168 protein-coding genes, 16 tRNA genes, 1 rRNA gene, 2 pseudogenes, 1 riboswitch and 1 other annotated feature are annotated in these 196,653 nt (G+C 38.1%); of the genes and pseudogenes, 33 read left to right on the top strand and 154 right to left on the bottom strand.

The features are described 5' to 3' along the window. From ACPWSO_RS08510 to ACPWSO_RS08490, 5 genes are all read right to left on the bottom strand, one after another. Positions 1 to 3,419 (bottom strand): M6 family metalloprotease domain-containing protein (locus tag ACPWSO_RS08510; RefSeq protein WP_426082489.1); only part of this gene is annotated, 3,419 nt, incomplete at its 3' end. 276 nt (positions 3,420 to 3,695) lie between these two features. Next, positions 3,696 to 5,180: a flotillin family protein gene (locus tag ACPWSO_RS08505; protein WP_426082488.1), complete on the bottom strand. Its 1,485-nt coding sequence runs from the start codon at positions 5,178 to 5,180 to the stop codon at positions 3,696 to 3,698. 201 nt (positions 5,181 to 5,381) lie between these two features. Then, positions 5,382 to 5,906, bottom strand: coding sequence for an NfeD family protein (locus ACPWSO_RS08500; protein WP_426082487.1), 525 nt, complete (start codon positions 5,904 to 5,906; stop codon positions 5,382 to 5,384). Positions 5,907 to 6,189: 283 nt separating this feature from the next. Then, positions 6,190 to 9,615 carry an FtsX-like permease family protein gene (locus ACPWSO_RS08495; protein ID WP_426082486.1) on the bottom strand — a complete coding sequence of 1,142 codons (3,426 nt, stop codon included), beginning with the start codon at positions 9,613 to 9,615 and terminating at the stop codon, positions 6,190 to 6,192. Between the two features lie 9 nt (positions 9,616 to 9,624). Beyond that, a complete protein-coding gene (locus ACPWSO_RS08490; RefSeq protein ID WP_426082485.1) occupies positions 9,625 to 10,326 on the bottom strand; it encodes an ABC transporter ATP-binding protein in 702 nt (233 codons plus the stop codon). 152 nt (positions 10,327 to 10,478) lie between these two features. Between ACPWSO_RS08490 and ACPWSO_RS08485 the strand changes: the two genes are divergently transcribed. Both ACPWSO_RS08485 and ACPWSO_RS08480 read left to right on the top strand, forming a co-directional pair. After that, positions 10,479 to 11,162, top strand: coding sequence for a DNA/RNA non-specific endonuclease (locus ACPWSO_RS08485; RefSeq protein WP_426082483.1), 684 nt, complete (start codon positions 10,479 to 10,481; stop codon positions 11,160 to 11,162). 9 nt (positions 11,163 to 11,171) lie between these two features. Then, a complete protein-coding gene (locus ACPWSO_RS08480; RefSeq protein ID WP_426082482.1) occupies positions 11,172 to 11,579 on the top strand; it encodes a hypothetical protein in 408 nt (135 codons plus the stop codon). A 116-nt stretch (positions 11,580 to 11,695) separates the two neighbouring features. Here ACPWSO_RS08480 and ACPWSO_RS08475 read toward each other — a convergent pair whose 3' ends face one another. From ACPWSO_RS08475 to ACPWSO_RS08465, 3 genes are all read right to left on the bottom strand, one after another. Then, positions 11,696 to 12,055 carry an acylphosphatase gene (locus tag ACPWSO_RS08475; RefSeq protein WP_426082481.1) on the bottom strand — a complete coding sequence of 120 codons (360 nt, stop codon included), beginning with the start codon at positions 12,053 to 12,055 and terminating at the stop codon, positions 11,696 to 11,698. Positions 12,056 to 12,340: 285 nt separating this feature from the next. Continuing rightward, the gene (gene nagA / locus ACPWSO_RS08470; protein ID WP_426082480.1) at positions 12,341 to 13,492 is read right to left on the bottom strand and encodes an N-acetylglucosamine-6-phosphate deacetylase; all 1,152 of its coding nucleotides are present in this window, start codon (positions 13,490 to 13,492) and stop codon (positions 12,341 to 12,343) included. 77 nt (positions 13,493 to 13,569) lie between these two features. Next, positions 13,570 to 14,397 (bottom strand): helix-turn-helix domain-containing protein, encoded by an 828-nt coding sequence (locus ACPWSO_RS08465; protein WP_426082479.1) that lies wholly within the window; start codon positions 14,395 to 14,397, stop codon positions 13,570 to 13,572. A 192-nt stretch (positions 14,398 to 14,589) separates the two neighbouring features. Here ACPWSO_RS08465 and ACPWSO_RS08460 point away from each other — a divergent pair, with 192 nt between their 5' ends. Continuing rightward, positions 14,590 to 14,772, top strand: coding sequence for a hypothetical protein (locus ACPWSO_RS08460; RefSeq protein WP_426082478.1), 183 nt, complete (start codon positions 14,590 to 14,592; stop codon positions 14,770 to 14,772). Positions 14,773 to 15,209: 437 nt separating this feature from the next. Here ACPWSO_RS08460 and ACPWSO_RS08455 read toward each other — a convergent pair whose 3' ends face one another. Both ACPWSO_RS08455 and ACPWSO_RS08450 read right to left on the bottom strand, forming a co-directional pair. Next, positions 15,210 to 16,427, bottom strand: coding sequence for a pyridoxal phosphate-dependent aminotransferase (locus ACPWSO_RS08455; protein WP_426082477.1), 1,218 nt, complete (start codon positions 16,425 to 16,427; stop codon positions 15,210 to 15,212). 166 nt (positions 16,428 to 16,593) lie between these two features. Beyond that, the gene (locus ACPWSO_RS08450) at positions 16,594 to 16,899 is read right to left on the bottom strand and encodes a hypothetical protein (protein ID WP_426082476.1); all 306 of its coding nucleotides are present in this window, start codon (positions 16,897 to 16,899) and stop codon (positions 16,594 to 16,596) included. Positions 16,900 to 17,132: 233 nt separating this feature from the next. Here ACPWSO_RS08450 and ACPWSO_RS08445 point away from each other — a divergent pair, with 233 nt between their 5' ends. Beyond that, positions 17,133 to 17,576 (top strand): PH domain-containing protein, encoded by a 444-nt coding sequence (locus ACPWSO_RS08445; RefSeq protein WP_426082475.1) that lies wholly within the window; start codon positions 17,133 to 17,135, stop codon positions 17,574 to 17,576. 103 nt (positions 17,577 to 17,679) lie between these two features. On the opposite strand, the gene ACPWSO_RS08440 is transcribed toward ACPWSO_RS08445, so the two are convergent. Continuing rightward, positions 17,680 to 17,763 (bottom strand) — tRNA-Leu (locus ACPWSO_RS08440). A gap of 282 nt (positions 17,764 to 18,045) precedes the next feature. Between ACPWSO_RS08440 and ACPWSO_RS08435 the strand changes: the two genes are divergently transcribed. After that, on the top strand, positions 18,046 to 18,567 hold the full coding sequence (locus ACPWSO_RS08435; RefSeq protein WP_426082474.1) for a GNAT family N-acetyltransferase: 522 nt from the start codon (positions 18,046 to 18,048) through the stop codon (positions 18,565 to 18,567). Positions 18,568 to 18,673: 106 nt separating this feature from the next. Then, a complete protein-coding gene (locus ACPWSO_RS08430; protein ID WP_426082473.1) occupies positions 18,674 to 19,012 on the top strand; it encodes a hypothetical protein in 339 nt (112 codons plus the stop codon). A 128-nt stretch (positions 19,013 to 19,140) separates the two neighbouring features. On the opposite strand, the gene ACPWSO_RS08425 is transcribed toward ACPWSO_RS08430, so the two are convergent. Continuing rightward, positions 19,141 to 19,281: a hypothetical protein gene (locus tag ACPWSO_RS08425; RefSeq protein ID WP_426082471.1), complete on the bottom strand. Its 141-nt coding sequence runs from the start codon at positions 19,279 to 19,281 to the stop codon at positions 19,141 to 19,143. Positions 19,282 to 19,730: 449 nt separating this feature from the next. Next, the gene (locus tag ACPWSO_RS08420; RefSeq protein ID WP_426082470.1) at positions 19,731 to 20,111 is read right to left on the bottom strand and encodes a hypothetical protein; all 381 of its coding nucleotides are present in this window, start codon (positions 20,109 to 20,111) and stop codon (positions 19,731 to 19,733) included. A gap of 564 nt (positions 20,112 to 20,675) precedes the next feature. Between ACPWSO_RS08420 and ACPWSO_RS08415 the strand changes: the two genes are divergently transcribed. Continuing rightward, positions 20,676 to 21,407, top strand: coding sequence for a hypothetical protein (locus tag ACPWSO_RS08415; protein ID WP_426082468.1), 732 nt, complete (start codon positions 20,676 to 20,678; stop codon positions 21,405 to 21,407). A gap of 110 nt (positions 21,408 to 21,517) precedes the next feature. On the opposite strand, the gene ACPWSO_RS08410 is transcribed toward ACPWSO_RS08415, so the two are convergent. Beyond that, positions 21,518 to 21,600 (bottom strand) — tRNA-Leu (locus ACPWSO_RS08410). Positions 21,601 to 21,809: 209 nt separating this feature from the next. Between ACPWSO_RS08410 and ACPWSO_RS08405 the strand changes: the two genes are divergently transcribed. Further along, positions 21,810 to 22,073 (top strand): hypothetical protein, encoded by a 264-nt coding sequence (locus ACPWSO_RS08405; protein WP_426082467.1) that lies wholly within the window; start codon positions 21,810 to 21,812, stop codon positions 22,071 to 22,073. Between the two features lie 173 nt (positions 22,074 to 22,246). Here the strand turns inward: ACPWSO_RS08405 and ACPWSO_RS08400 are convergent, their stop codons facing one another. From ACPWSO_RS08400 to ptcA, 5 genes are all read right to left on the bottom strand, one after another. After that, the gene (locus ACPWSO_RS08400) at positions 22,247 to 22,792 is read right to left on the bottom strand and encodes a hypothetical protein (RefSeq protein ID WP_426082466.1); all 546 of its coding nucleotides are present in this window, start codon (positions 22,790 to 22,792) and stop codon (positions 22,247 to 22,249) included. A 402-nt stretch (positions 22,793 to 23,194) separates the two neighbouring features. After that, on the bottom strand, positions 23,195 to 24,133 hold the full coding sequence (gene arcC, locus ACPWSO_RS08395; RefSeq protein ID WP_426082465.1) for a carbamate kinase: 939 nt from the start codon (positions 24,131 to 24,133) through the stop codon (positions 23,195 to 23,197). 18 nt (positions 24,134 to 24,151) lie between these two features. Further along, complete coding sequence (gene aguA / locus ACPWSO_RS08390; protein WP_426082464.1) at positions 24,152 to 25,249, bottom strand: agmatine deiminase; 1,098 nt, start codon at positions 25,247 to 25,249, stop codon at positions 24,152 to 24,154. A 20-nt stretch (positions 25,250 to 25,269) separates the two neighbouring features. Then, the gene (locus tag ACPWSO_RS08385; RefSeq protein WP_426082463.1) at positions 25,270 to 26,631 is read right to left on the bottom strand and encodes an APC family permease; all 1,362 of its coding nucleotides are present in this window, start codon (positions 26,629 to 26,631) and stop codon (positions 25,270 to 25,272) included. A gap of 130 nt (positions 26,632 to 26,761) precedes the next feature. After that, entirely contained in the window at positions 26,762 to 27,781 is a 1,020-nt protein-coding gene (gene ptcA / locus ACPWSO_RS08380; RefSeq protein WP_426082462.1) for a putrescine carbamoyltransferase, read from the bottom strand. 346 nt (positions 27,782 to 28,127) lie between these two features. Here ptcA and ACPWSO_RS08375 point away from each other — a divergent pair, with 346 nt between their 5' ends. Both ACPWSO_RS08375 and ACPWSO_RS08370 read left to right on the top strand, forming a co-directional pair. Then, the gene (locus ACPWSO_RS08375; protein ID WP_426082461.1) at positions 28,128 to 29,117 is read left to right on the top strand and encodes a response regulator transcription factor; all 990 of its coding nucleotides are present in this window, start codon (positions 28,128 to 28,130) and stop codon (positions 29,115 to 29,117) included. A gap of 296 nt (positions 29,118 to 29,413) precedes the next feature. Further along, complete coding sequence (locus ACPWSO_RS08370) at positions 29,414 to 30,322, top strand: oligosaccharide biosynthesis protein Alg14 (protein ID WP_426082460.1); 909 nt, start codon at positions 29,414 to 29,416, stop codon at positions 30,320 to 30,322. Positions 30,323 to 30,561: 239 nt separating this feature from the next. On the opposite strand, the gene ACPWSO_RS08365 is transcribed toward ACPWSO_RS08370, so the two are convergent. The 5 genes from ACPWSO_RS08365 to ACPWSO_RS08345 all read right to left on the bottom strand — a co-directional run bounded on the left by ACPWSO_RS08365 (position 30,562) and on the right by ACPWSO_RS08345 (position 35,302). Further along, on the bottom strand, positions 30,562 to 31,038 hold the full coding sequence (locus tag ACPWSO_RS08365; protein ID WP_426082459.1) for a SprT family protein: 477 nt from the start codon (positions 31,036 to 31,038) through the stop codon (positions 30,562 to 30,564). Then, a complete protein-coding gene (locus tag ACPWSO_RS08360; RefSeq protein ID WP_426082458.1) occupies positions 31,035 to 33,224 on the bottom strand; it encodes a Tex family protein in 2,190 nt (729 codons plus the stop codon). Before ACPWSO_RS08360 ends, ACPWSO_RS08365 begins: the two co-directional genes overlap by 4 nt. A 203-nt stretch (positions 33,225 to 33,427) precedes the next feature. Further along, positions 33,428 to 34,162: a metallophosphoesterase gene (locus ACPWSO_RS08355; protein WP_426082457.1), complete on the bottom strand. Its 735-nt coding sequence runs from the start codon at positions 34,160 to 34,162 to the stop codon at positions 33,428 to 33,430. A gap of 297 nt (positions 34,163 to 34,459) precedes the next feature. Then, complete coding sequence (locus ACPWSO_RS08350) at positions 34,460 to 34,867, bottom strand: EVE domain-containing protein (RefSeq protein WP_426082456.1); 408 nt, start codon at positions 34,865 to 34,867, stop codon at positions 34,460 to 34,462. A 12-nt stretch (positions 34,868 to 34,879) separates the two neighbouring features. Further along, positions 34,880 to 35,302 carry a pyridoxamine 5'-phosphate oxidase family protein gene (locus tag ACPWSO_RS08345; protein ID WP_426082455.1) on the bottom strand — a complete coding sequence of 141 codons (423 nt, stop codon included), beginning with the start codon at positions 35,300 to 35,302 and terminating at the stop codon, positions 34,880 to 34,882. Between the two features lie 251 nt (positions 35,303 to 35,553). On the opposite strand from ACPWSO_RS08345, the gene ACPWSO_RS08340 reads away from it, so the two are divergent. Further along, positions 35,554 to 36,489, top strand: a complete 936-nt coding sequence (locus ACPWSO_RS08340; RefSeq protein ID WP_426082454.1) for a helix-turn-helix transcriptional regulator — start codon at positions 35,554 to 35,556, stop codon at positions 36,487 to 36,489. Between the two features lie 117 nt (positions 36,490 to 36,606). Here ACPWSO_RS08340 and dnaJ read toward each other — a convergent pair whose 3' ends face one another. The 7 genes from dnaJ to ACPWSO_RS08305 form a co-directional block, all read right to left on the bottom strand. Further along, entirely contained in the window at positions 36,607 to 37,773 is a 1,167-nt protein-coding gene (dnaJ, locus tag ACPWSO_RS08335) for a molecular chaperone DnaJ (RefSeq protein WP_426082453.1), read from the bottom strand. Between the two features lie 402 nt (positions 37,774 to 38,175). Beyond that, positions 38,176 to 40,005: a molecular chaperone DnaK gene (gene dnaK / locus ACPWSO_RS08330; RefSeq protein WP_426082452.1), complete on the bottom strand. Its 1,830-nt coding sequence runs from the start codon at positions 40,003 to 40,005 to the stop codon at positions 38,176 to 38,178. 54 nt (positions 40,006 to 40,059) lie between these two features. Next, positions 40,060 to 40,584: a nucleotide exchange factor GrpE gene (grpE, locus tag ACPWSO_RS08325; RefSeq protein WP_426082450.1), complete on the bottom strand. Its 525-nt coding sequence runs from the start codon at positions 40,582 to 40,584 to the stop codon at positions 40,060 to 40,062. A 61-nt stretch (positions 40,585 to 40,645) separates the two neighbouring features. Then, positions 40,646 to 41,689 carry a heat-inducible transcriptional repressor HrcA gene (hrcA, locus tag ACPWSO_RS08320; RefSeq protein ID WP_426082449.1) on the bottom strand — a complete coding sequence of 348 codons (1,044 nt, stop codon included), beginning with the start codon at positions 41,687 to 41,689 and terminating at the stop codon, positions 40,646 to 40,648. 154 nt (positions 41,690 to 41,843) lie between these two features. Continuing rightward, complete coding sequence (gene hemW / locus ACPWSO_RS08315) at positions 41,844 to 43,013, bottom strand: radical SAM family heme chaperone HemW (RefSeq protein WP_426082498.1); 1,170 nt, start codon at positions 43,011 to 43,013, stop codon at positions 41,844 to 41,846. A gap of 295 nt (positions 43,014 to 43,308) precedes the next feature. Next, entirely contained in the window at positions 43,309 to 43,494 is a 186-nt protein-coding gene (locus tag ACPWSO_RS08310; protein WP_426082448.1) for a helix-turn-helix transcriptional regulator, read from the bottom strand. A 6-nt stretch (positions 43,495 to 43,500) separates the two neighbouring features. Further along, complete coding sequence (locus ACPWSO_RS08305; protein ID WP_426082447.1) at positions 43,501 to 43,857, bottom strand: winged helix-turn-helix transcriptional regulator; 357 nt, start codon at positions 43,855 to 43,857, stop codon at positions 43,501 to 43,503. Between the two features lie 130 nt (positions 43,858 to 43,987). On the opposite strand from ACPWSO_RS08305, the gene ACPWSO_RS08300 reads away from it, so the two are divergent. Both ACPWSO_RS08300 and ACPWSO_RS08295 read left to right on the top strand, forming a co-directional pair. Beyond that, positions 43,988 to 44,827 (top strand): aldo/keto reductase, encoded by an 840-nt coding sequence (locus ACPWSO_RS08300; protein WP_426082446.1) that lies wholly within the window; start codon positions 43,988 to 43,990, stop codon positions 44,825 to 44,827. A gap of 14 nt (positions 44,828 to 44,841) precedes the next feature. After that, positions 44,842 to 45,636: an SDR family NAD(P)-dependent oxidoreductase gene (locus ACPWSO_RS08295; protein ID WP_426082445.1), complete on the top strand. Its 795-nt coding sequence runs from the start codon at positions 44,842 to 44,844 to the stop codon at positions 45,634 to 45,636. Positions 45,637 to 45,915: 279 nt separating this feature from the next. Here the strand turns inward: ACPWSO_RS08295 and ribF are convergent, their stop codons facing one another. The 4 genes from ribF to ACPWSO_RS08275 form a co-directional block, all read right to left on the bottom strand. Then, complete coding sequence (ribF, locus tag ACPWSO_RS08290) at positions 45,916 to 46,863, bottom strand: riboflavin biosynthesis protein RibF (protein WP_426082444.1); 948 nt, start codon at positions 46,861 to 46,863, stop codon at positions 45,916 to 45,918. A gap of 18 nt (positions 46,864 to 46,881) precedes the next feature. Next, on the bottom strand, positions 46,882 to 47,802 hold the full coding sequence (truB, locus tag ACPWSO_RS08285; RefSeq protein WP_426082443.1) for a tRNA pseudouridine(55) synthase TruB: 921 nt from the start codon (positions 47,800 to 47,802) through the stop codon (positions 46,882 to 46,884). A 280-nt stretch (positions 47,803 to 48,082) separates the two neighbouring features. Next, positions 48,083 to 49,393 carry a DEAD/DEAH box helicase gene (locus tag ACPWSO_RS08280; protein WP_426082496.1) on the bottom strand — a complete coding sequence of 437 codons (1,311 nt, stop codon included), beginning with the start codon at positions 49,391 to 49,393 and terminating at the stop codon, positions 48,083 to 48,085. A 90-nt stretch (positions 49,394 to 49,483) separates the two neighbouring features. Continuing rightward, the gene (locus ACPWSO_RS08275; RefSeq protein ID WP_426082442.1) at positions 49,484 to 50,671 is read right to left on the bottom strand and encodes a VanZ family protein; all 1,188 of its coding nucleotides are present in this window, start codon (positions 50,669 to 50,671) and stop codon (positions 49,484 to 49,486) included. 355 nt (positions 50,672 to 51,026) lie between these two features. On the opposite strand from ACPWSO_RS08275, the gene ACPWSO_RS08270 reads away from it, so the two are divergent. Further along, positions 51,027 to 51,362, top strand: a complete 336-nt coding sequence (locus ACPWSO_RS08270) for a hypothetical protein (protein ID WP_426082440.1) — start codon at positions 51,027 to 51,029, stop codon at positions 51,360 to 51,362. Between the two features lie 127 nt (positions 51,363 to 51,489). Here the strand turns inward: ACPWSO_RS08270 and ACPWSO_RS08265 are convergent, their stop codons facing one another. The 10 genes from ACPWSO_RS08265 to ACPWSO_RS08220 form a co-directional block, all read right to left on the bottom strand. Then, positions 51,490 to 52,698 (bottom strand): esterase/lipase family protein, encoded by a 1,209-nt coding sequence (locus ACPWSO_RS08265; protein ID WP_426082438.1) that lies wholly within the window; start codon positions 52,696 to 52,698, stop codon positions 51,490 to 51,492. Between the two features lie 310 nt (positions 52,699 to 53,008). Continuing rightward, positions 53,009 to 53,350 carry a zinc ribbon domain-containing protein YjdM gene (locus ACPWSO_RS08260; RefSeq protein WP_426082437.1) on the bottom strand — a complete coding sequence of 114 codons (342 nt, stop codon included), beginning with the start codon at positions 53,348 to 53,350 and terminating at the stop codon, positions 53,009 to 53,011. Positions 53,351 to 53,584: 234 nt separating this feature from the next. Next, positions 53,585 to 54,535: a DHH family phosphoesterase gene (locus tag ACPWSO_RS08255; RefSeq protein ID WP_426082435.1), complete on the bottom strand. Its 951-nt coding sequence runs from the start codon at positions 54,533 to 54,535 to the stop codon at positions 53,585 to 53,587. Positions 54,536 to 54,548: 13 nt separating this feature from the next. Next, positions 54,549 to 55,883 (bottom strand): DRTGG domain-containing protein, encoded by a 1,335-nt coding sequence (locus tag ACPWSO_RS08250; protein WP_426082433.1) that lies wholly within the window; start codon positions 55,881 to 55,883, stop codon positions 54,549 to 54,551. Positions 55,884 to 55,893: 10 nt separating this feature from the next. Beyond that, on the bottom strand, positions 55,894 to 56,574 hold the full coding sequence (locus tag ACPWSO_RS08245; protein WP_426082432.1) for a metal-dependent hydrolase: 681 nt from the start codon (positions 56,572 to 56,574) through the stop codon (positions 55,894 to 55,896). 423 nt (positions 56,575 to 56,997) lie between these two features. Beyond that, on the bottom strand, positions 56,998 to 57,651 hold the full coding sequence (locus ACPWSO_RS08240) for a peptidoglycan amidohydrolase family protein (RefSeq protein ID WP_426082430.1): 654 nt from the start codon (positions 57,649 to 57,651) through the stop codon (positions 56,998 to 57,000). After that, positions 57,641 to 57,886, bottom strand: a complete 246-nt coding sequence (locus ACPWSO_RS08235; protein ID WP_426082429.1) for a phage holin — start codon at positions 57,884 to 57,886, stop codon at positions 57,641 to 57,643. Before ACPWSO_RS08235 ends, ACPWSO_RS08240 begins: the two co-directional genes overlap by 11 nt. Before the next feature lie 2 nt (positions 57,887 to 57,888). Next, positions 57,889 to 58,218, bottom strand: coding sequence for a hypothetical protein (locus ACPWSO_RS08230; RefSeq protein WP_426082428.1), 330 nt, complete (start codon positions 58,216 to 58,218; stop codon positions 57,889 to 57,891). A gap of 129 nt (positions 58,219 to 58,347) precedes the next feature. Then, positions 58,348 to 58,764 carry an ArpU family phage packaging/lysis transcriptional regulator gene (locus ACPWSO_RS08225; RefSeq protein WP_426082427.1) on the bottom strand — a complete coding sequence of 139 codons (417 nt, stop codon included), beginning with the start codon at positions 58,762 to 58,764 and terminating at the stop codon, positions 58,348 to 58,350. 15 nt (positions 58,765 to 58,779) lie between these two features. Next, complete coding sequence (locus ACPWSO_RS08220) at positions 58,780 to 59,079, bottom strand: hypothetical protein (RefSeq protein ID WP_426082426.1); 300 nt, start codon at positions 59,077 to 59,079, stop codon at positions 58,780 to 58,782. A gap of 263 nt (positions 59,080 to 59,342) precedes the next feature. Here ACPWSO_RS08220 and ACPWSO_RS08215 point away from each other — a divergent pair, with 263 nt between their 5' ends. From ACPWSO_RS08215 to ACPWSO_RS08200, 4 genes are all read left to right on the top strand, one after another. Beyond that, the gene (locus ACPWSO_RS08215; protein WP_426082425.1) at positions 59,343 to 59,705 is read left to right on the top strand and encodes a helix-turn-helix domain-containing protein; all 363 of its coding nucleotides are present in this window, start codon (positions 59,343 to 59,345) and stop codon (positions 59,703 to 59,705) included. 16 nt (positions 59,706 to 59,721) lie between these two features. Beyond that, entirely contained in the window at positions 59,722 to 60,402 is a 681-nt protein-coding gene (locus ACPWSO_RS08210; protein WP_426082424.1) for an ImmA/IrrE family metallo-endopeptidase, read from the top strand. A 392-nt stretch (positions 60,403 to 60,794) separates the two neighbouring features. After that, positions 60,795 to 61,925: a hypothetical protein gene (locus tag ACPWSO_RS08205; protein WP_426082423.1), complete on the top strand. Its 1,131-nt coding sequence runs from the start codon at positions 60,795 to 60,797 to the stop codon at positions 61,923 to 61,925. 1,078 nt (positions 61,926 to 63,003) lie between these two features. Next, the gene (locus tag ACPWSO_RS08200) at positions 63,004 to 63,204 is read left to right on the top strand and encodes a cold-shock protein (protein WP_086275065.1); all 201 of its coding nucleotides are present in this window, start codon (positions 63,004 to 63,006) and stop codon (positions 63,202 to 63,204) included. A 103-nt stretch (positions 63,205 to 63,307) separates the two neighbouring features. Here the strand turns inward: ACPWSO_RS08200 and icd are convergent, their stop codons facing one another. The 4 genes from icd to ACPWSO_RS08180 form a co-directional block, all read right to left on the bottom strand. Continuing rightward, positions 63,308 to 64,564: an NADP-dependent isocitrate dehydrogenase gene (gene icd, locus ACPWSO_RS08195; protein WP_426082494.1), complete on the bottom strand. Its 1,257-nt coding sequence runs from the start codon at positions 64,562 to 64,564 to the stop codon at positions 63,308 to 63,310. 17 nt (positions 64,565 to 64,581) lie between these two features. Beyond that, positions 64,582 to 65,724, bottom strand: a complete 1,143-nt coding sequence (locus tag ACPWSO_RS08190; RefSeq protein WP_426082422.1) for a citrate/2-methylcitrate synthase — start codon at positions 65,722 to 65,724, stop codon at positions 64,582 to 64,584. A gap of 22 nt (positions 65,725 to 65,746) precedes the next feature. Beyond that, entirely contained in the window at positions 65,747 to 68,464 is a 2,718-nt protein-coding gene (acnA, locus tag ACPWSO_RS08185; protein ID WP_426082421.1) for an aconitate hydratase AcnA, read from the bottom strand. A 461-nt stretch (positions 68,465 to 68,925) separates the two neighbouring features. Then, positions 68,926 to 69,306 (bottom strand): PH domain-containing protein, encoded by a 381-nt coding sequence (locus tag ACPWSO_RS08180; protein ID WP_426082420.1) that lies wholly within the window; start codon positions 69,304 to 69,306, stop codon positions 68,926 to 68,928. Positions 69,307 to 69,492: 186 nt separating this feature from the next. On the opposite strand from ACPWSO_RS08180, the gene ACPWSO_RS08175 reads away from it, so the two are divergent. Then, positions 69,493 to 70,695, top strand: coding sequence for a YdcF family protein (locus tag ACPWSO_RS08175; RefSeq protein ID WP_426082419.1), 1,203 nt, complete (start codon positions 69,493 to 69,495; stop codon positions 70,693 to 70,695). A 685-nt stretch (positions 70,696 to 71,380) separates the two neighbouring features. Here ACPWSO_RS08175 and ACPWSO_RS08170 read toward each other — a convergent pair. Then, a complete protein-coding gene (locus tag ACPWSO_RS08170; RefSeq protein ID WP_426082418.1) occupies positions 71,381 to 72,592 on the bottom strand; it encodes a serine/threonine protein kinase in 1,212 nt (403 codons plus the stop codon). Between the two features lie 117 nt (positions 72,593 to 72,709). Between ACPWSO_RS08170 and ACPWSO_RS08165 the strand changes: the two genes are divergently transcribed. Beyond that, positions 72,710 to 73,138 (top strand): XRE family transcriptional regulator, encoded by a 429-nt coding sequence (locus ACPWSO_RS08165; protein WP_426082417.1) that lies wholly within the window; start codon positions 72,710 to 72,712, stop codon positions 73,136 to 73,138. Between the two features lie 277 nt (positions 73,139 to 73,415). Here ACPWSO_RS08165 and lpdA read toward each other — a convergent pair whose 3' ends face one another. The 13 genes from lpdA to ACPWSO_RS08100 form a co-directional block, all read right to left on the bottom strand. Further along, complete coding sequence (gene lpdA, locus ACPWSO_RS08160) at positions 73,416 to 74,822, bottom strand: dihydrolipoyl dehydrogenase (protein WP_426082416.1); 1,407 nt, start codon at positions 74,820 to 74,822, stop codon at positions 73,416 to 73,418. A 7-nt stretch (positions 74,823 to 74,829) separates the two neighbouring features. Beyond that, entirely contained in the window at positions 74,830 to 76,470 is a 1,641-nt protein-coding gene (locus tag ACPWSO_RS08155) for a dihydrolipoyllysine-residue acetyltransferase (protein WP_426082414.1), read from the bottom strand. Positions 76,471 to 76,496: 26 nt separating this feature from the next. Beyond that, entirely contained in the window at positions 76,497 to 77,474 is a 978-nt protein-coding gene (locus ACPWSO_RS08150) for an alpha-ketoacid dehydrogenase subunit beta (protein ID WP_426082413.1), read from the bottom strand. Between the two features lie 2 nt (positions 77,475 to 77,476). After that, positions 77,477 to 78,586: a pyruvate dehydrogenase (acetyl-transferring) E1 component subunit alpha gene (pdhA, locus tag ACPWSO_RS08145; protein ID WP_426082412.1), complete on the bottom strand. Its 1,110-nt coding sequence runs from the start codon at positions 78,584 to 78,586 to the stop codon at positions 77,477 to 77,479. A gap of 675 nt (positions 78,587 to 79,261) precedes the next feature. Next, positions 79,262 to 81,874 (bottom strand): magnesium-translocating P-type ATPase, encoded by a 2,613-nt coding sequence (mgtA, locus tag ACPWSO_RS08140; protein ID WP_426082411.1) that lies wholly within the window; start codon positions 81,872 to 81,874, stop codon positions 79,262 to 79,264. Positions 81,875 to 82,327: 453 nt separating this feature from the next. Continuing rightward, positions 82,328 to 82,496, bottom strand: a riboswitch (M-box (ykoK) riboswitch). Between the two features lie 291 nt (positions 82,497 to 82,787). Then, positions 82,788 to 83,726 carry a thioredoxin-disulfide reductase gene (gene trxB / locus ACPWSO_RS08135; protein WP_426082410.1) on the bottom strand — a complete coding sequence of 313 codons (939 nt, stop codon included), beginning with the start codon at positions 83,724 to 83,726 and terminating at the stop codon, positions 82,788 to 82,790. 265 nt (positions 83,727 to 83,991) lie between these two features. Further along, positions 83,992 to 84,447 (bottom strand): hypothetical protein, encoded by a 456-nt coding sequence (locus tag ACPWSO_RS08130; protein ID WP_426082409.1) that lies wholly within the window; start codon positions 84,445 to 84,447, stop codon positions 83,992 to 83,994. 118 nt (positions 84,448 to 84,565) lie between these two features. Further along, complete coding sequence (locus ACPWSO_RS08125) at positions 84,566 to 85,090, bottom strand: GNAT family N-acetyltransferase (protein WP_426082408.1); 525 nt, start codon at positions 85,088 to 85,090, stop codon at positions 84,566 to 84,568. An 83-nt stretch (positions 85,091 to 85,173) separates the two neighbouring features. After that, entirely contained in the window at positions 85,174 to 86,955 is a 1,782-nt protein-coding gene (locus ACPWSO_RS08120) for an ABC transporter ATP-binding protein (protein WP_426082407.1), read from the bottom strand. Next, positions 86,955 to 88,706, bottom strand: a complete 1,752-nt coding sequence (locus tag ACPWSO_RS08115; RefSeq protein ID WP_426082406.1) for an ABC transporter ATP-binding protein — start codon at positions 88,704 to 88,706, stop codon at positions 86,955 to 86,957. Before ACPWSO_RS08115 ends, ACPWSO_RS08120 begins: the two co-directional genes overlap by 1 nt. Positions 88,707 to 88,866: 160 nt before the next feature. Then, on the bottom strand, positions 88,867 to 89,088 hold the full coding sequence (locus ACPWSO_RS08110) for a YneF family protein (protein WP_086348183.1): 222 nt from the start codon (positions 89,086 to 89,088) through the stop codon (positions 88,867 to 88,869). Positions 89,089 to 89,292: 204 nt separating this feature from the next. Beyond that, on the bottom strand, positions 89,293 to 90,186 hold the full coding sequence (locus ACPWSO_RS08105) for a deoxyribonuclease IV (protein WP_426082405.1): 894 nt from the start codon (positions 90,184 to 90,186) through the stop codon (positions 89,293 to 89,295). Between the two features lie 214 nt (positions 90,187 to 90,400). Continuing rightward, a complete protein-coding gene (locus tag ACPWSO_RS08100; RefSeq protein WP_426082404.1) occupies positions 90,401 to 91,078 on the bottom strand; it encodes a YdeI/OmpD-associated family protein in 678 nt (225 codons plus the stop codon). Positions 91,079 to 91,480: 402 nt separating this feature from the next. Here ACPWSO_RS08100 and ACPWSO_RS08095 point away from each other — a divergent pair, with 402 nt between their 5' ends. Then, on the top strand, positions 91,481 to 91,828 hold the full coding sequence (locus ACPWSO_RS08095) for an iron chaperone (RefSeq protein WP_426082403.1): 348 nt from the start codon (positions 91,481 to 91,483) through the stop codon (positions 91,826 to 91,828). 454 nt (positions 91,829 to 92,282) lie between these two features. Here the strand turns inward: ACPWSO_RS08095 and tyrS are convergent, their stop codons facing one another. Beyond that, positions 92,283 to 93,545 (bottom strand): tyrosine--tRNA ligase, encoded by a 1,263-nt coding sequence (gene tyrS, locus ACPWSO_RS08090; RefSeq protein WP_426082401.1) that lies wholly within the window; start codon positions 93,543 to 93,545, stop codon positions 92,283 to 92,285. A 207-nt stretch (positions 93,546 to 93,752) separates the two neighbouring features. On the opposite strand from tyrS, the gene ACPWSO_RS08085 reads away from it, so the two are divergent. Next, positions 93,753 to 96,302 carry a transglycosylase domain-containing protein gene (locus tag ACPWSO_RS08085; protein ID WP_426082400.1) on the top strand — a complete coding sequence of 850 codons (2,550 nt, stop codon included), beginning with the start codon at positions 93,753 to 93,755 and terminating at the stop codon, positions 96,300 to 96,302. Between the two features lie 190 nt (positions 96,303 to 96,492). On the opposite strand, the gene ccpA is transcribed toward ACPWSO_RS08085, so the two are convergent. Then, a complete protein-coding gene (gene ccpA / locus ACPWSO_RS08080) occupies positions 96,493 to 97,494 on the bottom strand; it encodes a catabolite control protein A (RefSeq protein ID WP_426082399.1) in 1,002 nt (333 codons plus the stop codon). A 359-nt stretch (positions 97,495 to 97,853) separates the two neighbouring features. Between ccpA and ACPWSO_RS08075 the strand changes: the two genes are divergently transcribed. Beyond that, on the top strand, positions 97,854 to 98,957 hold the full coding sequence (locus ACPWSO_RS08075) for a M24 family metallopeptidase (RefSeq protein ID WP_426082398.1): 1,104 nt from the start codon (positions 97,854 to 97,856) through the stop codon (positions 98,955 to 98,957). 110 nt (positions 98,958 to 99,067) lie between these two features. Here ACPWSO_RS08075 and ACPWSO_RS08070 read toward each other — a convergent pair whose 3' ends face one another. From ACPWSO_RS08070 to hprK, 6 genes are all read right to left on the bottom strand, one after another. Next, positions 99,068 to 99,646, bottom strand: coding sequence for a YtxH domain-containing protein (locus ACPWSO_RS08070; protein ID WP_426082397.1), 579 nt, complete (start codon positions 99,644 to 99,646; stop codon positions 99,068 to 99,070). 30 nt (positions 99,647 to 99,676) lie between these two features. Beyond that, positions 99,677 to 100,093, bottom strand: a complete 417-nt coding sequence (locus tag ACPWSO_RS08065; RefSeq protein WP_426082396.1) for a DUF948 domain-containing protein — start codon at positions 100,091 to 100,093, stop codon at positions 99,677 to 99,679. Positions 100,094 to 100,334: 241 nt separating this feature from the next. Beyond that, a complete protein-coding gene (galU, locus tag ACPWSO_RS08060) occupies positions 100,335 to 101,258 on the bottom strand; it encodes a UTP--glucose-1-phosphate uridylyltransferase GalU (RefSeq protein WP_426082395.1) in 924 nt (307 codons plus the stop codon). A gap of 17 nt (positions 101,259 to 101,275) precedes the next feature. Beyond that, complete coding sequence (locus ACPWSO_RS08055; protein ID WP_426082394.1) at positions 101,276 to 102,289, bottom strand: NAD(P)H-dependent glycerol-3-phosphate dehydrogenase; 1,014 nt, start codon at positions 102,287 to 102,289, stop codon at positions 101,276 to 101,278. Between the two features lie 40 nt (positions 102,290 to 102,329). Further along, a complete protein-coding gene (gene lgt / locus ACPWSO_RS08050) occupies positions 102,330 to 103,169 on the bottom strand; it encodes a prolipoprotein diacylglyceryl transferase (protein WP_426082393.1) in 840 nt (279 codons plus the stop codon). An 11-nt stretch (positions 103,170 to 103,180) separates the two neighbouring features. Then, the gene (gene hprK / locus ACPWSO_RS08045) at positions 103,181 to 104,116 is read right to left on the bottom strand and encodes an HPr(Ser) kinase/phosphatase (RefSeq protein ID WP_426082392.1); all 936 of its coding nucleotides are present in this window, start codon (positions 104,114 to 104,116) and stop codon (positions 103,181 to 103,183) included. Positions 104,117 to 104,275: 159 nt separating this feature from the next. On the opposite strand from hprK, the gene ACPWSO_RS08040 reads away from it, so the two are divergent. Beyond that, a complete protein-coding gene (locus ACPWSO_RS08040) occupies positions 104,276 to 105,244 on the top strand; it encodes a GIY-YIG nuclease family protein (RefSeq protein ID WP_426082391.1) in 969 nt (322 codons plus the stop codon). A gap of 29 nt (positions 105,245 to 105,273) precedes the next feature. On the opposite strand, the gene ACPWSO_RS08035 is transcribed toward ACPWSO_RS08040, so the two are convergent. The 18 genes from ACPWSO_RS08035 to ACPWSO_RS07950 all read right to left on the bottom strand — a co-directional run bounded on the left by ACPWSO_RS08035 (position 105,274) and on the right by ACPWSO_RS07950 (position 123,873). Continuing rightward, on the bottom strand, positions 105,274 to 105,633 hold the full coding sequence (locus ACPWSO_RS08035) for a phage holin family protein (RefSeq protein WP_426082390.1): 360 nt from the start codon (positions 105,631 to 105,633) through the stop codon (positions 105,274 to 105,276). Beyond that, positions 105,633 to 105,944: a PspC domain-containing protein gene (locus ACPWSO_RS08030; protein WP_426082389.1), complete on the bottom strand. Its 312-nt coding sequence runs from the start codon at positions 105,942 to 105,944 to the stop codon at positions 105,633 to 105,635. Before ACPWSO_RS08030 ends, ACPWSO_RS08035 begins: the two co-directional genes overlap by 1 nt. 95 nt (positions 105,945 to 106,039) lie before the next feature. Next, positions 106,040 to 107,653 (bottom strand): daptomycin-sensing surface protein LiaX, encoded by a 1,614-nt coding sequence (gene liaX, locus ACPWSO_RS08025; RefSeq protein WP_426082388.1) that lies wholly within the window; start codon positions 107,651 to 107,653, stop codon positions 106,040 to 106,042. Between the two features lie 544 nt (positions 107,654 to 108,197). Continuing rightward, positions 108,198 to 108,869 (bottom strand): phosphate signaling complex protein PhoU, encoded by a 672-nt coding sequence (gene phoU / locus ACPWSO_RS08020; protein ID WP_426082387.1) that lies wholly within the window; start codon positions 108,867 to 108,869, stop codon positions 108,198 to 108,200. 23 nt (positions 108,870 to 108,892) lie between these two features. Continuing rightward, positions 108,893 to 109,651 (bottom strand): phosphate ABC transporter ATP-binding protein PstB, encoded by a 759-nt coding sequence (gene pstB, locus ACPWSO_RS08015; protein ID WP_426082386.1) that lies wholly within the window; start codon positions 109,649 to 109,651, stop codon positions 108,893 to 108,895. A 10-nt stretch (positions 109,652 to 109,661) separates the two neighbouring features. Continuing rightward, positions 109,662 to 110,471: a phosphate ABC transporter ATP-binding protein PstB gene (gene pstB, locus ACPWSO_RS08010; protein WP_426082385.1), complete on the bottom strand. Its 810-nt coding sequence runs from the start codon at positions 110,469 to 110,471 to the stop codon at positions 109,662 to 109,664. A gap of 16 nt (positions 110,472 to 110,487) precedes the next feature. Then, positions 110,488 to 111,372: a phosphate ABC transporter permease PstA gene (gene pstA / locus ACPWSO_RS08005; protein WP_426082383.1), complete on the bottom strand. Its 885-nt coding sequence runs from the start codon at positions 111,370 to 111,372 to the stop codon at positions 110,488 to 110,490. Continuing rightward, entirely contained in the window at positions 111,372 to 112,292 is a 921-nt protein-coding gene (gene pstC, locus ACPWSO_RS08000; RefSeq protein ID WP_426082381.1) for a phosphate ABC transporter permease subunit PstC, read from the bottom strand. The genes pstA and pstC overlap by 1 nt, the downstream gene beginning before the upstream one ends. 117 nt (positions 112,293 to 112,409) lie before the next feature. After that, positions 112,410 to 113,264, bottom strand: a complete 855-nt coding sequence (locus ACPWSO_RS07995) for a phosphate ABC transporter substrate-binding protein PstS (protein WP_426082380.1) — start codon at positions 113,262 to 113,264, stop codon at positions 112,410 to 112,412. Positions 113,265 to 113,442: 178 nt separating this feature from the next. Beyond that, a complete protein-coding gene (gene cls, locus ACPWSO_RS07990) occupies positions 113,443 to 114,891 on the bottom strand; it encodes a cardiolipin synthase (protein ID WP_426082379.1) in 1,449 nt (482 codons plus the stop codon). A 118-nt stretch (positions 114,892 to 115,009) separates the two neighbouring features. Beyond that, the gene (gene ftsX / locus ACPWSO_RS07985) at positions 115,010 to 115,894 is read right to left on the bottom strand and encodes a permease-like cell division protein FtsX (RefSeq protein ID WP_426082378.1); all 885 of its coding nucleotides are present in this window, start codon (positions 115,892 to 115,894) and stop codon (positions 115,010 to 115,012) included. Then, positions 115,887 to 116,573, bottom strand: coding sequence for a cell division ATP-binding protein FtsE (gene ftsE / locus ACPWSO_RS07980; protein WP_426082377.1), 687 nt, complete (start codon positions 116,571 to 116,573; stop codon positions 115,887 to 115,889). The genes ftsX and ftsE overlap by 8 nt, the downstream gene beginning before the upstream one ends. A gap of 106 nt (positions 116,574 to 116,679) precedes the next feature. Continuing rightward, positions 116,680 to 117,781 (bottom strand): peptide chain release factor 2 gene (prfB, locus tag ACPWSO_RS07975; protein ID WP_426082376.1). Its coding sequence is split into 2 segments (ribosomal slippage): positions 116,680 to 117,708 and positions 117,710 to 117,781, totalling 1,101 coding nucleotides; the frame shifts between segments, so codons are not numbered across the junction. Positions 117,782 to 118,011: 230 nt separating this feature from the next. Further along, a complete protein-coding gene (gene secA / locus ACPWSO_RS07970) occupies positions 118,012 to 120,540 on the bottom strand; it encodes a preprotein translocase subunit SecA (protein ID WP_426082375.1) in 2,529 nt (842 codons plus the stop codon). A 232-nt stretch (positions 120,541 to 120,772) separates the two neighbouring features. Next, entirely contained in the window at positions 120,773 to 121,324 is a 552-nt protein-coding gene (hpf, locus tag ACPWSO_RS07965; RefSeq protein ID WP_426082374.1) for a ribosome hibernation-promoting factor, HPF/YfiA family, read from the bottom strand. A gap of 140 nt (positions 121,325 to 121,464) precedes the next feature. Further along, positions 121,465 to 122,154 (bottom strand): ComF family protein, encoded by a 690-nt coding sequence (locus ACPWSO_RS07960; RefSeq protein WP_426082373.1) that lies wholly within the window; start codon positions 122,152 to 122,154, stop codon positions 121,465 to 121,467. Beyond that, entirely contained in the window at positions 122,135 to 123,466 is a 1,332-nt protein-coding gene (locus tag ACPWSO_RS07955) for a DEAD/DEAH box helicase (RefSeq protein WP_426082372.1), read from the bottom strand. The genes ACPWSO_RS07960 and ACPWSO_RS07955 overlap by 20 nt, the downstream gene beginning before the upstream one ends. A 119-nt stretch (positions 123,467 to 123,585) precedes the next feature. Further along, the gene (locus ACPWSO_RS07950; RefSeq protein WP_426082370.1) at positions 123,586 to 123,873 is read right to left on the bottom strand and encodes a DUF7662 domain-containing protein; all 288 of its coding nucleotides are present in this window, start codon (positions 123,871 to 123,873) and stop codon (positions 123,586 to 123,588) included. 140 nt (positions 123,874 to 124,013) lie between these two features. Between ACPWSO_RS07950 and ACPWSO_RS07945 the strand changes: the two genes are divergently transcribed. Then, positions 124,014 to 124,655, top strand: coding sequence for a YigZ family protein (locus tag ACPWSO_RS07945; RefSeq protein ID WP_426082369.1), 642 nt, complete (start codon positions 124,014 to 124,016; stop codon positions 124,653 to 124,655). Between the two features lie 104 nt (positions 124,656 to 124,759). Here the strand turns inward: ACPWSO_RS07945 and ACPWSO_RS07940 are convergent, their stop codons facing one another. The 3 genes from ACPWSO_RS07940 to ACPWSO_RS07930 all read right to left on the bottom strand — a co-directional run bounded on the left by ACPWSO_RS07940 (position 124,760) and on the right by ACPWSO_RS07930 (position 130,741). After that, complete coding sequence (locus ACPWSO_RS07940; protein WP_426082368.1) at positions 124,760 to 125,233, bottom strand: GNAT family N-acetyltransferase; 474 nt, start codon at positions 125,231 to 125,233, stop codon at positions 124,760 to 124,762. 124 nt (positions 125,234 to 125,357) lie between these two features. Further along, positions 125,358 to 126,065 carry a GntR family transcriptional regulator gene (locus tag ACPWSO_RS07935; RefSeq protein WP_426082367.1) on the bottom strand — a complete coding sequence of 236 codons (708 nt, stop codon included), beginning with the start codon at positions 126,063 to 126,065 and terminating at the stop codon, positions 125,358 to 125,360. A 425-nt stretch (positions 126,066 to 126,490) separates the two neighbouring features. Then, the gene (locus ACPWSO_RS07930; protein WP_426082365.1) at positions 126,491 to 130,741 is read right to left on the bottom strand and encodes an acyl-CoA dehydratase activase-related protein; all 4,251 of its coding nucleotides are present in this window, start codon (positions 130,739 to 130,741) and stop codon (positions 126,491 to 126,493) included. Between the two features lie 193 nt (positions 130,742 to 130,934). Here ACPWSO_RS07930 and ACPWSO_RS07925 point away from each other — a divergent pair, with 193 nt between their 5' ends. Next, positions 130,935 to 131,540: a TetR/AcrR family transcriptional regulator gene (locus tag ACPWSO_RS07925; protein ID WP_426082364.1), complete on the top strand. Its 606-nt coding sequence runs from the start codon at positions 130,935 to 130,937 to the stop codon at positions 131,538 to 131,540. Between the two features lie 597 nt (positions 131,541 to 132,137). On the opposite strand, the gene ACPWSO_RS07920 is transcribed toward ACPWSO_RS07925, so the two are convergent. The 15 genes from ACPWSO_RS07920 to yidD form a co-directional block, all read right to left on the bottom strand. Continuing rightward, a complete protein-coding gene (locus ACPWSO_RS07920) occupies positions 132,138 to 132,290 on the bottom strand; it encodes a hypothetical protein (protein ID WP_426082362.1) in 153 nt (50 codons plus the stop codon). Positions 132,291 to 132,381: 91 nt separating this feature from the next. Next, positions 132,382 to 132,453: transfer RNA gene (locus ACPWSO_RS07915), tRNA-Gln, on the bottom strand. 9 nt (positions 132,454 to 132,462) lie between these two features. Continuing rightward, positions 132,463 to 132,543: transfer RNA gene (locus ACPWSO_RS07910), tRNA-Tyr, on the bottom strand. Between the two features lie 83 nt (positions 132,544 to 132,626). After that, positions 132,627 to 132,860: a DUF2969 domain-containing protein gene (locus ACPWSO_RS07905; RefSeq protein ID WP_426082361.1), complete on the bottom strand. Its 234-nt coding sequence runs from the start codon at positions 132,858 to 132,860 to the stop codon at positions 132,627 to 132,629. A 79-nt stretch (positions 132,861 to 132,939) separates the two neighbouring features. Continuing rightward, positions 132,940 to 133,794, bottom strand: coding sequence for a hypothetical protein (locus ACPWSO_RS07900; protein WP_426082360.1), 855 nt, complete (start codon positions 133,792 to 133,794; stop codon positions 132,940 to 132,942). Positions 133,795 to 133,813: 19 nt separating this feature from the next. Then, entirely contained in the window at positions 133,814 to 134,461 is a 648-nt protein-coding gene (locus ACPWSO_RS07895) for a class D sortase (RefSeq protein ID WP_426082359.1), read from the bottom strand. Positions 134,462 to 134,498: 37 nt separating this feature from the next. Next, a complete protein-coding gene (locus ACPWSO_RS07890; RefSeq protein ID WP_426082357.1) occupies positions 134,499 to 135,089 on the bottom strand; it encodes a hypothetical protein in 591 nt (196 codons plus the stop codon). Positions 135,090 to 135,277: 188 nt separating this feature from the next. Next, positions 135,278 to 135,934: a CBS and ACT domain-containing protein gene (locus ACPWSO_RS07885; protein WP_426082355.1), complete on the bottom strand. Its 657-nt coding sequence runs from the start codon at positions 135,932 to 135,934 to the stop codon at positions 135,278 to 135,280. Between the two features lie 3 nt (positions 135,935 to 135,937). Then, on the bottom strand, positions 135,938 to 136,639 hold the full coding sequence (locus ACPWSO_RS07880) for an ABC transporter ATP-binding protein (RefSeq protein WP_426082354.1): 702 nt from the start codon (positions 136,637 to 136,639) through the stop codon (positions 135,938 to 135,940). Further along, positions 136,639 to 137,415, bottom strand: a complete 777-nt coding sequence (locus ACPWSO_RS07875) for an ABC transporter ATP-binding protein (RefSeq protein ID WP_426082353.1) — start codon at positions 137,413 to 137,415, stop codon at positions 136,639 to 136,641. Before ACPWSO_RS07875 ends, ACPWSO_RS07880 begins: the two co-directional genes overlap by 1 nt. After that, positions 137,396 to 138,364, bottom strand: coding sequence for a branched-chain amino acid ABC transporter permease (locus ACPWSO_RS07870; RefSeq protein ID WP_426082352.1), 969 nt, complete (start codon positions 138,362 to 138,364; stop codon positions 137,396 to 137,398). The genes ACPWSO_RS07875 and ACPWSO_RS07870 overlap by 20 nt, the downstream gene beginning before the upstream one ends. Before the next feature lie 9 nt (positions 138,365 to 138,373). After that, entirely contained in the window at positions 138,374 to 139,252 is an 879-nt protein-coding gene (locus ACPWSO_RS07865) for a branched-chain amino acid ABC transporter permease (protein ID WP_426082493.1), read from the bottom strand. A gap of 310 nt (positions 139,253 to 139,562) precedes the next feature. Next, positions 139,563 to 140,732 carry an ABC transporter substrate-binding protein gene (locus tag ACPWSO_RS07860; protein ID WP_426082351.1) on the bottom strand — a complete coding sequence of 390 codons (1,170 nt, stop codon included), beginning with the start codon at positions 140,730 to 140,732 and terminating at the stop codon, positions 139,563 to 139,565. A gap of 392 nt (positions 140,733 to 141,124) precedes the next feature. Beyond that, a complete protein-coding gene (locus ACPWSO_RS07855; protein ID WP_426082350.1) occupies positions 141,125 to 142,003 on the bottom strand; it encodes an ROK family protein in 879 nt (292 codons plus the stop codon). A 25-nt stretch (positions 142,004 to 142,028) separates the two neighbouring features. Next, positions 142,029 to 142,310 (bottom strand): membrane protein insertion efficiency factor YidD, encoded by a 282-nt coding sequence (gene yidD / locus ACPWSO_RS07850; RefSeq protein ID WP_426082349.1) that lies wholly within the window; start codon positions 142,308 to 142,310, stop codon positions 142,029 to 142,031. 359 nt (positions 142,311 to 142,669) lie between these two features. Here yidD and ACPWSO_RS07845 point away from each other — a divergent pair, with 359 nt between their 5' ends. Continuing rightward, positions 142,670 to 142,801 carry an SPJ_0845 family protein gene (locus ACPWSO_RS07845; protein ID WP_426082347.1) on the top strand — a complete coding sequence of 44 codons (132 nt, stop codon included), beginning with the start codon at positions 142,670 to 142,672 and terminating at the stop codon, positions 142,799 to 142,801. A gap of 26 nt (positions 142,802 to 142,827) precedes the next feature. Here ACPWSO_RS07845 and yihA read toward each other — a convergent pair whose 3' ends face one another. Further along, complete coding sequence (gene yihA, locus ACPWSO_RS07840) at positions 142,828 to 143,409, bottom strand: ribosome biogenesis GTP-binding protein YihA/YsxC (RefSeq protein WP_426082346.1); 582 nt, start codon at positions 143,407 to 143,409, stop codon at positions 142,828 to 142,830. Between the two features lie 128 nt (positions 143,410 to 143,537). Next, positions 143,538 to 144,788: an ATP-dependent Clp protease ATP-binding subunit ClpX gene (gene clpX, locus ACPWSO_RS07835; protein ID WP_426082344.1), complete on the bottom strand. Its 1,251-nt coding sequence runs from the start codon at positions 144,786 to 144,788 to the stop codon at positions 143,538 to 143,540. A gap of 188 nt (positions 144,789 to 144,976) precedes the next feature. On the opposite strand from clpX, the gene ACPWSO_RS07830 reads away from it, so the two are divergent. Then, on the top strand, positions 144,977 to 146,005 hold the full coding sequence (locus tag ACPWSO_RS07830) for a lactonase family protein (protein ID WP_426082343.1): 1,029 nt from the start codon (positions 144,977 to 144,979) through the stop codon (positions 146,003 to 146,005). 657 nt (positions 146,006 to 146,662) lie between these two features. Here ACPWSO_RS07830 and ACPWSO_RS07825 read toward each other — a convergent pair. The 4 genes from ACPWSO_RS07825 to ACPWSO_RS07810 all read right to left on the bottom strand — a co-directional run bounded on the left by ACPWSO_RS07825 (position 146,663) and on the right by ACPWSO_RS07810 (position 150,099). Further along, complete coding sequence (locus ACPWSO_RS07825; protein ID WP_426082341.1) at positions 146,663 to 146,830, bottom strand: hypothetical protein; 168 nt, start codon at positions 146,828 to 146,830, stop codon at positions 146,663 to 146,665. 72 nt (positions 146,831 to 146,902) lie between these two features. Beyond that, entirely contained in the window at positions 146,903 to 147,730 is an 828-nt protein-coding gene (locus ACPWSO_RS07820) for a prenyltransferase (RefSeq protein ID WP_426082340.1), read from the bottom strand. Between the two features lie 72 nt (positions 147,731 to 147,802). Beyond that, positions 147,803 to 148,888 carry a threonine aldolase family protein gene (locus ACPWSO_RS07815; RefSeq protein WP_426082339.1) on the bottom strand — a complete coding sequence of 362 codons (1,086 nt, stop codon included), beginning with the start codon at positions 148,886 to 148,888 and terminating at the stop codon, positions 147,803 to 147,805. Between the two features lie 377 nt (positions 148,889 to 149,265). Then, the gene (locus ACPWSO_RS07810) at positions 149,266 to 150,099 is read right to left on the bottom strand and encodes a Cof-type HAD-IIB family hydrolase (protein WP_426082338.1); all 834 of its coding nucleotides are present in this window, start codon (positions 150,097 to 150,099) and stop codon (positions 149,266 to 149,268) included. 322 nt (positions 150,100 to 150,421) lie between these two features. Between ACPWSO_RS07810 and ACPWSO_RS07805 the strand changes: the two genes are divergently transcribed. After that, the gene (locus tag ACPWSO_RS07805) at positions 150,422 to 151,429 is read left to right on the top strand and encodes an ROK family protein (RefSeq protein ID WP_426082337.1); all 1,008 of its coding nucleotides are present in this window, start codon (positions 150,422 to 150,424) and stop codon (positions 151,427 to 151,429) included. A gap of 402 nt (positions 151,430 to 151,831) precedes the next feature. Here the strand turns inward: ACPWSO_RS07805 and ACPWSO_RS07800 are convergent, their stop codons facing one another. The 5 genes from ACPWSO_RS07800 to fdrA are packed head-to-tail and all read right to left on the bottom strand — an operon-like array spanning position 151,832 to position 159,134. Further along, complete coding sequence (locus tag ACPWSO_RS07800) at positions 151,832 to 153,070, bottom strand: dicarboxylate/amino acid:cation symporter (protein WP_426082336.1); 1,239 nt, start codon at positions 153,068 to 153,070, stop codon at positions 151,832 to 151,834. A gap of 11 nt (positions 153,071 to 153,081) precedes the next feature. Beyond that, complete coding sequence (arcC, locus tag ACPWSO_RS07795; RefSeq protein WP_426082335.1) at positions 153,082 to 154,017, bottom strand: carbamate kinase; 936 nt, start codon at positions 154,015 to 154,017, stop codon at positions 153,082 to 153,084. Positions 154,018 to 154,038: 21 nt separating this feature from the next. Beyond that, on the bottom strand, positions 154,039 to 155,280 hold the full coding sequence (locus ACPWSO_RS07790) for an MFS transporter (protein ID WP_426082334.1): 1,242 nt from the start codon (positions 155,278 to 155,280) through the stop codon (positions 154,039 to 154,041). 16 nt (positions 155,281 to 155,296) lie between these two features. After that, entirely contained in the window at positions 155,297 to 156,136 is an 840-nt protein-coding gene (locus ACPWSO_RS07785) for a DUF2877 domain-containing protein (protein WP_426082333.1), read from the bottom strand. Next, positions 156,123 to 159,134 (bottom strand): acyl-CoA synthetase FdrA, encoded by a 3,012-nt coding sequence (gene fdrA, locus ACPWSO_RS07780; protein ID WP_426082332.1) that lies wholly within the window; start codon positions 159,132 to 159,134, stop codon positions 156,123 to 156,125. The genes ACPWSO_RS07785 and fdrA overlap by 14 nt, the downstream gene beginning before the upstream one ends. Before the next feature lie 113 nt (positions 159,135 to 159,247). Between fdrA and ACPWSO_RS07775 the strand changes: the two genes are divergently transcribed. Beyond that, positions 159,248 to 160,828 (top strand): PucR family transcriptional regulator, encoded by a 1,581-nt coding sequence (locus tag ACPWSO_RS07775; protein WP_426082331.1) that lies wholly within the window; start codon positions 159,248 to 159,250, stop codon positions 160,826 to 160,828. Beyond that, positions 160,821 to 161,633: an alpha/beta hydrolase gene (locus ACPWSO_RS07770; protein WP_426082330.1), complete on the top strand. Its 813-nt coding sequence runs from the start codon at positions 160,821 to 160,823 to the stop codon at positions 161,631 to 161,633. The genes ACPWSO_RS07775 and ACPWSO_RS07770 overlap by 8 nt, the downstream gene beginning before the upstream one ends. 66 nt (positions 161,634 to 161,699) lie before the next feature. Here ACPWSO_RS07770 and ACPWSO_RS07765 read toward each other — a convergent pair whose 3' ends face one another. From ACPWSO_RS07765 to ACPWSO_RS07745, 5 genes are all read right to left on the bottom strand, one after another. Further along, a complete protein-coding gene (locus tag ACPWSO_RS07765) occupies positions 161,700 to 162,980 on the bottom strand; it encodes an MFS transporter (protein ID WP_426082329.1) in 1,281 nt (426 codons plus the stop codon). Between the two features lie 724 nt (positions 162,981 to 163,704). Then, entirely contained in the window at positions 163,705 to 166,074 is a 2,370-nt protein-coding gene (locus ACPWSO_RS07760; protein WP_426082328.1) for a transglutaminase domain-containing protein, read from the bottom strand. Positions 166,075 to 166,136: 62 nt separating this feature from the next. Continuing rightward, complete coding sequence (locus ACPWSO_RS07755) at positions 166,137 to 166,742, bottom strand: hypothetical protein (protein WP_426082327.1); 606 nt, start codon at positions 166,740 to 166,742, stop codon at positions 166,137 to 166,139. Next, positions 166,739 to 167,239: an RNA polymerase sigma factor gene (locus ACPWSO_RS07750; protein ID WP_426082325.1), complete on the bottom strand. Its 501-nt coding sequence runs from the start codon at positions 167,237 to 167,239 to the stop codon at positions 166,739 to 166,741. The genes ACPWSO_RS07755 and ACPWSO_RS07750 overlap by 4 nt, the downstream gene beginning before the upstream one ends. A 474-nt stretch (positions 167,240 to 167,713) precedes the next feature. Next, positions 167,714 to 168,511 (bottom strand): ankyrin repeat domain-containing protein, encoded by a 798-nt coding sequence (locus ACPWSO_RS07745; protein ID WP_426082324.1) that lies wholly within the window; start codon positions 168,509 to 168,511, stop codon positions 167,714 to 167,716. A 556-nt stretch (positions 168,512 to 169,067) separates the two neighbouring features. Between ACPWSO_RS07745 and ACPWSO_RS07740 the strand changes: the two genes are divergently transcribed. After that, a complete protein-coding gene (locus ACPWSO_RS07740) occupies positions 169,068 to 169,595 on the top strand; it encodes a GNAT family N-acetyltransferase (protein ID WP_426082323.1) in 528 nt (175 codons plus the stop codon). A gap of 148 nt (positions 169,596 to 169,743) precedes the next feature. Here ACPWSO_RS07740 and ACPWSO_RS07735 read toward each other — a convergent pair whose 3' ends face one another. The 17 genes from ACPWSO_RS07735 to ACPWSO_RS07655 all read right to left on the bottom strand — a co-directional run bounded on the left by ACPWSO_RS07735 (position 169,744) and on the right by ACPWSO_RS07655 (position 192,761). After that, entirely contained in the window at positions 169,744 to 173,376 is a 3,633-nt protein-coding gene (locus ACPWSO_RS07735) for an Ig-like domain-containing protein (RefSeq protein ID WP_426082322.1), read from the bottom strand. A gap of 230 nt (positions 173,377 to 173,606) precedes the next feature. Then, positions 173,607 to 174,347, bottom strand: a complete 741-nt coding sequence (locus tag ACPWSO_RS07730; protein WP_426082321.1) for a cyclase family protein — start codon at positions 174,345 to 174,347, stop codon at positions 173,607 to 173,609. A gap of 13 nt (positions 174,348 to 174,360) precedes the next feature. Further along, the gene (locus tag ACPWSO_RS07725; protein WP_426082320.1) at positions 174,361 to 175,467 is read right to left on the bottom strand and encodes a 5-methyltetrahydropteroyltriglutamate--homocysteine S-methyltransferase; all 1,107 of its coding nucleotides are present in this window, start codon (positions 175,465 to 175,467) and stop codon (positions 174,361 to 174,363) included. Between the two features lie 73 nt (positions 175,468 to 175,540). Next, positions 175,541 to 175,787 (bottom strand) — a binding site (T-box leader). An 80-nt stretch (positions 175,788 to 175,867) separates the two neighbouring features. Continuing rightward, positions 175,868 to 176,329 (bottom strand): phage tail protein, encoded by a 462-nt coding sequence (locus tag ACPWSO_RS07720; protein ID WP_426082319.1) that lies wholly within the window; start codon positions 176,327 to 176,329, stop codon positions 175,868 to 175,870. A 371-nt stretch (positions 176,330 to 176,700) separates the two neighbouring features. Beyond that, positions 176,701 to 177,051, bottom strand: coding sequence for a DUF2200 domain-containing protein (locus tag ACPWSO_RS07715; RefSeq protein WP_426082318.1), 351 nt, complete (start codon positions 177,049 to 177,051; stop codon positions 176,701 to 176,703). 495 nt (positions 177,052 to 177,546) lie between these two features. Further along, the gene (locus ACPWSO_RS07710; RefSeq protein WP_426082491.1) at positions 177,547 to 179,370 is read right to left on the bottom strand and encodes an ABC transporter ATP-binding protein; all 1,824 of its coding nucleotides are present in this window, start codon (positions 179,368 to 179,370) and stop codon (positions 177,547 to 177,549) included. Positions 179,371 to 179,411: 41 nt separating this feature from the next. Next, the gene (locus tag ACPWSO_RS07705) at positions 179,412 to 181,139 is read right to left on the bottom strand and encodes an ABC transporter ATP-binding protein (protein WP_426082317.1); all 1,728 of its coding nucleotides are present in this window, start codon (positions 181,137 to 181,139) and stop codon (positions 179,412 to 179,414) included. A gap of 714 nt (positions 181,140 to 181,853) precedes the next feature. Next, positions 181,854 to 182,531, bottom strand: coding sequence for a signal peptidase I (lepB, locus tag ACPWSO_RS07700; protein WP_426082316.1), 678 nt, complete (start codon positions 182,529 to 182,531; stop codon positions 181,854 to 181,856). Positions 182,532 to 182,541: 10 nt separating this feature from the next. After that, a complete protein-coding gene (locus tag ACPWSO_RS07695) occupies positions 182,542 to 183,216 on the bottom strand; it encodes a hypothetical protein (protein WP_426082315.1) in 675 nt (224 codons plus the stop codon). A 33-nt stretch (positions 183,217 to 183,249) separates the two neighbouring features. Then, positions 183,250 to 184,329: a DUF916 and DUF3324 domain-containing protein gene (locus ACPWSO_RS07690; RefSeq protein ID WP_426082314.1), complete on the bottom strand. Its 1,080-nt coding sequence runs from the start codon at positions 184,327 to 184,329 to the stop codon at positions 183,250 to 183,252. Between the two features lie 171 nt (positions 184,330 to 184,500). Beyond that, a complete protein-coding gene (locus tag ACPWSO_RS07685) occupies positions 184,501 to 185,316 on the bottom strand; it encodes a WxL domain-containing protein (RefSeq protein ID WP_426082313.1) in 816 nt (271 codons plus the stop codon). A 34-nt stretch (positions 185,317 to 185,350) separates the two neighbouring features. Continuing rightward, positions 185,351 to 186,172 (bottom strand): WxL domain-containing protein, encoded by an 822-nt coding sequence (locus tag ACPWSO_RS07680; protein WP_426082312.1) that lies wholly within the window; start codon positions 186,170 to 186,172, stop codon positions 185,351 to 185,353. Beyond that, on the bottom strand, positions 186,172 to 186,528 hold the full coding sequence (locus ACPWSO_RS07675) for an LPXTG cell wall anchor domain-containing protein (RefSeq protein ID WP_426082311.1): 357 nt from the start codon (positions 186,526 to 186,528) through the stop codon (positions 186,172 to 186,174). Before ACPWSO_RS07675 ends, ACPWSO_RS07680 begins: the two co-directional genes overlap by 1 nt. Positions 186,529 to 186,545: 17 nt before the next feature. Then, complete coding sequence (locus ACPWSO_RS07670) at positions 186,546 to 188,960, bottom strand: hypothetical protein (protein ID WP_426082310.1); 2,415 nt, start codon at positions 188,958 to 188,960, stop codon at positions 186,546 to 186,548. Positions 188,961 to 189,112: 152 nt separating this feature from the next. Next, the gene (locus ACPWSO_RS07665; RefSeq protein WP_426082490.1) at positions 189,113 to 190,408 is read right to left on the bottom strand and encodes a pectate lyase-like adhesive domain-containing protein; all 1,296 of its coding nucleotides are present in this window, start codon (positions 190,406 to 190,408) and stop codon (positions 189,113 to 189,115) included. Between the two features lie 132 nt (positions 190,409 to 190,540). Continuing rightward, positions 190,541 to 191,269 (bottom strand): winged helix-turn-helix domain-containing protein, encoded by a 729-nt coding sequence (locus tag ACPWSO_RS07660; protein ID WP_426082309.1) that lies wholly within the window; start codon positions 191,267 to 191,269, stop codon positions 190,541 to 190,543. Positions 191,270 to 191,648: 379 nt separating this feature from the next. Then, positions 191,649 to 192,761 (bottom strand): tyrosine-type recombinase/integrase, encoded by a 1,113-nt coding sequence (locus ACPWSO_RS07655; protein WP_426082308.1) that lies wholly within the window; start codon positions 192,759 to 192,761, stop codon positions 191,649 to 191,651. A 1,043-nt stretch (positions 192,762 to 193,804) separates the two neighbouring features. On the opposite strand from ACPWSO_RS07655, the pseudogene ACPWSO_RS07650 reads away from it, so the two are divergent. Next, positions 193,805 to 194,971, top strand: a pseudogene (locus ACPWSO_RS07650) (transposase). A gap of 19 nt (positions 194,972 to 194,990) precedes the next feature. Here the strand turns inward: ACPWSO_RS07650 and ACPWSO_RS07645 are convergent. The 14 genes and pseudogenes from ACPWSO_RS07645 to rrf form a co-directional block, all read right to left on the bottom strand. Next, positions 194,991 to 195,068, bottom strand: a pseudogene (locus ACPWSO_RS07645) (IS200/IS605 family transposase); the annotation flags it as partial. A gap of 170 nt (positions 195,069 to 195,238) precedes the next feature. Further along, positions 195,239 to 195,322: transfer RNA gene (locus ACPWSO_RS07640), tRNA-Leu, on the bottom strand. A gap of 18 nt (positions 195,323 to 195,340) precedes the next feature. Further along, a tRNA-Cys gene (locus ACPWSO_RS07635) sits at positions 195,341 to 195,411 on the bottom strand. 9 nt (positions 195,412 to 195,420) lie between these two features. After that, a tRNA-Gln gene (locus tag ACPWSO_RS07630) sits at positions 195,421 to 195,492 on the bottom strand. 29 nt (positions 195,493 to 195,521) lie between these two features. Continuing rightward, positions 195,522 to 195,594, bottom strand: a tRNA-His gene (locus tag ACPWSO_RS07625). 27 nt (positions 195,595 to 195,621) lie between these two features. After that, positions 195,622 to 195,695: transfer RNA gene (locus tag ACPWSO_RS07620), tRNA-Trp, on the bottom strand. Between the two features lie 3 nt (positions 195,696 to 195,698). Beyond that, positions 195,699 to 195,779, bottom strand: a tRNA-Tyr gene (locus ACPWSO_RS07615). Positions 195,780 to 195,783: 4 nt separating this feature from the next. Beyond that, positions 195,784 to 195,856: transfer RNA gene (locus tag ACPWSO_RS07610), tRNA-Phe, on the bottom strand. Positions 195,857 to 195,878: 22 nt separating this feature from the next. Beyond that, positions 195,879 to 195,951, bottom strand: a tRNA-Asp gene (locus ACPWSO_RS07605). A 6-nt stretch (positions 195,952 to 195,957) separates the two neighbouring features. Next, a tRNA-Val gene (locus ACPWSO_RS07600) sits at positions 195,958 to 196,030 on the bottom strand. Positions 196,031 to 196,046: 16 nt separating this feature from the next. Next, positions 196,047 to 196,118 (bottom strand) — tRNA-Glu (locus tag ACPWSO_RS07595). A 10-nt stretch (positions 196,119 to 196,128) separates the two neighbouring features. Further along, positions 196,129 to 196,217: transfer RNA gene (locus ACPWSO_RS07590), tRNA-Ser, on the bottom strand. A gap of 53 nt (positions 196,218 to 196,270) precedes the next feature. After that, positions 196,271 to 196,344, bottom strand: a tRNA-Asn gene (locus ACPWSO_RS07585). Between the two features lie 6 nt (positions 196,345 to 196,350). Next, a 5S ribosomal RNA gene (gene rrf, locus ACPWSO_RS07580) occupies positions 196,351 to 196,466 on the bottom strand. Positions 196,467 to 196,653 lie beyond the last annotated feature (187 nt).

The following is a 196,653-nucleotide window of genomic DNA, read 5'->3' as shown; positions in this document are numbered from 1 at the left end:
AAAGTATAATCAATACGTGCTTTTATTGTTTCATTTAAATTGATTTTGGTTGCCGTATCGGTAGTATTCCCATGGTCATCCTTAATCGTAAATTCATGTGTTGAGCTAAGACGTGTCACTGGGTCTGTCACAGTCAGCTTCACTTTGTTGTTCATGCTTTTCGCTGTCAGGATACCATCTGCTGAGATTTCAGCGTCTCCAGTTACACTATATTCCGGCTTGCTCACTAGACCGTTGAATACCTTAGTATATTCTGAAAGATTGATTGTTTCTCCTACTGACAATTCTGGAATATCCTTAATTTCCGGATGCTTCATTTCTTCTTCCGTCAATGCCCACGTTCTAAACTCATATTCTCCAATCTGACGTTTTAACACATTATAATCCATCACAAAACGAACTTTATCCATTGGTATATAGCGATTATCATTAATTTTACTAATAATAGAGTAATATTTCCCTTCATACTGGAAATGCTTGAACCAGTCACTTGTCTGCACACCATTTACTGTTGGCAGCACACTCGAAGGTGTACCTGTCGGCGATTCTATAATTACTGCGTTTAGCTTCTCCGCCTCTGAAATTTCAAAAACATCATTATCGAAAGTATAATCAATACGTGCTTTTATTGTTTCATTTAAATTGATTTTGGTTGCCGTATCGGTAGTATTCCCATGGTCATCCTTAATCGTAAATTCATGTGTTGAGCTAAGACGTGTCACTGGGTCTGTCACAGTCAGCTTCACTTTGTTGTTCATGCTTTTCGCTGTCAGGATACCATCTGCTGAGATTTCAGCGTCTCCAGTTACACTATATTCCGGCTTGCTCACTAGACCGTTGAATACCTTAGTATATTCTGAAAGATTGATTGTTTCTCCTACTGACAATTCTGGAATATCTTTAATTTCCGGATGCTTCATTTCTTCTTCCGTCAATGCCCACGTTCTAAACTCATATTCTCCAATCTGACGTTTTAACACATTGTAATCCATCACAAAACGAACTTTATCCATTGGTATATAGCGATTATTATTAATTTTACTAATAACAGAGTAATATTTCCCTTCATACTGGAAATGCTTGAACCAGTCGCTTGTCTGCACACCATTTACTGTTGGCAGCACACTCCAAGGTGTACCTGTCGGCGATTCTATAATTACTGCGTTTAGCTTCTCCGCCTCTGAAATTTCGAAAACATCATCATCGAAAGTATAATCAATACGTGCTTTTATCGTTTCATTTAAATTGATTTTGGTTGCTGTATCAGTGGTATTCCCATGATCGTCACCTATCAATAAAGTGATTTCTTTAACAATTTTCTTGTCCTTACTAGTAATCTTGAGCGTTGTCTTTCCTTTTTCAAGTCCAGTGATTTTTCCATTTCTATCAACCTTGGCCAATTTTTGATCCTGAATTGTCCAAACCAGTTCATCTAAATAAGCATTTTCCGGCTGTAAGGTAATTGGTGCTTGCTTCGTCTCATTTACATCAACAAATAAAACATTTTCATTTACAATAATATCTTCTAAAACTACAGGGATTCTTGTCACTGTCAATATAAAAGAAGCTTCTTTTCCACCATCTTCACTTTTCACAGTAATCGTTGTCTGTCCTGCCTTTACTCCAGTAACTTTTCCCTCTTTATCAACAACTGCAATTGTCTCATCTGCACTTTCCCATTTCAAGTTTTTGTTTGATGCATTCTCTGGAATGATTGATGGATTGGCTTCAAAAGACTCTCCTGCTTCAATGGTTTTTTCTGAAAAATCAAAAGAAACACTTTCAACAGGACGATGCTTACTAATTTTAACCTTCATTGAAGTTGCTGGCGCATCCAATACCTCAATTGAAAACTCACCATAGTTTCCATTAGAAAGCTTCGTTGAAGGATTGGTTGTTTTTGTAACCGAGTTTGCTTGCGTTTTTTTATGGATTCCTGTTCCAATGTAATAAAATGGATCCCCATACCAGGGATTGTTTGCATCCATCTTAGAAGCACCCGTAATATTTTGTTCTGCCTCAAGCAGTGTTACCAGCTGCTCACCAACACTAACGTTTTGTCCATATCGTTTATCTACACGGTAAACAGCAATGCCGCCAGAGTGAAAGAACATAGATTGATACCCCTTATCAAAGCCTTCAAACTGTCTATTTTCAATCAGAAAATACTCCCAAGAATTCTCTGTATTCACTCTTAAAATATTGGGACTGTCCACTTTATTTAAAAGTGTCCGCAGCTCATAAATACCCTCTGGATTTTCATCTAAATCCACAACCTGAACCGGCATTCCCAGTTGTTCTTTAGAATAAGCATCCAGTCCAGCTGGTGTTGTTCCAGAGACCTCTCCACGCTCAGCATTCCAACTTCCACCGGCCATTAACGAGGTTGCTCCTAGCCCTTTACCAGACCCTGTTGTATTATACAAATCCGGCAACCCTAAATCATGCCCAAATTCATGAGCAATTACTCCAATTGAAGCAATTTTATTATTGTTGCTGCCGCCAAAATCCATTTTTTCGCCAAAGGTGGTATAATACTTTATTTCCTTTCCATCAAGTTTAGGCAGGTAATAAAATTGATATTTATGTCCTCGAACACCTGGTATAGTCATATTGGTCTGTTTGGAAGCTTCATAACCAGCATAAATAGTCATTACATGAAGCTCATCTTGTTCTAGATAATTTGGTTTTTCACGGTTCCTAGTGTCATACTGGGCAAAATCTACATACTCATCTGCTTTTTCTAGTGCTTCCTTCATTATTTCTCTACTTAAAGTTGCACTGATATTTATCCCTGTATTTGGGTGCTTACGATTCAATTTAACTTTTACAATCCCGTCATTCGCCCCATAGCTATCTATAGCTGGTTTAATATCAATTTGCCCTTCCGTCTGTTCTTGATAATAGGTACGCATTGATTTCCCTGATTCACTAAAGATTTTATTTTCCCATTCTGCTTCAGTTGTGGAAAGAGACACATCATCAAACTCTACAAGAATCACCAATAGATTCTGATCTTTACTCCACTTCATCTGAGAGCGCAGTTTACTTGTTGTATCTGATAAAAAGTCCTGACTTTGAACGCTGCTTTCTACAATTTCAGCTTCTGTCAATGCATTCATAGGGCGATTATCGATACCATATTTAAATAAGCTTGATGCTCCTTTATTATAAGAGTCAGTTGTTTCATAATACCAATAATTATCCGACCCTCTCTTGACGATTGCTCCATCGTCAGTAAGATAGTAACTATTAAACTCATCTCCTCTAATCGTTACCTCAAACCTCGATCCATTCGGCTGCTCAATTGTTTGTCTTTCATTTGCAACAGAAACAGCCTGAGCCTCCATGCCAATCATCAAACTTGATGCCAGCAATAGCCCCCCTAAACAACTAAAAAACCTTTTTCTTTTTTTCATTTAACAAACTCCTTTAACTAAAATGTATATTCATTATATATTACTAGTTATTTTATTACATTAGTTTTTCAAAAAAAATTTGAAATAATAAGGAATGGTTTTTCAGTCAATAAATATTTTTATTAAAACAAAACAAGGTCGGGATAATTTCGTCTCGACCTTGTTTTCTTATTATTTTATAACTATAGTACCGTTATATTAAACCTTATATTGTCTATTTGTTTTTCTTAATTTGAATCGTTTCCTTTTGAAACCTAAACAATCGAAAATGATAGATTACTGTGAATGCTTGTCTGTATCTTTTGGTTCTCCATAAACATTGACACTACTGTGGGTTCCTTTTTTAGTAAAGTTCTCAATAAGTTCCTTTACATCTAAGCCAGTTGTTTCTTTCAATGTTTCCTGCGTTCCAGCTAGCAAGTTCGTTGCATAATTAGTAATACGGTTAGCTCCGGAGTTTTCACCGCCGGCTCCTGTGTCAACTACTGAAATCTTATCAATATTTCCTAAAGGCTGTGCAGCTTCCTTCATCAGGTCAGGCAGCATTTCCAGTACCATACTTAAAACAGCAGCCTCGCCATATTGTTTAAAGGCATCCGCAATTTTTTCTTTTGCTTCTGCTTCTGCCGCGCCACGGGCTAGTGTTGCTTCTGCCTGCGCTTGACCAGCAAGACGTGTCTGATTTGCCTCGGCTTCTGCTAATGATTCAATTCTAAAACGTTCTGCCTCTGCCTCGGCTACCTCTCTTGCTTTTTGTGCAAGTGCTTCCTGCTCTTTTGCATAACGGTCAGCATCAGCTTTTTTCTTCACTTCAGAATCGTATTGTTTCTCGCGGCGAGTAATTTCCTTTTCTTCCAGCTCGATTTGCTTTTGACGCTCAATGACCTTAACTTCCATTTCTTGAGCAATAACTTCTTGTTGTGCCCGGGCACTTTCCAAGTTATAGGCTTGATCGGCTTTGGCTTTAGCAATATCCTGTTCTTCTTTATAGGTTGCCAACTTCAATTCTTTCTCTTTTGAGGCTTCCGCGATTTCTGCCTGTCTTTGCAGCTCAGCCTGCTGAGATTCTTTTTCGGCCTCTGCCTTTTTAATCCGTGTTTCTTTCCATGCTTCAGCTTCAGCAATATCCGCATCGCGTTTTACTTGAGCAATTCGAGGTTTACCTAGAGAATCCAGATATCCGTTTTTATCACGAACTTCTTTAATTGTGAAGGATACAATGATTAAACCCATCTTAGCCAAATCGACACTTGCAACTTCCTGAACACTTTGACTAAACTTATCTCTGTTTTGATATATTTCTTCGACGGTCATTGAACCAAGAATTGAGCGTAAATGTCCTTCAAGGACTTCTCTTGCTTCATTTTCCAGTTCTTCCCGTGTTTTACCTAAAAACTGTTCGGCTGCTGTTGCAATTTCTTCAACTGATGAGCCGATTTTAATAATCGATGTCCCATCACACATAACGGGAACCCCTTGTTCCGTATAAACCTCTGGTGTGGAAACATCCAGCTTGCTTGATAATAGACTAATCCGGTTGGAACGCTGAAATACTGGAAGTACAAAAGCTCCGCCGCCGCGGACAATCTTAATTTTATTACCTCGGTCATCGGCATGAACATTTTTTGTTCCTAAATAGCTTCCGCTAATGATTAGCGCCTCATCCGGCTTAGCTGTCTGATACTTCGATACAAATATAATCAGTACCATCAATAAGACAAAAGCAGCTAAAGCAACTGGTATCAAAATCCCAAAACTCATATTTTTTCTCTCCTCTTTCACTAAAATACTAATTGTTTCATTTCATCTGCTTATCTGAAACCTGACCTAACAATTCAGTATCAAATAAGTATTCCTTTTTCAACTCATTTTCACACTCGTTTGCAAATAAACTTTTTATTTATCAAACAGAGAAAAATAGTTGCTGTAGAGGTCTTTTGCTTCATCTCGCGAGTTTCCCGTTTAAATCTTAATGCTGTTCTCGTAAGGAACAACGTAGCAAACACGATTCGTTACTTCTATGATTAGTACCTTGGCACCCTTTTCAATGACTGCTTCCTGCGGACTATAGAGAGCTGCCGGTCTACTCATCGATCCAGTTACACTTTGCAATTGAATCTCGCCCATACCTGAAATTGGGATGGGGGTAATGACCACTGCAACCTGTCCTTCCATGTCCTTCTCTGAAATTGAAATCGTCGACTCAGCATTTCGCATTGGTGCAAACAGATAAAAATTCATCAGAAAAACAAGCACCATTGAGACAGCTGCACCACCTGCAAAGATCAGAATATGACTCCAATCAGTCAAGTATTCTCCTAAATAGCCGAACAGAGAGGTGAACGCCAGCCATGGAATAATCAGCATCGGATCAACTGGTCCGTCAAAATCGAAAATATCTCCGATCAATAGTAAAATCACTGCAAGCCCCGCACAAATGATCAGAACATATAAATAAATCGTCTGAAGCGGTATCCCCTGTATCACTTTCTCACTCCCTTTCCTGTCCGATGTTATCTATATTCTACCAATGTTTATTCAAAAATAACAGGATAATATTGATGATTCCAAGCATTAATATGATTTTTCCCTTTGTATTTTCTTTTATAAAAGGGAGGGAATCTATAAAATCAGTTACATTTAATAACAAATGAATCATAATCAAAAAATAATTCCTTCATATCTTAAATAAGAGAATAAAAACAGACAGAAGAGTAAAATCAAGTCTTCTGTCTGCAAAACATTAATTTTTTATTAAGAAAAAATGAAATTATTCATTGGACTTCAAGGCATCAATCATGTCGATTTTTTTCAATTTTACGTGCATCAGTATCATAACTAGTAAGGTAAAGAAGGCTGTAATTAACGCAGAATATGCATAACTTTCCCAATGAATCGTTGGTGAAAACATCAGCATGTCAACCTCTACTGTTTCTAGAACATACCGATGGACAATTTTACCCAGCAGCGAGCCAAACAGAATACCTAGCAGTGTTAAAATGATATTTTCCCGATACACATACATAGTTACTTCCTGATCATAGAAACCTAACACCTTTACTGTTGAAAGCTCTCTAATCCGTTCAGAAACATTGATGTTTGTCAGATTATACAAAACAATGAATGCCAGTAAGCCTGACACAATAATTAGCACCCAGACAACAACAGTCAGACTGCCTACTGTATCATTGAGCGCCTTACTTGATGTAGAAAGAAAGGTAACATTTAGCACACCAGGAAGCGCCAGCAGCTGGCTGCCGATAGTTTCTTCAGCCTTTTTCGAAGGCTGCTTATCGAATAAGAGAAAGTCTGTATTATAATCTGGTTCCTTCCCTATAATTTGTCGATAAAGAGTAGGAGTTAGGTAAGCAAAATGACCCGTATAGTTTTCAGCAATACCAGTAATTTTAAACTGGAACTTTTGATTATCTGCATTTTTTAAAGTGAGGTCATCACCAATCTTATAACCAAATAATTTAGACAGTTTTTCATTAATGATAACACCGTCATCTGTAAGTGCATATTTTTCCCCTGTTTGCCGATTTGCAAATGTGATAAATTGTTCTACCTCTGTTGGTTTCTCAGGAACATAAATCATCACATCTTGAGCCGCTTGCCGCCCTCTATGGCTGGTTTCCAGCGTCTCAACATGAAGAGGCATTGCCTCTTTCAAGTTACTGGAATTTTTTAGTTCTTTTTGATATGCTTGCTCTTCTTCAGTAGAATGATTCTCTGCTTTAGTAACAACTGCCTGATAATGCCAGACCTTATTATATTGAACCGCCACAATATCTGAAATTGAATCTCTTAAACCAAAGCCAGTAATAATCAAAGACATACAGCCGGCAATTCCTAAAACAGTCATTAACATGCGTTGTTTGTATCGGAAAAGATTTCTTGCTGTTACTTTTTGAATAAAACTTAGCCGTTTCCAAATCGGCGTTACACGTTCTAACAGAATCCGTTTTCCAGCTTTTGGTGCCTTCGGCCTTAACAGAACAGCGGGTGAGCTAAATAAATCCATCCGCAAGACAAGCATGGATGCGCCAACTGTACATAAAACAGCCAATAATAAGGCAAAAACACTATATCCTAGATACCAAGGTGTCACAAAATCTGGAATATTGTACAGCTGACCGTATGCATCGAATATGATTACTGGAAACAAATAATAACCTACTGCCAATCCCAATACCGCTCCACACAGGCTGGCAACAACACCATAAAGAAGAAATTTAAAAGCAATTTCACCATCACGATAGCCTAGAGCTTTTAAGCTGCCAATCTCTGTTCGTTTTTCTTCCACCATTCTTGTCATGGTTGTTAGACTTACAAGCGCAGCAATCAAAAAGAAAAAGATTGGAAAGACAACTGCTAATGAAGAAATACGATTTGCATTTTCTTTAAATTCCTTATAACCGGGATTGTCTTCACGGCTAAAGTAATAATAAGTGGCCTCCGGCAGCTCTTCCAGCTCCTGCTTCTTTTCTTCCAATGTCTGCTTTGCCTCAAGCAGTTTTGGTTCATTTTCCTTTTTTTGCTTTTCAAATTCAGCAGCTGCTTCATTGTATTCAGCTTCTCCCGACACTAACTGCCGCTGCGCTTCATCCAGTTGTGCTTGCCCCTCACTCCGAGCCTGCTCAAGCTGTGCTCGTCCGGCGGCAGCCTGAGCTTTCCCAGCTGATAGCTGATATTCCGCCTGTTGAAGCTGTTCTTCTCCGGCAGCAAGCTGCTGCTGGCCGTCATTGTATCGGGCAAGCTGCTGATTCAGTAATCCGATTTGCCCATCTATTGTCTGCAGACCAGCTATTGCCTGATTCAATTGTTCCTGAATGCCAGCTATAACAGGATTAACTGCTGCTACAAACAAACCTATATTTTCCTTCACAGGATTAGCAATCAGCTGTTGCAAAGCTGCTGAAACTGATTCATTCGCCTGCAGCTGAGCTAAAGTACTCTGCCAGCCAGCGGCCTGTTGGGCAACGGCTGCTGCAAAATACTCATCAGCAGTCAGCTGCAGCCCTGTTACCGCAGCTGTCAACGTTTGATACCCATCAAATTGCTGCTGCAAAACTGCAGATGTACTGCTCAGCTCAGCTCTTTGAGCCTGTAGCTGTACCAGTGCCGTCTGCCCTGCTGCAATCTGCGGTGCAAGCTCATTCAACTCTGCTTTTTTCTGTTCTAAAAGTATTTTTTGATTGCTTAGTTCTGCTTCTGATTGATCTATTTGAATCTGACTTGCTGTCAATTCATTCTCAGCTGCCGTCATTCGATTTAAAAACTCAGCTTGAGAGGTCTCAAACGCTGTTTTTCCAGCTTCCAGCTCAGCTTTGCTGCTAGCCAATTGACTTTGAGCATCCGCTAAGCTTTTCTCTCCATCTTGAATCTCCTGTTCAGCCTTTATCAGCTCTGAAGCTGCTGCTTCTTTCACTTCTTCTCTACGTTCCTGCGGACGGTCTTTCATCTGTTCTTTCAGACTTTTTACTTCTTTATCTCTAATTTTGTCGTAGCCTTCAGAGTAGCTGGCTTCATTTTTCAGCTTGTCAAAAGTGTAAAGAATCTCAGTATACACAGTACTTTCCATATCCGCTTCTGGAATTACCGCAAAATAGTCCAGTGTTCCCTTGCCCACCGTGGTATTTCCTCTGCTGATATTTTCAATATACTCTGGTGAACGGATAAATCCTACAATGGTAAACTCTCTAGTTTTCAGCTGATTATCTTTGTCATCGCTATCGGATACAATAAGCCGCTCATTTAGCTTGTAATTGCCTCTTTCAACCACTAAACTATCCAAGGCAATTTCACCGCTTTTTTCAGGCATTCGTCCTTCTGTTACAACATACTCAATAAGTTCATCTTTAGCTTCAAGATTTTTTCCAATAAACTTTATTCCTACATTTTTGTCTGAAACAAGCACATCTGCTGTGTGCCTAGGCAGAACTTGAGCAGTGGCAGCATTTTGAACTGCTTGAACATCCTTATCGGATAAACCTAAAGAAGAAACGATTTTCCCGTCTGACAGCTTTTGTTTTGAAAAGTAGTTATCAGCAGTTTGTGTCATATCCGGACCAGTCGCTTTTAAGCCGACAAACACCATCACACCTAGAAAAATAATGCCCATGATAGATAAAAAACGAGTTTTTGACTGCCTGATTTCCCGCAAACCAGTTTTAATTAACGCACTTTTTTTCATTTTAAAGACCTACCATTCTATCTCAGCGACAGATACCGGCTGTTCATTGACAACCATGCTGCGGACCTTCGCATCATTGATCCGGATTACCCGGTCAGCCATGGGAGCCAGTGATGAATTATGAGTAATAATCACCACAGTCGTTCCCGTATTTCTTGCAGTATCCTGTAAAATACTTAGAATTTGTTTTCCTGTTTCATAATCCAAGGCTCCTGTTGGTTCATCACAAAGGAGCAGCTTGGGTTTTTTGGCAATGGCGCGGGCTATGGTTACCCGCTGCTGTTCTCCTCCGGATAGCTGCGCCGGAAAATTATCTAAACGCTCACCTAAGCCAACAGACTGCAGAACTTCTACAGGATCTAATGCATCAGCGACAATCTGCGAGGCTAACTCAACATTTTCTTTGGCAGTCAAATTAGGAACCAGATTATAAAATTGAAACACAAAACCGACATCGTTCCTGCGATAGGTTGTCAGTTCTTTACTACTAAATTTAGAAATATCTGTCCCATCAATGATAATTTGCCCCTCATCGCAGAAATCCATACCTCCCAATATATTTAGAACAGTTGATTTACCAGCACCGCTAGGTCCTAAAATAACGGCTACTTCTCCTTTTTCAACGGAGAACGTGATGCCGTCATTTGCAGCAATCGTTGTATCCCCCATATGGTATCTTTTATACTCATTGATTACATCTATATAAGCCATCTACACTCTCCCTTTCTCAATAAAAGTTTATCATAATTAGCTTCTGATTACTTTTATTATCCTTCAATTAAAATTTGAAAAATTCTTTTGCTTTCATTTCTTTTTCTCGTATAATGGAAAAATGAGCGTAATTGCTATAAAGGAGATTATTTATGAGTAAAAAAAAGAAAAGCAGTTCATCCGTTAAAGTTCCGCCAATGGTTTTAGTGGCTGGAGTATTAATTATCCTTGTTCTAGGTGCATTGGGTGTTCAGGTTCCATCCCAGGTTCAGGAATTTTTTGGCTTAGAGTCAACACCTGTTGAACAAAATTTGCCCGCTTCAACTCCGAATCAGGAATCTACTAATCCTGGTCCTGAAGAATTGGGAACAGCAGCCTTTTCTTCCGCTGAAACAAAGGATAGCAAAAAGGGCTGGATTACTTACCACGAGTTGGATTCTCTAGGGCGTGCAACTGGAGCAGATGCCTTATTGAAACCAAATATGGTAAATACTGGGACTACTGCCAATCAGGATGTACGTCCCCCGGGCTTCATTTCTGGTAAAGCACCTTATGATCATTCCCGCGGGCACCTAATTGGACGACAATTAGGCGGTTCTGGTGATGACAGCCGCAATCTTACGACACTTTATCAAACGCCTGTAAATTCGCCCTATATGACAAAATACGAAAACCAGATACGTAAAGCCTTGGATGACGGAGAGACCATTCGTTACCGGGTAACGCCAATTTATGAAGGTTCAGATTTGCTTTGCAAAGAAATAGAGATGGAAGCAAAAGGAATAAAAAGTAATACTGCAATTAACTTTCGTGTAAAAATTTTGAATGAAAAGTAGGTGGATACAATGAACTTTCATGAAATTCGAGATACTTTGACAACACAGGATCCACATTCCTTTTTATCTGCTGCTAAAATGTTTTCTGAGCAGGAAGAGGACCCGTTTTTTCTTTTTCAGGACAACGCTGAAGAAACCTTTGAGGAAAATGTAAACTTTCTTTCTTCGGAAGAAACCTTATCTTCCGAAGACCTTGATTACTGGAAAGAGCACGATTTCACTATTGTTTGTCAAACTATTGATGGAGATTATATTGGTGGAAATACAGATGAAACCTTTGTTATTCCCAGCTCCCTTTACAAACTGGACATAGAAATCTATCCTTTATTTTTAGCAGATTTCTTTACTGCTTACGAGGAAGGGAAAATCGAATCTAATATCTTACCGCCTCACTCACCAGATAACAATAAAGACTAAAAAAGGGTTGTGTACTGAAAACCAGTACACGACCCTTTTTTTCCTGATTGCTCTATTGTAGAAATCCAGAGAAAAAGTTTATTCACAAAAATATCATGTAGTCTTTTTCAACACAGTTAGACAATCTCGAATAGCTGAGGAGAATCTGCTTTAATGAACAGTGTTGTATGTGTTACCTTAGAAATTTTCATACGTTTTCTACTTTTCATGTACTCTATTAAGAACGTGATTTTCTTTTGTGGTCCTTGTATTTCCATTTCAACATCACCATTTTCTCTATTCTTGACCCAGCCGAAAAGCTCTAAACGCTCCGCCATCAGTTTCGCCTGAAAACGAAACCCAACGTTTTGAACCTTTCCAGAAAACACCAGTTTTTCACGAATCTGCCCACTCTCCGTAAAATCAGGAATTTTTGCTCTATTGACCTGAGTAATAATATATTGATGCTTCAGTCTGCTCAGCAAACTCTGTCCCATACGCCAGCCTCCCTGTCGGTTTTACTAGTATTGTACTATAAAAACCGACTTGCACTAAACAAAAAATTTTGAGTATCCCCTTAACTTTCTTCATGAACAAAATAAAGGATCTGGGACAATAAATGTCTCCAGACCCTAAAATCGATTAAACCGTATTTCAAAGATTCTCTAAGCTTCGACGATTGAAGTAACACGTGAATCACAGACAAGCTGCAGGTACCTAACCCTTTGTCTCAATCCACAACACTTCTGTTACAATCCCTCGGCTCTTTACTCTAATTGAGATTACTCTGCCCGGTAACGTTCTACACCGTCTAGATATGTTGCTTCTAATTCCATTGAAGGATTTAATACGATAAAGTCTGCTTCACGTCCGCTGGCAATCATACCGCAACGGTCATCAATTTTACAGCTGACAGCTGGCACAAGTGTTGCCATCATTACTGCTTGTTCAGGTGTTGCAATCTCCCAGTCAACAACATTCTTAATCGCTTCTTTCAGCTTAAGAATACTTCCTGCCAGATTTCCTGACTCCAGGCGAGCTGTTCCATCTTTTACAACCACAGGAAATTCACCTAAGTTATAATTGCCGTCAGGCATACCGCCAGCCATCATACAGTCTGTAATTAACGCAACATGATCATGACCAGCTTTTTCCATCAAAATATCCGCTGCATTTGGATGAACGTGGTGTCCATCACAAATCAGCTCAGAAAAGACATGTTTCAGCGACATCAGCGCACCCACCATCCCAGGTTCACGATGATTCAATCCTCTCATTCCATTGTAGGCATGAACAAAAACGCTAGCACCAGACTCCACTGCATCTGTAGCCTGCTCTAAAGTAGCGTCGCTATGTCCCAAGGCTACCACAACACCCTCATCTGTCACAGCTTTGACAAATTCTTTTACTCCTTTACGTTCAGGAGCTAAAGCAATTTTTTTAATCAAACCGCCTGATGCTTCCTGCCATTCATTAAAAACAGCTAAATCCGGATCACCAAAGTAACTTGGGTTTTGAGCCCCTTTATGTTCTTCAGTAAAGAAGGGACCTTCAAAATAAATGCCTTGAATTTTCGCACCAGATACCTCTTGATGAACCTTGCCAATTGTTTCAGCAACATCCTTCAAACGTTCTTTACTGGAAGTTAAAGTTGTTGGCAAAAATGAAGTAACCCCACAAGAAAGCAGTCCTTCCGACATCACTTTGATGCCCTCTGCATCGTTGTCCATTACATCATGATTCATAAACCCATGAATATGAGTATCGACAAGGCCTGGCGCTATCCATTTACCTTCTTCATTAATCACTTTGGCATCCTTTTCAGGAAGTTCTTTGTAGAAATCTCCAAAAAGTCCGTCGGTTATTTCCAGATAACCAGGACCCTTGACATCGCTTTTTAAAAAGAATTTTTCAGCATAAATAAATGTTTTCATTGTTATCCTTCTTTCTAATATTATCTTATGTTTAAGTTACTCTTAATAGCACCAGAAGTCAAGAATGGTGTAGACCTTTATAGTTTTAAATGAATGACTTGATTCAGCTGCTCAGCCAAATGTCTATATTTTTCAGCTTCATTATGCTGATTACTCAGATAGAGCAGCTCGCTTTTCAAATTGAACAGCTCTTCAAGGTAGTAGTAGCTGTTCTTTTTCCGCGCCCAGCCAATCCCTTGATTAATATAAATTTGAGCTTCTTCATAGCGTTCCTCTTGTAAAAGAAAATAAGCATAGTTAAAAAATATTTTCGTTAGCTCAGCATTGATCCGCTCGTAAGGCAAATCATGAAAATAATAGATACTTAGTTTTAGATATTTTTCCGCAGCTTCTTTTTTTCCCATCACCCCATAAGTGCTGCCCAAGCAGCTGATAATCTGAATTTCAAAATCTGAAAGATTGTTCTTATTTGACTGGTACGTATAAGAAAGCCCTTTTCTTAAATCCATTACTGCTTTTTCGTAATGATTATGCAGATAAAATTCGCAGCTGCCTAAATAATAATAATAGCGCTGCCAATCTGTATCAAGATAGATTCGCTCCTCCAGCTTCATATCGCAAATAAAGAACATCAGCTTACTATATTCTTTATGACGAAAATAATCTGCCATTTTTTCGAACAGCTGAGTTAACATTTGAACTTCTTCCGAACGAAAGTGCATAATCTGATCCATAGTAACCCCTAAACGCTGACAAATCTGCTGCATCACAACAACGTTCGGCAGTTCTTCATTGTTCTCTATTCTGCTGAGCACACTTTGAGAACAAATATCCTCAGATAACATCTTCTGCGTCAGCTTTCTTTTTTTACGTATTTCCTTAATAACACTTCCAAAAGAATTCATTATTTCTCCCCTGTAAAATGCTTTCTTAATAAATAAATATTCAAACCATTAAAATATATTATATTTAGTAAAATATGCGAATTCGCATTTTGAATTTATTGTACTTTATTGCATAATAAACTGCAAGAATATACTTCACTCACTTCACCAACTGTCAACATCACTTTATTTTTCGAATAAGGAGTGTTATTTATGACACAAGAAAAGAAGGTAAGTTTTAATTGGGAAAAAGGCAGTCATGTCGGTTATATCGAAAAGGAGTATGAGAATTCCTATCTAATCGTTGTTAACGACCCCAGCTCTGATATGGAAGAAAAATACACTAATCGTATGGTCATCAGTAAAAAACAGTGCACCTTGATTGAATGCAGCTGACCAGATAACAGACACAGTATTATTAAATAAAGTGCTCGGCAAATCTTTCAGACACTCCCGTCTGAAAGATTTGTTTTTTATTTAATAACCATAAGTTATTTTTTCAGCCTAATTATTAGATTCTCTCTTATCTCACACTTCTGCACAATCTTTGCTTTTTAACAATCCACTCAATCGAAATTCCCCAATAAATCGGTAGTATCAACAAAGCTTGAATCATCTGTATATCCAACTGTTACCAACTTTTGTAGTATCCAGTAACTAAAAAAATTTCAGCTAATCCAGCATTGCATATTTTTTAGCCTTCCTTTGTTAACAAGAGGCATAAAATCAAAGGTAGGTCAATCCACCCAAAAAAGCATATGCTTTTAGAGTTTTCAATAGATTAGAAAAAAACAAACAGTCTGGAATTAGGTATTATTCCAGACTTTTATTAATTATTTTTGTCTATAGGTACTTAAAAATTCTTCCATTTTTTCCGTTGTATATTTTAAATCTTCCATTTTAGGTAAATAAACTATCCGGAAATGATCAGGCTGCTGCCAATTGAATCCGCCCCCATGAACTAAAAGAATATGGTGTTCATGAAGAAAATCCAAAACAAATTTTTCATCATCATAGATATTAAAACGAGCAGTATCAATCTTAGGAAAAATATAGAATGCTGCTTTAGGCTTCACAACTGAAAGACCGGGAATTGCATTGATTGCATTATAAATGTACTCTCGCTGCTCATAGATCCGTCCGCCAGGAAGAAGGAGTTCATCAACACTTTGATAGCCTCCAAGGGCTGTTTGAATGATTTGCTGAGACAGCACATTCGAACACAATCTCATTGAAGAAAGCATATTCAGCCCTTCAATGTATCCCTGTACTCGTGACTTATCGCCGCTCAGTACCATCCATCCACATCTAAAGCCTGCTACACGATGAGACTTAGACAAGCCGTTTAATGTGACCACAAACAAATCCGGCGCAAGCGTTGCGATTGGGATATGAATCAGCCCATCCATCACCAGACGATCATAAATTTCATCAGAAAAAATAATTAAATCATTTTCTCTTGCGACTTTAACAATTTCCTCCAACAATTCTTTAGGGTAAAGTGCACCTGTAGGATTATTGGGATTAATAACAACAATCGCTTTTGTATTTGCTGTAATTTTAGCTTTAATATCATCGATATCAGGATACCATTCTGCCTGCTCATCACAGATATAGTGAACAGGATGTCCGCCAGCCAGTGAAACAGATGCTGTCCACAACGGATAGTCCGGCGTCGGTACCAGTACTTCATCTCCATTATCAAGTAATCCCTGCATACACATAGTAATCAGTTCACTGACACCATTTCCTGTATAAATATCATTGATTGTAACATTGGGAAACTGTTTCAGCTGACAATATTGTTCAATCGCTTTTCTAGCAGAAAAAATCCCCTTTGAATCAGAATATCCTTCAGAGTTACGGACATTCATAATCATATCTCTGACCACTTCATTTGGCGCATCAAAGCCAAACGGGGCGGGATTTCCAGTATTTAACTTCAAGATATTGATGCCTTCCTCCTGCATTCTATCAGCTTCTTCTAAAACAGGACCACGGACATCGTAACTTACATTTTCAAGTTTCTTTGATTTGTCAAAATTTCTCATACTGAATCCCTCATTTTCAAAATTTATACTTTTAAAATTACGCCAGTCTCTCAAAAAAAGCAACGATATTTTCTGAATTTTAGCTATTTTTTTATTTCATCAATAATTATGTTAGAAATATATCATTAAAGAGCCTTTTTCCACGTGTTTACTCAGCAAAAAAATTTCACTTGTTGAAAAAAACTGGTGAAATTCGCTTTATCTTTTTAAGAAAAGGCGCTCCTCTTATGCAAAAGCCTAAATGAAACAATTGTTTACATTTTCTGCAGCGAAAAAAATGACTGACCGTATATTGTGTTTCGGCCATAAGTATCTCTTCAGTCTTCTCTAAAGGACAATTCCCGCCTCCATAAGAAAGTTTTTTCTCCTTAACAAGTTCACGGCAAAGCAGCAACGCATTCCCTTGATTTGACTCCCCATGCCCTTCAAATAATGGTACCTCTTTACACACTTTACATTTTCCAAAAATCATCTTTTCCTCCTAACAAATATACACTAAAAATGAATCAATCTATGAATTCAGGCTGCTGGTTCAATATATCCCTTAAATAACCAATAAAGGAATAAACAATCGCTCTAGCCTCTATTTCTTTTAGTAGTTTTATGGTTTAATTTATTATAGACAGTAACAATTGATTTGTGGTAAAAAAGCAGTTGTCATTGTATTGGTATAGAATAAACTATAGCATAAAGCGAGGAATAAAAATGGTGAAATTTGGTTTTGGTACTATTGTACAAGGAGCACTAGGTAATTATTCTGAAAAAACACCAAAGGAATTAACGAATGAATATCGTGGTTACTTATTCGATGGCGAGGAAATTGTTATGGGCTATCAGCTGGTACGCGATGCGTTGATTTTTACGAATTATCGAATTATTTTTGTTGATAAGCAAGGAGCTACAGGTAAGAAGACCTCTTTCAAATCTGTTCATATGGAATCCATTATCGATGTGGAAATGGAGACTGCCGGCTTCGGTGTGGATGACAGTGAAATTGTCGTTACCTATCTAACAAATGTTAATCAGCGGTCAAACAATGAAAGCCATGCAAAACATAAATTTGAATTTCCTAAGAAGACAGATATTCTCCCTCTTTACCAATATCTTGGGAACATCTCTATGGAGAACCGCCGTCGAATCAATGGGTAATTATACAGGTAAAAAAACAGAGAAAAGCATGATTGCTTTTCTCTGTTTTTTCTTCTTTTCCATGACAAAATAAAAAAGCAGAAGAAATTTCTGCTTTTAAGGATGCGGTCAAGAAGACTCGAACTTCCACGGTATTTCTACCACTAGCGCCTGAAGCTAGCGCGTCTGCCAATTCCGCCATGACCGCATTTAATATAACAAAACGTCTCAAACCCGACTAATTTATAATAATGTTTTATATAAATTTTGTCAAGCATCTTCTACAATAACCTTTGGACTGCTTCCTTTTCTGAAATAACCATCTATATCAACTATTAGCGGGGCTAGAGTTGGTAATAAGAGACTGCTCATTTTCGCTTTTTTCATTCACAAATATGCACATTTATAGCTCCTTAGCGAAACTTTTCATGGTAAACTATTAGTTGTATGATTACATAATCAAAATTTTTTCGAAGGAGTGGATGAAGCGATGGAAATAATGGAAACAGAAAGACTGCAGCTTTTTGAATGGTCGGAAGATACACTTTATGGTCTGCAAAGCTTCCTTCAGGATGCTGAAGTTATGTATGCCTATGAACATAGTTTTTCGGATCAGGAGGTACGCAGCTGGTTAGAATGGAATCTTTCTAACTATAAGGAGCTAGGTTATGGCTTATGGGGCTTAAAAGAAAAAGCATCTGGAACAATTATCGGGGAATGTGGTTTAACTCATCAAGAAATCGCCGGCACGTCTTACTTGGAAATTGGTTATCACCTCAGAAAGGATTTTTGGCATAAAGGCTATGCAGCTGAAGCGGCTGAATACTGTAAAAACTATGCCTTTGAAAAACTTAGAGCCCCCTCAGTTGTATCCATTATACGAGATACCAATCTGTCTTCTATGCGGGTAGCCATCCGAAACGGAATGCTTCCAACTGAGCGTTTCGTTAAGCATTATCAAGGCATTGACATGCCTCACTATCTTTTTGAGGTAAAAAACAACCGGATATAAAGTCTAGAACTTTAACCAGCATTAACAAGATTACAAATTAAATTTTTCTTACTTTAATTGATTCTAGGCTGATTTTTACTTCGCTAATACAATTTAAGGAGTACGTATGATAGATTTTATGTTGAGTATTTCATTTAGTATAACCATAGGCTTAATTGTTGGCTTTATCTGGGGAATCTATTCAAAAATTCTTCGTCCAAATCAAAGAGAATTGAATCGAGCCAGCTTTCTAACACAAAAAATGAAAGATTATAGTACCATCATTAATTTATTTACCTTTCTACTTTTAGGAATTGGACTGGTTTGGACATTCTATTTTATGTTTATTGGAATTATTGATCCTTCTCAAACTGAGTATGCAACAAATGTTTCTCAGTTAATTGTCTCTGTTTTAACTGTATTTTCCATTATCATTGCCTTCTATCAATTTTTAAAAGGGCAATAATAAAAGAAACAAGAGCAGCTTGAATGAAATGTAGTGCCTCAAAAAGTCAAACTTTTAGGGGCACTACAAAATGATACTTATTTCTTTTATCTAACTCGATTTTAAAAATAGTTAATTATAAATACAATCTATCTAAAAATCCGTTTATTCCTAACCATCTCTGCATTCATCGTATCAAAACCGAGAATAATTGGCTGCTGACATTTCAGTACCTGCTGTTGGCGCTCGATAACTTCATTAAATTCCTCGTAATTTCTCAGTTCCTCCAAGCAGAATACCCCTTTTAAAATAACACTTTCAAAAGTATCCATTTTAAAACAGTGTACACATCCCTTAGGATTTCTACAAACATGGTTAATAATTGGATCCTTTGATTCCAAATAAAACTTTAAGGAATAATAGCTAGTTTTAACAATAGGAGCAGAACATATTTTGCTATGTGGAAATCCGGCATCTCCATTCACCGTCAGTGCAATTACATCACAGTCATTTATTAGTTGTTCAATCTTAGTTCCTATATCTATTCCCCTCTTATAGTAGAATATATCCACTATAATGAAAAATCATCTCCTCTATAAACAAAAGACACTTTTATTTAAAGAAAGCTAATCAACCAAGTTATCCCGTAAAATTTTGTTGATTTATATTCAGACAAAAAAGAATAAATTTAAAAACATATATGTTTTTTTTTTAGTTTAAAGTAAAAGCTCAAATCTGTTTACAAATCCTTAGACAACATTTTTAAGGCAATAACCGAAAGAATTACTCCTACAACAAAGCTGATAAAATGAATAACTACTCCTGAATAATCGATAAAACCGCTCCGGTACAAGCTTACTAAATTTCCAACAATCAATGGATTAATTATATATGGTCTCCTTGATAAATCTTTAATGAATTTATTTTTTCCAAGCTTTACATAGTCGAAAATCACCATTCTATACCAAGCATAGAAGTCGGCAGAAGAACTCTGCATAATAAAATCAGCAGGAAAACGTACGATAAGAAAGATTAGCCCCGTTACTATTGTACTTAAGAAAAGCACAATTAGCAGCCAAAAGCTTTTTGTACGTTTATGAAACAGCCAGGCTAAATCCATAAGCAATACATTACCTATCTGGTGAGACAATTTGAAATGGTAAAAGGAATACATAAACAGTCAATAAAACTCTTTATCAGCAATAAATTTTTCAGAATTGAAGACTAAAGCTTCATTCGCTAAGCCATTAGTCAGATAATCCAATACAAAAATGATACACATAGAAAAAAGAAAGAATACAAAATAGATATTTATTAGCTCTTCCCTGTTCAACTTCTCCGCTCTCCGTTGGTTATCAAATATTCATTATCTGTAAATTCTCCGTCTCTCAAATATGCTCAAAAAGCTACTATAAATTGAAATTAAATGACTAAAAACTTGATGTTTTATCTCTCAAATTTTGCTATACTTTATTATTGTAGGATATCTCAAAATCAATTAAAAACGGCTGTTCAGCTAAATCTGTTACTTTTCAGTGCTGGACAATCGATGACTCTTTTTAATTTTATGTTCCAACTTGAAATAAAAAAACACATCCCTCCAACCAAAGACAGGATGTGTTGGATATTTATATTGCTGTATAAACTATCCACATAAATTATACCATAGAAAAGAGGAGTTAAAATGAAAAGAATTAGTTTATTGGGGGTAACACTTTTATCAGCAGTGGTCTTTGCCGGATGCAGTAATGGGGATAGTGCAAAGGTAAAAGAGCTGGAAGAGAAAATTGAAAAACTACAAAGTAAGCTCGATGATTCTTCAACAGATGAGACTTCAGAAGACGAGGATGAAGAGGATGAGGATTTTGAAGAAAGCAGCTCATCATCAGAAAAAAGCTATAAGTCGACAAAAGAAAGCTCAAGTGAGAACACGAAATCTAGCGAAAGCACAAATGGCGATTTAGAGCTTTTTGATGGAGAATACAAAGGTGGAGATAGCTATCTTCCTACTGGACGTTACAACTTAGAGTTTGTGGGAAAAGGTTATAATTCTATCAGCAACGATGATGGCTTCTGGGAAAATAACAACGGTGGCGGAGAAAAAATTCACGGTATTGAAATTGAAAAAGGCTTAACCTACAGTATTAGTGGTGATGTAAAACTAACTAAGACTAAAAAAATTGAAAGCAGCGATGGTGTTTACGCTTTATATGGCGGTAAATACATTGGGGGAGAGGATTTACCAACAGGCACCTATGATCTTTCTTTTATCGGCAGCGGCTATAATTCTTTTAGTGATGAGAATGGCTTCTGGGAAAATAATAACGGTGGTGATGAACGATATCACGGCGTAGTTATTGAACAAGGTGAAATTTACACACTTGAAGGAGAATTAGAACTTACACTACTTCAATAGTATAACTAAATATTGTAAGTCTCTGTTATCTTACGGAGAGATAATTTTAACGCTCACTTACCCAGCCAAAAGGCTTTGCTAAGTGAGCGTTAAATAAAAAAATAAATTAATGCGGCCAAGAAGACTCGAACTTCCACGGGATTTCTCCCACTGCCCCCTCAAGGCAGCGCGTCTGCCATTCCGCCATGACCGCCTAATATAATAACAGCTGCTCTGCTTACATAAAATCCACAAAACGGCATCCATCATGCTATTTTATAATACATTACACCTTCTACACTGTCAATATTCAGACATAAAACATCGGTAGTATAATAAATTCTACTTTTCTTTTGCCAATAAATTGTAAGCGCTTCGAAACGTATTAAATACATGCTATAATAAGAACTGGAGGTGAGTACAATGGAATTGAAAAAAGAATTACTGTTACAGGTTTTGGAATACGCAGAAAGCTTAGATAACGAAACAATCTATGGTAAGAATCATATAACTGAAACTACTTGGGACTATCGAAATACGGATGTCGCTTATGCAATTTTAGTCCTCACTACTGGCAATAATCCATTGATAAATCTTGGTTCACTAGGTGATGAGACCTTTCCAATTGGTTTAACTTTTAAAGGGCATTGTATTCTTCAAAAAATGAGGAAAAATCCGTACTATTAATCATCGGTCTCAATTGCTGCAAAAAGAAAAACAAAAGATAAATGAAATGACCTCGAAGGTTAGACCTAAAAATCTAACTTTTCGAGGTCGCTATTTTTATGGTCAAACGCAGTTTTAAAATCAAGTTGAAAATTATTCCAAAGTAGCACAATCGACAAAAAGAGCTTTTGGTGCTATTGAACCTCATATTGCTGAGTTTTAACTGAAACAGCCAGTGCATCTCTTTTATTTTCTGGAAACTGTACAAGCTGAATCTTATGACTGCCGATAACCAGTCCGCCGTTCTCTTCCGTTAAAATTAAAGTAAATGCTTTATTCCCTATTTGTGCTTGTCCAGCTTCAACTCCGTCAATATATATATAGGTCGACAGTGCTGGGTCGAAATCTCTCGCTTCGTAATGAATACGTGCAACAATTACCTTATCTGAATCAATACTTGGAACAACACCATTAGCTGTAGATCCGTTTTTTCCGATTAAATGAAAGACACCCAATCCTCTATCAACGCCAAATTCCTGATAGGCAACTGTCCCTGTTTCAGGGAGGATATGACTATCTATTGTTCCTTTTTTTGTTGGTTCTTCTATTTTTTCTGAAGCAACTTTCTCTGCTGTTTCGCCATTTATCTCTCCACTACTGATAAACAAAAATACTATAGCAGCAATTACCGCAACTACTGTAGCACCTATCAGCACACCATTCAACACTTTGCTTTTCATTTTTATCCTCCCCATTTGAAATATGTAACTATTTTAACATATTGAAAAAGACATTTCTTACTATAAATGAAAAAAATCAATAATTTTTTCATACTAATCAGCGTTAAACTTAACAATTTCAAAAATTAATCTAAAAAATAGGTATCCCTTTAATTTTCTCAAAATGATTTTCAATTTTATATACACCTAAAAGCTACCACCTACCAGATAGATAAAATGAACACTGCTGTTCATGTTTCTTCATTACTCTCAATAGAAACTTTTGTCTACTCTTTAAAATGACAGCTTATAAAAAATCTGCACACCATTGGCATTGCTTACTAAATAATGCAGAAGAAACAGTCATAGCTATAACTGACTGTTTCTTCTGCATTTCATAAGGAGTTTTCACATTGTTCTCTATTATAAACGAATACGGGTACCACTTTCTCCATTAATTGCGAGCGGTGCTTTTTCTAAGGAAGCAATGACTGCTGTTCTACCAGCTTTTGAAGCAGCAAATTCTACGGCCGCTTCAACCTTTGGCAGCATGCTGCCTGGTGCAAACTCTCCGGCCTGAATATATTCTTTGGCCTCAGCTACTGTTATTTCTTCAAGATTCTTTTGATCCGGCTGTCCAAAACGAATAGCAACATGATCAACAGCTGTTAGGATAAAGAAGTAATCAGCATCTACCAGGTCAGCCAACTTCGCTGAAGCTGCATCCTTATCGATAACCGCCAACGCACCTTTGTAATCGCCGTCTCCCTGTTTTACCACCGGGATTCCGCCGCCGCCGCAAGCAATTACGATGAACTCACTATTAAGTAAATTCAAAATGGAATTACTTTCTACAATATCAATCGGCTTAGGCGAAGCAACCATTTGGCGGTAGCCTCTGCCAGAATCCTCTTTGAATACTAACGCCGGATTTTCTTTTTGTAGCTTTTCAGCTTGTTCTTCAGTGTAAAAGCTGCCAATCGGCTTGGTTGGCGCTTCAAACGCCGGATCTTTCGGATCTACTTCTACCTGAGTAACAATTGTCGCTACGTTCCAAGGCATGCCTTCTTTCCGAAGCTGATTCAAAATTCTATTCTGCAAATGAAAACCAATATACCCCTGACTCATTGCTGTACATTCTGGAAGCTGGAAATGAGCAACAGATTCATCCTGATCAGCAGCCATATTCAATGCTTTTTCCAGCATCCCAACCTGAGGACCATTTCCATGGCTCAGAATGATTTCATGACCCTGCTTAATTAGATTGATTAATGCAGGAGCGGATGCTTCAATTTGTTCCAGCTGTTCCTCTGGAGAATTTCCCAGCGCATTTCCTCCAAGTGCAATAACGATTCGTGACATCTTTTTTCCTCCTGCTTCCTAACATTTTGGCTGTTGCTGTGTAATACAGTGAATGTTTCCACCGCCGTACACTACTTCTACTGTATTAACCCCTACTACTTCATGATTTGGGAATATTTCCTGAATTTGCTGAATAGCCAGTGCATCATTTTCATCCCCATATTGAGGAACGATTACACCATTATTTGTAATCAGGAAGTTCATATAAGAAGCAATACAAATATCTCCATCTTCTCTTGGCATTGTTCCTTCTACATAATCAATCTTAAATGAGCCTTTGATTGTTACATTTTCAACAGGACAACAAATTTTGTGAACCTTCAGTTTTCTACCTTTCGCATCAGTCATTTCATTTAAACGCTTATATGCATCCTGAGCAGCTGCATAGAAAGGACTGTTTTCATCTTCTGTATAAATGCAGGCAACCTCTCCCGGTGCAACAAAGCAGGCGATGTCGTCAACGTGTCCATTGGTTTCTTCAGGATCGATACCATCCTTCAGCCAGAGAACTTTCTCACAGTTTAGATAATCACAAAGTTTAGCTTCAATCTCTTCTTTGGTCATATGAGGGTTGCGTCCTTCACTCAATAAGCACATTTCTGTAGTTAAAACTGTTCCTTCACCATCTACATGAATCGAACCGCCTTCTAAAACAAAATCTGGTGTCCGATAAGAATCCACATGTTCAATCTCACAAATTTTCTGAGCCACTAAATCATCTTGATCCCAAGGGAAATACAAGCCATCTACTAAACCGCCCCAGGCATTAAATGCCCAATCTGCACCACGCAATTCACCTTTATCGTTAATTAGGAATGACGGACCGCAGTCTCTCACCCAAGCATCATTATTAGACATTTCATAAACCGTAATTTCCGCCGGCAGCTGCCGGCGACAGTTCTGGAACTGTGCTTGAGAAACAACCACATTCATTGGGGTAAAACGGCTGATTGCCTTAGCAACTTCAGTAAACGCCTCTTGCACTGGTTTGCCGCCATCCCGCCAGTTATCAGGACGTTCCGGCCAAATCATCCAGACTTTTTCCTGAGGTTCGTACTCACCGGGCATTCTAAATCCGTCTTGCTTAGGGGTTGTTCCTTCAATTCTTTTAGCCATCTCTATCTACTCCATTCGTTTTATTTTTTTATTTTCTTGAATAAAATGATTCCTTCACCAAATAGGACAAAAACAATTGCGCCAATGGTTATCGGCAGCTGTTCATTTAGTGTTTCCGCATCAAATTGTAGAGGCAGCGCTGTAAATACCAGAGAAATAAGAATTAGAATCATTGGTACAACAACTAGAACTTTTAAGAACAAATCGCTTCCTCCAACCTTGAATGGTCTCGGTGTATCTGGATCGATTTTTCTCAGTTTATAGAAAGCTGGGAAAACCGGTACATAAGATAATAAGAACATCACCAGATTTAACGAGAAGAATGCCCAGAATAAATCTTGATTCGGCAATATTGGTGCGATTATTACTACAACTGATGCAACGACACCGTTCATGATTGCTGAACCAATCGGCATTTCATTCTTCTTACTTCTCAAACCAAAGAATTTCGGCATATCGCCATTTTCAGCAGCATAGCAGGCCGTATTATTTACACCAAGTGACCATGAAATCATATTGCCAAAAAGTGTTAACAGGAATAGGAAAGCCATCGCGCCAATGAAAAACCCTGAGTTTGATCCTGTAAGCAGCTTGAAGCTATCCATTAGACCACTGCTTGTACTAATTTCTTCTGTCGGAATGGCTACGCCAATACCAAATGCTGAGAAAATATAAATCGCGGCAATTACAATTCCTGCAGCAATAATTGACTGAGGAATTTGTTTTTTAGGATTTTCCATATCATCAGCAAACGTACAGATTACTTCAAAACCTAGTAGGTTAAAAATGATTACAGAGATAAAGGATAAGCTGTGAAGATCAAATTTCGGCAGCATCGAACCAACAGAGTATTCGTTCGCTACACCTTTGGTTAATGCTACATAAACGCCCAGTCCGCCGATTAGAACTGCCAGCAGCATTTTAACAACAGCTGCTCCGTTCAAAATCCAGATACTGTCGCTGACTGGGTAAAAGCTAATCCAGACAATCAACCAGATGAAGATTAATTCAATAATAACAGCTCCTACTGTAGATACTTCAATACCAGTAATTGTGGTAATTAATTCAGGACACATAACTGCTAACGATGCTAACCACAGCGGATAATTAATCCAATAATACCAGGATACTCTAGAGCCCCAGCGGTGACCGTAAGCCTTTGTCACCCAATCATAGATTCCCCCATCGCCAATATAAGTAGTTCCAAGCTCAGATGAAATTAGACCATAAGGGAGTAAAAAGGCAATTAATAGAAAAATCCACCAAAAAAACTGCGAATTCCCAATTGCAGCTACTGGTGCGGCCGCTTCTGCCACAAACACCACACATATTACAGAAAGTATGGCGCTGAATAGACTAAACTTTTTTCGTTTTGCTTCCATGTTTAACATCCTTTCTTTTGGGTGTATGGAAGTAGGAGGGAAAACAGCTTAACTTTCCCTCCCGTCAACGAATATACTTCTCAGAAGAATGTTCCTAAGCTGTTTTCTCTGAATACTCCGATAGCATTTTTTACAATGGTTTACCTAAAAATACTTCCAGTGCTGCTTTTGCATCCGCTTGTTTTTTGATATCAATCGGATTTCTTTCGTCATGCTTGCCTAATAGATAAACTAGTAAACCGCGAATTGAGGTTAAACGATTTTCTGCTTCATCAAAACAGATAGAGTTTGGTCCGTCCATCACTTCATCTGTTACTTCTTCACCTCTTGAAGCAGGCAGGCAGTGCATAAATTTACAATTTTCTCCTGCTTTTTTCAACATGTCGGCAGTCACCTGATATTTTGGATAGAAAATAGCTAAACGTTCTTCTTCAGAAAGCTCAGCATCATAAAGACCATACCAAACGTCTGTATATAGAAAATCAGCTCCCATAATATCATCTTCATTATCAGTGATTAAGAAGCTTCCTCCTGAAACTTCACAATTTTTTGTCAGTTTAGCCTGATGGTCTTCATTTAATTGGTAGCCTTTAGGTCCAAAATGAACAAAATTCATTCCCATTTTAGTTGCAATCAAACCAAGAGAGAAACATACCTGAGTAGCATCCCCTACGAAAACAACTTTGCAGTCTTCAATCTTTTTACCTTCCGGCAAATGTTCAATCATTGTACATAAATCGCCTAATTCTTGTGTTGGGTGATTATAATCTGACATTGCGTTGATTACAGGTATTGTGGCATGAGTAGCTAAATCATCTACACTATGATGACGGTCAACACGAGCCATGATAATATCTACTAATCTTGAAAGAACACGACTAGTATCTTCTATTGTTTCATGTCCGCCCAGTTGAATCTGACCAGGTGCTAGGTATTGAGCATGACCACCTAATTGTGTCATGGCTGTTTCAAAAGATACACGTGTACGAGTAGAGCTTTGCTGGAAAATCATTCCAAGTGATTTATTTTTTAATAGTTGAGGATAATAACCGTTTTTGATACATGCTTTAATTTTTAATGAAAGATCTACAATTTCAGTAATTTCTCCTTTCGTATAATTTTCAGTTGTAATAAAATCTTTTTTTGACATGTTTGTTTCCTCCTCATTTTTCCTTTGTGCTTTTTACACTCCAAACTATAAACTTTAAAAAACAAGTTTACGATAAACCAACGGATGTAAACGCTATCATTTTGTCCCTACCTAAGTATTTAATCATTCAGAAAATGTAGGTTTATCAAGGGTTTAGAAAAGTTTAGATGAAAAGTTTAGAAAGTTTTATGAATAAACCTTTGAAAAAATGTTATAATTTAAGCGCAAAGAAGAAATAGAACCTTATGCTTTACTTAGTCATTTTTTATTTATTTTCGATCATTTTATTTTGCTGTCTACTATACACAAATCGTTATCATTCGAAAAAAATGAAAGGGGTTTCTTCATGATGATATCTATTTTTATCTATAATATCTTATTGATTGTCCTATATGCGCTCGCCATGTCTCTTTCTATTAGCTTTTACATGAAAGAAAAAAAGAAAATCTACATGGTATTAACTATTTTTCTGCTATTTTTTATTTTTGATAATGTCATTATTTATATGACAGAGTTTATTAACTCCTTTGCCTCCAGCTACAATCAAACCTTTATGAGTATTCCTGCTGCTAAAACCATTATTTATTTGGCAAACGCTTATTGCTCATTTTTAATCATCACAACACTTTTAAATGAAAAACTCAAAATGATTCACTACCTACTCTTAATTATGATGGCTGTTTGGCTCTTAAGTGTTCCGCTTCTGCCTAACTCTGCTTTTAAAATCTGGCTTTACTATCTGCCTAATCAACTACTCATGATTTACATGGGGCTCTTTGCCTGGATGAAGTGGCGCAGACATTCGGCTGAATTATCTACTAACAGTGCTTACTATTTGAAGTGGGCTGCACTTGCTTCTCTAATTGGCGGGATTCTGATTTTACTTGAAGACACCTACGTCATCTTTAACCTGGATCAATACACCTCCCTATCGATTAAAATCAACAATCGAAACGTTTGTGAAGATATTTTCTCAATCCTTATTTGCGTGTTAATGATGAAGTTCTTCCTCCATGACAGTCAGAAACCTGTGGCAGTTGAAGAGCCTGAACAAAATAATGAAGCCGTTCTATTTGAAAATTTTTGCTGTCATTACGCTCTTACACAACGGGAAAAAGAAATTTTCACCCTGCTACTTGCTCATAAACAGAATCAGGAAATCGCCGATGAAATTTTTCTCTCTATCGGCACAGTCAAAACCCATGTCCACAATATTTTTATTAAACTAAACATCAAAAAAAGAAATCAGATATTTAGCTTATACGAAGCATTTACAGCAGATCAAAGCAATACACTCTCTCCGCTGAATCAGCAGCAGAAACATCCTTCCTTTTGAAAGGAGTCTGCAGCAAATTATGTTGGCAAGAAAAAACTGAATAAAAATGAAGAGCTTGGAACGAAAAAGCAGAGAATTGTACCGACCTCCAAACGTTAGAATTTTGGTCTAACTTTTGGGGTCGGTACAATTTTTTATTTTGAAATAGCCTGCTGGTTTTTTACTAATAAAATATGCTCATTCCAATTTTTTGAAGCTGCTCTTTCCAATCAGTTGTGAGCAAATCAGATGGGAAATTATCTAGAACATGCTACTATAATCAAAACCAGCATTATATGGAAAGTGGGGAGAAAATCATGCATGAGCAAACAACCTTGTTAGTTGCTAAAGATGAACATTTGTATTTTTTTGATACGCTAACTGATATCGATGTCATTTCAGGCCATCAGCTACTTCGCATTCCTTTGGATAAAAAAAGCTGGGAAAACAAACTCTCTCAGTATTGTCTGATTATTTTTCTTGATAACGGCTTTGAACCAGTCATGGCCAAGCTGGTTCGTCCATTAACAAATGCCAAACTGGTCCTTTTCTTCTGGAATCACCTTACTGAAGAAAAAATCACCATGCTTCAACAAACACAATCAGATCAAATCATCGACGACATCTACAGCTTTGATCCTCTGGAAGCTCAGAATTTCTCATTAAAACATAATTCAAGCTTTTACTCGAAGCACATGCAGCTGCCGAAAGAGCCTGTGAATCATGATATCTTTTTTGGTGCTTCTAATAATGGCCGTGGAAAACAGGCGCACTATCTTTTGGAAATCTTTAACTACCTACGCTTACATAGTCGTTTTTTCATATTGGAAGGAAAAGGAAACGACCAAAAAGGCTATCTCTCCTATCCTGATTATCTGATCCTGACTGCTCAAAGTAAGAGTATTTTAGAGATTATGCGACCTGGGCAAACTGGTATCACATTACGCTCCCTTGAGTCTATCTACTTCAAAAAGAAGTTACTTACAACTAATAAAAAAATCCGTTACTACCACTTTTACAATCCTGCCAATATATTTATTATTGGCTATGACAATTTCACCGATCTCCCGGACTTTCTTGAAACACCATACCTTGCAGAAAATGATACGTTCTTAGATTTTTATGACCATAGTCAATGGGCACAGCGGTTTCTTGCAGAGGATTCCGCTATCTTTGAAGAACTAGAGTACCGACCGCAGCTTTTCGATTACCATTACGCTGAATAGCAGACAAAAAGAGCACACCAAAACAGATAGTTCGTTTTGGTGCGCTCTTTACAGGATAAGCAACAAGACAGAAGTAAATTCTTATACTAAACTACGGCAAATAATTACAGGAACAGCTCTTTCAAAAACAAGCAGACATTCCCTAAAATTTGAAGAGTATTTACGGGATTTCTTGCCTGTTTTTTAGCCATAAATCTTTTTTGTTTTATTTGACAAAAAAGTTATATTCTTCTTACTTTCTATTTCCCTATCCATTTCAATGTACCCCGACAATTTCCACAGACATAGCGCTGAGTATTTATCTTTCGTTTTCGTTTGATTACTCCACCACAGCTCGTACATCGATAAACCTGAAACTGCTGCTCATCAACCAGTGACTGCACATATCGGCTCCCACCAGTAACAGCAAGCAACTTTTTAAACTCAGGATCTTTATGTTGATAGCCTCTACCCTCTATATGAAGATGATAGTGGCATAATTCATGCTTAATCACGCCGATCAATTCTGCCAATCCATATTTTTCCAATACTTTGGGATTAAAATCAATGTCGTGAGTGCTTAAATGGTAGCGGCCTCCGGTTGTTTTCAAGCGACTATTGAAATACGCTTTATGAAGAAACGGCTTTTGAAAAAATTCCTGCGATACCTGCGATACCAGCTGCTGCAGCTCTCCATCTGTTTCTGGTGCGCTCAGCTCTGCTAATAATTGGCTCACTTGTCGTTTCCTTTTGGCAGCATCGTCAGACTAATTCGTCCTTTTGCTACATCAATTGCTTCTACCCAGACAGTCACTACATCTCCAACAGCTACTACATCTGTTGGATGCTTAACAAAACGATTGCTCAGTTTGGAAATATGAACCAAGCCATCCTGCTTTACGCCAATATCTACGAAAGCACCAAAATCAATCACATTTCGAACGGTTCCTTCAAGCTCCATCCCCGGCTTCAAATCCTCCATAGAAAGTACATCTTTTCTTAAAAGAGGGGCGCTCATCTCATCCCGCATATCTCTTCCCGGCTGCTGCAGCGATGCTAAAATATCTTTTAACGTCTCAAGCCCGACAGATAGCTCTGCTTCCAACTGCTGTGCTTTCAGCGTTTTAATTTTTTCTGTTGCTTCAGCGGTTCCCAGAGTTTTCAGTTCAACATCAGCTTTTGCAAGAATAGCTTTCGCCGTATCATAGCTTTCTGGGTGAATACCTGTATTATCAAGAACATTTTTCCCATCCGGAATTCGTAAAAAGCCGATAGCCTGTTCATAGGCTTTCGGTCCTAAGCGAGGAACCTTTTTTATTTGATTTCTAGCAGTGAATGCGCCATTCTCATCCCGATAGGTTACCAAATTCTGAGCTGTTGTTTTATTCAGACCAGAAATATACTGCAGCAGCTGCGGACTCGCCGTATTCACATCTACACCAACCTGATTTACCGCTGTTTCAACGACAAACGCCAGCTGTTCAGCCAATCTTTTTTGAGAAACATCATGTTGATATTGTCCCACACCAACGGCTTTAGGATCAATTTTTACCAGCTCTGCCAATGGGTCCTGTAAACGGCGGGCAATACTGACTGCACTTCGCTCTTCAACCTGAAGATTAGGAAATTCTGTTCGAGCTACCTCACTGGCAGAATATACGGAAGCACCTGCTTCGTTTACGATAACATAATAGATATCCCGCGGCAGTTTTTTCAGATGTTCAGCAACAAACTGTTCTGATTCCCGGCTGGCTGTACCATTACCAATCGCAACCATCTCTACACCATATTTTTCAATTAGCTTTTGAAAAGCCGGGCCTGCTGCAGCTCGTTTTTCACCAGACGCTGGTTTATGCGGATAAATGACATCAATAGCCAGCACCTTTCCTGTAGCATCCACGACTGCCAGCTTACATCCTGTGCGATAAGCAGGGTCAAAGCCCATCACTACTTTGCCTTTTAGCGGCGGCTGCAGTAGTAAATTGCGTAGATTTTCGCCAAAAATACGGATGGCTTGCTCATCAGCCATTTCAGTCAGCTGATTGCGGATTTCCCGCTCAATTGCTGGTCCAATAAACCGTTTATAACTATCTGTATAAGCTGCGATAATCGCTGACGCGGCAACCGAGTTCTGCTTTTTACCAATCAGCTGTCTGTTAAAATAATCATTAATCTTCTCTTCTTCTACAAGCAGAGATACTTTTAAGATATCCTCTTTTTCTCCACGGTTTGTAGCCAAAATTCGATGAGAGACCATCTTACTTACCGGTTCTGAAAAGTCATAGTACATCTCATAAACAGCTTTTTCATCTTTATCACCGTTCTTAACTGTACTCGTGTATTGTCCTTTATTGAAAGTAAAATCACGAATCCATTTACGGAATTTGGCTTCGTCACTAATTCGTTCAGCCAGGATTTCATGTGCGCCAGCCAATGCGTCAGCAACTGATGCTACTTCCTTACCGCTGTCAGTATACTTCTCGGCTTCGGCAGAAACATCCCCGGCTTCAGGCAGTTGAGCCAGCCAATCTGCCAACGGCTCCAGCCCTTTTTCTTTTGCAATTGTTGCTTTGGTCCGCCGTTTTTGCTTATATGGACGATAGAGGTCTTCTACCTGCTGCATTTTTGCAGAAGCAAGGATTTCTTTTTTCAGCTCTTCTGTTAATTTTCCCTGTTCTTCAATGATTCGTACAACTTCTTCTTTTCTTTTTTCCAGATTTTCCAAGTAGCCGTAGCGTTCTTCTATTTCTCTAATTTGTACTTCATCTAGACTTCCCGTCATCTCTTTACGGTAGCGGGCAATAAACGGGACTGTATTTCCTTCACCCAATAAAGTCAGTACTGTAATCATTTGTTTTGGGCGATATTCTGTTAATTCTTTTTGGAGTAATTCTACTATTTTCTGATTGTAACTATCAGTCATTGTTTCAACCTCTTTCTTTAGCATACCTATCTATTTTAGCACATCTTGCCAGTTTTTTGTAGAAACCCAGATGCATAACTGACTTGTCTATACCTGACATGTAAAAGATATACACGACACAAAAAAGCAGCTCCGATAAGTATTGGTGAAGACAGCTCTTTACTTAGCCATCCTTCCATATCTTTACCTGCTGCTCTACTTTTTTAAAATTCCGGCTGCCACGGTCCGTGCATGTTCTGATATTCTATATCCTGAACAATGCCATCCTCATCAAAGATTACTCCATGAACAGAACCGCCGAAAACGGCTCCGCCGTCAATCCCAATTTTGTTATCTGAAATCCATAAATCTGTCGTCTGCATATCTCCGTGAAGCATGGGTGTAATTGTATGACCGAAAACAATCGTCCGGCCAGTCTTATTTTTACCTCGATGGAAAGCATCTCTAATCCAGATAAAGTCCCGAGGACTGGTCTGATGCCAGTCTTTTTTTGTTAAATCAACGCCAGCATGAACAAAAACATAATTCCGCCATTCATAGTAAAGGGGACGCTTCACTAAAAAGTCTACTAAATCGGCATAACGACTACGAATCATCAGCGCGATTTCTGTTGGAGAATATTCTTCTGTAGCGCCTGTATGAAGAAGACTATCAATCGTTTCTTTGCCTCCATTGCGAACATACCCTTGATACCAGTCTTCCGGATTTTGTAAAAATTGAAGGAAATATTCCTCATGGTTTCCCCGAAGATAAACAGCCCCATATTCTTCTACAAGTCTTTTTCCAAGTAAAAAACTTTCTTTACTCTTTTTTCCGCGGTCATTTAGGTCACCAATCAAGACCAGCTGATGCCTTCTATCGTCATAGTAATTGATCAGCTGTTCAAATAAGTCAAATTCTCCATGAATATCACTGATTGCATAAACATATTTCTTCATGATCTTTCCTCCTAAACCTTGGAAAAACTTTTTCTATTTATAGTATACCTCAGAAACTCCTAAAAAATCATTGTTTTAGGTAAAATGACCACAAAAAAATAACGTTGGTTATTTATCGAAAAGGGAAGTAGGACATAAAGAAATTTTTAACTCTTTCTACTCCTAAAAATCGAATAACTGGTGGTCTAAAAGCTGCCTCTTCGGAAATAAACCGGCGATACTGAAAATATGAAGAGTTATTTTCAGTATCGTCCGGCATCTTTTTAGCTGTTTGTACGAGCCGTTTGAACCTTCTGCTTATGCTTCAAACATATGAAAAGTAATATATTCAAATAATTCTTGCGGTATTTCTAAATGACCAAAACGCAGTTTAGAACGGTACTCAGACCACAAAGGATAGTCACTAACTGCTTGAAGTGAAACTGGATATGGATTGGGTAAATAAGAGACATTTTTTCGAAACGGGAAAAAATTCGGCTTCATCTCTACCTGATAAGCACAGCCGGCTTTTATGGTACCTACCGCAATAAACTTCTGACAAGGTTCATTTCGTTTCAAGCTTTCCTTAGGTGCATAATAAATCAGCCAATCCCCTTCCTTCATTCTATTTAACGGGGCTTGTTTTCCGTGACACAGCTGACTGAATCCTCCTGCCACACCAATCTCCACGTGCTCCTTCGATGCTACTCCTAGCCAGTACCTCATTGATTTTTCCTCCTAAACAGCAATATCCTCCCGTGCCATCATTCCTTGGATGACGGTTGCCTTTTCAAATGAAATTTCATACACATCCAGCTGTGCTGTTCCCATATCGATAATTTCTTGATAAAACGGCATCTTAGCTACCCATTGCTCAGCCAGATCAAGCAGTGAGTATTCACTCTTTTCAGCGTGTCCCTCTAATACCCGTATGTGATTGTTTTCTTCTCCCGTGACAACTGTGGTAAAAGCAACTTTAGGATTTTTTTCGATTTCTTTTACCTTGTCACTTTCCTTAAATGTGGAAAAATAAACGACCTTGCGTTCTGAATCATAAAGAAAATTAACGATTCGAACATTTGGCTGTCCATAAACACTTGTTGCTAAAGCAATCTCCATTTGAGTTTCCATCATTTCTTCATATTTTTCTCTGACTTTCATTTTTCCGCCTCCATAAGCTTATTCTCTAGGACTTATTTGAAATTTGGGGCTAGTAGATTTTACTAAAACAGAAGTAATTTGTATGATGCATCGACTTCCTTTAGCTCTGTCATCTGCTGCTTTTTCCTACACAAAACATTTACTGCTAAACTTTTTTTCAAACATATCCTAGTACAAATTTAGTTTATCAAACAAACCTTGACAACTATTTGTCAGGGTTCTATTATTTTAATTGAGGAGTGTGAAAAAAGATGAAAAATGAACGTCTGCTGGCAATCACTATGTTGCTGCTGGAACAAAAACAAATCAGTGCACCTAAATTAGCAGAACGCTTTGAGGTCTCTGTTCGAACTATCTATCGAGATGTTGACTCTTTGGGACAAGCGGGAATCCCCATAACAACAATTCCCGGCAGCAAAGGCGGAATTCGAATAATGGAAAACTACAAAATCGATCAGCGCTTCTTTACTTCTTCTGAGCTGGTTTCTCTCATGATTAGCCTAGCCAGCTTGAATAACCACATCAATATGAAGCAAACACAATACACTCTTGAAAAGTTAAAATCATTGATTCCGCAAAAAATGGAAGAGGAAATTGCACTGAAAACCGATCAGCTGATTATTGATTTAACTCCTTGGATCCGAGGAGAACTTTCCCGTAATACCATCGAAGCTATCCAACTATGTCTAGACAAAAATCAAATTTTGTCTATTGCTTATGAGAATAGATCTGGTCAGTACTCTACAAGAAAATTAGAGCCCTATCGGTTGATTCTGAAAGAAGCCAGCTGGTACACACAAGCATATTGTTTGGAAAAACAGGATTTCCGTATCTTTAAACTATCCAGAATGAAAAATGTTATTGTAACAGAGGATACCTTTGTCCCGAGAGCTGCTCCTCCTGCTGCACTGGGCAAAAATACCATTAAAGAAGCAGACTTTACTACGATTTTTCTTGAAGTTGACTACTCTGTAAAGGACCAGCTTCTAGAGCGATTTCCTGATTTAATATTCAACAAAAAAAAGAATAGTGATTACTTTGATGTTACCTTTCCTTATTTTATACCCGATGATTTTGGCTATCATCTCCTTTTAGGCTTTGGCAATCGATGTATATGTCACGGTCCCGCATTTGTTCGTGAAGAACTTGCTCAGCGTGTCCGACAAATGCTGACGCAGTATGAATAAGACTGTTCTAATTATAAAAAAAGAGCTGTACTAGTTGTCAAATTGACAATCCAGTACAGCTCTTAATTTTTAACCAGCACTCTATTGATAGAAGCTGTCTCTCTTCGATTTATTCAACTATTTCTTTTTCTTACCGCCAAAAGCATCTTTCATTTTATCGAAAAAACCTTCTTCTTGCTGCTCACTAATTTCTTGTCCGCCTGCCTTAGCGAAAGAACGAAGGGCGTTCCGTTGTTCCTCACTAAGATTTTTTGGTGTAATTAGTTTCACCTTCACATGCTGATCGCCATTTGCTCCGCCCCGTAAACGAGGTGCTCCTTTTCCACGTAAGCGGAAGTTGGTTCCAGTTTGTGTACCGGCAGGAATTTTTAATTTCACATCTCCATGAACAGTAGGTACCTGTACCTCATCACCTAGTGCAGCCTGCACAAAGCTTAACGGCATTTCATAGTAAATTTCAGCACCATCCCTGTCGAAAATATTACTTTCCTCCACATGAAAGACAACATACAAATCGCCATAAGGTCCGCCATTCATTCCAGCTTCCCCCTGATTAGCCAGGCGCATTTGTTGACCATCTTCCACACCAGCAGGAACTTTAACCTTCACGTGATGTGCTTTCTTCTCATGTCCAGAGCCATGACAGGTTGGACATGGGTCCTTAATTTCTTTTCCGGTTCCGCGACAGACATCACATGTTTGACGGCTCATAACTCGTCCTAATGGAGTTTGACGTTCTACATTGATTGAACCAGAGCCATGACATTTGTGACAGGTTTCCGGTTGTGTTCCCGGCTTAGCCCCATTCCCATGACAAGTGCCGCAAACATCTTCACGTTTATATTTGATTTCTTTTTCTATACCGAAAATCGCTTCTTCAAATTTTAACTGAATGGTATATTGAAGATCCGATCCTTGTCTTGGTGCAGTCGGATCAACAGTACGTCCACCACCGCCGCCAAAGAATGAATCGAAGATATCTTCAAATCCGCCAAAGCTGCTGCCGCTGAAGCCACCGCCGCCAAAACCACCAAAGCCGCCGGCACCGCCATAATTCGGGTCAGTACCTGCATGACCATATTGATCATACGCCGCTTTCTTTTGAGGGTCGCTTAAAACCTCATATGCTTCAGAAATTTCTTTAAACTTATCTTCGGCATCTGCTTCCTTATTAATATCTGGGTGATACTGCTTAGATAGTTTACGGTACGCTTTTTTTATTTCATCATCTGAAGCCCCTTTAGACAGCCCCAGTACCTCATAATAATCTCGTTTTGTAGCCATTGGTTTCCCTCCAACTTGTATTTCCCTTGAGTATAGATACACCTTAGCCATCATCACTCAAAACTTGAATAGTTGACAATCAGAAGCAGTGTGATCAGAAACAAAGGTTTTGCTTATAGAGAATTCGGCGTCACATCAGACACATACATGCAAAAAATATCTGGTTTATTCCCGCCTGTTTTCTCCGCACTGACTGCCTTTTTTAGTCTTTTACAACAAAAGCACCGTTGTAATCATACCATAATTCAAGTAAAACCTAAATACATTTATGTAAAATCAACATTGGCAGTGTCCTTTTTGATTATCAGAAAATTATTTTTCTCTCTACAATAAACGGCGGGACAGAAGCAGTTTCCGGCTTCTGTCCCGACCTCTTTCCTGACTTCTTTTTAGGCAGTCTGCTTATTGTTCGTCTTTGTCGACTTCTTCAAAGTCTGCATCAACAACATCATCTGCGCCGCCTTGAGCTGCTTCCGGATTTTCCTGTGCTTGTTGCTGAGCTGCCTGCTCATACAATTTAACTGTTAGATTTTGAACGATTTCGTTTAATGAATCACGTTTAGCTTTCATTTGTTCGATATCATTTGCTTCTACAGCTGCTTTCAGTTCATCACGAGCATCTTCTGCTTTTTTCACTTCATCCGCATCAACTTTACCTTCAAGTTCTTTCAATGTTTTGTCTACAGTGAACAGCAAAGCGTCTACGTCATTACGAAGATCTACTTCTTCTTTACGTTGTTTATCTGCTTCCGCATTTGATTCAGCATCCTTCACCATGCGTTCGATTTCATCGTCTGATAAACCTGAAGAAGATTTAATTGTAATTGTTTGTTCTTTTTGTGTTCCTAAATCTTTCGCACGTACGTTCACGATACCGTTCTTATCGATATCAAAGCTTACTTCGATTTGCGGTACACCGCGAGGAGCAGCTGGAATATCTGTCAATTGGAATCTTCCTAATGTTTTATTGTCTGCCGCCATTGGACGTTCACCTTGCAGTACATGAATATCTACTGCCGGCTGGTTATCTGCTGCGGTAGAAAATACTTGAGATTTACTTGTTGGAATCGTTGTGTTGCGGTCAATCAGCTTCGTAAATACGCCGCCCATTGTTTCAATACCTAGTGATAAAGGAGTCACGTCTAATAGTACAACGTCCTTCACATCACCAGTGATAACGCCCCCTTGAATAGCCGCACCCATTGCCACTACTTCATCCGGGTTCACAGATTTATTTGGTTCTTTATTCGTTTCTTTACGAACTGCTTCAACAACCGCTGGAATACGAGTTGAACCACCAACTAAAATCACTTCATCAATATCAGAAGCGTTCAATGCTGCATCCTTTAATGCCTGACGTACAGGAATTTTTGTCCGTTCTACTAAATCAGCAGTTAGCTCATCAAATTTTGCACGAGTCAAGTTCATTTCTAAGTGAAGCGGACCTGCATCTCCGGCTGTAATAAACGGTAAGCTGATTTGTGTACTTGTAACACCTGATAAATCTTTTTTCGCTTTTTCAGCAGCATCTTTCAAACGCTGCAATGCCATTTTATCCTGACCTAAGTCGATACCGTTTTCTTTCTTGAATTCCGCAACCATATGATCAATGATTTTGTTATCGAAATCATCCCCACCTAAGTTGTTGTCTCCAGAAGTAGATAATACATCAAAGACACCATCGCCTAACTCAAGGATGGAAACGTCAAATGTACCGCCGCCCAAGTCAAATACTAGAATTTTTTCATCTTTATCTGTTTTGTCCAAACCATAAGCCAATGCTGCTGCTGTTGGTTCATTGACAATCCGTTCAACTTCCAACCCGGCAATTTTACCAGCATCTTTAGTTGCCTGACGTTGTGCATCGTTGAAATATGCTGGAACAGTAATAACTGCTTTATCTACTTTTTCACCTAGGTAGTCTTCTGCAAAACCTTTTAGATATTGCAGAATCATTGCAGAAATTTCCTGAGGCGTATAAGATTTACCTTCAGCTTCCACTTTAAAGCCAGCTTCACCCATGTGGCGTTTAATTGAAGCGATTGTATGAGGATTTGTCACTGCCTGACGCTTAGCAACTTCCCCTACTTGAATTTCTCCATTTTTAAAAGATACAACAGAAGGTGTTGTACGGTTTCCTTCTGGATTCGCAATAATCTTTGCTTCTCCGCCTTCTAATACAGCAACTGCTGAGTTTGTTGTTCCTAAGTCAATACCAATTATTTTACTCATGTTTATTTCTCCTATCTTCTATTTTAATTTTAAAATTGAATGTGCTTATTTTATTTATTGAGAAACGACTACCATGCTGGCGCGCAGAACACGATCCTGTAGCTTATAGCCCTTTTGCAGAACCTCTACAATTGTGTCTGAAGCAACACCATCATCAGCCGGAACTGTCTGAACTGCTTGATGAAGATTCGGATCGAAAGACTCTCCCTGTGCCGGTATTTCTTCGATTCCTTCTTCTTTCAAGGCAAAGATCATGCTTTCATAAACCATCTCGATGCCCTTTTTCAGGCTTGCGCCTTGTTCATCGTCGACTTCAATCGCCATTGCCCGTTCTAAATTATCTAGAGCCGGCAATAATTTTTTCCCTAAATCCTGTGATCTGTAACGAACCAGCAGCTCTCGTTCATTTTTAAAACGATTGCTCATATTAGCAATTTCTGCACGGGCCCGCAGGAACTTATCTTCCATTTCATTAAGCTCGTTCTTTAGTGTTTCTGTTTCTGTCAGTTCAGGTTCTGTGTTTTCCGAAGCTGTTTCTTCTACTTGATCCTGAAGCTCTTCTTTTTCTTCTTTGTTCAATCCAGCAACTTCCCTTCCCGTTTCGTAGATTCAATTTATCTTTAAGAATATCACCAAAGCGCTATCCATCAAGAAATCGATAGTAAGAGCCTAACTGTGAAGCCAGCTCATTTCTAAATACATCAACTAGACTAAATATTTTAGAATACGGCATACTTGCCGGTCCCAGTAATGCGATAGTTCCTTTGCCATGTCCGATAACTTCATAGGTTGCCGTAATCATGCTCATGCTTTTCAGTAAATCGTTGCCGATTTCCGAACCGATTTTAAAGCTAATTGGTCTTGCAGCTGTTTCAGTCATTTCCAGCAGATTGGTCAGCGCTTCTGTGTTATTCATAAAAGAATAAACTGATTTTAACTGACTGTGATCCATACTAACGCCAAAATCCAGCAGATTCAAACGACCGCTCACATAAACCTTCTCTTCAAAAATGTGCCCCAGCATCGTGTCGAAAAGATTCATCATCCCTTCAGGCGTTTGGAAATACCTGTGCAGAATCATTGGAATCTCTGTGCGTAAACGATGGTAAACGGTCAGCAAAGGCTGCCCAACAAGCTTTTCGTTGATAATATTAGTCATTTTTTCTAAATCTTCTTTGGAAACAGTGTTTGGGATAGCAAATACCTGACTCTCGACATTTCCTTTGTCAGTAACAATGATAGCAATAACCTGCCGATCATTCAAAGGAACCATCCGAAATCCTGTTAATTTTCTTTCCTTAACCTCCGGCCCCAAAGAAAACGCTGTATAGCTGGTTAGCTCAGATAAGATTTTCGCAGATTGTTCAATGATATCATTAATCTCCCGAAACTCTGAGCCAAAGGACTGGCGAATACTATTTAATTCTCCCGGTTCTACCTCAGCTGGTTTCAGCAGGTAATCAACATAATAGCGATAGCCGTTCATAGACGGAACCCTTCCAGAAGAAGAATGGGTTTTAAGCAGCAATCCCTGCTCCTCTAAAGCTTTCATATCATTTCGAATTGTGGCAGAACTGGACTTGATTCCATCCTCCATCAATTTTTTCGAACCTACAGGTGTCCCCGTAGTTGTGTACTGCTGGATGATAAGTCTCAAGATTTCTTTTTGTCTTTCAGTAATCATAATACCACCCTCCATTAGCACTCCTATCTAATGAGTGCTAATACAATTATTAATATAGCAAGTTCTATCATGATTGTCAAGAAAAAAACAGCAATTTTTAGCACTCTTTATAACCGAGTGCTAAAAATTGCTATAGTTTTCTTTTTTCTTGTTATTAAGCATCCAAAAGGAAGGATTCAAAGACTTCATTTCCAATATATAGTCCTTTTTCACTGAGGCGAAGTGCCTCTGCTGTTTCAACTAATAATCCCTTATTGATTAGTGAAGGAATAACTTCCCCGTAAACTGTCGTTATGTCAATGCCAAACTTTTCTACAAAACGCTTTTTGTTTACACCGCTTAGCTTTCTTAGTCCCAGAAACATTTCTTCTTCAATTTGATTGTTCTTAGTTAAATGTTCAGTTTCTAATACTGGCAGACGATTTTCACGCAAGGGTTTTAAATAATGCTGAATGGGTCCGTAATTACGGTAACGATTGTCTCCCAGATAACCACTGGCTCCAGCACCAAATCCATAATAATGTTCATTATTCCAATACACAAGATTGTGTTGGCTCTCTTTTCCCTTCAACGCAAAATTGCTGACCTCGTACTGTTGTCTGTTCGTCTGCGCCATTTTTTTGATTGTCTCTTCAAACATCCCTGCTTCCGCATCCTCATCAGGAAGAGTCAGCCTTCCTTGTCTCACCCAATTCATAAACATCGTTTTATTTTCCAATATCAGTGAATACAATGAATAATGAGGGAGGTCTAAATCAATTGCCCGCTGAAGTGTATCCTGGAAGCTGGCAAGCGTCTGCCCTGGCAACGCATAAATTAAATCAATACTAACATTCTCAAATGCCTCTTTGTCTAAAAAGTCCATTGTCTGGTAGACATCAGCTGCGGTATGTTTTCTACCAATTTTTTTCAGCAGTTGATCGTCGAAGGTCTGAACCCCCATTGATAGACGGTTTACACCATAATTCTTCATTACTTTCAGCTTCTCTCGACTTAAATCTCCCGGATTTGCTTCTACTGTAAACTCGTTGCAGTCATCAAAAGGAAGCAGCTCCCTCACACCAAACAGCAAGCGGTCCAGCTGTTCTGCACTTAGCGATGTTGGTGTTCCGCCGCCTATATAGATTGTTTCCATCTTTTTTCGAGGGGATTGCGCCAATGTCAGACGAATCTCTTTTAGCAGCGCTTCAATATATTCATCTACCGGCTGACCTTCCAGAAAAACTTTATTGAAGTCGCAATAGTAGCAGATATGCTCACAGAATGGTATGTGAATGTAAGCTGAAATTTTGCTGTTGTTTCTTAAATCATTGTTTATCGTCATTCTATTCATTTTCCTTCCAAAAACCAAAATCACACAATATTAACACCATGGAAACCATTAGAAAAAATTCACTTGTATCATCGTTCAAATTTTAATCATTTCTAGCGCCCTTCGGTTGCTTTTCAAGCTTAAGCCGCCAGTTAAACACTGGATGTTTCCGTCTATTTTAGCATATTATCCGCATAGGTTATAGAGAGTCTGTTTGGCATCTTTCAGTTCTATTTTTTATCATGGTAGGTTAGTGCCATCTGGATACAGATAATCAGAGTATCTATTGGCAACACTTCTTGAGGATTCAGTACAATAGCTCTGTTTTTTGAAAAGCTGAGTGAATCGGAAAACCTGCATATTCAATCGTTTCAATGTCTCTGAAAATTGTTCGCTTAGAAACGCCGAAACGTGCAGCCAGCTCAGAAGCGGAAATAACATCATTTTCTAAAAGTAAAATAATGATTGATAAAACACGCTCAATTTTCTTCATTTTCTATCAACTTTCTGCTAAAAGCAGTACCTCTTCCCCCTGATTCTGCAAGGTGGTCACATGCATCGTGCCCCACTGACACAATCCATCCAAAACAATTTCCAGTGTTTCTCCATATGGACTCAATGAGTATTCTACTTTTGGCGGTACCTGATTGTATGATTTTCGTTTGACAATATTATCCAATTCTAATTCACGCAGCTGCTGAGTCAGCATTTTCTGACTAATTCCCGGAATTTTACGCTGCAAGTCGCTTGGACGCAATGCACCATGACGCAAATTACATAAAATAATCGGTTTCCATTTCCCGCCAATAACCTCCATCGCAGCTTCAACACCAATATTATAAATTTTTTGTTTCATTTTTTCGCTCCAATCCTTCTAGTTTCACAATTGATACTTTTTTGTTAGTATAGCACAAAAAAGTCGGTACTATCCTTTTGGATAATTCCGTTATATAGTAATTTCAGAAAAAGCTTGAGGAGGAAAATCAATGATTCATTCATTAGAAGAAAAAATAATAGTAAACAATGGAAGCCAAATTCCCGGGTTAGGCTTAGGGGTTTTTCAAATACCTGATGAAGAAACAGAAGCAGTGGTTTCTGAAGGAATTCTTCAAGGCTACCGCCTGATTGACACTGCTCAAATTTACGGAAACGAAGCTGGTACAGGCGCTGGAATAAAAAAAGGAATGGCAGCAGCAAATATAGCAAGGGAAGAACTATTTGTGACTTCCAAGCTTTGGAATAATCACTTATCCTATGACGAAACAATAACTGCTTTTGAAAATAGTTTGTCACTTCTAGGGCTGGACTACCTTGATTTATACCTGATTCACTGGCCTGGAACAGATGCATTTGAGACATCCTGGAAAGCATTGGAGGACCTATACAAAGCTGGAAAAGTTAAGGCTATCGGCGTCAGCAATTTTCAGATTCAGCATTTAGAAAAGCTGCTAAGTTTCGCAACCGTTCTACCTGTCATCAATCAAATTGAGCTGCATCCAAAATTGAACCAGCAGAAATTACGGGATTTTTGTAAACAGCATAATACCCATATTCAGGCTTGGTCACCATTGATGCAGGGCAGAATATTAAATGACCCCCTCCTACAAAAGATTGGGGCAGCTCACCAGCGTTCCAGCGCACAAATAGTTTTGCGTTGGGCTGTTCAACAGGATATTCTGCTGGTAGTAAAATCTGTGCAGTCTGCTCGGATGAAAAGTAATGCACAGCTGTTTGATTTTGAATTATCTGATGAAGAGATGGTGGCAATAACTAATTTGAACGAAAATCTACGCGTCGGACCAGATCCCGATACGTTTGACTTTTAAAGGAGGTTTTTATTATGGAGATGAATGTAGCTAAAAAAACTGCTCTTGTTACTGGTTCCACCAAAGGAATTGGAAAAGCCATCGCTATTGAGCTGGCACGCGAAGGAGCAGATGTGATTATTAACGGACGAGATAAAGTTCAGGTGATGCATGCTGTTGAGGAGATTAAGCAGCTGTTTCCAGAAACTGACCCACATGGGGCCCCAGCTGATTTAGAAAAATTAGAAGAACGTGAGAAGCTTTTCAATACCTTTCCTAAAGTAGATATTTTAGTTAACAACATGGGTATTTTTCAGCCAATGGATTATTGGGCTATCACCGATGATATTTGGGAACATTTTTTCAAGGTTAATGTCTTAGCCGGTAATGCTCTAGCCAACCATTATTTACCAGCTATGCTGAAACAGGATTTCGGACGAATTATTTTTATCGCCAGCGAAGAGGCCTTGATGCCGTCAGGAGAAATGGCCCAGTACAGTATGACGAAGACAATGAATCTATCCTTAGCAAAAAGCTTATCGAAGCTGACCGTAGGTACTCATGTAACGGTAAATACGATTATGCCTGGCTCTACTTTGACTGAAGGTGTTCAGAAAATGCTTGAGGACATGTACCAGGATAGCAGTCTTCCTTCAGATGAATGGGAACATGATTTTATGAAAAACCATCGTCCTCTTTCACAGATTCAGCGGCTGATTCGTCCTGAAGAAATCGGTCGGTTGGCCGTTTTTGTTGCCAGCCCGTATGCCTCATCTTTTTCCGGCTCTGCTTTACGTGCAGATGGCGGCTTAATCCCTACGATTTATTAGCTATTTATGAAAAGATAAGAAAGCAGTTCCCAGCCTGTGATTTGTAAAAAACGTTCAAATTAAATGCAATTAGAGGCTACACTGCTAAAGTTGAGAAACTAATTATCACGAATATACAAAAGACAGGTTGAACATGAGATCTAAAACGTCTTATACTCAACCTGTCCTTAATTAAGAGTGCGCATCAATTAGAAGCACTGACTCTCTCACCAATAGGATTCTTCTCTTGCCAACTGCAGTTATGCAAGAGTCGCTTTAACTATAGCTTGCTGCTTTATTTCACTTTTTCCTTTTTGCAAAATAATCCGCAGTATCCTGCTCATCCTGCTTCAGTTGGCTAATTAAGGCGTCTGCCCCATTGAATTTGACCTGATCACGCAGATAGTGGTCCCAGCGGACAGTAACCTGCTCACCATAGATGTCTTTATGAAAATCTAAAATATAGACTTCTACTGTTAACTCCCTACCTTCACCAAATGTATCATTATGCCCAATGGATCCCATTCCGGCATACCACTGATTACCAATTTTAATCCGAGTAGCATAAACGCCGATTCGAGGTAGTCTAACAATACTTTTCACTTGAATATTCGCAGTAGGAAAACCAAGTTGTCTTCCCCGTGCATCTCCATGAACAACTGTTCCTTCAGTTTCATACACATACCCTAATAGCTCAGTAACCTCTTCCATATTACCATCATCCATCATTTCCCGAATACGTGTGGAACTAATTTTCAGCCCCTCCAGCTCTTCCTTCTGAACAGTAACAACATCGAACCGCCCCTTGGCATATTCAGGAAAATGAGCAACATCAGCAATATCCTTAGGTCCGTAAGTATAGTCAAACCCGGATACTGCAACTTTTCCATGCAGCGCTACAATATATTGATCAACAAATTCCTGTGGAGGCAGCTTTGCAAATGCAGAGGTGAAGTCAATAATATAAAGAATGTCTACGCCTAGCGCTTCCATGTGTTCTTCTTTTTGTTTTAAACTGGTCAGGTACTTCATAGATGCCGGCTCAATTTTTTGAAATACAATTGAAGGATGTTGATTAAAAGTCATCACTGCGAGCTTCAGCCCTTTTTCTTCGGCAATTTTTTTGCCGGTTTCGATAACCTTCTGATGTCCTTTGTGCACGCCGTCAAAAAAACCCAGAACCATCACCACATCCTCGTTTGGAATTTCTTTTGGATCGTAGGGATGGCGGATTGAAACGATTTTCATAATTCAAAACTTCTTTCTTTAATTATTTCTCAATACCTTGCTCGGCTTTAAAAGATGAGATTTTTCCTCATGCTGTTTATATAAGCTTACCACCAAATCATGGTGATAGAGGGCAATTAGTTCTGCCGGCATATCAGTGATGCCCAACTCTTTCATCGTCAAAAATACGCCATTCCGTACTTTATTATACTGTTCGTCCGTTAAATAAAACGCAGGAAAGTCTTTAACTGCTGTTTCAATAGGTAGTAACACCTGATTAATTTCTCCGGCCTCCATTTTCTCTGCCACTTCTGCTAATGTCAGACACTGATCCTGTCTCAAACCACCACTCGCTGTTCTAACTAACTCAGACATATGAGCGGGTACGCCTAATAAAGTACCTGTATCAACTGAAAGAGTACGTACATAAGTCCCTTTTCCGCAGACCACTTTGAAACGCCAAGACTGCGTTCCTTTCTCCTTATCTAACTGCGGCGTACTAGTTCGTTCAAATGAATGAATCAGCGCCGTTCTTTTAGGTCGTTCAACTTCCTCACCATTTCGGGCATAGTCATACAATCGCCGCCCGTTCACTTTAACAGCAGAATACATCGGTGGGATTTGAGTGATTTCTCCTAGCATCTGTTCCATCGCCCAGTCGATTTTCTCAACAGGAAAAGGTGTGGTAATGCTTTTTTGCTCAACCACATCTCCGCTGGCATCTTCAGTTGTTGTAGAGATTCCTAAGGTAATCTCTCCTTCATACGTTTTTCCTGAATCAACCATATATTCAATTACCTTTGTTCCTTTACCAATACAAATGGGTAAGACACCAGAGACATCAGGGTCTAGTGTGCCTCCATGACCAATTTTTTTGGTATGCAGAATTTTTCTTAGCTTAAAGACACAGTCATGACTGGTCATTCCGCTTTCCTTCCATAAAGGCAGGATTCCATCCATCTTATTTCCTCCATTTTCGTACTAACCAGATTATTATAGCATAGAACGATTTCAGTTTACACGCCGCAAATCTGTACGCAATGATTCCTCACCTGCCTATAAGTGTCTGAAAAATATAATAACACAATCATAATCTTTTATTTTGTGTTATAGCTAACTTCAGTCAATAGAATGTAAACAGGTGCAAACACCTCTTGATGTCTAAAAATACCTACAACCTACTCTAAAAAAGCAAAGACCTTACCATACAAATGTATGTAATAAAGTCTCTGCCTGTGTCTTATTGATTAGAGTTTTTCTTGGCTTTTCTTGCAGTTCTTGTTTGCTGTCGACGATCTACTTTTCGTTTCTGCTTATTGCTGGCAGAAATCGCACGATCAATTTTTTTCTTATAGCCTGGTTTAATCTTTTTCTTTTTCTTCTTTACTAGGCCAATCAGCGTAGGATCTAACTCATCTTTTGATTTTACACGTTTCGTCCGACGATTACGATCATAGGTATCCACAATCTCACCGTCTTTGATTTCCTTAGGATAAAACTTTATCCCAAGTTTCTCAACCTGAGCAATAAGTAAATCATCGGAAGGATCATAAAGTGTTATCGCAGTTCCATCCAGACCATTTCTTCCTGTTCTACCAACGCGATGAATAAAGAAATCCAGTTCTGAAGGCACTTCTGCATTGATGACATGAGAAACTCCCTCAATGTCAATGCCCCGTGCGGCTAAATCTGTTGCTACTACATATTGGAACTCCAGATTTTGAACTTGGCGCATCACGCGTTTTCGTTCTCTCGGCGTAATATCTCCGTGAATTTTGGCTGTTTTTAGCCCTTGCTTTTTCAAATAATCCGCAATTTCATCCACACGTTGCTTAGTGTTAGCAAATACAATTGCCAGATAAGGATGACCAACTGTCAGCAGCTGATAAATCAAACGATTTTTATCCTTACCTTTGGTAGATATCAGCCAGTTGTCAATAGTATCAGAAATAACCGTCTTCGGTTTAATATGTTCAACAACTGGATTTTCCATATACTTCTTCAAAAAAGGCTTTAGCTTTTCAGGAATTGTGGCTGAAAACACCAGCATTTGCAGCTTATCAGGCAAACGTCCCGCAATATGATCTACTTCCTCAAGGAAGCCCATGTCCAATGTCATATCCGCTTCATCTACTACAAAAGCAAACGCCGTATGGACCTTCAGTGCTTGTTCATTAATCATATCCAAAATCCGGCCAGGCGTACCTATTACAATATGGGGTTGTTGATTCCCCAGTTTATTAAGCTGACGCTGCTTATCTGTTCCGCCAACAAAGTTTGTAACACGGATTTCCGGCGAACTAAATTGTGCAATTTGACTTGCCTCTCCATAAATCTGACCAGCCAGTTCACGGCTAGGAGCAGTAATAACTATCTGTACTTCATCCCGTGCTGCATCAACTTTATCCATTAAAGGCAACAGAAAGGTATGCGTCTTTCCGCTTCCAGTTTGTGATTGTCCAATCACATTTTTTCCTTTTTTAATCACAGGGATTAGCTTTTCCTGAACTTCAGTTGGTGCTTTAAATCCTTTATCCTCTAAGGCCTTCATAATAAAAGGCTGAAATTGTTCAAAGGAGCTCACTTGCCCACCTCTTTTCTTTTAATTACTAGTAAGTCCTCAAGCATTATACCACAAAAGTCATTCAGACTCTCCGCTTTTTCTGAACTTTTCTTCTCTAGCGATGGTACTGGCAGTATACGTATGGCTGGCTCTTTCATAAAATAGCCTTCTGTTTTTCTTGAAAAAGGCATAGCCGATATTTAGAAAGAATAGTAAAAAAAGCAGTCCACAAAACAAGGTAAGTATGAATGAAATCAACTGAAGCATACGATTATTTGAATTTAGCCATTGCGCTGAACTGCTGAGATAAAGCGAGATTAACCCAAATACATAATAGAAATAGCCATATCTCAAGATTAACGAGCGAAAACGAACACTACTGCCATCTTCTGAAACGATTCTGATTTTAACAATTTTTTTCCCAAGCGTTTGACCATTCGCTACGGCAGGTAAAACCATAAATACAAGAAAAACCATCAAGAAGTACCAGAAACGGCTTCCAGAAAACTGTACTTGATTATCCCAAATACGATAGCTCGGAATGAGCCTCAGTATAATATTAATGCAGCCTTCAAGAATAAAAATGCTTATCCAGTCAATCGTAAAAGCAACAAATCTTCTAAACAGCGTCACCTGCTGTCCTTTCTTATAAGCCGCTTCATCAATTTCCGCTCTTGTCGGCAGTAAAAAGGTGAATAACGGTGTAAACAGAAAGCCAATCATTCCGCCTAAAGTATTGTTCATTAAATCATTGACATCTGCTAAACGATACGGTCTAGGATAGATAAAATATAGCCCGCTCAATTGTGTCAGTTCAAAAAATAATGATAACAAAAAACTATATAAAACAACTTTTTTGAAGGTTAACCCGAAATAGTACCTTAAATACATACCAAAAGGAACTAAAAGTAAAATATTAAAAACAGGCTCTAGTACAACTCCCTGTTTGAGTGCCGGCAGATAGGTTGATGGCTCTCCTATAACCAGCTTCGTTTGATCTAAAAATCGGACAACCGTATAAAATGGCCGCAGTTCAATAATCTGACTTGTGTATTTTGCTACCTCCTCACGGGATGGTAGTGGTAAAATAACTAAAAAATAGGCACATAAAAGATAAAAAATGAATGAATATAGAATAACTGCCCGTCTAAATAAAAATGTACCGTATTTTCGATATTCATAAATGATAAAAATAAATGAAATAGCAAATGCTAAAAATGGAAAAGTATAGATTGCTGTCTGAATCGGTCCTTCATATGCTGCCATCTTGTCGCCTCCTTTACACTTAATTCTAAGTCTAATCAAAAAACAACTATTTGTCATGTCAGGCGAATGCTTTTTAAAGAAAATATTTTTTGAAAACTAAACGATTTACAGTTATTATATAGATAAATCTTATTGAACAGGTATATGAAGCTAAACTACAGCTATCTATCGAAACACATACTATCCGTTATGGAAATCAGATTCAAAACATGATACTTGTTTTATCCAGCGAGTTACTTTTCAATTGTTCTGAAAAAACAAACGCTAATTTTGATTTTAGACTTTGCTTTTTTTGAAATTTAGTTTTGCTTTTGTATTTATGATAATTTCTAACAAAAAGAAGGAGGGAAATTATATGCTGAACGGGTATTTTGCATTCGGTGTGCCAGTGTTTCTAATTGTTTTATATATCTTTTTTGAATGGATTAGACTAAAAACCCATGTTCATTATTATATAGGTTTTATTCTTTTACTCATCTCATCATTTATGACTGTTTTTAGTTTTCAAGTTATGCAGGAATTCTGGGCATCTAATGCAAAATCAGATGTTCAACTGGGCTACTCTCCGAATATCCTTTGGTTTCCTCTTATTCTCGGTATGCTTTTAATTATCCTTAACTGCGGACGTGGTTTGAAACGAATTTATGCTTTTGAACAGGAACGTAAGCAGACTCACAAAGAGAATGATTAATCTAAGCTACAATAAAAATAGGAAGTTAAACCCCATACTTTTGTTTCCACGACTAAACAGCTATTTCCCTAATAAAGAAGCATTCAGCAGATTATTGACCGCTGAATGCTTCTTTATTATTTATATATTAAATTGTATAGTTTCTTTGAACAATTTTTTCATAAAATGCTCTTACATCTTTTTTTAGTAATGGTGCCTGCAAATAATCTTGTCCAATAAAATCAATATGATCCCAGCCTTTAATAACTGGTTCTACATACCAAATTCCTGGTTCCATTTGATTATCCGCAACTTTACTCTTTTGTGTGAAAGGAGCTTTTGCCGAAATAACTGGTACAAGTCCATCATTCGCTCGCCATTCCACTGTTCCTGTTTTCCCAAGAATTGATGAAGGAATTGTAAACAGAGGAGACATTGTAATAAATGGTAAATAATTACTACTAATCCCTGATTTATAAGTAGCATCTCCAGCAAAAGAGAAGTAATATACATCTTCAGCAAGATTTGTCATTTGGTTAATTGTATCTGAACCAGCTACAGTTAAATCATGAAGGGCAATATCTTGACTATTATTCCAAACATTACTGCTCAATACCCGCTTCATATAGTCCTTGTTGCTTTCTCCAGTGCGCTGACGCAGCCCCCATTGATCTAATTTGAAATCATATGGAATCTTACTTTTACTACTTCCGGTTGCAGCTGCCAAACTATAGATAAGATCACTAATTAGTGGTTTAGCAACATCTGCGATTTTCGTCCCATTATGTGGGGTTCCCAAGGTCGTAATACTGTGAACCCAATTTTTATTTCCTTGAAACAGTTCTGATACATCTGTTCCATTGGCTGCGGCATAACTTTGTTCTTCCGCGGATCCTTCCCGCAGCAGCGTTTCCAGCACTCGACTGGTTTGCCCTCCTTGGCTATGTCCTATTAAATGGATTTTGTGCTGACCATCCCATTGAGGATAAATTCCAGGAAATGTTCGTCCATATCGGTCATGACCATGCTTTTGAGCATGAGCAGCACCATAGTCTACTGTTCCTCCTTTAATATAATAGTACAGCTCTACAGCACGATCCCAGTTACTTCCAAACGGACTAACAATAGCTTCCAAACTAGTATAGCCTTTCGCATTCAAATCCCCTAAAATATTAGAAAATCCACCCCAATAAGTAATTGGGAAAGGTTTCAGCTCATCTGGACCAAAACCAACCAATCCATGGACAAAAACATGCGGATCCTTATTTTCTCCATGTACTTCTTCAGTTTGAAAAAAACCAATACCTAAAAATAGACAAACTCCTACAATAAAATAATACAAATGTTTCTTTTTCATTTTTTTCCCCCTAAAAAATATTTGAATGCCAAAAAACATCCTACTTATTATTATAATATTTATACAACAAATAAGAAACATATTTTTGTAATATTTTTTTAATTTTCAAATAAAATGACAAAAAAGAGTTTGGGACATAAGTAAATGCCCGAACTCTTCTTTCTCTAAAATCCGAATAAACGGCGTTCCAAAAGTAGCTCTCTCGGAAATAAGCCGAACTATCTCAAAAATATGAAAAGCTATTTTCGGATAATTCGTCTTATTTCTCGGAGCTAAACACTTTTGTCTCGACCTCTATGCTTTTATTCTCTTATGCTTTTTTTACAAACTCAGATTTTAGCTTCATTGGTCCAAAGCCATCCACTTTACAATCAATATTATGACCATCTGCACTTTCAACTAAACGAATATTTTTCACTTTAGTCCCCTGCTTGATTGCTCCGCTGGCACCCTTGACTTTTAAATCCTTAATCACGGTTACTGTATCTCCATCCGCTAAAGGATTGCCATTTGAGTCCTTCACACTAAAACCAGTATCTTCTCCTGCCTCTGTGGGACTCCATTCATGGCTGCATTCCGGACAAATCATCATTCCCCGATCTTCATACGTGTAAGCTGACCCGCATTCCGGGCAATTTGGTAAAGTTTCCATGTTCTTTCTCCTTTAATCATTAATAATTGACAATGTTCTTTCCGAAAAAATGCGCTTATGTATATCGGAAAAATACTTCCTTCGAAATTGAATGTCTGTTATATTTTAGCCTACTTCCTTTCAAAAGAAAAGACTCTCCAGCAGAAACAGGAGTATCAGCAGCTCTAACAAAAAGGTTAACTCTCCTGAAAAAAACTATCAGCAAAATTAACCTTGATCAAGCATATCATCATCTTATCCTATAAATTCTCGACAAGCCGCTTGAATTTCCTTATAAATTTCATTGACCTCTTCCATGTTTCTAGCATTTGCTCCACTTGCAAGAGGATGTCCGCCACCATGATGGCGTTTGGCAATCTCGTTAATTACTGGACCTTTAGAACGCAGCCGTACTCGATAATAGCCTTCCGGCTGCTGAACAAAAATGGCCCAGGCCAGCACGACATCCACCACTCCTGGAAGTGCAACAATTGCAGCTGTTTCAGAATCCACAATTCCATATTCAGTCAATAATTGTTGAGAAATAATTACCTTGCCAGCCCCATATTTATCTACATCAAGTCCTTGATAGACAGAACCGGCAAGCTTCGCTACAGCCATCGAAATTTGTTCCAGTTCCCGGTTAAGTGCTGACGCATCAAAGGAATAGTTCCGTAATACTGCAGCAACTTCCAACGTATGGGAAGTTGTTGCTGGATAAAGAAAACGTCCCGTATCCCCAACAATGCCAGCATACAGCAAGCGAGCAGCCTCGTCAGACAAGCGCAGTTCGTTGGAGAATGCCAGATAAAAATCCATAATCATTTCACTACAGCTACTGGCACTTGTATCAACCCAAACTAAATCGCCATATGGTTCGTCATTGGGATGATGATCTATTTTAATCAACTTTTCCCCTAATTTGTAGCGCTCATCGCTAATTCTTGGTGAATTGGCAGTATCCGTCACTATGACCAAAGCTCCTTGATACAGCTCATCCCCAAACTCATTCATTTCAGCTAAAAACTCTAAACCCTCTACTGATCCGCCAGCCTGATAAACAGTCTTTTCAGGAAAGCTTTGCCGCAGCAGTTCGGCCAAGCCGACCTGAGATCCAATCGCATCAGGGTCTGGCCGCTGATGTCGATGGATAATTATTGTTTTATATTTCTTAATCATTAACAGGATTTCTTTCTGCACACTCATTGACATTTTCCTCCTACGAACGTTCCATAACCTGACAAACCACAATTGCTTTAGCAACTAAGGCATTTTCCAGGTAAATTTCTACATCCAGCTTCGCTGAACGCCTGCCCAGCTCTAAAATCCTCGGGCGAATAGATAAATCACTTTCCAGTTGAATTAATCGTAAATAGTGAAGATTAATTTGTTCGATTAGAACATTTCTTTTTTGATTGATAATCATGGTTCTCTGGGTCACATTTGAAACGATTTCGCTCAGTACGCCAAAAGAGATAGTTCCCACACCATTAACCATTTGAGGGGTTACATGGAATTTGAACTCCGGAGCTTCCATTTTTCCTTTTTCTTCAGTCTGATCCTCAACAATCAGAATCTCTCCAGAAATCTGATCAGAAATCGTATCCGCAATCTGGGTCTGCCTTTGCACCAGCTGCATGGCCTTCATCACATCCTGACGTGAAACTAGACCAACTAAAGAAAAGTCATCGGCAACGACTGGCATAACCTCTAAGCCATCCCAAATCATCTGGTGGCTCACACTAGCCACACTCATTGTTTTCTTCACTACAATGGGTTCTTTTGTCATCACCTTATCAATCGTAGCTGTGTCACTCTTACCAATCACGTCTTTGGCTGTAATGATTCCAACCAGCCGCATATTTTTATTCACAACCGGAAACCGGGAATGACTGGTCTCTTCTGACAGAAGCTGATAATCTGTAATGGTATTAGAAATACTTAAATAGTTTGTTTTTTCCAGAGTTGTATAAATATCGCTAACCAACATAATATCTTTTTTAATCAGCTGGTCGCTAAGTGCCCGGTTAATCATTGTCGCTACTGTAAATGTGTCATACGTTGTCCGCAAAACCGGCATCTCCAGCTTATCTGCCAGTGCTGCTATCTCATGGTCTGTATCAAATCCGCCTGTAATCAAAACTGCTGCACCGTTTTCCAGCGCCAGCTTTTGTACTTCATGTCTATTTCCCACAATCATTAGCGAGCCTGGTGTAATATAGCGGGTCATTGCACTTTTGGTCATTGCCCCAATCACAAACTTATTCAATACCTTGTCTAGTCCAGCAGCGCCGCCTAGTACATCTCCCTCGATAATCCGAACTACTTCACCAAACGTCAGTTTTTCAATATGTTTTTTCAGCTTCCGTTCAATCCGGATGGTCCCCACACGTTGAATTGTCGAAACTAACCCAATATTTTCTGCATCTTTAATGGCTCTATAAGCCGTTCCTTCACTTACACCTAAATTTTTTGCAATACTACGAACAGAAATCCGGTCTCCAATCGGCAAACCTTCAATATGCTGCAATATTTGATCATGTTTCGTCGCCATAGTAGACCTCCTATAATTCTATACTTTCTCCAACAGTCAATACTTGTCCAACGCCAGGCTTCAGACTACTACTAAACAGCTCTGGATCTTGTTTGATAACTTCAAATGTATTGTAATGAATTGGAACAACCACTTTGGCTCCCAAATATTCCGCAGCCACGGCTGCTTCTTTTGGTCCCATCGTGAAGTTATCGCCAATTGGCAGAAAAGCAATATCAATATCATAAAATTGCTTCAACAGCTGCATATCTGTAAAAAGAGCTGTATCCCCAGCGTGATAAATGGTCTTTCCTTCTGCCTGAAGCAAAATTCCCGCAGGCTCGCCCATATAAAGAGTTTGTCCCTCATACTCATAACTTGAACTGTGCAGTGCCGGTACAAAGTGAACCGTTCCAAAATCAAATGTAAATTTGCCGCCTAGATTCATACCATGTCCGTTAACTCCCTGCTTCTCAGCAAACTGTACAATTTCAACAATACTAATGACCTTCGCCTGATTTCTTTGAGCGATAGGAATCATATCACCTATATGATCACTGTGTCCATGAGTAATTAGAATTACATCGGTTTTTACTTCCTCGACGGTTAAATCAGACATTGGGTTTCCAGAGATGAACGGGTCTATCAGCAAATTGGTTCCATCCTCTAACTGGATTTCAATACATGAATGACCATGAAATGTTAACTTCATTTTTTTATCTCCTTCTTTGTGTTAACTACTTACTAGTAAACATCCTGCACACTACTTTCCAATGAGAAATAATAGAATCCTCTTTTCAGAACTCTCTTAGTCGCATCGTTTCAGCTGCACTATCTTATTTTTTGCTTTTTCTTCTAGTATACTTACTACTAAATTATAACAGAAAAAAAATATTATAGTACAGTTTTTATCTGAAAGTATAACAGATACAAAAAGATTGTCCTAAAAAAACTAAAACAGTATAAGACCCTCCTATCTTTAAAGACGATTTCTTTATTAATAGCTCTATCGTTCATTATCACAATTGTTATTTACAAAACGACCTATTCAAAGAAAAACAAAAAGGAACTATGACATTTGTCAAACCGACACTGCCCTAGTTCCTTTAAATCAAACAAAGGATTTTAATCCAATTTATCCTAAATCCTGTTCTAACACCCAACTTTGAATTTCTTTCAAAAGATAGGCTTTTTTAGAATTCGATTGCGTTACTTTTTTTTCTTGCTGAATCGTATATGTCCTGTTTTTTACCCAGACCGGAATTCGCTCTCTCGTCTGGTACTGTGTTGCGTGATTCAGCAGCTTCACTTGCTGACCGACAGAAAATTCTTTTGATGCTGAACTGCTATTATTTTCTGTCCCCTGATAGCGATAGATTGTATTCGCCGGACCGCCATTGTAAGTCCATATCTGGTCATGATTATTTACAGTGATTCCATTATATCCATAGTTGCAATGAATAATCTTCTCAGTATCCAGAAAGATTCCTGTATGACCAGACGCACCGCCAGATGCTCCTCGAACACCCCAAATAAAAATATCTCCTCGTCCAGCATCAATGTAGCCATTTCTTTCTGAGAGAGCTTTCCAGCCATTGTTTTCAAGATGCCCAAAAAGACTGTCTGTGTTCCCCATCGTTCCAGCATGAAGAAACTCCCCAGCCTGTAAAGCATAGTATACGGCGCTGGAACAGTCATAACTGGCAGGACCCGTGCGGGCATTCATTGAATACGTAACCTTTCCCTGTCTATCAGCCATCCATCGAATCATCTGTTCTTTACTTGTCATGGGCTTTCAGCTCCTTCAACAGCTCATCAGCTTTGATTGCCTTTTCAGTAAAGCTGTTGTTTTTCCACCAAGCCATTACAGTTGTACTCAATGTAAACAATAGACTAACGACCTGATAAATGTCATTTTCTGCAATAGTCAGCATTTCCTTTCCTGTCACTGCCAGCACTTGATTAAGAAGTGCCAGCAGCAGGATAAGCGTGCGTGCAATTGTTTCTGCGGATATTTTCTGCATGCTCATTTCTCCTTTCGAAACAGCGTTTTGATTCGTTCATCATGTTTGATAACTGTATCCTCGATATGACCAATTTTCTCTTCATGATCTCCAAGTTTCTCAACTACTTCTGTATGCCTCTCATGAACCCAGCGGGTTTCAGCTTCAACATTTTTCGACAGAAGCGTAATCGCTTCTGAAAGACCGTCAAGATTTTGCTTAATAGGGTCTGATATATTGTCCTTTACAGCGTTGTACGCCCGTTTACAGATCCATAAAAGCCATCCACCCAACGAACCAATGACAGCCATTAATGTAGCAATTTCAGCGATAGTTAAACCTAAAAATCTCATTGCATCAACTCCCTTTCTGTTATTTTCTAATCTCCTTTTAGCATAATGGGCCCATTATCTATTAGTAGACTATCTTTATTCTATAAGAATTTGCCTTTCCAAAACTCTCTAAGTACTGTCAAAAAAGTGTTATTTTTCTATCACAAGTCTCCCACTGTCATAGGATTCTGCAAAATGAATTAATGCTCTATCCAGTTCTCGATAGAATTTACTCTCACTAATGTGATACTTCATATAAAGGGCTACATTTGTTTCTTTATTATTAATAAATTTGTCATATAATAGCTGTCTTTCAAAGGAGCTTAATTTATTAATTCCTTTCGCAATTTTTCTTAATTCCTGCCCAGCTCTGGATTCCTTTTCAAGAATAAACTCAAAAGAACCACTTCCCCCTTTTTCACTTTGTCTCAGTTCAAATGTATAACTAGAAGTAATATTAGGTAGATCGCTTGCTTCTGCTAATCGAAGTAGTTTAGGATATGCTTTTAGAACCTTGCGAGCATTGTCTTTTGTTTTCTTTTTATCAATTTCGGGGAAAATCATCATTAGTCACGACTCCTTCTATAAAATAATTTTTAGTTGAAATTTTCGTCCATAACAGTCTAGCTTTTCACTTTCTAAAAAACCTTCAAGTTCCGCAGGTGTTAAGCGAAACCTATTGACGACTTCTTCAAAGGAAATGTAATCAGTCGATTTTCCTGTGGGAAAACGAACAGTTATTAAGTAATTTTCCTCCTGTTCTTCAGAGCAAAATATTTGCTGAGCTAAGTAATCTGCTTTTTTCTGCGCTTCATCGTCTCCTCTTTCCGCATGAGAAAGATAATGACATAGCAGCTTCCCTTTTAATTTTCTAATTTTCATGTTTTCTCTCCTTTCTACATCTTATAAAATAGCTAATTTACTAATACGCTTGACTAGAATTAGCTTTTACGCTATCATTAAGTTAAAGAAAAAAGCAACGAGCGATTGAACAGATGCTTTATCTGGTCAACCTCATTCACTTCTTTTAAATAATCAGCTCGAAATAGCTTATACGCTAATTATAATAGCTTTTAAGCTAATTGTCAATAAGAAAATTGACTTTTATGCTATTATTTTGTACTAAATTAGAAAGGTTGAGTATTATGAGCTTAACAAACAGAATTAAGGAGCTTGCAGACAGAAGGAAAGTCACTTTCGCTGAACTTGAACGCTCTGTAGGAATTTCCAACGGACAGATTCGGCGCTGGGATGCTTCCTCACCTAAAATTGATAATCTCCAAAAAGTTGCTGATTACTTTCACGTCTCCACTGATTATCTGTTGGGTCGATCAGAGTTTTCTTCCTCTGAAACAGATTTAGAGGACACTTTATCGTCTCAGATTATGTTTCGCATGAATACAGACGGACTTTCAGAGAATGAAGTTACCGAACTAAAAAGCGAAGTAGAACGATTTTTGACCTTCCGAAAATCTGAGATTGAAAGAGAACGTAATCAAAAACAATAGTTAGGCGCGTGATGACATGACAGAGCAGGTCGATGAATATCTTAATTTTTCAGATAAAATCAATGATTTTTTATCAGCATTAATGGTTGCTGAAAATCTTCATTATGAAGATTATTATTATTCTTATGTATGGGATTATGTGAAGGAAAAAGGCGTGGCAATTCGAGGATTTTCTTTTGACGGTATTGCTAAAGAGAGAATTTCTGGAATGATTGTTCAGGACGGCTTGGAAACCACTATTGGTTATAATCAGAATATGGTGGAGAAAAGGAAAAACTTTACTATCAGTCACGAAATCACTCACTATCTTTTTCATCTAAATGAAGAAAATCCGATTTTTACGGATACAGAGAACAGCCTTCACTATTCTTATAATGAGATTCTTCATGAATTTCAGGCCAATATTGGGGCTTCTGCGATATTGATTCCTGATGTCGTACTTTTTCGTTTTTTAAAAAAAGGATGGAGCTTGAGCAGTTTGTCACAGCACTTTGGTATTTCTGAAAGTGCCTTGTATATTCGTCTGATCCAGACAATGCAAGCCTATTTCAACGTTTCCTATATAGCGGCCAAGACAAATGCCGACAATATTCGATATAAATTTTACGGAAAAGGTAAATCAGCTGCGGCTGAGCTTGGCAAAAATCTGGAAAGCCGCTTGTTAAGAACCAACCGTTTCATTGAAGCACTGGGATAACTAACAGTATCTCAGTGCTTTTTTCTATACTCAAATCACTTCTATAACACAGTCAAGCATTGAGAGCCTTTGATTTTTGTAATCATTAACTGGCTGCCTCTTTAGTACTAAAACAAAAAACCACCACATCGGGTAATGTGGTGGAAATGAAGGTTGTTATTTACTCTTGGTAGGAGTAAGTATGAAAAACCAATTCGGGATAATTGGCATACACCTATTTTATTACAAAACAAGGCGGAAAACATGAGTAAGTCCTATGGATTTATTAAAATTTCCATGAGAAAAAATCATCTTACCTGACGAATTTCGCAATCATATTATTTCAAACATCCTTCTCCTTGTGCTACACTTTTTAATAGATAGAAAACGTTTCACTATAGGAGGAATTGATTATGTCAGATAACGGAAAAACTCGGTTCAATGAATTATTTTCAGATGATATCCAAGGTCCTTTTGTTACGTTTGTTTTAAACACCCATGTTGCCCATCAGGATATTTCTAAAGATATTTTGGCCTTCAAAAATTTGGGGAAATCGGCAAAAAGCCGCTTTGAAAAACGATTTGCCGAGCATGACTGGGCACCCATCCAAGAAAAAATTGATGCTTTAGAGGCTGATGCCGCTTTTTGGCGGAATACCACAAAAAGCATAACCATCATTTTTACAAAAGATGAAACTTATATATACAAGCTCAATGTTCCCGTCGATAATCAATACTACGTTGGGAAGAAACCTTATTTACTTGGCATTATCAAGGATAATCAGTTTACCTACAACTACTATCTTTTAGCATTAAACAGAGACTCCATGTCCCTATATCTGGTAAATAACCAGATTGTTACTCCAGTAGAACTGCCGGAGGATGCACCGACTGACTTGGTTGGCACTTTAGGTGATGAATTAACAGGGGGGAACTTGAACTACTCTACTAAAGCTGGAACTGGCTATAATGGTTCTGGTAAAGAAGGCGTTGCTTATCATGGCATCAATCCCAAAGATGAAGAGGTTGAAATTGACTGGATTAATTATTATCAAGCTATCGATAACTACTTAAAGGATTCCTTTGATAATCCAGAAAATCTTCCAATTTTTCTTTATGCTCTGCCTGAAAATCAAGCTACGTTTAAGAAAATCGCCAAGAATCCCTATCTCGATACAAGTGCTTCAGTTCCCTCTTCTCCTGCACAAGTAACAATCAAAGAAATAAGCGCAGGTGCGGAAAAGATTAATCAGCATCTAGAAGAATTGGAAACTGAAAACTATAATGAGTTGATGGATAAGAAATTTGTAGACCAGCTAGTCGACATCGTTCCAGCAGCCAAGGAAGGACGATTGTCACATTTCTTTATTGCTACAGCAAACTTTATTAACGAGACTAACGAGATGTCTTCTGAAGAGTTTGACCGTCGAAAACTTTTAAATAATACCGCATACGCTGTTATCAAGACAGGTGGAAATGTTTTTGTTTTAGAACAGCATGCTGCGCCCGATGAAAAATCACTCTTAGGTATTTTACGCTACTAAAAACAAATCTGTACTAAATTGTGTCCGGAATCTAACTACGATTCCGGTTTTTTCTTTTGTCTGAACCTAAATAAATAATAGGTAATCAAGGGAGCCGCTTATAGTTAGCTTCTATCTTTTTTCGTTGATATATTTGTATAAAGCAGTTTTTCCAGAACATTAAAAGGACATTCGCGAATATCTCCGCAGCTTCTCTTTTTCAAACAAAAAACTTAAAACTAAACCTGAAATTTCTGTTTTTTTCCAAGTGCTGCAATTTTATTCAGCTTTTATCCTATCAATACAATATGACATAGAGACAAACTTTAATCATGAAGAACAAAAAAGGCTATCTCCGAAGAGATAGCCAAAAAGGAGTATTACTCAATTAAGAGTAAAATGAAAAATAAAAAGGTTGTTGTTGGTAATTAAAATAATACGCAATTATTCCTTCTTTGTCAACAATTATCCTTAAAACAAGCAAATTTTTTTGACTTAGTAGATTTACTTGTCTTTTACTACTTTCAAAACTATTCTATTTCTCTTTAATTCATTTGTTCCGTTATGCTCTGACAATAGCATTTCATTTTCCTACCCTTTAAGTACAAATTCAATAAAAAGGCAAAAAAAATAGACGTACCTGAAATGCTTCTGCAACAGCAGCTCAGATACGATTTATAATTAAGTAAATCAAATATTCTAAAGAAACCGGGTAAAACTCTCTATTTCGTCTACAGAAACCATTCTCATCTAAACAACTTGAACCCTACCTGCTTTCAAGTCTATGCAGCTCCTAGACTGCGCCTTCGGAATAGATTTCAACGATATGTTCTCTGTCTTCACGTCCATATTTAATGCTTAATATAGCTATAGTATACCAGAAAAATTTGTGATATAAGGAAAAAGATTTTACACTAATGAAAAATTTAATAAATAGCTGATTTACTATGCAAAACTAAAAATGTATGTTATAGTAATAAATGTAGTTTTTGTTCGGTAGTATATGTGTAGTTGTTTCATGTATAGTAAACATCCTCCACATTTTCACCCTTCAAGTAATTGCACAATATTTTTCGAAACATAAGGAGGATTTTCTATTATGGAAACAGGTACAGTAAAATGGTTCAACTCAGACAAAGGTTTTGGATTTATCACAGCTGAAAACGGAAACGACGTATTCGTACATTTCTCAGCTATCCAAGGCGACGGTTTCAAAACTTTAGAAGAAGGTCAAGCAGTTACTTTCGACATCGAAGATGGTCAACGCGGACCTCAAGCAACTAACGTTAACAAAGCGTAATTAGCCTATTAGACCTGACGGATAACCGTCAGGTTTTTTTGTCATCATTTAGAAAGAGTTGTCAGAAAGCGTAACCATCTTTCTGACAACTCTTTTTCTCTCTTTATTGCTCTTTGACCCATTTTGCCAATAAATCACCAAATTCCGAACATTTCAAACAATGAGCGTTTGTCATCTGATCAGCAAAATCTATAGTAACTGTTTTATTTTTTATCGCAGCTTCAATGCTTTGTACAATTAAATCACGAACTTCCAACCAGCCAATATATTCAAACATCAACGCTCCCGATAGGAGCAGTGAAGAAGGATTTAGCTGATCCAAGCCGGCAAATTCTGGTGCTGTTCCATGAGTCGCTTCAAAGATAGCATGCCCTGTCTGGAAATTTATATTCGCCCCAGGAGCAATACCGATGCCGCCAACCTGAGCGGCCAAAGCATCTGAAATGTAATCACCATTCAAATTCAGTGTAGCAATAACATCATACTCTTCTGGATGAAGCAGGATGTCCTGCAGAAAGATATCAGCAATCCGGTCTTTAATGATAATTTTCCCTTCTACTTTAGCTTTAGATAAAGCCTTCTCAGCCTGTTCATAGCCTTGCTCTTTTTTTATTGTTAGATACTGATTCCAACTAAAAGTAACATCTGAAAATTCATTTTCAGCCAGTTCATAACCCCATTGCTTAAAACCACCTTCTGTAAATTTCATGATATTGCCTTTATGAACCAATGTAACAGACTTTCTATTTTTCTTAATAGCCTCCTGAATGGCACTTCGAACCATTCGGACACTTCCTTCCTTCGATACAGGCTTAATTCCTATGGCAGAAGTTTTTGGAAAACGGATTTTTTCAGTACCTAATTCCTGTTTTAGAAAAGTGATTAATTTTTTTGCTTCCACACTTTCCGCTGGAAATTCAATACCCGCATAAATATCCTCTGTGTTCTCCCTAAAAATCAGCATATCGGTAAGCTCCGGGCGTTTGAGAGGAGATGGAACACCTTCAAAATACCGTACCGGTCGATAGCAGACATAAAGATCCAGTTCTTGCCTTAACGTCACATTTAGCGAGCGAAAGCCTCCGCCAATCGGAGTTGTAAGCGGTCCTTTTATTGCTATTAAATGACTTTTAATGGTCTCTAAGGTTTCCTGAGGCAACCAACTTCCTATGCTGGTAAATGCTTTTTCTCCCGCTAAAAGCTCCTGCCACTCGACTTCTTTTTCTCCCCCATAAGCTTTTTCAACAGCCGCATCAAAAACAGCTTTAGCTGCTGACCAAATTTCAGGACCAATTCCATCGCCTTCAATAAATGGGATAATTAGTTTATCCGGAACAGTTAACTCCCCTTGTTCGTTCATATGAATCTGACTAAAACTCACGCTTCCATCCCTCCATTTGCCTGTTCAATCGTTGGATAACAACTATATTTTTCTCCTACATAAAAAGACCGCGGGCGAATGAGACAATCTTCTTCCTTCTGTTCGTGAACGTGCCCCAGCCACCCAGATACCCTGCTCATTGCAAACAGCAGCGTAAACAAGTCGCTGTCAATTCCCAAGCAATGATAGACGGTTGCCGAATAGAAATCCACATTAGGAATCAACCCTTTCTTTTCTTTCAAATACTGTTCAATTTGGCAGGAAAGAAAGTACCAATGCTGCTTGTCATCTGCTGCTGTCAGCTTTTGAGCCAACCGTTTCAAATGCTTCTTCCGAGGATCTTCTGTTTTATATACGCGATGACCGAAGCCCATCACTTTCTCTTTTCGGTCCAGTTTGTAGTCTAAATATTCTTCTACTGAGAGATTTCCTTCTGCAATCTCTCTGAGCATATCAAAAACCTTTTCGTTTGCGCCGCCATGAAGCGGTCCTTTTAGGGCACCAATCGCAGCGGTAATGCACGAATATACATCCGATAGGGTCGATGAGCAAACTCTAGCCGTAAATGTACTGGCGTTGAAATCATGATCAGCATGCAGAACCAGTGCCTGATTCATGCCATAAATCTGCATACTATCCGGTTCTTCTCCGGTAAGCATGTAAAGAAAATTTTCCGCCAGCTCTGTGCCGTCCTGTTTAGGCGGAATCGGATCTAAGCCTCGTCTTAAGCGGGCATACGCCGCGATTATAGTGGGGATTTTGGCTTGCAGAGCTAAGCTTTGTTTGTATACAGCTTCCTGATCAGTTTCCTCTGCGAAAGGATCAAATACACCCAAAAGAGAAATCGTAGAGCGCAAAACACTCATTGGGTGCAGATTTTCTCTCGTTTGGATCTTCAGACAGGTGATGATTGTATCAGACACCGGCATTTGATCATACAACTCCTGCTTGAAGCGGGTTAACTCTTCTTTATTTGGCGCTTTAAGATACCACAGTAAATAGATAACTTCTTCAAACAGGACATTCTTATGAATCAGCTCGTCTATATTATATCCAGCAAATAACAGCTGGTTATCAACGATTGCACTAATTTTTGTTTCAGATACAACGACGCCGTTTAATCCCTTATGAATTTCCATAGACAATTCCTCCTTTGCCTCTTTATAAAGCTGTAACCTTATTTGACAGTTTTTTACGGATAACCATTGGTAAGATTCCCCCATGCTGGTAATAGCTAATATCTACTGGTGAATCAAAACGAACAGTTGTTGAAAATTTACTACTGCTGCCATCTTCTTTTCTCGCAGTAACAGTTACTTCTGCGCCCACCTCTACTGTGTCATCAATTTCAATATCGAATTTTTCCCGGCCTGTCAGTCCCAATGTTTCAGCATCTTCACCAGCCATAAACTGTAAAGGAAGAATTCCCATCATCACTAGATTTGACCGGTGAATACGTTCATAACTTTTGGCTATCACTGCCTGAACTCCCAGCAGTTGGACCCCTTTAGCTGCCCAGTCTCTAGACGATCCCATACCGTAATCGTCTCCTGCTAAAAGAACAGTTCCAATCCCTTGCTCTTTGTATTTCATCGCTGCATCATAAATTGACAGCGTCTCTTCATCAGGAAAATAGTTCGTATAGCCGCCTTCAACCTCTGGAACCAGCTGATTTTGAATTCTAATGTTAGCCAAGGTTCCCCGCATCATCACCTCATGGTGTCCTCTTCTGGAGCCGTAGGAGTTAAATGCACGAGGTTCAATACCATGCTCTATCAAATAACGGCCTGCTGGACTGTTTTTAGGAATAATTCCCGCCGGCGAGATATGATCCGTTGTCACAGAATCACCAAATTTGGCCAAAACAGTCAGCTCTTTTAACGGTTTTATTTGCTTTTTCTCCTTCTCCATCTCCTCAAAATAAGGCGGATTGGCAATATAAGTTGAAGCTTCTTCCCAGCCATACAATGGTGAAGCTTCCGTCTGAATCTTATTCCATTCCTCATTAGACTGAAATACTTGCTGATAATGTTCCTTAAATAGCTCTGGTGTAACCCATGAATCAACATATTCTTGAATTTCCTGAGTGGTTGGCCAAAGATCACGGAAATATACTGGTTGATTATTATGACCAGTTCCTATTGGTTCATTCAGCAAATCAATGTTAACTGTACCTGCTAATGCATATAAAACAACCAGAGGGGGCGAGGCAAGATAGTTTGCTTTTACCAGCGGATGAATACGCCCTTCAAAATTACGGTTGCCGCTTAACACTCCTGCTAAAAGAAGATTTTCTTGATTCATTAATTCTTCAATTTCTTCGCTAAGATTCCCTGAATTACCTATGCAGGTTGTACAGCCATAACCTACCACATAAAAACCAAGCTTTTCTAAATAAGGCAGCAGTCCGGCGTTTTCTAAATAAGCAGTCACCACTTTCGAACCTGGCGCCAATGATGCTTTTACTGATTTTGGAACAGTTAATCCCAGCTCAACCGCTTTTTTCGCTGTTAGCCCCGCGCTTAACATGACATAAGGATTCGATGTGTTTGTACAAGAGGTAATCGCAGCAATTGCAACAGCTCCATCAGAAAGCGAGACTTCTGTTCCGTCAATCGTTACAGTGTACTCTTTTTTAGAGGCTGGTACTTGTGAAGGAAAGTTTTCGATAAAGGTTTCTTTCATATGAGAAAGCGGGATTAAATCCTGAGGTCTTTTTGGACCAGCCAAATTTGCTTCGATGGCCGCCAAATCCAATTCAACAATCTGAGAATACGCTACTTGATCTGAAGGAGAATAATACAATTGGTTGGCTTTCAAATAAGTCTGAGCAACTTCAATTTTTTCTTCTTCCCGTCCAGTTAGCTTCAAATAACGTATTGTTTCATCATCTACGGGGAAAAATCCGCAGGTAGCACCATATTCTGGGGCCATATTGGCAACTGTCGCCCGATCAGCAAGCGATAGCGAGGTCAGCCCTGGACCAAAAAACTCAACAAACTTACCAACTACCTTGGTTTCTCTCAATACCTGTGTCACTTTCAAGGCCAAATCAGTAGCCGTCGCCCCTTCTGCCAACTCGTTCACCAAGCGTACGCCTATTACTTCAGGTATTGGAAAATACGATGGTTCTCCCAGCATACAGGCTTCTGCTTCAATCCCGCCAACGCCCCAGCCTAAAACACCAAGGGCATTTACCATTGTCGTATGTGAATCTGTTCCTACCAGTGTATCTGGATATAATAAAATATTAGTATTATCTAGCTCTTTTTGAACAACAACATCTGCAAGATATTCAACATTTACTTGATGAACAATCCCTGTTGCCGGAGGAACCACCCGATAATTATCAAATGCCTTCTGAGCCCAGTTCAGGAAACGATAGCGCTCCTGATTTCGTTGAAATTCCATATTCATGTTTCGTTCCAGCGCATATTTTGTTCCTGCTACATCTACCTGTACAGAGTGATCAATAACTAAATCAACTGGTATTTCAGGGTTAATTTCTTCTGGAGCGCCTCCTAGCTGTGCATACGTTTCTCTTAATGAAGCTAAGTCTACGACAACTGGTACACCAGTAAAGTCTTGTAAGATAACCCTCGCCGGCTTAAATGGCACAGAACCGTCATTCTTCTGATCTGGCTTCCAAAAAGCTAAATCTGTTATATGCTTATCTGTGATTTCTTGGTCATTTTTTTGTCTGAGCACAGACTCCAGCAATGTTCGAATACTGTACGGCAGCCGTGTGATTTCTATAGGATAATCATCTTCTAATGCTTTTAAAGAATAATAATGATAGTTTATTCCGTTTTTAGTGAATATCTTTTTGCTCTTAGTCTCCAAATGATTAAACCTCCTTTTTATCCAAATTTTAATCATTTTCTAATTTTAGTTATTATATCGAGTTACTTATAAAATGTAAACACTTTGAACAACTGCTCACTAAGACTTTGTGACATTCTCCTGACATATCAATGTTAAATTTAAATGAGAATATATTAGTTATTTATCTAATCACAACCGATAAACCTACTAAGATAAACCGTTTTCATTTTTTTATCAGCAGTGTTCTTTTATTTTATTTACCAGCTAACATCCGCCACTTTCAGAATAATCAAATAATCCGATTTTTCATGTTTCATCTCATTTATATGTTTTTACCCTTTTCAGTTAATTACGAATGGTCTCTACTTAAAAACTTCTCTATCTAAATGAATCAAATAAAAGTAAAAAATGACCGTTCTTCCTAGTCCTACAGGAATGAACGGTCATATAATTATATGTTTTTAACTTTTAATTGTTCTTGATGAGCGACTAAAATCAGACGTTTTACCACCTGATTATCCTAAAACAGCTACTGCCAGCGCTCGCTGAATAGCTAGGATATCTTTGTCCTTGTTAAACTGCAGCACTTCTGCCGGCTCTATGCCGCTGGATATCCAAATTCGTAATTCCCCATCCAAATCAAAATGTCCCGATGTTTCTACAGAGAATCTTGAGATTGCCCGGTATGGAATTGATTTGTATTCCGTCTTTTTTGCTGTCATGCCTTGTTTGTCTATTATTAACAAACGTTTATTTGTGAAAATTACCATGTCGCGAATCAGTTTAAATGCAAGCTCAATTTGTTCACCTGGAACTAAAAAATCCTTTAGCTTTTCTTCTGCTTTTTCATTTGACTGTGCAGAAGCATTACCAATCAAACCACTAAATAATCCCATCTTATTTCTCCTTACTCGTTTTTACCTATTATAACAAATCCCTGATAGACCGCAAAGGTGCTTTTCACCTAAATCACTAAATCACAACATTCTAGACTCTCTTAAAATATAAAAGAAAAAGTTTTTGTTATCTTTTATGTATATTTTTCGCTATACTTAGGATGGATTATATTTAAAGGAGCTGTAATGAAAATGAATTTTGATTTATCATTAGCCTTGATTTTTCTGATAGGACTAGTACTGATTCCCTTATGGCGGAAAAAACGCATGAAAAGCCGGCTTTTCCCAGTATTCATCTGGACCCTTGGCTGTTTCAGCATTTATCTTCTCTCTTTAGAGATCAAGGATCGAACTTATTTTATTTTAATTCCGCTTTTTTTCTTTTGTCTATTTTTCTTTTTTTATCGAAGAGAAAAAAGACGCTTGATAAATGGATTGCTATTTAATTTCTTTTTAGTCAGCTTCGGCTTGTACTTAGGGCTATTAGCCATCAGCAGCCGCAGTCCATTTTTGATTTTTCTGCTTGCTGGAATTTTTGTCCTACTACTTCTATTGTTATTGGTTGGTATTTATGCACTAATCATCTTTCTTTATTGGAATGCTGTTGTTGTCTGGCGTAAAGAAGGGCACTCGCTAGCTAACCTGCTTACCTTGCTGCTGGCACTTGCGTTGACAGGTTTCCTTATACTCAGCTATGTTTCCGGACGTTACCTGCCTCTATGGGCCGCATCACTATTTTCTATGTTTCCAATGTGCATCGCTTATTTTGCCATCGTTTTTTATAATTTCCTAACTATTTCTGTGCTTTATCAGTTTAACAGACCAAAGTACACTCAGCATTACATTATTGTTTTGGGAGCTGGTCTGCTTAACGGGAAAACCGTCCCACCGCTATTAGGCAAGCGTATTGAAAGAGGCATTCAATTTTATCAAAAGCAAAAGCAAGCGACTGACGTGCCGCCCAAGCTGCTAATGTCAGGCGGTAAAGGAGATGATGAGCATTTGGCTGAAAGTTTAGCCATGAAGCAATACGCTCTAGAAAAGGGCATCCCGGAAGAAGATATTTTAGTTGAAGCCAACTCCAAAAACACCTTGGAAAACATGAAATTCTCTAAAGAAATTATGGAACAGGATTTTGGCGGCACCAGCTATCAGGCAATTTTCACCACAAATAATTACCATCTGTTCCGTGCCGGCCTTTTTGCCAAAGAAGCAAACATAAAAGCTGACGGCATCGGCGCAAAAACGGCTTTTTACTTTTTACCAAATGCTTTTTTAAGAGAATTCATCGCCATTGCAATGATGCGAAAAAGACGCCATCTCATCATTTGCTCACTGATTGTTGCCATGAATATTTTATTTGCAATCATTCAACTGTTGTTTGGCTAATTCAAAAGAAACAGGATAAGGACTTCCAAAAATGGAAAGCTCCTTATCCTGTTTCTTTTGTTGCTACCCTTTTACTCTACCTTTTTCATACTCCTTTTAGCTGCTGTATACTTATGCTACATCAGCTAAACAAAATAACGAATCAAGCAACCAAAGTTTTCAATCAAATAGTCTTTGACATGGAGATACATTTGATTTTTTAACTCTAAAAGAAGCGAAAACTGATTGAATGCATCAAAAACATTGGGCTGTCGATTGAGTGTACCTGCTTATAGAAAAAACATTGTTCTGTCCCCTAAAACACTTTCATTTAACTCTTAACCCCTTTAATAACAGAACGTCGTTGATTCAATAAACATTTGATGTCACTAGACAATTGCAAACTAACGCGAAAATCATGGCAGTCTCCTGCTGTCTATAGCCCTTTAAGAATAACAAGTCTACCAAACTTCAGCTGTTGGTCTGACAGCTGTCTTTTATTCTTAAAACAGGCTAGATGATTTTCTGGTTTGCTGATCCGTATTTCTATAGTAATCATACTCAATCTGTCAATTTAAATCTTATGCAATATGCATAATTCGACGCTTTTTTGTTTTAATACCGTAAAGGCTGATTAACAAAGGCCTATCTTCCAACACTCAAATGCAAATAAGCAGGAAAAAGTTGTTGTTTCGAGCTTCCATTTTTATATAACTGGCCTAAAAGCAAAATAAAGCAGCAGCAGCAAGAACCAGCATACAGCGAGAACCACATATCCGATTACCCGTTTCGTTTGGGAATCTGATGATAATAGGGGTAAATCGCGATGAAAATCAAGAAAATTTGTATACATCATCATCGGAATAATAAAAATCATAAAAAAATCTGTTAAATCAAGAATCTTCTCATAAGTCTCTGCACTACTTGAAAAGATATAAACAATTTGATTAATCGAAACAGCGTAGAACGCAACGGCCAGCACCTTCTTCCACCACTGTCCTGTTCTAAAGCCGGGAACGTATTGGCTAAAAAAGTTCTGTTTCTTTTTTTTATTTGTAGAGAAAACCTGAGCATCGAACCTCTCAGATTCTTGTTTTTTTGGGGGAGCTGATACAGGTTTTGGCAGTTCAAAATCAGTTTTGTTTTGAGTAGAAGCCAGTTGTTCATTTGCTCTCGCTTCAACGGAATCCAATAATTTCAAACTGGTAATTACTGCCGCTCTCATAGCTTCAGCTGTCTGATAACGGTCACTCGGATCAATCCGTACCGCTTTTGAAATGATTTCTTTCAGTAAAGGCTCTTCAGTCAATTTATTTTTAGGATAATCTAAAGTGGCACAGACATTCATTACAACGCCCAAAGAATAGAGGTCACTGCGCTGATCCGTTTCAGCAAACCCAAACTGCTCAGGTGCCGCGAAACCTACAGTTCCCAACTGCACCGTATCTGTATCTTTTTCTCCGCTAATAATCCGAACTGCATCAAAGTCAATCAGTTTAATGGTCTCATCGTTTGTAATCATTATATTTGATGGTTTAATATCTCGATGAATCACGCCATACTTATGCAGCTCTGACAACCCAGCTAAAATATCTCTGGCAAGCTCCAGAATCTGCCTCGTATCCATCTGTTCAGATGAACGAATGCGGTCACTCAAGGTTGTTCCATGGATATACTCCTCGTAAAGAAATAATTGCTTTTCTTCAACAAATACCTCTTCAATTTTAGGTAAGTTGATATGCCTGATTTGCTTCAGTGTCTCTAAGCTTTCTCTCAAAGCTATTGGATATTGTTTTTTTACCCAGAACTGCTGATTTTTTTCACTTCGTACCAGTACAGGACCATTCTCCTTAGCCGTTAACTCCTCGATATGTCGATACCCATTCAACGAACGCTTTTCTGTCCACTCATTTTCCATTTATCGCTAACCCCATTTTGCTCAATTTTACAGGATAATAAAAAAAACACAGGAAGATATTTTATCTTTCTCTAAGTCATTGTATACTATTTTTATACCATTTTAAAGGAGCAGAAAATGAAAGAAAAAGAAACACATCAATTATTGAATTCTTTAAAACAAGCTGAAAGTTTTAAAACCGCAATTTCTGAAACAAAACCTCATACAATTGAATACAATATAGAGCAGCAGCTTTCTGACTGGTTGAATAAAAAAAAACTTTCTAAAAGCTCTGTGCTAAGAAAAGCCGGGATTGCCGAAGCTACTGGTTATCAGTACTTTGATGGAAAGCGAAAGCCGCCTAGAGAGCGTCTGATTGCTCTGGGAATCGGTATGACACTGACTTTAGATGAGCTGAATGAGTTGCTGAAAAAAACCGGTTTTGCTCAGCTTTATCCTAAAAACAGCTGGGATGCTGTGGTTATTTATGGCATTATTCAGCAATTAACTATCCCGGAAATTGATGATCTTTTGTATCAGGAGAGCCTGAAAACATTTACTGATTGATTTGTTGCCAGCCCATCTACATGCTACTCTTCAGATTATGAGCAAAAACTTTTCTGTTATTTCCGCTAAGGATTGTGCATACAATTAATCAAAAAAACTGGATTATAGAAAAATTAGTTAGTATATTTGGTGGTCGTTTTAGGAAGAACAATAAAATATAACTAACAAAAAAAAGAAACCTATCCTTTGATTTTATCAGTTTCTTTTTTTGAATTTTATAGTAAAAAACCAGGCTTGGCCAGCCCGGTTTTTCTGTGTGACAAAATATATGATATGCTTAAATATGGATTGGCAAACCTAAAGCCAATTCAGAAGCATCCATAACAATTTCCCCTAGAGAAGGGTGTGGATGGATAGTCAATGCAATGTCTTCCGCATTCATCCCTGATTCAATAGCTAGCGCCATTTCAGAGATCATATCACTTGCGCCTACACCAGCAATTTGAGCACCGATAATCACGTTATCTTCAACAGTCGTTACCAGACGGACAAAGCCTTCTGTTTTGCCTAATGAGATAGCGCGGCCGTTACCGGCGAACGGGAATTTATAGCCTTTGGCTTCAATTCCAGCTTCTTTTGCTTCTGCAACAGTCATCCCAACAGATGCTAACTCAGGATCTGTAAAGGCTACTGCCGGCATTGCTTTATAATCAACAGCTACTTTTTTGCCAGAAATGGCTTCTGCTGCGATTTTTGCTTCATAGCTAGCTTTATGAGCTAGAGCGGCTCCTGGAACGATATCTCCGATTGCAAAGATATTCGATACATTTGTACGTCCTTGATTGTCTACTTTGATTAAGCCGCGCTCACCAAGCTCAACACCTGCTTGTTCAAGTCCTAAATCATCTGTATTCGCACGACGACCTACCGTAACCATCACATAATCCGCAGTTACTTCTTCTTGTTTACCATCTACTTCGTATTTAACAGTTACGCTGTCACCGTTATCGACTGCTTCTTTTGCCATAGCAGAAGTGACAATCTTCACACCTTTTTTGGCAAAATCATCGACAACAAGCTTCACCATATCTTTTTCATAAGTTGGTAAAATTGAAGGAGTTCCTTCAATAATCGTTACTTCAGAACCAAGATTAGCATAAGCGCCACCCAGTTCTGCGCCAATAACACCGCCGCCGATAATTACAAACTTTTCAGGTACTTCCTTTAAGTTTAATCCGCCTGTTGAATCCAGAACACGTCCGCCGAACTTAAATCCTGGAATTTCAATTGGGCGAGAGCCAGTTGCAACAATTGCATTATTGAATGAGTATGTTTGTGCAGAATCCGGATGAATAACACGAAGTGTATGATCATCTACAAAAAATGCTTCTCCTTCAATAATTTCTACTTTGTGCTTTTTCAAAAGCATGCCTACACCGGAAGTTAATGTATTAACAACTTTGTTATCTTTCCATTCCTGTGTTTTCCCGAAATCTAATGAAACATTTTCAGTCGTTACACCAAACAAAGTTGAATCCAGTGATTCTTGATAATGATGACCAGCAGCGATTAGCGCTTTAGAAGGAATACATCCTACATTCAGACAAACTCCGCCGATAAATTCGCGTTCAATAATCGCGACCTTCTGTCCCATTTCGGCAGCACGGATGGCAGCTACATAGCCGCCAGGTCCCGCACCGATTACAACTGTATCTAATTCAATGGCAAAATCTCCTACTACCATTTGTCAATCATCCTTCCATCAATAATAATTCTGGATCAGCTAGTAAACGTTTGATGTTGTTCATTGCTTTTTGAGCAGTTGCACCGTCAACAATACGGTGGTCGAAACTCATTGAAAGTTTCATCATGCGACCTACAACAATTTCACCATCCGCATTTACTACTGGTTGTTGAGCAATTGTTCCTACACCTAAAATAGCGACTTCAGGGTAGTTGATAACTGGTGTAAACCAGCCGCCGCCAACTGAACCAATATTGCTGATTGTGATAGTTCCATCACGCATGTCCTGAGCAGCTAATTTTCCTTCTACTGCCAGACCGGCTTTTTCATTAATCTCATCAGCAATAGCAAACATACTCTTTGTGTTCGCATTTTTAACATTAGGAACGTACAGACCATGATCCGTATCTGTTGCAATCCCAATATTAAAGTAATTTTTATAAACGATTTCCTGTTTTGCATCATCAATTGAGGCATTTAACACAGGGAATTTTTGAACAGTTGCTGTCAATGCTTTAACAACATATGGCAAGAATGTTAATTTTGTACCATTTTCTGCAGCAACATCTTTGAATTTCTTACGATGATCCCATAGCTTGGATACTTCTACTTCATCATGCAGGGTCACATGCGGAGCTGTATGTTTGCTGTTTACCATTGCTTTCGCAATCGCTTTACGTGTTGGTGTCATTGCTTCACGTGTTTCCAATTCACCCAGGCTTGAAGTAAATGTCTGTGCCGGCTTAACTGGTGCAGCTGCCGTTGTTTCTGCAGATGTAGAAGCTGTATCCTTCGCTGGTGCAGTAGTTTCTGCAGCCGATACTGAACCACCATTAGTTAAGAAGCTGTCAATATCTTCTTTAACGACACGTCCACCTTTACCAGTTGCTGATACCTGAGTGATATCTACATCTTTTTCACGAGCATATTGACGTACTGACGGCATTGCTAAGACCCGCTTGTTTGGATCAGCTGCTGCAACAACTCCAGTCGATTCAGTAGCTGGCGCACTCGCTGCTTCTGTTTTCGCAGGTGCTGCTGATGCTGCACTACTTGAAGGAGCTGAATTATGTCCTGGTGCATCGATTTCAACCAGTACATCACCAACATTTGCTACAGTACCTTCTGATACAACAATTTTCTTCACAGTCCCAGTCACTGGCGACGGAATTTCTTCCACTGATTTATCATTTTGCACTTCTAAAAGGGTATCGTCTTCATTAATTGTATCGCCTTCTTTGACGAACCATTTTACGATTTCGCCTTCTGCAATTCCTTCACCAATATCTGGTAATTTGAATTGGAAAACCCCTGTATTGGAATCAGCAGCTGCTGTTGGGGTCGCTGCGGGCTGTGCAGGTGTTTGCTCTTGAGCCGCAACCCCGCTGTCGCCTTCATTGTCTTCATGTCCTGGTGCATCAATTTCAACCAGTACATCACCAACATTTGCTACAGTACCTTCTGATACAACAATATTCTTTACTGTCCCAGTCACTGGAGATGGAATTTCTTCCACTGATTTATCGTTCTGCACTTCTAAAAGTGTATCATCTTCATTAATTGTATCGCCGACTTTAACGAACCATTTTACGATTTCGCCTTCTGCGATTCCTTCACCGATATCCGGTAGTTTAAATTGATAAGCCATCGTTTCTTTCTTCCCTTCTTTACTTATTAAAATTCAGCGATTTCCTTCACTTTTGCTTCGATATCAGAAGCGTTAGGCAACCAAATATTTTCCGCTTGACCAAATGGGAAGATGGTATCTGGTGCTGATACACGGCCAATTGGTGCTTGTAGTGAAAGAATAGATCTTTCTGAAATTTCTGAAACCACTTGGGCAGCAACGCCCGCTTGTTTTTGAGCTTCCTGAACAACAACCACACGTCCAGTTTTTTCAACCGAAGCAATAATTGTTTCGATATCAAGTGGAGCGACTGTGCGCAAATCGATGATTTCTACAGAAATATTTTCCTTTTCAAGATTTTCTGCAGCTTTAATTGCTTCACGAACCATTGCACCATAAGTGATAATTGACACATCTGTTCCTTTACGGGTAACAGCTGCTTTGTCTAAAGGTACTTCGTAAGCTTCGTCCGGCACTTCCTCACGGAATGAACGATACAATTTCATATGCTCTAAAAATACAACAGGGTCATTACTTCTAATAGAAGAAATCAACAAGCCTTTGGCATCATAAGGGTTAGATGGGATAACCACGCGCAAGCCTGGAGATTGAGCCATCAAACCTTCTAAATTATCCGAATGAAGTTCAGGTGTATGAACGCCGCCGCCAAATGGAGAACGAATTGTTACTGGAATATTTCTTGTGCTGCTCATACGGTAACGAGTACGTGCCATTTGAGCCACTACTGCATCCATTGTTTCAAAGATAAAACCGAAAAACTGAATTTCAGGAACTGGACGGTATCCTTCTAAAGCTAGTCCAAATGCCAATCCGCCAATACCGGACTCAGCCAAAGGAGTATCGAATACACGATCTTCGCCAAACTTTTCTTGTAAGCCTTCTGTTGCACGGAATACACCGCCGTTTTTACCAACATCTTCACCAAAAACCAATACATTTTCGTCGTTCTCCAGCTCAAGAGCTAGAGCATCAGTAATAGCTTGAATCATTGTTTTTTGTGCCATGATTATTTCGACTCCTTTGCTTCGTAAATTGCAATTTGTTCTTTAATACTTTGTGGTTGAACTTCAAACATGTTTTTCAGGAAGTGAGAAACTTTTTGTTTGCCAACTTTATCAGCTTCTGCAATTGCAGTTTTAATTTGTTCTTTTGTTTCTTCAATAATTTGTTCTTCTTTTTCTTCAGACCACAAACCCTTTTCAGTTAAGTAGTTACGGAAACGAATCAACGGATCTTTTGCTTGCCATTCGCCGTCCATTTCTTTTGAACGGTAACGAGTTGGATCATCACCAGACAATGTATGCGGACCATAACGGTAAGTTAGTGTTTCAATCAATACTGGACCATTTCCTTCTGCTGCCCAGTCGCGCGCTTCTTTAGCTACAGCATAAACAGCCAATGGATCCATACCATCTACTTGAATCCCTGGAATTCCAGCCGCTACAGCTTTTTGTGCTAGTGTTTTAGCAGCAGTCTGCTTCTCACGAGGAGTGGAAATTGCAAAACCATTATTTTGAATAATGAATACACCATTTGCTTGATAAGCGCCAGCAAAGTTAATTGCTTCATAGAAGTCCCCTTGAGAAGAACCACCGTCGCCAGTATATGTGAAGACAACGTTTTTCTTTCCGCGTTTCTTCATACCAAGAGCAACACCTGCTGCTTGGATATATTGCGCTCCAATGATAATTTGTGGAGGCATTGCATGTAAATCTTCAGCATACATATTCCCGCCAGCATGTCCTCTTGACCATAGAAATGCTTCTTTCAAAGGAAGACCATGTTGTACAAGTTGAGGCACATCGCGATAACCTGGTAACAAATAATCTTCTTTTTCCATCGCAAAATGACTTGCCAGCTGACTTGCTTCCTGTCCAGCAGTTGGAGCATAAAAGCCCAAACGTCCTTGGCGGTTCAACGCAGTTGAGCGTTGATCAAGTACACGGGACCAAACCATACGTGTCATCAATTCTACTAGTTCTTCATCGGATAAATCTGGTACTAAATCTTTGTTTACTACTTTCCCCTCTTGATCCAATACTTGATAAGTTGGGAACTCTGCGTTGACTTCGTCCATTAATTGGTTGAAATCAATAGGTTTTTGCTTCTTTGCCATTTTGTCACACAATCCTCTCTATTAACGATTCTTATTATTTCGAAAAAATGAAACAGCGATTTAAACTGTATCACTTTATCGGCTACATATACAAATTATCATTAATCAATGAAAAGAGCAAGTAAAATATTCTATTTTCCAGGAAAAAAGACTTAGCCTTAAAAAGACTGATAAAACAGCGATTAGTGATAAAAATCACAAGCAAGAAAACGTTTCATTCTGTTCCTTAGCTGTTTTTGCTTTATTTCAACTGCTGTTACAGTATTTACATCAAAAAAATATAACAGTTCATTAATTGTAGTAATTATCTACACTTATTCTACTTGCTCACTTATTAACTTTCCAATCATAACCATTGAAAAATGATTAGAAAACAAAATAGTCGTATCCTTCAATTTAACTTTTGTCAAAAGGAGTTTAAAGAATTTAAATAAAGCTCTCATGCTTTAAAAAATCCCTTTTCAAAAAAAAATTCCTATTATTGTTATTCCCTAAAAGAGCTTTATGTATTTTCATTTCAATAGCTATCATCTTTTAAAATTGTAAGCAATACCTACATATTAATGATACGGGAAATAATTAAAAATGTGAAACAATATGTATTATATTAATTACTAGTCACTTTATAAAAAAAGATTCCGACAAAAGTCGAAATCCTTTTTAAATTATTCGCTGTTAAATCCATTCCTTTGTCAAACGAATATATAGTCTTTTCGCAAATTCCACAGTAATTAAGTATAGCAAAATAATGACGATAAACCAGCCCCAGTAAGTACCTGGCAGAGCAGTGAAATCAAAAACAGCTTTAAGGGGACTTAATACTAAGCCGATTCCCAGTATAATGGCAGCCAAGCTTGTCATTATAACAGGTGCTGATGCAATACTTTGAATAAACGGCAGCTTTCTTGTACGAACCATATGAACCACTAAAGTTTGGCTTACCAAGCCAACTACAAACCATCCTGTTTGGAATAAACTTTGACTAGCTACCGTATTAGCACTGAAAACAAACCACATAACCAAGTAGGTCATAATATCAAAAATACTGCTGACAGGACCAATACATAATGTAAATTTGGCTAAACTGTTAATTTCCCAGCGAACAGGTTTCACCAGTTCTTCCTCATCAACATTGTCCCACGGAATTGTCAACTGAGCGACATCGTAAATCAGATTTTGAATCAGCAGTTGAATGGATAACATAGGTAGAAATGGCAGAAATGCACTGGCTACTAAAATGGAAAAAACATTTCCAAAATTTGAACTAATGGTAATCTTGATATATTTCATCATGTTGCTGAAAACCTTACGTCCTTCAATTACACCTGATTCAAGTACATTGAGGCTCTTTTCAAGCAGGATTATTGAACTGGCATCCTTTGTAATATCAGCTGCTGTATCTACTGAAATACCTACATCTGCTTTTCTCAGAGCTGGGGCATCGTTTATGCCATCTCCCATAAATCCTACAGTATGACCATTCTTTTGCAGCGCTTCAATCAGTCGTGATTTTTGCATAGGATTCAGCTTCGCAAATAGATTCGTCTTTTCGACTTCCTCCGCCAGTTGTTCCTCTGACAGTTCATCAAGCTCTGTACCTAAAACAACATGAGAAACCTCAATGCCTACATCACTACACACTTTCTTTGCGACAATATCATTGTCTCCTGTCAATACCTTCACATTTACACCATGCTCATGGAGAGAGCGGATTGCAGTAATAGCAGATTTTTTGGCTGGATCTAAAAATCCCATAAACCCAATCAATGTCATATTCTGTTCATCTTCTGTATTATAAATTGGTTCACTATGAACATCTTTTTTCACAGCAACAGCAATCACACGCATTCCCTGCTCATTCATCCGCCGGTTGACAACCCGCATATTTTGCCGCAGTTCTTCGGTTAATGCTACAACCTCTCCGTTAATCTCAGCATGTGTACACACTGCTTCCATCTCTTCCACAGCGCCTTTGGTCACCATAATTTGATGGCCATCACCATTCACAACTACAGTCAGCCTTCTTCTTGAAAAATCAAAAGGAATTTCATCCAGCTTTGTGACTGATTGAAATGGGGCCTGGCGGTTGTTTTCTTCATAGTAGTTGATTACAGCAATATCCATAAGGTTTTTCCAACCAGTCTGATAATGAGAGTTCAGGAACGCCATATCCAGTACCTGCTCATTCTCATCACCTAACGGATCCAGGTGTTGAACCAGAACAACTCGATCTTCTGTGATTGTTCCAGTTTTGTCTGTACACAAAACATCCATACTACCAAGATTTTGAATAGATGGTAATTCCTTTACGATTACTTTATGCTTAGACAAGCTAAGGGCTCCTTTGGCCAAATTGCTGGTTACAATCATCGGCAGCATTTCAGGCGTTAACCCTACTGCAACAGCGATTGCAAAGAAGAAGGCTTCTCCCCACTCGCCTTTTGTTAAACCATTAATCAAAAAGACGATTGGAAATAGTACAACAACCATCCGCAGCAGAAACTTGCTAACTTTAGTCAAACCAATGTCAAAGGAGGTTTTCCCTCTTTGCGTTGTTGCATTTTTAGCAATATCTCCAAAAAATGTCCGCTGCCCTGTTTTTAAAATAATTGCTTTTCCCTGACCACTCAACACATCAGTTCCCATAAAAATCAAATCCTGCATGTCTAATGCGGAAACCTCTTGTTGGTCTGTTGTAATCCCTGCCTCAACAAATTTTTCTACCGGCATTGATTCTCCTGTTAAAGAAGACTGGTTCACAAACAAATCCTTTGTCCAAAACAAAACTGCATCCGCTGGAATCATATCCCCGGTTGCTAAAGTCACAATGTCTCCTGGCACCACTTCATCCATAGGAATTTCTTTCGTTTCTCCATCCCGAGTAACAGCCGTTGTATTTTCAATCAGTTCTTTCAATGCCAAACTTGCTTTTTGAGAACGATATTCTTGCACAAACGTGATAACAACACTAGCTAGAATCATTAGGCCCATCACAATTGCCGCTTCATAATCGCCTGTTACAGCGGATACAACCATCAATAGTGCTAGTACAAAAACAAAAGGATCTTTGAAAGCCTCTAAAAACATCAGCAGTGCAGGCGTTGGCTTTTGTGCTGATACTTCATTAGGACCAAATTCTTCTAAACGCTGCTCTGCATCCTCTGTAGAAAGCCCTCTTTCTGATGTCCGCAGTTCCATCATCAATTCCCGTTCTGATAATAATGCCAGTTTTTTTAGTTCTTGCTCTTTTGTTTCTTTTTTAAAATCTGTTAATTTTTTATTCATCATTATCTTTTCCCCCGATTATTCTGCCTAACCGGAAAAGAAAAGTTCTATCCGATCAGACAAAGATTATTGTTCATTCGCCTCTGATGTGGGTCTTCCATGATAATCTTCCTCTCTGTCTTTCCCTTTATTTTAAGTATTGAATAATTCCTGCATGCTCCTGTTCACAGCCTTGTCTGATTTAAGCGATACTTCGCTCTCTTTATTCGCCAAGTACTTTTCATCATCTGCTCTGTAGACAATCGCAGTGATTCAAACAGATGTCACAACGCTCTTTTTCTCTCGCCTTGTACTATTTAACATCTGATTGCTAGCAATCCGTGTTAACTTAAAAGGATACTTCGCTCTCTTCGTTCGCCAAGTACTTTTCATCATCTGCTCTGTAGACAATTGCAGTGATTCAAAGCAAAACGCACACTCAACAATAGAGTGTGCGTTAAAATAGCAACTTAAATAATAGTTTCTCTATCGTTGAGCTTTAGCACTATAGGGCGTAGATAATTTCTTATCAGCTACGTTATGAATAACCTTCACGATTATTCCTGTTCAACCAACTAAGAGTCTCTCGATTCTTTCGCGGCAGCAGCCTGTGTCCATATAGGAGCCTCACCTAACAATTCATATTCAATTCTATAACCAAAATCATAATAAAGCATTATCTGATAAAAGTCAAAACAAACCAATCGTTATTTTATTTTTTTGCGTTATTCTAAAGAACGCAGAGTGAATATTCTCACAGCGCTATAAACAAATCTAGAATTAACAATTGTGTTGCCTTTCTCAAAAAAGAACTTGAAAGAAAAATCAGATATTCTCTGTTTTTCATTTCAAGTTCTATGATTGTATTCACTTTTTATCTTACGAGGAATTATTTGATAGAAAACCAATCATCTTGTTTGGTACTATATTTTTTAAATTATTCGCTGATTTTTACTTCGGACTCTTTCATTTCTTCTAGATATTTATAAACCTGTTGTCCAGCAATTCCGCCTTCACCAACAGCTGTTGTAATCTGTCTCAATGTCTTTTCACGAACATCGCCAATCGCATAAACACCTGGAATTGCTGTTCTCATTTCCTGATCAGTAATGATCCAGCCTTCTTCATTTGTAATGCCGCTTGAACGGAAAGGCTCAGCTAGCGGATCCAATCCTACATAGATAAAGACGCCATCTGCCGCTGTTTCTTTCACTTCATTCGTTTTCACATTTCTCAACTGAACCCCTGTCACAGCCATGTCATTTCCGATAATCTCTTCTAAAACAGAATTCCACTCAAAATTGATTTTTTCATTGGCAAATGCACGATCTTGAATGATTTTCTGAGCACGCAATTCATCTCTACGATGAACAATAGTTACTTCAGAAGCAAACTGAGTCAGATACACCGCTTCTTCAACTGCTGAATCTCCACCACCAATGACCATCAAGTGTTTGTTTCTGAAAAATGCACCATCACATACGGCACAGTAAGAAACACCCCGTCCAGCATATTCTTCTTCACCAGCTACACCCAATTTTCTATGCACACAGCCGGTAGCAATAATCACTGTTTTGCCTTCATATGTAGTATCTTCACAAATAATTTCTTTGTAATCTCCATGATCCTTAATATCTAAAACCATGCCGTAGACATTTTTTGTTCCAAATTTTTCTACACTATCATACATTTTCAACGAAAGATCCGGCCCCATAATTGAATCAAACCCAGGATAGTTCTCTATTTCTGCGGTATTATTCATTTGTCCTCCTGGTACGCCGCGTTCAATCATCAAAACAGACAGATTGGAACGAGAAGCATAAAGTGCAGCAGTCATTCCTGCTGGTCCTGCACCAATCACAATCACATCATACATAAGTCATTCTCCTTTTCTCTCTTATCAAGAACTGTTATTTTCAAAGTGGAACAGCTGTTTCTGTTTTAAGACAACAAAAGCATTTCTGTCCTCCGAAGAAAAAAACAAGAATAAATGTTCTCTTTTTTCAAGTATATTTACTTTACAACCTAAACCTTTGATTGTCTATTTATCTGCCTAAGCAGACACCTTTATCATAATAACACAATCTCTTTAAAAGATTGACTGTAATTTCCATTTCTTTGCTCTTGTTCAATCAGAAGCTTTAATAACACTCCAGCCGTTGTTCATATTCGTATACTTCCTGCCCGTTAATTTTTGTTACAGTCATCATTTTTTTAGGATAATTAGAGACTTTAATCTTTTCATCAAGAAGAGAACTCCCTTGTTCCATTTGAAGACTTTTCACATCTGCTGTATCATAGATTTTTTTAAGCAGCGGCTTGATTTCAAACGAACTATGTTCGCTGCAGCGAACACCAACCAAGACCATATTATGCTGATCTGTAAAACCAAGATGTAAGTCAAAGAATAGAAGCTCATGCTGATTAGATACTGAATGGAGAATTACTGCTTCCCCTTGACCACTAATAATTTGGTCATATTTCGCTGCCATCCAATCATCATCCCAGTTAATATGCAGCAATTTACATACCTTAGAAAATTTTTCATCATAAAGAATATCGAAGATAGATAGCATAAAAATGAAATCTGTATACATACAGTATAGCTCCTTTATTTTTTTTATTCCAAAACAATTTTATCATTCGATATCTTTTGAAACAATAACGCTAAGTGTAGTTTAGTCAAAAAACTTTCTTATCTCTAGCTTACGCCTCTTACCTTCTAGCTTCCCATTCTGCTTTAGTCAGCAAATATTCATAGGAGGGAAAAGTCTGGTTAAGAGATTTTGAAACAAATTCACCTTCCTGATCAAACTGAAAGCCGCATTTTTCAATTAGTTTTTTTGAAGGGCGATTTACTTGGAAACAACAGGCATAGATCTTAACAATCCCCTGATTAAATAAATAAGGAAGAAAGTTTTCGATAACCTCTGCCATAATGCCTTGACCCTGATAGCCAGGATGCAGCACAAATCCCAGCTCTTTAGTATCTGTTCTCCCATCTACAGAGTCCTCATGTGCAGTAATATGCCCGATTACTTTAGTACTTTCGTTCAGAACAATAGCAAAAGTAAACCCACTTTTCAAAAACCGCCACAGCATCCTTTCAGCTTCTGACAGACTTTCATGATATTTCCAGCCTGCTTGTTCGCCCAATCCGCTAATTCTGCTATATGCATATAGATCAGCCAAATCCAAAGAGTCAAACGGTCTCAGAGTTGTTCGCTTGGTAAAAATCATCTTTTCTCCCCCTTTCATTTATACAGAAAACCGGCACTGAAAGTAGACCATGTAATGACTTTTCAGCACCAGTATTTTTTCTATTAGACTTCACTGTTTTGAAGCTTGTACATATCTGCATACAGGCCTTCCAGCTTCAGCAATTCCTCATGATTTCCCTGTTCAACGATGTGTCCTTTTTCTAAAACTAAAATCAGATTAGCATCTCGAATCGTTGAAAGACGGTGAGCAATAGCTATTGTAGTCCGCCCTTGTCTCATATTAGCCAGGCCTTCTTGGATAAGTCCTTCTGTCTCTGTATCAATATTTGCTGTTGCTTCATCCAATACCAGAATCTTAGGATCTGTCACCATTGTTCGTGCAAAAGAAATCAGCTGCCGTTGCCCGCTTGAATAGCTTGCCCCCCGCTCAATAACTTTAGCATGGTATTGATTCGGCAACGTTTCGATAAACTTATCTGCCTGAACAAAGCGTGCAGCTTCTTCAATCTTTTCATCGCTGATGTTCTTATTCAGCATTCGAATGTTCCCGGCAATATCTCCGTAAAACATAAATGCATCCTGTAATACCAGCCCCATTTTTTTACGCAATTCTGTTAATGGATATTCCCGAATATTCCGATCATCCAACAGAATTTCCCCTTCGTAAAACTCATAGAAACGCATCAGCACATTAATAATTGAGCTTTTTCCGCTTCCTGTATGTCCTACTAGGGCAATCGTTTCGCCCGGATTTGCTGTAAAGCTGATATTTTTCAGCACATAATTTTCTCCATCATACGAAAAACTAACATTTCTAAATTCTATTTTTCCATCCTGAATTTCTCCATCTGCATCCGGTTCCTGCTGAGGAGTTTCTTCTTCCGTATCAAAAATTTTCAAAATACGGCTGCCTGCAACCATACCATCAGTGAAAATACTTAGAAAATCCATCATTTGCGTCATTGGTTGAAAAAAGGCTTGAACATAAGTGACAAATGCGTAAATAAGCCCCACCTTAACTGGTGAATCCAATGCGTCCAGCCCAAACAAAGACAGTGCAACTGATACTGCTAAAGCGTACAGCAAATTAATAATCGGACTTAAAAGCAACGAATTCACACGAATCATCGCAAATTTTGTCTGCAGATATTCTTCATTTGTTTTTTCAAACTCATTTTCCAGTCTTTTTTCTTGTCTAAACTGCTGAATAATCTGCATACCAGAAATATATTCGTTCAGCTTGGTATTTAACTGACTCAGTCTTTCTCTCATGTTCCGATAAATACGGGAGCTGAATTTTTGATAATAAGCAATTACAGCCAACAGCACCGGCAGGAATAACAAGATGCAAAAAGCAATCTTTGAATCTATTTGCAGCATACCGACAAAAGAAGAGATTACTGCAAAAATTCCAGTCAACACCATCAAAAAAACATACCAGAATTCAAACAGAGTTTCTGTATCATTCGTCACACGAGAAACAATTGACCCTGCCGGTGTCTGATCGAAATAGCGCATACCTAAGGTCTGCAGCTTTTCAAATAGTTTTACCCGAATGTATTGATAGGTTTTCAGTGAAGCCATGGAATATAGAAACCACTGAAAAAACCAGATAATACTTTTCAAAATAATTCCAAGCAGATAAAGTCCTGCAAACAAATAGATAATCTGAGAAGTCGCTGTTTTAGTTGTTAAGTAGTTATCCATCAACAATTGTATAATTCTTGGCAATAGTGCATTAATAACTGACAGAATAAACGCAAAGCCGATAGCTCCAGCAAACGTATTCCGAAAAGGCTTTGCATAGTTGAATAGACGTCTCACAATCGTTACCTGTTCTTTGACAGGAATCGATTTGGACCATGCAGATTGTTGTTCCTCCATTACTCTTCACTCCCTTCGATTTTCGCTTCCAGCTGCTGTTTATCCCACATACGACGATACCAGCCATTTTTTTCCAGTAGTGCCGAATGAGTTCCCCGTTCAATGATTTGGCCCTTATCTAAAACAATGATATCCTGCGCATGCATAACACTACTCAATCTGTGAGCAGAAATGATTGTGGTTTTATTTTGTCTAGCTGCTTTTAGATTACTTAAAATTGCTTCTTCCGTTTTGGCATCTACTGCTGATAAAGCATCATCTAAAATTAGCAGCTCCGGATCAATAATCTCAGCTCTGGCAATTGATATCCTTTGTCTTTGTCCTCCTGAAAGGGAGACACCTCGTTCGCCGACCATTGTATCGTACCCTTTGGCGAAGCCTTTAATATCCTCATCAATAAAAGCCATTTGAGCAGCTTTTTCCACTTCCTCCTGTGATAATGAAGGATCTGCAAAACGAATGTTGTCCCGCACAGACATGGAAAACAGAAAATGATCTTGGGGAACGTAACCGATACCTGTCAGCAAAGCGTCCAAAGAATAATCTTTGACATTGTATCCCCCTAGTCTAATCTGCCCTTGATAATTATCATATTCCCGCAGAAGAAGCTTCAGAATCGTTGTTTTTCCTGCTCCTGTTTTACCAACAATTCCTAAAGTCTGACCTTCATTAATTGTAAAATCGATATCTTTGAGGGTTGCTTCTTCCTCTCCTGGATAAGAAAATGAAGCAATAGACATTGATAATGTTCCTTTGGCTGGTGTCTGAATGGCCTCCTGACGTTCAATAATGTGTGTCTTTTCATGCAGCAATTCATTCACCCGATCGTAACTGGCATTCCCTCTCTCAAGAACGTTGAACAATCGGCCAATGGCAAACATCGGCCACACCAGCATCCCAATATAGCTGATAAATGAAACCAGCTGTCCTAAGGAAATAATATCCTTCATAATAAAATGACCGCCCGCAATAATCGTTAGAACATACGAGATGCCAATAATCAGGGTAATAAATGGATCAAACAATGCATCTAAAAAATTTACTCGTTTATTTTTAACAATCGAATCATCGATTTTTTCAGTAAAATCCTTAATGTCTTCTTTTTCCTGCCCAAAGGTTTTTATCACTTTGATTCCAGTAATACTTTCCTGCGTTTTCTCATTAATCGCTGAAAAAGCGGCTTGAGAATCTCTAAAAGCATCATGGAGCTTTGAACCAAGAATTCGAGACATCAATGCCAGCAGCGGCAGCGGAACCAAAGCAATCAATGTTAACCGCCAATCGACAAACAACACCATAGCAATAATCGTACTGCCTCCAGTCAGAAATGAATCTGCAAAGGTTAGAATTCCTGCTCCTGCAACATTCTGAATAGCATTCAAGTCATTCGTTGCATGAGCCATTAAATCTCCTGTACGGTGTTTCTGATAAAAAATACTGTCCATCTTTGTAAAATGATAAAACAGCTGCCTTCTCAGTTCTTTTTCTAATCGAGCCGCCCCGCCCCAGATATGTTTTCGCCATATATAACGAAACACATATTGTGCGAGTGCAGCCGCCAGCAGGATACTTATCCAGAACACTATCTGACTGAAGCTAAATCCATCCTGGTCTATAATATCTACTACTACACCAATGACCTTAGGCGGTACAAGCTGAACAAGCGCCACCATCACTAATGCAAAAATCCCAATAATATAACTTCTTTTTTCTTTTTTGAAAAACCAGCTTAATTTCTTAAAAACTGACATTTACTTTCCTCCTAACACAACTTCTACTCACTAATCACTCGTTTTCTATTCTGTTTCCCCATTTTTACGAACCCCTTTCCACTACTGTTTTTGAAGACACAAAAAAACGGACAAAAAATCTGCCCGTTTCAGCTCCAAATATGATGATTAGCAAAAGGATTTACTTATCCCCTTGGTTCTTCATTTGCTGCATCATTTGACGAATCTTCTTCTCAGAAGGCTTCTGTCCCATCGATGCCATCATCATTCGCAACATATCCTCATTAACGGGAGGATTTTTTTTCAGATGGTCCTGCATTGCTTTACGGGCAAGGAAAAATCCGCCTACCGCACCAGCGATTAAAGCGATTACTGCAATTAAAACTACAACTCCTGTTGACATATTAAATCTCTCCTTTCCATCATAAAAAGCTAATGAGTATGGCGTCTTTTTTCTGTAAAAAAGTAGTTCTATTCATACTAAGCTTCAAATTTAAGTCATATAAATGCTCTCAAGAAATCATTTTACTAGAAAGCATAGAAAAAGAAAAGGCATTTTAAAAGATTCCTCAAAAGAATTTTTTTAAAAGCCCTTTTGCATTCTTAATTAGTTCTGTTTCTGAATCTTATCTAATAAGTCAAAATCAAATTTTCCGGATTTTAACATCGCGATTTCATAGCCGTAAGGTGCTTTGCTCGTCTTTTTGTCATCACCTACATAGGGTGTTTCCAAAATTTTAGGTAAAGCAGCCAGCTTTTCGTGATGTACGACGCCATTCAATGCATCAAAACCAATCGTACCGAAGCCGATATTGGCATGACGGTCTTTATGAGAACCCATTGGATTTTTAGAATCATTCACATGAACTACTTTTAAACGATCCAGTCCAATAATTTTATCAAATTCTTCCAATACACCATCAAAGTCTTCTTTCACATTATAACCAGCATCATTTGTATGACAAGTGTCCAGTGTAACAGATAATTTATCGTTTAATGTGACACCATCAATGATTACAGCCAGCTCTTCAAAAGTCCGCCCCAGCTCAGTGCCTTTACCTGCCATCGTTTCAAGCGCTATCTGCGGTACTTGTTCCTTTGTTAAAACTTCGTTAAGTCCTTTGATAATCTGCTGCAGACCTGCATCTACCCCAGCACCTACATGAGCACCTGGGTGCAGTGTAATCTGTTTTGCGCCCAATGCTTCTGCACGCTGAATTTCCTGCCGCAGGAATTCTGTAGCAAAGCCAAAATTTTCCGGTTTTATCGTATTTCCCAGATTAATAATATAAGGAGCATGCACAACAATGTTGCTAATGCCATGGTCTGCCATGAAGGCTTCGCCAGCCTCAATATTCATCTCTTCAATTGGTTTCCTTCTGGTATTTTGGGGAGCTCCTGTGTATATCATAAACGTCGAAGCCTTATAGCTTGCTGCTTCCTCTGCCGCCCCCAACAACATTTTCTTTCCACTCATACTTACATGTGACCCTATTAACATTCTTTTCCTCCTCTAGTCTTCATCCTTTTCAGATTAAGTGAAAATACCTGAAAAAACAATCTTTTTGCTTCAAATCAGCACAATCAAAACAACGGCTCTTCGTATGCTGTACACAGTTAACAAGGCTATATAAATTTTTGAATAGCCGCTTTTTTTAGATTTTTATAGTAGTTGCTTCACTGGCTCTAGCATGTCCGCTATAGACTTTCCATTCCTATTCATCTCTGGCTAGAAACTGCTGATATAAATTTTTCGACTTAAAGCCTTTTTCCAGCAGCTCGATCGCTTCCACCAGCCTTTTCTCTTGCGTGGCACGTTGCTTGGCACTATAAATATATTGCGCCCAACCTCTCTGATAGCCAGGTGTCAGCTCATAAAAAAACTGCAAAGCTTTCGGATTACCAGACAATGCTTCCTGAACCTTTGGAACCAACTCTGTATATTCCTGAACAGACTGACTCTTTTTTACAGGTTTATTTTTGCTTTTTGGTAAATACTTAATACCGACAATTGTGAATGTATCATCTAAACGAACCATTCGATTAAACTTCAATTCGGTTCCTTCCACATACCCATCTGCTTCATTGACTTTCAAAGTTGGGAAAATCTCGTCCCGATGAACAAACGTCTTATACAATTTATTACCCTTCTTCGGATAGGCAACATATAATACACCTTGTTCAGTCAACAGCTGCTTTTCCGCGACCTGTTGAACACATTTTTTAAAACTCGCCATATCCTCCACAAAAGCAATGATTAAGTCCACCGGTATGCTTCCCTGGTTTTCATATTCAAAGCTTAATTCTGAAAAATATGCAGGCTTCGGCCGCCCTAAAATCAACTTGTTTTTATACTTATCTAATTGCAATTTTTCTACGATTGAACGAGTCATTACTTTCTCCTTTATATGCTATCTATTTTATAACTTCTTTTGAGTTTGGGACATAGGTAAATACCTGCTCTTCTTTCTCTAAAATGCGAATAAACGGCGTTTCAGACTTTGTATGCTTCGAGTATTGCAACAGAGTGAAAACTGTAGACAAGCTTGTAGAAAACTAATGCTTTATATCGACCTCTTTTATTTTGTCTTGAAATTGTACAAGAATTTCCTTTGATAAAAAAACAGCTGCAGTAGATGCTAATTTATTCTTTCCAAGGTATACTGGAGTAGTTGAAAGAACATTCCTGTTAAATGATAGTATAGCAGGAATGGTATATATGCGAAAAGGCTTTTATGTAACAGCAGATAAAAAGCGAAATACCGCCTGTTCCTAAAAAGTAAAGGAGAGAACACATGACTACGCCAATTGAAGCATATATCCAAAAAAGCCCAGCAGATAGACAAGAGCTGCTGACAGAGCTTTATCATTTTATCAAGGAGCTGGTTCCTCAGGCTGAAGAAAAAATTTCCTACGGTATGCCAACTTTTTATTTAAACGGCAATCTGGTTCATTTCGCTAACGCCAGCAAACACATCGGCTTTTATCCAACTCCCTCTGCGGTTTCTGCTTTTCAAGAGGACCTGACCGGATATAAAACCTCTAAAGGAGCAATCCAGTTTCCTGTAAACAAAGAGCTTCCCTGGGAGGTAATAAAAAAAATTGTTCTTTTCAGAATCAAAGAAAATACGGAAGCAATCTAATCTCAAAAATGCAAAGAACTTTAATTGTTTGTGCTGGTGGAAAATCCTTCACGGAAAACACATCAGCACTTTTTATCTATGGATAGCTATACTTCAAAACCAAGAACAAGCAGTGTTAAAAGCAGATAAGGAATTACAGCTGCTTTTAACACTGCTTGTTTGACTTCATTTAGGAATGAACTCGGCCATCATTTTCTGCCGAGTTGCTTCCGGTTCACTGCCTATTCTATTGGTCTGAAGCATGATGAACTATCTTATTTTCTTTGCAACACTAGTGTAGAACATTAGAAAAATCGTTTCCTATAAAAAAAAAACCCTAATTTTACTTGGAGTACCCAGATTATTGACGAAGTTCTTCTTCCCCGAATAAAAAAACTTGAAACAAAACCAGCAAGTTCCTGCTTTTGTTCCAAGTTCTGTAATTTATTCATTTCTGTCCTGCCAGCTTAACTTGTTAATATTTCAATAGGAAATACTTTTTCTTGCCTCGGCGAACGACTATAAACTGCCCTTCAATTTTTTCATTATCAGACAATTCGAAGCCGACATCCTGCATCCGCTCTCCATTGATATAAATAGCCCCATTCTGTACATCTTCTCTAGCTTGACGTTTAGAAGGTTCAATACCAGCTGCAATCAGCAACTCAATAATATTTGCTGAATCCTCTGTTTGAACTTCATAAGAAGGGACATCCTTAAAGCCTTGCAAAATTTCGTCAGCATTCAAACCTTTGATATCTCCACTGAACAACGCTTGAGAAATTTTAACCGCCTGCTCGTAAGCCTCTTCTCCATGAACAAGTGTCGTTACCTCTTTAGCCAATGCTTTTTGAGCTGCTCTTTGTTCAGGTGCCTCTTTGAATGCTTTTTCAATCGCAGCAATTTCATCTAAAGAGAGGAAGGTAAAGTAACTCAAAAACTTGATTACATCACGATCATCTGTGTTAATCCAAAATTGATAGAACTCATAAGGAGAAGTTTTGTCTGCATCAAGCCAAACAGCATTTCCTTCTGTTTTTCCAAATTTTGTACCATCTGCTTTTGTAATCAGCGGCATAGTTAAGCCAAAACCTTGTACTTCTTTCTCACGACGCAGCAGCTCAATCCCAGAGGTAATATTTCCCCATTGGTCACTACCGCCCAGTTGTAGTAAACAGCCTTGTGTTTCATACAGCTTCAGAAAATCATACGCTTGGAGCAGCTGGTAAGCAAATTCCGTATAGGAAATCCCAGTTTCAATGCGGCGTTTCACACTCTCTTTACTCATCATGTAATTAATCGTAAAGTTTTTCCCAACATCTCTTAGGAAATCAATCAGCGAGATTTCTCCCAGCCAGTCATAGTTATTAGCAAGAATAGCCGGATTTGTCTCATCATCAAAATCAATAAAACGTGAAAGCTGACCTTTGATGCTATTCGACCAATCTTTTACCGTATCCAGTGTGTTCAGGCTACGCTCTGCATCCTTAAAAGAAGGATCGCCAATCATCCCAGTTCCTCCGCCTACCAAGGCAATAGGAACATGACCGTTTAATTGAAAACGCCGCAGCATCAGAACCGGTAATAAATGTCCGATATGTAAACTGTCAGCTGTCGGGTCAAACCCGATATAAAGCTTAACAGACTCATCATTCAATTGTTTTTTTAGTGCTTGTTCATCTGTTGTTTGATGAACAAGTCCGCGTGCTTTTAGTTCATCAAAAAAATCTGTGCTCATTTCGTTTCCTCCCACACTTTTTTACTGGAGTTATTTTTCTCCTATCCTCCAATATTAACTGATTCAGACCCCAAATAAAAGACAAAACACGGGATTTTTCTTAAGAAATTAAAGTTTTTTCGATAAAAGACGGAACAACTGTTCATTATCTCTTTTTTTTGCTATAATATCACGGAATATATGAATTGACATGTCGAGGTGAAGTTTTTGGATAATCAGAACAATTCAAACAATAACAAACAGAATTTACATAAGCTGGTCAATAAAAAAAATGCCCTTTTATCTTTTAATGTACTTGTTCGTGTATTGAAAGCAGTAATTTTGTTTGCTGTTGTTGCCATTCTTTTAGGCGGCTCATTAGGTCTAGGAATAGGTATGGGCTATTTTGCCTCTTTAGTTGAAGGAACAGAACCTCCTACGAAAGAAGAACTCCAGCGGGAGATTAGTGATATCACCGAAGTCTCAAAAATGACTTACGCTGACGGATCAATGATTTCATCAATCAAATCTGATCTAATCCGAACCCGTGTAGACGGCGAACACATTTCTCCACTTTTAAAAAATGCCGTAATCTCCACAGAAGATGAATATTTTGAAGAACATGACGGCGTTGTGCCAAAAGCACTAGTCCGGGCACTTTTAGCTGACTCTGTTGGCTTCGGCGGTTCTTCTGGTGGTTCAACCTTAACGCAGCAGCTGGTAAAACAGCAGCTCCTGACAGACGAAACTACCTTTAAACGAAAAGCAAATGAAATTCTTCTTGCTTACCGGATTGAAAAGTACTTTACTAAAGATGAAATTCTTACAACTTATCTAAACGTCTCTCCTTTTGGCAGAAACAATAAAGGAGAAAATATCGCTGGTGTTGAAGAAGCGGCAAAAGGATTATTTGGAAAGAGCGCAAACGATCTGACATTACCTCAGGCCGCTTTTATTGCAGGGCTTCCGCAAAGTCCTATTGTCTACACTCCCTATCGTAATACAGGTGAGCTGAAAAGTGATGAGGATTTAGCTGTTGGAATGAAAAGAAAAGATTTTGTTTTGTTTAATATGTTCCGGGAAGAAAAAATTACAAAAGATGAATACGAGGCTGCAAAAGCCTATGACTTGAAACAGGACTTTCTTCCTACCGAAGCAGCAAATACCACAACTGAGGGCTTCCTTTACTACACTGTAATGGAACAGGCAGTTGAAGCAATTATGGATGTAAATATTGAAAAAGCTGGTGTGAAGAGAGAGGATTTGGACGAGCTGGGACTGAGTCAGTACGAGGAACAGGCTAGACGACAAATTCAAAATCGAGGATACACCATCGAATCAACTATTGATCCAACTGTATACAACACTATGCAAGAAGCTGTAGCGAATTACGGCTATCTTCTTGATGATGGTTATGCAGCGGCTTCCGTAGAAACCGGAAATGTCTTAATGGATAATCAAACTGGGAAAATTATCGGATTTGTGGCTGGAAGAAACTATGAGATTAATCAAAATAACCATGCCTTTGATACCCACCGTCAGGTCGGCTCAACAATCAAACCTATTTCTGTTTATGGTCCAGCCATTGACCAAGGGATGATCGGTTCGGAAAGCCGTTTGGCCAACTATCCAACAAAATATAAAACAGGCGAAGAGCTGGGTAATGCGACAAACAGTGGAACCAATACCTTCGATACGGTTCGCACTTCCCTTGAATGGTCTTACAACATTCCTGTTTACCATTTAAATGAAGCAATGAAAGAACAAATGGGCGACTCGAATTTCTCTTATAATAATTATTTGAGTAAAATGAACTACCCTGCTGCTGACGGTTGGGCATTTGAATCTGCACCATTGGGGTCTGTTGAAGCCTCTGTTTACACACAGACAAATGGCTTTCAGGCACTGGCCAACAAAGGCGTTTATCAAAAGGGTTATATGATAGAAAAGATTACTGATAATGAAGGAAATGTTATCTATCAGCATCAGGAAGCCCCTGTTCAAGTTTATTCACAAGCTACGGCAACGATTATGAATGATTTGATGCGCTCTGTCATTGACTCAAAAATTACAACGCCATTCCGAGATGTCATTACTGGTCTTAATCCTCAGCTTGCAGCAGCAGACTGGATTGGTAAGACGGGTACAACAAATGATTATAAAGATGCCTGGCTCGTTGTTTCAACCCCAAGTATTACTTTGAGTTCATGGGCTGGTTATGATGAAGGAAATGTCATGAGCCCAAATAGCGGGATTCAAAACAGTACCTACCTGGCTCATCTGACAAATGCTATTTATAACGTACGTCCAGACTTATTTAATGCTGAAGAACGCTTCACTCTTTCTGATGATGTGATTAAAGCAACCGTTTCTAAACTAACAGGCGACAAGATTGGCGGCTTTACTTACAATAACATCAAATATTCAGTATCTAGCGAATCTGTTGTCTCTTACTTTGCTAAAAATGGTCCAGCTGATAGTCAATATAAGTTTGGTTTTGGCGGATCAGACGCCAATTACCAAGCATACTGGAGTAAATATATCTCTGGTTCAAATAATAGCAGCAACAGTGGCACGAACAATAATAGTAATAACACAAATAACAACAATAATTCTAACGATACAAACAACTCAAACAGTTCAGATACTACACCTTCTTCCTCTTCTTCGGAAGAAAGCAAAGAAGAAAACAATCAAGAGAACGGACAGGACAACGGTGGAAATCAGGAAGGTAATATTGAGTCGCCATCCGGTGTTGAACCTGAAAATTCCGATTAGTTAAATAAAAGCAGCGGATTCCCTTGAATAATTGGAATCCGCTGCTTCTATTTTTTATCTGTTCTTCTTTCTTCTAATCAAAAAAAGCTGAATTACAACAGAGTTCGTCATATTTCAGCTTTTGCATATTTAAATTACTCAACAGTCCAAGCTGAGTATTTTTCGTCCTCAATGACAAAGAATACTCTGATTATTTTGTTGAGCCTTTTTTATCTAAACCATAAGGAAGGATAACAGTTTTATCCTCGATTTCTTCTTTATTCATTAGTTTTGTCAGTAAACGCATAGCTACTGCACCAATGTCATATAAAGGCTGAGTCACGCTTGAAAGCTTCGGACGAGCTACCTCAGTCAGTAAAGAATTATTGCTTGTAATGATTTCGAAATCTTCTGGAACTTTAATACCCGCATCCAGCATACCATCCAGTAAGCCGATAGCAAGTTCATCATCTGTAACAACTGCAGCAGTTGCACCACTGTTGCGGATTCGTTCAGCTAGATTAATGCCGTCTTTAAATTTGTATTCTGATTCAAAAATCAGACCTTCATTATAAGGCAAACCATTTTCTGTTAATGCTTCTTTATAGCCGCTCATACGGTTTTTTCCATTAATAGGATCAATCAATGCACCACTAACAAATGCAATTTTTTTATTTCCATTTTTAGCTAAAAGATCGGTTGCGTCCTTTGTAGCTGCGGAATAATCAATATTCACACTTCCAACCTGTTCATCTGGATCAATAGAACCAGCCAGTACAACAGGTGTTTTAGACCGCGAAAATTCTCCACGAATCTCATCTGTGATATGGTGACCCATGAAGATAATACCATCTACCTGTTTCGCCAATAAATTATTCAGTACATTAACTTCCTTCTGATCGTTGCCATCAGAATTGGCTAAGATAATATTGTATTTGTACATTGTAGCCACATCATCTATTCCTCTTGCCAATGAAGAGAAAAAGATATTGCTGACATCTGGAATAATCACACCAACAGTTGTTGTTTTTTTGCTTGCTAAGCCTCTAGCTACAGCGTTTGGACGATAATCCAGTCTGTCAATAACTTCTAATACTTTCTTTCTTGTTGCCGGTTTAACATTCGGGTTGCCATTAACAACTCGGGAAACTGTTGCCATAGACACGTCGGCTTCACGGGCAACATCATAAATTGTGATTGTTTGTTTTTCCATCTTGCTTTTCTCCTAATCATCTATTAGATTTCATTTTCTGAAAACTTCATTTACATTTCTTAACTAGGATAGCAGAGAAATTTTTATTTTGCAACCGTTTTTATACCATTTTCATGAAATTTAAACAACCAATTTCAAAAACAAAATTATTCCTTTTCATGGTATGATAGTTACGTTCGAATAAATACACGAAAAAAAGTTACTATTTCTATTCTCTATAGCTAATAAGGAGCCTCTGACAGAACATTGGAAAATTGACTTCTTAGAATTTATCGGCTCTTTAAATTCATCGTTTTTAGTGATACGGAGTAGTATGCAGAAAAATGTTTATAAAATATTAGATAGAAAGAAGGATACCTATGAATTTGGCAAAAATCAATGAATTGAAAAAATGGATGGACAGTCTAAATATAGACTTAACTTACATTAGTGATCCCCATCATATTGCTTATTTTTCCGGCTATGAAAGTGATCCCCATGAACGAGTACTGGCCCTATTTATTTCTAAATCTGGAGATCCTTTCCTGTTCACTCCAGCATTGGAAATTGAAGATGCTCAAAACAGTACTTGGGACTTTCCAGTCCACGGCTATCTGGACAGTGAAAATCCTTGGGAAAAAATTGCTGCTCTCATCCGCCAAAACGGACAACCTAAAAAGATTGCAACAGAAAAAGAGTTTCTCTCTGTTGCGAGATTTGAAACATTACGTACCCATTTTCCAGATGCTAGTATGTCGGTAAGTGTTACTCCTGTCATTGAAAAACTACAGCTGATTAAAACTTCAGAGGAAATCGAACTGTTGATGGAAGCCGGAAACTGGGCCGATGTCGCTTTAGAAATTGGCTTTAAAGCGGTCTCTGAAGGAGCTGCTGAGCAGGAAATCATTGCTGAAATTGAGTATCAGTTAAAACGTAAAGGTGTTCGTTCCATGAGCTTTGATACATTGGTGCTAACTGGTAAAAACGCAGCTAGTCCCCATGGAACTCCTGGCGGTTCAACGGTGCAAAAGGGTGATTTTGTATTGTTCGATCTAGGGGTTGTCTGGAAAGGTTATTGTAGTGATGTCACTCGTACAATTGCTTATCAGGAGCCCACAGCTTTTCAAGAAGAAATCTACAGTATTGTACTTCAAGCTCAATTAGCCGCACAGCAAGCGGTAAAGCCGGGAATAACCGCTGGCGAGTTAGATCAGATTGCCCGCTCAGTTATTGAAAAATACGGATATGGAGAATATTTCAATCATCGTTTGGGTCATGGTATCGGAACTACGGTTCATGAATACCCTTCTCTCGTAACTGGTAATGATTTAGTGATTGAAAAAGGAATGTGTTTCTCGCTGGAGCCTGGTATCTATATTCCGGAAAAAGTGGGTGTCCGCATTGAGGACTGTGTCTATGTAACTGAAAACGGTTGTGAAGCTTTTACTAAAACACCAAAGGAGCTTCAAATTTTCGGCAGTTGAAAGCTGCCCTAAAAATATTCAACATCAGTTATACGTCAATAAATGCTTATAATTTTAAGAATATAAAAAATGTGCCGGTCTCAGATTTTGACCGGCACATTTTTTTATTCTTATTTAACAGTTTTTTCTGCTGCATCCTTCAAATCTTCTTTGGCTTCATCAGCCTTTTCTGGAATATCTGCTGCTGCAGCTTTGGCTTCATCTTTTCCTTCAGAAACAATTTCTTTGGCTTTTTCAGCAGAGTCTTTAACATCAATAATAATATCATCAGATGTATCTTCCGCAATATCCCTGAAATCATCCATCTCATTATTTAAGTCGTTTGCAGTCTTTTTAAAGCGGCTTGACAAATCATTGGTCTGTTGTCTCAATGTTTCCAGGACTGAATCGGATACATCCTGAGCTTTGCTGAATGACCCTTTAGATTTATTTTTGATGTTTCCTGCTAAATCTCCCGCCTGATCGCTAAGAGAGTCCGCTGTATCTTTTGCAATTGATGAGAATTCCGATCCCTTCTGTACCGCATACTCTCTATAATCTTCTGCTTTATCTTTTAAGGTGTCCGCTTGTTCAGCCAGATCTTTACGCAACTCTTTTCCTGACTTTGGTGCCAACAGTAATGCCGCAATCGCTGCTGCTGTTCCGCCTATTACTGCACCTAATAGAAATCCGCCGCTTTTTTTCGCCATTATCTATTCCTCCATAACTATAGTTGTTTTTTATTTTTTAGAACGCATTGCCCGAAAAGCCGCTCCGCCTACTTTTCCAACCATTCCAGCTTTAGAAGCATTTTTTCCGACAGAACCCATTTTTGTCACCAGATTTTTACTGGAATGATTCAAATCAGAAACACTGACACTCAAATCTGCAACTGCCTGGAACAAAGGATCAATAGTTGCTACCTTCTGGTTGACGTCATTTAGTAAATCATTACTTTTTACCAACAGCCCCTCTACCTGTTTTGATAAAATATCTACGTCATTTGTTACAACTGCAATGGTTTTATTCGCTTCATCCACTGTTTTTGTTACCTGATCCATTGTTTTAGCGATTTTCCATAAAACCACGCCAATAAATAACACTAGGACTGCAAAAGCCGAAGCCGCAATTAAGCCGGCAATCTCTCCACCTGTCATAAATTTTCTCCTTTCCAACATCCATTTTTATTAGCATAACACTTGCTATACATTTCTACAAATCTTTCACTGTTTCTTACTCTTTTTATTATACCAATTTATTAGCAATCCCACTATATAAAAATCTTAGAAAAATGTTCACTTCTCTTCTGATACGATGTTTCTTTTTCAGTGATAACTAATCAAATTTATCCCAACAAAAAAGCAGGCTTACGAAGAACGCCGTAAACCTGCAGAAAAATTATTTTTGATTTTTATTGTCTTTTACCTTTATTTCAGGACTATTTTCTTCTTTTATAAGCTTTTGTCCCAGTTCAATCAGATAAGCCCTCAAGTTGTCTTTGACTTCCGGATGATTCAGACCATACTCAATACTTGTCTTCATAAATCCAAACTTATCACCGACATCATACCGTGTTCCTGTAAAGGAACGCGCAAATACACGTTGTGTTTTATTCAAAGTATCAATGGCATCTGTTAATTGAATTTCGCCGCCTGCACCAGGCTCCTGATTTTCTAAAATATCAAAAATCTCTGGTGTAAGTAAATAGCGTCCAATAATTGCCAAATCACTAGGAGCATCCTCAGGGTTTGGTTTTTCTACAAAGTTTTTTACATTAAATAATCCTTTGCTAACCTCTGTTTCAGGATTAATAATTCCATACTTAGAAGTATCTTCATGAGGAACCTTCATCACCGCAAGCGTTGCTGCATGAGTCTCTTCATAATCATTCATCAGTTGTTTAGATAATGGTATCTTATCTTCCATGATATCATCACCCAGCATAACCACAAATGGTTCATTACCGACAAAAGCTTTCGCCTGAAGTACAGCATGACCTAGACCTTTGGGATGAGACTGACGTATAAAGTGCAAATTAACATCCGTAGTTTCTTCTACAAGTTTTAAGAGTTCCGTTTTGTTTTTTTCTTTTAAGTTTGTTTCCAGTTCAATATTCGAGTCGAAGTGATCTTCGATTGGACGCTTTGCTTTTCCGGTCACAATCAGAATATCCTCAATCCCGGAAGCCAGCGCTTCCTCTACAATAAATTGAATAGTCGGCTTATCAACAATTGGCAGCATCTCCTTAGCCATCGCTTTCGTTGCCGGCAAAAATCTAGTTCCAAGACCTGCCGCTGGAATAACCGCTTTTTTTACTTTCATTTGAAATTCTCCTTCCATTATAAAAACTCGTTTTCTGTTTTGCCATCGCGCAGCATAATATCTTTAGCTGCTTGCTTCACTTCTTTATCTTCATATAAAACCTGATAGATAGCTTCTGTAATCGGCATGTCAATATTCATTTGCTGTGCTAACTCATAAGCCGCTTTTGTTGTAGAAACACCCTCGACAATCATTCCCATATTCTCAAGGATTTCATCAAGACTATGTCCTTTACCCAGCAGATTGCCAGCACGCCAGTTGCGGGAATGAATACTTGTACAGGTGACAATCAGATCCCCAACACCACTTAATCCGATAAATGTCAGCGGATTCGCTCCCATTGCCACACCTAGTCTACTAATTTCAGCCAAGCCTCTCGTCATAATTGCTGCCTTGGCATTGTCGCCAAAGCCCAATCCATGAATTGCACCTGCTCCAAGAGCGATAATATTTTTTAAAGCAGCTCCCGTTTCAACACCAATGACATCTTCATTCGTATAAATTCTGAAATAGCTATTCATAAACAGCTTCTGCACATACTCTGCATGCTCAATCACTTCGCTGGCTGCAGTAATAGTTGTAATATCATGAACGGCTACTTCCTCAGCGTGACTCGGGCCTGAAAGAACTACAATCCCTTTTCGCTTATTGCTGGGAATCTCCTCCATCAGCACTTCAGAAATACGTTTATGACTTCCTTGCTCCAATCCTTTGCTGGCATGAATTATCAGCGGTTGATTTTGGGCAAGCTTTGTAAATTCTTTTGCTACTGCTCGAATAGCTTTTGTAGGAACTACAAATAGAACCGCATCAACATCAGCAATACATTCTTCCAAAGATTTTACACCTTTTATTGAATCGGGTATGACTAAATCCGGAAGGTAATGCTTATTGGTATGGAATTGGTTAATTTCCTCAATTTGCTTTTCATCATTTCCCCAGATTCTAACTTCATTTCCGTTTTCTGCTAACACTTGAGCCAAGGCTGTGCCCCATGATCCAGGGCCTAAAACAGCAATTTTTTGTTTCATTATATGCTTCTCCTCCTAAATAAACGATTGTTTATTTACTCTATCCTTTTTTTGTTTTCGTCTCTAATGATCCCCGTTCACGATTGTAAAAACTCAGCTTAGGGTTTCTTCTACGTATCGCCAGAATAACCAGAGCACCTAAAAACAGTACGACTGACAACAACTGGGAAACGCGAATGATTCCGAAAACATATAGACTATCGGTGCGCAGTCCCTCTATGAAAAAGCGCCCAAACGCATACCATGCAACATAAAGAAGGAAAATTTCTCCTTCTTTTAGAAAATCTTTTTTCCTGCGTAATAGAATTAATACAACAAAGCCCAGAAAATTCCAAATAGATTCATATAAAAAAGTCGGCTGACGATAAATACCGTCAATCTTCATGTTCTCAATAATGAAATTTGGCAAATGCAGCCCTTCTAGGAAGCTTTTAGTCGTATCTGGTCCATAAGCTTCATGATTCATGAAGTTTCCCCAGCGTCCGATTCCCTGCGCCAAAATAACACTTGGAGCAGCAATATCCAGAAATGTCCACGTTGAAATGAAATGATGACGGGTAAACAGTAAAAGTGCAATGCCGCCGCCAATCAATCCCCCATAGACAGCTAACCCGCCATTTCGGGTCATGAAGATATCCAATGGATTGTTTATATAATCCTGCCATTCAAACGCAACATAATATAATCTTGCACCAACGATGGCACTTGGCAATCCCCAAATCATGAAATCAACGACATCATCTGACTTCAATCCTACTCTAACAGCTTCCCGGCTACTCAACCAAACAGCTAGAATAATCCCCGAAACAATGATTACTGCATACCAGTAGACAGAAATTCCTAATATACGGAAAGCCACTGGACTAACTTGAGCCAACATGTGTATTCCCCCTATATTCCTGAATTTTCTTCGATAAGCTGTGTTAAGCGGTTTTCGAATTCTTTTGTAGCATCATAACCCATGCTCTTAGCACGGAAATTCATTGCTGCAACTTCGATAATAATCGCCACGTTTCTACCAGTTTTAACTGGAATACGAATCTGTGGAACATCTACATTGCCAATTTCCACTACTGCATCATCGCTGCCTAATCGATCGTACTGCTTATTCTTCGCCCAGGCCTCCAGATAAACGACTAACTGAACCTGCATAAAGCCTCGGACTGCACTAGCACCAAAAAGATTCATGACGTCAATAATTCCTATTCCGCGAATTTCAATTAAATGCTGTAAAATTTTTGGCGGCTCGCCTATTAATGTAAGTTCATCTTGCTGATGGACATCTACACGGTCATCAGCAATCAAACGGTGTCCCCGCTTAATCAGCTCCAGCGCTGTTTCACTCTTACCAATACCACTGTCTCCCTGAATAAGCACACCTAACCCATAGACATCAACCAGTACACCATGGACGCTCGTTCTAGTTGCCAGCTCATCATCAAGAAAGCTTGATAACTCACCCAGCAAACGGGAAGTAGAGATTGGCGAACGCAGTACTGCCATATCCTTTTCCTTAGCAGCTTGAATCATCTCCTTGGGAACCTCCAGTCCTCTGGAAATGATAAATCCTGGTGTATCCTCTCCACACATCCGACGCATAACCAGTAATCGTTCCTCAGGAATCATTCGCTCGGCAAAAGTAATTTCCTTGTTTCCAAACAACTGCAAGCGGTCATGAGAATAGTAACTAAAGTAACCCGTCAATTCCAGACCTGGACGGGAGATATCCCCCGTTGTTATTTCTTTATCTAAAGCCTTCTCTGATCCAAAAACAATTTCCAGAGAAAGTTCTTCGGCCAACTGGCGTATTTTTACAGTTTCTGACATATTTTATCTTTCATTCCTTTCCTCTCTCCGCTTTATTTTATCATTTCAACCACTAACTTTCTACTTATATTCATTTATCTCTGTAGGATTTAATCTTCTTGACTATTTTTCCCATCCTTGTATACTTAAACTGATTTTGAAAAGCAGAGAGTGATTGATATGAAGGAAAAGTTAAAGCAAAAAGCCCGTGCGCTGCCCTTATCTCCAGGAGTCTACCTGATGAAAGATCGTCACGGAGACATTGTTTATATTGGAAAAGCAAAAAAACTGAAAGAACGGGTCAGCAGTTATTTTATAAAAAATAGTCAGCATTCCAGCAAAGTGAAACGAATGATCCTACAGCTGGCTGATTTTGACGTCATTCATGTGGATACTGAGCTTGATGCACTTCTGCTCGAGTGCCGCTTAATTCAACAACACCGTCCCATGTATAATCGACAGATGAATGCTTTTGAACGCTACAGCTTCTTGACAATTTTAAATGAGAAACAAAAAATTCGTCTAGCTACAGCTCCATTTCCAACAGGCACTTATACTTTTGGTCCTTACACTAGCCACAGACAGCTCCCAGAAATTACAGCCATTCTGGAAAAGCTCTATCATTTAAACCCGAATGATTCCTGGCATCGTCTATTTGCTCAAACAACTGAATCAACCATAGATTCAGACCTTATTTTGACAGAATTACTAGCTGCTTTTACAGGTCATCCAGAAGCGTTGGAAAAACGGCTGGAACAGAAAATGATTGCTGCTTCCGAGAACCTTCATTTCATTCAAGCTGCACAATGGCGAGATGACTGGCAGCTTATTCATCGATTCTTTCATAGACACGCTCAACTACTGCTCTCTCCTATCAATCAGCAGGAATGGCATGCTTTATGGCTGCCTATTGAGAACGGTGGAAAATGCTATCTTATTTATCAGGGGCTAGTATTAGCCGAGCACTATTTTCCAAATATACCATTAGCTGATACAAAACAATTGCTTCATGCTGCAGAAAAACTGCTGCCTGAACAGCCGGAAACAATTCATACCTATTCAAAAAATCAAATTGATTTCATTTATATTCTTCATATGTACTTGCAGCGAAACACTGCTTACCAACTCATTCCTATAAAAAATAGCTAAACAGACTGACTGACACGCCAACTGCTTAGCTATTCTTCTTCTTTATTTAAATTGTGTTCACTAACAACCGCATTCACAAGCGACATAACTACAGCCATTAAAACCGCAGCCCCAAAACTGGAAAATCCAAAGTTCATCTCGCCAACAAAAAACGAAGTCATTTTCAAAATTGCTGCATTCACTACAAAACTAAAAAGTCCGAAGGTCAGCAGTGTAAAAGGGAGCGATAAAACCGTCAGTATTGGCTTAACCAGCATATTGAGAATGGACAGAACAAAAGCCGCGACGACAGCAATCCCGATACTTTTCACATGAATCATATCGGGAAAAATTACTGCCAGCGAGACAAATGTCAGTGTGTTAACGACCAGACGTTGAAAGTAGGTCATTAAAAGTCACTCCAGTCTTCATCATCAACTTTTTCAGCTGGTTTTCTTTGCTGACTGCTGTAAGGATTTTCATTTCTCACATTACGATTATAGTTGTCATAGCTATTGTTGCTTCTTCTGCTGCGTCCTGAAGGGATGATAATCGCTAAGACGATATACACCAGAATTCCAGGGAAAGCGGCTGAAAAGAAGCTTATGATTACAAATAACACACGTACAATAGTTGGATCAATTCCCAGCCATTCAGCAATTCCGGCTAAAGAACCTGTCAACACTACGTTATTAGGAGATTTTGTCAATCTTTTTCTCATTTTACTCTCACCTCTTGCTCTTGATAATTTTTATAGACCTCGGGGAGAAAGCCGCTCTCCCCTTTGGTCAGTAGTACTCGTCATTCTTCTACCATTTATTTGTCAGTATCTTTTAAATAAATGTTTCCTGTTGTTGTAGAAGCGTTGATTTGAGCCATTGTTCCTTCATTTACACGTCTGAATTGAAGCATTTGATTTGTGCGTTCCTTCTTCTCACGAACAACTTCGTAGTCCGACATCCGGCTGTTGATACTGCCTAAGCTTGTCTTCACAGTACCTTCTGCTCCAATTGTATCAGGTAAAGCAATCTTCACATTGCCGTTGACAGAGCTGGCTTCGATTTTTCTCAGCGTGTCGTCTTTGGCAGTGATGCGCACATCTCCATTGATTAAAGAGACTGCAACATTTTGAGGGGTAGCAGTAACAGTGACTGTACCATTAACTGTTTCGATAATATTGTCCAGGATTTCTCCTTTATAAATCTTAATATCACCATTCACACCTTCAACTTCCAGCATCGTTGCATCGATTGAATTAAATGTGATTGAACCATTTGTTGATTTTGTATAAACATCTTTCGCTTTTAATTCTTCCACGCTGATGTTGCCGTTTAGAAGCTTCACTGATACATGGTCATACGTACGTTCAGGTAAGTAGAATACCAAGTCAGCTCTTACACGTTTGTTAGGGATTTGGAAAGAAATAACTTCTTCATCCACATCAATCTGACTTCTTTCAAGGAATGCCTCTAATGGTGTATCAGCATCCATTTTACCGTAAAGTTTAATTTTCCCTTCAACTTTAAGGTCTTCTTTGTCCCAAGTTTTAAATACGATATTTCCGTTCGCTACCTTCACATCAATCAGACTAGCGTCCACTGAAGGATAATTGAATTCATGGTCAAATTTCGTTGTAGCCACACCTGGTACACGGAAATTAACATCCTTCCATTCAACATTGTCATTGATTGTATCTGTAAATGTGTTGAATGTTTTCTTCAAGAATGAGCCTAGCTGAGAACCCGCTTCACTCATCTTTTCGCCTACTTGGTTCAATGTATCTGTTGCCTGATCTTTCCAGTCATCTGGAATATCAAATTTAGAAGCTACGCGGTCTTTTGTTTCTGTCCATTGCTCTTTACGAATATTTTTCAACTCTGCTTCTAAAGCAACCTTCTCTTGATTTTGATCAGACAAATTATCTTCTAATGCCTTCAACTCAGTTTCCAAAGCTTCTCTGCGGGCTAAGTCTTCTTCTGACAACTCGCCTAGCTCTTCTTTGGTATTCAACTCCATTAGAGATTCCTGAGCTTCTTTGATTTCTTCTTTCAGTCCTGCGATTTCCGCATTGACTTCATCAAGTTCAACAGATGCGTGATTGGCTTTAGTTGCCAGCTCATCCAAGATTTTTTCTAGATTCTTACGATCTGCTTCTGAACTTTCTTTCGCCTTTTCTTCAAAGGACTCAACCGCATCCTCAATTTCCTTGTCAGCAGATTCTGCTTTGTTTTCTAAGTCGTTTACTAAATCAGCGACCGAATCGCTTTCCTTTGAATCAACAGTTGTCGTTGTTACATCTACTTCATCGGCAGCCTTTTTGATTTGTTTTTCATCTTTTTCAGTTGCCAGATTTTCTAATAGGACCAAGGCTTCCTCGGATGACAGGATTCCTTTTTTAACTAAATCCAATACTCTTTCTCTTTCTTTCATGGAAATTGCCTCCTTAGCAAATTTTTCACCCTAAGGTGTCTTCCTTACATGTCTTATTATGCCTTCTTTTTCATTCTTTGTCATAGGACTTAAGGATGAATTTTCGCTCCATCTCAAGGACAGCACGATAAATATCAGAAATGTTCTTCTTTTTTTCAGTTTAATTATAGAGATTCTTCACAGATTCATCAACTTTTTTCTCTTTAGTCAAAGATAAATCTCAGAAGTTTTCTTATCTCTAAAATACGAATCCCTATACATCAAAAAGAAGATGCTAATCATCTCCGCTGCGTTTCTGCAACAGCAGTCTATTCCGTCTGTATTTACTTTATCAGTAAAGTTACTTCTATATTATATTGCTTAAAAAAGAAAAGGTTGGGACATAGTTAAACGCCCAAACCTTTCTTTCACTAAAATTTGTATAATCAGCAGGATAGTATTTTCGTAAATACGGAAACTATGTCCATTAGCCTTTGTAAAGCCTCCGAAAAGAATCGATTAACAAACAACTATGATGCTTTTGTATTTCTTTGTCATACTTTAATTATTCATCATGATTCGTATTCAGCTCTGTGATTTTTCCAGTAGCCAGATAAACAATCCATTCACAAATATTTGTAACATAATCGCCGATTCGTTCTAAATAAGTTGCTACATGAAGGTAATCTGTACCGCTGATAACCGTTTCAGGATCAGCCTTCATACTGTTGATCGAGTTTTTATAGATACTATTGAAGTATTCGTTCACTCGATCATCCATCTTAGCAATCATTCGCGCATCCTTTTGATCAGTCTTTACATAGGCAACAAGGACATTGTCTACCATTTTCTTCACATAATCAGACATATCGGAAATCTCTTTTTCAATCTCCGGAATTCTTGTTTCACCTTTCAAACGAATCGCTGATTTTGCAATAGATACCGCGTGGTCTGCCATTCTTTCCAAATCTGAGCTGGCCTTCATTACCGTAATAATCATCCGCAAATCAGTGGTTACCGGTTGCTGCAAGGCAATCATTTCAAAGCTTTTCTTCTCAAGCTTTACTTCCATTTCGTTGATTTCAGCATCATAATCAATCACTCCTTGAGCAATTTGCTTATCATGATCAATATAGGCACGAACCGATTTATGGACAGCATTGCTTACCATCATACCCATTTCGTAAAACTGATTATGCAGATTAAGCAGTTCTTCTTCAAACTGACTACGCAACATGTGCATTCCTCCTAAAAATTGTATTATCCGAACTTCCCTGAAATATAATCCTCTGTCTCTTGTCTTTTCGGATTTAAAAAGATTTTCTTTGTATCGTTAAACTCAATCAGCTCTCCTTGTAGAAAGAACGCTGTTTTATCTGAGATACGGGATGCTTGAGACATATTATGAGTCACCATAATCATTGTATATTTTTCTTTCAGTGTGAGCAACATGTTTTCTATTTTTCCGCTTGAAATTGGATCCAGCGCGCTCGTTGGTTCATCCAGCAAAATAATTTCCGGATTAACTGCCAACACGCGGGCAATACAAACCCGCTGCTGCTGACCGCCGGAAAGAGATAACGCACTCTTGTGGAGTTTATCCTTTACATCCTCCCAGACAGAAGCTGCTTTCAAACTGCTTTCTACTACTTCGTCCAATATCTGCTTATCTTTCTCACCTTTCAAGCGTAAGCCGTAAATCACATTTTCATACACGGAAAAAGGAAACGGATTGGGCTGCTGAAAAACCATGCCGATTTCTTTACGCAGTTCCACTGTATCGGTTTTCGGTCCGTAGATATCTTTGCCTTTATACATCACACTACCGGTGATTGTTACTCCAGGTATCAGATCATTCATCCGATTAAGAGAACGAAGATACGTAGATTTACCACAACCTGAAGGTCCAATCATAGCCGTAATTTCTCCTTGATTGATTGAGAGATCAATTCCCTTTAACGCTTCTTTTTTTCCATAATATAGATGCAGATCCTTTGAAGAAATAATTTCTTGTGTCATCGTTTTCCTCCTAACCAAAATGCCCGGAAACATAGTCTTCCGTTGCTTGTATTTTTGGTCTTGTAAAGATTTTCCGTGTTTCATCGTACTCAATAACTTTACCCAAATAGAAGAAAGCGGTCTGGTCACTGATACGAGCAGCCTGCTGCATATTATGGGTTACAATGATAATTGTGTAGTCATCTTTCAAGCTCACTAATGTTTCCTCTACAGTCCCAGTTGAGATTGGGTCCAAAGCACTGGCAGGCTCATCCAGCAATAAAATATCAGGCTTCATAGCAATTGCTCTAGCAATACACAGACGCTGCTGCTGACCTCCCGATAAAGCTAAAGCACTTTTAGAAAGATTATCCTTTACCTGATCCCATAACGCCGCCTGCTTCAAACTTGTTTCTACAAGCTCATCCAATTTATGCTTATCTTTTTCCCCATGCTGTTTCAATGCAAAGGTGATATTCTCATAAATAGACTTACTAAAAGGATTTGGCCGTTGAAAAACCATGCCAATTCGCTTACGCATTTCGTAAACATCAACAGCTTTACTATTCACGTCAACGCCTTTATACATAATCTTACCGGTAATCTTTGTATTGGCAATTCCATCGTTCATTCGATTCAGAGATCGTAGATAGGTGGATTTCCCGCATCCTGACGGTCCAATCAGTGCGGTAATTTTGCTTTTTTCAAATTGAAGATCTACGCCTTTAATTGCTTCGTTATCTCCATACCATACATGAAGGTCCTCTGTATGCAGTGCAACAGGCGTTTTCTCTGGATCCATCTGCATAATATTTGTATCGTTCCAATTATATTCTTTCATTTGTCTACTCCTAACATTAGGCTGATGTCAATCGCTTGTGTAGTTTATTCCCTATAAAACGAGCACCGAAGTTAAATAATAGAACTACGATAATCAAGACTGCCGATGCCCCAGCAGAAACCGCAGGTCCATCCGGCATCGTTCCTTCAGTATTTACTTTCCAGATGTGAACAGCCAGAGTTTCTGCTTGTCTGAAAATACTGATAGGACTGGAGACGCTTAGCGGATTCCAGTTACTGAAATCCAACGCTGGAGCACTTTGTCCAGCTGTGTAAATCAGTGCTGCCGCTTCGCCAAAAATTCGACCTGAGCTTAGAATAACTCCTGTCAAAATACCCGGCATTGCTTCTGGAATAATTACTTTTTTAACTGTTTCCCATCGGGAAAGACCTAAGGCAAGTCCGGCTTCCCTCTGTGTATAATGAACAGCTTTTAAAGATTCCTCTACATTTCTAGTCAACAATGGAAGATTAAAGAACGTCAATGCCAATGCTCCAGAGATAATAGAAAAGCCATAGCCAATCTGCACAACAAAAATCAGAAAGCCGAACAGACCGACAACTACGGAGGGCAGTGAGCTTAAGATTTCGATGGAGGTACGAATAACATCAGTCAGCCAGTTTTTTCTAGCATATTCAGATAGATAAATTCCTGCTCCCAAAGAAATCGGCAAACTAATAATCATTGTGATTAACAGCAGGTAAATAGAGTTAAACAGCTGAATACCAATTCCTCCGCCAGCTTGATAAGCTTTTGACGGCTTAGTCAGGAAATTCCAAGAAATGTGAGGGATTCCCCGTACCAGAATATAAAGGAGCAGCGCGGCCAGAATAAAGACGATGACTCCTGAAACAGTGTATAAAACAGCAGTAGCTGTCTTATCGGCTTTTTTGGCATTCATTATTTCAACACTCCTTTTCTACCTATAATCCGAATCACAATATTGAACAATAAAGACATCAATAGCAGAATCAAGGCAAGCGACCAAAGAACGTTATTTTCTACGGTTCCCATGATTGTATTGCCGATTCCCATTGTTAGTATACTTGTTAAAGTTGAAGCCGGTGTTGTCAGGCCGTTTGGCATTACAGCTGCATTTCCGATAACCATCTGAATCGCTAAGGCTTCACCAAACGCTCTTGCCATTCCAAAGACGACCGCTGTCAATATACCCGGAACCGCTGCCCGCAACACAACTTTATAGATTGTCTGCCAGCGGGTTGCTCCTAGAGCCAGTGAAGCTTCTCTGTAGTGTCTTGGAACAGCTTTCAGTGCATCGACAGTCATTGTCGTCACCGTTGGTAAAATCATGACAAACAGCACGAAGGTTCCTGCCAAAATACCAAACCCAGTCCCACCAAAAATTGAACGAACAAAAGGAACAATCACTGTTAAACCAATAAATCCATAAACAACTGATGGAATTCCCACCAACAGCTCAATTACCGGCTGTAGGATTTTTGACCCTTTTTTTGGGGAGATTTCTGTCATAAAAACAGCGGCACCGATTGCAAACGGTGTTGCCACAATTGCTGACAGAAATGTAACAACGAACGATCCGGTAATCATTGGCAAGGCTCCTACCATCGGTTTACCGTTCGAACCAACCTCACTTGGATTCCAGTTTGTTCCAAAAAGAAAATCAAATATATTTATTTTATCAGTAAAGAATGTAGCCAATCCTTTACTTGCCACAAAGTAAAAAATGGAAAGGACAACCAATACGATGAGCGCAATACAAAAGAAGCTAAGTAGCTTTCCCCGCTGCTCCATTTTTGCCCGTTTTGATTTTGTCAGTAACTGCTTTTGCACATCTTCCAAAAATAACTCCTCCTTGAGCAATACATAAGATATTTTCAAGTGTACGCTTTGAATTTCAATTTGCGTTTAATAACATGTAAATCTTGTGTTAAGTTTGTAAATTTTGTGTAAAGGTGATTAATCAATCAGATTTCCTTCCCAATCCCGTTCCACTTTCATTTTTGAAACAGGAATATAACCTAAGTCTTCAATTATTCCTTCCTGCACCTCATCGGACAGCATAAAATCGAGAAACTCTTTCGTTAATTCTTTTGGTTCACCTAAAGTATACATATGCTCATAGGACCAAATTTTCCATTCATTCGTTGCTACATTATCATCAGTTGGATCCACACCATCAACTTTCAAAGTTGCCACTTCATCATTGACGTAGGAAAAAGCTGTATAGCTAATAGCACCTGGTGTATCTGAAACGATAGACCGTACCATGCCGCTGGAATCCTGCTCCTGTGCGCGGACAGCTGTTTTACCATCCAAAACCCATTTTTCAAAGGTTGCCCGAGTACCGCTGCCGGCTGCTCTATTCAGAATAACAATGCTGATATCTTTACCGCCTAGCTCTTTCCAGTTTTTTATCTCTCCTAAAAAGATTTTTCTCAAGTTTTCTATAGAGATATCCGTCACACCCACATTTTTATTAATAATTGGTGTGATTCCTGCAACCGCAACTTTGTGATCGACCAGTTTATTCGCTTCAATACCTTTCTTTTCCTCAGCGAACAAATCAGAATTTCCAATTTCAACAGCTCCAGCCTGTACCTGACTCAAACCCGTGCCGCTTCCGCCCCCTTGGACATTAATAAACTTCCCGGGATTTTCACTCTGGAAGGCCTCACTAGCCGTTTCAACTAAAGGCTGAAGCGCAGAGGAACCAACTGCAGTAATAGATTCTCCCCGATCAATCCAGCTGGCACACCCTGAAAGAGCAAGCATACTTATTAAACTAAAAATAATGAATAATTTCTTTTTCATTTCCTCGTAAACCTCCAAATCCATTCAATCAGTTTATTTTAACATTAAGAATTAACAATGAAAATCAAATTACTTAAAATTTCCTTTCATTCAGTTCTTTTGAGTAATAAAATAACAAAAAACTTCAATCAAGCCTAGTTTGCTCAATTGAAGTTTTATATTTTTATTCTGTTTTACCTTATAGCAATGGTGAGATTAAGCGTGCCAGCCCCTCTTTAAGTTTAATAATAAAACCTCTCGCATTGTACTTTTCCTGTGTTAACAGCTCTGACACCTGAGAATCTTCGTAAAAAGAATCTCTAACTTTTTCAGAAAACTCCTGATCATAAATGATTGTGTTAATCTCAAAGTCCAGTCTAAATGAACGAACATCAATATTAGCAGATCCTACTGAAACGATGCCGCCGTCAATAATAACCGTTTTGGCATGTATAAAGCCATTTTCATAGGTTTCGATAATCGCTCCATACTCCAGCAGCTCTGCTGCAAAAGAATACGTTGCCCAATAAACCAGCATATGATCCGGCTTATTAGGAATTTGGATTCTTACATTAACACCAGAAAGAAGTGCCAGCTTAAGGGCCTCATGAATAGATTCATCTGGAATATAATAAGGTGTCTGAATTAAAATTTCCTTCTTAGCTAAAGAAATCATTTTCAAATACGTCATTTTAATCTGTTCATGTTCAGAATCAGGACCGCTGGTCACAATCTGAACAGCCTTTTTACCTACAGAAGTAATTGCCGGGAAATATTGTTCCCGATAGCTTAATTCTTCTGGGTGTTGAGAGTTCCAGTCCATTAAAAACCGGTTCTGCATACTATAAACTGCATCGCCGCAAATACGCAGGTGATTATCCCGCCAATAACCAAATTTGGCGACATTACCTAAATATTCATCCCCCACATTAAAACCGCCAGTATAACCTACCATCCCATCAATCACAACAATTTTTCGATGATTTCGATAATTGATGCGGGGGTTTAAATAAGGTACAAACAATGGAAAGAAAAATGCAACCTCTCCGCCTTCATTTGTCAACCTTTCAAAAAACTTCATATTCACTTGGGTGGAACCCCATGCATCCAGAAGTACGCGAACCTTTACTCCACGTTTTGCAGCATTAATCAGTTCTTCCCGAACCTCTTTCCCAAGGGTATCCGCACGATAAATATAGTACTCCATATGGATATGGTCCTTCGCCCGACGAATATCTTCAATCAGTGCATCAAATTTTTCACGTCCATCTGTATATAAAATAATATCGTTATTCGTTGTATACATGGAGCTTTCAAAAATCGTCAGCATATAAATCAACTGTTTGGGCTTTACTTCGCCAGTTGGCGGATGAGGAAACAGCCCTCTCCTCAAGGCATTCTTTTCATTTTCGATTTCGGCGTTCATACCAATTTTGGCCTGCATCTTCATGTCAAAGATTTTATCTTTAGATATTCCCCGTCCAAGAAAGATATATAAAACGAATCCCACAATAGGGACAAAGAAAAGAACCAATAGCCAGGCCCAAGTTTGAGCTGTTTCCCGTCTCTCACGAAAAACAATAACCAGCGAGAGCAAAATATTAGCAATAAAAATAATTACAAAGAAATTATCAATAAAAAAATTCATACATTCACCTCTAACTACGCTTTCCCACACTAGTAAGGATATCTAACTTGTCATGAGAAGTAAAGAAAAAAGAGAATGAAATGATTTTTCAAACAAATCATTTCATTCTCTTAAGCTTTTATATCTTCAAGAATCGGCGCATAGATATTACTGAACCTACAGAGCCGATAACAACTCCTACACCAATCATCAGTAAATTCAACTGCCACAGGAATTCTTCTGGCTTCAACATTGAATAGTTTGAACGCAGCAGCTGCAGATTCAGAACTTTAAATGCCTGATGATAACCAAAAGTCAGAAGGACCATTGGAATAATAGCTCCCAACAGACCGATCCAGGCACCTTCCAAGAAGAAAGGCCAGCGGATATATCCATTTTTCGCCCCAACTAAACGCATGATTTGAATCTCACGTTGTCTTGACAAAATAGTAATTCGAATCGTATTTGAAATTAGAAACACTGCTACGAATAGTAGTAAACCTGCCGCAGCAAGTCCCCAAGTCTGAACGGTTTTAGCTAATTGGAAAATCTTATCAGAAGACAATCCGCCATAATCGGCTTTAAATACATTTGCCAGCTTACCAGCTTCTTCAGAGATTTTCTTTGTTTGTTCTGGTTGTTTTGCACTTAAATAATACACATCGTATAGCGGGTTGCTGTCTCCTTCAAAAAGATTCCAGGCATCCCCCATTTGATCTTGAATTTTTTTAAGCTGCTGATCTTTATTAGAGTATGAAATACTTTCGACATTTGGAATTTTGCCTAATTCGCCTTCTAATGCCTGCATTTCCTCTGCTGTTGTACCAATATCAACAAAAACTGAAACTGTTACGTTTTCAGAAATATCCTTTGCCAATTTCGTTGCATTGAAAATCACTGCCATAAAAATACCTACAAGTATTAATGTGATTGTCACGGCACTTGTTGAAGCTATCGTCATCCAGCCGTTTCGCTTCAAACTTTTAATACTCTCAAGTAAATGAGTAAAAAATGTTCTAATCATCGTAGCCGTAATCCCCTTCCGCTTGATCTCGAATAATCCGTCCGTTCTCTATCGCAATTACCCGATGACGGATGGTATTTACAATCGTACTGTTATGTGTTGCCATCACAACCGTAGTTCCCTGAGCATTAATACGATCCAATAACTTCATAATCTCCCAGGAATTTTCGGGATCAAGGTTACCAGTTGGTTCATCAGCAATCAGAACTTTAGGCATATTTACGATTGCCCGTGCGATTGATACACGCTGTTGCTCCCCACCGGAAAGCTCACTTGGAAATACCCGTACTTTGTGCTTCAATCCTACAAGATCCAATACTTCCATAACGCGTTTCTTAACTTCACGAGGTTTTCTTCCAATTACCTGCATAGCATAGGCAACATTTTCATAAACAGTCTTTTTGCTTAACAGTTTATAATCCTGAAAGACAATCCCGATTTCTCTTCTCAGATAAGGAACTTCATTGTTCTTAATTCTAATCAGATCGTGACCGGCTACCTTTAGGCGTCCCTTTGTTGCTTTTTCTTCGCGGTACATCAACTTGATAAATGTAGACTTTCCTGCACCAGATGGACCTACAACATATACAAACTCACCTGGTTTTATTTCTATTGAAAGATTTCTAATAGCAGTTGTACCATTAGAATACTTTTTCATTACATCTTTCATTTCAATCATGATGTTTTCTCTCCATCTCCATAATAAAATCACTGCTTATTATAACATTAATTTATTTCAATCCTCTTTCAACACTTTACAGTTATATTTCATTTCAGTAAAGAGCTTAGCTGATTTGCATTTTTAAATAAGCATCGATAAATCCGTCAAGATCTCCATCCATGACTGCCTGTACATTTCCTGTTTCAAAATTAGTCCGGTGGTCTTTGACCATCGAGTACGGATGAAAAACATATGAACGAATTTGTGAACCCCAACCGATTTCCAGCTGTTCGCCACGCAGATTTGCTGCTTCCTGCGCCTTTTTCTCCAGTTCCAGCTGATAAAGCTTCGCTTTCAGCATAGACATTGCCTGTTCCCTATTTTTTAGCTGTGAACGTTGCGCCTGACTTGCTACAACCGTTCCTGTCGGGATATGAGTAATTCTGACCGCAGATTCTGTTTTATTAATATGCTGACCGCCGGCACCGCTTGCACGATAGGTATCAATTTTCAAATCATCAGAATTAATCGCTACTTCTACTGTATCATCCAGCTCTGGCATTACATCTACCGAACAAAAAGAAGTATGTCTTCGTTTAGCAGAATCGAAAGGTGAGATACGAACTAAACGATGGACGCCTTTTTCAGATTTGAGATAGCCATAAGCGTTATATCCTTTAATTTCCAGTGTTACACTTTTTATACCGGCTTCATCTCCAGCAAGATAATCCAATGTTTCCACTTGAAATCCATGACTTTCTGCCCAGCGCGTATACATCCTTAACAGCATGCTGCCCCAATCCTGAGACTCGGTTCCGCCAGCCCCCGGATGTAGTTCAATGATAGCATTGTTCTTATCATACGGCTCATTTAATAGTAGGGAAAGCTCATAAATCGACAATTTTTCAGTCAATTGCTGGATTCTGTCAACTAGTTCCTCATGAATCTCTTGGTCGTATTCTTCCTGTTGAAGCTCATTCATCACTTCCAGCTCCTCCAGCTCTTCCGCAAGCTGATTAAACTGCTGAAACTTTTCTTTATAGACATTTGTTTCATTGATCAACTTCTGTGCTTCTTCGGTGTTATCCCAGAAACCAGGCTCTGCCATTCGATGTTCAGCCTCTGCAATATCCTCTTCCAGCTGGTCTAAGTCAAAGAGACCCCCTAAAACTACTTATTTTTTCATTCATATCATCTAATGAATGACGAATTTCTGCATTTTCCATCTATCTTAAAACTTCCTTTCCTTTAAATCAATGTTAGCAATTTACTCCTTAAACTTCTATCTAGTAAAATGATTATTTACTCATTTTACCAGTACAAAGTAACTTACACAAATCCTTCCGGAAATGCAACGTGTTTTCCATTATTTACACTGCTCTTAAAACTTTTTTAGACTGCTGTTCTCGTCAAAACAACAAGTAAAGGCAGGGACAAGCCCCGCCTTCGCTTTTATTTAGGCATTTTTTCCGTGACAGTTTTTGAATTTCTTGCCGCTGCCGCACGGACATGGGTCATTTCTTCCCACTTTTTGTACCTGAACAGGTTTCTTCTTCCCAGAAGTATTACTTTGTTCTTCTGGAGTTTCACCTGGATGAGTTGCTTCACCTTGGGCGACCTGCTCCCGTTGAACATTTTGACGAAGTTCCGATTTCATAAATAGACGGGTAACTTCAAATTCAATGGCTCCAACCATGTCCTCAAACATTTGATAACCTTCTGTTTGATACTCAACCAAAGGATTATTTTGACCATAGGCACGTAAGCCCACAGATTGGCGTAGCTGATCCATTGCATCAATATGGTCAGTCCATTTTGTATCAACCACTCTCAAAATAACAACCTTTTGGAATTCAAGCATTTGCTCAGGACCACTTAGTTGTGCTGCTTTTGTTTCATAGATTTCTTTTGCAGCATTATATAAGTAATCTTTAATCTCTTCTGGTGTTTTCCCTTTGATATCCTCAATAGAAATAGCATCTTCATGCAGGACAGCTGATCCGGCAAAATCTACGATTCCTTCCAGATTCCAGTTTTCTTTTTCTAATTGAGTATGACTGTCAACAACCCGGCTGATTGTCCGTTTTACCATATTCATCAATACATCTGTTAAGTCATTTTCTTCCATGATGACTTCCTGACGCTGCGCATAGATGACTTCACGCTGCTCACGCATCACGTCGTCATATTGTAAAACGTTCTTTCGAGTATCATAGTTGTTTCCTTCCACTCGTTTCTGAGCAGATTCAACTTGTCTAGTCAGCATTTTACTTTGAATAACAGCATCCTCGTCTTCGATCTTCATGCGATCAAGGAAAGCTTTAATTCGTTCTGAACCAAAACGTTTCATCAAATCATCTTCCAAAGAAAGATAAAATTGTGAAATCCCTGGATCTCCCTGACGACCGGAACGTCCGCGAAGCTGATTATCTATACGACGAGACTCGTGCCGTTCTGTACCAATAACGGCCAAGCCGCCTAATTCGACAACGCCCAAGCCAAGTTTAATATCCGTACCACGACCAGCCATGTTGGTTGCTATCGTAACCGCACCCTTTTGACCAGCATTCATGATGATTTCTGCTTCTTTAAAGTGATTTTTAGCATTCAATACTTCATGCGGAATTTTTTCTTCATTTAACATGTTAGACAACAGCTCAGAAGTTTCAACCGCTACTGTCCCTACCAGGATAGGCTGACCATTATGGTAGCGTTCCTTGATATCCTGTACAACTGCTTTAAACTTTGTATCCAGTGTAGGATAAAGTAAGTCCGCACGATCATCACGAACGATTGGTTTATTTGTAGGAATTTGAATAACCTGCATATTGTAAATTTCACGGAACTCTTCTTCTTCTGTTTTCGCTGTACCGGTCATCCCAGACAATTTTTTATACATACGGAAGTAGTTCTGGAAGGTAATAGTTGCCATTGTTTTTGTTTCGTCTTCAATTTCAACGCCTTCTTTTGCCTCAATCGCCTGATGCAAACCATCAGAATAACGGCGTCCATCCATAATACGCCCAGTAAATTGGTCGACAATAAGAACTTTTCCATCCTGTACAACGTAGTCGAAGTCACGAATCATGATGAAGTTTGCACGCAAAGCCTGCTCCATATGATGCGTCAATGCTGTGTTTTCAATTTCGTAAAGGTTATCCAAACCAAAAGCTTCTTCAACTTTTTCCATACCTGCTTCGGTAAGACTAATCGTTTTAGACTGAACGTCGATTTTGAAATCTTCTTCTTCTTTCAGTTTTTTCACAACTAAATCTGTACGTGTATACAGAGCAGTAGACTTTTCAGCCTGTCCTGAAATGATTAATGGAGTACGAGCTTCATCAACTAAAATAGAGTCCACTTCATCAACAATTGCATAGTTCAGCGGACGCTGTACCATTTGATTACGGTAAACAACCATATTGTCTCTCAGATAATCAAAACCTAGTTCATTATTTGTGCTATATGTGATATCCGCATTATATGCCGCACGCTTTTCTTCTGCTGTTTTTGAGTTGATATTCAGACCAACACTCAATCCAAGGAAATTGTACAACTCTCCCATTTCACTTGAATCACGAGTTGCCAAATATTCATTGACTGTTACCACATGGACACCTTCACCGGATAAAGCATTCAAATATACCGGCATTGTAGCTGTCAAGGTTTTCCCTTCCCCTGTTCTCATCTCAGGGATGTTGCCATCGTGAAGAACAATCCCCCCCATAAGCTGAACACGGTAAGGATATAAACCTAATACCCGCTTTGCACCTTCACGAACTACAGCGAACGCTTCAGGCAGCAGTTGATCTAAGGTTTCGCCTTTTTGATAGCGTCCTTTCAGCTCATCTGTTTTGCCGCGAAGTTCATCATCACTTAATTGTTCCATTGCTGAAGCAAAGCTATCAACCTGGTCTGCAATCCCTTCGAGACGTTTTAGTTCCTTTTTATCGTTTTCAATCATCTTTCTAAGAAAATTTGCCATTTTTCAAGTGTTCCTTTCAATTAACTCTATTTATTTTTCTACAAATCACACAATCATTTTACCTGAAATGTACAATCATCCTTCTTATTTTATCATTACTTCATAAGAAAGGAAATAACTTATCCTAAGAATTACTTAAATATTTGTATGTACTCACAATAAAAGCTGGAGAAAAGCACCTGCTTTACTCCAGCCGACTGTTCTACTTGTTTAAGAATGAAACAGCAGTTACTTAGTCTGTTTCGATTAAGCCGTATTTACCATCTTTACGACGGTATACGATGCTTGTTCCATTAGTTTCAGAATCTTCAAAGATAAAGAAATTATGTCCCAGCATGTTCATTTGCAGAACTGCTTCTTCGCTGTCCATTGGTTTCAGTGATAAACGCTTTGTACGTACGATATCAAGTTCAGATGTTTCTTCTGAATTGTCATCTTCTGTGAAGAAAGTTGCTGGCTGTGTATTGCCTAAGCCAGTTTCACGTGATTTACGATTGATTTTTGTTTTAAATTTACGAATTTGACGTTCTAATTTATCTACAACTAAATCAATACTTGCATAAAGATCTGGAGACGTTTCTTCCGCTCTCAATACTAAATATGGAAGTGGAATCGTCACTTCAACTTTTGCAGTTTTTTCAGTATAAACTTTCAAATTAACATAAACTGTTGCTTCAGGTGCATCGCTGAAGTATCTCTCCAGTTTTTTAACTTTTTTCTCTACATAATCACGAATCGCTTCTGTTACTTCGATGTTTTCTCCGCGCACATTATATCTAAACATAACAATTGCCCCTTTCATCTACCACTAAAGAGGGAACTAAAAGGACCACTCTTCCGCTCCCTCTTCTTACTTCCATTATAGCTAACATTTGGATATTTGCCAACAAAATTACTACTCAAATTTCGTTCAAATATTTCAAATTAGCGAGCTAAAGAAAAAGTTTCAATTTTTTCAACCGGATATTCCAAAAATAATTCAGCCGCAAAGAAAAGTGTTCTCCCTGTCGTATATATATCATCAACTAAAATAACACTTCTTTTTTTAAACTGCTGCTTATTCTCTGCGTTAATACAGAAAGGCTGCTGTCCTGCTAACCGCTCTTCCCTGTTTTTTTGTGCCTGAGGTCTTTCTTCATTATTTCTTAATAAAAGCGGAGAATATGAAATTCCTGCTCCTGTTAAGAGTCCTTCTACTTGATTGAACCTTCTTTCCTTCAACCGTTGTTCCGATAATGGAATTGGAACAATCAGATAATCATTTTTATTTTTTAGATACCCACTAATTTCTTTTGAAAAGCTGAAGCGCAACTGATAATTTCCTTTAAACTTATATTCTTCAAACCAATGCTTCATTTCTTTATTGTAATGAAACAATGCGGTATGCTGAAACTTGTAGTCTGGGTATTTTTGTTGCCACAAGCGACAGTCATCACAGTGACTGGTCTCTTGCTGCTCTCGACAACAGCCTGGACAGTTTGCTCCTTTTTCAATCAGTCGAAAATTACTGAGACATTCATTACATAGTTCGTTAGCATGAATAGAACGAAGCAATAAAAGCTCCGGGATTGGAAGTAGCTTAACAATTTTCTGGTTACAGTACAAACAGTTCATCTATCAACCCTCGTTTTCTAGCCAACTGATTCATCTTTTTAATTTGATAAATACTAGTTTTAACTGCTTTGGTCTGTCCGTCACATAAAAAATAGACTTTTGCATTGGTGAATTCTGCCTTGCGATCAACTCTTCCAGCAATTTGGACTAATACAGATTCTGTAAATACCGGACGTTCTGCTCCCAGAACAATTACAGACACCCGCTCGAACGTTACTCCACGTTCCAAGATAGTCGTCGTCAGAAACAAACGGAATTTTTGGGCTCTCATCCCCTGAACCTTTTCTAACCGTTTTTCATCTTTGGAATGGACGGCCTCTATTGCAAGGTCCTTCATCTCTTTATTTATTATAGGATAAAGCATTTCCAGTATTTTAATGCTTGGACAAAACAACAAGATGTTATTTTGAGCTACTAATAACCGAATCATTTCTTTTAATTCTTTAGGAATGAAGCCTTTTTTAATTTGTTTATACCAGCCCGCACACCTTTTGACTATTGGAACAGGTAGTACCCTTCGATGATATCTAGCTGGTAAAACGATTGTAGCTAGCTGACCTTTCCCCATCTCATTTAAGAGCTTCTTTGTCGGTGTTGCCGTCAGATAGACAAGGCTGCCCTCCTCTTTCAGAGCATTCTGTGCGCCTCTATGAAGTATTTCTTCATCTATATAAGGAAAGGCATCCACCTCATCAATTATTAGTAAATCAAAAGCTTGATAAAACCTCAACAACTGATGTGTTGTACAAACAACCAGCTTTGTATAACGATAAAGTTCTTCCACTTTTCCATGTAAAAGCAAAATATCTTCAAAAGGAAACACCGCTTTAATTCGTGGAAAAAGCTCTAGACAGACGTCAACTCTAGGAGAAGCGATACAAATCCGACTGTCTTTTTCTAATAAGGCATGGAGCGTTTCAAACAGCATTTCTGTCTTGCCTGCCCCTGTCACTGCCCACACCATACCATTTTTCTTGATTTCAGTAAGATGACGTAACTCATCTGAAACGACTTTCTGCCCGTCAGTCAATGTTCCGTTCCATGAAAAGACCACTTTCCTCGACTCTGTTTCAGGCTCAGGCAAATGATAAAAAACTTCTGTGCTGTCTACTCTTCCCATTTGAATACATGACGGACAGAAAAATATCTCACTACTTAAATGGACAGCTGATTTTTCATGTATGCTTCCACAACGGCAACAACTGACTCTTTTATGGGTTATTTCCATTGCAGGTAGTTGAATAGCCTTGGAAAATTCTTCGATTGCTGTAAGTTCCTTCTTCATAACTCTTCTTCCGGTCAGTTCATTCATTCGTTATCCCTCCAAAAAGAATATTCGCAAAAGAATAAAGTATCAATTAAAAAAAAGCTCAAAACTGTTTGTAAACGGTTTCGAGCTTTTTTAATTAATTTTTCAGTTTCTGCACTATACTAAATAAGCCATTTTGATTTTAATAACTTATTAAAAACAACATATTCTTTCTCTAAATTAACCTGAGCAACTTGATAGCTTGCATTTAGCCAGCCATAAGCGCCTTTTTCAGGATGTTTATAATCATTTGCCCACCAGTCAGAATCTTTACGAGCTGTTTTAGGGAGACCAGAGTACGGAAAAAGCAACTCATCAAACTGAGTGAAAGTCAAAGTCACCTGTGAACCACCGTTTTCTTTCAAATACTGTGTCACATGATCATATTTCTTTGATCGCTCTTTTGCCATTTGATCCCTCCTTTTTAATATTATCTCACAAATCATTGAAGATTCAACCACTTGAACTTATTTTTCAAGCGGTTTCTAGTTGCCTAACCTGTTTTTTTTACCTATACTTATAGTATTACCTAAATGAAAAGGAAGAGCCCATGATTGATCATTATTTTACCATCCGTCAGGATGGTCAGAGTGAATTAGAGATAAAAAAATCACGCTTTATTTGTTTTTTAAAGCGTGTTTCAACAGAAGAAGAGGCGAAAGCATTTATCGCTGGAATAAAAAAAGAACATTGGAAGGCAAATCATAACTGCAGCGCATTTATTCTAGGAGATCAAGGAGAGATTCAGCGCAGTAGTGATGATGGAGAGCCTAGCGGAACAGCTGGTATTCCTATGCTGGAGGTTTTGAAAAAACAGGAGCTGATTAACGTAGCAGCTGTTGTCACCAGGTATTTTGGCGGAACGAAGCTAGGGGCGGGTGGACTGATTCGGGCTTATAGTCATGCTGTCTCTCAAGCAACAAATGAGATTGGTATTGTTGAAGGTAAGCTTCAACAGGAAATTATTTTGGATATCGCCTACCCGCAGCATGGAAAACTACAGAATTTTTTGGAAGCCAGCAGTTACACAGTAAAGGATACTCAATTCAGTGAGAAAATTTCAGTTATTTGTCTAGTGGATGAGCATTTAACTAAACAATTTATTGCGGAAGTTACTGATATTTTAAATGGACAATTTTCGTACATCGAAGGAACAACCAGTTATCATGAGATTCCCGTAAAAAAACTGTGACATAAAATGTCACAGTTTTTTTCAGTCTTTAGCAGATAAATACTTTTATGAACTTTTTTCCCAAAGTATTTATCTTTAACTATAAATGTTTTTTGAAATAATAATCAACTACTGATTTTTTTGTAAAGTTCATTCGTTTTATCGAATGTGTAGCCGTTAGCTAGCAAAACACCACATGAGCCTAAATTTTCAGGTTCCGGCTGAACAATAATCCGTTCGGCATTTTCCGATTGAAATACAGTATCGGTTAGTAGAACAACGATTTGTTTACCAATCCCTCTACCTAAATACGCGTCTTCTCCAATCATATAATCAATGCTGAAGGTGCCTTCCAGTTGTTCAGACCCGTGCCATGTTTCACCACTCTCTGAAAATTGATAATACTGACAAAAGCCGATTGGCTGGTCATTGTGCTCAACAATAAAGTGGTGTAGAAAGCTAAAAGCTTCCCGCCGCTCTCTAACTTCCAGTAGCCAGTCTTCAGGGTCGTGATACCAACGTGCCACATGCTCTTTTTTCATCCAGCTTTCAAATAAACAAATATCTTCGTCTGTAAATGGTCTTAATGATAAATTCATAGTAAGTTCCTCCAAATAGTTTAGATTTATACATTCATTTTAAATCTATCTATTCGGCGGGCCTCGTATTCTATTTTCCTTTACAATTTAGCAGGGATATCTAATTCTCATCGTTCTTCCTCCTCTATTTTTCTAAGTAAAATTCAAATCGATTACCAGCGTATTGTGTTCGTACGTACTCAAACGGACGACCATCCTCCAAATAGGATATTTGACGTAGTCTAAGGATTGCTGCTCCACGTTTCATGTCCAAATACTCGGCAATTTGCTCAGATGCAAGCATTGCTGAAATTGTCTGATTTGCTTGTCCAATTTTGTAGCCGCCTTTTTCCTCTAGCGTTTTATAAAGAGACATGCTGATTTCCGATTTACTATACTTTTCTACAAGTGAATAAGGGATACTGGCTACCTCAAAACAAATAGGGACATCATCCGCATAACGAATCCGCTCCATTTTCAAAATAGAATCATCTTCACTTAATTGTAGTTTTTCTAATTCACTGGAGCTTGGTTTAGCAATAAAATAGGAAACTGTTTTACTCGAAGGTACCCGGTTTTGAGAAAGCATTATTTCTGTAAAACTAGTTGTCCCAATCATTCTTTCCTGCACCTTTTGGCGGGCAACATAGGTTCCTGAACCAATCTTTCTTTCAAGAATCCCTTCATCCGCGAGCGTCTGTATTGCTTGGCGCAAGGTCATTCGACTGACCTTAAACTGCACAGCCAGCTCTCGTTCCGATGGTAGACGGTCGCCAATCGCCCAATGACCTTTTTCAATATCTTCTTTTATTTTATCATGAATTTGTAAATATATTGGTAAAGATGAAGTCATCTCTATCCCCCCTCGTTATTTTTCTATCTCAAGTATAACTGGTATATACCTGATTAACAACCATAATTTTAAGTATAGCTTATCAAAAGATAATTCTGCTTTTTTTGGTCTAACTAATGAACAGACAAGAAAGAAGGTTTTCTTCAATTAAAGACAACAAATTGGTCTGTCCTTTTCATCAAGTAACAAGAGTTTAGTTTTGCCAGCGCGGCAAACATTTTTTTAGTTGACTAGTCCAGCTAATTAATCTGCTGTCTTGAAGAGCCTCCGCTTTACTTTGTTTAAGAAGCAGTCTTGTATATACCTTTTATGTAGACAGAAAAAATCCTTCTTATTGCTGTGCAGCCTCGCAATAAGAAGGATGTGAAGTAATAGCTGTTTCGTTTTCAACATCTAACACTTTTATTCAGACAGCTTTACTTCGTTTAAGAACGTACTTCGACTTCTTCTTTTGCCATCTTGTTGGCAGTTGCCATCATTAGTCGAATTCTGTTTAATTGATTAACCAAAGAAACACCTGGATCATAGTCAATCGCTGCAATATTGGCTTTAGGATATTGATGTCTTAGCTCTTTAACGACACCTTTTCCAACAACATGATTTGGAAGACACCCGAACGGCTGCATACAAACAATATTGTTTACACCTGCTTTCAATAGCTCAATCATTTCACCGGTTAAGAACCAGCCTTCACCGGTATGATTTCCTATTGAAAGGATTTTTCCAGCATCTTCAGCCAATTCATAAATTGAGGCAATCCCTTCAAAGCGTTCGGAATTTCTTAACGCCTTATCCATTGGCTTCTCTACTAATTCAATCATACGAATGGCAAATTCAGCAATCATCTTACTCTTTTTAGACATCCCCAGATTTTCATATTTAAAGATTTGGTTGTATAAAGAATAGTTCATAAATCCGACAATATCCGGAACAACTGCTTCGGCTCCTTCTTCTTCCAGCAATCGGACAATATCATTATTTGCCGTAGGAGAGTACTTCACCAGAATCTCTCCCACAACTCCAACTTTAGGTTTAACAATATCCAAAAGAGGAACTTCGTCAAAGTCTTTGATGATTTTCTTCATATTTCTATTAAACTGGGTTAATGAACCATTTCGAACGTTCTTTTCGATCTTTTTGAGCCATTCTGTATGCATCTTATCAATCATTCCCGGCTCAGTTTCGTACGGCCGAGTCCGATAGACAACTCGTTCAAATAGGTCGCCATATAAGAATGCAATTGCAACTCTTTTTAACAGAGGCAGAGTAAATTTGAATCCTGGATTAGATTCCACCCCTTTGTTCCCCATTGAGATTGACACAACAGGAACCTGAGGGAATCCAGCATCATTCAAGGCCTTTCTGAGCAAAGGAATATAGTTCGTTGCTCTGCAGCCGCCGCCAGTTTGGGTCATCATGACACTTACATTATTCAGATCGTATTCTCCACTTTGTAAAGCTTCAACTAGCTGTCCGATAGAAATGATTGCCGGATAGCAGGAATCATTATTCACGTATTTCAACCCTACGTTGACAGCTTCACGGTCTTCTGCCGGCAAACAAACCACATTATAACCGGATGCCTTCAATGCAACATCTACTAATCCGCTTTGATGAATTGGACTAAGCATTGGCAGCAGTAGTGTATGATCTTTCTTCATCTGCTTAGTAAAGACAATTTTTTCTTGAGTCTCTTCTTTCAGCTGGGGTTCAAAGCCTTGTTTATCCCGTTCACCAACAGCTGCTTTTAATGACCGCAAACGGATTCGAATAGCCCCTAGATTAGAGCCTTCATCAATTTTTAAAACCGTATAGATTTTTCCGTACTGATCCATAATTTCTTCTACCTGATCTGTTGTAACAGCATCTAACCCGCAGCCAAACGAATTCAACTGAACAAGCTCAAGATTTTTAGATTTTGCTACCACCTTTGCTGCAGCATATAAGCGGGAATGATACACCCATTGATTAACTACACGGAGATTTCCAATGTCACCAAGATGGGAGATACTATCCTCAGTTAAAACATGAAAACCTTCTTGTGTAATCACTTCAGCAATGCCGTGATTGATTTCCGGATCAAGATGATACGGTCTTCCAGATAAAACAACACCTTTCTGACCTTTTTGGTTTAGCATCAGAAGTGTTTCTTCTCCTTTATTGCGGATATCCGTTTTGAAATTTTCAAGTTCCTCATAGCCCAAATGAAGCGCCTTTGTAATTTCTTCTTTAGAAATACCTAAATCAGCAAAGCAGTTCGCCATGACGTCCGCCACAGAAGCTTCGTTTGCCAAATTAATAAACGGATTACGATAATCCACTTTTCCTTCACGAATGTCATCCACATTATTTCGGATAACATCTGGATAACTTTGAACAATTGGACAGTTGAAATGATTGTCTGCCTTTTTATCTTCTTGACGTTCAAATACAACACCTGGATAAAAAATCATCGGGATGCCTTTATCAATCATTGCCTGAATATGTCCATGAGCAATTTTTGCCGGATAACAAGCTGTATCGCTTGGAATAGTCTCCATTCCTTGTTCATACAATTCCTTATTGGAGCGAGGTGAAAGCTCCACTCTGAAGCCTAGCTCTGTAAAAAACGTAAACCACAAGGGATAATTTTCATACATATTTAATACTCGAGGAATACCTACTACGCCCCGCGGTGCTTCTTTTTCCTTCAGTGCCCGATATTTGAATAGCCGACGATACTTATAATCTATAAGGTTCACTTTACGGTCTTCACGTTTAACTTTAATTCTTGCTCCGCGTTCACAGCGATTTCCAGTAATGAATTTCCGACCGTCTGAAAAAACTGTCACTGTCATCATACAGTTGTTTTCACACAAACCACAATGAGTGAATTCTTTATCTGCTGTAAAAGCTTCAAGCTCTTCATATGGCAGCAGCGTTGTCTGCTCTCCAATCTCATAATTTTCCAGAGCAATTAAAGCAGCACCATAAGCACCCATCAAGCCTGCAATAGAAGGACGAACTACTTCTCGTCCGCTGATCATTTCAAACGCTCTTAAAACTGCTTCATTATAAAATGTTCCGCCTTGACAGACAACTTTTTTTCCCAGTTCTTCTGGTCTGCGAATTTTGATTACTTTATAAATCGCATTTTTGATAACTGAATAGGAAAGTCCAGCAGAAATATCCCCAACTGAAGCTCCTTCTTTTTGAACTTGTTTTACTTTGGAATTCATAAACACTGTACATCGCGAGCCCAAATCAACAGGCGCCTGAGAGCTTAACGCTTCTATTGCAAAATCCTTCACATCGTATTTCAAAGACTTTGCAAAAGTTTCTATGAAAGAGCCACAGCCTGATGAACAAGCTTCGTTCAGCTGAATGGATGATAAGACACCGTCTTTAATTGTCATGGCTTTCATATCTTGACCACCGATATCCAGTATAAAATCTACTCCCGGCTGAAAATGATCAGCTGCTTTATAATGAGCCATAGTTTCAACTTCGCCAATATCAACTTTCAAAGCATTTTTGATTAGGTGTTCTCCATAACCAGTAACAGCTGCCTTGCCAATAAAAACATCCTCTGGCATTTGTTGATATAAGTCCTTCAAGACGTCCATTGTCGTTTCCAAAGGCTGTCCCTGGTTATTTCCATAATAAGAAAACAGCAAATTGCCGTCCTCATCAATCAATGTAACCTTCGTTGTTGTTGATCCAGCATCTAATCCTAAGAATGCTACACCTGAATGTTTAGAAAAAGCTTTTTCAGTCGCTTTTGCCTGATTATGTCTATCTCTAAACGCCTGCAGCTCATCTTGATTTTTAAATAGTGGTTCCAACGTATCTGTCGGCTTCAGCTGTTCCTTATCCCCTTCAGTTAAACGTTCCAAGAGCAGAGACAGCGTACTTTGTTCTGCATCTTTAGAATAAATTGCAGCTCCCATAGCGACAAAAAGCTGAGGATTTTCCGGAAAAATCACATCTTCTGGTTGAATATCCAACGTTTCTATAAATCTTCTACGCAGTTCAGACATGAAAAAGAGCGGGCCACCTAAAAAGGCAATCTTTCCTTTTATTTTTCTGCCGGCAGCTAATCCAGCAATCGTCTGATTCACAACCGCCTGAAAAATACTGGCTGCAATATCTTCTTTAGCCGCACCTTCATTGATTAACGGCTGTACATCTGTTTTGGCAAATACACCACATCTTGAAGCAATTGGATAGATGGTTTGATAATTTTTGGCTAATTCATTCACTCCATTTGCATCTGTTTTCAACAGAACAGCCATCTGATCAATAAAAGCACCAGTTCCTCCTGCACAGCTACCATTCATTCTCTGCTCCAGAGCACCCTCAAAAAAAGTGATTTTAGCATCTTCTCCGCCTAGCTCAATAGCTACATCTGTTTCCGGGATGATTTCCTCAACTGTACGAGTGCAAGCAATTACCTCCTGAACAAAAGGAATTTCCAGAACATCTGCCAGTCCCATACCGCCTGAGCCTGTAATCATCATCGTTAGTGGCTGGTCTCCACCCAGAAGCTCTTTTGCCTCTTCCAAGACCTTTTCTGTTGCGGCTTTTACATCTGAGTAGTGCCGCTCATATTTTGCAAATTTTGTTTGATTTTCTTCATCTATAATTACTAATTTTACTGTCGTCGATCCGACATCGATGCCTGCCCTCAATTTCATATCTCCCTGCCTCTCCAAGAGAAAAAGTTCACAATCAGCAACACACTGTTGATTAACTTACATCCTGTTTGTTATAATACTTATGTCTATTTTAGGGAGTATTAATTTTTTTTGCAACAGTCAAAAGACCTGTTTTTGTGAGATAAACAACAAACTTATTCAAATTGTTGGCTTTTTGAAAGGAATTTAAAGGATGAAAAAGAAAGATCTGCGAGTTATGCGTACCCACAAAATGATTATTGAAGCATTTATCCAATTAGTTGAAGAAAAAGGATTTGATGTTCTAACAATTCAGGAGATAGCGGATCGGGCAATGATTAACCGTGCTACATTTTACGCCCATTTTAAAGATAAACAAGATCTTTATGAACAAATTTTTGATTTAGCTGTTCGTGCATTCACCTCAGTTTTAGATACAGATACCTCGATTAAAGAAAACAAAATTGAGGTAAAAAAAATCGAACTGCTCCTGTCCAGAATCTACAATAATATTCATAAAAACAAAAACTTTTTTCTGACAATTATGGATGGCAGCTCCAATGAAATTTTAAAAAGAAAATTGGCTGATATTCTCTATGAGAAATACGCCGACACACTTTCCCGTTTACGTATTACAGAAAACGATATTGAAGTCCCGATTGATTTTATTATTGAATACATGACCTCGATATTTATTGGAACACTTCATTGGTGGATTACCAGCGATACAAACATGACACCCAATCATTTAGCTCGGTTAGTTATAAAGCTTGTAGGAAACGGACATTTAACCGTTCTCGGCATTGAGATTGAAAAATAGCTGTAAAGCTAAAATAAGGGGCTGTGACATTAGTATGCCTCAGCCCCTTAAACCCAGATAAACGGTGTTTCAGAAGTAACTACTAGCAGCGAGCTGCATCGATGTCCGCTCAACATCAGTGGTAAACCACTGTGTTTCAAGGCTCTTCGACAATAAGTCGAAAATTCGCAAAAATTTGTGGAACACCAGGTAGGAATCAGTCAACATCGAATGGTTTACCTTCGTGTTTCCTGTCATTTCCGGAATTTCCGCCTTATTGCTTAGAATCACTGTGACTGCTCTTTGAGCAGAGCAGATGATGAAAAGTACCTACTTGGTGCTTAGAATCACTGTGACTGCTCTTTGAGCAGAGCAGATGATGAAAAGTACCTACTTGGTGCTTAGAATCACTGTGATTGCTCTTGAGCAGAGCAGATGATGAAAAGTACCTACTTGGTGCTTAGAATCACTGTGATTGCTCTTTGAGCAGAGCAGATGATGAAAAGTACCTACTTGGTGCTTAGAATCACTGTAATTGCTCTTTTGAGCAGAACAGATGATGAAAAGTACCTATTTGGTGCTTGAAGCTGAACACTTCCGCCTCAACCTCATTTTTTATTAGTTATTTTTGGCACGCCACTTTTTATTATGAGTAGTGTTTCTATTTGAGGTTATTTTACTAGAAACACCAACCTTCACATTGTACTTCTTCTGCTTGGTTAAGTCATAGACCTTCTCTGCTGCATCTGTAATCTTTTCTTTCAAATTCATAGACAATCTCTCCTTTGCTTTCTTGTTCATTCGTCAATGTGAGATGGTAAAAAAAATAGAACCACTCAGTTATGCTGAGTAGCTCTAGGTACTGGGGTAGCTGGATTCGAACCAACGAGTGACGGAGTCAAAGTCCGTTGCCTTACCGCTTGGCTATACCCCAAAAACAAAATGGAGGAGAGTGGATTCGAACCACTGAACCCTAAGGAACGGATTTACAGTCCGTCGCGTTTAGCCACTTCGCTACTCCTCCAAAAGTCATCTTAAAAACCTGACTTGTTTATAATACATAATTTCTACTCGAAATGCAAGTGTTATTTTAAAAAATTTTTCAACTTATTCAGCTAAATTCCATAGGCGAATAACTGTTTCGATTCCTTCATCAATGGACTTAACAACCCCTTGGTTTTCTTTACCCATTTCAATCAAAAATTTCCCAGAACCATTAGGAACAATTCTGCCTATTTCTTTTTTTCCAATCAACAAATTTGTACTCTCGACTTGTTGACCGTTGAAGGTTATTTTTTCCTCTTCAACTCGAACTTCAATATCTTTATTCTTTTTTGACATTCTTATCCCTCCAGAAGTAAATCATACCATAAACAGCTAAAAAAGCATCTATTTCTGCATAAATAGATACTTTTTTTTATTATTGACTAAATAAGTGTTTTCGCTGATATTCACTCCAAACTGCCACACCAACGCCAATTAGAATAGATCCAATCCCCATATAAATAAACATCCACAAGAAACTTGATAAGTAAGCCTGAATAAAATCATACATAGCTTTTGACTGAATACCAATCCGCTTCAAATAACCAGAAAGTAGAATAAGTGCTGGAATAACGGCCATCATTAACCCGCCCCCAACAAAAATGTATTCCCAGTATCTCAGTAAGCGATGCAGATAGCCGCGGAGTGATCTAAATAAAATTACACTTAATACTATCCATAAAACACCACAGACAGCCATGAATATCCATAGTTTTGAACTATATGCCATCACTCGATTTCCAAAAGAAAGCAGAAACGGCAGTTCAATATATCCTTTATAAACTGTTGCAGTCTGATCTGCCAACAGTTTAACGGCTTCGTCGCTTTCCGCTGTCAAATCAATATTATTTTCCGCCGCGTATTGTTTGATTTTTTCAGTTACTGAACTTTTTACTTGCTGTTCATTTTTAATTGAAAAAGGCGTATCCGGATGATACATTGCAGTAAAGTAGTTATTCATATCCTCTTTGACAATAGCTTCTTCTACTGCATTAGATAGTACCCCTTCAGGAATATTGCTCCCTAGCGCACTATTTTCAATTTGCTTATTCATTTCTTTAGTAAGCTGACTATAGTAATCGGCTTTCTCAGCTTGCTTCTCCATATATTTCTCACTAAAAAGCGTCAACCGCAAACTCAATAAAAGGAGGAATGCAACTAGAAAGACCATCGCCAAGAAAGCTAGAAACAAACGGGAAACTGCTGCTCCCTTAAATTTTTTTCTTTTCATTAAGCTTTATTCCTCCACTTTATTTTGTTCCATCAATAATCGGTCCAGAAACATAATCAGCAAACACAAATACCCGATCAGGTGTCAGCCCAATAGCATCTAATGGGTAGCAGGTATATAGAATCAATGAATGCTTCGATTTATCTCCCAGTCTTTCATCGATAACAGGATCAGTATAGTGTGCAATTCTATTTTCTGTCACTTGATAGGTATAGTCCCCGTAATGCGTATGGATAGTAATCTGGTCTCCTACTTCCAAATAATGGATTTGACCAAAGGATGGCCTGTTGTGACCGCCAATCAAAGTCGTTCCTAAATCTCCTGGAATCATACTTCCAATATACTGCCCGGCACCTTTACTAAGGATATCTTCGCTATCGCCATAAAACAATGGTTCATCAATTCCAACTTTATCAATAACCACCCGACCAAACTGATCTCCACCAACAGGATAAACCAATGTAGAAGAAGGTATTTTCCCTTCATCGTTCACCGCTGCCGCTTTTTCCTCAGGCTCAACCTGAGTAAAAAGATCGTTTGCCTTTACTTCAAAATCTGGTGAATCATTTAATAGTATCAGCTGTACTGCTGATCCTGCAAAATTGATGACAGGTGCACCAATGATATAAATGACAAAATAGCCAAAAAGCATAAAGAGAAGAGGCATAAAAATAAATGCCCCTACTCTCTTAAGAATTTTTTTATTATGCAAGTTTACGTTTTCTACTTACAAATGCTGCACCTGCAGCTGCTGCTAGTAAAGAACCAAAAGTGATGCCGCTCAGTGCATAGTTGTTTCCAGTGTTTTTAACTGTGCTTCCAGACTGATAAACAGGGTTGCCTTTAGCATCAGTAATCATCACTGCTGTGTATGCACCGCCAGTACCGAAAGTAATTTTCACGCCTACAGCATTACCTGCTGCTACAACGTAGTTTTTCAACTGATCGATAATACTTGTCGGCAACAGACGCAATGCATCTGCTAAAGTTGTTGCATTTGTTGTATCAACGTTTTGTGATTCAACTAATGCTACTGCAGCACGGATGTTTGTAAGAGCTTCTTCCACCTGTGCATCTGTTAGCGCTACACGTTTCAAATGATTTTCTGTTGCATTAATTTCTGCAGCTCCAAAATAGAATTTTTTGCCGCCAATTGTTGCTCCAGCATTTAGCGTATCAAGAATTTTTTGCTCGTTCGCCGCAATTGCTCCGTCAGCAGAAGCTTGCGAAGTAGGAACAGCAAACACCCCAACAGCCATTAGAACTACAGCTAAGAATCCAATGATTTTTTTCACTTAGTCTCCTCCTATCCTTTATTATTTATAATAAATCATAAGCAAATCAAGAAGAATCGTCATGATAAATTATACGTGTAATATCCCACCATAAATATATAAATGGCGCATGATACCTTACTTATCAAAATTATCACACGTGAAAATAATAGTCAATTAGTTTAATCACTTTTCTATTAAAAAAGTATTTATTTCTCTTGTTTTGATAATAAAACAGCTTCAAAGACATCATACCCTGCTTCTTTTAAAACTTTTTCAATTTTTTCAGTTTCCCGGCTTTCAATTTGCATTTCGAGAATTGTCTCTAATTCTTTACGGTGCACTACAATATTAGTAATACTAAAATCATTATCAGAGAGCAGCTTGGTAATTGCTGCTAAAATTCCTTTGTGGTCCTCTAATATCCGCAATTGAATTCTAGTTCCGCCTTCATGATATCCAGTAATCTTTAAGAAGGCATCAAAAATGTCATTATTTGTTATGATTCCATTCAGCTCACCCTTACTATCTACCACTGGAAGAACTCCCACATTATTGGTTCTCATCTTATAAATCCCGTCTTCCAAAGAAGCTTCCGGATCTACCGTAAGCACATTCTTGACCATGATATCTGCCGCCGTGGTCTTGTTCAGCAGATAGTTCACTTCGTATACACTCAAGCTTGTTGCCTGAGACGGCATCGCAGCTTGAATGGTTCCTTCTGTCAGCAGCCCTACCAGACGTTCATTTTGTACAACTGGTAAACGATGAATATCGTTTTTTTTCATTAAATCTACCGCATCAAAAATTTTTATATCAGGCTGTACAACGATCAGATTTTTCGTCATAAAATCTCTTATACTCATTTCCTAGCCTCCCAAATATGCTTTCTTCACTTTTTCATCATCGATTAATTCTTTTCCTGTACCGCTTAGAACGATGCTGCCGGTTTCCAATACATACCCTCTATCTGCAATAGACAATGCCATTTTTGCATTCTGCTCAATTAACAGTACAGTTGTCCCCTGTTTGTTAATCTCTTGAATAATATTGAATATCTCCTGAATGAAGATTGGCGCTAGTCCCATTGAAGGCTCATCCAGCAGCAGCAACTTAGGTTTAGACATTAATGCCCGGCCCATCGCAAGCATCTGTTGTTCACCGCCGGAAAGCGTTGCAGCATCTTGAGTTCTTCGTTCCTTCAAAATTGGAAAACGCTCAAAAATCATGTCATATTCTTCTTTAAGCTCATTCGTTTTCCTTAAGAATGCTCCCATTTCTAAATTTTCCTGAACAGTTAATCCAGGAAACACATGGCGTCCTTCGGGTACCTGACACAAGCCGGAAGCAACAATTTTCTGAGGCAAGGTTTTCTGAATTTCGTTTCCTTCAAAAATGATTTTACCTTGGGAAGGACGGTTCAATCCTGATATTGTTCGAAGAATAGTTGTTTTTCCTGCGCCATTGGCACCGATTAGAGAAACAATCTCCCCCTCCTCCACATGAAAACTAACCTCTCGAACAGCTTGAATCATCCCATAATGGACCGATAAGTTTTCAATTGACAGCATTATAGCTCACCTCCGAGATAAGCTTCGATTACCCTTGGATTGTTACGAATATCCTCCGGTTCGCCTTCAGCAATGATTCGTCCATATTCCAGCACATAGATTCGCTGACAGACTTCCATCACGAGACTCATATCATGTTCAATTAACAAAATCGTAATTTGAAATTCTTTTTGGATTTTTCTAATTAGTTCCGTCAATTCGGCTGTTTCCTGCGGATTCATACCTGCCGCCGGCTCATCGAGAAACAAAACTTTTGGATCTGTTGCCAAGGCTCTGACAATCTCCAGTCGGCGCTGTTCTCCATAAGGTAGATTCTTCGCCAAATGCTCTGCTTTCTCTTCCATGCCGAAAATACTTAGTAGTTCCTTCACTTTAATGCGCAGTTTATCTTCCTTTTTATAAAAGCTGGGCAACCGCAAAATACTAGAAAAAATACCTTCTTTGTTTTTACTATTCATTGCAATCAGGACATTATCCATTACGGTTAATTCTTTGAACAAACGAATATTTTGAAAGGTTCTGCTCAACCCCATATCAGCTATTTTATAAGGCTTCATCCCGTTTAAAATGTGTGTTTTTCCAAGTTCTTCTAATTCTACAGTTCCTTCACTTGGTTCATAAACACCTGTTAGAAGGTTAAATAAGGTGGTTTTTCCGGCACCGTTTGGACCGATTAAACCAATTAATTCGTTTGTCTCTAATGACAAATTGACATTAGAAACGGCTGCCAGACCGCCAAAGTTTTTTGTCAGATTTTTAACTTCCAATAGAGGCATTAGAATCGTCCCCCTTTTTATTAAATAGTCGCTTCACTGAAAATTCCCAAGTTCCCAGCAAACCACCTGGTTTAAAAATCATAATAATGATTAACGCCAACGCATAAATAATCATTCGAAGTTCGCCAAAATTCTGCAGATACATATTCATAAAGCCTAAGGCAACAGCAGCGATTACTGTTCCCGTCACACTTCCGATACCGCCAAATACAACAATAATTAAAATATCTATAGACTTCATAAAGCCGAAATCTTTTGGAGCAATTGTCTGAATATAGCTTCCATACAAACCGCCTGCTACACTGGCTGTCATTGCACCTATGACAAAAGCGATAACCTTATATTTGGTAGTGTTTACTCCCATTGATTCAGCGGCTATCTCATCTTCACGAATAGCAGTTGTCGCCCGCCCAGATCCACTATGGATATAGTTAACCACAATTAATATAGTGATAACAGTAAATCCAAAGACCATCGACCAGTTCACAAAAGGCGGAATACCAAAAATTCCCGCTGGTCCATTCGTGATATCTCTCATATTAATAATGACAATTCGAATAATTTCAGAAACACCTAACGTAGCAATCGCAAGATAGTCCCCTTTTAGACGTAAAGTAGGAATCCCCACAATTACGGCAATAATTCCCGAAAGAATAATCCCAAGCAATAATCCACTGAAAAAACCAGCCATCGTTGGATTTTTAACTGATACTATCGCAGTCGCATAGGCGCCAATTGCCATAAATCCTGCATGCCCTAGAGAAAATTGACCGGAAAAACCAATAATCAGGTTTAAACCCAACGCTAAAATAATGTTGATTCCAATCGTGATAAGTGTATTTTCCATATACAGATTTACTGCCCCTGCGACATAAGCCGCATAAATAATCCCATACACAGCAAGTGTTATCAGCAGCCAAATTAGATTATATTTCAGATTTTTTTTCATACTTATCACCTACACTTTCTCTTTCACGTTTTTCCCTAGAATTCCAGCTGGACGAATGAGCAATATAATGATCAGCAGTGCATATACTACGGCATCTTTATAATCAGAAAAACCAAAAGCAACAGCCGCCGTTTCCAACAGACCGATAACAAACCCGCCAATCGCTGCACCTGGAATAAGGCCAATACCGCCGACGACAGCTGCAACAAAGGATTTCAGTCCTGGAACAACACCCATCATCGGATCAATTGAATTATAGTATAAACCAATCAGCATACCTGCGGCAGCCGCTAAAGCAGAACCTAATGCAAATGTGAATGATATCGTACGGTTTACATTAATTCCCATAAGCTGTGCTGCGTCTGCGTCCACGCTTACTGCCCGCATTGCTTTCCCCATTTTGCTCTTTTTAACGATAACCTGGAGCAAAATCATCAACAATAATGAGGTAAATAGAATAATTAATTGAATATTCGAGACTTCAATGAAACCTAATTTATAAACCTCCATCTTGATGGCTTGAGGAAATGCCCGAGGGTCTGACTTTACCATTTGAATCATCACATTTTGCAGCAGAAACGATACGCCAATCGCTGTAATCAGAGCAGCAATTCTTGTAGATTTCCGCAGTGGACGATAAGCTAAAAATTCAATAACTACACCAATAACAGCCGCACAGACCATTGATAGAATTAGTGCAGGGAAAAAACCTAGCTTGAAATTGTTAATAAAAAAATACCCCATGAATGCACCTAGCATATAGATTTCTCCATGAGCGAAATTGATTAATTTTATAATGCCGTATACCATTGTATATCCAAGTGCCAGTAAGGCATAGATGCTTCCTAAAAACAGACCGTTTACCAGCTGTTGAAGCAACATTTCCATTTCCATTTTCATCACATCCAATTTTGTTTTTGTTGAGAATAAAAGAAATCGGAATAAAACAAGTTTTCTTCAAGAAATAAGTATTGGAAACAGCTATTCAGTTGTTCTCACAACTTACTATCTGTAGGCATTTAAGAATCAGCAGTCTCAAATATAAAATGATTTATCCGCCTGTCTTATTCTTACCTGTCACTGTATAGATTATCCGGCTTATTCTTGAAGAAAACTCTTCTATCCCGCCATTTATTCATATTTTGTGCATATACAACTTGATTTATCCTGCACGCCTTTTATTCTCAAAAAGGTATTTCTAAGGATTTACAGGTTCAGCAGATGTTTCTTTTCCTTCTGTTAATCCAAGAACAACTGCAGATTTCTCAGGATTATGATTCTTATCCATCGTCATTTTTCCTGTTACACCAACAAAATCCTTCAATTCAGCAAGACCTTTGGTAATTGCTTCTGAATCAGCTGAATCTTGTTCTTCAATGGCTTGCTTCAACATATAGACAGAATCGTATGCCAGCGCATTGAAAGCTGAAGGCTGTTTGCCATACTTCTCTTTGAATGCATCTACAAATGGCTGTACTTTATCTGTTGCAGGTGCTTTTTCAGAGAAATGACCTGTATAGTATACATTGCTTACATTTGCTGCACCAGCAATCTCAACTAATTTTTCATCGCCAAAACCATCTGCACCAATAATTGGTTTATCAATACCCATTTCTCTTGCTTGTTTGATGATTAAGCCGGCTTCAGTATAATAGCCTGGAACATAAATAACATCGTAGTCAAGACCTTTAATTTTTGTTAATAGGGCTTGGAAATCTTTATCTCCAGCTGTAAAGTTTTCTTCTTTAACAACTTCCCCTTTATAAGTATCCTTAAATGAATCAGCTAATCCAATAGCGTAATCACTTGATTTATCCCCAAGAATAACAACCTTTTCAGATTTCAAATTGTCTTGAGCGAAGTTTGCTAAAATGACTCCTTGGAAGGTATCTTGGAAACAAGATCTAAACACATATTCCTGTACTTTGTCGTTAGCAATCGTAATGCTGTCATCTGTACCTGATGGTGTAATTAGCGGTACTCCAGCTTTTGTCATATTAGGAATCGTTGCTTTTACAGCACCCGACGTTGCAGGTCCTACCACGGCAACAACTTTGTCTTCGTTGGTCAGGTTGGAAGCAACAGAAGCCGCCTCACTGTTTTCAGATTTGTTGTCCTTAGAAATCAATTCTAATTTTTTACCAAGAACGCCGCCATCTTCATTGATTTCTTCAATGGCTAATTCAATTCCTTCTTTTTCAGCGTTTCCGTAAGCAGATACCCCACCAGAAAGCTCCATATTCATTCCAATCTTAATTGTATCCCCATCTGCCTTATTACCGGCAGTTCCGCCGCCACCGCTTGTTGCAGTAGGTCCGCATGCAGCCAGCAAAAATAGGCTGGCAAATAAATAGCTAAATCTTTTCATCTGATTACCCCCTCATTCTCTTTCACGCAACACTCAAAGAGTATGTATACAAATATAATAAAAAAACTAATGCTTGTCAATGAATTTTCAGAAAATTTCTATTATTCAAATTATTATTAAAATCTGCTTCTTTTTGTCGGATTTATACCAGCAAAAAATGACAGCGCATTCAATACTAGTTTAACTAAATTTAATTAGATTTTCTTATTTAAAAAGCAAGCCATTTATAAAAATCAGTTTATTTGAACAATAAAAATTCTTTGATTTCCAAACAGGAGAAAAAATTAAAAAGCCCGAGGCGTTTGTTCTCCTCAAGCTTTCAATACTCTATTTGTTTAAAACAGTTCAACCTATCAATGTTAGAGAAATACATTACGTTTGATAGCAGCTTTTTAATGACTCCAATTCTTTTTCGCCAAGAAGTTCGCCGCAGCTCCAACTAGGTTTGCATCATTTCGATAGTTACATATAACTATTTCCGGAACAAAGTCTTTTAGGCCAAAATGCTTCAGTTTCTTCTTCATACGCAGGTTGATTTCATCAAGCAAACCTGCTTTAGCGGAAACTCCACCGCCCAATACAATCACTTCCGGGTCAAGAGAAAACTGGATGCCAAACAACCCCTGCGTCAAATACTCATAAAAATTTTCAACCTCTTCTACAGCAACTGGATCGCCTGCTTCCGCCAAACCGAAGACCTCTTCACCCGATACAGCTTCTTTCTCCAAGCCTTTGCGCTCACAATAACGCCAAGCCATCTGAACAGCTGTTCCTAATGTGCTAAAGGTCCGATTTCCATCAAGAAACATTAGACCGAACTCTCCTCCATAAAGATGAGCGCCTTTTACGATTTCTCCTTTGTGAAAAACGGCTCCACCGATTCCTGTACCAATCACAACAAATGCAACTTCCTGTTTTCCTTTAGCTGCACCTTCATAAATCTCAGCCATCCCTGCACAGTTCGCATCGTTTTCAATAGTCACTGGTAATTCAAATAACTGTTCTAATTCATCATAAATATCAAAATGATGAATGTAGGGAATAGCAGAAATCCCTAAAATTTGTCTTTTTTGTTCATCGACTACACCAGGAGCACTAAATGCAACGCCCTCAATTGAACGTTCGGTTGCTGAAAATACCTTTGAGAATCCAGCTTTCATCTCTTCCCAATTTTTAGGTGTAGAAAATTTTCCAGTTTCAAGCAACTGATTTTCATCCCATACTCCGTACTTTACTGCTGACCCGCCTAAATCAAATGCTAATATTGCCATATTCTTCCCCTTTTTATTTATGTTATTATTTATTTCTCCGATAATTATATGGACCATGGTATTCTTCATCTGGATTTCTCTTTAAACTAAATTTCAGCGGCACATAATCTATTCCGCCCTTTACAAACGGGTGACAGCGGCAAATACGAGCCACGCCCATTAGCCCTCCCTTTGCACCACCGTGTGTCTGAACTGCATCCAGCATATATTGAGAACAAGTTGGGTGGTACCGGCAACGGGGTCCCAAAGCTGGAGAGATAAAACGCTGATAAAATCTAACCAAAGAAATAATTAACTTACCAATCATTTCGTTTTTTTCCTTCTTTCCTATATAAACCTATTTAAACGATGAGTAGTCCACTTTTGCTTAAAATTGTAGTAACTGACAATTCTGCAAAAACTTTGTAAAATCACTCTTTTGCTGTAAAATAGATAGAGCTTATCTCTGCTTACTCAGGAGAGTCAAGCGAAATCCTACTCCCAAAAATATTTTCAATTATTTAAGAAAATCAGCGACACTTACCGCCCGATTTTTCTCTAATAGAATTTATACATTTGGACAAACTATACCGTGTTTTTCTTCATATTGCAAGTTAGTTTCTCCTCACAAAAACTATCCAAAAAATGAAAAACATGATAAACTAACGAGGACTGGAGGGATGAAAAATGGGCTTAAAATTTGAACGAAGCGACGACCTTGACAAGCTTTTTGAATCTTTTGCTGTTGACCCTAAAAAGAAGGAAAAACCAGAAGATAAAAAAGATTCTGATAAAGATGAAAAAGAAAAAAAGCAGTGACCAGTTTCTAACTGATCACTGTTTTTTTATAGATATTTTTCAATAGCCTGCCAAGCTTCTTCTTTCCCCATTTTTGTTTGAGAAGAGAAAAGTATGAACTCATCAGTAGGATCAAAATTTAAAGCTTTTTTAACAATACTTTCATGCTTATTCCATTTTCCACGTGGGATTTTGTCCGCCTTTGTTGCAACAACAATAACCGGCAAATCATAATATTTTAGAAACTCATACATTTGAATATCATCCTGTGTGGGGCTGTGACGCAGGTCTACCAGAGATACCACAGCTTTTAGCTGTTCTCTCTGAGTAATATACGTCTCAATCATTTTCCCCCATTTGGCCCGCTCCGTTTTTGATACTTTCGCATAACCATACCCTGGAACATCAACAAAATGAAGGGTATCTTCAATTAAATAAAAGTTCAATGTTTGTGTTTTCCCAGGCTTTCCAGATGTTCGAGCCAGATTTTTTCGATTAATCAATGTATTAATAAAGGAAGATTTCCCCACATTAGATCGTCCGGCTAATGCAATTTCAGGCAGCTGAGAATCTGGATATTGAGCAGGTGAAACGGCACTGATTACAATCTCTGCATTATGTACATTCATCTTTTTACTCCTTTTTGCTTATTTTTGGTTTGCCTTCTGTTTACAAAGTTTCAGCCAAAAGGCCGGGAGCGGTATCTTCTCAGAAGATACCCTGTCCCGACCTTTCATCCTCGTTCTATAAACAATTGTTAACCGGCTTTTTGATCTTTTTTATCGTAAACGATTGCCGGTTTTCCTTTGCCTTCAACTGCAAGCTCCGTAATAATTACTTTCTTGATCGTTTCATCAGAAGGAATATCAAACATGACATCCAGCATAATTCCTTCAATGATTGAACGTAGTCCACGAGCACCTGTATTGCGCTCAATCGCTTGTTTTGCGATTCCACGCAGGGCATCATCTTCAAACTCAAGCTCTGTATTATCTAGAGACAGCAGCTTTTGATATTGTTTCACTAAAGCATTTTTAGGCTCTTTTAAGATGCGAACTAAATCATCAACAGTCAGTTTTTCTAAAGCTGCAGTAACCGGCAAGCGACCGATAAATTCAGGAATCAATCCGAATTTCAGCAAGTCCTCCGGAATAATCTGCTGCATGATGCTTTCATCTTCAGACAATTTACTGTTATTTGTTCCAAAACCAATCGTTTTTTCTCCTAAACGGTTTCTAACGATTGTTTCGATTCCGTCAAAAGCACCGCCAACAATAAACAGAATATTGGTTGTATCGATTTGAATAAACTCTTGATGAGGATGCTTTCTACCTCCTTGAGGCGGTACACTGGCAACTGTTCCCTCTAGTATCTTAAGCAATGCTTGTTGGACACCTTCACCAGAAACATCTCTAGTGATGGAAACATTTTCGCTTTTACGTGCAATTTTATCAATCTCATCAATATAGATGATCCCTTTTTCAGCACGTTCAACGTTATAGTCAGCCGACTGTAAAAGTTTTAACAAAATATTTTCCACATCTTCACCAACATAACCAGCCTCAGTTAAGCTGGTTGCATCTGCGATAGCAAATGGAACATTTAGAGTTCTAGCCAATGTCTGAGCCAGAAACGTCTTTCCTGAACCAGTAGGTCCAATCAGACAGATATTACTTTTTTGCAGTTCTACTTCATCTGAACTAGTATTTTCAGTATGATTTACACGTTTGTAGTGATTATAAACAGCTACAGAAAGAGCTCGTTTCGCCTGTTCCTGACCAATCACATACTGATCCAGAACATCTAAAATCTCTTGCGGTTTAGGAACATCTGTTAGTTCACGAACAGCTTCGTCGTAAAATTCTTCGTCAATAATCTCTTTACACAAGTCAATACATTCATTACAAATATATACGCCAGGTCCTGCAACGATTTTCTTAACTTCTTCCTGTGTTTTGCCACAAAAAGAACAACGCACAGGGCCGTTATTGTTTGTGTTGTCGTACACGTATGTTCCTCCTTAAAATCGAAAGTAATTGAGAGTACAGTCTTTAGCAATGATATCACAAAGGGACAAAAATTGCGAGTTTTCTGTTAGACTGCTCTAATGAAAGTAGTTCTTCAGTAATCCCTATTTATGTTATACTATCCTTGTATGTTTATTTTATCAAAAATCAATAACTTGGAGGGTAATATATGTCAGAAAAAATCTTGTTGGGTACGTACACTCGTAGAATAAGTAAGGGAATTCATGAAATTACTCTGGATACGGATAAAGGTGAACTAACTACAGCTGAGCTAGTGGCTGAAGCGAAAGGACCGACCTATGTTACAGAAAGCCAAGCTGGAAAGCTTTATTCTGTAATCGAAATTGGGGAAGAAGGTGGTGCTGGTGCATTTAAACCGGCAGGCGGCTCTTTTGAACTATTGAATGCGGTAACAGAAGAAGGCGCTCCTCATTGCTATGTGGCGGTTGATGAAGAACGTCAATTGGTCTATGGGGCAAATTACCATCGCGGAATGGTCTACAGTCACCGCATCTTAGAGGACGGTTCTTTAGAGTTAGCTGATAAAATAACTCATGATGAAGAAACCGGACCTCATGAAAATCAAAACAAAGCACACGTCCATTATACAGATTTAACGCCGGATAAACGCTTAGCGGTCTGTGATTTAGGAACAGATCGGGTTTACACATATGATGTAGATGCAAAAGGCAAGCTGACGGAGATTGCTCAATATATTGCGGAGCCTGGTACTGGTCCCCGCCATCTTGTCTTCCATCCAAACAGCCAATTTGCTTATATGTTTGGCGAATTAGATAATACGGTCACTGTTCTTTCATACAACAAAGCAGACGGAACCTTCAAACAGACGCAAAAGCTGTCAACTTTACCTGAAGATTTCACTGAATTCAGCGGCGGAGCTGCTATCCGTATAACCAAGGACGGCCGTCATCTTTATGCCTCAAACCGCGGACATAACTCTTTAGCTGTTTTTTCAGTAAACGAAAGCGGTGATACTATCGCACTAGTTCAACTGATTTCAACTGAAGGAGATTTCCCTAGAGATTTCGACTTGAATGCGACAGAAGATTTTGTAGTTGCTGCTAACCAAAATACAGACAATTTGACATTATACCGCAGAGATCAAGAAAATGGTTTGCTGACAATGATTCAAAAAGATATATTTGCTCCAGAATGTGTATGTGTGTATTTTAGATAAGCTCTTTTAAAAGAAGCAGATAAAATGCTATTCAGCATTTGAAGCACCACCGGAAATTAAATTTTTGGGAGGTGCTTCATTTTTTTCTGCTTTTTATGTGTTAACCAAGACGTGTTTGAAAACTAACGAGGAAACGATAGTTCAGTAGAAATCTAGAAAAAGAGTTTGGGACATAAGTAACTGCCCGAACTCTTCTTTCTCTAAAATCCGAATAAACGGCGTTCCAAAAGTAGCTCACTACACTTCGTTCCGATAGCATCAACTTCTAAGTGCTAAAAGCACTAAGAGTTGAAGTTCTCGGAAATAAGCCGAACGATCTCAAAAATATGAAAAGCTCCAGGTAGGTATCAATCAACAGCTACTCGGTTCCCTCGTAGTGTTTCTTGATAATTTCCGGATAATCCGTCTTATTGCTGTGAAACACAGCGAGGGATGAGCTGATGTTGAACAGTACCTACTTGGTTCTCGAAGCTAAACACTTTTGTCTCGACCTCTTCACGAAAACGATATCCATAAAGATCATGAAAAAACTCGTTATTTTAGCTTTCAAACACATCTTAGTATCTGAAATCTGGTGTAACAAAAAATTGACCATTTTCTATTAACTGATTTTTTACTTCTACTATCTCAGCTGTCTTCCCTTCGCAGACAAGAAACTCACCAGCTTTCAACTTTTGTTTTCAGCAGGTTTTCTCCAGCAGCACGCGCAACGGCTTTCACATATACCTTGTCTGATTTTTTATTTTGATACGCATACAATTGATAGTTAGCATCTTCTTTGTATACGTCGTTGCTACACCCCAACTGCAGCTTGAACAACCACATACCCAGCTCAAACCGACTATCTTACAGACTGCTCTTTATCCACATATCGGAAACTAAAACTCATTCATTCCTCTATTTCAAATTCCTCAAAATTTCCTCATAGCATTTTGTTGCTCGACCATTCGGCTTGCCCTTTTTACAAAAGGACAAGCCGCTAAGCTTACGGTTAACCCGTGTTAAAACAATTTGATTATCCTCCATAGTCGCCTCCAATGCAGCTAGCGCCTCCAGAAAACGCGGATCTTTTTTTGCTGTTTCATAGAATGAAAGTACATACACATAATAAAATAAATTATAGGTTCTAAATGGATATTCCGGCTGCATAAACAACGTACCAATTCCATAATGGCAGGGACCAATCGGCTTTCTAATACGCCAATGCTCCAACAAGAATTCAACAGTTGGTTCAAGTAGCGGTTCCTTGTTCAGATACTCAGTAAAACGAAACGCACTCAATCCCAGCAACGTAGTTCCCGGGTTGGAATATTCTGTCTCTTCTCCTCTTCCATAGCTGAACTTGTTACAGCGCCAGCCGCCGTCTATGTACTGAGTTTCCAGAAGATGCTGAAACGTCTTTTTCAGCCGCTCATCCTCCTTATATCCCAGTTGAACAAGAACATTAGCCGCATGAGTCGTATGACAAGGTAAAATACCGCCTTTAGGATACAGCTTAAATCGGCCATCTTCACGCCATGTACTCATAATCAGCTCACCCAGTTCAGCAAGCAGAGGATCTGAAACGGGCATTCCTGCTTCCAAAAGCAACATCGCACTCTCCAATGTTGAAAAAGGGGCCCCTTTAATCAAACGCTTATCTTCTGTTGTCCAATAATCCCAGCCATGATCAAATCGATGCCCAAGAATCAGCTCAACGTCGTTCTTATAATCAGTTTCTGTCATTTTTTACTCCTTTCAATCCAGAATCAACTCATAGAATCATCATTAACTATTAGCTGATTTACAACCCAGCAGCTAATTCATAGCCGTCTTCAATGTATCAAAAGCAATTTTTAAATTTTCCTCAGGAATCGTTAGGAAACTTTCGCCAATCGATAGTTCAAATGCTGAAACACCTTCGGCTTCTTCCCACAGCATTAAAGTAAAACCAACATCACTTTTCTCTTGCACCTCTGCAAAAACTTGCTCCATATCAGCAATTGTTTTTGAGAAGTGTACATGAAACATATTAGCTACCGGAATCTTTGGAACTGTTTTTGTGTTTGAACACTGATTAAACAATTCCGCCACTTTTTTTGCTGCTTGAACATAATCCGGCATGCTGCCTATCCGCTGTTCATAATAATAATCTGCTGTCACAATATAGGGATATAAACTAATCAAATCGCCGCCATGGCGCCTTTTCCAAATTTTTGATTCTTCAATAAATTCAGCCTCTCCAGCCAATATTGCGCCGGCAATTCCGCCAATACCTTTATAAAAAGAGACATAGACACTATCAAATAATGCACAAATTTCTTCTGCTGTTTTATCGTAATAAGGCAGGCATTCCCAAAGGCGTGCACCATCTAAATGTAGTTTAATTCCCTTTGCTTTACAATAGCCGGAAATTGCTTGAAGCTCTTCAAATGTTGGCAGCTGGCCGCCAATTTCTCTTTGGGGCAGCTCTATTAAGATACAAGCCAGCGGCTCTTCCACAGCTTGAATATCTTCCAATGTAATTAAACGTTCCTTGTTTCCCAGTAAAATTGGATAAATATGGTGAAGCTCCTTCAAACCGCCTTCCTCATGAATTTCTAAATGGGAAAGAGGATGATAACCAACGGTTGCTCCTTGTTTACGGTCTGACCAAATACGCAAAGCGATCTGTTGAGCCATCGTGCCGCTTGGGAAGAAAACCGCCGCCTCTTTTCCAAGAATTCCTGTCATTTTTTCCTGAAACTGTTCAATGACTTCGCCATTTCCATAAATATCACTTGATTGCTCCCCATCCAACTGATCAATGACCTGCTTCAATACAGAAACATTGCGCTCGCCGTGATGACTTAGCCGATAATGTGTTTGATCATAGCTTTTCGTTAACTTACTTTGTTCTGTCAAACGAATCCCTCCCCATTGCCTTCTATTTTGAAAGCATTTACTATTTAAAAGTGTAGCATAGCACCATAATAGAAACAATCGTTCCTTCCATGTTCCATTGAACTTAAAGAAGCTGAACTAAAAGTGTTGTGTTTAAAAAATAAGGCGGACTATACTGAAAATGTCTCGACATTTTCAGTATAGTCCGCCTTATTTCCGAAGAGGCAGCTTTTAGATCGCCCTTTATTTGGGTTTTAGGAATAGAAAGCGGTGAAGCTTTATTTATATCCTACCCAGTTTGCTAATTCAAAACCAAATAAACGTTGTTTCAGTCAGTCCATGCTTCAAGAGCTGCAGCCTATTAAGAATCAAAGGTATAAAAGCAACACTCAATCTTTCTACAAATATTTTTCCAGCATAACCGCTATACCGTCTTCGTTATTCGACAGAGTAATTTCATCAGCTGCAGCTTTTAACGCATCTACAGCATTTGCCATTGCTACGCCAACTCCAGCGTATTCAATGATTGATTGATCATTATGCCCATCTCCGAAAGAAATGATTTCACTTGAATGAATATCAAATTTTGGTAAAACAGTATCTAGTGCTTTCGCTTTATCAATTCCTTTATCCGTAAATTCAAAATAAACCGGCGCCGTGAACATTGCGTTTAAGCGGTCAATAAATGGCTCTTGAATTTTCTGGTAATTTTCTTTTAGATAATCAGGATCTCCGGCAATAAGAATTTTATTTAGCGGAAAATCAACAAATGCCGCTAAATCTTCTTTTTCACATAATTTGAAATTCCCGCCTCTTGACTCATATTCAATAATATTGAACTCTCCAGTTGGCAGGTTTACTATATTGTCAAAGACATCGTTCACATACAGATAATCTTCCTTATCAATCATCGGCTTAACATTAAAACTTTTCAAATGCTCAAGAATTGCCTTACTATCTTCAACAGCCAAAGCCTGATTAAACAATACTTCTTGTGTCCTGCAATCCACTACGCAGGCACCATTAAATGATACAATAAAGCCGTCATACTGATCCATTTGTAGCTCTTTAACGTGCTTCTCCATCCCCGTTGTCGGGCGCCCGGAAGCAAGTATGACCTTAATCCCTTGTTTTTGTGCATTGATTAACGCATTCTTTGTTTTTTCTGAAATCTCTTTTTGATCATTCAATAAGGTGCCGTCAATATCTAATACAATTGCTTTTATTCCCATCTGCAAGTCTCCAATCTTTTTTCCATCTATATAAATCCTGTAAAAGATTCTGTATATCAATGTAGACAAAGATAAGTCTAGTAGACGCTCCTTTAATAGCATCTATAATATTTTCTAACACAATTTATATAGTTTAATAGTAAAGTAAGCGGTTAAAGAAATCAATAGTTAAAAACCTTTATTAAGAGTTTTAATTAATTAAAATTCTTAATAAGTTTATCATTCCTTAAAATGAGTGAATCTTGTTTACAGATGCACTAATATAGTCTATCATTAATAAAGTGAATTAATTAAGTTTTTCTTTATGAAAGGTGGTACCTTCTTGACAGAAAAAAGTAATCTTATCCGACAAAAAAATCTGGAAAAGCTCAAAGTTTTTCTTTTTGAAAATAAAAAAGCATTAAAGGCAGAGATGTCTAAAGAAACTGGAATTAGTGTTGTGACAATCAACTCTCTGGTTAAACAACTGGTCGCCGACCAAATTTTTATCGAATCTAAGCCTATCCAACAGCCCTTAGGACGCCCTGCAAATGAATATCTTTTTAATTATGATTTGGTTCATTATTTATTAGTCTCTATTCAGGAAAAAAGAGAGCCACACGAAAAACGCAGTCTTGTTATCATCGGGAAAGTTGTCAATCTAGCAGGTGTGGAGAAGTATCATACAACAATCGATTTTTCAACGCCCTCTCTAGAAGGGTTGATGGCTGCATTTAAAGACATGCTTCAATTTTCAGTACCAGTCGAAAAAATAGGACTTTCCATTCCCGGAAAAATCGATCATTCTATTATTGTTTCCAGCTGGGATGATTTATTTGATGGTTGGAACATTGAACAAGAGTTGGCACGGTTTAGCGATATTCCTATTACTATTCAAAATGATGCACATTTAATGACCATGGGCTTTTGTGTGGAACAAGGTCTATTAGAACAGCATACAGTTGTTGGCATTTTCTATCCTGAAAAGAGTATGCCAGGTATCACTATTTGTGCTAACGGGGTATTGCTTGAAGGAAACCGCGGACTTGCTGGAGAAGCAAAATATTTGCCGGCTTTAATTGATTCTCCAGTACCTGCCACAGACGAAGAATTAGGAGAAAATCTTGCAGATATCCTATCTCTGTATAACGCCGTAATTGCGCCTGATAGTTTTGTGCTTTCGTCCGAGACAGTTAATGAAGAGCTATTAAGCGATAGAATTCAAAAACGATCATTACTTTCTAGACAGCCTAATCAGCCCCAAATTTATTTTGCTCAAAATTTTCAACATGTGCTGACACTAGGACTTCGCTGGCTGGTAAGCATAGAAACTACTTATAAACTGCACTAATAGAGCATGCCAGAACTTTTCACCGTCCAAATAAAACTAAGAAAAAGCGGCTCCATTGAAATAGAAATCTATTTATACAGTTGAAAGCATGCTTTTTCGATACTATTTGTTTCGTTTCATGAACGCATCATTTTTTAGTCAAGAATGAGAGTGGCCAATATTCAGAAGAAAATCTGATTGTTGTCTCACTTTTTAATTTTAGAGTACACAAAAAGCACACAGCCTTGTATGATTAAAGTGACTAAACCCAATCAAAAGAAGTGTGCTTTTATGTTTAAAGATTATACCATCAATCAAACGATTTTACCATTAGAGTTGGAAAACAGCTTATTTCTGAAACGGCTGTCTCTTGTGTAGTCAATACCAGCCTCTTTTTGTCTTCTATTTTAAAGGCAATCCTAATTATTTTATCGGTTCCTCTGAATTGCTATTAAACACGTTATAATTAATTTCATTCACTGATTTTCCAACTATGATTGCAGAATATACATCTGAATTTACATTTAATATTGTTCGAAGCATCCCCACAAACCATTCAACACCGGCAAAAACAGCAATACTGTCAAGCGGCAGCCCCATTTGGGGAACAATAACAGCTAATGAAACCAGCCCAGCTCCTGGAACTACAGCATTTGCCAGCGATACAAAGGTCGCAGTTACTGCTAGATAAAACATCTGCTGAAAATCAAACCCCTGTTGGTACATCTGTGCAATTGTCATCACTGTTATGCTCATATGCATAGCAGAGCCATTACTGTTCAATGACATTCCTAGTGGTAAAACTAAGTTCGTAATCCGTTCACTTAACCCTAATTGTGTCCGGCTTTCTTTCATTGCTACAGGTAAAGTGATGGCTGAAGAAGTTGTTGCCAAAGCCATTATAGACATATTTTTCATGTTCTTGACCAAACGAATTGGATTCACCTTGCAGTAAACGCTGACTAGTAAAACCCAAATACCTAAAAACAGTAGCGTACCTCCGCCATAGACAATCAGATATTTCAATAGCGGCAGAATAATCTGTAAGCCTAAGTTACTAATTGTTGAAGCAATCAAAGCAAAAATTCCGATTGGTGCGGCCTTCATTACATAACCAATAATGAGTATGATGACTTCATTAAAATCAATGATTCCTTTAAAAAGCTGTGATTTTGGATGGGTCTGCAGGTATTTATTCAAGGCAACACCAAAGAACAGAGCAAATACGATAATTTGAATGATTGATCCTTGGGTTAGTGAATCAAAAATATTTTTGGGAAAGAAATCCAGTAGTGTATCAGCAAAAGAAATCGTCTGTGATTTTAATCCTGTATCCTTTATTTCAGCTATCTTTATTCCATTACCGGGATTGAAGATTACCGCCATAACAATTCCCCAGCAAGCAGCGAAAAAAGAAGATACACCAAACACTAGAATTGTCCGCCAGCCAAGGCTTGTCAGTTCCTTTGAATCAATGCTTCCAACTGCCTGAATGATCTGACCAAGAATTAACAGCGGGATAGCCATCTGCATTAGACGGAGAAAAACATCGCCCAACAGCTTTACCTGTCCTGCAACAGAGGGCAGAGAAACTCCGAATACTACACCTAATATCACTGCTATAAGGATTTGAGTAACCATTGATACTTTCTTCGTAGTCATACTTTTTCCACCTATCTATTGGTGATTGTGGTTCCTACACCATCCTGAAGCCGAACAAGGTTCTCAATTGATGTAATGACTGCTTCCCGATGGTCCTTCCCCTTGACAAATGACACAGCTGCTTCTACTTTCGGAAGCATACTGCCAGCAGCGAAGAAACCCTCTTTAATATAGGTTTCCGCCTCTTCTTTAGTGACCTTTTCAAGTGCTTTTTGATTTGGCTGATTGTAATTGATGTAAATATTGTCTACACCTGTCAATATAATCAAACGCTCTGCATTGACATTCTCAGCTAAAACTCTAGCTGAAAAATCCTTATCATTTACAGCTTCTACACCAATTAGTTCGGTTCCTTTTTGAATTACTGGAACTCCGCCTCCACCAGCACAAACAACAACTGCACCCGAATGAACGATTGAACGAACTACATCTTTTTCAACAATCTCCTGAGGCATTGGAGAAGGAACAACTTTTCGATACCCTCTACCAGCATCTTCCTTAAAACTGCCGCCTGTACGCTTCGCTTCCAATGCTGCTTCCTCTTTACTAAGGAATGGACCGATTGGCTTTGAAGGCTCCTTGAATGAAGGATCTGTTTCATTTACACGAACTTGTGTGACGATTGATACTACAGGTTTTGAAATTTGACGGCTCAAAAATTCATTCGTCAGAGCATTCTGCAGCCAATAGCCAATACTTCCTTGCGTCATCGCTACGCAGGAATCCAGCTTTAGTGCGGGATTCTTTTCAGTTTCAGCTGCTTTCTGCTGCAGCAGTAAATTTCCCACCTGAGGACCATTTCCATGACATAAAATAACATCTTCACCAGCAGCTATAAAATCTGCAATATACACCGCTGCTTTTTTGATTACTGCTTTTTGTCCCTCATCAGTTGGATCCGTTTCTAGTATAGCATTGCCGCCAAGCGCAATAACATTCAAACTCATCTTGTTTCTCCTCTCGCTCTTTTATTCTTCAACAGGCTTTTCTTTTGCCAGTATGGCAAACAAAATTAGACCAATGACCAGCAGAACACATGCTAGATAAAAACCAACCTGCATTGATCCTAGTGAGTCTGCTAAATATCCAGTTAGATAAGGAGCCAAAATCGATCCTGACATACCAATAAAGTTATAGGCGCTCAAGGTAGTAGATAAAGATCCGGCAGGTGCATTTTTGGTCACATAGGTAACGATGATTGGATCCAGTGCCAGCTTACCAGTCAATCCATAAAGAATCAGCACTGCAATCAACAAGGTTCGGTCAGTCACAAAAGCAATTGAAAATACAGATAGTATTGCCAATGGCACTAGTAAATACACCAGTTTTTTCGTTGCACCGGATTTGTCGGCAAAACGGGCAAAGATTAGAGCTCCGGGGATAGACGCCCAAGGTACTAAAGATGAAATGAAACCGACACTTGCACCTTCAAATCCTCGTTCTGCAATTAAGAATGACGGCAGCCAGGTAATGATTACAAAATTGGCATAGATACTTGTAAAGCACAGAATAAATGCAGCCAGCAAGTTTTTATTTGAGAAAATCGCTTTAAGAGAAACCTTCTCTTTTGGTTCTGCACTTTTTTCAGCAGCTGTATCTTCTGGACGGACAACCTTTTCCTTCAACATTGTATAAAATAGGACCGCAACAATTACTGTTGGAATTGCCATAATAAAGAACGGCTTGCTCCAATGCTCTCCGTTTTCTAAAACGAGTTTACTTGAAAGCAGGTATCCTCCTGATGTTCCAAAAGCCATCCCACTGTTAATAATTGCATTTCCTACTGTTCGTTTTTTTGTCGGTATGGCTTCTGTAGATAAGGCATACTGAGGCCCATAATAAGCGCCTTGACCAATTCCCGCAAAAGCCCGAATAATCAGAAACATTACAAAAGTCGTCGCAATTCCGCTAAGATAAGTCATAATCCCCATCAAAACAAATCCAATTGTGATCACCAGTTTGCGTCCAAGCCGATCGCCTATCATTCCCGAAGGAATCTGCGCAACTGCATAGGTTAAGAAAAAGACACTATTTGCCAATCCTAACTGGGTATTACTTAAACCAAATTGTGCACCTACAGTTCCCATAATCGGATTAAAAATCGTACGAGTTGCATACATAAGTATCCAACCGACAAAAAATAAGGCAACGACTTTCATCCAGTAAGTCTCATTAACCTTAACTGCTTTTTTTTGACTTGTATTCTCCATATTAAATCCCTCTTTTCTATAATTTATCGTTTATTACAGCTTGTGCCCCCAGCAGCAAACCAAAACATAAATCATTTCCGGATGTGTGACCAATGGATCTGATTTTTTTTATCGCTTCATCTATTGATGCCGCTGTTCTTCTATTCTCCAGGTCTGAAAATAATTGATAAATAAATGAATTCACATTTCCCTCAGCCGCTTCGAGAATATAAGCTTTACTCACATCCGTTGTTGACGGCAGAGGATGAGTGAGAGCAGAGGATAAAGCCTCAGCTCTCTGATCACCCGCCCAATGAAGCACGCTAAGATATGCCGTCAATATGTCGTCTCCACTTGGAGTTAAACCTTTTCCCCGTCCTGCCAGATAAGACACACTTTTTTTAAAATCAACAGAGGCTGCTGTTTTAGGCATACTGCTTAGAGAATAAAATATTTCCTGCTCCTCTTTATTTAGAGGCAGCCCAAGAGCATCTGCCAATCTTAATTTTTCCAGCTTATTTTTCAATAGCTTCAAGTGTTCCATAGAAGAATTTTGACCTAGTACATTCAATGAAATGATTTGAAGCTGACTAAATTCAACGGTTCCCACACCATAACAGCTATAAATGCGAAAACCATTTTCTATGATTTTCACAATGTTTCCCTGCTGGATATAGGGCTGGATCTCCTCAAAAAGTTTTACGGGTATTTGAATGCCAAAACTAGATAAGTATTCTGTAAAGGCTGAGACATGAATCAAGCGATTAGAGATGAGCAGGTTGAACGAATGCTCAAAAACACTATGAATTTTCCCCATTCGTCCAAACCTTTTCAAATCGACAGCATTCTGACCGGCAACCGCCTTAGTCTTCCACATTGATTCCCAGCTCTTTTGCATAGGCTTCCAGTGCCTTTTCAAAGCAGCCCAACGGTGCTCGAACCGTACCAGCTCCTACCTGACCTACTCCAGCTTCTTTATGAGCAATTCCCGTATTAATAATCGGCGTAATCCCTGTTTCCACTACCTTACGGATATCAATTCCTAAGCAGGTTCCTTGAAAATCCCATGTTGGAATAGAGAAGGTTGAATTGTGTCCTACACAAATTTCAGCCATCTCATCAGAGATATTTAACGCATCTTGAAATCCTCCCGCACCAACAAAACGTGTTACACCTGGTGCTGCCACCATTGCCATTGCTCCTACGCCAATTGTTTCTGTAATCGCACTGTCTCCTATATCTGGATTTCCATCTTCTTCTGTAAATCCGGTAAAGTATAACCCCTTAGGTGTATTTACAGGAGCTGTATGCCAGCTATCGCCGGTTTCAGCGATGCGCACGCCGAAGTTTACACCATTGCGGGTCATCGTTGTTACAATGGTTCCCTTTGTCCCTTCTCGCGCCCCATCAACTATGGCTTTACCAGTTGCCATCATGATATTTAGGAAGAACTGATCTGTATCAGCAAGGAACTTGATTACTTCATATTTTTGCTGCTCTTCAATCGGCAGTTCAATAATCAACGGTGATATCTCTTTTAGAAAATTCAAAGAAGCTGCCATATTGCGCTGATGGAATTCATCTCCCATCGTAATTGAACGGGCAATCAGAACATTCAAATTAATTCCTTCTTCAGTCTTCTGTAATGCCTGAGCAATTGTCGGTCCTAAAATATCCCGCATCCATTCTAAACGAGTAACAACTTCTTTCGAGTACGCCCCAAAACGTAATACTTTCCCGATACCTTCATTCATGGTGCAGTAAGCCTGATTCCCAGTTAAACGATTTTCTACAACTAAAACCGGCATATTGCCAGAAGTAATTCCTCCCATAGGTCCCACCGCTTTCACGTGGTGACAAGGGATGAAGCGAATTTGTCCATTTTCAAGTAGTGTCCGGGCTTCACTTTCATTCTTCGCCCATCCTTCAAATAGCGCCGCTCCTATACAAGAACCCTGCATAGGTCCTGTCATCTCTTCATAGGCAATAGGCGGTCCAGCGTGGAGTAAGGTTTTCTGCGCTTCATTCAGTTCTGAAATCACTGTTTTTGCCGGTACCACATCAATTAGAAACGGTTGCGCATTTTTTATCTTATCAGTAACCTGTTGATTTTCAGCTTCGATTTTTTCTGAAAATTCATCCAACTCATTCAAGATGCGAATCATTTTTTTGTTGCCGCCAGCTCGCGGCTTCCAATTAAACTGCTCAGATGCTCCTCCGTACTCGATAATCGATTCGTTAAAGCTTTGCAGACCAACATTGATAATTCGCGGCTTCGTGTTTAACAACTCCAACACTTTCTCACTAACTTTGGGAAGCTCAATCGTTTTTCCAGTATATGGAAGAACTGCTTTGTCCTCCTCCTTTAATGTTATTCCTTTCATCATCATCGCTAAACGTACAGCCTTAGCATTACTTTCTTCAACGAAAACACCAGCTTCTTTCAAGCGCTGAACTGTTGACTGATAGTTTTGCGGATCTTTTTCAGTACCACAGACTGTTGCCACAAAATGCAATTCCCGCTGTTCTTTCTCTGCTGCTTGCTGTGCTTCTTGAATTGCAGGCAGCAAGGCGCCGGCCATATCTTGATGCGCACCATAACCCAATACAATATCCAGAAGAATGATGCCTGTTTCAGAATCGGCTGCGTAATCCTTTATCTTGTTTATCCGAACATCTGGATCAATCATTGGGTGTGGTTTTCCCTGCGTATAAATATCATCACCCAAATCGATAACATCATAGCCATGGGAATTCAGAATGTAGCCTTCCTTTTTCACTAACCCGTCCAAGCCCAATGCCTCAGAAATCAGCATACCAGCTTCGGCAGCTAGCGTACCGCCGGAATACAACCCCTTCACAACTTTATCTGCTCCAACAGTAGGTAAATTTGGTTGAATCATGTCTTCAAAATAATTACTCTGTACATCGTTGTCGTTTGCCAAATCCACTGCAATTTTAGCGGTCTCCTCTAATGTATGTGCTAGATAAACCTTTCCTTCATGAGCTTTAGGCCTCTCTCCCAAGAAAATAGCAACAACCGGTTTAGAAATACTTTGCAGTAACTCCACTACTTCATCCCGGACTTCTTTCGCAGGCGGTTTGGATATAACACAAATGACATCTGTCGGTTCATGATTTTCCAAAGCCATTACAGCATCCTTAACCGTTATTGCTCCTACCTCTGAGCTAAGGTCCCGTCCGCCAGTGCCGATTGCGTGTATCACGCCTCCACCCAATCGGTCAATAATGGTTGTTACTTCTTGTATCCCAGTACCGGAAGCACCAACAACTCCAATATTTCCAGGAGAAACAACATTGGTGAAGGCGATTGGAATACTAGAAATAATACCTGTACCGCAATCCGGACCCATCATCAGCAAGCCTCGTTCATGAGCCAGCTTCTTTAAGCGAACTTCATCTTCAATTGCAACATTGTCTGTAAATGAGAAAACATGCAAATCGTTTTTTAATGCCTTCTCCATCTCAGCTGCTCCGTATTCTCCCGGAATACTGAACAATGCCACATTTGCCTCAGGGAGTTTTTCCAATGCTTCTTGCCAAGAAGAAGCTGCTTGGCTGACTTCACTATTTCCTTTTGAAGATAAATCATCTAGAAAAAGATGAACTGCCGGCAGAACTTCTGTCATAATATCAGCGGTATCGCTTTCAACAACAATCATTAAATCATTGGGAGATGCCGCTTCTGCTTCTGCAGTCAGCAGATTGGTGTTTTTTAAGATATCTTTATTGGCATCTGTTCCCATCATAATCTGGCTCATTTTCACCTGATCCAATTCATTAATTGTATTGGTCAGCAGCATCAGATTAATTGAATCCTGATAATTATTTTTCAAAATAACTGTAGTTAACATTTTTTTCTCCTCCATTCACAAATCTATTGTAAAAGTTAATGTTTTCGTTTACATTGGATAAAAGTCCAAAATATACAGGTATTTTTTATCCAAAAGAGGAAAAGAGGAGAAAAATGAAACTCAAAGACTTGATGCGCCTTGATTTATTTAAAGCAAGTAAAATACTGACAGGAGAAATAGGATTAAATAATGAGGTCGAATCAGCTATGGTTTTAGAAGCCATTGATATTGAAAAATGGAGTAAAGAAAATCAGCTGATTTTAACGTCTTTTTATGCATTCAACAATGTTCCACATTCTGAACTAGTTGAATTTTTTGAGAAAATGCGTTCGATAGGCGTTAGTGGTCTAGTTGTTAAAATGAATCGGCTGATTACTATGATTCCAGAATGGCTTATTGCTTTGTGTTCAGAATTTAAAATTCCACTGATTAAAGTGCAGCAGAATGTCAGCTATGAAAAAATCATGCTTTCCATCTATGAGCCTATTTTAAATTATCAAACCCATCTTTTACGTACTTACTATGATGTACGACAACGGTTTACAAAAATTGAACGGAATCTTGCTTCTTTTGATCAAATCATGCAGGAATTTTATCAGTTAATTCAGCTGAGCTGCTCTCTGCACATTCCCAGCAAAGGAATTGATATCAAAATGGGAAAACTTCCCAACGATTTTGTAGTAGTTGAGCAGAAAACCTTGGAAAACATGGAATTTACAAAGAATAGTTATGAACAGCTACATCTTTTCTCTCATCAGGAGTCCAGAGAAATCATCGCACTAAAAACAAGGGTGAGTAATTTTTATACAAATGACTGTTCCTTACTGGTTTACCAAGACAGCCCCGAGCTAAATGAAGCAAATCTGATGATTATTGAAAATATCATTGATATTATCTACGAACGTCTGCAAATGGAATACCTGATAAAAAAAGACCGCTACACTCGTTTAAATAATTTAGCAGATGCCATTTTGCAGAATACACCTAGTAATATTGATGAGTTGAATAGTCTTCTTCTGGAAGCAAAAATGGACAGCTATCCTTACTATCAGGGGATTGCCTTTTCTTCGACGATTCATGATGATCCTAAAATAAGGAAAAAAATATTAACTGTTCTTCGTTCTCTAAATAGTCAAGAGCTCTTTTTTGAACACCACAATTACCTCATTATTCTTTATAATTTTGAACAACCTGAACAGGCGATAACAAAAGCTCAGCTAAAGAAAAAGCTCCATCCTTTTTTTGATGAACAGCCTGACCTGACCTTTGCAATCAGTCAGGTAAAAGAAAAAGAAGGACTGAAGGAAATCTTAGTTGAGTGTCTGGATGTCCTGCGATTCAACCGTTCCTTTTATATTGATCCAGTTGTAGAAGTTTCTGATTTAGGAATTTTCAGATACTTCATGCGAGAAAATCAGTTAGAGCAGTTAGAGGAGCTGATTCCTGAAGAATTGCGCCAGTTAGCTAAAAAAAATCCCGAACTGCTTGAAACCCTCTATACCTTTTTCCAGTGCGGCCGCAACTATAAGAAGACTGCGGAAACATTATTCCTACATTCGAAAACTATTCGTTACCGCTTAAATAAAATTGAGCAATCTTTATCAATTTGTTTGACAAATCCAATTCAGCTGGTTAATTATGAAATTGGTACTTATTTACTGAAATACAAGCAAAGGAGTCATACCCATGCCTGAACTGCTCACTTTATCCAACGGAGCCGAAGTCTCCATATTTATTCCAAAAATAGCTGAACAGCAAAAGTATTTACTTTATTTTCATGGAGGCGGTCTCGTTTATGGTAGTAAAAATGATTTACCAGAAGCCCTAAAATCTATTTTTTTATCCAAAGGGTATACAGTTTTAGCAATCGATTACTTGCTTGCACCTAACAGCTCATTAAAAGAGATTCTCCAACAGCTTCAGTTAACCTTTTTGGAGCTAAAAGAAAGACGTTTTCAAGATGCCCCTTATAGTTTCTGCGGTCGTTCTGCCGGCAGCTATCTCATGCTTCTTCTAACCAGCTATTTACAGCAGCAGGATGCTCAGCTGCCGGATAAACTGATAAATTTTTATGGTTACTTTGATTTAAACTTTATTACCAATGAACGAAAGCTTACTGATACTGTCATTACTGAGGAAATGATTCAAACAATCAATCAAACTACGCCTCAATGGGATGATCCATTGCTGCAAAGATATTTATTGTACCTCTATGCAATACAAAACAATCGACTAGAGAGCTTTTATGGCTTGGAAAGGAGCGAAACCAAACAATTTTCTCTCTCTTCGGTAGAGCTACAGCACTTTCCTAAGATTTTTAGTACAGCTAGCACTGATGATTTAGAGGTTCCCTTTAAGTACAGTAAGCAACTAGCTCGATTCATTCCTAATAGTAAATTTATTCCTGTGTATTCTTTAGAGCATGATTTCTTGAAACAAATGGAAGAAGAGCAAGTGAAAAAAGCGCTGCAGCATTTGGATACGTGGCTGGATTCATAAACAACAAAAAAGCAGTAAAGGAATTTTCACTCCTTTACCGCTTTTTTTAATCAACAAACTGGCTTATTACTCCTGCTCGTTGATTTTTTGTTTTTCTGCCAGTTTTGCTTGCAGCTTTTTATCATAATTTCTAGCTGCCGGCAACATAAAATTAATCAGTCCGCAAATCAATGTACCAACTCCAGCAATAACAAACATTTTTTCTACACCAAGTTTATCAGCTATCGGTCCAGCAAAAATCAGTCCTACAGGACCTGTAATACTCATTAGAGAATTCAATACGCCCATCACTCGTCCCAGGTACTTAGGCTCATAGCTTTGCTGAATCATTGCCATCAGCAGCGTGTTAAAGTATGGGGTAGCGAAGCCAGCAACGGCATTCAAAATAACAAATAGAATAAACCCTCGATTTGTTCCCGGCAGCAAGCCGCTCATCCCGATTGTAATGCCGATGACTAAATAGGATAAGAACACTGGTTTCATTCGATCCTTCCAATTTCCAAAAATACCAATCACGGCACCACCGACAAGCATGCCAAAAGCATAAACTACTTCAATTAGCCCTGCTTGACCTACAGTTCCATTGAAATACTGCATAGTCATTAGCGGGTACATACTGGCCGCAGGCATAAAAATAAGCGTAAATACGGAACCAATAACAGTAATATACCAAAGACCTTTATTTTCGATCAGCTTTTTAAAACCAAACTTTGTATCTGCCAGTAAATGGATTGTTTCGCCCTCAGAAACAACGCGTGGAATTTTCACGAATAGTAAAAGCCCCACACCAAATACCGCACCTAACACATCCAGTAAAATTAACCAGTTCATTGGTATAATAGAGAAGAGAAAAGCTCCCAAGGCCGGTGCTATAATATAATTAGCTGATTGAACCATTCCCAACTGACCATTCACTTTGGTTAGTTCTGCTTCTGGAACCATCATCGGCATAATCGATTGAATAATAGGCATTTGAAACGTTTGTGCAACAGCCCGTATAAATAGTGAAACAAACACCAGCCAAAGTGGAAAATCAGCAGAAATAGTTCCAACGACGGCTAAAATTAATGCAAAGAATGCAACGATACTATCTGTAACAATCAACACTGTTTTCTTGTTCATCCGATCGACAAAAGGACCAACAAAAGGACTCAAAACAACCATCGGAATCATTCCAAGCAACGTTGCAAAGCTGAGAATCGTCGCAGATCCTGTAGCTTTCGTTAAATACCAGATGATAGAATACTGTACAATCATGCTTGTAATGCCCGATAAAAATTGTCCTGAAAGAAACAAATTAAAGTTCTTACGCCAATGAGGTAAATCTATATTCGTTTGCTGCGTCATAAAAAACACTCCCTGATTCTTTTATTTTTTCAGAAGCTGCTACTTCCGGTCTTTCTTCTGATTCGGAGTGCTTTTATCCAAAACAGAAGGAATTATGAATATCTCAAACGCATAAAATGAGTTCCAGCTTTTATGATGTAAAACATGAGAAACACACCTCTCCTTAAATTTCAGTACATTTTGATGATACCTTAAGCTAACAATCTGTACAAGCCTGAAAACTCCTTCATAGAACGAAAAAACATAGTTAAATTATTCCAGATTTCTCATTGAATACTTATAATATTTCTATGTTTTTTCTCAAAAATTCTTATCACAATACCAACAGTGTATGACGTAATACCTGTCTAAAAATATTTTGTGTTCAATCTCCCCCTCCTTATTCAAAAAAACTGCTGGTCAATCATGCTATGATTGACCAGCAGCTTTCTGAGTTAGGGTTCAATTGCTCGTTAAGAATATCTGTTCCTCTTAATCAGATCATTTACTCCCATTAATGACCTAATTTAACTCACTGAATTCTTATTTGTTCTTTCACTTGGGTTTTAACATAATTCAGAGACATGAAACATTTTTGTTTACTCGTCTCCCTTCACCTTTTCAAAAGCACAATGTTCTTGACTCCTTCAAGTTTATCGGCTTTTGTTTTCCTTCAACGTCCTTTTTCAACCTTTTTATTTTACTCAACTTTTTTCTAGCAGCTCTACTTGTACAGACTAAATGTCTACTTATCGGATTTACTCCCGTCCTCCATATAAATAACGCCCATCCAGTAAAAGCCTTGAATCTCTTCGTTCTGTGTTTTTTCAATTACCTTATTGGTAATACTACTAAACCCCTTATCGTCTAAATCATAAACGGTCCGCAGCGCTGTACGACTGTCTTTCTGTAGAGCTAGGGCCAACTCCTCAGCAATTTTCTCTTCCTCATAGAACCTGTTCTCAACACGATAAAATTCTTTATCAGAAACGTCTTCAGTTGTCACATAATTAGTAAGAAAATTATCCAGCACATAGCGGTCGTCTTCAACAAGAACCTTTCTGGCTGCCTTTCCGGATATGTTTAATAACGGATTCGCAAGCAACTCATCATCATTATTCGTAGCATCAAGAACATTCCATTCACCATTTACCTTGACCTTATTCCAGGCATGAGGCAAATCACCATTTAGATAGCCTGTTACGACAATCGCTTCTAAATCAGCGGCATCTGCTAATAGCTTGAAGGCTCCAGCATAACTGGCGCAAACGCCAACTTTGTTAATCAACACACCATATGGCGTAAATGAATCATTGAATGCTTCGTCTACAGTTAAAAATTCATTTTCAGCAGCATTATCCAACGCTGCGTTATCGTACTCGGCAATATCGCATAGATACTGGTTGATTGCATACTCCTTTTGCAAGTCACTCATATCCTCGGTGATAATCTCTGCAATGACCTTTTTAACTTCAGAACGTAAAGTCTTTTGCTGCTTTTTCATCTGAGCGATATCCATGTTATACTCCACAAACAAGCTTTTTCCATCTTTTGAAACAGCTGCACTATCTGCACCTAAAATCAGCGGATTTTGATAGATAGCTTCCATCCAAGCATCCGAAAGAAGCGACTGAACCGCTGCCTCCGGAAATTTCTCTAAATCAATTACTCGATTGCCGGAAAGCATGTTGATTGCCAGATACTCGCTAAGAGCACTATTTGCGGTAATCTTATCTTCTGTTTTACTGACAGAGCTACTGGCCTTCTGCTTTTTTTCCGATTTTTCAGCCTCCTGTTCACCAACAACATCGGCTTCTTTTGCCCCGGCTTTTTTCTGCAGAAGACTCTGTTTTTCTTCCAATTTTGACAAATCCTTCTTAAAATTTTCTTTATCAAAATTAGTAACTCTGGCAAAACCAGTATAACCTGTGCCATCAATCGTATATGGTATGGATAGTCGTTCAATGGTTCCAGTTGCCACAGCATCAGACATATCCGGCTTTTCATAGCTCAGTATATGTTCCTTAAAAATCTCTGTTTTTTCAACATCATAAGTAACCAAACGTCGTACCAAATACCCGTCACACATTGTTATCCATTGATAAGAAGGCAGCTCGTCAATAGTCTCAGCATTCCGCTTTCCTTCTCTATCATCACTTAGAGTCATCTCGTGAATTGCCGGAATCCGTGCTGCCATATCTTTTAGATTCAGTCCATTACTGACCGCTGAAGTTCCTTCTTTACTTACCGCAATAACCATAAACCTTTGATCTGTAAAGGTTTCTTTTGGAATGGGTTCATCGCCCTCCCCATATTCCTCAATAGATGCTGCTGAAAGACGTCCCGCCTCAGAAACTGAAAAAGTTTGCAGACGAGTAACACTATCCTGAACAAAGGTTGTTTCTTCCGATGTTCCAACAACAAAAGCACTGGAATAGCCTCTTTCTTTTGAATAATCCATCTGCAAGAGATGATAGTATTCTGCACCGGGAACCTTGTTCCATGAGTATTCCGGCACTCCTTGTTCATTTAGTTTCATTTTTAACTGAATCTTTTGATCCAGTTCATGAATAATAGAGATGACCGTCACTTCAGGCTTCTTTAATTTCTCTCCAGTCTCTAGATCGACATAAACAACCTTATACAAGTTCTGTAAATTTCCCCAGTCCTTCTCTTTTTTAAACAACCAGGCATCATCTTTCTTATAGCCATAGGAACGGTTGTTTATTTCTGTTGAATACGCGGAAAGAGCACCAACTGCTGATTGCGGCGGGTTCAATACAATTTCATCCAGCTTTTCACTGATTTCATATTGCGTCAAAACTTTTTGTGTTAAATCTGTATTCTGATAAATTTCTACAATTTCTGTCGCATTCTTATAGCCCAGTTTCTCTACATCAAAAGCCAATTCAACTGTGATTGACTCATCACGCTCAATCATCAGATTTTCTTCTGCGTAGGTGACCCGCTCATCGTACTTGCTTTTCACATCAGAGGCCAGCTTGTCGGCTTTTACTTCTGTACCAGCTTTATCTACTGCTTTCTTTTGTGTACTTTGACATCCCCCCAGTATAAAAATGATTCCAACGAACATTACCAGTAGCTTATTTTTCATTTTTTCACCTTTCTAACAGTAATACCTTTTAGTTCCCGGAAAGGTTACCGATAAATTTGATTTTATTTCAGCCGCTCTTTAACAAATGTAATGAACTCTTCTTTAGAAATATTTTTCCCAATGATATAGTAGTACAGGTCTTCTTTTTGATAGCCCGCATAAAACAGGTGATTTTCATCCTCGGCTAGCCAAACCTCTATGCCTTGAACTTTATTGGACTTTGTTTCCCTAAGAAATTGTGGAATTACCTTTTCACTACTGCCTTTACTAATATCAAAATTATCTTTTTCACTATGCCCTGTTCCTTGACCAAAATTTTGTTCTGCTTCAAATGATCCATCTGATTCTCTGACAATTGAGGCAACCGATAGATTATTCTGAGATTGGTAAATTCCATAGCCTCCGCCAACCACAAGCAACAAAGCTGCTGCTAAAACACCTAATCGAACAACAACAGAGATTGCTGGTTTCTTTCTTTCCTTTTCGTGGTGAGACTCTGTATCCTTTTTTAAAATTTTTCCTTCAACTGACTGCTGCTTCACGTTATTAACTTCATCTATTTCATTGCTTTGTTCCTGCTCCAGTTTTCTCATTTCAAGTCTTGTTTTTTCGATTAAACTTTTGGGAGCCTTAATCTGTTCAAACTGTTTTCTATATTCATTTTTCATTCCAGATAGTCTCCTTTCAGTTTTAAACGCAGAGCATCTCGTGCCCTGGAAAGTCTTGTTTTGACTGCTGATTCAGAATGACCCAGCAGTTCACTAATTTCCCGAACCGAATAGCCTTCAAAATAAAATAAATGTACAACTGTCCGCTGCCCTTCTGGCAGCGATAGACAGGCCTCCATCAAATTCTCCTGATCATCATCCTTAGCTACATACTCCCTGTCCAGCATTTCCTCATCCATACCAATTACTTTTCTGTTCCAAGCATTGTCAAACTGCTTTTTACAACAGTTAATTGTTACTCGAATCAGCCAGTGCTTCGCATGTTCTTCATTCTTTAGGGTATGACTGTACTTAACTAACCGTAAAAATACTTCCTGAAATACATCTTCAGCATCGCTGGCCTGCTTCATCTGCACAAAAGCAATCCGGTAGACCATGTCGGCATATTTTTCCAACAGCTCTTCTGGATCCAGTGTTCCCATCTGTTCCTTATCCATGGGTCCTCCTCATAATAAATACCTTTTAGCATCCTCAAAGGTTACATGTTAAAAGCTATATTTTTCTTATTATCAATTTTTTTATTTTTTATTTGAATAATTACAAATCATTACTCATTATACCAGATTCGTCATTGACAATATATGAAATTTTGAGCAGTTTCAACCACCCCTTGCTTAATTTTCCAATCATATTTAGCTACTAAAAAATAAGGCTAGACCAACAAGAAATAAGCCAGACTATACGAAAATGGCTCTACACACATTTCCAGTATAGTCTGGCTTATTTCCGAAGCAGCAGTTTTTGAATCGCTGTTTATTCAGCTTTTAGGAATAGAAGATTTCTTTATGCCTACTCTTACGCACTTCATCTAACCGGTGAACGCACGCTCATTTAAAATCAAATAAGCTACCTTTTTACTTGATTCTTAACAGCTGTTTCGTCTGTTAAGACATACAGAAAACAGCTAACTGTTACTCTTCTCTTAGTAAATCTAGAATTTGTGTATACCCCAAAGCGAATGCATAATCTGCAGCTGTTTTTCCGTAATTATCCCTTAAATTTTTATCTGCACCATATTTTAATAATTCAGCAACAATTTGCTGATAAACTTCTGATCCATCTCTTAAGCCAACAGCTTCGATCAATGCAGTATACCCATAATTATTTTGATGGTTAATAGCCGACCGTCCATCTGCCAACAGCAGCTTAACATTTTCAAGATGCCCTTTCTCAGCAGCCGGTATCAATGCATTGCCGCCGAATCTATTTACAACGGCTTGATTTGGTTCCTCATTCTCAAGCATATATTTCAGAATCTCTGTACGACCTTGTGCTCCGGCATATAAATATGGGCTATCTTGAATTTCATCTTGTTGATTGATATCAGCCCCGGCAGCCATTAACTTTTCAGCTATTTCGATTTGATTGTTATGAACAGCAATCAATAACGGGGTTTCCTCTTTATCATTCACTTCATCTATTTGGTAGTCAGAATCGCCAATAATCAGTTGAACCTTTTCTAAATCACCAGCTGCTACAGCTTGAAGTAATGCTCCTGCTTCGTAATGCATAGTCTCCTCCTCCTTACTTGAACTAGGTTGATCTACTTTCGATAATGTCGTTTCAACAAGTTCCTCTGCAGAACTTTGTGTTGAGTAATGATCCGACGAGTTATCGCCTGAAGTCATCGACTGTTTTTCTGTACAGCTAGCTAATGCAACAACGGTTAGAAACAGCAACCCCACTATTAATTTGTTTTGTTTTCTCATGCCTTCCCCGCTTCCCTAAAATAGTGTGTCTCAGACTCTAAAACCAAATAATCGATACTTTTGTGCCTCCATGATTGAAACGAACAAAGAAACGTAAAGAAGCTTATAGGAACTTAACACTTTACTAAAATACCAAACGTTGCAATTCTCGAAAATAAGCCGAATAGTCCCAAAAATACGAGCAGCTCTATGTAGGTATCAATCACAATCTCTCAATTTCTTCGCAATGTTTCTTAATAATTTTCGAATTGTCCTTCATATTGCTGTGAAACACAGTAGGGTACAAGCTGATGTTGAACAGTACCTGCCAGACTCTCGAGCTAGAATATTTTTACCACAATCTCTGTTATCCTGCCATTTTAGCTATAAATAAATTTTATTGTCAATTTATCCGCTTAATGTTCCAGCATTAACTGCTGCTTAAATATTACAAGCTATGAGGATTCTGCAGACCATTTTGTAGCTATAACGTCTATTGCTCATGGCTTATGATATAATAAAAAAATGAGCCGCTCAGGGCACTCTTTAGCAGAAGAACAGATAGGGGGCTTTTCTTTTGGAGTATAGAAAATTAGCAAAAACAATCATCGAACCTGAATTATTTAGCCATTTTATTCGTCATCAGAAAGTAACACAATGTTGGCGTAAGGTAGATGAAAACTGGCAAATTCAACCTGTTGCTTTTGTTGAAGAATGGCAAGAAAAGGAGTTCCAACAACTTTGCTTCTATTTAAAACAGACAATTGAAAACAATGGTGTAGTACTTGGCGCATTTGATGCTGACAAGCTAAAAGGTTTTGTTAGTGTAGAAGGTCAGCTTTTTGGCTCTCAAAACCATTATCTGGAGCTTTCTTCTCTTCATGTTTCCGAGGATTATCGAGGTCAGCATATCGGACAGCTTTTATTCCAGCATGCAGCAGCATTTGCCCGTACAAAAAAAGCGAATAAGCTCTACATTTCCAGTCACTCTGCTGTAGAAACCTACGCTTTTTATTCCCATTTAGGCTGTACCGATGCAGTTGAAGTTTCTGCCAATCATCTTATCAGGGAACCTTTCGACCGACAATTGGAATACACGCTTTAACTATTTTTCACATTTCAATCTTAAAAATTAGAAGGTACTTCTTTTAAACTAAATGAGAAGGGATGAAAATTGACAGTCAATTTTCATCCCTTCTCTCTTGTTCATTTTAGCCTACTAATTCTGCTTCAACTTTTTTGATTGCTATACTCTATTTTTTCGGTTGAACCGTTACACTATATTCACCTGTACTTCCCTTACATGGAATAACAGATAGATACAGTGTCTCACCTTTAGTGAATGCCCATTCAATTGCAAATTGTCCATCTCCTCCATGATTGTGAACGTCCCCTGCACCTAAAGGAGTATAACTAGGTGCTCGATGAATCGCTCCCTGAACATGAACACTGCTTGCTGAACTAAAGACATATGTTCCTGCTTCTGGTGCTATAAATCGGAAGTAGTCATGATCCCCGCTATGAAGCAGTTGACCTTTTATTGTACCTAGACCGATAGTTGTTGCTGTTTCGTAGGTATGTCCATGATCATCAACTGTTACCTCCGAGTGAGCCCTCCTTCCCCCGTCTTCACTTGTTGCTGTAATCATTGCTTTTCCGCCGCTGACTGCTTCAACGGTACCATCTGAGCTAACCTTAGCTACCGCTTCGTCAGAGCTTGTCCACTGAACTTTTTTATTAGGCACTGTACTTGGCAGAACCGTTGCTGTCAGTTTGCGCTTCCCTTTCTTTTCCAAGTTAAAAGAAGCTGGTGAGATTGCTACACTATCCACAAGGCTGTCCGGCTGAATCGTTACTTTATATGCTCCTGTACTTCCTTTGCATGGAATAACTGACAGATATAGCGTTTCTCCTTCAGCAAAATCCCATTCTATACGGAATTGTCCGTCTGTATCATGATTGTGAACGTCCCCTGCACCTAAAGGAGTATAATTAGGTGCTCGATGAATCGCTCCTTGAACATGGTTATCACTTTCAGACCAAAAAATATATTTCCCGGCTTTTGGTGCGGTAAATTTGAAATAATCATGATCTCCGCTGTGCAGCAGGTTTCCCTGAACCGTTCCTACAGCAACAACTGTTGCTGTTTCATAGTTGTTCCCATGATCGTCCACCGTCACTTCTGAGCTAGCTGCCTTCCCACCGTCTTCACTTGTAGCGGTAATAACTGCCTTTCCTTCATTAACAGCTTCGACCATCCCGTCTACGCTCACCTTGGCTACTGTTTCATCAGAGCTTGTCCAACGAACAGTTTTATTTGGTGCTGTAGCCGGCAAAACAGTTGCTGTCAGTTTACGCTTCGCTTTCTTTTCCAAATTGAAGGTAACCGGTGAGACTGTTACCTTTTCTACAAATGTTTCTGGCTGAATACTCACCTTGTATTCTCCCGTGCTGCCCTTACAAGGAATTACAGATAGATACAGGGTTTCACCTTTAGCAAAATTCCATTTAATCATAAACTGTCCATCTGTCTCATGATTATGGACATCACCATCACCTAATGTTGCATAGCTTGGTGCTCGATGAAGTGCTCCCTGCACATGAATGGCACTTTCAGATTTAAAGATATAGTTTCCTGCTTCCGGCGCTGTAAACTTGAAGTAGTCATGATCTCCTGTGTAAGTCAGCGTACCATTAACTGTTCCAATACCAACTGCTGTTGCTGTTTCATACATTTGCCCGTGATCATCTACTACTACTTCAGCAGCTGCTGTTTTCCCACCATCTTTTGAAGTAGCTGTAATAATGGCTGTTCCACTATTTACGGCTTTAACTAAACCGTCTGTTCCAACTGTAGCCACATTATTGTCTGAGCTTAACCAGTCCACTACTTTATTGGAAGCCTCTGCTGGTTTAATTGCTGCTGTGAATCTAAATGTTTTTCCTTTTTCCATGATAGTGCTCGTTTTGTTTAACGTAATTTCTTGTACTGGAATTGAGCCCGCAGTGACAGTTACTGTGCTTGATGCTGTTTTCCTGCCATCTTCCGTTATTACTGTAATAGTTGTACTTCCTACTGCTTTAGCAGTGACCAAACCAGTGTTTGATACAGTTGCTACTCCAGTATTTGAGCTGCTCCAGCTGACCTTTTTGTTTGCGGCATTACTTGGAGAAACCGTTGCGGTAAACTGACGGTTTCCTCCAACAGATAACTCCAGATTTTCAGGAGCTAACGTGACCCCAGTTACTGAGACCGGCGGCTGAGCTGCACTTCCGATTCTAACCTTCATCGCCATTGCAGGTTCAGATAAAATTTCAAATTGAGTGCCTAAAAACTGACCGTCTGCTAATTGAGTCGATGGAGTTGTTTCTTGACTTATTTTGACAGGCTGTACGCCGCCATCCAATGTATTTCCGATATAATAAAATGGGTTGCTTCCAAACGACTGATTTGCATTGTATCTTGAGTAACCGAGCACACCCTCGTCAGCTTCTAGTACAGTTACAAGCTGGCGGCCAATCCCGTGATTCTGTCCAAAGGTTGTATTTACCCGATAAACCAGAATACCTCCCGGAATGTTTTCAGTATAACGAAACATTCCTCTGTCAAATCCATTCATTTGCCGATTTTCGATTAAAAAGTATTCATTTGGATTAATACTTTGTAATTTCAGAATAGTCGGATCCGCAGCAGAAACTGCTTTTACATCCTTTTCATAAAACAATGTCCGATCTAATGATTCAAACGGAACTCCTAGCTGTATTTTAGAATAAGCATCTAAGCCAACCGGTGAACTTCCCCAGAAATCAGTCTCCCAATACATACCGTTAAAAGTCCTGTCCGCTCCCCAAGCACCTTGAGCCATTAAACTGACAATTCCCACACCATACCCATCGGCAGCTCCATTTATCTGTTCCGTGTTATATAAATCCGGCAAGCCAATATCATGACCAAATTCATGACAAATTACACCAATTGATGAAGAAACATCTTCATCTTTATATCTCATCTTTTCACCAAACATCGTAAAATCAGTAAATTTCAATCCATTGACTGTCGTTAGATGACTACTCCAGCCTTTATGACCCCAGACCGATTTTCCCGGATTTCCTGAGCTTTGTTCATATCCAGCGATAATGAACATTACATGCAGCTCATCCGGCTCTATATAGTTGTTCTTATCCCTATCATATATAGAAAAATCAATCTTATCCTTAATACGCTGAAGAATATTTGCTGACAGCTCAAAGCTATTAAATCCATTGCCCATGTCGGGATGCTCCTGATCCATTTGAACTTTCAAGATTCCATTTTTCACCGCTGCCGTCTCTTTTGCCGGCTTTACTTCCATGCGTTTATTTGTCTGCTCTGAAAAAAAGTTTTTCATGGTTTTTCCATCCGAGCCAAAAATCTTTTGATGCCATTCCTCTTCTGTCGTACTTATTTTTATATCATTAAATTCAACGAGGACTACTAATAAATTCTGCTCCTTATTTAACACCTTGTTCTGTTGCGTCATCAATGTATCACTAAACTGCTGTCTTTCAGCAGCTCCATTACCTTGTTTAACTACTTCTGTTTTATTTACTGTTCCGCTAGGCTTAGAATCAATACCAACTTTTGCTTCCACGCTGCTTCTACTTAGTCCATTCACCTGATAATACCAATAATCATCTGCCTTTTTTACATAAACGCTGCCATCTTCTCCTGCAACATAGTTAAAAAACTCATCCCCATACTGGGTTGCTGCAAACGCTGTGCCATCCGGCTGAACATAAGTCTGTTCAACCTCTAATGACGGAACTGCTGCCGCTTCCTGCGAACCGCTAAAACCAGCTGCCATCGTTAACCCAACAATGGCTGTCCCAAATAATCTTTTTTTCATCTTACTTTCCTCCTTAGTTCATTTGAAAGAAAACACTTTCATTTATAATTATATTCATATAAAAAAAAGAAAAGCAATGGTTTATATAAAAAAAACTGCATATTTTAAATACAAAACAAAATATAATGAAAAAAATTTATTTTACCGCTTAGATATTAGCAAAATAACTGCACAAAAAAACTAGCAAAAGCACAATATAATTCTTGCTTTCCCTAGCTTTTCTCTTTTGTTTAGTCAGGTACAACAGCAACTGCCCGTATTGTGAAGCCAGGTGCTCCTTTAATCTTAGGAACCCCAAGAAAAATGACAGAGCCGGTTGCTGGCACTTCAGAAAGATTCGTTAAAACCTCTACCTGAAATTTATTTTGCGTCAGCCAATATCTTTCTCCAACGATATCCTGATTCCGAGTACAGTCGACTGCGGTATCCGTATCCAGCGTCTCGTGGCCAATCGCCAGTAGGTTCCGCTTTAAATGAAGAAACTTCAAGGCTTCCAGAGACCAGCCAGGCGTATGTGCCTGACCTAATTCATCCCGATTATAAAACGCTTCATGATTGTTCCATCGTTGTGACCAGCCGCTGGCAAAAGCAACAAAGCTTCCCTCAGGAATTTTTCCATAGCTCTCCTCAAATGCTAAAATATCTTCAACCGTAAGTGCATAATCGTGATTTTCAAAAACTTCTTTTTCTTTATGAATCACTATTAATGGCAAAACCAATTCCTTTAAAGTCAAGTCTTCTAAAAATCGTTTCCCTGAAGCAAAATGAACAGGCGCATCAATATGTGTGCCGTATTGCGAGACAATACTGTATTCCTTTGCCAAAAATCCATCCTGTTCAACTGTAAATAATGTTTTTTCAGTTAATGGTTTAAAAGACGAAAAATAAGGAATTTCTGTAGATACTTCATGAGTTAAATCAACCCATCTTTGGTTTTTTAGAAATTCTACACTTTCTATGATGGTTGTCATATCAATGCCCCTTCTATTCATTCGGCCAAACATCTTTGGCTGTTTCCACAACTAATTGAAGCTTTGCCCACTGATCATCCTCAGATACTTTATTCCCTTCATGTGTAGAAGAAAACCCACATTGAGGGCTTAAGCACAGCTGGTTTAGCGAAACAAAGCGGGACGCCTCGTTAATTCTTTCAATCAGCTGCTTTTTATCCTCTAGTTCCGGCGTTTTTGTTGTAACAAGCCCTAAAACAATTCTCTGATTCTTTATATTTTTCAAAGGATCAAAGCTGCCGGAGCGTTCATCATCAAATTCCAAAAAGAAGCCGTCAAACTGTTCTATTTTCAATAAACGTTCTGCAATCGTATCATATGAACCATTGTACAGCCAATGAGACTGGAAATTGCCCTTGCAGAAATGGAACGTTACTGCCATATCTGCAGGCTTATCTACTAAAATTGCCTCAGTAATATCTCCAAATTCCTGAATTAACTCATCCGGCTCATAGCCGTTTTGTTGAATTAATCCGCGGAAACGTTCATCAAACAAACCACCCCAGCTGGTGTCATCTAATTGAAGATAACGGCAGCCCGCATCATAAAAAGACTGAACAACTTCTTTATACGTTGAGATTAAATCTTTAATAAATTCAGATTTTTCTTTGTATACCGGATTTTCATGGTAGTGCTTAGATAGAATAAAGGAGTCCAGATAAATCATATTGGGACCTGGAATTGTTTGTTTGGCAATTATTTTACCCGCGTGCTTTTGAGTAAATTTAAAATGTTCTAAAAATGGATGATTCTTATCAAAAGCCAATTTACCGCTGACATACGTCCCTTGAGCTTCTGTTGTGATACCAAAAGCTGTCGTTTCAAAATCATATACAGTAATTCCAGCTAATCCGGCAATAAAATCCAAATGCCACCATCTTCTTCTAAACTCTCCATCTGTTACAGCCTGCAAGCCAATTTTCTTTTGTTTCTCAATAACTTTAATAATTTCCTGGTCTTCTATTTGTGTTAGTTCCTTTTTAGAAATGATCCCCTCTTTAAATTTTTCTCGTGCATCTTTCAAGGCTTGCGGACGTAGTAAACTACCTACCTGATCATAACGAAATGGTATTGTTGTCATTTCTTTTCTCTCCTTCTTTGCTAAATATTAGTCTATTTTTAAATAAAAAAGTCCTTAGACATCATCAAAGATATCTAAGGACATAGTATTATGTGTTACCACCTTAATTCGCGGTATTTTCACAAATAACCGCCTCAATCAGTACCCAACCATTATTGGAAACTGTTATTTGCTAACGGAACAAACCCGTATCTCCCTACTCATTCAGAAGATCCACTATAAAAGCCATTTTCAAATTAAACGCCTCACATCTCTTTTCAGCTTTCGAGACTCTCTGTTGGAAAAGAATTTAATCTTACTTTCTTTCTCATTGTGTTTTAATATTTGTTTCATCTACTATAGCAAAAAAAGAAAGCGTTTGTCAATAACTGTTTTTTTACACCTAATCGAAACAGAACAATCAATAGCTGCTTTTGATAACAAAATAGGAACCTCGAATAACGCCTGCCAATGCTGATTTTTGATAGGCAAACTTAAATTTTTCTGCTAATTCAGCTGGTACATCCATTCCTTCAGATAGTTTAAATCCTACAGCACGTTTTCCATCTTCAGCCAGTCCGTACATAACATTAACTACGAGTCCATTTTCATAAAAAACATAAGCGAAACGAGTCCCTTCTGTTTCAAAACCTGAGACCTCCAGAGGCTTATAAGGAAATTTCAACTCACGCTCCAATAAAATTTTCTCAATCCACTTCAGCGTTTCCAACTCTTCTTCAGCAGGAACAGTCACAAAATCATGCTTATACTTATTCCAGAAATATCTTGCTTCATTTGCCCGAAGACCAGCCAATGCCTCTGCTACATCAGAACTCTCTAAACCAATGGTTGATACTTCTTTAAAATCTACCTTGTATGACATTTCTTCTCCTCTCTTCATTTCATTTGTAAGCCTATTATAATCACCTTCTTCTATTAGCTACAACTATTAAGTTTCAGATAGGAAAACTCTATTAAAAGAATATACTATTCTTTCTCTCTCCATATTGCCGATAAATACGTTGCTATTCTCTGATAATTTCACCTAAAAAAATGAAAATTACTAGAGTTCAATTACTTATGTTTTTTGAAAGACTTATCTGTTCTTGCTCAAGTAAAAATTTCATAAGTAGCTTTTTATAAAAACAGTTACGAAGCTATAAAAAAATCGAACCTCCGCTTCATTTGCGTTTGGTTCGATTGTCATTATGAAGCTGCTAATCATTGCCTTAGTTTTCATTGCATCAAAAATATTTATTTTCTTAGTATCTTTTCCATCTTTTTTCCTTTTGCCAGTTCATCTATCAGCTTATCCAAATAACGAACTTTCTGCATCAGTTCATCTTCAATATCTTCAACTCGGTAGCCACAGATTACACCAGTTATAAGCCCCACATTGGGATTCATTTGAGGAGCCTCTTTAAAAAAAGTTTCAAAATCTACTTCATTCAGCAGCTGCTTCTGCAATCCGGACTCATCATAGCCAGTTAACCAGAATATAATCTCATCTACTTCTTCTTTTAAACGTCCTTTCCTCTCAGCTTTTTCAATATAAAGCGGATAAACACTGCTAAAAATCATTGTGTAAATTTTTGGTTTTTTCATTTACATTCTCCTTTTTTCAATCTTTTCTCTGGTTAAAAAGCAGATAAAGCAGTATAAAAATTTATCTTTTAGGAGCTCATTAAAAGATAGCTTAATTATCTCAAAAAAATACTTACAAAGCTATATTTAAACTTAAATCCGGACTTAACCTAAGCAATACCATAACACTAAGACTTCCATACATATATTAAACAGATTAAGAGGAAATGATGTAATCGCCAAAAGCTGTACCCGAAAAATACCGCTTTTAGTAATCACATCATTATTTACGCTGCAGCCTCTTTAATTTGCCTTGATTTAATTATTTTAATCCTTAAGAAACTAGCTTTAACCCTTATAAACATACATATCAGCTATTTATCAATGACTAATGTTTAATCAAACAGCCTCTCGATATTGCTGAATACTGATTAGCACTTCTCATCAATGCTGAGAAGCTTTCATTATCACAGATGTTGCTCAGCTGGTCGAGTCAGGTTAATACGAACTGTAACATTATATTGCCGAATCTAAAAACTGACTATTATAAAGCTCTGCATAAAAGCCATTTCTGTTCATCAGCACCTGATGTGTTCCTGTTTCTACTAACGCACCTTGATTCATTACAACAATATTATCTGCATCTCGAATGGTTGACAAGCGATGTGCTACTACAAAACTTGTTCTATTCTTTAACAGCTTTTTCATTGCCTGCTGAATAAGAATTTCAGTTCTTGTGTCTACACTTGAAGTTGCTTCATCGAGTATAAGCACTTCCGGATTTGCAAGAAATGCTCGGGCAATTGTAATCAGCTGCCGTTGCCCTTGGGAAATGTTACTCGCCTCTTCATTTAAAATTGTCTGATATCCTTCAGGGAGCATGTGGACAAACTCATCTACGTATGCAGCTTTAGCTGCTTGAAAAATCTCCTCCTCGGATGCCTGATTATTGCCATATTTAATATTGTCATAAATAGTTCCTGTAAAAAGCCATGTTTCCTGAAGCACCATAGAAAATTTTGAACGTAGCTCATCTCTATCAAAGTCTCTAATGTCGACTCCTTCATATTTTATACTTCCACCCGAGATATCATAGAATCGCTCCAGCAAATTGATTAATGTCGTTTTTCCAGCTCCAGTAGGTCCCACAATGGCAATCATTTCACCCTGAGTCACATCCAGACTAAAATCCTTCATTAATAATTCACTAGGTGTATAGCCAAATGCTACATGGCTGAATTGGACCTTATAAGAACCATTTTCCACTCCCAAAAGACCAGATGGTTTATCTTCCATCTCTTCCTCATCAAAAATCTCGAATATCCGTTCAGCTGAAGCAATCGTTGATTGAACCATGCTTATTAAACTTGCTATCTGCGTAAGCGGCTGCGAAAACTGATTTGTATATTGTAAAAATGCCTGGACATTACCAAGACTAAGATCGCCGCTCGCAACCTTAATTCCACCAAAAACAGCTACAAAAACGTATCCCAAATTTTTGGTAAAATTCATCAACGGCATAATAATCGCCGAAACAAACTGCGCCTTCCAGCCAAATTGATAGAGCTTTTCATTTTCAACATTAAAAGCTTCAAGATTGGCTCTCTCATGATTAAAACTCTTGACGATAAGATGAGCACCATAATTTTCTTCTACCTGATTGTTCAATAATCCAAGTGTTTTCTGTTGTCCAGTAAAGTTTTTCTGTGATCTCGGCACAATAATCATTATAATAATTAAACTCATTGGAATTGTCGCAAGAGCAATCAAAGTTAATTGCCAGCTAATCGTCAGCATCATGAATAATATACCGATAAATGTTACTGTATTTGTAATCAGCTGAGTCAGATTTTGTTGAAACATTCCCGCGATGTTGTCCATATCATTAATCGCTCGAGACATAAGATCTCCATTGCTGTGATTGTCGTAATAGGATATAGGCAGTCTATCCATTTTGCATTTTAGTTCCTGCCTCATTTCAGCGACCGTATGTTGAGAAACACGAGTCATGATAAACTGCTGCAAAAAATTAAATAAAGCTGAAGTAAAATACATTACCAATACTATTAAAATAATCGTACGTATCTTATTAAAATCAATTGGCAGTGAAGTGATTGATTTTCCCTGCTGCATTTGAACAGCCCCCTCAGTCACTCCTTTGTATATTTCAGTCGTTGCACCACCTAAGATTTTAGGTATTTGTACTTGAACAATAACCGCTGTAACCGCTAGTATCCAAACAATTATAATCGGCACCAGCCGCTTATTCATATAGCGTATCAAACGAATAATTGTTCTTTTAAAATGCTTTGGTTTTTTATCAGCAAGATCAGACTTCACAGGTTTGTGTTTTTCTTCTGCAGAAACAGGTTGTTCTTTAGTCACATAGCTTCCCCCTCTCCCAATTGAGATTGGACGATTTCCCGATATGTTTCATTACTTCTGTATAATTCTTCATGTTTTCCTTTTCCTACAATTTTTCCTTCGTCCAAAACCAATATTTCGCTAGCATCCATAACAGTACTTACTCTTTGTGCAACAATTATAACAACTGCTTTGACGAGTTCCATTTTTAAAGCTGCGCGTAGCTTAGCATCTGTTTTAAAATCAAGTGCAGAAAATGAGTCATCAAATATGTAAATATCAGCAGGTTTAATCAATGCACGAGCAATTGCCAACCGTTGTTTTTGCCCACCTGAAAAATTATTTCCACCTTGTTCCACCCAAGTATCCAATCCATTGGTTAATTCAGAAACAAAACTATCTGCTTGTGCAACTCTTAAAGCTTTCCAAATCTCTTCGTCCGATGCCTTCGGATAACCATATTGCATATTTTCTCTTATTGTTCCAGAAAATAAAACAGATTTTTGGGGAACAAAACTGATTCGCTGTCTTAGCTCCTCCTGCGCTACGCTGCCTATATTCTGACCGTTAATACAGATCTCTCCTGATGTACTATCATAGAATCGAAGAGCTAAACTAACCAATGTAGTCTTACCTGAACCTGTTCCACCAATCACTGCCATTCTATTACCCGAAACTAATGAAAAGCTAATATCAGTCAATGCTGAATCTTCAGCTCCTTTGTAGCAGTAGTTCACATGGTCAAAGATTAATGAAACCTGACCTTGATTATCAGGAAATTTTTCTAGATTTTTTGAATCTAAAACAACATCTTCAGCTTCTAAAATCTCATTAATTCGTTCAGCGGAGGCCTGTGCTCGTGGAACCATGATAAAAATCATTGCTAGCATAATAAAGCTCATCAAGCTTTGCATGGCATACGTCATAAATGCAATTAAATTACCTACCTCTAATTTTTGCTGCGCAACATAATGAGCACCGAACCACATAATAAGAATACTGGTTATACTCATAATGATGGTCATCAATGGAATCATTATGCTAATTAATGTATTTACTTTGATAGCAGTCTCAGTATAGCCTCTGTTTGCCTCCTTAAATCGTTGTTCTTCATAGTCTGTTCTAACAAAAGAGCGAATAACTCTTACACCTGTCAATCCTTCGCGAAAAACTAGATTCAGACGATCCATTTTTCTCTGTACAGTTTTAAATAATGGTACCGCAAAATATAAAATAGTACCTACAAGCCCCCCCATAAGCGGAAGTACTATAAAGAAAATTTTTGTTAATTGAGGGTCCTTGTTATACGCCATTAAACTAGCACCGATTAGCATGATTGGTGCGTTAATCATTAAGCATAAAAATACCTGTACAACCATTTGAACTTGAGTTACATCATTAGTTGTTCGAGTAATTAATGATGCTGTTCCAAATTGGTCAAAGGCACTAACAGAAAGAGACTCTACCTTTTTGAAAATCTCCGATCGTAGATTTCTTCCAAGTTTCTGAGATTCCTTTATTGCAAAATATGTATTTCCCAAAGAAGCAATAATTCCAAATAAAGAAAAGCCAACCATCAGAAATCCCGTCTGCCATATATAATTGATGTTTCCTTTTGCCACGCCTTTATTGATTATATCTGATGTTAAAGTCGGCAAGTATAAATCAGCAAAAACCTGAATAATCATAAAAGCAATTGCCAAAATCGTTGGACCAAACGATAATTTTCTTATTATTTTTTTCATTTTCCCCCACTATTCTTTATTTATTGGTATAGAAAAAGAGCTTGGATCTATAAAATCCCAAGCTCTTTTATTAAAGGTTGGATTAAGAGAAAATTCCGATAATACCAGTTAACATAGTTAACAGACCAGACCAGCCTAAACCAATCCATGTAATAATTCCTGAAATCATGTTAGTACCTCCTACTTATATTTTATTTTAAAAGAGCTTGAGATTAAACAACCTCAAGCTCTTTGCTCAGGTTTGGATTAAGAGAAAATACCAATAACACCTGAAACCATTGTCCAAAAACCAGACCATCCTAGGCCAATCCAAGTAATAATTCCTGAAATCATAAGTGCACCTCCTTTTTACTTTCGTCACAGCGAAATTTTAGTGGTTTCCTAAAGTAGCCATAATTTGTTTCCATTTTTCTACCATATTGAAAGCATTCAACATCCAGTAATCAACAAATCCCACAGTAAATCCCCCTTTACATTCTTTTATATACTAAGCTAGAAAAATAATTACATAACTTATAACTACTTTCTAGTTAGTTCCATTTTTCAAATGTGCTCAAACTTATAAATCAAGCACAAAGTCATTTATAAGCGATTTTTTGACACTTAATATACACTTATTAAATAACTAAAGTTATTATATATTATAAAAAATATTTTTGCAACTCTTTTTTTACAATTAACAAAATTATTTTTATTTTTAAAAAGAAATAATGACTAAAAAACAAACTTAACAACTCCGATAATCTCTGAATGGTCTATTACCCCATAGTCACGACTATCATGGGTATAAGGTCGATTATCCCCCAACAAAAAGTATTTTCCTTCAGGTATTTTCACTTCCCCAATAATCTTAAGAAGTTGGAAATCAGCAGTATAAACACCGCCATTTCTTTTTGCTTCTTCTTTTTCAAATTGTAAAAATGGCTCTAACTTGCTTTCCCCATTTACAAATAATGTATCATTTTCATATTCTATTTTATCTCCAGGTACACCAACAACTCTTCGAATTTCAATTTTTCCGCTTTTCTTTCGTTTCAAGCAAACTAAATCTAAATGTTTAATCAAACTTTGCTTTGCAACAAATACATGATTTCCTACTTGTAGCGTGGGAAACATACTGTAATTATCAATTTTTTGTATACTAAATAAAAACAACGATAGAATATAGAGAAACAAACTAACAAGTGTCATTGTTACTCCAATCTCAATTAACAAATTTTTTATAAGAAATCTGATTTTTTGAGACTTCTTTCTTTTTTTTCGTTTCAATTTTTTTTTATTTAGACTTTTGAAATTTTTATGACGCTTTTTTTTTACTAATTCTTTTTTATGATTTGTTTTGATTTTTTTTTTTGATTTCTGACTATAAATTTTTTTTTCCTTATTTACCATATCTATTGCCTCAATCAAGTGCCTGCTTTCTCAAAGCTTCCTCATCAATTTTATAGAAGGTCATAACTTTTTTTTGGTAACGTTTCACTTTCTCAATATCTTGTTTGTACTCCTCAACTAATTCTGGATTCTCATAAAAGCTCCCTACAACACGGATCGCGTTCGCACCTAATTCTTGCATCATATTATAGTATTGATTAATCACCAGCTGTCCTTCAATGCTATTCACAATACTTGCCTTCTTAGTTCCGTAACTTGAAATCATGCTTGTTAAGTAACGTATATTAGCGTCCAATTTTTCTTTAGCTTCAACTCCTACTCCAGCTTCTTCCAATTGTGCTTCAAAATCGTTTAGTAGATAATAGCTTTTTACTATTGATTTAGAATCCTCTTCTGTAAGACTCATAGACTGATAGTACGAAATCCAAAATGCTCCACCAGCAGTTAATACGGCGCAAATCAGTGTCACTATCAATTTATTTCTAAAACTTTTTTTGTTTTTTTTAAGTTTCTTCTTTACTATTGCCAATCTTTTTCTTTTTTTCGGGTTTTTAACTCTTTTTCTTTGTAATCTTTTTATTTTTTTTCCAGTCTGAAGAAATAGAAATAACAGTACAAGGAAAATGAGTATAAGTAGAATTGCTAAGCATGTCATACTCATAAAAATAATTTGTAAGGTTATCATTCAATGTATCTCCCATTCCTTTACTATTTCCTGTTACTTTTTTTCCCCATTTCGTTTTCTTCTATTCTTTTTCCGTAATTGATGAACAACTAAAAATACTACAGCAGCTACCAGTATAATCCCCCCAATAATACTGATAATTAACAGCCAATCTAATCCAGTATCTTGCACAATTCCAACGTCATCTTGATTAAACTTATCTGCTTCTGATTTACTGATTGTAAATGTTTCTGTCCATTCCCATTTTTTACTTCCTGAAGTCGCAAGTATCTTGGCTTTATATTCACCAGGCTTCATTTGTTCGCCATTCATACTCACCGGAAACTCCATAAAAGAGTTAGGTGCCATCTTCATTGCTGATTTTTTTGCTTCAAACAATACTTCATCATTGTTACTTCCGCTGATTTGTACTTCCATCATCAAATCTTTCAAAAAAACAGGCGCAACATTAGAAACATTCACAGCAATAGCATTACGATAATTTGATTGACTTGCGGACACCTTATTCAAAACTAAATCTGGCTGAATTTCAACATTAGTTTCTTGAAGAACTAATGCAATAATATATGCATATCTATTAACAATGTTCGCTTTATTGCCAGTTGTATCTGTTTCATCCTCTTCTTTCTCAATTTGTTGAAGCTGGATTCCTCCCACTATGAGTCCATCATAGCTCACCTCGGGCATTGTAATAGTAAAATCAACTGGCATTTCTCCATTAGCAGGTAATGTAACTATCTCCTGAGCTTTCACAATATCTGTAAAATCATATTTTAAAGAGGGATCACTTTCAATTTCATTTGGTCCATACTCAACTACACCATTTGAATTAGTTTTTGCACCATTAAGATCCACTTTGATATCAATTTCTTTATCAGATAAGTTTCTTAAAATAATTTGAATGACTTGTTGTTTGCCCGGTTCAATCATCAAGTTAAAATAACCCGAATCATCTTGTTGGTTCTCCGGATATTTAATTTCGTAAACAAAACTTTGTGCTTCCAGCATTTCATTTGAAGTGGCGCTTTCTTCTCCGAATGCTTGCTGTTGGAACATCATCGTACCAAAGAACATAATAAAAAATAGAAATATGTATTGTTGTAGTCTTTTCATGTATTCCATCCTTTTTCAACAAACTAATAAGACAGCAACTCTTGTCGATTTTTTAGTATCCTTACATTCGACAACTATTGAATACCATGCTTAACTGTTGATTTAATTATATATTTTATTTCTTTTAAAGTAGTCAGGTTGGATAACTCCAACCTGACTTCAAAGTAAAAACTATGGAGTATACTCGATAGTCCAAGTGATTTCTGCTTCATAAACGCCTTTACTCAAAGCTTGTCCACCATCAAATTTAAGGAAGACTGAGTTATCTGCTTCACCTTTAAATGAGTCACCACGTTTATTTGTTTCTGTTTTATATTCATCTGATTGACCGAATTCTGCAGTCCACGTACCAATACCAACACTACCAGTAGATGCATTGTTATCAAATACAAGTTGTTTTCCACCAGCTTCTGACAAAGTGAAATTCAATACATCAGTAGTTGGCCAGTTGGCTAAATCTTGAGCAGAGTTCAGCAAACCATTAGTATATTCAATTTTTGCTTTATCAATTGTATCAGTAGAGCCTTTTAACGTGAAAGTTTTTGTCATGTTCGCATTAATTGTATACTTATGATTTGTCCCTGTTCTTTTATCTGTCCACTGTACCCAAGGACCACGTAAAACATCTCTTCCAGCTGCAGTTGGATTTGCAGGATCTGTTTGAGTTCCAGCAATCGATTCTGCTGGGATTACTTTTTCTCCTGGTGTTACATCCAATTTCCATTGACCAAAGTTTAAACGGGCAATCCGGTCAATAGTAATTGGTCCTTGATTTCCAGTTTCAGTTACATCATCTGGATCTTTAGGATCTACTTCTTTGTCTGGATCTTCCGGGTCAGGTTTACCATTAGAGTCAGTGTTTTCAATTACCTCCAAAACCCCAGTTCCCACTGCTGAATCTTCAGCCGCGTGAACTACTGTTCCTCCCGCTAAAGATACTGCCATTACTGCTGCCAAAGCTGTTGTACATAATAATCTTGTTTTCAAATTTTTTTCCTCCTAGATGTGTTTTCAAATTTATTTATGGTAACTCGGCTAATATCCAAGTTAACACCGTTTGATATTGTACCGGATAAAGCTTAGTGGTCATCGGTACGGATAAGGATACGGCTTTATTGCCATAAACCTGCTGATTTTCAAAGGCTGTATCTAAAACAGCACTACCATCTTCATTTGTCTTTGGAAATAAGGTATTCATTTGTCCATTTGAATTGTTCTCTGATGCACCAAATTCAATTGTCCAAGTACCTTTACCACTGCCGGGAGTCGCTACCGCTACGTTATACGTTATACCTATTTCATTTATTTCTATTGTATCTCGTGTTACTTCTGGTGCTTTTTCAGCTGAGAAAGGTGAATTAGCCCATCCATTGTCAAGACTAAACACTGCACCGCGTAATTCTTTTTCTTCTTGTTTTTGAATAACGTCATTCTGAAACTGATGTTCTTGTCTTACTTGTAAGGACCAGCCTTTAGAACCAGAGCGCTGATCTGTAATTTGTACATAGTTACCTCGAGCTGGTGTACCATCATGAAACAACTGTGCATTAACATGATACAAGCGTTCTTTTTCATAAGTAATTTTATTTCTACCAAGATTAAAAGCTGAAACAAAATCAAATCTTAAATCACCATCTGTAGAGGGACCTGGACCTGGATCAACCGGATTAATTGGAATTTCGGGATCAATTGGTTCTTTAGGAATATCTCCTATAACTTCGACTCTTCCATCTGTTTTTCCAATATTTTCTTCCGCTAGCGCTTCAAGTTTTCCTGTAGTTGCACTACTTAACAAGAGAAGGAATAGAAATGAACAATAATATATATTTTTAATAATCTTCATTAACTAGCCTTCCCCCCTTGTTTTTTTCTAACAAACAATAGTAAAGCCCCAACTAGCAGTAAGATTCCACTTATTCCAATGGAGCCTTGCACTAAATCTCCAGTATTTGGTAACTTTCCACTAGGCTTTGCTGTTTCAGCAACGATGACTTTAGAACTGCTGTCTTCTGTAGACATACTATTGCTACTACTACTGCTTTTTTGTTCATATTCATCTTCATAAAAAGTAATTACACTTTCTGTTGCCACCTGTCCACCATTGACAGCTTCTGCTGACACCTTCAACGGTATCAATAACAGAGCTGTCATAACTATGGAGGAAAGCGACAAAGCGACAAATTTATTCTTTTTTATCATTTTACTCTCCTCACTCGTTATGGTGTAGCAGACAATTTCCACAAAATTTCTCCCTGATAAATACCTAGCTGGGTTATTTCTACTGGAACTACATCAAGTTTTAACCCATCACCTTTTTCAGTTTTCTCCCATGTATCACTAACATTCCATGGAGCATCATCGGGATTTGTATGTTCCATAATTGGTTGATCTCCGCTGTTTAAAACAATCTCATTTCCGTTATAAACATATCGGATTGAATCTGTAAGCGTTGCTTTCTTATCAGTACTTTGCATGGGAGAAGTTAAAGCTGCTGTTAAAGTCCATCGTGTTCTTACTGCTCTTGTATCACGAACTATCAAGTCTTTATCGTATTCAGGATTATTGATTCGCATTGCCGTTGCATTAATATCCCGTTCATGAATTCCAAAATTAATAACACTTGGTGCTGACTTTAACTTCAGCATTCCACTAAACTTGTACTGAACTACGGTACCACCAGCATTTACTAATACAGATTGCTCATCTGATGGCCTGCTAATTAGTTTATAATCATCGTCTATAATATTTTGAATAGCAGTTGTTATTTCTTTTATTGTTTGTAAATTAACCGTTTCTCCCACCGTTTTATCGGATAGAATAATCTCATTATGAACAATGCTGTCATCTTCTTTCAAAAATTGGACAGTAATTGCCGCTAACGTTTGAGAATCAGTTATCATTACTTTAACAGGTACTTCGGTAATTACTCCTTGACTTGATGTCAAAACAACATAGACAGTTACTTCACCCGGAACAGAGGTGTCTGGTAATTTATTCTGATTAATACTCAGTTGTACTGGACCATCTAAGAGTTCATTTTCAGTATCGAGACGAATATTTTCTACAAGATTCTTCCTAATATCTTCTTCACCAAAGTTGCTGAAATCGGTATCTTTAGGATAAGAGATATTATCTCTTGGATCTGCATAAGGTACGCCATTATAACGAACACGTGATTTTGTTTGGCCTTCAATAATTTGAGATTCTAATTTTCCAGATAATGGACGTACTGGATTGTCGAATGTATAGTAGGCAACGGTTCGCACTCCGGCCATCTCAAAATTCGTCATATATCCGTTGTCGACTCCATTAGATTGATATCCGTATTCATCTTTGTTGTTTTCAAAATCAAATGTTGCATTTGGAACTGCCTCTACATGAATTTCATATACAGTTCCTTCAAATTCTTCAGAAGTAGAATTTTTTGCTGAAATAATTACCTTACTTCGGTCACCACCGTTATAGCTGATATTGAAACGACTTGCTAAATCTTTGTTGGTTGAATCACCATATTCAGTAATTTTTATTTTATTTAAATCAATATCATAATAGGATGGTACTTCAGTATTAATCTGAAAAGTTGTACTCCTATTTCTAACTGAATTTTTAGAAATTGTTTGTTGAATTGAATATTTTAGATTCAGATAATCTGGTTCTGTATGTGTAGCATCATTACTTTCCCCAAAAACAATTGGTACCGAAGGAGCTATTCGCATAATAGGTACTTGATCATACAGAATCCCCATTGTACTTAATCGGGTCAAACCAGAAGCTGCTTTTCTTTGCATATTCATTGGTAAATTTATCCCTTGAAATGTTTGAGATAATTTACTTACATCTTGATTTTGAGCTGTTCCAACCCCATACAATTCTACATAACCGTTATAATCAGAGTCAGCTTTTCGATTCATTTTAATTCCAAGAGTGGTTAAGCTCCGAACATAAAAATCTGAAAAATCATCCATCGATGCATGAGGAATTGACACAGCTTTCAAACCATTAATATTGTTATAGTTCCAAATACCTTTGAAATCGATTTGCTGAGATGTTTCATGATCATAAAATTCATAATGATAAGAAACATTATCTCCAACGTAATAAAGATCATCTGACATTCCAGTCGCCGAGACATGTGTACTCCCAAAGAATAAGAAGAACTCACCCCAATTGTCGAAATAGGTTGCATCTCCTGGAAGATTACTTGTGTTATTTTTATCTTCTGGTCCAACTGCTATGAAATTAAAATATGGATTGTGATCAGCAGGTGCATTAGTACTGAATGAAATGTCATCAATCACAAATTTTAAATCAATTGGCTTACCATTATATACAGCGGCATTCCGTATCAGTACACTCTGTTCAGTTTGGGTATTCTTACTAAACCGATGAATTTTTGTATTTACTGTTTCATTTGGAATAATCACTTTAGATGCATCATCTCCAACAACCTCATATGTGACGTCATCAGTTAATTTAAAATACGTTCCATATTCTCCTGGCAACTCAATTACGTTACCGTGTTGATCAGTTCCATTAAGAGTAACAATATTTATTTTAGGTGTATTCGTATCATCTATATCTAGATATCCGGCTGGTGCTGCACCAACAGAGCTTATAGAAAGAAAATACACTAAACTGATTGTGATTAAACCAAGAACAATACATAGGTTTCTAATTTTTAAAAGATTGATTCCAGTTTTAATACTTACACCTCCCTACTTTTGTGAATCTTCAACATTTCTTAACCATAAAACACCACACACATACTTAAAAAGTTTTTTATTTAAAAGCTTCCGCCTTTTAATGAAATTTTTCCATAAATCTCTGGTCTAAACTGTTGTGATAAATCTCCAGTAACTGAAATCATTTGGCTATCATAAACTTTTCCGAAACTTACAAAATAGTTTTCAGCTTGAAAGACTCCCATAGAATTTTCAAGGTAATCTCCCCCTGTTTGACTCCATACTTCTATATTTTGCATTGCCACACCTTTTATTGATGTATTTAAAGAATAAAATAATTTAGAACCAATTTTTCTATTTTTAATTTCAAAATTTTCAGCCTGCAATAAATTAAACTGTGTTCCTCTAGCACTTTCAATAACAGCTTTTGTGCTGTTACCCGTAACTACTAATGAACCTCTAGGATTGATATTAATTGATGTGTTGCTACTTTGAAGCTTCATTGCTGCTTGATTTCCAGCACCTTGCCCATTAATTGAAACTTTACTTTTCTCTCCAATTGTAAAAATAGGATTTATAGTCGCATAGTCAGTTCTTGAAGCAAATTGAAACGCAACACCAGCAGCATCAATATTTAATTTTGCATCTTCTTCAACATCAATTTGTGTTACTTTACCTTGAAATGCTGGTCGAGAATAATTATTGGTATTTAAACCTACACCAATATTTACATTTGCTTTTTTTCCAACAATTATTGTTCCAACGGCTTTTCCACTAACTGATTTCCCATTAAAGTCAAATGCTGGAGATTGATAATTGTTTTTGGTTGCAGCCAGTCCTGTATATGTTGAATCTGCTTCAAATTTCAAATGACGAGCAGTAGCATTTTCATACAAAGTAGTAATTCTATTTTCTCCACTAAATGTCAAATTCCCATTACTTACGTTTACAAATCGAACGCCATCATAAATGACATCTTCAACTAACACATTCCAGCCGTCAGTAGCTTCAAAAAAACGTCCTGAGGTACTGTGTCCAACAATTTCTGCATTTTTTATTGTAAAATTATTAGTACCACTATAATTAGTTTTAGCTTGAATTCCATAAGGTCCTGAGATAATTACTACACCATTATCATCACTACCGTTGATTACAACATCTCTATTAGGAATTCCAGTAATATTTTTAGTAAAAGATATACTGTTTTTTAATACAATAGAATTGATACTAGCATCCTTCAATGCTGTTTCAAATTGTGAAATTGTTGAAACTGTAGCCTCTCCAGAAGATGCTTCTGCTACTACAGACATCCCATTATTTCCAAATAGAACTAATTCTGCCGCCGTTAAGGTCAGCATTCCTAAAACCACTATCAAACTATTTTTCAGAAAACTCATTTTTTTCAATTTCTTTCCTCCAATTTTATTAAAGTAGATAAGTTGTTTGAAACTAGATTTAAATCATCACCTCACTCGAAATTATCCAGTTTCACAACTAACAAAAGTTATATTCAATCTCTACACCTCCTTTTAAAGAGTTGACTCAACTATAAGCTTGTAACCTAGTGACCTTACAGTTTCAATATATTTTCTATTTCGAGTATTTTTTTCTAATTTTTTTCTTAATCTGAATATCACATAACTGACTCGATACTTTTGCATTGAAGCCTCCTCAGACCAGATATGTTTATAAATTTCTTCATAAGTCACTACTTCTTCAGAGCGATCATATAAAAAGCAAATTACATTGTATTCCATTCTAGTTAGTTCAATTTCTTCACCTGTTTCAAGAATAATACTTCTATTCTCTGGGAAAAGACGCAATCTATTATTAGTTTTTTGGATGGTATCCTCTACTTCATTATTAGAAAAAGTTTTTTTAGCATTATATTCTGAAAAATTTTTAGAGATAAGATAAAACTCGTTAAAATAATCTTCAGAATCAATAACCCCAATCGCACCTAACCTAAGATACAATAACCTAAATGTATTATCGATTTTTTCAGAAGAGATAACCCATAAAAGTACATTCAAATTCTGCTTGATTTCAATTATTTGCTGACATATTTGACCAATATTATCAATATGATTCCCTTCTACCAAAACAATATCTAACTTATTCTCCCAATCTTTGGGATTACCTAGTTCATCATTAATATTGTATAGCTTGTACATTTCATCATTCCAAAGACGGGAAACATAATCATTTTGGTTTTCATCTAGTAAAAGGTACCCTACCCGAATTTGAATTTGTGACATTACATTCCTCCTGACTTATATAGCTATATTCATATTACTCAACAAAAACGTATTACTACGTTATAATAAGAAAAACAGATATAAATTGTTGTAATGTTATTTTCGATTATTTTTCTGTGTTAATTTTCTTATATTCTAGTATTATAAGAAAATATCGTTTTAGCATTGATATATCTACGTTTTCAAAATAAATGACTGCTTTTCTACGGCGGAAATTTTTATTTCTAATTTTTTGAGCATAAAAAAACAGTCTTAAAAATTTTATTTAAGACTGCTTTCTTGTTGTATTCTACTGTATATATCCATTTGTTTTAAAACTCCTGTTTAAGTAAGCTTCTAATAAAATTTCATGGTATTAACGTATTTCTTTTTTACTATTTTAACCTCCTTCTAGCATTTTATCTAAATTAGAGATAACTTGTGTTCTACTTTCCCATAAAGAATCTGCATAAATATCTAAAGTCATTTTAGTTGATGAATGACCTAATAGCTTACTCACAGTAGCAATATCGGCTCCTTTCTCAATGCATCTAGTCGCAAAAGTATGTCTTAAAGAATGAAATTTAATATTATCTAATCCTTCTTCTTCCAATAATTTTTTAAAACGATAATTTATTACTCTCGGTTCGGCAAAGCCGTCTTTACATGAAATCACATAGTCAGAAATTGACAGTTTCTTTTTCTTTAGTAAATACTTTCTTAAATTTGTAGCCAAAGGGATACTCCGTTCAGATGTTTTTGTTTTTGGTGAACTCATAATTATTTGAGTCTTTCCTCTTTCATCTAATGAAGAAATCCTTGTGAGTGTTCTCCTAACACAGAGTAAATTTCTTTCAAAATCAATGTCTTCCCACCTTAAACCACTTATTTCACCAATTCTCATTCCTGTGTATAGCGCAATGATAGCTGCCGAACATTCCGTTTCAAATAGTGCTCTTTTTTCAATTCTTCTTTGCTGTTCAATGCTTAGAGCATTAATGTTTGTATATTCTTTCTTTTTAATAGTAATGTCTTCACACGGATTTTTTACTATATAGCTTTCTTTTACAGCTTGATTTAATGCACTTTTCAACACAAGACAAATTACATTTATAGAACGAGAAGACAATCCTAAGTTTTCTAATTGAAATATGAATTCTTGTATATGTGTACTAGTTAGATTTATTAATTTTTTGGAACCAAGAACAGGAAATATATATTTCTCCATTCTTGTTTTATAAGTGGAATAAGTAGATATTTTTATTTTTCCATTCATAAATTTTGCTAACCAATAACTCATCCATTGCTCTACTGTGCCATCGTACAATGTTAAATTACTGTAATTTCCAATATACTGTACTCTTAATTCTGCTAAACGATTTTTTACAATAGTATATTTTTTCCCATAAACATATCCATAAGTAATCTTTCCATGTTCATTTCTTGCCTTAATATATCTTCCTTCCCAACGTCCGTCTTTTCTCTTATAAATATTTTCTCCACGTCTACTCATAGATCAACACTCTTTCTAAAATAGAATGACGGTTTTATTGACGGCTTAAAATTAAGATATAATATCATAACATCACTCCTTTAAATTTATTACGTATTTTAAAACCTTTGATTATTTAAAAGTGCTAAATAATCAATACTAACTAATGAATAAAATTTGAATAAATACTAATTTGCTTAACTAAATCCTATTTCTTATAAATTCTGTTAATAATTTTATCTACATTTTTCCATTTCAATACAAGTGTTTTAGGAAAAATATCGAAAATGAATAAATTTGATATAGACTATTCACTTTTTTTGAGTTAAACTATTTATAGACAGTAAAGATATCACGTCTTTTAAATAATTATTTCTCTTAATTTTCTTAAATTACTAGAATATAAGAAAATTTATTTTATTCTTTTGACAAAAATAAAATCAAGAACATAAAATAAATTTTATCATATTAACTAAATTAATAATACTTTTTTTTATAAGTTGGAAAAATTTTACCCTCTATTTTCCCAGCTGTTAAATTCCCCTCCTTACCTTACTTATTTCCTCCTTCATTTCTAAATACGCATTCAACCCATTTTTATATTAAACTATTAAAAATTTCCTTAGATTACTTCATTTAATCTTTCTTACTATCACTAATTACTAAATAAAACACAAAAATGATTTATAATTCTAATATTTATTTCAAAGAACATTTTTTTACTGTTTAATCAAAGTCTGAAGAAGTCAAACATACAAAGATATTTCTCTAAACTACGCTACATTACTTATTCACTTTTTTTAAAGTTACCCTTCTTTTTTTAGATTCTTCCTTCCTAATAATTAAATCAATTTCTATAAAACTAAATAAGTCAGTCTTTACAAATTTTTTTTATAATGACTTACATTTTATCAATTTAAAGATATTGAAGTATAAAAAAACACCATAATCTAGAAATTTTCTAAATCGTGGTGTTTTTAGGCTTTATACCTTTTGATATTAGTAATCCACCAATATCTTTTCTATTTTATCTAACGCAATAGAAAAGACAGCCTATCAAAAAAATGTTGAATCCTCTAAACCAAAATATTACTTTTAAGGAAATATGTTTAATAAAAGACAAAATTTTCTACGCTATCGTAGAAAATTCTCTTATTCTCCTCAAGAATGTGTTTATTACAAGATTGGTTCTGCTTCGAATCTAATACATTTTTGGGATGAGAATCGTACGGTTGTTAATGAATCATGTTTCCGAATATCGGATGTATCTTGAACTGAAAAAACAACGCTTCAAGTGTAAGGCCTGTCAACGAACCTTTGTCACTCTCCTAAATTAAAATACCTCTATAACCGAGATTCTCTCTCAAAGAAACCTTGTCTACTTCTTTCTCATAACGTGTGACGAAACAATTCTATCATCCGATAGATCTGTTTCGAACACATCTGTCCAAAGTGTTGTGATTTAATGAATTTAATCTGTCCGCAGTATTAGCCTTAACATGATTTTTACTACGATGGATGGTGAACCCCATCATCTATTGGATATCATTAAGAATCCAGAACTGCTTTTTTTAAATATTATTTCAGCTGATTCTCAAGAGAAAATTACGAAACTGTGCAATTTATCTTAATCGATATGTATACACCTCATGTTTCACTGGTCAAAAGCTATTTTCCAATGCCCAACCTATTATTGACCGTTTCTACATTGTCCAGCACATTAGAAAAGCGTTTCGCAACCAGCGAATGAAGAAAAACGCCTTCGATTACTTCCAAAGCAAAGAGTCGAAACTGCGCAGTATGGTGAAACTAATGAAGCAATACAGGAAAGACAAAAGCAGGTTGAACGATGAAAGTCGTCTTTGTGTCCTGGTTTCAAGGCTTACTTAACAGAAGCTAAGGTTGTAAATTGCTTGATTCATGTTTCCTTTGAACTACAAATGGGCTATCAACTATAGTAAGCTCTGTTTTATGCAATAAAGAAACACAATCAATGATACTTTGAAAAATTGCTTGTTTTTAATCGATACTTCTAGAAAAATATTGAACTATTTTAAAGACGTTTCGAACGTTTCTACTGCAATTTAAGGGTGCTCTTCAGTCTCCCTACTCAAATGAACCAGTAGAATTTCTGAACAATCCTATCAAGAAATGCGTATAGATTTCGCAGCCTTTACAACTTCAGACGGCGAATCATGATTCACTGTGGCAATGCTTTGTTTATAAACTAAAAAAGCAAAAATTGTTTCCTCTGTATTTTTGTGCGAATACCAAATGATACTTACATTTCCATACAGTGTGTGATAAACTTTTGTTAACCTTTTTCATAAAGGTACCTCCTAAACTTTTTGATGTGGTGGTCGGGAAACCAACTTCATCTTACCAGTTTAGGAGGCTTTTTTACTACCACGCTGCAAGCTCTCTGGAATCTCTAGCATAGCTAGGGGTTTTCAGAACATACAAAAAAACAAGACTGATTAGTCTTGTTTTTAGAGAAATACCGGCGGCCGGGGTCGAACCGGCACGCCCTCGCGGGCACTGGATTTTGAGTCCAGCGCGTCTGCCAATTCCGCCACGCCGGCATAAAATTAATTATTGCAAGGCGGTAACCGGATTTGAACCGGTGATGAAGGTTTTGCAGACCTCTGCCTTACCACTTGGCTATACCGCCATAATTAAACTGGGGTAGCTGGATTCGAACCAACGAGTGACGGAGTCAAAGTCCGTTGCCTTACCGCTTGGCTATACCCCAATTACCTAAAATACCTTAATAAAGGTAAGGGCGAACGACGGGAATCGAACCCGCGAGTGCCGGAGCCACAATCCGGTGCGTTAACCACTTCGCCACGATCGCCATAAAAAATATTTAAAATAAAAATAATGGCAGGGGTAGCAGGAATTGAACCCACACTAACGGTTTTGGAGACCGCTGTTCTACCTTTAAACTATACCCCTAAATGGAGGAAAGTGGATTCGAACCACTGAACCCTAAGGAACGGATTTACAGTCCGTCGCGTTTAGCCACTTCGCTATTCCTCCATAATGGCGTGAGACAGAATCGAACTGCCGACACACGGAGCTTCAATCCGTTGCTCTACCAACTGAGCTACCACGCCAATAAAAAATTTATAAAACTAACGGTTCCGACGGGAATCGAACCCGCGATCTCCTGCGTGACAGGCAGGCATGTTAACCCCTACACCACGGAACCAACCAATGGAGGTTAACGGGATCGAACCGCTGACCCCCTGCTTGTAAGGCAGGTGCTCTCCCAGCTGAGCTAAACCTCCAAAACCAATCAAAAAATGACCCGTACGGGACTCGAACCCGTGTTACCGCCGTGAAAGGGCGGTGTCTTAACCACTTGACCAACGGGCCAAACAAAAAACGGAGAGTAAGGGATTCGAACCCTTGAGACAGTGTTTACCGTCTACATGATTTCCAATCATGCTCCTTCGGCCTCTCGGACAACTCTCCAGAGTTAAAAAGAAGCACTCACAATTACTCTACTTTAATTTCCTAAACAGGAACTCCGGCAGTAGGACTCGAACCTACGACATCATGATTAACAGTCATGCGCTACTACCAACTGAGCTATGCCGGAATAATCGCGCGGCGGCGTCCTACTCTCACAAAGGGAAACCCTTCACTACAATCGGCGCTAAGAAGCTTAACTTCTGTGTTCGGCATGGGAACAGGTGTATCCTTCTCGCTATCGCCACCACACTGGTGCTGCATAGTATTTAATTGAGTGATTTGCTCACTCAAAACTGGATAGATCAATCATCTTCAACACAGTCATTCCGAAAAACATTTTCTTACTCTTCCAATTCTTTGGTTAAGTCCTCGACCGATTAGTATTGGTCCGCTCCAACCATCACTGGCCTTCCACTTCCAACCTATCTACCTGATC

The sequence above is a fragment of the Enterococcus sp. LJL51 genome, from assembly GCF_049894025.1.
GTDB lineage: Bacteria > Bacillota > Bacilli > Lactobacillales > Enterococcaceae > Enterococcus_L.
Note: the sequence above shows the minus strand (reverse complement) of the source record. Positions and strands in the feature narration are given on the sequence as shown.

Coding starts and splice junctions, on each gene's coding strand:
- ACPWSO_RS08505 (WP_426082488.1), bottom strand. CDS start 5,180: ATGAGTTTTGGGATTTTGATACCAGTTGCTTTAGCTGCTTTTGTCTTA.
- ACPWSO_RS08495 (WP_426082486.1), bottom strand. CDS start 9,615: ATGAAAAAAAGTGCGTTAATTAAAACTGGTTTGCGGGAAATCAGGCAG.
- ACPWSO_RS08490 (WP_426082485.1), bottom strand. CDS start 10,326: ATGGCTTATATAGATGTAATCAATGAGTATAAAAGATACCATATGGGG.
- ACPWSO_RS08485 (WP_426082483.1), top strand. CDS start 10,479: ATGAGTAAAAAAAAGAAAAGCAGTTCATCCGTTAAAGTTCCGCCAATG.
- ACPWSO_RS08480 (WP_426082482.1), top strand. CDS start 11,172: ATGAACTTTCATGAAATTCGAGATACTTTGACAACACAGGATCCACAT.
- ACPWSO_RS08475 (WP_426082481.1), bottom strand. CDS start 12,055: ATGGGACAGAGTTTGCTGAGCAGACTGAAGCATCAATATATTATTACT.
- nagA (WP_426082480.1), bottom strand. CDS start 13,492: ATGAAAACATTTATTTATGCTGAAAAATTCTTTTTAAAAAGCGATGTC.
- ACPWSO_RS08465 (WP_426082479.1), bottom strand. CDS start 14,397: ATGAATTCTTTTGGAAGTGTTATTAAGGAAATACGTAAAAAAAGAAAG.
- ACPWSO_RS08460 (WP_426082478.1), top strand. CDS start 14,590: ATGACACAAGAAAAGAAGGTAAGTTTTAATTGGGAAAAAGGCAGTCAT.
- ACPWSO_RS08455 (WP_426082477.1), bottom strand. CDS start 16,427: ATGAGAAATTTTGACAAATCAAAGAAACTTGAAAATGTAAGTTACGAT.
- ACPWSO_RS08450 (WP_426082476.1), bottom strand. CDS start 16,899: ATGATTTTTGGAAAATGTAAAGTGTGTAAAGAGGTACCATTATTTGAA.
- ACPWSO_RS08445 (WP_426082475.1), top strand. CDS start 17,133: ATGGTGAAATTTGGTTTTGGTACTATTGTACAAGGAGCACTAGGTAAT.
- ACPWSO_RS08435 (WP_426082474.1), top strand. CDS start 18,046: ATGGAAATAATGGAAACAGAAAGACTGCAGCTTTTTGAATGGTCGGAA.
- ACPWSO_RS08430 (WP_426082473.1), top strand. CDS start 18,674: ATGATAGATTTTATGTTGAGTATTTCATTTAGTATAACCATAGGCTTA.
- ACPWSO_RS08420 (WP_426082470.1), bottom strand. CDS start 20,111: ATGGATTTAGCCTGGCTGTTTCATAAACGTACAAAAAGCTTTTGGCTG.
- ACPWSO_RS08415 (WP_426082468.1), top strand. CDS start 20,676: ATGAAAAGAATTAGTTTATTGGGGGTAACACTTTTATCAGCAGTGGTC.
- ACPWSO_RS08405 (WP_426082467.1), top strand. CDS start 21,810: ATGGAATTGAAAAAAGAATTACTGTTACAGGTTTTGGAATACGCAGAA.
- ACPWSO_RS08400 (WP_426082466.1), bottom strand. CDS start 22,792: ATGAAAAGCAAAGTGTTGAATGGTGTGCTGATAGGTGCTACAGTAGTT.
- arcC (WP_426082465.1), bottom strand. CDS start 24,133: ATGTCACGAATCGTTATTGCACTTGGAGGAAATGCGCTGGGAAATTCT.
- aguA (WP_426082464.1), bottom strand. CDS start 25,249: ATGGCTAAAAGAATTGAAGGAACAACCCCTAAGCAAGACGGATTTAGA.
- ACPWSO_RS08385 (WP_426082463.1), bottom strand. CDS start 26,631: ATGGAAGCAAAACGAAAAAAGTTTAGTCTATTCAGCGCCATACTTTCT.
- ptcA (WP_426082462.1), bottom strand. CDS start 27,781: ATGTCAAAAAAAGATTTTATTACAACTGAAAATTATACGAAAGGAGAA.
- ACPWSO_RS08375 (WP_426082461.1), top strand. CDS start 28,128: ATGATGATATCTATTTTTATCTATAATATCTTATTGATTGTCCTATAT.
- ACPWSO_RS08370 (WP_426082460.1), top strand. CDS start 29,414: ATGCATGAGCAAACAACCTTGTTAGTTGCTAAAGATGAACATTTGTAT.
- ACPWSO_RS08360 (WP_426082458.1), bottom strand. CDS start 33,224: ATGACTGATAGTTACAATCAGAAAATAGTAGAATTACTCCAAAAAGAA.
- ACPWSO_RS08355 (WP_426082457.1), bottom strand. CDS start 34,162: ATGAAGAAATATGTTTATGCAATCAGTGATATTCATGGAGAATTTGAC.
- ACPWSO_RS08350 (WP_426082456.1), bottom strand. CDS start 34,867: ATGAGGTACTGGCTAGGAGTAGCATCGAAGGAGCACGTGGAGATTGGT.
- ACPWSO_RS08345 (WP_426082455.1), bottom strand. CDS start 35,302: ATGAAAGTCAGAGAAAAATATGAAGAAATGATGGAAACTCAAATGGAG.
- ACPWSO_RS08340 (WP_426082454.1), top strand. CDS start 35,554: ATGAAAAATGAACGTCTGCTGGCAATCACTATGTTGCTGCTGGAACAA.
- dnaJ (WP_426082453.1), bottom strand. CDS start 37,773: ATGGCTACAAAACGAGATTATTATGAGGTACTGGGGCTGTCTAAAGGG.
- dnaK (WP_426082452.1), bottom strand. CDS start 40,005: ATGAGTAAAATAATTGGTATTGACTTAGGAACAACAAACTCAGCAGTT.
- hrcA (WP_426082449.1), bottom strand. CDS start 41,689: ATGATTACTGAAAGACAAAAAGAAATCTTGAGACTTATCATCCAGCAG.
- hemW (WP_426082498.1), bottom strand. CDS start 43,013: ATGACGATAAACAATGATTTAAGAAACAACAGCAAAATTTCAGCTTAC.
- ACPWSO_RS08310 (WP_426082448.1), bottom strand. CDS start 43,494: ATGAAGAAAATTGAGCGTGTTTTATCAATCATTATTTTACTTTTAGAA.
- ACPWSO_RS08305 (WP_426082447.1), bottom strand. CDS start 43,857: ATGAAACAAAAAATTTATAATATTGGTGTTGAAGCTGCGATGGAGGTT.
- ACPWSO_RS08300 (WP_426082446.1), top strand. CDS start 43,988: ATGATTCATTCATTAGAAGAAAAAATAATAGTAAACAATGGAAGCCAA.
- ACPWSO_RS08295 (WP_426082445.1), top strand. CDS start 44,842: ATGGAGATGAATGTAGCTAAAAAAACTGCTCTTGTTACTGGTTCCACC.
- ribF (WP_426082444.1), bottom strand. CDS start 46,863: ATGAAAATCGTTTCAATCCGCCATCCCTACGATCCAAAAGAAATTCCA.
- truB (WP_426082443.1), bottom strand. CDS start 47,802: ATGGATGGAATCCTGCCTTTATGGAAGGAAAGCGGAATGACCAGTCAT.
- ACPWSO_RS08280 (WP_426082496.1), bottom strand. CDS start 49,393: ATGAAGGCCTTAGAGGATAAAGGATTTAAAGCACCAACTGAAGTTCAG.
- ACPWSO_RS08275 (WP_426082442.1), bottom strand. CDS start 50,671: ATGGCAGCATATGAAGGACCGATTCAGACAGCAATCTATACTTTTCCA.
- ACPWSO_RS08270 (WP_426082440.1), top strand. CDS start 51,027: ATGCTGAACGGGTATTTTGCATTCGGTGTGCCAGTGTTTCTAATTGTT.
- ACPWSO_RS08265 (WP_426082438.1), bottom strand. CDS start 52,698: ATGAAAAAGAAACATTTGTATTATTTTATTGTAGGAGTTTGTCTATTT.
- ACPWSO_RS08260 (WP_426082437.1), bottom strand. CDS start 53,350: ATGGAAACTTTACCAAATTGCCCGGAATGCGGGTCAGCTTACACGTAT.
- ACPWSO_RS08255 (WP_426082435.1), bottom strand. CDS start 54,535: ATGAGTGTGCAGAAAGAAATCCTGTTAATGATTAAGAAATATAAAACA.
- ACPWSO_RS08250 (WP_426082433.1), bottom strand. CDS start 55,883: ATGGCGACGAAACATGATCAAATATTGCAGCATATTGAAGGTTTGCCG.
- ACPWSO_RS08245 (WP_426082432.1), bottom strand. CDS start 56,574: ATGAAGTTAACATTTCATGGTCATTCATGTATTGAAATCCAGTTAGAG.
- ACPWSO_RS08240 (WP_426082430.1), bottom strand. CDS start 57,651: ATGACAAGTAAAGAACAGATGATTCGATGGATGGCTGATAGACAGGGA.
- ACPWSO_RS08235 (WP_426082429.1), bottom strand. CDS start 57,886: ATGCAGAAAATATCCGCAGAAACAATTGCACGCACGCTTATCCTGCTG.
- ACPWSO_RS08230 (WP_426082428.1), bottom strand. CDS start 58,218: ATGAGATTTTTAGGTTTAACTATCGCTGAAATTGCTACATTAATGGCT.
- ACPWSO_RS08225 (WP_426082427.1), bottom strand. CDS start 58,764: ATGATGATTTTCCCCGAAATTGATAAAAAGAAAACAAAAGACAATGCT.
- ACPWSO_RS08220 (WP_426082426.1), bottom strand. CDS start 59,079: ATGAAAATTAGAAAATTAAAAGGGAAGCTGCTATGTCATTATCTTTCT.
- ACPWSO_RS08215 (WP_426082425.1), top strand. CDS start 59,343: ATGAGCTTAACAAACAGAATTAAGGAGCTTGCAGACAGAAGGAAAGTC.
- ACPWSO_RS08210 (WP_426082424.1), top strand. CDS start 59,722: ATGACAGAGCAGGTCGATGAATATCTTAATTTTTCAGATAAAATCAAT.
- ACPWSO_RS08205 (WP_426082423.1), top strand. CDS start 60,795: ATGTCAGATAACGGAAAAACTCGGTTCAATGAATTATTTTCAGATGAT.
- ACPWSO_RS08200 (WP_086275065.1), top strand. CDS start 63,004: ATGGAAACAGGTACAGTAAAATGGTTCAACTCAGACAAAGGTTTTGGA.
- icd (WP_426082494.1), bottom strand. CDS start 64,564: ATGAACGAACAAGGGGAGTTAACTGTTCCGGATAAACTAATTATCCCA.
- ACPWSO_RS08190 (WP_426082422.1), bottom strand. CDS start 65,724: ATGGAAATTCATAAGGGATTAAACGGCGTCGTTGTATCTGAAACAAAA.
- acnA (WP_426082421.1), bottom strand. CDS start 68,464: ATGATTAAAATTTGGATAAAAAGGAGGTTTAATCATTTGGAGACTAAG.
- ACPWSO_RS08180 (WP_426082420.1), bottom strand. CDS start 69,306: ATGGGATTATTTAGTGGTTTGATTGGTAATGCTTCTGCACAGTCAAAT.
- ACPWSO_RS08175 (WP_426082419.1), top strand. CDS start 69,493: ATGAAAATGAATTTTGATTTATCATTAGCCTTGATTTTTCTGATAGGA.
- ACPWSO_RS08170 (WP_426082418.1), bottom strand. CDS start 72,592: ATGGAAAATGAGTGGACAGAAAAGCGTTCGTTGAATGGGTATCGACAT.
- ACPWSO_RS08165 (WP_426082417.1), top strand. CDS start 72,710: ATGAAAGAAAAAGAAACACATCAATTATTGAATTCTTTAAAACAAGCT.
- lpdA (WP_426082416.1), bottom strand. CDS start 74,822: ATGGTAGTAGGAGATTTTGCCATTGAATTAGATACAGTTGTAATCGGT.
- ACPWSO_RS08155 (WP_426082414.1), bottom strand. CDS start 76,470: ATGGCTTATCAATTTAAACTACCGGATATCGGTGAAGGAATCGCAGAA.
- ACPWSO_RS08150 (WP_426082413.1), bottom strand. CDS start 77,474: ATGGCACAAAAAACAATGATTCAAGCTATTACTGATGCTCTAGCTCTT.
- pdhA (WP_426082412.1), bottom strand. CDS start 78,586: ATGGCAAAGAAGCAAAAACCTATTGATTTCAACCAATTAATGGACGAA.
- mgtA (WP_426082411.1), bottom strand. CDS start 81,874: ATGATGAATAAAAAATTAACAGATTTTAAAAAAGAAACAAAAGAGCAA.
- trxB (WP_426082410.1), bottom strand. CDS start 83,726: ATGTATGATGTGATTGTGATTGGTGCAGGACCAGCAGGAATGACTGCT.
- ACPWSO_RS08130 (WP_426082409.1), bottom strand. CDS start 84,447: ATGTATACAGATTTCATTTTTATGCTATCTATCTTCGATATTCTTTAT.
- ACPWSO_RS08125 (WP_426082408.1), bottom strand. CDS start 85,090: ATGATTTTTACCAAGCGAACAACTCTGAGACCGTTTGACTCTTTGGAT.
- ACPWSO_RS08120 (WP_426082407.1), bottom strand. CDS start 86,955: ATGGAGGAACAACAATCTGCATGGTCCAAATCGATTCCTGTCAAAGAA.
- ACPWSO_RS08115 (WP_426082406.1), bottom strand. CDS start 88,706: ATGTCAGTTTTTAAGAAATTAAGCTGGTTTTTCAAAAAAGAAAAAAGA.
- ACPWSO_RS08110 (WP_086348183.1), bottom strand. CDS start 89,088: ATGTCAACAGGAGTTGTAGTTTTAATTGCAGTAATCGCTTTAATCGCT.
- ACPWSO_RS08105 (WP_426082405.1), bottom strand. CDS start 90,186: ATGTTAATAGGGTCACATGTAAGTATGAGTGGAAAGAAAATGTTGTTG.
- ACPWSO_RS08100 (WP_426082404.1), bottom strand. CDS start 91,078: ATGACTCGTTCAATCGTAGAAAAATTGCAATTAGATAAGTATAAAAAC.
- ACPWSO_RS08095 (WP_426082403.1), top strand. CDS start 91,481: ATGACTACGCCAATTGAAGCATATATCCAAAAAAGCCCAGCAGATAGA.
- tyrS (WP_426082401.1), bottom strand. CDS start 93,545: ATGAGCACAGATTTTTTTGATGAACTAAAAGCACGCGGACTTGTTCAT.
- ccpA (WP_426082399.1), bottom strand. CDS start 97,494: ATGGAAAAACAAACAATCACAATTTATGATGTTGCCCGTGAAGCCGAC.
- ACPWSO_RS08075 (WP_426082398.1), top strand. CDS start 97,854: ATGAATTTGGCAAAAATCAATGAATTGAAAAAATGGATGGACAGTCTA.
- ACPWSO_RS08070 (WP_426082397.1), bottom strand. CDS start 99,646: ATGGCGAAAAAAAGCGGCGGATTTCTATTAGGTGCAGTAATAGGCGGA.
- ACPWSO_RS08065 (WP_426082396.1), bottom strand. CDS start 100,093: ATGACAGGTGGAGAGATTGCCGGCTTAATTGCGGCTTCGGCTTTTGCA.
- galU (WP_426082395.1), bottom strand. CDS start 101,258: ATGAAAGTAAAAAAAGCGGTTATTCCAGCGGCAGGTCTTGGAACTAGA.
- ACPWSO_RS08055 (WP_426082394.1), bottom strand. CDS start 102,289: ATGAAACAAAAAATTGCTGTTTTAGGCCCTGGATCATGGGGCACAGCC.
- lgt (WP_426082393.1), bottom strand. CDS start 103,169: ATGTTGGCTCAAGTTAGTCCAGTGGCTTTCCGTATATTAGGAATTTCT.
- hprK (WP_426082392.1), bottom strand. CDS start 104,116: ATGTCAGAAACTGTAAAAATACGCCAGTTGGCCGAAGAACTTTCTCTG.
- ACPWSO_RS08040 (WP_426082391.1), top strand. CDS start 104,276: ATGAAGGAAAAGTTAAAGCAAAAAGCCCGTGCGCTGCCCTTATCTCCA.
- ACPWSO_RS08035 (WP_426082390.1), bottom strand. CDS start 105,633: ATGACCTACTTTCAACGTCTGGTCGTTAACACACTGACATTTGTCTCG.
- ACPWSO_RS08030 (WP_426082389.1), bottom strand. CDS start 105,944: ATGAGAAAAAGATTGACAAAATCTCCTAATAACGTAGTGTTGACAGGT.
- liaX (WP_426082388.1), bottom strand. CDS start 107,653: ATGAAAGAAAGAGAAAGAGTATTGGATTTAGTTAAAAAAGGAATCCTG.
- phoU (WP_426082387.1), bottom strand. CDS start 108,869: ATGTTGCGTAGTCAGTTTGAAGAAGAACTGCTTAATCTGCATAATCAG.
- pstB (WP_426082386.1), bottom strand. CDS start 109,651: ATGACACAAGAAATTATTTCTTCAAAGGATCTGCATCTATATTATGGA.
- pstB (WP_426082385.1), bottom strand. CDS start 110,471: ATGAAAGAATATAATTGGAACGATACAAATATTATGCAGATGGATCCA.
- pstA (WP_426082383.1), bottom strand. CDS start 111,372: ATGAATGCCAAAAAAGCCGATAAGACAGCTACTGCTGTTTTATACACT.
- ACPWSO_RS07995 (WP_426082380.1), bottom strand. CDS start 113,264: ATGAAAAAGAAATTATTCATTATTTTTAGTTTAATAAGTATGCTTGCT.
- cls (WP_426082379.1), bottom strand. CDS start 114,891: ATGAATTTTTTTATTGATAATTTCTTTGTAATTATTTTTATTGCTAAT.
- ftsX (WP_426082378.1), bottom strand. CDS start 115,894: ATGATTAGAACATTTTTTACTCATTTACTTGAGAGTATTAAAAGTTTG.
- ftsE (WP_426082377.1), bottom strand. CDS start 116,573: ATGATTGAAATGAAAGATGTAATGAAAAAGTATTCTAATGGTACAACT.
- secA (WP_426082375.1), bottom strand. CDS start 120,540: ATGGCAAATTTTCTTAGAAAGATGATTGAAAACGATAAAAAGGAACTA.
- hpf (WP_426082374.1), bottom strand. CDS start 121,324: ATGTTTAGATATAATGTGCGCGGAGAAAACATCGAAGTAACAGAAGCG.
- ACPWSO_RS07960 (WP_426082373.1), bottom strand. CDS start 122,154: ATGAACTGTTTGTACTGTAACCAGAAAATTGTTAAGCTACTTCCAATC.
- ACPWSO_RS07955 (WP_426082372.1), bottom strand. CDS start 123,466: ATGAATGAACTGACCGGAAGAAGAGTTATGAAGAAGGAACTTACAGCA.
- ACPWSO_RS07950 (WP_426082370.1), bottom strand. CDS start 123,873: ATGGCAAAAGAGCGATCAAAGAAATATGATCATGTGACACAGTATTTG.
- ACPWSO_RS07945 (WP_426082369.1), top strand. CDS start 124,014: ATGATTGATCATTATTTTACCATCCGTCAGGATGGTCAGAGTGAATTA.
- ACPWSO_RS07940 (WP_426082368.1), bottom strand. CDS start 125,233: ATGAATTTATCATTAAGACCATTTACAGACGAAGATATTTGTTTATTT.
- ACPWSO_RS07935 (WP_426082367.1), bottom strand. CDS start 126,065: ATGACTTCATCTTTACCAATATATTTACAAATTCATGATAAAATAAAA.
- ACPWSO_RS07930 (WP_426082365.1), bottom strand. CDS start 130,741: ATGAAATTGAGGGCAGGCATCGATGTCGGATCGACGACAGTAAAATTA.
- ACPWSO_RS07925 (WP_426082364.1), top strand. CDS start 130,935: ATGAAAAAGAAAGATCTGCGAGTTATGCGTACCCACAAAATGATTATT.
- ACPWSO_RS07920 (WP_426082362.1), bottom strand. CDS start 132,290: ATGAATTTGAAAGAAAAGATTACAGATGCAGCAGAGAAGGTCTATGAC.
- ACPWSO_RS07905 (WP_426082361.1), bottom strand. CDS start 132,860: ATGTCAAAAAAGAATAAAGATATTGAAGTTCGAGTTGAAGAGGAAAAA.
- ACPWSO_RS07900 (WP_426082360.1), bottom strand. CDS start 133,794: ATGAAAAGAAAAAAATTTAAGGGAGCAGCAGTTTCCCGTTTGTTTCTA.
- ACPWSO_RS07895 (WP_426082359.1), bottom strand. CDS start 134,461: ATGCCTCTTCTCTTTATGCTTTTTGGCTATTTTGTCATTTATATCATT.
- ACPWSO_RS07885 (WP_426082355.1), bottom strand. CDS start 135,934: ATGAGTATAAGAGATTTTATGACGAAAAATCTGATCGTTGTACAGCCT.
- ACPWSO_RS07880 (WP_426082354.1), bottom strand. CDS start 136,639: ATGCTGTCAATTGAAAACTTATCGGTCCATTATGGGATGATTCAAGCT.
- ACPWSO_RS07875 (WP_426082353.1), bottom strand. CDS start 137,415: ATGCCTCTATTGGAAGTTAAAAATCTGACAAAAAACTTTGGCGGTCTG.
- ACPWSO_RS07870 (WP_426082352.1), bottom strand. CDS start 138,364: ATGAAAAAAAATCTGAAATATAATCTAATTTGGCTGCTGATAACACTT.
- ACPWSO_RS07865 (WP_426082493.1), bottom strand. CDS start 139,252: ATGGAAATGTTGCTTCAACAGCTGGTAAACGGTCTGTTTTTAGGAAGC.
- ACPWSO_RS07860 (WP_426082351.1), bottom strand. CDS start 140,732: ATGAAAAGATTTAGCTATTTATTTGCCAGCCTATTTTTGCTGGCTGCA.
- ACPWSO_RS07855 (WP_426082350.1), bottom strand. CDS start 142,003: ATGGCAATATTAGCATTTGATTTAGGCGGGTCAGCAGTAAAGTACGGA.
- yidD (WP_426082349.1), bottom strand. CDS start 142,310: ATGATTGGTAAGTTAATTATTTCTTTGGTTAGATTTTATCAGCGTTTT.
- ACPWSO_RS07845 (WP_426082347.1), top strand. CDS start 142,670: ATGGGCTTAAAATTTGAACGAAGCGACGACCTTGACAAGCTTTTTGAA.
- yihA (WP_426082346.1), bottom strand. CDS start 143,409: ATGAATGTACATAATGCAGAGATTGTAATCAGTGCCGTTTCACCTGCT.
- ACPWSO_RS07830 (WP_426082343.1), top strand. CDS start 144,977: ATGTCAGAAAAAATCTTGTTGGGTACGTACACTCGTAGAATAAGTAAG.
- ACPWSO_RS07825 (WP_426082341.1), bottom strand. CDS start 146,830: ATGTGGTTGTTCAAGCTGCAGTTGGGGTGTAGCAACGACGTATACAAA.
- ACPWSO_RS07820 (WP_426082340.1), bottom strand. CDS start 147,730: ATGACAGAAACTGATTATAAGAACGACGTTGAGCTGATTCTTGGGCAT.
- ACPWSO_RS07810 (WP_426082338.1), bottom strand. CDS start 150,099: ATGGGAATAAAAGCAATTGTATTAGATATTGACGGCACCTTATTGAAT.
- ACPWSO_RS07800 (WP_426082336.1), bottom strand. CDS start 153,070: ATGACTACGAAGAAAGTATCAATGGTTACTCAAATCCTTATAGCAGTG.
- arcC (WP_426082335.1), bottom strand. CDS start 154,017: ATGAGTTTGAATGTTATTGCGCTTGGCGGCAATGCTATACTAGAAACG.
- ACPWSO_RS07790 (WP_426082334.1), bottom strand. CDS start 155,280: ATGGAGAATACAAGTCAAAAAAAAGCAGTTAAGGTTAATGAGACTTAC.
- ACPWSO_RS07785 (WP_426082333.1), bottom strand. CDS start 156,136: ATGTGGAAGACTAAGGCGGTTGCCGGTCAGAATGCTGTCGATTTGAAA.
- fdrA (WP_426082332.1), bottom strand. CDS start 159,134: ATGTTAACTACAGTTATTTTGAAAAATAATTATCAGGATTCAATTAAT.
- ACPWSO_RS07775 (WP_426082331.1), top strand. CDS start 159,248: ATGAAACTCAAAGACTTGATGCGCCTTGATTTATTTAAAGCAAGTAAA.
- ACPWSO_RS07770 (WP_426082330.1), top strand. CDS start 160,821: ATGCCTGAACTGCTCACTTTATCCAACGGAGCCGAAGTCTCCATATTT.
- ACPWSO_RS07765 (WP_426082329.1), bottom strand. CDS start 162,980: ATGACGCAGCAAACGAATATAGATTTACCTCATTGGCGTAAGAACTTT.
- ACPWSO_RS07760 (WP_426082328.1), bottom strand. CDS start 166,074: ATGAAAAATAAGCTACTGGTAATGTTCGTTGGAATCATTTTTATACTG.
- ACPWSO_RS07755 (WP_426082327.1), bottom strand. CDS start 166,742: ATGAAAAATGAATATAGAAAACAGTTTGAACAGATTAAGGCTCCCAAA.
- ACPWSO_RS07750 (WP_426082325.1), bottom strand. CDS start 167,239: ATGGATAAGGAACAGATGGGAACACTGGATCCAGAAGAGCTGTTGGAA.
- ACPWSO_RS07745 (WP_426082324.1), bottom strand. CDS start 168,511: ATGAGAAAACAAAACAAATTAATAGTGGGGTTGCTGTTTCTAACCGTT.
- ACPWSO_RS07735 (WP_426082322.1), bottom strand. CDS start 173,376: ATGAAAAAAAGATTATTTGGGACAGCCATTGTTGGGTTAACGATGGCA.
- ACPWSO_RS07730 (WP_426082321.1), bottom strand. CDS start 174,347: ATGACAACCATCATAGAAAGTGTAGAATTTCTAAAAAACCAAAGATGG.
- ACPWSO_RS07725 (WP_426082320.1), bottom strand. CDS start 175,467: ATGACAACAATACCATTTCGTTATGATCAGGTAGGTAGTTTACTACGT.
- ACPWSO_RS07720 (WP_426082319.1), bottom strand. CDS start 176,329: ATGTCATACAAGGTAGATTTTAAAGAAGTATCAACCATTGGTTTAGAG.
- ACPWSO_RS07715 (WP_426082318.1), bottom strand. CDS start 177,051: ATGAAAAAACCAAAAATTTACACAATGATTTTTAGCAGTGTTTATCCG.
- ACPWSO_RS07705 (WP_426082317.1), bottom strand. CDS start 181,139: ATGAAAAAAATAATAAGAAAATTATCGTTTGGTCCAACGATTTTGGCA.
- lepB (WP_426082316.1), bottom strand. CDS start 182,531: ATGGTAAATAAGGAAAAAAAAATTTATAGTCAGAAATCAAAAAAAAAA.
- ACPWSO_RS07695 (WP_426082315.1), bottom strand. CDS start 183,216: ATGATAACCTTACAAATTATTTTTATGAGTATGACATGCTTAGCAATT.
- ACPWSO_RS07690 (WP_426082314.1), bottom strand. CDS start 184,329: ATGAAAAGACTACAACAATACATATTTCTATTTTTTATTATGTTCTTT.
- ACPWSO_RS07680 (WP_426082312.1), bottom strand. CDS start 186,172: ATGAAGATTATTAAAAATATATATTATTGTTCATTTCTATTCCTTCTC.
- ACPWSO_RS07675 (WP_426082311.1), bottom strand. CDS start 186,528: ATGATAAAAAAGAATAAATTTGTCGCTTTGTCGCTTTCCTCCATAGTT.
- ACPWSO_RS07665 (WP_426082490.1), bottom strand. CDS start 190,408: ATGAGTTTTCTGAAAAATAGTTTGATAGTGGTTTTAGGAATGCTGACC.
- ACPWSO_RS07660 (WP_426082309.1), bottom strand. CDS start 191,269: ATGTCACAAATTCAAATTCGGGTAGGGTACCTTTTACTAGATGAAAAC.
- ACPWSO_RS07655 (WP_426082308.1), bottom strand. CDS start 192,761: ATGAGTAGACGTGGAGAAAATATTTATAAGAGAAAAGACGGACGTTGG.